General features: G+C 42.0%; 197 protein-coding genes, 2 tRNA genes, 6 pseudogenes, 1 riboswitch and 1 other annotated feature (1 of these 207 cut by a window edge). Of the genes and pseudogenes, 77 read left to right on the top strand and 128 right to left on the bottom strand.

The genetic code is table 11. The annotated features are described in order from the left end of the window. A protein-coding gene (locus IEW82_RS05415; RefSeq protein WP_188690376.1) for a histidine phosphatase family protein crosses the window boundary here: on the bottom strand, positions 1-207 show its 5' portion. The gene continues 381 nt to the left of window position 1, outside the view; only the first 207 of its 588 coding nucleotides appear in the window; its start codon is at positions 205-207; the stop codon falls past the left edge of the window. Between the two features lie 280 nt (positions 208-487). Between IEW82_RS05415 and IEW82_RS05410 the strand changes: the two genes are divergently transcribed. Continuing rightward, a complete protein-coding gene (locus IEW82_RS05410) occupies positions 488-793 on the top strand; it encodes a hypothetical protein (RefSeq protein WP_188690374.1) in 306 nt (101 codons plus the stop codon). An 81-nt stretch (positions 794-874) separates the two neighbouring features. Here the strand turns inward: IEW82_RS05410 and IEW82_RS05405 are convergent, their stop codons facing one another. From IEW82_RS05405 to IEW82_RS05380, 6 genes are all read right to left on the bottom strand, one after another. Further along, the gene (locus tag IEW82_RS05405; protein WP_188690371.1) at positions 875-1,798 is read right to left on the bottom strand and encodes a peptidoglycan-binding protein; all 924 of its coding nucleotides are present in this window, start codon (positions 1,796-1,798) and stop codon (positions 875-877) included. Between the two features lie 645 nt (positions 1,799-2,443). Then, a complete protein-coding gene (locus IEW82_RS05400; RefSeq protein WP_188690359.1) occupies positions 2,444-2,995 on the bottom strand; it encodes a hypothetical protein in 552 nt (183 codons plus the stop codon). Positions 2,996-3,019: 24 nt separating this feature from the next. Further along, positions 3,020-3,415, bottom strand: a complete 396-nt coding sequence (locus IEW82_RS05395; protein WP_188690356.1) for a disulfide oxidoreductase — start codon at positions 3,413-3,415, stop codon at positions 3,020-3,022. Between the two features lie 18 nt (positions 3,416-3,433). Further along, positions 3,434-4,204 (bottom strand): DsbA family protein, encoded by a 771-nt coding sequence (locus IEW82_RS05390; RefSeq protein ID WP_188690353.1) that lies wholly within the window; start codon positions 4,202-4,204, stop codon positions 3,434-3,436. Between the two features lie 115 nt (positions 4,205-4,319). Continuing rightward, positions 4,320-5,054, bottom strand: a complete 735-nt coding sequence (locus IEW82_RS05385; protein ID WP_188690350.1) for a polysaccharide deacetylase family protein — start codon at positions 5,052-5,054, stop codon at positions 4,320-4,322. Between the two features lie 73 nt (positions 5,055-5,127). Further along, positions 5,128-6,351 (bottom strand): MGDG synthase family glycosyltransferase, encoded by a 1,224-nt coding sequence (locus tag IEW82_RS05380; RefSeq protein ID WP_188690347.1) that lies wholly within the window; start codon positions 6,349-6,351, stop codon positions 5,128-5,130. Between the two features lie 395 nt (positions 6,352-6,746). On the opposite strand from IEW82_RS05380, the gene IEW82_RS05375 reads away from it, so the two are divergent. Then, entirely contained in the window at positions 6,747-8,642 is a 1,896-nt protein-coding gene (locus IEW82_RS05375; protein ID WP_188690344.1) for an LTA synthase family protein, read from the top strand. Between the two features lie 114 nt (positions 8,643-8,756). On the opposite strand, the gene IEW82_RS05370 is transcribed toward IEW82_RS05375, so the two are convergent. The 8 genes from IEW82_RS05370 to rfbA all read right to left on the bottom strand — a co-directional run bounded on the left by IEW82_RS05370 (position 8,757) and on the right by rfbA (position 14,058). After that, positions 8,757-8,909, bottom strand: coding sequence for a DUF1540 domain-containing protein (locus tag IEW82_RS05370; RefSeq protein ID WP_188690341.1), 153 nt, complete (start codon positions 8,907-8,909; stop codon positions 8,757-8,759). A gap of 286 nt (positions 8,910-9,195) precedes the next feature. Continuing rightward, positions 9,196-9,375 (bottom strand): aspartyl-phosphate phosphatase Spo0E family protein, encoded by a 180-nt coding sequence (locus tag IEW82_RS05365; RefSeq protein ID WP_229672349.1) that lies wholly within the window; start codon positions 9,373-9,375, stop codon positions 9,196-9,198. Between the two features lie 210 nt (positions 9,376-9,585). Further along, complete coding sequence (gene tlp, locus IEW82_RS05360; protein WP_188690338.1) at positions 9,586-9,813, bottom strand: small acid-soluble spore protein Tlp; 228 nt, start codon at positions 9,811-9,813, stop codon at positions 9,586-9,588. Between the two features lie 62 nt (positions 9,814-9,875). Next, entirely contained in the window at positions 9,876-11,033 is a 1,158-nt protein-coding gene (rffA, locus tag IEW82_RS05355; protein ID WP_188690335.1) for a dTDP-4-amino-4,6-dideoxygalactose transaminase, read from the bottom strand. A 25-nt stretch (positions 11,034-11,058) separates the two neighbouring features. Further along, a complete protein-coding gene (locus IEW82_RS05350) occupies positions 11,059-11,424 on the bottom strand; it encodes an EamA family transporter (RefSeq protein WP_188690332.1) in 366 nt (121 codons plus the stop codon). 12 nt (positions 11,425-11,436) lie between these two features. Next, complete coding sequence (locus tag IEW82_RS05345; protein WP_188690329.1) at positions 11,437-12,111, bottom strand: GNAT family N-acetyltransferase; 675 nt, start codon at positions 12,109-12,111, stop codon at positions 11,437-11,439. A 12-nt stretch (positions 12,112-12,123) separates the two neighbouring features. Continuing rightward, the gene (locus IEW82_RS05340; protein ID WP_188690326.1) at positions 12,124-13,098 is read right to left on the bottom strand and encodes a glycosyltransferase family 2 protein; all 975 of its coding nucleotides are present in this window, start codon (positions 13,096-13,098) and stop codon (positions 12,124-12,126) included. 33 nt (positions 13,099-13,131) lie between these two features. Then, positions 13,132-14,058: a glucose-1-phosphate thymidylyltransferase RfbA gene (gene rfbA, locus IEW82_RS05335; protein ID WP_188690323.1), complete on the bottom strand. Its 927-nt coding sequence runs from the start codon at positions 14,056-14,058 to the stop codon at positions 13,132-13,134. A 256-nt stretch (positions 14,059-14,314) separates the two neighbouring features. Here rfbA and IEW82_RS05330 point away from each other — a divergent pair, with 256 nt between their 5' ends. After that, the gene (locus tag IEW82_RS05330) at positions 14,315-15,094 is read left to right on the top strand and encodes an undecaprenyl-diphosphate phosphatase (protein WP_188690320.1); all 780 of its coding nucleotides are present in this window, start codon (positions 14,315-14,317) and stop codon (positions 15,092-15,094) included. Positions 15,095-15,567: 473 nt separating this feature from the next. On the opposite strand, the gene IEW82_RS05325 is transcribed toward IEW82_RS05330, so the two are convergent. From IEW82_RS05325 to IEW82_RS05265, 14 genes are all read right to left on the bottom strand, one after another. Then, positions 15,568-16,278: a cytochrome c biogenesis CcdA family protein gene (locus IEW82_RS05325; protein ID WP_188690316.1), complete on the bottom strand. Its 711-nt coding sequence runs from the start codon at positions 16,276-16,278 to the stop codon at positions 15,568-15,570. Between the two features lie 26 nt (positions 16,279-16,304). After that, positions 16,305-16,826: a thiol-disulfide oxidoreductase ResA gene (gene resA, locus IEW82_RS05320; protein WP_188690314.1), complete on the bottom strand. Its 522-nt coding sequence runs from the start codon at positions 16,824-16,826 to the stop codon at positions 16,305-16,307. Positions 16,827-17,490: 664 nt separating this feature from the next. Then, complete coding sequence (locus tag IEW82_RS20180; protein WP_268237331.1) at positions 17,491-17,622, bottom strand: hypothetical protein; 132 nt, start codon at positions 17,620-17,622, stop codon at positions 17,491-17,493. A gap of 50 nt (positions 17,623-17,672) precedes the next feature. Beyond that, positions 17,673-18,626 (bottom strand): cation diffusion facilitator family transporter, encoded by a 954-nt coding sequence (locus IEW82_RS05315; RefSeq protein ID WP_188690311.1) that lies wholly within the window; start codon positions 18,624-18,626, stop codon positions 17,673-17,675. 138 nt (positions 18,627-18,764) lie between these two features. Then, the gene (locus tag IEW82_RS05310) at positions 18,765-19,079 is read right to left on the bottom strand and encodes an ArsR/SmtB family transcription factor (protein WP_188690308.1); all 315 of its coding nucleotides are present in this window, start codon (positions 19,077-19,079) and stop codon (positions 18,765-18,767) included. Positions 19,080-19,536: 457 nt separating this feature from the next. Further along, positions 19,537-19,743 carry a copper chaperone CopZ gene (gene copZ, locus IEW82_RS05305; protein ID WP_188690304.1) on the bottom strand — a complete coding sequence of 69 codons (207 nt, stop codon included), beginning with the start codon at positions 19,741-19,743 and terminating at the stop codon, positions 19,537-19,539. Between the two features lie 36 nt (positions 19,744-19,779). After that, positions 19,780-22,170 carry a heavy metal translocating P-type ATPase gene (locus tag IEW82_RS05300; RefSeq protein WP_188690301.1) on the bottom strand — a complete coding sequence of 797 codons (2,391 nt, stop codon included), beginning with the start codon at positions 22,168-22,170 and terminating at the stop codon, positions 19,780-19,782. A 32-nt stretch (positions 22,171-22,202) separates the two neighbouring features. Next, positions 22,203-22,532 carry a metal-sensing transcriptional repressor gene (locus tag IEW82_RS05295; protein WP_188690298.1) on the bottom strand — a complete coding sequence of 110 codons (330 nt, stop codon included), beginning with the start codon at positions 22,530-22,532 and terminating at the stop codon, positions 22,203-22,205. Positions 22,533-23,175: 643 nt separating this feature from the next. Then, positions 23,176-24,105, bottom strand: a complete 930-nt coding sequence (locus IEW82_RS05290; RefSeq protein WP_229672347.1) for an alpha/beta hydrolase — start codon at positions 24,103-24,105, stop codon at positions 23,176-23,178. 78 nt (positions 24,106-24,183) lie between these two features. Next, positions 24,184-25,653: a nicotinate phosphoribosyltransferase gene (locus tag IEW82_RS05285; RefSeq protein WP_188690271.1), complete on the bottom strand. Its 1,470-nt coding sequence runs from the start codon at positions 25,651-25,653 to the stop codon at positions 24,184-24,186. A gap of 26 nt (positions 25,654-25,679) precedes the next feature. Then, entirely contained in the window at positions 25,680-26,459 is a 780-nt protein-coding gene (locus tag IEW82_RS05280; RefSeq protein ID WP_188690268.1) for an NUDIX domain-containing protein, read from the bottom strand. 696 nt (positions 26,460-27,155) lie between these two features. Beyond that, complete coding sequence (locus IEW82_RS05275; protein WP_229672345.1) at positions 27,156-28,244, bottom strand: bifunctional 3-deoxy-7-phosphoheptulonate synthase/chorismate mutase; 1,089 nt, start codon at positions 28,242-28,244, stop codon at positions 27,156-27,158. 258 nt (positions 28,245-28,502) lie between these two features. Then, positions 28,503-28,722: a binding site (T-box leader), on the top strand. A gap of 384 nt (positions 28,723-29,106) precedes the next feature. Then, positions 29,107-30,255: a nitric oxide synthase oxygenase gene (locus IEW82_RS05270; RefSeq protein WP_308422122.1), complete on the bottom strand. Its 1,149-nt coding sequence runs from the start codon at positions 30,253-30,255 to the stop codon at positions 29,107-29,109. A gap of 101 nt (positions 30,256-30,356) precedes the next feature. Continuing rightward, positions 30,357-30,536 carry a hypothetical protein gene (locus IEW82_RS05265; RefSeq protein WP_188690261.1) on the bottom strand — a complete coding sequence of 60 codons (180 nt, stop codon included), beginning with the start codon at positions 30,534-30,536 and terminating at the stop codon, positions 30,357-30,359. A 256-nt stretch (positions 30,537-30,792) separates the two neighbouring features. Here IEW82_RS05265 and IEW82_RS05260 point away from each other — a divergent pair. Beyond that, positions 30,793-30,878, top strand: a tRNA-Leu gene (locus IEW82_RS05260). 154 nt (positions 30,879-31,032) lie between these two features. Beyond that, positions 31,033-31,109 (top strand) — tRNA-Pro (locus IEW82_RS05255). 183 nt (positions 31,110-31,292) lie between these two features. Here IEW82_RS05255 and IEW82_RS05250 read toward each other — a convergent pair. Then, the gene (locus IEW82_RS05250) at positions 31,293-32,468 is read right to left on the bottom strand and encodes a MalY/PatB family protein (protein WP_188690258.1); all 1,176 of its coding nucleotides are present in this window, start codon (positions 32,466-32,468) and stop codon (positions 31,293-31,295) included. Positions 32,469-32,638: 170 nt separating this feature from the next. On the opposite strand from IEW82_RS05250, the gene tpx reads away from it, so the two are divergent. Continuing rightward, positions 32,639-33,136, top strand: coding sequence for a thiol peroxidase (gene tpx / locus IEW82_RS05245; RefSeq protein ID WP_188690255.1), 498 nt, complete (start codon positions 32,639-32,641; stop codon positions 33,134-33,136). 173 nt (positions 33,137-33,309) lie between these two features. Here tpx and IEW82_RS05240 read toward each other — a convergent pair whose 3' ends face one another. After that, entirely contained in the window at positions 33,310-33,504 is a 195-nt protein-coding gene (locus IEW82_RS05240; RefSeq protein WP_188690253.1) for a hypothetical protein, read from the bottom strand. After that, entirely contained in the window at positions 33,501-34,598 is a 1,098-nt protein-coding gene (locus IEW82_RS05235) for a tetratricopeptide repeat protein (protein WP_188690249.1), read from the bottom strand. Before IEW82_RS05235 ends, IEW82_RS05240 begins: the two co-directional genes overlap by 4 nt. A gap of 229 nt (positions 34,599-34,827) precedes the next feature. Between IEW82_RS05235 and IEW82_RS05230 the strand changes: the two genes are divergently transcribed. Then, positions 34,828-35,217, top strand: coding sequence for a DUF6114 domain-containing protein (locus tag IEW82_RS05230; RefSeq protein WP_188690246.1), 390 nt, complete (start codon positions 34,828-34,830; stop codon positions 35,215-35,217). 21 nt (positions 35,218-35,238) lie between these two features. Here IEW82_RS05230 and IEW82_RS05225 read toward each other — a convergent pair whose 3' ends face one another. Beyond that, positions 35,239-36,516: a glycoside hydrolase family 18 protein gene (locus IEW82_RS05225; protein WP_188690491.1), complete on the bottom strand. Its 1,278-nt coding sequence runs from the start codon at positions 36,514-36,516 to the stop codon at positions 35,239-35,241. A 315-nt stretch (positions 36,517-36,831) separates the two neighbouring features. On the opposite strand from IEW82_RS05225, the gene IEW82_RS05220 reads away from it, so the two are divergent. After that, positions 36,832-37,977 (top strand): AI-2E family transporter, encoded by a 1,146-nt coding sequence (locus IEW82_RS05220; RefSeq protein ID WP_188690244.1) that lies wholly within the window; start codon positions 36,832-36,834, stop codon positions 37,975-37,977. 873 nt (positions 37,978-38,850) lie between these two features. On the opposite strand, the gene IEW82_RS05215 is transcribed toward IEW82_RS05220, so the two are convergent. The 5 genes from IEW82_RS05215 to IEW82_RS05195 all read right to left on the bottom strand — a co-directional run bounded on the left by IEW82_RS05215 (position 38,851) and on the right by IEW82_RS05195 (position 45,811). Beyond that, complete coding sequence (locus tag IEW82_RS05215; RefSeq protein WP_188690241.1) at positions 38,851-39,501, bottom strand: lysozyme family protein; 651 nt, start codon at positions 39,499-39,501, stop codon at positions 38,851-38,853. Positions 39,502-39,582: 81 nt separating this feature from the next. Continuing rightward, positions 39,583-41,073 (bottom strand): PH domain-containing protein, encoded by a 1,491-nt coding sequence (locus tag IEW82_RS05210; protein WP_188690237.1) that lies wholly within the window; start codon positions 41,071-41,073, stop codon positions 39,583-39,585. After that, positions 41,066-41,533 carry a PH domain-containing protein gene (locus IEW82_RS05205; RefSeq protein WP_188690234.1) on the bottom strand — a complete coding sequence of 156 codons (468 nt, stop codon included), beginning with the start codon at positions 41,531-41,533 and terminating at the stop codon, positions 41,066-41,068. Before IEW82_RS05205 ends, IEW82_RS05210 begins: the two co-directional genes overlap by 8 nt. Before the next feature lie 33 nt (positions 41,534-41,566). Then, a complete protein-coding gene (locus tag IEW82_RS05200; RefSeq protein WP_188690231.1) occupies positions 41,567-43,840 on the bottom strand; it encodes a UvrD-helicase domain-containing protein in 2,274 nt (757 codons plus the stop codon). Between the two features lie 276 nt (positions 43,841-44,116). Further along, positions 44,117-45,811: a M3 family oligoendopeptidase gene (locus tag IEW82_RS05195; protein WP_188690230.1), complete on the bottom strand. Its 1,695-nt coding sequence runs from the start codon at positions 45,809-45,811 to the stop codon at positions 44,117-44,119. 196 nt (positions 45,812-46,007) lie between these two features. On the opposite strand from IEW82_RS05195, the gene IEW82_RS05190 reads away from it, so the two are divergent. Then, the gene (locus IEW82_RS05190) at positions 46,008-47,168 is read left to right on the top strand and encodes an MFS transporter (protein WP_188690227.1); all 1,161 of its coding nucleotides are present in this window, start codon (positions 46,008-46,010) and stop codon (positions 47,166-47,168) included. Between the two features lie 390 nt (positions 47,169-47,558). Here the strand turns inward: IEW82_RS05190 and IEW82_RS05185 are convergent, their stop codons facing one another. Together IEW82_RS05185 and IEW82_RS05180 are read right to left on the bottom strand one after the other, a co-directional pair. Next, complete coding sequence (locus tag IEW82_RS05185) at positions 47,559-47,831, bottom strand: GNAT family N-acetyltransferase (protein ID WP_188690224.1); 273 nt, start codon at positions 47,829-47,831, stop codon at positions 47,559-47,561. A gap of 99 nt (positions 47,832-47,930) precedes the next feature. Next, entirely contained in the window at positions 47,931-48,173 is a 243-nt protein-coding gene (locus IEW82_RS05180; RefSeq protein ID WP_229672337.1) for a VOC family protein, read from the bottom strand. A 256-nt stretch (positions 48,174-48,429) separates the two neighbouring features. Here IEW82_RS05180 and IEW82_RS05175 point away from each other — a divergent pair, with 256 nt between their 5' ends. Further along, complete coding sequence (locus IEW82_RS05175; protein ID WP_188690222.1) at positions 48,430-48,921, top strand: hypothetical protein; 492 nt, start codon at positions 48,430-48,432, stop codon at positions 48,919-48,921. A 426-nt stretch (positions 48,922-49,347) separates the two neighbouring features. On the opposite strand, the gene IEW82_RS05170 is transcribed toward IEW82_RS05175, so the two are convergent. From IEW82_RS05170 to IEW82_RS05150, 5 genes are all read right to left on the bottom strand, one after another. Continuing rightward, entirely contained in the window at positions 49,348-50,604 is a 1,257-nt protein-coding gene (locus IEW82_RS05170; protein ID WP_188690219.1) for a sensor histidine kinase, read from the bottom strand. Positions 50,605-50,617: 13 nt separating this feature from the next. Next, positions 50,618-51,289 carry a response regulator transcription factor gene (locus IEW82_RS05165; protein ID WP_188690216.1) on the bottom strand — a complete coding sequence of 224 codons (672 nt, stop codon included), beginning with the start codon at positions 51,287-51,289 and terminating at the stop codon, positions 50,618-50,620. Between the two features lie 222 nt (positions 51,290-51,511). Further along, the gene (locus IEW82_RS05160; RefSeq protein ID WP_188690214.1) at positions 51,512-52,675 is read right to left on the bottom strand and encodes an ABC transporter permease; all 1,164 of its coding nucleotides are present in this window, start codon (positions 52,673-52,675) and stop codon (positions 51,512-51,514) included. After that, on the bottom strand, positions 52,653-53,363 hold the full coding sequence (locus IEW82_RS05155; RefSeq protein WP_188690211.1) for an ABC transporter ATP-binding protein: 711 nt from the start codon (positions 53,361-53,363) through the stop codon (positions 52,653-52,655). The genes IEW82_RS05160 and IEW82_RS05155 overlap by 23 nt, the downstream gene beginning before the upstream one ends. Continuing rightward, positions 53,363-54,364 (bottom strand): efflux RND transporter periplasmic adaptor subunit, encoded by a 1,002-nt coding sequence (locus IEW82_RS05150; protein WP_188690207.1) that lies wholly within the window; start codon positions 54,362-54,364, stop codon positions 53,363-53,365. The genes IEW82_RS05155 and IEW82_RS05150 overlap by 1 nt, the downstream gene beginning before the upstream one ends. Before the next feature lie 175 nt (positions 54,365-54,539). Here IEW82_RS05150 and IEW82_RS05145 point away from each other — a divergent pair, with 175 nt between their 5' ends. The 4 genes from IEW82_RS05145 to IEW82_RS05130 all read left to right on the top strand — a co-directional run bounded on the left by IEW82_RS05145 (position 54,540) and on the right by IEW82_RS05130 (position 57,752). Beyond that, entirely contained in the window at positions 54,540-54,737 is a 198-nt protein-coding gene (locus IEW82_RS05145) for a DUF5370 family protein (protein ID WP_188690204.1), read from the top strand. A gap of 79 nt (positions 54,738-54,816) precedes the next feature. Then, on the top strand, positions 54,817-55,308 hold the full coding sequence (locus IEW82_RS05140) for a glutathione peroxidase (RefSeq protein ID WP_188690201.1): 492 nt from the start codon (positions 54,817-54,819) through the stop codon (positions 55,306-55,308). Positions 55,309-55,455: 147 nt separating this feature from the next. Then, a complete protein-coding gene (locus tag IEW82_RS05135; RefSeq protein ID WP_188690198.1) occupies positions 55,456-56,529 on the top strand; it encodes a branched-chain amino acid aminotransferase in 1,074 nt (357 codons plus the stop codon). Between the two features lie 452 nt (positions 56,530-56,981). Continuing rightward, positions 56,982-57,752, top strand: coding sequence for a class I SAM-dependent methyltransferase (locus IEW82_RS05130; protein WP_188690196.1), 771 nt, complete (start codon positions 56,982-56,984; stop codon positions 57,750-57,752). Between the two features lie 264 nt (positions 57,753-58,016). Here IEW82_RS05130 and IEW82_RS05125 read toward each other — a convergent pair whose 3' ends face one another. From IEW82_RS05125 to IEW82_RS05105, 5 genes are all read right to left on the bottom strand, one after another. After that, the gene (locus tag IEW82_RS05125) at positions 58,017-58,940 is read right to left on the bottom strand and encodes an aldo/keto reductase (RefSeq protein ID WP_188690193.1); all 924 of its coding nucleotides are present in this window, start codon (positions 58,938-58,940) and stop codon (positions 58,017-58,019) included. A gap of 201 nt (positions 58,941-59,141) precedes the next feature. Continuing rightward, complete coding sequence (locus IEW82_RS05120; protein WP_188690187.1) at positions 59,142-60,854, bottom strand: ABC transporter ATP-binding protein; 1,713 nt, start codon at positions 60,852-60,854, stop codon at positions 59,142-59,144. Between the two features lie 352 nt (positions 60,855-61,206). Then, positions 61,207-61,356, bottom strand: coding sequence for a lmo0937 family membrane protein (locus IEW82_RS05115; RefSeq protein WP_188690184.1), 150 nt, complete (start codon positions 61,354-61,356; stop codon positions 61,207-61,209). A gap of 113 nt (positions 61,357-61,469) precedes the next feature. Further along, complete coding sequence (locus IEW82_RS05110) at positions 61,470-62,276, bottom strand: SDR family NAD(P)-dependent oxidoreductase (protein ID WP_188690181.1); 807 nt, start codon at positions 62,274-62,276, stop codon at positions 61,470-61,472. Between the two features lie 74 nt (positions 62,277-62,350). Then, the gene (locus IEW82_RS05105; protein WP_188690176.1) at positions 62,351-63,070 is read right to left on the bottom strand and encodes a metallophosphoesterase family protein; all 720 of its coding nucleotides are present in this window, start codon (positions 63,068-63,070) and stop codon (positions 62,351-62,353) included. Between the two features lie 131 nt (positions 63,071-63,201). Between IEW82_RS05105 and IEW82_RS05100 the strand changes: the two genes are divergently transcribed. Then, positions 63,202-63,504 carry a phasin family protein gene (locus IEW82_RS05100; RefSeq protein WP_188690173.1) on the top strand — a complete coding sequence of 101 codons (303 nt, stop codon included), beginning with the start codon at positions 63,202-63,204 and terminating at the stop codon, positions 63,502-63,504. A gap of 31 nt (positions 63,505-63,535) precedes the next feature. Next, a complete protein-coding gene (locus IEW82_RS05095) occupies positions 63,536-65,206 on the top strand; it encodes an ABC1 kinase family protein (protein WP_229672335.1) in 1,671 nt (556 codons plus the stop codon). Positions 65,207-65,236: 30 nt separating this feature from the next. On the opposite strand, the gene IEW82_RS05090 is transcribed toward IEW82_RS05095, so the two are convergent. The 3 genes from IEW82_RS05090 to pheA form a co-directional block, all read right to left on the bottom strand. Further along, positions 65,237-65,875 (bottom strand): hypothetical protein, encoded by a 639-nt coding sequence (locus IEW82_RS05090; protein WP_188690168.1) that lies wholly within the window; start codon positions 65,873-65,875, stop codon positions 65,237-65,239. 151 nt (positions 65,876-66,026) lie between these two features. Continuing rightward, positions 66,027-67,025: an LLM class flavin-dependent oxidoreductase gene (locus tag IEW82_RS05085; protein ID WP_188690165.1), complete on the bottom strand. Its 999-nt coding sequence runs from the start codon at positions 67,023-67,025 to the stop codon at positions 66,027-66,029. 115 nt (positions 67,026-67,140) lie between these two features. Next, complete coding sequence (gene pheA, locus IEW82_RS05080) at positions 67,141-67,962, bottom strand: prephenate dehydratase (RefSeq protein WP_188690161.1); 822 nt, start codon at positions 67,960-67,962, stop codon at positions 67,141-67,143. A gap of 235 nt (positions 67,963-68,197) precedes the next feature. Between pheA and IEW82_RS05075 the strand changes: the two genes are divergently transcribed. From IEW82_RS05075 to IEW82_RS05050, 6 genes are all read left to right on the top strand, one after another. Next, positions 68,198-69,007, top strand: coding sequence for a sulfite exporter TauE/SafE family protein (locus IEW82_RS05075; RefSeq protein ID WP_188690157.1), 810 nt, complete (start codon positions 68,198-68,200; stop codon positions 69,005-69,007). 204 nt (positions 69,008-69,211) lie between these two features. Further along, complete coding sequence (locus IEW82_RS05070; protein WP_188690155.1) at positions 69,212-69,757, top strand: helix-turn-helix domain-containing protein; 546 nt, start codon at positions 69,212-69,214, stop codon at positions 69,755-69,757. A gap of 24 nt (positions 69,758-69,781) precedes the next feature. Beyond that, entirely contained in the window at positions 69,782-70,873 is a 1,092-nt protein-coding gene (locus IEW82_RS05065; protein WP_188690151.1) for an ABC transporter ATP-binding protein, read from the top strand. Positions 70,874-70,883: 10 nt separating this feature from the next. After that, positions 70,884-71,681 carry an ABC transporter permease gene (locus IEW82_RS05060; protein WP_188690148.1) on the top strand — a complete coding sequence of 266 codons (798 nt, stop codon included), beginning with the start codon at positions 70,884-70,886 and terminating at the stop codon, positions 71,679-71,681. A gap of 4 nt (positions 71,682-71,685) precedes the next feature. Beyond that, positions 71,686-72,486, top strand: a complete 801-nt coding sequence (locus tag IEW82_RS05055) for an ABC transporter permease (RefSeq protein ID WP_188690145.1) — start codon at positions 71,686-71,688, stop codon at positions 72,484-72,486. Beyond that, positions 72,483-73,559, top strand: a complete 1,077-nt coding sequence (locus IEW82_RS05050) for an ABC transporter substrate-binding protein (protein ID WP_188690143.1) — start codon at positions 72,483-72,485, stop codon at positions 73,557-73,559. Before IEW82_RS05055 ends, IEW82_RS05050 begins: the two co-directional genes overlap by 4 nt. Before the next feature lie 44 nt (positions 73,560-73,603). Here IEW82_RS05050 and IEW82_RS05045 read toward each other — a convergent pair whose 3' ends face one another. Genes IEW82_RS05045 through IEW82_RS05035 form a run of 3 tightly spaced genes read right to left on the bottom strand, consistent with a single transcriptional unit; the run spans position 73,604 to position 75,910 of the window. Continuing rightward, on the bottom strand, positions 73,604-73,927 hold the full coding sequence (locus tag IEW82_RS05045; protein ID WP_229672333.1) for a CHY zinc finger protein: 324 nt from the start codon (positions 73,925-73,927) through the stop codon (positions 73,604-73,606). A gap of 1 nt (position 73,928) precedes the next feature. After that, the gene (locus tag IEW82_RS05040; protein WP_229672363.1) at positions 73,929-74,687 is read right to left on the bottom strand and encodes an SDR family NAD(P)-dependent oxidoreductase; all 759 of its coding nucleotides are present in this window, start codon (positions 74,685-74,687) and stop codon (positions 73,929-73,931) included. Between the two features lie 5 nt (positions 74,688-74,692). Further along, complete coding sequence (locus tag IEW82_RS05035; protein ID WP_229672331.1) at positions 74,693-75,910, bottom strand: CynX/NimT family MFS transporter; 1,218 nt, start codon at positions 75,908-75,910, stop codon at positions 74,693-74,695. A 301-nt stretch (positions 75,911-76,211) separates the two neighbouring features. On the opposite strand from IEW82_RS05035, the pseudogene IEW82_RS05030 reads away from it, so the two are divergent. Next, a pseudogene (locus IEW82_RS05030) lies at positions 76,212-77,631 on the top strand (peptide MFS transporter). A 47-nt stretch (positions 77,632-77,678) separates the two neighbouring features. Here IEW82_RS05030 and IEW82_RS05025 read toward each other — a convergent pair. The 4 genes and pseudogenes from IEW82_RS05025 to IEW82_RS05010 all read right to left on the bottom strand — a co-directional run bounded on the left by IEW82_RS05025 (position 77,679) and on the right by IEW82_RS05010 (position 83,402). Next, complete coding sequence (locus tag IEW82_RS05025) at positions 77,679-78,812, bottom strand: zinc-dependent alcohol dehydrogenase (protein WP_188690135.1); 1,134 nt, start codon at positions 78,810-78,812, stop codon at positions 77,679-77,681. Positions 78,813-79,035: 223 nt separating this feature from the next. Continuing rightward, the gene (locus IEW82_RS05020; protein ID WP_188690132.1) at positions 79,036-81,282 is read right to left on the bottom strand and encodes an FUSC family protein; all 2,247 of its coding nucleotides are present in this window, start codon (positions 81,280-81,282) and stop codon (positions 79,036-79,038) included. Positions 81,283-81,559: 277 nt separating this feature from the next. After that, positions 81,560-82,058 (bottom strand): annotated as a pseudogene (locus IEW82_RS05015) (nucleoside deaminase). Between the two features lie 432 nt (positions 82,059-82,490). Continuing rightward, entirely contained in the window at positions 82,491-83,402 is a 912-nt protein-coding gene (locus IEW82_RS05010; RefSeq protein ID WP_188690485.1) for an NAD(P)/FAD-dependent oxidoreductase, read from the bottom strand. Between the two features lie 358 nt (positions 83,403-83,760). On the opposite strand from IEW82_RS05010, the gene IEW82_RS05005 reads away from it, so the two are divergent. From IEW82_RS05005 to IEW82_RS04995, 3 genes are read left to right on the top strand one after another with little or no spacing between them, the layout of a single operon-like run. Beyond that, a complete protein-coding gene (locus IEW82_RS05005) occupies positions 83,761-85,161 on the top strand; it encodes an MFS transporter (protein WP_188690129.1) in 1,401 nt (466 codons plus the stop codon). 23 nt (positions 85,162-85,184) lie between these two features. Further along, a complete protein-coding gene (locus IEW82_RS05000) occupies positions 85,185-86,357 on the top strand; it encodes an acyltransferase (RefSeq protein WP_188690128.1) in 1,173 nt (390 codons plus the stop codon). A gap of 30 nt (positions 86,358-86,387) precedes the next feature. Beyond that, complete coding sequence (locus tag IEW82_RS04995; protein ID WP_188690125.1) at positions 86,388-87,941, top strand: AMP-binding protein; 1,554 nt, start codon at positions 86,388-86,390, stop codon at positions 87,939-87,941. A 78-nt stretch (positions 87,942-88,019) separates the two neighbouring features. Here the strand turns inward: IEW82_RS04995 and IEW82_RS04990 are convergent, their stop codons facing one another. Further along, the gene (locus tag IEW82_RS04990; protein ID WP_188690122.1) at positions 88,020-88,448 is read right to left on the bottom strand and encodes a cell wall hydrolase; all 429 of its coding nucleotides are present in this window, start codon (positions 88,446-88,448) and stop codon (positions 88,020-88,022) included. A 196-nt stretch (positions 88,449-88,644) separates the two neighbouring features. On the opposite strand from IEW82_RS04990, the gene IEW82_RS04985 reads away from it, so the two are divergent. Continuing rightward, positions 88,645-90,282 (top strand): aryl-sulfate sulfotransferase, encoded by a 1,638-nt coding sequence (locus IEW82_RS04985; RefSeq protein ID WP_188690119.1) that lies wholly within the window; start codon positions 88,645-88,647, stop codon positions 90,280-90,282. A 502-nt stretch (positions 90,283-90,784) separates the two neighbouring features. Here IEW82_RS04985 and IEW82_RS04980 read toward each other — a convergent pair. Then, positions 90,785-92,395 carry an MFS transporter gene (locus IEW82_RS04980; RefSeq protein ID WP_188690116.1) on the bottom strand — a complete coding sequence of 537 codons (1,611 nt, stop codon included), beginning with the start codon at positions 92,393-92,395 and terminating at the stop codon, positions 90,785-90,787. 2 nt (positions 92,396-92,397) lie between these two features. Continuing rightward, entirely contained in the window at positions 92,398-92,943 is a 546-nt protein-coding gene (locus IEW82_RS04975; protein WP_188690113.1) for a PadR family transcriptional regulator, read from the bottom strand. 214 nt (positions 92,944-93,157) lie between these two features. Between IEW82_RS04975 and glmS the strand changes: the two genes are divergently transcribed. The 6 genes from glmS (at position 93,158) to IEW82_RS04945 (ending at position 100,553) form a co-directional block, all read left to right on the top strand. Next, positions 93,158-94,993: a glutamine--fructose-6-phosphate transaminase (isomerizing) gene (gene glmS, locus IEW82_RS04970; RefSeq protein WP_188690111.1), complete on the top strand. Its 1,836-nt coding sequence runs from the start codon at positions 93,158-93,160 to the stop codon at positions 94,991-94,993. Positions 94,994-95,371: 378 nt separating this feature from the next. After that, positions 95,372-95,830, top strand: coding sequence for a hypothetical protein (locus tag IEW82_RS04965; protein ID WP_188690107.1), 459 nt, complete (start codon positions 95,372-95,374; stop codon positions 95,828-95,830). Between the two features lie 608 nt (positions 95,831-96,438). Next, positions 96,439-98,022: a spore germination protein gene (locus tag IEW82_RS04960; protein ID WP_188690103.1), complete on the top strand. Its 1,584-nt coding sequence runs from the start codon at positions 96,439-96,441 to the stop codon at positions 98,020-98,022. Then, a complete protein-coding gene (locus tag IEW82_RS04955; protein ID WP_188690100.1) occupies positions 98,019-99,197 on the top strand; it encodes a Ger(x)C family spore germination protein in 1,179 nt (392 codons plus the stop codon). Before IEW82_RS04960 ends, IEW82_RS04955 begins: the two co-directional genes overlap by 4 nt. Before the next feature lie 17 nt (positions 99,198-99,214). After that, entirely contained in the window at positions 99,215-99,442 is a 228-nt protein-coding gene (locus tag IEW82_RS04950; protein ID WP_188690098.1) for a hypothetical protein, read from the top strand. 16 nt (positions 99,443-99,458) lie between these two features. Continuing rightward, on the top strand, positions 99,459-100,553 hold the full coding sequence (locus IEW82_RS04945; RefSeq protein ID WP_188690095.1) for a GerAB/ArcD/ProY family transporter: 1,095 nt from the start codon (positions 99,459-99,461) through the stop codon (positions 100,551-100,553). Positions 100,554-100,560: 7 nt separating this feature from the next. On the opposite strand, the gene nagZ is transcribed toward IEW82_RS04945, so the two are convergent. From nagZ to IEW82_RS04930, 3 genes are all read right to left on the bottom strand, one after another. Continuing rightward, the gene (gene nagZ / locus IEW82_RS04940; protein ID WP_188690091.1) at positions 100,561-102,234 is read right to left on the bottom strand and encodes a beta-N-acetylhexosaminidase; all 1,674 of its coding nucleotides are present in this window, start codon (positions 102,232-102,234) and stop codon (positions 100,561-100,563) included. A gap of 341 nt (positions 102,235-102,575) precedes the next feature. Further along, positions 102,576-103,670 carry a sensor histidine kinase gene (locus tag IEW82_RS04935; protein WP_188690088.1) on the bottom strand — a complete coding sequence of 365 codons (1,095 nt, stop codon included), beginning with the start codon at positions 103,668-103,670 and terminating at the stop codon, positions 102,576-102,578. Next, entirely contained in the window at positions 103,667-104,341 is a 675-nt protein-coding gene (locus IEW82_RS04930) for a response regulator transcription factor (protein ID WP_188690085.1), read from the bottom strand. Before IEW82_RS04930 ends, IEW82_RS04935 begins: the two co-directional genes overlap by 4 nt. Before the next feature lie 481 nt (positions 104,342-104,822). On the opposite strand from IEW82_RS04930, the gene IEW82_RS04925 reads away from it, so the two are divergent. After that, positions 104,823-105,575 (top strand): MerR family transcriptional regulator, encoded by a 753-nt coding sequence (locus IEW82_RS04925; RefSeq protein ID WP_188690082.1) that lies wholly within the window; start codon positions 104,823-104,825, stop codon positions 105,573-105,575. A gap of 38 nt (positions 105,576-105,613) precedes the next feature. Here the strand turns inward: IEW82_RS04925 and IEW82_RS04920 are convergent, their stop codons facing one another. The 3 genes from IEW82_RS04920 to IEW82_RS04910 form a co-directional block, all read right to left on the bottom strand. After that, positions 105,614-106,126, bottom strand: coding sequence for a DinB family protein (locus tag IEW82_RS04920; RefSeq protein WP_188690080.1), 513 nt, complete (start codon positions 106,124-106,126; stop codon positions 105,614-105,616). An 11-nt stretch (positions 106,127-106,137) separates the two neighbouring features. Next, positions 106,138-106,617 (bottom strand): DinB family protein, encoded by a 480-nt coding sequence (locus IEW82_RS04915; protein ID WP_188690077.1) that lies wholly within the window; start codon positions 106,615-106,617, stop codon positions 106,138-106,140. Positions 106,618-106,701: 84 nt separating this feature from the next. After that, the gene (locus IEW82_RS04910) at positions 106,702-107,676 is read right to left on the bottom strand and encodes a helix-turn-helix transcriptional regulator (RefSeq protein ID WP_188690074.1); all 975 of its coding nucleotides are present in this window, start codon (positions 107,674-107,676) and stop codon (positions 106,702-106,704) included. A 176-nt stretch (positions 107,677-107,852) separates the two neighbouring features. Between IEW82_RS04910 and IEW82_RS04905 the strand changes: the two genes are divergently transcribed. The 7 genes from IEW82_RS04905 to IEW82_RS04875 all read left to right on the top strand — a co-directional run bounded on the left by IEW82_RS04905 (position 107,853) and on the right by IEW82_RS04875 (position 115,943). Continuing rightward, positions 107,853-108,212: a Lin0512 family protein gene (locus IEW82_RS04905; RefSeq protein ID WP_188690069.1), complete on the top strand. Its 360-nt coding sequence runs from the start codon at positions 107,853-107,855 to the stop codon at positions 108,210-108,212. 112 nt (positions 108,213-108,324) lie between these two features. After that, entirely contained in the window at positions 108,325-108,750 is a 426-nt protein-coding gene (locus tag IEW82_RS04900) for an acyl-CoA thioesterase (protein ID WP_188690067.1), read from the top strand. Between the two features lie 311 nt (positions 108,751-109,061). Further along, positions 109,062-110,393, top strand: coding sequence for a 3-phosphoshikimate 1-carboxyvinyltransferase (gene aroA / locus IEW82_RS04895; RefSeq protein ID WP_188690064.1), 1,332 nt, complete (start codon positions 109,062-109,064; stop codon positions 110,391-110,393). Next, positions 110,390-111,976, top strand: a complete 1,587-nt coding sequence (locus IEW82_RS04890; protein WP_188690061.1) for an AMP-binding protein — start codon at positions 110,390-110,392, stop codon at positions 111,974-111,976. Before aroA ends, IEW82_RS04890 begins: the two co-directional genes overlap by 4 nt. Before the next feature lie 18 nt (positions 111,977-111,994). Continuing rightward, positions 111,995-113,131 carry an acyl-CoA dehydrogenase family protein gene (locus tag IEW82_RS04885; RefSeq protein WP_188690059.1) on the top strand — a complete coding sequence of 379 codons (1,137 nt, stop codon included), beginning with the start codon at positions 111,995-111,997 and terminating at the stop codon, positions 113,129-113,131. A gap of 1 nt (position 113,132) precedes the next feature. Next, positions 113,133-115,136, top strand: a complete 2,004-nt coding sequence (locus IEW82_RS04880; RefSeq protein WP_188690056.1) for an FAD-dependent oxidoreductase — start codon at positions 113,133-113,135, stop codon at positions 115,134-115,136. Positions 115,137-115,154: 18 nt separating this feature from the next. Next, the gene (locus IEW82_RS04875; protein WP_188690054.1) at positions 115,155-115,943 is read left to right on the top strand and encodes an SDR family oxidoreductase; all 789 of its coding nucleotides are present in this window, start codon (positions 115,155-115,157) and stop codon (positions 115,941-115,943) included. Positions 115,944-116,088: 145 nt separating this feature from the next. Here the strand turns inward: IEW82_RS04875 and IEW82_RS04870 are convergent, their stop codons facing one another. Further along, entirely contained in the window at positions 116,089-116,847 is a 759-nt protein-coding gene (locus IEW82_RS04870) for an SDR family NAD(P)-dependent oxidoreductase (protein WP_188690051.1), read from the bottom strand. Positions 116,848-116,995: 148 nt separating this feature from the next. Here IEW82_RS04870 and IEW82_RS04865 point away from each other — a divergent pair, with 148 nt between their 5' ends. Both IEW82_RS04865 and IEW82_RS04860 read left to right on the top strand, forming a co-directional pair. Further along, positions 116,996-117,565, top strand: a complete 570-nt coding sequence (locus tag IEW82_RS04865; protein WP_188690047.1) for a TetR/AcrR family transcriptional regulator — start codon at positions 116,996-116,998, stop codon at positions 117,563-117,565. A gap of 247 nt (positions 117,566-117,812) precedes the next feature. Then, a complete protein-coding gene (locus IEW82_RS04860; protein ID WP_229672361.1) occupies positions 117,813-118,880 on the top strand; it encodes an NAD(P)/FAD-dependent oxidoreductase in 1,068 nt (355 codons plus the stop codon). Between the two features lie 1,003 nt (positions 118,881-119,883). On the opposite strand, the gene IEW82_RS04855 is transcribed toward IEW82_RS04860, so the two are convergent. Continuing rightward, positions 119,884-121,356 carry an MDR family MFS transporter gene (locus IEW82_RS04855; protein ID WP_188690042.1) on the bottom strand — a complete coding sequence of 491 codons (1,473 nt, stop codon included), beginning with the start codon at positions 121,354-121,356 and terminating at the stop codon, positions 119,884-119,886. A 538-nt stretch (positions 121,357-121,894) separates the two neighbouring features. Beyond that, entirely contained in the window at positions 121,895-122,491 is a 597-nt protein-coding gene (locus IEW82_RS04850; protein WP_188690039.1) for a biotin transporter BioY, read from the bottom strand. 930 nt (positions 122,492-123,421) lie between these two features. Between IEW82_RS04850 and IEW82_RS04845 the strand changes: the two genes are divergently transcribed. After that, positions 123,422-124,141, top strand: a complete 720-nt coding sequence (locus tag IEW82_RS04845) for a gamma-glutamyl-gamma-aminobutyrate hydrolase family protein (RefSeq protein WP_188690036.1) — start codon at positions 123,422-123,424, stop codon at positions 124,139-124,141. A gap of 70 nt (positions 124,142-124,211) precedes the next feature. Here the strand turns inward: IEW82_RS04845 and fabF are convergent, their stop codons facing one another. Further along, on the bottom strand, positions 124,212-125,450 hold the full coding sequence (fabF, locus tag IEW82_RS04840) for a beta-ketoacyl-ACP synthase II (protein ID WP_188690033.1): 1,239 nt from the start codon (positions 125,448-125,450) through the stop codon (positions 124,212-124,214). A gap of 120 nt (positions 125,451-125,570) precedes the next feature. On the opposite strand from fabF, the pseudogene IEW82_RS04835 reads away from it, so the two are divergent. Next, positions 125,571-126,401, top strand: a pseudogene (locus IEW82_RS04835) (helix-turn-helix transcriptional regulator); the annotation flags it as partial. Positions 126,402-126,450: 49 nt separating this feature from the next. Here the strand turns inward: IEW82_RS04835 and IEW82_RS04830 are convergent. The 3 genes and pseudogenes from IEW82_RS04830 to IEW82_RS04820 all read right to left on the bottom strand — a co-directional run. Continuing rightward, positions 126,451-127,185, bottom strand: coding sequence for an SIS domain-containing protein (locus IEW82_RS04830; protein WP_188690028.1), 735 nt, complete (start codon positions 127,183-127,185; stop codon positions 126,451-126,453). A gap of 135 nt (positions 127,186-127,320) precedes the next feature. Then, positions 127,321-129,699: a right-handed parallel beta-helix repeat-containing protein gene (locus tag IEW82_RS04825; protein ID WP_188690025.1), complete on the bottom strand. Its 2,379-nt coding sequence runs from the start codon at positions 129,697-129,699 to the stop codon at positions 127,321-127,323. Between the two features lie 769 nt (positions 129,700-130,468). Next, positions 130,469-130,779 (bottom strand): annotated as a pseudogene (locus IEW82_RS04820) (plasmid recombination protein); the annotation flags it as partial. Positions 130,780-131,350: 571 nt separating this feature from the next. On the opposite strand from IEW82_RS04820, the gene IEW82_RS19965 reads away from it, so the two are divergent. Continuing rightward, on the top strand, positions 131,351-132,226 hold the full coding sequence (locus IEW82_RS19965; RefSeq protein ID WP_229672329.1) for a C40 family peptidase: 876 nt from the start codon (positions 131,351-131,353) through the stop codon (positions 132,224-132,226). A 14-nt stretch (positions 132,227-132,240) separates the two neighbouring features. Next, positions 132,241-132,603, top strand: a complete 363-nt coding sequence (locus IEW82_RS04810) for a hypothetical protein (protein WP_188690022.1) — start codon at positions 132,241-132,243, stop codon at positions 132,601-132,603. A 262-nt stretch (positions 132,604-132,865) separates the two neighbouring features. Here the strand turns inward: IEW82_RS04810 and asnB are convergent, their stop codons facing one another. Further along, a complete protein-coding gene (asnB, locus tag IEW82_RS04805; protein ID WP_188690018.1) occupies positions 132,866-134,692 on the bottom strand; it encodes an asparagine synthase (glutamine-hydrolyzing) in 1,827 nt (608 codons plus the stop codon). 408 nt (positions 134,693-135,100) lie between these two features. On the opposite strand from asnB, the gene IEW82_RS04800 reads away from it, so the two are divergent. The 7 genes from IEW82_RS04800 (at position 135,101) to IEW82_RS04770 (ending at position 141,954) form a co-directional block, all read left to right on the top strand. Next, positions 135,101-136,129 carry a DUF3231 family protein gene (locus tag IEW82_RS04800; protein WP_188690015.1) on the top strand — a complete coding sequence of 343 codons (1,029 nt, stop codon included), beginning with the start codon at positions 135,101-135,103 and terminating at the stop codon, positions 136,127-136,129. 81 nt (positions 136,130-136,210) lie between these two features. Beyond that, positions 136,211-136,310, top strand: a riboswitch (TPP riboswitch). A 480-nt stretch (positions 136,311-136,790) separates the two neighbouring features. After that, on the top strand, positions 136,791-137,405 hold the full coding sequence (locus IEW82_RS04795) for a thiamine phosphate synthase (RefSeq protein ID WP_188690479.1): 615 nt from the start codon (positions 136,791-136,793) through the stop codon (positions 137,403-137,405). A gap of 3 nt (positions 137,406-137,408) precedes the next feature. Beyond that, the gene (thiO, locus tag IEW82_RS04790; RefSeq protein ID WP_188690012.1) at positions 137,409-138,542 is read left to right on the top strand and encodes a glycine oxidase ThiO; all 1,134 of its coding nucleotides are present in this window, start codon (positions 137,409-137,411) and stop codon (positions 138,540-138,542) included. After that, a complete protein-coding gene (thiS, locus tag IEW82_RS04785; protein ID WP_188690009.1) occupies positions 138,539-138,742 on the top strand; it encodes a sulfur carrier protein ThiS in 204 nt (67 codons plus the stop codon). Before thiO ends, thiS begins: the two co-directional genes overlap by 4 nt. A gap of 5 nt (positions 138,743-138,747) precedes the next feature. Then, entirely contained in the window at positions 138,748-139,524 is a 777-nt protein-coding gene (locus IEW82_RS04780; RefSeq protein ID WP_188690006.1) for a thiazole synthase, read from the top strand. Continuing rightward, positions 139,511-140,536, top strand: a complete 1,026-nt coding sequence (locus tag IEW82_RS04775) for a MoeB/ThiF family adenylyltransferase (protein ID WP_188690003.1) — start codon at positions 139,511-139,513, stop codon at positions 140,534-140,536. The genes IEW82_RS04780 and IEW82_RS04775 overlap by 14 nt, the downstream gene beginning before the upstream one ends. 644 nt (positions 140,537-141,180) lie before the next feature. Then, positions 141,181-141,954, top strand: a complete 774-nt coding sequence (locus tag IEW82_RS04770) for a YoaK family protein (RefSeq protein WP_188689998.1) — start codon at positions 141,181-141,183, stop codon at positions 141,952-141,954. A gap of 198 nt (positions 141,955-142,152) precedes the next feature. Here the strand turns inward: IEW82_RS04770 and IEW82_RS04765 are convergent, their stop codons facing one another. The 4 genes from IEW82_RS04765 to IEW82_RS04750 all read right to left on the bottom strand — a co-directional run bounded on the left by IEW82_RS04765 (position 142,153) and on the right by IEW82_RS04750 (position 147,217). Further along, positions 142,153-143,730 carry an FAD-dependent oxidoreductase gene (locus IEW82_RS04765; RefSeq protein ID WP_188689995.1) on the bottom strand — a complete coding sequence of 526 codons (1,578 nt, stop codon included), beginning with the start codon at positions 143,728-143,730 and terminating at the stop codon, positions 142,153-142,155. A 155-nt stretch (positions 143,731-143,885) separates the two neighbouring features. Next, positions 143,886-144,710 (bottom strand): aldo/keto reductase, encoded by an 825-nt coding sequence (locus IEW82_RS04760; protein ID WP_188689992.1) that lies wholly within the window; start codon positions 144,708-144,710, stop codon positions 143,886-143,888. A gap of 203 nt (positions 144,711-144,913) precedes the next feature. Next, on the bottom strand, positions 144,914-146,182 hold the full coding sequence (gene cypC, locus IEW82_RS04755) for a CYP152 family fatty-acid peroxygenase CypC (RefSeq protein ID WP_188689989.1): 1,269 nt from the start codon (positions 146,180-146,182) through the stop codon (positions 144,914-144,916). A 285-nt stretch (positions 146,183-146,467) separates the two neighbouring features. Next, positions 146,468-147,217, bottom strand: coding sequence for a class I SAM-dependent methyltransferase (locus IEW82_RS04750; RefSeq protein WP_188689986.1), 750 nt, complete (start codon positions 147,215-147,217; stop codon positions 146,468-146,470). A 154-nt stretch (positions 147,218-147,371) separates the two neighbouring features. Here IEW82_RS04750 and IEW82_RS04745 point away from each other — a divergent pair, with 154 nt between their 5' ends. After that, the gene (locus IEW82_RS04745; protein WP_188689983.1) at positions 147,372-148,232 is read left to right on the top strand and encodes a dimethylarginine dimethylaminohydrolase family protein; all 861 of its coding nucleotides are present in this window, start codon (positions 147,372-147,374) and stop codon (positions 148,230-148,232) included. Positions 148,233-148,625: 393 nt separating this feature from the next. Here the strand turns inward: IEW82_RS04745 and cysI are convergent, their stop codons facing one another. The 3 genes from cysI to IEW82_RS04730 all read right to left on the bottom strand — a co-directional run bounded on the left by cysI (position 148,626) and on the right by IEW82_RS04730 (position 153,095). Continuing rightward, positions 148,626-150,362 carry an assimilatory sulfite reductase (NADPH) hemoprotein subunit gene (gene cysI / locus IEW82_RS04740; RefSeq protein ID WP_188689978.1) on the bottom strand — a complete coding sequence of 579 codons (1,737 nt, stop codon included), beginning with the start codon at positions 150,360-150,362 and terminating at the stop codon, positions 148,626-148,628. A 41-nt stretch (positions 150,363-150,403) separates the two neighbouring features. Next, on the bottom strand, positions 150,404-152,272 hold the full coding sequence (locus IEW82_RS04735) for an assimilatory sulfite reductase (NADPH) flavoprotein subunit (protein ID WP_188689976.1): 1,869 nt from the start codon (positions 152,270-152,272) through the stop codon (positions 150,404-150,406). Positions 152,273-152,651: 379 nt separating this feature from the next. Further along, complete coding sequence (locus IEW82_RS04730) at positions 152,652-153,095, bottom strand: hypothetical protein (RefSeq protein ID WP_188689973.1); 444 nt, start codon at positions 153,093-153,095, stop codon at positions 152,652-152,654. Positions 153,096-153,288: 193 nt separating this feature from the next. Between IEW82_RS04730 and IEW82_RS20285 the strand changes: the two genes are divergently transcribed. Continuing rightward, positions 153,289-154,323 carry a VOC family protein gene (locus tag IEW82_RS20285; protein ID WP_308422120.1) on the top strand — a complete coding sequence of 345 codons (1,035 nt, stop codon included), beginning with the start codon at positions 153,289-153,291 and terminating at the stop codon, positions 154,321-154,323. A 172-nt stretch (positions 154,324-154,495) separates the two neighbouring features. Continuing rightward, positions 154,496-154,894, top strand: coding sequence for a collagen-like protein (locus IEW82_RS04720; RefSeq protein ID WP_188689970.1), 399 nt, complete (start codon positions 154,496-154,498; stop codon positions 154,892-154,894). Positions 154,895-155,262: 368 nt separating this feature from the next. Here IEW82_RS04720 and IEW82_RS04715 read toward each other — a convergent pair whose 3' ends face one another. The 5 genes from IEW82_RS04715 to IEW82_RS04695 form a co-directional block, all read right to left on the bottom strand. Beyond that, on the bottom strand, positions 155,263-156,804 hold the full coding sequence (locus IEW82_RS04715; RefSeq protein ID WP_229672327.1) for an MDR family MFS transporter: 1,542 nt from the start codon (positions 156,802-156,804) through the stop codon (positions 155,263-155,265). Between the two features lie 75 nt (positions 156,805-156,879). Then, positions 156,880-157,737, bottom strand: a complete 858-nt coding sequence (locus IEW82_RS04710; RefSeq protein ID WP_188689967.1) for a phosphotransferase family protein — start codon at positions 157,735-157,737, stop codon at positions 156,880-156,882. A 40-nt stretch (positions 157,738-157,777) separates the two neighbouring features. Beyond that, positions 157,778-158,707: a bifunctional helix-turn-helix transcriptional regulator/GNAT family N-acetyltransferase gene (locus IEW82_RS04705; protein ID WP_188689964.1), complete on the bottom strand. Its 930-nt coding sequence runs from the start codon at positions 158,705-158,707 to the stop codon at positions 157,778-157,780. A gap of 153 nt (positions 158,708-158,860) precedes the next feature. Next, a complete protein-coding gene (gene yfkAB / locus IEW82_RS04700) occupies positions 158,861-159,979 on the bottom strand; it encodes a radical SAM/CxCxxxxC motif protein YfkAB (protein WP_188689959.1) in 1,119 nt (372 codons plus the stop codon). A 334-nt stretch (positions 159,980-160,313) separates the two neighbouring features. Beyond that, on the bottom strand, positions 160,314-161,462 hold the full coding sequence (locus IEW82_RS04695; RefSeq protein WP_188689956.1) for a DEAD/DEAH box helicase: 1,149 nt from the start codon (positions 161,460-161,462) through the stop codon (positions 160,314-160,316). 337 nt (positions 161,463-161,799) lie between these two features. Between IEW82_RS04695 and tcuA the strand changes: the two genes are divergently transcribed. Next, a complete protein-coding gene (gene tcuA, locus IEW82_RS04690; protein WP_188689953.1) occupies positions 161,800-163,296 on the top strand; it encodes an FAD-dependent tricarballylate dehydrogenase TcuA in 1,497 nt (498 codons plus the stop codon). A 225-nt stretch (positions 163,297-163,521) separates the two neighbouring features. Here the strand turns inward: tcuA and IEW82_RS04685 are convergent, their stop codons facing one another. The 10 genes from IEW82_RS04685 to IEW82_RS04640 all read right to left on the bottom strand — a co-directional run bounded on the left by IEW82_RS04685 (position 163,522) and on the right by IEW82_RS04640 (position 177,781). After that, positions 163,522-164,388 (bottom strand): LysR family transcriptional regulator, encoded by an 867-nt coding sequence (locus IEW82_RS04685; protein WP_188689951.1) that lies wholly within the window; start codon positions 164,386-164,388, stop codon positions 163,522-163,524. A gap of 120 nt (positions 164,389-164,508) precedes the next feature. Beyond that, entirely contained in the window at positions 164,509-165,885 is a 1,377-nt protein-coding gene (locus tag IEW82_RS04680; protein WP_188689948.1) for an MFS transporter, read from the bottom strand. 89 nt (positions 165,886-165,974) lie between these two features. Beyond that, positions 165,975-167,162 (bottom strand): 2-methylaconitate cis-trans isomerase PrpF family protein, encoded by a 1,188-nt coding sequence (locus IEW82_RS04675; RefSeq protein ID WP_188689946.1) that lies wholly within the window; start codon positions 167,160-167,162, stop codon positions 165,975-165,977. Between the two features lie 508 nt (positions 167,163-167,670). Continuing rightward, on the bottom strand, positions 167,671-168,843 hold the full coding sequence (locus tag IEW82_RS04670; RefSeq protein ID WP_229672355.1) for a class I SAM-dependent methyltransferase: 1,173 nt from the start codon (positions 168,841-168,843) through the stop codon (positions 167,671-167,673). An 800-nt stretch (positions 168,844-169,643) separates the two neighbouring features. Continuing rightward, on the bottom strand, positions 169,644-172,331 hold the full coding sequence (locus IEW82_RS04665; protein ID WP_188689943.1) for an alpha-mannosidase: 2,688 nt from the start codon (positions 172,329-172,331) through the stop codon (positions 169,644-169,646). 221 nt (positions 172,332-172,552) lie between these two features. Then, positions 172,553-173,770: an enolase C-terminal domain-like protein gene (locus tag IEW82_RS04660; protein WP_188689941.1), complete on the bottom strand. Its 1,218-nt coding sequence runs from the start codon at positions 173,768-173,770 to the stop codon at positions 172,553-172,555. 21 nt (positions 173,771-173,791) lie between these two features. Next, positions 173,792-174,601, bottom strand: coding sequence for an SDR family NAD(P)-dependent oxidoreductase (locus IEW82_RS04655; RefSeq protein ID WP_188689938.1), 810 nt, complete (start codon positions 174,599-174,601; stop codon positions 173,792-173,794). A 120-nt stretch (positions 174,602-174,721) separates the two neighbouring features. Beyond that, positions 174,722-175,540 carry a carbohydrate ABC transporter permease gene (locus IEW82_RS04650; RefSeq protein WP_229672323.1) on the bottom strand — a complete coding sequence of 273 codons (819 nt, stop codon included), beginning with the start codon at positions 175,538-175,540 and terminating at the stop codon, positions 174,722-174,724. Continuing rightward, positions 175,537-176,427, bottom strand: a complete 891-nt coding sequence (locus IEW82_RS04645; protein WP_188689935.1) for a carbohydrate ABC transporter permease — start codon at positions 176,425-176,427, stop codon at positions 175,537-175,539. Before IEW82_RS04645 ends, IEW82_RS04650 begins: the two co-directional genes overlap by 4 nt. Positions 176,428-176,467: 40 nt before the next feature. Further along, positions 176,468-177,781, bottom strand: a complete 1,314-nt coding sequence (locus IEW82_RS04640) for an ABC transporter substrate-binding protein (RefSeq protein ID WP_188689932.1) — start codon at positions 177,779-177,781, stop codon at positions 176,468-176,470. 462 nt (positions 177,782-178,243) lie between these two features. On the opposite strand from IEW82_RS04640, the gene IEW82_RS04635 reads away from it, so the two are divergent. From IEW82_RS04635 to IEW82_RS04615, 5 genes are all read left to right on the top strand, one after another. Then, positions 178,244-179,386, top strand: a complete 1,143-nt coding sequence (locus IEW82_RS04635) for a GntR family transcriptional regulator (RefSeq protein WP_188689929.1) — start codon at positions 178,244-178,246, stop codon at positions 179,384-179,386. Positions 179,387-179,514: 128 nt separating this feature from the next. Next, a complete protein-coding gene (locus tag IEW82_RS04630) occupies positions 179,515-179,820 on the top strand; it encodes an iron-sulfur cluster assembly accessory protein (protein WP_188689926.1) in 306 nt (101 codons plus the stop codon). A gap of 530 nt (positions 179,821-180,350) precedes the next feature. Next, on the top strand, positions 180,351-181,850 hold the full coding sequence (gene pdxR / locus IEW82_RS04625) for a MocR-like pyridoxine biosynthesis transcription factor PdxR (RefSeq protein ID WP_188689923.1): 1,500 nt from the start codon (positions 180,351-180,353) through the stop codon (positions 181,848-181,850). A 32-nt stretch (positions 181,851-181,882) separates the two neighbouring features. Further along, positions 181,883-183,088, top strand: a complete 1,206-nt coding sequence (locus IEW82_RS04620) for an aminotransferase-like domain-containing protein (RefSeq protein ID WP_188689918.1) — start codon at positions 181,883-181,885, stop codon at positions 183,086-183,088. Between the two features lie 735 nt (positions 183,089-183,823). After that, positions 183,824-184,936 (top strand): AbrB family transcriptional regulator, encoded by a 1,113-nt coding sequence (locus tag IEW82_RS04615; RefSeq protein ID WP_229672321.1) that lies wholly within the window; start codon positions 183,824-183,826, stop codon positions 184,934-184,936. A gap of 462 nt (positions 184,937-185,398) precedes the next feature. On the opposite strand, the pseudogene IEW82_RS04610 reads toward IEW82_RS04615, so the two are convergent. The 4 genes and pseudogenes from IEW82_RS04610 to IEW82_RS04595 all read right to left on the bottom strand — a co-directional run bounded on the left by IEW82_RS04610 (position 185,399) and on the right by IEW82_RS04595 (position 191,541). Beyond that, positions 185,399-186,346 (bottom strand): annotated as a pseudogene (locus tag IEW82_RS04610) (IS1380 family transposase). A 502-nt stretch (positions 186,347-186,848) separates the two neighbouring features. Then, positions 186,849-187,451 carry a class D sortase, LPxTATN-specific gene (gene srtD, locus IEW82_RS04605; protein ID WP_188689915.1) on the bottom strand — a complete coding sequence of 201 codons (603 nt, stop codon included), beginning with the start codon at positions 187,449-187,451 and terminating at the stop codon, positions 186,849-186,851. Continuing rightward, positions 187,448-189,157 carry a glycoside hydrolase family protein gene (locus IEW82_RS04600; protein WP_188689912.1) on the bottom strand — a complete coding sequence of 570 codons (1,710 nt, stop codon included), beginning with the start codon at positions 189,155-189,157 and terminating at the stop codon, positions 187,448-187,450. Before IEW82_RS04600 ends, srtD begins: the two co-directional genes overlap by 4 nt. 83 nt (positions 189,158-189,240) lie before the next feature. Next, complete coding sequence (locus tag IEW82_RS04595; protein WP_188689908.1) at positions 189,241-191,541, bottom strand: adhesive domain-containing protein; 2,301 nt, start codon at positions 191,539-191,541, stop codon at positions 189,241-189,243. Positions 191,542-192,167: 626 nt separating this feature from the next. On the opposite strand from IEW82_RS04595, the gene IEW82_RS04590 reads away from it, so the two are divergent. The 3 genes from IEW82_RS04590 to sigI all read left to right on the top strand — a co-directional run bounded on the left by IEW82_RS04590 (position 192,168) and on the right by sigI (position 193,949). After that, positions 192,168-192,431, top strand: a complete 264-nt coding sequence (locus IEW82_RS04590) for a hypothetical protein (protein ID WP_188689905.1) — start codon at positions 192,168-192,170, stop codon at positions 192,429-192,431. Between the two features lie 154 nt (positions 192,432-192,585). Further along, positions 192,586-193,035 (top strand): AbrB/MazE/SpoVT family DNA-binding domain-containing protein, encoded by a 450-nt coding sequence (locus tag IEW82_RS04585; RefSeq protein ID WP_188689901.1) that lies wholly within the window; start codon positions 192,586-192,588, stop codon positions 193,033-193,035. Positions 193,036-193,223: 188 nt separating this feature from the next. Next, the gene (gene sigI / locus IEW82_RS04580; protein ID WP_188689898.1) at positions 193,224-193,949 is read left to right on the top strand and encodes an RNA polymerase sigma-I factor; all 726 of its coding nucleotides are present in this window, start codon (positions 193,224-193,226) and stop codon (positions 193,947-193,949) included. Positions 193,950-193,953: 4 nt separating this feature from the next. On the opposite strand, the gene IEW82_RS04575 is transcribed toward sigI, so the two are convergent. The 6 genes from IEW82_RS04575 to IEW82_RS04550 all read right to left on the bottom strand — a co-directional run bounded on the left by IEW82_RS04575 (position 193,954) and on the right by IEW82_RS04550 (position 200,132). Beyond that, the gene (locus IEW82_RS04575; protein ID WP_188689895.1) at positions 193,954-194,304 is read right to left on the bottom strand and encodes a hypothetical protein; all 351 of its coding nucleotides are present in this window, start codon (positions 194,302-194,304) and stop codon (positions 193,954-193,956) included. 599 nt (positions 194,305-194,903) lie between these two features. Beyond that, positions 194,904-195,374, bottom strand: coding sequence for a GNAT family N-acetyltransferase (locus IEW82_RS04570; protein WP_229672319.1), 471 nt, complete (start codon positions 195,372-195,374; stop codon positions 194,904-194,906). 124 nt (positions 195,375-195,498) lie between these two features. Further along, a complete protein-coding gene (locus IEW82_RS04565; RefSeq protein WP_188690464.1) occupies positions 195,499-196,449 on the bottom strand; it encodes an SDR family NAD(P)-dependent oxidoreductase in 951 nt (316 codons plus the stop codon). A gap of 86 nt (positions 196,450-196,535) precedes the next feature. Then, entirely contained in the window at positions 196,536-197,057 is a 522-nt protein-coding gene (locus IEW82_RS04560; protein ID WP_188689892.1) for a TetR/AcrR family transcriptional regulator, read from the bottom strand. A gap of 623 nt (positions 197,058-197,680) precedes the next feature. Then, complete coding sequence (locus tag IEW82_RS04555; protein WP_188689888.1) at positions 197,681-198,883, bottom strand: macrolide family glycosyltransferase; 1,203 nt, start codon at positions 198,881-198,883, stop codon at positions 197,681-197,683. A 646-nt stretch (positions 198,884-199,529) separates the two neighbouring features. Then, positions 199,530-200,132: a TetR/AcrR family transcriptional regulator gene (locus IEW82_RS04550; RefSeq protein WP_188689885.1), complete on the bottom strand. Its 603-nt coding sequence runs from the start codon at positions 200,130-200,132 to the stop codon at positions 199,530-199,532. 119 nt (positions 200,133-200,251) lie between these two features. Here IEW82_RS04550 and IEW82_RS04545 point away from each other — a divergent pair, with 119 nt between their 5' ends. Next, positions 200,252-200,824, top strand: a complete 573-nt coding sequence (locus tag IEW82_RS04545; protein ID WP_188689883.1) for a cysteine hydrolase family protein — start codon at positions 200,252-200,254, stop codon at positions 200,822-200,824. A gap of 115 nt (positions 200,825-200,939) precedes the next feature. Beyond that, entirely contained in the window at positions 200,940-202,334 is a 1,395-nt protein-coding gene (locus IEW82_RS04540) for an MFS transporter (protein ID WP_229672317.1), read from the top strand. A gap of 279 nt (positions 202,335-202,613) precedes the next feature. Here the strand turns inward: IEW82_RS04540 and IEW82_RS04535 are convergent, their stop codons facing one another. Beyond that, a complete protein-coding gene (locus IEW82_RS04535; protein ID WP_188689880.1) occupies positions 202,614-203,609 on the bottom strand; it encodes an SDR family NAD(P)-dependent oxidoreductase in 996 nt (331 codons plus the stop codon). A 229-nt stretch (positions 203,610-203,838) separates the two neighbouring features. On the opposite strand from IEW82_RS04535, the gene IEW82_RS04530 reads away from it, so the two are divergent. After that, positions 203,839-204,813 (top strand): AraC family transcriptional regulator, encoded by a 975-nt coding sequence (locus IEW82_RS04530; RefSeq protein WP_188689877.1) that lies wholly within the window; start codon positions 203,839-203,841, stop codon positions 204,811-204,813. Between the two features lie 457 nt (positions 204,814-205,270). Here the strand turns inward: IEW82_RS04530 and IEW82_RS04525 are convergent, their stop codons facing one another. The 5 genes from IEW82_RS04525 to IEW82_RS04505 all read right to left on the bottom strand — a co-directional run bounded on the left by IEW82_RS04525 (position 205,271) and on the right by IEW82_RS04505 (position 210,103). Continuing rightward, on the bottom strand, positions 205,271-206,368 hold the full coding sequence (locus IEW82_RS04525; protein ID WP_188689874.1) for an NAD(P)-dependent alcohol dehydrogenase: 1,098 nt from the start codon (positions 206,366-206,368) through the stop codon (positions 205,271-205,273). Between the two features lie 164 nt (positions 206,369-206,532). Further along, complete coding sequence (locus IEW82_RS04520; RefSeq protein ID WP_188689871.1) at positions 206,533-207,078, bottom strand: HPP family protein; 546 nt, start codon at positions 207,076-207,078, stop codon at positions 206,533-206,535. Between the two features lie 428 nt (positions 207,079-207,506). Beyond that, entirely contained in the window at positions 207,507-208,091 is a 585-nt protein-coding gene (locus IEW82_RS04515) for a CGNR zinc finger domain-containing protein (protein WP_188690461.1), read from the bottom strand. 114 nt (positions 208,092-208,205) lie between these two features. Further along, positions 208,206-208,985, bottom strand: coding sequence for a YibE/F family protein (locus IEW82_RS04510; RefSeq protein ID WP_188689869.1), 780 nt, complete (start codon positions 208,983-208,985; stop codon positions 208,206-208,208). Continuing rightward, positions 208,982-210,103, bottom strand: coding sequence for a YibE/F family protein (locus tag IEW82_RS04505; protein WP_188689866.1), 1,122 nt, complete (start codon positions 210,101-210,103; stop codon positions 208,982-208,984). Before IEW82_RS04505 ends, IEW82_RS04510 begins: the two co-directional genes overlap by 4 nt. A gap of 611 nt (positions 210,104-210,714) precedes the next feature. Between IEW82_RS04505 and dcd the strand changes: the two genes are divergently transcribed. From dcd to folE2, 3 genes are read left to right on the top strand one after another with little or no spacing between them, the layout of a single operon-like run. After that, entirely contained in the window at positions 210,715-211,272 is a 558-nt protein-coding gene (gene dcd, locus IEW82_RS04500) for a dCTP deaminase (protein WP_188689863.1), read from the top strand. Positions 211,273-211,303: 31 nt separating this feature from the next. Further along, complete coding sequence (locus IEW82_RS04495; RefSeq protein ID WP_188689859.1) at positions 211,304-212,305, top strand: CobW family GTP-binding protein; 1,002 nt, start codon at positions 211,304-211,306, stop codon at positions 212,303-212,305. Between the two features lie 36 nt (positions 212,306-212,341). Beyond that, positions 212,342-213,238, top strand: a complete 897-nt coding sequence (gene folE2, locus IEW82_RS04490; RefSeq protein ID WP_188689856.1) for a GTP cyclohydrolase FolE2 — start codon at positions 212,342-212,344, stop codon at positions 213,236-213,238. A gap of 228 nt (positions 213,239-213,466) precedes the next feature. On the opposite strand, the gene IEW82_RS04485 is transcribed toward folE2, so the two are convergent. The 4 genes from IEW82_RS04485 to IEW82_RS04470 form a co-directional block, all read right to left on the bottom strand. Beyond that, positions 213,467-214,660, bottom strand: coding sequence for a GTP-binding protein (locus IEW82_RS04485; protein ID WP_188690458.1), 1,194 nt, complete (start codon positions 214,658-214,660; stop codon positions 213,467-213,469). A gap of 515 nt (positions 214,661-215,175) precedes the next feature. Next, a complete protein-coding gene (locus IEW82_RS04480; RefSeq protein WP_188689851.1) occupies positions 215,176-215,472 on the bottom strand; it encodes a HesB/YadR/YfhF family protein in 297 nt (98 codons plus the stop codon). Positions 215,473-216,139: 667 nt separating this feature from the next. Beyond that, a complete protein-coding gene (locus IEW82_RS04475; protein WP_188689848.1) occupies positions 216,140-216,949 on the bottom strand; it encodes an NAD(P)-dependent oxidoreductase in 810 nt (269 codons plus the stop codon). Between the two features lie 55 nt (positions 216,950-217,004). Then, the gene (locus IEW82_RS04470) at positions 217,005-217,394 is read right to left on the bottom strand and encodes a MerR family transcriptional regulator (protein ID WP_188689845.1); all 390 of its coding nucleotides are present in this window, start codon (positions 217,392-217,394) and stop codon (positions 217,005-217,007) included. Positions 217,395-217,788: 394 nt separating this feature from the next. Here IEW82_RS04470 and IEW82_RS04465 point away from each other — a divergent pair, with 394 nt between their 5' ends. From IEW82_RS04465 to IEW82_RS04450, 4 genes are all read left to right on the top strand, one after another. Beyond that, a complete protein-coding gene (locus tag IEW82_RS04465; protein ID WP_188689841.1) occupies positions 217,789-218,634 on the top strand; it encodes an ABC transporter ATP-binding protein in 846 nt (281 codons plus the stop codon). Then, positions 218,585-219,535, top strand: coding sequence for an iron-hydroxamate ABC transporter substrate-binding protein (locus IEW82_RS04460; RefSeq protein ID WP_188689838.1), 951 nt, complete (start codon positions 218,585-218,587; stop codon positions 219,533-219,535). The genes IEW82_RS04465 and IEW82_RS04460 overlap by 50 nt, the downstream gene beginning before the upstream one ends. Before the next feature lie 104 nt (positions 219,536-219,639). After that, positions 219,640-220,647 carry a FecCD family ABC transporter permease gene (locus IEW82_RS04455; protein WP_188689835.1) on the top strand — a complete coding sequence of 336 codons (1,008 nt, stop codon included), beginning with the start codon at positions 219,640-219,642 and terminating at the stop codon, positions 220,645-220,647. Beyond that, on the top strand, positions 220,644-221,654 hold the full coding sequence (locus IEW82_RS04450; RefSeq protein ID WP_188689833.1) for a FecCD family ABC transporter permease: 1,011 nt from the start codon (positions 220,644-220,646) through the stop codon (positions 221,652-221,654). The genes IEW82_RS04455 and IEW82_RS04450 overlap by 4 nt, the downstream gene beginning before the upstream one ends. Positions 221,655-221,777: 123 nt before the next feature. Here the strand turns inward: IEW82_RS04450 and IEW82_RS04445 are convergent, their stop codons facing one another. Then, on the bottom strand, positions 221,778-222,605 hold the full coding sequence (locus IEW82_RS04445) for an oxidoreductase (protein WP_188689829.1): 828 nt from the start codon (positions 222,603-222,605) through the stop codon (positions 221,778-221,780). Between the two features lie 172 nt (positions 222,606-222,777). On the opposite strand from IEW82_RS04445, the gene IEW82_RS04440 reads away from it, so the two are divergent. Next, the gene (locus IEW82_RS04440; protein ID WP_188689826.1) at positions 222,778-223,350 is read left to right on the top strand and encodes a TetR/AcrR family transcriptional regulator; all 573 of its coding nucleotides are present in this window, start codon (positions 222,778-222,780) and stop codon (positions 223,348-223,350) included. Positions 223,351-223,496: 146 nt separating this feature from the next. On the opposite strand, the gene IEW82_RS04435 is transcribed toward IEW82_RS04440, so the two are convergent. From IEW82_RS04435 to IEW82_RS04400, 8 genes and pseudogenes are all read right to left on the bottom strand, one after another. Next, complete coding sequence (locus IEW82_RS04435; RefSeq protein ID WP_188689823.1) at positions 223,497-224,618, bottom strand: N-acetylmuramoyl-L-alanine amidase family protein; 1,122 nt, start codon at positions 224,616-224,618, stop codon at positions 223,497-223,499. Between the two features lie 438 nt (positions 224,619-225,056). Continuing rightward, a pseudogene (locus IEW82_RS04430) lies at positions 225,057-225,305 on the bottom strand (YybI family spore inner coat protein); the annotation flags it as partial. Positions 225,306-225,551: 246 nt separating this feature from the next. Next, complete coding sequence (locus tag IEW82_RS04425; RefSeq protein ID WP_188689819.1) at positions 225,552-226,790, bottom strand: CynX/NimT family MFS transporter; 1,239 nt, start codon at positions 226,788-226,790, stop codon at positions 225,552-225,554. Continuing rightward, positions 226,787-226,945, bottom strand: coding sequence for a hypothetical protein (locus IEW82_RS04420; RefSeq protein WP_188689817.1), 159 nt, complete (start codon positions 226,943-226,945; stop codon positions 226,787-226,789). Before IEW82_RS04420 ends, IEW82_RS04425 begins: the two co-directional genes overlap by 4 nt. Next, positions 226,938-227,198 carry a MerR family transcriptional regulator gene (locus IEW82_RS04415; protein ID WP_229672313.1) on the bottom strand — a complete coding sequence of 87 codons (261 nt, stop codon included), beginning with the start codon at positions 227,196-227,198 and terminating at the stop codon, positions 226,938-226,940. The genes IEW82_RS04420 and IEW82_RS04415 overlap by 8 nt, the downstream gene beginning before the upstream one ends. 132 nt (positions 227,199-227,330) lie before the next feature. Continuing rightward, positions 227,331-228,362, bottom strand: coding sequence for a hypothetical protein (locus IEW82_RS04410; RefSeq protein ID WP_188689814.1), 1,032 nt, complete (start codon positions 228,360-228,362; stop codon positions 227,331-227,333). After that, positions 228,359-229,591: a glycosyltransferase family 2 protein gene (locus tag IEW82_RS04405; RefSeq protein WP_188689811.1), complete on the bottom strand. Its 1,233-nt coding sequence runs from the start codon at positions 229,589-229,591 to the stop codon at positions 228,359-228,361. The genes IEW82_RS04410 and IEW82_RS04405 overlap by 4 nt, the downstream gene beginning before the upstream one ends. Next, positions 229,588-230,301, bottom strand: a complete 714-nt coding sequence (locus tag IEW82_RS04400) for a hypothetical protein (protein ID WP_188689807.1) — start codon at positions 230,299-230,301, stop codon at positions 229,588-229,590. The genes IEW82_RS04405 and IEW82_RS04400 overlap by 4 nt, the downstream gene beginning before the upstream one ends. Between the last annotated feature and the right edge of the window lie 385 nt (positions 230,302-230,686).

The following is a 230,686-nucleotide window of genomic DNA, read 5'->3' as shown; positions in this document are numbered from 1 at the left end:
CTTTTGAATGATGGCTGCCGTTTCAAAAGCCCTTTTTAAAGGACTGGATACAATGACAGAAAAAAATGCATCCTTTAAATACTCGGCCACCTGCTCAGCTTGCTGTAATCCGATTTCATTCAGTTCTATATCTTCTGTTCCTTGAATTCTCCTAAGACGATTCCACTCTGTTTGTCCATGGCGCACGAGCCAAATTTCTGTCTTCACGCAGCAATTCCCCCTCTGAGCTTCTTTATTTAAGACAACCATACGCAGGACTGAAGTGCAAGCCTTTTTTTAGGTATATGCAAATCTTCTTAAAATTGTCCGAGCTGAGTTAAAAAAATGTGGTTCCTTCTTAATATGACCATTCATCGAACAGTCAATGAGCCTCTTATTTAAAGATCGGAGCACAAGGGAAACAACGGATCTGCTTGCCTACTTAAGACTTTTCTTCACTGACAAGCAACTGGTATACTCTTGTATGATGTAAGAAGGAGGAGCTTTTATGAAAATTACTAAAAGGGCAGATCTCATCGTTGATCGGTATGGAAATTATTACTATGCCATTGATCAAAAGGATAGCATGCTACGAATTGTTAATGCATTTATGGACTTAAGCTATAGAAGAAAGCTCGACAAGGATTACATCGAGATGCATTTTGGTGAAAGCGTCGGTAGTCATCCCTTCAAGCTACTTAAAGATCATATCGATATGATTGCCTACGGTAAAAGCCGGTTTAAAATTCTCCCTTTAGAAGATGTTGAAAAACACTTTGATGTCATCTTAGAACCCCTCTATCCACCAGAATAACATAGATAGCCCTGCATAACGGAATGAAAAATCCCCTTGATGACTCCATCATCAAAGGGATGCGTGAATTGGCAATTTGCTTTAGTCTAAAATTTTCACTTTGACAGTACGTCTGCCCCAATGCAAGGCATCATTATGATCGGACATGAAGAGATCGATGTGTTTGCCATGAATGGCTCCGCCTGTATCTCCAGCAACAGCATAGCCATAGCCATCTATATAGAGCTTAGTTCCCAATGGGATGACATCTGGATCAACTGCTACGACCTTGGCATCTGGATTGGTTCGCAAATTAATCCCTGTAGCCGTTGTTCCAGAACACCCCGAGCAAAAAGCCGTATAAGCTGTTGAATTCATATACAGCACTTTTGAATGATTTGCATTTAGTGTGCGACTTGTTGTCTGCACTTGCTGTTTCTTTACATCTACATTTTGAACAGCAGCTTCTTCTGTTTTAGGCGCTTGGGAAGAAGCGGGTTTTGGTGAGTTATACAAGGCTTTGAAGGTATGTTCACCAATGATGCCATCCTGCTTCAAATCATTATTTGCTTGAAAATTTTCTACAGCGCCTTGTGTTTTGTTGCCAAAAATCCCATCGACGTTTCCGCTGTAATAACCTAAATCCTTGAGATCCTCTTGAACGCCTTTTACACGTCCGCCCTTTTCTCCCAAACTAATGAGCTTACCATCAAATTTTAGATAATGCTTTAATTTTTCCTTTGTTTCCGGACCAACAAGGCCATCTACTTTTAGGTGATTATCCTCTTGAAATTGTTTAACGGCCTTCTCAGTCGCAGTTCCAAAATGTCCTGTTGGTCTAGAAAGCTTATAATACCCTTCTTGAGATAATACTTTCTGTAAATTTTTTACGTGTTCGTCCTGGCTGCCTTTATGCAACGTCTCATGACCAAACTGTGCATTCGCAAAGGTAGGCAAAGAGAGCAATGTTCCTGTAATTGTTGTTGCGACAGCTAACTTTTTTGCAACACCTCGATTGAGAGTCATCAAGGTCCCTCCCCCTGAATGAGTAATCTTTAATAACTATTATGTGGGATAACCCAAAGCATGACTTACAGTTTGATTACAAGAAGGCTATTAACATGCTATTTTATTATTTTAATAGGGTTTCTGAAGCTTAACTCTGTAATATTTATGAAATATTTCAGACTTACAGACTGTAACTGGCATTAACTTTACCCAAAACATTAGCCAGACTTCTTTGCTGGGTACTTCTAATGTGATTCCCCAAGTCACGTACCAAGGTGGCATATTTTTCCTAATGAAGAAGGAAATTAAGAAAAACCGGGCGAAAAGCATGCCCGGTCCTTGTCCTTAGTATAGAGCATTATGATATATAAAAGAGGCTTCATTGCCTGGTCAAGTGGATGGGAACGCAAGGCGCGAGATTCGGGACACTCTAAAATCGTGTGTTCCTCGGGCGCCGTTGACTCATGATGCGGATACTAGAGTCCTGCGGGAAGTGGGAGAGCGGTAAGACCTTAGCAGTGCGCAGGCGCGAGGAGGCTTACCACTCCCCCGCGAAAAGCGAGCGACCTGGAGCGGTATCGCGCATCATCCTCATGAACAGAAATTTTATACTTTCTGATCTAAAAAAAAAGAGAGGGAATCCCTCTCCATCATGGAACCATGTTACTCTTCAGTTGTCAGCTTGCCTTCAAGCGCTGCTTTTTTCTTTCTTCCCTTGCGTAAAAGTAAATAGAAAATGATCACGAGTATCAATACAATAAAGCCGATCAGCCAACCCATACTGGAGTGGTCTTTAGGCCTATTCACATCCCATGTTGTTTCCAGCGTATCCATGTCATTTTCACTCACAGGCTGTGCTTTATCAAAAGCAATGACAGAGACGTCCCATGTCCCTGTACTATCTAATGTGATGCTTCCGGTGTAATTCCCCGCACCATTGCTTTTCAAAGTCACCCTCTTTTGCTTATCATCCTTTGTAAGATTAAGCATTACTACAGCCTGATCCATATTTTTCATGGTTCTTTCCGGCTGCTTTTGATCAAATTGACCAACATTGACCGTTACTTTTATGGAGTGGTTAACAGTGAGTGCATTGTGCTTGAGACTAATGATACCAATTTGCGACGCAGCGTTACTCTTTGCATAAATCAAGGTAGATGTCGCAATGCTCACAAACAAAATAGCTAGCACCACGAGTAAAATTCTTAACTTCATCTTTTTCACACCTAACTTCGTGCCTTAACGATTTCGTAAGGTCACAATCATGGAGATAGTTATAAGAATGAAGCCACACAAGGCTAGCATAGGAATGGTGACAAATCCGAACCAGTTAATGTATTCTCCACTGCATGGAATCCCTTGTTTACAAATTCCTGCAAAAGCGTGTACCTTTTGCTCTAAGATATGCACGATTGAAAACAGCCCACCAATAATTGTGATAGGCAACACATAATAGGCAATCTTGCGATCATTACGGAAGCAAGCAATACCTAAAATAATCGTCATGGGGTACATACAGATGCGCTGGAACCAACATAATTCGCAAGGGATGAAGTGAGCAACCTCACTAAAATATAAACTGCCTAATGTCGCTATAAGCGCAACAACCCAGGCAAAATAAAGACTTTTACTCATTCCAACGTTCTCCATTTTCTATTCACCTGCGTTCAAGGCTTGATCAATTTGTTTCTTTAAGTTCTTATAATCGAAGGTGTCCCCTGTAGATAAGACTTTTCCATTTAAAAATAACGTTGGGGTTCCTAAGCCTTGCCCACCCATTGTTATATCTTTCGTAATGTTATCCTCATAGGTATTGTGATCCATATCCCATTGAAGTTTTTTAACGTCTAAGTTGGGGACAGCTTGTTTAGCAATTTTTTTCAATAAGTCCTTCGTGACCCATGCCTTATCCTCAGCGCCTTGGTTCTTATATAAAAGCTGATGAAAATCCCAGAAATGCTCAGGGTAATTGTGATAAATGGATTCCGCTGCCTCCGCAGCTAACCAAGACTCATTTCCGAAAAGGATGTAATTAAAAAAGTAAAATTGCACCTTACCCGTATCAATATAATCCTTTTCCAGCTTCGGAAAAATCGATAACTCAAACTGCTTACAATATGGACATTTATAATCTCCAAATTCAGCAATTTTTACAGGCGCATCCTTCTCACCTAATGACGGTTGATCATTATAGTCAAAGTTTTTATAGCTTGCTTGACCGCTGCTTGCCTTCTCTTGATTGGAGGATTGACTAGTATCCGCAGCATCATTGTGTTTATTGTTGATCACAATACCAACAATGGCAAATACTAAGATTAAGACAAACACAGTCGAGACGATAATCACCCATCTATTCTGATTCTGCTTTTTGGCTGGGCGTTGCTGAGGGCGTTGCTTATTATTTTTTTTCTTATTTTTAGGCATGATACACCTCTTATTCTATAAGTATCGTATCTTTAACCCTTATCATATAAAAACCCGTCCACAATGTACAGAAACTCTCTCGTTATTAAATAAATTGTAATATTTTACTCCTTCATTATTGGGCCTTTCTCGCTTCTTCCAGGCGCATTATTTCATCAATTGTAATAAAGTCATAAGCTTTATACACTTCGGGCAGAAATGCCTTAAGTGCCGCTACTGTATGGGCTGCAGCTCCATCATCGGCCCCCGGAGTGTTGTTAGCATCGTGCAGAACAATGACTGCCCCGTCGTGTATATGAGCATGCAAGCGTTCCGTTAATCGTTCCTTGCCTAAATTCAGCTTCCAATCACCTAATATGGCTGACCATATAACAATCTTAAAAGGACGTGCCGCCCAAAAGGTAAACAGATTGAGCGCTCCCCACGGCGGCCGGTAATAATCCGGCGTCTTCCCTGTAATCTGTTGGATAATCTCAGCGGTTTGCACGCACTGCTGACGCGTTCCAGCTGGGGTTAAAAACCAATTGTTCCTATGCTGATAATGATGAATACCGATAGCATGCCCTTCATTGTGCATGCGTTTAATGATCTCAGGATACCGCTCGGCATTTTCACCCACAACAAAGAAGGTAGCCTGTACATTATAAGTACGCAGCACATCTAGCAATTCTGGCGTATAGCGGGGATCAGGTCCATCATCAAAGGTCAAGGCCACCTTTCCTTTAACCGTTGACTGTTTAAAAAGCCCAATCGCAAAGGTTCTCATAATTACCGTTGGCAAGATAGCATAAAGCAAAAATAGACATAAAATGATGAGGGCGATACACAATATGAAATACAACCCAACCATTTGCTCATCTCTTCCTTAACATGTCAAATTTCTAGTGCATCCCAACCGAAAAACTCACCGATCCGGCGAGTTTCTAAGCATTGCTTGAAAGGGACAGCTTCTTCGCATACTTCTTAAGCATTCTTATAAAACCTTTTTTTGTCGTACTCACTTGATAGATCTCATTCAAATATTCACCCTCCAACGCCCTGTCGTAAAGAAAATCAAACATCACATTGGGATGAAGAATTTGTAAGCTATTAAAATACGTCTCTACAGCACGCTGCCATCTTCTAACCTCGATATCGTTATCAAGAATAGCCGCTATTTGGCCTTCAAAAGAAGCATTGTGGTCAAGCTCATAGACCAAATAATTTTCCTTCAAATACTGCATGTTAACCGCTTCTTGTCCAGGCAAAGCTGAGTGGATAAAGATTGGAAGACCCTTTCGCAAGGCTTCAGTGATTGTCACTCCCCCTGGTTTTGTCATAATGGCATCAGCCTGATCATATAGCTGATTCATTTCTTCTCTCGAGGCTATGTAAGGAAGTGGTGTTAATCTAGGGTCTTGTAGCTCTTTTAAGGACTGATAAAGCTCTTCATTCTTGCCACAAAGAATGATGTAATGATAATCAAGGCTCGGATCTGAGTGTGCTAACAATCCAGTGATATCACCTAAGCCACTAGAGCCACCTGCCACAAGGATGCTTTTTGTACGAGACCTATTTCTATTTCTTTTTTTTACTTTGCTTAAAGATAAAAAGGTCTCATGAATCGGAATCCCTGTGACAAAAATTGTCTCTGGACTTATTCCATACTGTTCAATCATTTGTGTTTTGACCGCTGGCGTCGATACAAAATGATAATCAATCCCTTGCCTTCCCCAAATATCATTAATAAAGTAATCTGTATACACATTAATCACGGGAATATGACAGCGCCCTTTATTTTTCAGCCTACTCATAAGAAGGGATGGAAACCCATGTGTACACACGACCACATCCGGCCTTTCCTCCTGCAATAGCTCCTCCACCTTGTTGAGAAAAAAATGCTCCATCCCTTTGAACGAACAATGCTTATGGGAAGGGGTATAAGCAAAATGCTTATAGGCCCAGTCATATGTATTCGGTGTATGTTTAATCCATTTCAAATAAACCTCTGATACTGCTTTTTCTATGAACTTACTGCTATAGCTGAGTACATCGACTTTGCGGCATTCTATTTTATCTGTTCTTTTTTTTATAATGCCAATTAAAGCATCTGCTACACGATGATGACCAGAAGGCATGTTAAATAAGGGAAGAAATAGAATCTTCATATTCAAGCTCCTTTCCCATACAGTAGTCCAATGCATAAATAAAGCGAAAACCTTGCTTACACTTCAGTTTCTTCTCAGTACTCCCCACTTAGGTGTTCTTCAAAGTGTAAAAAAGCTTTTGCATATATTTACCACACTTTAATATGCTTTAATCAAATACCATTCTCACATTTGATTTATTCTTCTTTCTATATACTATGATGCTATGCCTAATTAGCATGTCCAATTTTCATTTTTAAACTTTTTACAAAAATATACTTACTTTAGCCCAATTATTACCAACAAAAGTATAGCATAATTCTCGCTGCATCGCTCACTTCGCCTAGTACAAACGATTTGCTTGTCATTGCCAATAGATTTACAATATGACATAGCGTGTATGAGGAGGCTTTCATATGAAACCTAATAAGCAATCAGTGCGACACTTTTTTACCAGTCAATACATCATTTTTTCTATTATATTAACAATAAAAGCTGTTTTAATGCACGGGTTCCTCTTTCATGATTTTGATTTTATTAAATCCTTTATTTTAGAAGGATGCTATATTTTATTTTTACTAGGCTTTGTCGAGCTTTTACCCTCACGCGCCAAAAGCTATGGCTATTTTATTGCTGATGCCATTATCACCACTTTATTCGCCAGCATTGTCTTATACGTTGCTTATTTTAACACTGTTCCCACTTATTTTGCCTTGTTTCAGCTCGGACAAGTATCAGCTATAAGTGATAGTGTCTTATCCCTTTTAAATCCATTATACCTTTTGATGTATATCGATATCATCATCTTACTTGTTTTTAAGTTTTCCAAAAAACTCCCTTTTCCTTCTGCACGAATCAATAAAAAAGGACTTAGGATCACCGCTATCCTCTCTCTCGCAGTTGCCATCGCCTTCTTTATTTACTATAAAGGAGTGAGCATTGCTAACCCTGTATTGGCTGCAGGCGATAAGGGGATTTTTAATTATGAGTTGTTAAATATTTACAAAGATCCTACAGCACAGGTCAAACCGTTAAGTGCTAAACTCACAGCTCAGGAGATCAATCAAAAAATTGATCAAATCAAAGGCATAACGATTAAACAACCAAGTGATCGCAACATGTTCGGCGTGGCAAAAGGAAGAAATGTCATTGTGATTCAAATGGAATCCTTTCAGAACTTTCTTCTCAATCTAAAGGTGGACGGTCAAGCAGTCACGCCTAATTTAAATAAGCTTTTAAGCCAAAGTCTCTATTTCCCACATGTCTACCAACAAGTGGGACCAGGCAATACCTCCGATGCGGAATACATGATGAACACTTCCTTGTTTCCACAAGCCTATAGTGCAACATCAATCTCCGAAGGGAATCGCAATTACCCGAGTTTGCCTAAAGTCCTAAAAAAACAAGGCTATAATACAATGACCTTTCACGCAGATGAGCTTAAATTTTGGAACAGAGATGAGCTTTATCCTGCCTTAGGCTTTGACCATTTCTATGAAAAGCCTGTTTATGGAGATAAGGATAACGTTGGTTTAGGTCCATCAGATGATGTTCTTTATAGTAAAGGACTTGATAAGCTCGAAAAAAGTTCAACACCGTTTTACAGCATGTTCATATCCATGTCAAGTCACCATCCCTATAAGATACCTGATGCCAAAAAGGGGCTAAAGCTTCCAAGTCAATATAACCAAGGAAAAATTGTTGGTGATTACCTAGAGGCCCAGCATTACACCGATGCTGCTTTAGGCCGCTTTATTCAAAAGCTTAAGGATAAAGGCATTTGGGATCATTCCATTATTCTTTTTTATGGGGATCATTTCGGATTAGACCAGCACATGTTTAATAACCAAGATCGTGCACTATTAAAAAATCTACTTGGTCATTCCTATACAGAAGCCGATCGTTATAACATTCCTTTTATCCTATCAATTCCAGGTGTCACTCACGGTGAGGTTAACACTGTGACAGGAGGACAGCTCGATTTCCTTCCCACCCTTACCAATTTACTTGGTATTAATATCGAAAACCAATTGGTCCACTTCGGACAGGACCTCTTAAATACGACTCACAATACCATCGGCATGCGTTACTACATGCCACAAGGTTCCTTCATCAACTCGTCCATACTGTTCGCACCAACAAGAAATTTCAGTGATGGGACAGCACTTGACTTAAAGACAAAACGAGCCGTATCACATAATGCTATGCAACAATATAAATCAGACTACGACCAAGTCATTGCCTTAGAAAAGCTTTCTGATGCTTATGTGATGTCCTTACCACACGAAATCAAGTCATCCGAGAAGCCTTAATGGGGAGTGCTATAACGAAGATTTATACTTTCTGTATAGTGCCAAAAAGCTAAGGAATCCGTATAGTTACGGATTCCTTCTTTTTGAGAGCCTGTTATAAATAGTCTCTCATCATTAAACCGGTTCAAAGGTTTTACAATCTGTTTCTTCTTGATCAGCAGCTTTTTTACCCGTATGACTGACAACGTAAATAGCCTCAGCACTACACTTATTGCCTTTTTCCCAATATTTACAATTATTAACTTCACACAATACATCTTTAGCCATTAACAAACCACTCCTTTGGTCATCATGTATTGCATTTATATATCCTGTACCAAATCGAGTGATTTCATTCAAGCTCCACGTTTCTACTCGTTCACCACTTTATGACATATACCATGTAGCCGACACTAATAAGAATAAAAATACCCACAAAAAATAGACCTAATGTTGAATTTTTCATCCTTAAACATCCTTTTTCTATGTATCCCCCAAGAATACAACAGTCATTCAATATTACGTCTATCATACATTAATTTTATTGTAAGTGACAACCTAGCTGTGAATATGATTAATAATGATGGAAGAAACGCTTTTGATATACAATGATTAATGAATCCAGCTCGCGACTTTGTTGCACCGTTTCATTATTTTTGAGCCCTCTTAGTTTGGCCACTTCAAGCATTTCTCTTCGTTTCTCTGTAATGGACTTCATCAAATCACTTCTGTCCAGTTCTCTAATGTCTATCATTACCCTACCCCTCTATTCTTTCATTTTAACTCAACCTCAATTATTATGAATAGAGTCGATTAAAAATGCAATCGTTTTGACAAAACTAGTGGGCAACTTACATGGACTTAGCTATTTCGACAAAGCGTTTTGTTAGAGGGGCTTACCAAATCACTATGGGCGTTCAAATAATGAGAGAGCCAAGCGTTTCGGCTTGGCCCACAATCTGCCTTAATGATCATGCGCTTCATCAATAATTTCTTTACGCATGCCCTCGATGGCCTCTTCCCGACGATGATTCTTTGCTTCTACAGCTTGCCGATCACGGCCAGCAATATCACCACTTTGAAGAGTTTCTTCTGCCGCTTCAATATTTTCAATTGTATTTTGAATGTGCTCCTGCAATTTTTCTACATTATCACTCCGATCATCGGGCTTCGGAGTATGATCATGTTTCATTTGGATTACGCCTCCTTTAACGGTAAAATGTAATGGATTCTATTCTATTGTGGATTCAAAGCCTAAACTATATGCATTTCTGCCTTACTTTTAATTCCATAAAAGTCGTGAATATGCTCGACAATAAATTGGACATCACTAGAGTTAAGATCAAAATAAAGAGGCAATCGGAGCAAGCGTTCACTCTCCTTAGTCGTAAAACGGTCCTCACCATGAAATCGTCCAAATTGCCTCCCCGCCAAGGCACTATGTAAAGGGTTATAATGAAAGGCAGCTGCAATACCGCGTTGCTTTAAAAAAGCAATCATCGTTTTTCTTTCCTCTTCATCCTTCACCTTAATGTAAAACATATGAGCATTATGCTCGCATAACTCAGGAATAGTCGGCAATTCTAATATTCCTTTTTCCTTTAAGGTAAGAAGGCCTCTATAGTAATGCTTCCACAGATTCATCCGCTTTTGATGTATGCGTTCAATCCCTTCAAGCTGCGCATAAAGGAAGGCAGCATTGAGCTCACTAGGTAAAAAAGATGAGCCGATATCCACCCATGAATACTTATCGACAGAACCATTCAAAAAGCGCTTGCGATTTGTACCTTTTTCCCGAATAATCTCTGCGCGTTCCAGCAGTGTTGGATCATTGATAAGCAGAGCCCCTCCTTCTCCACTTGTCACATTCTTCGTCTCATGAAAGCTATAGCAGCCCAGATGACCAATTGTTCCTAAGGACTTCCCCATGTAAGTGCTCATGACACCTTGGGCAGCATCTTCAATGACAAATAACTTATAGCGATCAGCAAGACCCATTAACCGGGACATATCACAGGAAACGCCAGCATAATGGACCGCAATAATTGCCTTCGTCTTTTCGTTAATCGCTGCCTCCACAGCTTCAGGATCCATATTCATCGTTTCAGGGCAGATATCGACGAATACTAACTGTGCTCCTCGTAAAGCAAAGGCATTAGCTGTAGATGAGAAGGTATACGAAGGCAGAATCACCTCGTCTCCCTCCTTTAGCTCCATCAGTACAGCACACATTTCTAAGGCGTGGGTACAGGAGGGGGTTAACAACACATGGGGGCAGCCTGTTTGTTCAGAAAGCCATTTTTGACAAAGAAATGTAAAGCGCCCGTCCCCACAGATTTGGCGGCTATTAATCGCTTCACTAACGTAGAGGGCTTCACGCCCAGTGACTGCTGGTCGATTAAATGGAATCAAAGCGATGCACCTTCTTTTTGTTTTTTTAAGCCCCTTGGCTAGAAATCGCAATGCCTAGAATGACACAGGCAAGGCCAATCCCTTTTTGCCAAGTAAGAGCTTCATGAAATAACACAATGGACAAGATGAACACAGCGAGAAAGGACAGACTCATAAAAGGATAAGCATAGCTCAGTTCAAACTTCGTCATTGCCGCCATCCAAAATAGAGAGGCCAGGAACGCAGCGGCTAAGCCCGAAAAAACAAAGGGGTCCATGATCATTTTAAAAAGGATAAATAGCTTCTCCAGTAGTCCTGGAGGCAACGTATCAACCCGATTCATTCGCCACTTAAGGACGAGCTGGCCATAGACAGTAAAGGCAATGGTGCCAAGAATATAGATATAACCCACAGCATTCTCTCCTTATAATTGTGCTGGTCGGTATTTATGATAAATATCAACAGGATGCTTAAAAGAAAAACCTAGCTGCCGATAGACGTTAACTATGGCTAAATTTGCAGCGGATACAGAGCTTTTAATCTCTTGATACCCCTCACTAAACAGCATTTGGCAGGCTGCGCTCCATAAGTATTTTCCAAGACCCTGCCCTTGAAACGCTTGCCCTATAGCATGAAGAAGAATCTGATTTTCCCTATAAGCAAAAAAGCCAACAGATATATCTTCAAACTTTAAAGTGAGTACCCGGCCTTCTGCGGCAAGAGATTGTAGCCAATTTGCATAACGGATATCACCCTTTTCAGGATCAAGATTAAAATCCCTGTGGAAACGATCATATTTAAAAGTATCAAGACAAAATTGAACTAAATGATCAGTGGTTTGCGCATGCATCACCGACACACGACTATCAAAGATTGGCTGAAAGGCATCCGAGCGGCAAATCGGCTCAATTAAAGTGTCACAGTAGTAAAAGCCATACCGATGTAAGAGCTTTTTGGACACGAGTGGATGAACCCTTACTGTAAAATGTCCTGTAAGCTGCTCTGTCCTTTTTAAATTTTCCTCGGTGGGCCGTATGAGCTCATACGTTGGCAGGCCATACACCTGTCGATCCCAAGGCGTTTCTTTAAAATCCTCCACAGCTCTAGCTCCTTATCCCTTCTTCTTTTCATGCGTGGTCAGCAAGGGCTCATAGCCTTGATCAAATCCAATTTTCGTTCGAACAACATATAACGGACGATCTTTTGTCTCATCAAAAATTTTGCCAATATAAAGACCAATAATACCTAAATTGGCAAAAGTGAGCCCTCCCAAAAAATACAGCGATACCATCACACTTGTCCAACCTGCAACGGGCTGGTACAAAAAGAAATACTTATAGATTAAAAACAGACCGTAAATCAATGAAAATAGCGCAATGCCAAAGCCGAACGTAATCGAGAGACGAAGCGGCTTATTTGACTGCGAAACAATGCTATCAATCGCAAGGTTGATGAGCTTCGACCAATTATAGCTTGATTTTCCTTCTCCACGGGCTGCATGTTTCACATCAATCACCGTCCACTTAAACCCCAACCATTTTAAAAACAAAGGGTAGGAACGGCTTTTTTCTCTTAACAAACAAAGCTGGTCGACGACAGAACGTGAGCAAATACTAAAATTAGCAATGGAAGCGTCCGTAGTGCCTTCTGTAAAATAATCATAGACTTTATAAAAGAGCTTAGATTGCATACGCTTAAGCCACGTATCCTTACGCTTAGCTCGGCGAGCAAAAACGATATCGTAGCCTTCCTGCGCTTTATAATACAAAGATTTAATTTCTTCAGGCTGATCTTGGAGATCACAATCCATGACCACAACCCAGTCCCCTGTCGAATAATCCAAGCCAGCAGTGATTGCGGAATGCTGACCAAAATTTCGAGACAACGCAATCCCCTTCACCCGAGCATCCTTCTTCGCCAGCGCCTGGATCGTCTGCCACGATGGATCAGGACTTTCATCATTCACCATAATAATTTCAAAGGAGGGACTAATGGCTTCTACAGCTTGTTTGATACGAGTATAAAGTTCTTTAAGACACCCGTCACACCCGTAAACAGGGGTGACTACTGATATGGTTGGATTCATGCATTCTCCATCCTCTATCCCTAGACTTCTTTCTTATTTCGCATTCTCTATCCACTCACGCCGACTCTCATGTTCCTCCCAATATTGTTGGACATGCTGCCTTTTAGCGATATCAAGAAGATAGCTTCCATATTCATTCTTAAAACGACCAGCATGGCGCAGGAGGTCCTTCTTGCTCATCGTTTTCATATAATAGGAAATTTCCTCCAAACACCCCACCTTGAAGCCTTGCCGCATCTCAATATGCCGAATGAATTCAGAGGCCTCATTCAGAGCTTCATGAGTACCAACATCCATCCAGACATAGCCACGTCCAAGCAACTCCACATTCAAACGATTTTGCTGTAAGTACAAAGCATTTAGATCCGTGATCTCCAATTCACCACGTTCTGATTTCTTTAATTGTCGCGCCAGATCAACCACGTTATGATCATAAAAATACAATCCAGTAATCGCAAAGTCTGATTTTGGTTCGACCGGCTTTTCTTCAATCGAAAGCACTCTTTTTTGATCATCAAACTCCACAACACCAAATCGCCTGGGGTCCTTAACACGATGACCAAAGACGGTCGCCCCTTTTAATTGTCGTTTGACACGGCGCAGTAACGGTGTAAAGCCCGGGCCATAAAAAATATTATCTCCTAATATTAAAGCCACTTGATCGCCAGCAATAAATGATTCACCAATAAGGAAGGCTTCAGCGATACCATTAGGCTTCTCCTGAACCGCATATTGAAGACGGATGCCATAAGCACTACCATCACCCAACAGTGTTTGAAAGCGCTCGAGATCCTGCGGCGTTGTAATAATTAAAATGTCACGAATATCAGCTAGCATCAAAACCGAGAGCGGATAATAGATCATTGGTTTCTGGTAAACAGGCAATAAATGCTTATTATTTACCAATGTTAAGGGGTACAGCCGTGTGCCTTTACCGCCAGCTAAAATAATCCCTTTCATGCAGTTCACCCTTTCCATTTTTCTAGAGTGTGCAGAAGGAAAGTAAATTATCCACATAAAGGTAACTTATCCTAAATTGGGCATGGTTCCTGTCCTTTAGCGCCAAGTTCAATGTAAAGCATCAAGAAGCACCGCCCGAAAATATCTTTATTCCTTCTATGAACCATTAAAACTTTTCTAAATAAAGCCTTAATAACTTTACCCACCCTTTAATATAAATAGGACAAGGAGAGTAGCTTGGAAGGAGACATTATCTATGAATACTATTCAAGCCTTTATATTAGGACTCTTACAAGGAATCACTGAATTCTTACCGATATCTAGTACAGGGCATCTCTATCTTGGACGCCATTTATTCGGGTTAGATGAAGCTGGCCTTTTTTTGGACACAATGCTCCACTTTGGGACGCTCATCGCTATTCTAGTTTTTTACAAGGAAGAGATCCTCATGATTTTGCGACGTCCCTTTTGTCGCCTCTCTTTACTCTTAATTGTTGGAACCATTCCAGCAGTTGTCTTCGGTCTTCTATTTAAGGATTTCTTTGACACACTTTCAAAGTCTGGCGTCACGATCGGTTGGGAGTTCTTGATTACAGGAGGAATGATGTGGTTTGCAGAAACGTTAAAACCCGGACGAAAAAAGATGAACGAGCTTACCGTCACTGATGCGCTATTCATTGGTTGCTTCCAGGCCAGTGCCATTTTCCCAGCTATTTCACGCTCTGGGTCAACCATTGTCGCCAGTCTTATTCGCAAGCTGGATAGAGAAACCGCTGCTTATTTTTCTTTTCTCCTATCCACACCTGCTATCGCCGGGGCCGTTGCTCTACAGTGCAAGGATCTCTTTGAAGGAACTGCACAGCAAATCAGCCTACCCTCGCTGCTTATCGCTACCCTAACCTCTGCCTTTTTTGGCTATTTAGCGATTCGCTGGATGATCGGCTTTGTCAAAAAGCAATCCCTAAAGTTATTTGCCGTCTATGTCTGGGCACTCGGTATCATCATCCTCGTTGCCCAATGGACAGGACGCTTTTAATAGACAAAGACCCATTAAGAAAAACCGAGCGAAAAGCTTGCCCGGTCCTTATTAAAACACGGAATAAGATTTTAATCCCAAAAAGCAGGGTCAGCAACCCAGTTGATCGGAATGGAAGGCGCTCTGGCTCCTTCGGGAACAGGGCCAGCGTTACTTCAGAATACACTTCGAGTTTTTCCGAGAAAGCTGACTTCGAAGCCATACTTGTAGACTCAGGAACAGGGGTCTTTATTCATAAATACTTAGAATACCATTCATCCATTCCAAAATAAGCTGAGGCCACTCAGGACGATCGACTAAAAACGTCACGTCCTGTGACAACGCCGACCCTACCCACATCGTGTGAGCATGAGGAAAGCGAGTGCTCTGGAGTGGAGATCCACACCGTTCTGCTGACCAAAAATTTTATCCTTTCTGATCTCTTAAAAACAACAGGGCCACCCTAATCAAGGGCTGCCCTGTCTTTTATCAATTCAAAAGCCAGTAAATCCGCCAAAAAGCCGGTTGGTGAGGAAGGAGGAAATTCTTGTCATCCAATCAAAGTAAAGAAAAACCCCCATAAAAATCATTAACCCACCACCGATCTTCATGAATGCGACATTATACTTTTTCACCCAAGCTAAGTGACCAATGAAAAAAGCTAAGATAAAAAAAGGGACTGCAAAGCCACTGGCATAAACGAGAATATATAAGAAGCCCTGAGCAGGTGCAGTCGATGCCAAAGTAAACACAGCCGCCAAAATCGGTCCTGTACAAGGCGTCCAGCCAGCTGCAAAGCCCATGCCAATCAATACTGTTCCTAAAAATCCCGCTGGACGATTGGTAAAATGAATGCGCCTATCCTTCATCACAAAAGAAGGCTTGAATACTCCTAGAATAATTAAGCCAAAGACAACGATTAAAATCGCTCCAATTTGACGGATCGCATCATCATAACGATTAAGAAACGATCCTACTAATGTGGCTGACCATCCGATCGCAGCAAACACAATAAAAAAACCAATCAGAAAGAGTAATGTATGGAGCAATGCACGTTTTTTGAGCATCCCATTGTTTGTCTTTAACTCATTCACCGATACTCCCGTTATGTAGGAAAGAAAGCCGGGATATAAGGGAAGCGTGCATGGAGAAACGAAAGAGAGTATGCCCGCTCCAAATGCCAAAAAGATATTGATATCTGCCACTCGCGCTCTCCCCCAACATGAATAATTTAAGGCGCAATCATATTTAAATAATGCGATACTTCCTCAGCACTTGTCATCGTTGGTGTCATCTTGATCACTTTGCCATTCTTATCAATAAAGAAGGTTGTCGGCGTTTCCGTCAATGCATAAGCCTTGGAAATATCTTTATCATGATCTAATAACGTCGGAAAGGTCGCTCCTACACGCTCCATGAATTTCTGAGCCACTAGATTTGAATCACCAATATTGACTCCATAGATCTCAACATTGGCGGGTTTGTTTTTATAGGCCTTTTCAATAAAAGGCATTTCTTGTTCGCAGGGCTTACACCAAGAACCCCAAAAATTCAGCATCACGCCCTTGCCGCGAAGATCCTTTAATTCCACTTCATGCCCTTGTAGGTTCTTTAGCTCAAAATTGGGAGCACTATCACCCTCTTTAACAGCTTCCTTGCTCTTTACGACTTGGAAAATGGTGTAGCCAACCGCTATGACAATGATGCACAATATTACCGTCCGCATGAATAATCTTAATCTTTTATTCTTCATTCTGCACCACCTTAAAGATCCTCTTACTTATGATTATACTCACAGTGCCCCCCATTTAGGCAAGCCTCCTGAGTATTTTTTAACTCATCATTTTGACTATTTCATTTATTTATAGTAACCGATTACAAAATAAATGTCACCCCACAGGGACTGGGGGAAATTCCCTGCAGTTAGTCTCTCCTCCCCTTCCTTAATCCTTATCCATCAAAAAATTAAGAGGGTGAGATAAAACGAAAAGAGATTACCCTAATACCGAGCGATAAAATTTTAAAAGGAGCTAAGGAAAACAAAAGTGTAGTCAAAATACGGAGACGCCTACGAGAAAGATGCCAACGTTACTTCACGTCAACTTCGAGCTGTTCCGAGAAAGACGCTGGAACAGGTGCTTCTTGATCATAAATACTTGGGAATCCTTAAAGACCTTTGGCTAAGTGTCACATCCATGTGACCAAGCCGAAGCTAGCCCGTCAATACCACCCCAAAAAGTAAAGAACACTTTTTTTTGGGACCCCTGATTGTACGCCTGAGGCCGTGCCCGTGTGGAAGCCGAAGTGTTTGGCGGGGGACTTCGTCACTCATTCAAAAAGCCGAACGCATGCTGAAGTGGTGAATGCGTTCGACTTCTCTATGAGCTGAATACTTCTGTCCCAGCCGCGCTTTTCTGCTAATAATCAATTTCTTCATAATCCTTTGGTTGTGGTGGCGGCGTTTGCGGTCGTCCCAAGCCACGAGATTTGTCTAATGTTACTTTCGGCCGTTCTTCTTGTTGCCGTGAACCTTTTTGCTTTTCCTTCACTTTTCAAACACCCCCTCGCTTAGGATGTGTGAACTTCAAAGTGATTATTCCTAATGATGATGGTGATGATGCCCATTCTCCTCCGACTTTATCGAACAAAGAATAGAGTCTTCATGATCATGATCAGCCGTCTCCATTTGAATGGTAGTGTGTCCAATTCCCTTGTGACTAAGCGTATGTTCAATGTCATGAAGGATGCTCTGGCTCTCGCTCAATGATTCCGCCCCTTCAAGTACAACGTGGCAAGATAATGCATTGATGCCACTTGAGATTGACCAAACATGAAGATCATGAATATTTTTTACGCCCTTAATGGCTTGCACGGTATCAATAATATCCTGTATCTTCAATTCACTTGGTGCCCCCTCCATAAGAATATGAACAGAGGCCCTTGTCACCCGCCAGCCACTCACAAGAATCAATAGGCTGACAATAAGGCTGGCAACCGGATCTGCCCAATCCCAACCAAAAAGCATGATCAAAATGGAGGCAATGATCGCACCAACAGAACCTAAAAGATCCCCCATGACATGGGCAAATGCAGCACGCAGATTAAGATTTTCGCTTGTGTCACCCTTCATTAAAATCCAGGCTACAATAATGTTGATCAAAAGGCCGATGCAGGCAATCCACAACATTCCTATACCGTCTACACCTTCTGGAGCAAAAAAGCGCCGGATCGCTTGAATGATAATAAGTATGGAAATAATGATCAAAACTGCTCCATTAAATAGTGCTGCCAAGATCTCAAAGCGTTTATAACCAAATGTCTTATCCCAGGTCGCAAGCTTCTCACCAAATATAAAGGCAACCAATCCAACAGCCAGTGACACCGCATCACTTAACATATGCCCTGCATCGGATAAAAGGGCCAAGCTATGCGCTAAAAATCCACCAATGGCCTCAGCAATCATATAGGCCGTCGTTAAAATAAAGCTAATGAGTAAAGCTTTTTTGTTTGCCTGATGGGCATGATTATGGTCATGTCCATGTGAATGTGCCATATAATCTCCCCACAAGATTTATTTAATATATGAATACATGTTCATATGTACATTATATTAAATCTTTTACACCCTGACAATCCATTTATGTCATTTTTATTTAATCTAACAATAGCGTCAATACCCACCTAGAGTATACTAATCGTGATGCGCATGCTTCAACGTCTGCTCTAATAAATTCATGACATGATTATCGTCTGGAGAATAATAAATGGTTTTCCCTTCACGTCTGAATTTCACTAGCCGCAAATTTTTCAGCAATCGCAATTGATGGGACACTGTAGATTGCTGCAATGCCAAGGCTTGAGCGATTTGATTGACCGAGCATTCCTTTTCGTTTAATAAATGGAGGATCTTAATTCTTGTTGGTTCGGACAAAGCTTTAAAAATCTGGGAAGCTGTAAACAGGGTTTCTTCATCCATATCAAGCCGTGCATTCTTCTCATTACTCATATATAGTCACCTAATTTGTCCTTTAGTCTATCTTTCTTAGTCTTATCATATCAAGCCATTTTTAAAGAGCAAACTAAAAAGGTTATCTAAGTTGAGAAAAAAGGTCAGCGCCTTATTGGTTTCTTTATTAGAAAACATGCCTTATCCTTTATTGATTAGAAGGTCAATAAAATCATAGAGCTGATCGCGGCAGACGAGTGCATAGTCGGATTATAACTAAATTTTTTATCCTTCTTACCATTAGAAAACTTAGCTTGCCCCACGTCGCTGGTACTCCTGATGTGATTTTTGCACATCACACACTTAGGTTGCCCGCAAGCCTCAGGTGGCGAAAGTCAAAGCCCGCCTTATACGCTCTTCCTTTATGCGCGGCAGCGAAGTTATACATTCTGATAGTATAAAAAAACTGACCAAAGCACTCAAGCGCCTTGATCAGTTTGATATATTTTATACGTTCTTAAGCTACATCGTAGCCTTGGTCTTCTATAGCTTCCTTCATCTGTTCAACACTTACCTTGCCGTTCTCATAAGTGACATCAACTTTACCAGTGTCCAGATCAACCTCGACTTCTTTGACACCTGAAAGGTCCTTAAGTGCACCTGTCACTGCCGCCTTGCAGTGCCCACAGGTCATGCCTTGGACATCTAAAGTCATTTTTTCCATGATAATATAGCCTCCTTGTCCATTTATAAGTAAGCCTTACAGCTTCACACGCTTTAACCGAAGCGCATTGAGTGTAACGGATACTGAGCTAAAAGCCATTGCTGCTCCTGCCAGCCATGGAGCTAACAAACCAACAGCCGCAATCGGTATGCCAACAGAGTTATAAAAGAGCGCCCAAAACAGATTTTGGCGAATATTTTTCATCGTGATCTGACTCAGCTTGATCGCTTTAGGTATATGAGCAAGATCTCCACCAACCAAAGTAATATCTGCGGTTTCAATCGCCACATCTGTTCCAGTACCAATGGCCATCCCAATATCGGCAGCTGCTAACGCCGGAGCATCATTGATGCCATCGCCGATCATCGCAACTTTTAAGCCAGTTGCTTGAAGTGCTTTAACCTTTTCTGCCTTTTCTTCTGGAAGCACCTCTGCAAAAACATGATCAATGCCTACCTGTCCTGCAATGGCTTGAGCGGTTTGCTGATTATCACCCGTAATCATATAAACCTTAATTCCTAAGGCCTTCAAGTCGGAAATCGCTTGCCGTGAGGAGTCTTTTATTGTATCCGCCACCGCAATTATGCCACTAATGCGAGTGTCAACAGCTACCAGCATCGCCGTTTTCCCCTCAGCTTCCAAGTCAGACAGTTGAGTGAGCTGTGCTTCAGACACCTGATCTTCTCCGAACAGTCTCCGTGTTCCGATCTGTATGCTCCTTCCATTAACCTGTGCCTTAATCCCTTTCCCAGGTATTGCCTCAAAGCCGGTTGCTTCTAGTTTGTCAGCCTTCTGCTTGATACCGTAATCCATAATTGCCTGTGCAAGCGGATGCTCTGAGGCACTTTCAGCAGCAACCACTCTGGATAAAAGGTCTAGTGATTCTCCAGTATAAGAAATGAAGTCTGTAACCTCAGGTTCTCCTTTAGTGATTGTCCCGGTTTTATCAAGTAAAATAGCTCGGAGCTTTTGAGTCCCCTCTAAATACTCCCCTCCTTTAAATAAGATGCCTTGTTCTGCCCCTTTTCCTGTACCGACCATAATGGAGGTGGGTGTCGCCAACCCTAATGCACATGGACAAGCAATGACAACGACAGCAATAGCAGCATCCAAAGCAACAGGCCAATTGCCTGGAGAAACAAAGAATATCCACGCTAAAAAGGTTAAGAGGGCAATTCCGACAACGATTGGAACAAAAATGCCGGAAATGACATCCGCCAGCCTTTGAATCGGCGCTTTAGAGCCCTGAGCCTCTTTTACGATTTTCACAATACCAGCCAAGGCTGTTTCTTGCCCTACACGTTCCGCTTTAACGGTTAATCGACCATTTTTATTGATTGTCGATCCAATCACTTTATCCTGAATTTTTTTCTCAACGGGTAATGATTCTCCCGTAATCATCGATTCATCTACTGCAGAGTAACCAGATAGAACCTGACCATCTACAGGAATTTTTTCACCTGGTTTAATGACTAATACCTCATTGACTCGCACCTCTTCAATGGGAATCATGTGTTCTTCACCATCGCGAATGACCCTGGCCTGCTTGGCTTGCAAATCGAGTAGCTTTTTAATGGCATCCGTCGTTCGCCCTTTTGCACGGGCTTCAAATAATTTCCCAAGCAGGATTAATGTGATAAGGATTGCTGATGTTTCATAGTACAGCATTGGCGTTCCAACAGACGCATCAAATGTCCAGCGCACCGTTTCGTAAAGACTATAAAAATATGCAGCGGAGGTACCTAAGGAAACGAGCACATCCATATTTGCACTTTTATTCTGTAAAGCACGAAAGGCACTCACGTAAAAAGGGCCACCAATGTAGAACTGTACGACACCGGCTAAAACCATTTGCGTCCAAGGATTGCCCAGAACATCGGGGATAGGAAGTCCGCTAACATGGGCCAACATCATATAAATAAAGGGAAGAGATATCACTGCTGAGAGGATGAATTTTAGACGCTTTTGCTTATATTCCCTCTCTCTAAAATCATCTTGCTCTTCATTATCCTTTTTCAAAACAGCCTCATAGCCCAGTTTTTTCACTTTTTGAATGATCGCTTCATTTGTGATTACCCCTGTAGGATGTTCCACAACCGCAGTTTCTGTCGCGAGGTTTACCGTCGCTTGAACCTGGGGCAGCTTATTGAGTACTTTTTCAATCCGATTTGCACAAGCCGCACAGGTCATGCCGTGAATATCAAATTCTGTCTTTTCTGTCCGCACTCCATAGCCAAGTTTATCTATCCGTGTAATAATATCATCGATCCCTGACTTTTCCTCATCATATGTCACCTGTGCAGATTCAAGGGCTAGGTTTACATTAGCCTGGACACCCTCCATTTTATTTAACACTTTTTCGATTCTAGTTGAACACGCGGCACAGGTCATACCCGTGATACCTAATGTTGATTCTTTTGTCGTCATAGACCTTCACCTCACCTTGCAGGCGGCTCTTTTCATTTTGAAAATTGCTGCATGACTTTTAAAAGCTCATCTATATGATGCTCGCCATTGCCCTCTCTAATAGCGCCAGCAACACACGTCTTCGTATGTCTCTCCATGACTGAAAATCCGACTTTTTTCAAAGCAGCTTGCACAGCGGAAAGTTGGATAAGAATATCAACGCAATACCGGTCGTCCTCAACCATCTTCTGCAAGCCTCTTACTTGCCCTTCGATCCGCTTCAAGCGATTGATCATTCTTTGTTTTTCCTCATCTGATCGAGGAAGTGCCGGCTTACGATCAGGCTGAAGCTGTAAATCTTCACAGGAATGTTCAGAACACATGGTCATCCCTCCACTAACTTTTCTCCTATTATACCCCCTAAGGGTATAATCGAAAATAAATATGCTCATTTTTTATTTTTTGTACTACATTATTTTTAAATGCTTCCCTGAGCACACTAACAACGACCTATACATCAGATTTGACTTAGGAATAAGAAAAAGACAGTGAAAAACATGCCCGATCCTTGTCTAGGTAAGAGCATCATCATATATGAAAGAGGGCTTCATTGCCAGGTCAAGTGGATTGGAGCACAAGGCGTGAGAGATTCGGAACACTCTCAAATCGTGTGTTCCCGAATTTTCGCTGATTCATGATGCAATACTAGAGTCCTGTGGGGTGTGAGAGTTCGGTAAGACCCCGCAGGGTACAGCTTGAGGAGGCTTACCTACTCCCCCGCGGAAGGCGAGCACGATCCACTCCATCCATTGATACTCAAAATTTATTCATTTTTATCATTAGAAAATTTGGCTTGCACCCCTTCGCTGGTACTCCTGATGTGATTTTTGCACATCACACACTTAGGTTGCCCGCAAGCCTCAGGTGGCGAAAGTCAAAGCCCGCCTTATACTCTCTTCCTTTATGCGTGGCAGCCGAAGTGATACATTCTGATAGTATAAAAAAGAAGAGCCTAAGCTCCCTTATTTACTGACCTGCTTCGATTTTATACAACCAGCGGATAATATCCCTTGTGACTGCTTCTCGATTCAATTCGTTCAACAGCTCATGGCGCGCGCCTTCATAAAAGTGACATTCAAGATTCACAAGCCCGACTTTCTGAAAGTGCTTATAAACGCGCTTGACCCCTTTTGTAAAGCCACCAACAGGATCCTGAGTTCCAGAAAGGAATAAAATTGGAAGTCGTTTTGGCATCGCACGCAAGCGTTCCGGACGATCCAAGGCCTTCAAGCCCCTCATCAGATCCAAGAAGAACCCGGCTGTTGGCACCTCCCCACAAAAAGGATCAGCTAGATACGCATCGACTTCCTCCTCATCCCTCGATAACCAGTCAACAGGGGTACGCTGAGGAAACCTTTTATTATACCGACCAAAGACAAGGTGCTGTAGTTTATCACTCCGCCCCCTCTTCCCCAATTTGTTTGCTTCCCGTTGAGCGATCATAATCCCTAACGTGCTGAGCACGCCAGGATCAGCGCCTGTGCCTGACAAAATGACACCTTTTACCCCTTCCCCGTATTTTTGAAGGTAACGGCGCACGAGGAAAGACCCCATACTGTGACCAAATAGAAAGCGTGGCAGATCGTGATAATGCGACACAATCAGGTCTGTCAGCTGCTTTAGATCATCGACGGTCCGCTCCCAGCCTTCTTGGTCACCTAAATGGAGGTGACCCTCCTCTTCATGTGTGGTATAGCCATGCCCACGATGATCATTGGCATAGACAGCATACCCCTCAGCACACAAAGCCCCCGCAAACCGCTGATAGCGTCCTGCGTGCTCTGCCATTCCATGAGCAAGTTGTATAACAGCGTGTGGTACCTGCTCTGGTAGCCATTGGTAGACATGCAAGGGGATGCCATCAGCAGTTTTCAGCTTAAAGGTTTTCAATTTCACCTATCCCCCCTCCCTCTTCTTAACTTCATGTCACTCAAAACAGACCTTATACAGCAAGCTATCTCTCATCTCTCTATATTAAGAACGCTTAATGCGTTCTGACACTTTTTCTTTAACCTCATGAATATTTTCCATTTTATTACTCCAACAGGCTTGGCTGAGGTCAACTGGATAGGGCTCTGGATTTAAGGAACGCTTGTATTCTTCCCACAGTAAATCTAGGTTTGCCTTGGCGTAATGTTGAATCTCTTGCAGGGATGGCAATTCATAGACAAGCTCACCATTTGTAAAAATATCATGATGGAGTTCTTTTGCGTTAAAATTAGTCACAAATTTGCTGATAAAGGTATGCACAGGATGAAACATTTTAAGACGAGAGGCTTCCTGAGGATTTTCATCCTCCAATGTGATGTAGTCTCCCTCTGACTTATGATTCAAGGTATTGATAATGCGATAAACCTTTTTCATGCCCGGGGTGGATACCTTTTCAGGGTTACCAGAGATCTTAATGGTATCAATCATGTTCCCTTGCTCATCCTCGATAGCTGCCAGCTTGTAAACCGCTCCTAATGCTGGCTGATCATAGGCAGTAATGAGCTTGGTCCCTATGCCCCAAATATCAATTTTTGCGCCTTGGGCCTTTAAATTAAGAATAGTATACTCATCAAGATCATTAGAGGCGACAATTTTTGCCTTTGGAAAACCGGCATCATCCAGCATTTTTCGCGCCTTTTTAGATAGATAAGCGAGATCACCACTATCCAGACGGATCCCGATAAAGTTGATTTTATCCCCTAATTCTTTGGCCACACGAATAGCAGTCGGTACACCCGACTTTAACGTATCATAAGTATCTACCAAAAAGACACAATCGCGATGGCGGCGAGCATATTTATGAAAGGCCACATACTCATCCTTATATGCTTGGACGAGAGAATGGGCATGTGTCCCAGAAACAGGAATGCCAAATAATTTTCCCGCTCTGACATTACTTGTTGAAGAGCACCCACCAATGTAGGCCGCGCGCGTTCCCCAAATCGCCGCATCGAACTCTTGAGCTCGTCGTGTCCCAAATTCCATCACTGTTTGGTCACCAACCGCTTGCTTAATCCGGGAAGCCTTTGTGGCAATAAGTGTTTGATAGTTGACGATATTTAATAATGCTGTTTCAACTAATTGCGCTTCGGCAAGCGGGGCTTCTACTCTTATCAAGGGCTCATTACCAAAGACGAGCTCTCCTTCTTGTACAGAGCGAATATTTCCAGTAAAAGTAATCGTCTTTAAATACGCTAAAAAATCATCCTTGTAGCCAATCTCACGCAGATACTCAATATCGCTCTCACTAAACTTAAAATGCTGAATAAAATCGATGACCTTTTCTAAGCCAGCGAACACTGCGTACCCATTGTTAAAGGGAATATGTCTAAAATAAAGATCAAATACCGCCCGACGATTATGTATGCCATCTTCCCAATACGTCTCGGCCATATTAATTTGATAAAGATCTGTATGTAAAGCATAGCTATCATCATATGCCTTCTTCTGCATACTATTTCCTCCAGGTTACGTCTCTCTTATGATTCCCAGATAGACTTTGTCATGTTCGTTTGATTAAAACGATAAAGCTGAGAAGGTCGATAAGAATTGCGTTTTGTTTTTTTCATTTCACCATTTTCCGCCACAACTTTCTCTAAAAAAGGCAGTTGTGCACATCTCTTAAAGAAAATGGAATCTATTTTGATTTTATGGCTATCTGTCACGGTTAATAGGACGCTTTGCAACTCTGATAAAGTAAACTCTTCAGGCAAAAAGTTTTGAGCAATCGTTGTCTGTACCATGTCCCGTTCTATCGCTGTTAAAGCATCGCGAATCATTTCCTCATGATCAAAAGCCAGGGATTGCTGAAACACTTCCTCTATCGTAAAAAGCCTAACCTCTGCCGCATCATCACCAGCCTGCCTATGTGCTAAATCATGCTCTGGCACAATAGCATAATGGGCACTGGAAATTATCCAGCCTCTTTCATCTCTTCCAAAAGCATCATACACACCAAAGTGCTTTAAAAAAAGGCCATCAACGCCCGTCTCTTCCCTTAATTCTCGCTCTGCTGCCATGAGCGCCGTTTCTTTATGAATGGCATCAACAAAGCCACCTGGAAGCGCCCATTTTCCACCTTCGGCATTTTGGCGACCTTCAGCGTTATTTTCAGAGCGCTTGATTAACAGTAACTTTAACACTTTATGTGCAGATTCTCTTACCTTCTGCTCTTCCTTTTTTGAGACAATGGTAAAGACCGCAATATCACTTGTATAGCCATCTGGTGTCTTATATATCTTCTTTTCATGGGGAGCCAAAGCTGCATCACCTTCTCAGGGATTCCCTTGTAGTAATTTCGCATTCATTAATTACTTCACAGCATACACATTTCCTATCACCAGTGCAAGCTAACCGTCTTTATTAAGCCGTTTATAGAGCATTCTATCAGTGAACAATCAGGCTAAACGTCTATCGGCTTGCAGGCTCTATTAAATAATATGTTTCTATCACACTCAGAGAAGTTACAAAATTCGGTAACATTAGAAAAAACCGGGCGAAAAGCATGCCCTGTCCTTGCTTGGTATAGAGCATCATGATATAGGAAAAAGGCTTCATTGCCTGGTCAAGTGGATGGGAGCACAAGGCGCGCGATTCGGAACACTTTAAAATCATGTGTTCCTCGGGCACCGCTGACTCATGATGCGGAGACTAGAGTCCTGCGGGAAGTGGGAGATCGGTAAGACCTTAGCAGTGCGAAGGCGCGAGGAGGCTTACCACTCCCCCGCGGAAAGCGAGGGCCTGGAGCGGAATCGCGCACCGTCCTCATGACCAGAATTTTATACTTCCTGATCTTTTTAGAAAACTTGGCTATCGCCAAGCCACAGGTGGCGAAAGTCAAAGCCCGCCTTATACTATCTTCCTTTGATAGCATCAGCGAAGTTATAAATTCTGATAGTACAAAAAAGCGCCCGGATTTAGGCGCTTTTCTTTTCATAGACTTATAAATGACTCTATTATTTTACAGCTGCTTGCTGATTCATTCTAAGTAAAGGCTGAACACCTTCCATGAATGATTTAAATTGTGGGATGTCCATTTGTTGAGCTGAATCAGACAAAGCCGTCGCTGGATCTGGATGCACTTCTGCCATGACGACATCCGCACCGATTGCAATCGCAGCTTTAGCAGCTGGAAGTAAAAGATCACGACGTCCAGTTGAATGGGTAACATCAACAGCAACAGGCAGGTGGGTTTCCTTTTTCAAAATAGGCACACTGGAAATATCTAATGTGTTTCTAGTCGCTTTTTCGTAGGTTCTAATGCCGCGTTCACAAAGAATGAGTTGATCATTACCATTTGAAACAATGTATTCAGCCGCATAGATAAATTCTTCAATGGTTGCAGAAAGTCCTCTTTTCAACCACACTGGGCGCTCAACTTGGCCTGCCGCTTTAAGTAATTCAAAGTTTTGCATGTTGCGAGCCCCAATTTGAATGATGTCAACATAATCCAATGCTACTTCAATATTGCCAGGATGTGTGATTTCACTCACCACAGCCATGTCTAATTCGTCAGCCACTCGTCTGAGGATCTTTAACCCTTCCACACCTAAACCCTGGAAGTCATATGGTGACGTTCTCGGTTTAAACGCCCCGCCTCGAAGCAATTTAAGCCCTTGTTCTTTCATCGCTAGTGCAACTTCTCTCACTTGCTCATAGCTTTCAACTGAACAGGGTCCCATAACAAAATGCGTTTGTCCATCCCCGATTTTTTCGCCTCTCACATCAACGATAGTATCTTCGGATTGTTTTTCACGAGAGACCAATAACACTTTCTTCGTTTCAACCTTTTGTAAATCTAAACTTGCTTTAAAAATTTGTTTAAAGAGATGTTGAAGTGCTGGCGTTGAAAACGGCCCTTGATTATTCTTCTTAACCACTTCGAGCAATTCCTGCTCACGAACAGGGTCGTAATGATTGGTACCTTGTGCTTCTTTAATCTTGCCAATTTCTTCGACGATCTCGCCACGTTTGTTAAGTAGTTCTAGAAGCTCAAGATCGATCTTATCAATCCTTTTACGCAAATCCTCTAATGTTTCCGTCATTACAATGACCTCCCAAATTATTAATGCGTGTACCACTATCATATATGATTTTCGTTGGTTCTGTGTAATATTGCTACAAAAGATAAAACAAACTTAATTGTTCTGTCAAGTCTCTATTTTGCCTAATTCATTTATGACGTCATGTAAGAAATTGCGACACCATTGTGTTTGAAGCGCTTTCAAAATAATCAAAAATTTTATTTTTTTATAAAGGGCTTTACAAAAAAGCTGCAACGTGATAAAACGTAAGTAACTTCATAAAAAGCGAAGAAGAGTAGCAAGTAGTGTTTTCCTGATGTTTATAGAGAGCTGATGGTTGCTGAAAATCAGTACACAGGATTATGCGAATTACATGCTTGGAGCTTTCTGAGTCTTAATATAGGACAAAGAACGGGTCATGCCGTTAACCAATATAAGAGGTGGAAGATTTTTGTTCCACAATTTGGGTGGTACCGCGATTCAACCAATCGTCCCTGCTATGTTATAGCAGGGACTTTTTAGTTTATAGGGGGGTTAGTATGAAATATCAGGGTATGAGGACAAAGCAGCTTTTACCATTAGGAATATCTCAGCTTTTTAATACGATCAAGAAGTATAAGCCATCGTTAATACTGTTTAAGATTCCGCCTATATGTAAACCTTTGACTTTCGCCATTAAGACTTAACGCCCCTAGTATGTCATTTGAAAAATCACATCAGGATGAGACTAAGCGAAAGCAAATCATTACAAGCCAAGTTTTTCTGATCTCTTCAGCAGGCTACCTGGCACATCTATCTCACAGTGTAGCTGCTCTGAAATAACACATGATTGTCCAAACTCGAATAAAGTCAACAGCCTAGCAAAGCCATTTCATTCTTAATTTTAAAATGGACACTTATTCGGTTTAGCGTTCGGCACTGACGATTCAAATGGCTTTTCTTGATAAAAGAAATGGGGTTTAACAAGTGTATCTTGATACTTGGAATGAAACATATGTGTTGTAGCCGGAGATAATGGTGGAATTAACCATGACCACCTTCCTGTGAGCTCCCGACCTGCACGCTGCTCGTTTTTTTCAAAGCTTTGAAATTGGCTAGCCGCCGTATGATGATCGACGATACTCACGCCTTGCTTATTGTAGGAATCGAGGACAGCAACATTCAATTCAACCAACGCTTTATCCTTCCATAAGGTGCGGTTCGATCGACTATCTAAGCCCATATTCTTAGCAACCATTGGTAATAGATTATAGCGATTTTCGTCGGCTAAATTACGAGCACCAATTTCTGTCTCCATATACCAGCCATTAAAAGGAGCTGCAGTATAGGTAATCCCGCCAATTTCCAAGCGCATGTCTGAAATAATCGGTACGGCATACCATTTTATTGGCGAATCAAAAAGGTTAAATTGTGGATGAACAATCGGTACTTCCATCACACAATCCTTGGGAATGTCATACCACCTAGGTGGCTGATTGCCCACTTGAATGACTAACGGCAACAAATCAAAGGCTGTTCCCTTCCCCTTCCAGCCTAATGCCATACACGCTGTCGTGAAATCTTTAGAGGATGGATCACCAACAATACCCTCTTTGGTTGTGTAGCCTGCATAGCGCAACAATTGATGATTCCAAATACGTAAAGGCTGTTCATTAGCAGCTTTTTCACGAAAAATCGTAATCAATGGTTGGATTTTACCCCCATTCGTTGCCATGCGGATATGATGAACGAGTGCGGCAAAGACATCATCAGCCTCCTGCACATGCCGAGCGTCTATAACATTAAGCCGATCCCAAAATAATCTTCCTATACACCGATTGGCATTACGCCATGCCATTTTGGCGCCATGTGTAAGTTCTTCATCGGTATGCTGATAACTCCCAGTATCTATAATTGATGCTTCAATCTCTTGTATCCTAGTGGTGATCATACTCGACGTTTTATTTAATTCCTTATAACAGGTTTGAATAAATGCACTAGCTTCTTGTAAAAGTGTTGTCTTATTCATAGATGAAATAGATCGTTCTTTCATTCAGGCAGGCCCCTTTTCATAGTATCGCTCCTTAGAACACAAGCGGAACGCTTTTAACATGCTTGTCTTCTATGTACTTTCGGCGAGTTATCCCGAGAAAATCAGACGACAATGCTTCGCTTGCGGACATAAGGACGAACACCTTTCCCTTTCCCGATAACCCTCTTTATCGAGAGAGGATCAGCTCGGCAGAACCCTGATGGTTCTTTAACTGTTTTCTTTTTATCTATAGTACCACTGGTTGCTTTCACTTTAACATTCATTTGTCTTGCGTTTTCCACGATTGTATTTTTTCTACTATATAATATGTGACGATATACGCTCATTTTAAACAAAGTTCTACCTATATATAAACAACCGCGAGCTCAACCTCGATGTTCTCTCTACGAATTGCCCAGAGGCAAACTCTCGCCAGCGCTTTACTCATAAACTCAGGGGATGGGCACCTTTTTATACAAACCAAGGGGTTCTTTACATCCTTTAGACAGGATTCTTTACAATGAGGGGGCTTCGGAGTTATAATAAATGATGTATTTTGCGGATGTGGCGGAATGGCAGACGCGTTAGATTCAGGGTCTAATGGTCTTTTGACCGTGGGGGTTCAAGTCCCTTCATCCGCACCATTTCTTTATTACGGGAAGTGGCTCAGCTTGGTAGAGCAACGAGCTTTACCTCCATGAATCTCTTCGAGTTGTCCCGAGGAAGTCCTACTACAGCGCTTCGCTTGTAGACGCAGGGACACTTTTTTTACTGAACCAAGCACTTTATACATCTTTTCGGGAAGTGGCTCAGCTTGGTAGAGCACCACGTTCGGGACGTGGGGGTCGCAGGTTCAAATCCTGTCTTCCCGACCATAAACATGCTAATACACTACGGTTTTCCGCTTCAGGGTGGAAAGCCGTATTTTTACGTGGAACTTACTGGCAAGCATTTGTCTCCTCTCTATCCTTCATGATAGTAGACGAACATAAAAAAACAGCTTGGTCGGTATTCTGAAATAAAAAAGGTATGGGAGTCATTGTCCCATACCTTCCTTTCTATCCAAGTCGATCGACGGCTTGTTTCAATCGAGTCATCGCTTCTTCTATCACCGAGCGCGGACAGGCAAAGTTGATTCTTTGGAACCCAACGCCTTCTTCCCCAAAGCTCGCTCCATCATTGAGACCGATCTTAGCTTCTTCAATCATAAATTTCCGTAGCTCATCTTTAGGCAGTCCAAGTCCGCGACAATCAAGCCAGCCGAGATACGTTGCTTCTGGCTGCCACATCTTTACTTGCGGAATATGTGTTTCTAAAAAGTTGATGATATACTCAGCATTTTCTCTTAAATAAACCAACAACTCATCTAACCATTCATCACCATGCGAATAAGCAGCCGTCATTGCCTCAATACCGAAAAGATTCAAATGATTAACACCAAACTGTGCTGCTGTTTGAGTAAAGGTCCGTAAAAGCTCCGCGTTATTCGATATCGCCAATGAGGAAAACAGCCCCGCTGTATTAAATGTCTTACTTCCTGCTATAAAAGTGAGAGTGCGTTGAGACAATGCCTCTGGCAAGGTATAAAACGGTGTATGTGTGCCCTTTTCATAGACAAGATCAGAATGAATTTCGTCAGAAACAATAAATACGTTATGCTTCGCGCAAATCTCAGCTAAGCGGGTGAGCTCTTCTTTCGACCATACTCGACCAATTGGATTATGCGGATGACATAAAATGAGCATTTTAGTGCGCGCATCAATTTTTTTCTCCAAGTCAGCCAAGTCCATCGTATAATAGCCATTTTCTTCTATTAAAGGATTCTTTATCAAGTGTCTACCCAAATCTTCTACTGATGAATAGAAAGGGGGATAGACAGGTGTTTGAATAATGATTTTATCTCCAGGCTTTGTAAAGGCCTCAACCGCCATGCGAATCCCTGGAACAACGCCGGGAATGGTGCTGATCCACTCTTTAGGGACATCAGCATTGAAGCGACGTTTAAGCCAGCCTTGTATCGCTTGATAGAAAGCCGGGGGTTGCTTTGGATAGCCATACACTCCATGCTTCGCCTTCTTAACCACAGCATCGATCACTTCTGGGGGACATGTAAAATCCATATCCGCGACCCACAGGGGCAACAGATCCTCTGTACCGAAGACTTCCTTACGACTGTCCCACTTTACTGCATTGGTTTCCCGTCTATCAATGATTTCATCAAAACGTGTTGTCAACCGGATCACCTCTATTACTAATGATGTTTCTTTTTATCTTATCATGAGTTTATTGAGACATAAAGCTAAGCACTCTGAAAAAATTTTAAGCACTAAAGGTGAAAACTTTGCATTTTGGAGTATGGACAGACTAATATAGAAGTAAATACATAATTGGAGGTGTATAGATTATGGCAAGCATTACTTTTGGTGGAGATCAAGTGACTTTACTAGGCAATGAAGTAAAAGTCGGAGATAAAGCCCCCGCTTTTACTGTTTTAGCCAATGATCTCTCAGAAAAAGCTTTAAATGATTATAAAGGTGTCCGCCTTATCAGTGTCGTTCCATCTTTGGATACTGGGGTATGCGATGCCCAAACGCGTCGTTTTAACGAAGAGGCTAGCAAGCTTGATGGTGTCACTATCCTGACAATCAGCGCGGATCTTCCATTTGCACAAAAGCGCTGGTGTGGAAATGCTGGTCTGGAGCATGCCATCACATTATCCGATCATCGTAATCTTTCCTTTGGAGAAGCTTTTGGTGTAGCCATTAAGGAATTAAGGTTATTGGCTCGCGCCGTTTTCGTCGTTGACAGCAACGATACCATCACTTATGTAGAATATGTAAGTGAAGCAACCAATCATCCAAATTATGAAGCAGCTTTAAATGCCGCTAAGAAAGCAAACTAATTATTTTCTTTATAATAAACACGGAAGAAGCGATCGCTTCTTCCGTGTTTTTGTCTTCCTATTGCGCTGTCCACTTTAAGCTCTAGATAAGATACACTATCTTTAGCGAAAACACCACGTGTCTTAGCCCCGAATTCTTGTAATTAATCAAAAGGAAAGGGCGCTCTCTTTTGTCATTGTTGTGCATCTGAAAGAATGGCAGTTGGAAACAGCCCATCACCTGCAATCATTTGTTCCTGAACATTACCCTTAGGAAATAAACCATCCCCCGCTAGTTTATCATGGCTGTGATAAGAGACTCCTCCAAATAGCCCGAGCAATAGAAGCAAGCCACACACCGCAACAAATTTTCTCAACATTCTCTTCACTTTAAGATCTCCCCTTCTAAAATGTTTTGTTCTGATTCTATATATAGTTCATAGTAGCGGACAGCCTTTTTATAGTTGCTATGGTGTGTATAATAGTGTGCAAGTTCGATGGAATACTCTTTGACTCTGTGCCAAAGCTTTTCCTTAATAAAAAAGTCAATACCTTCATGGTACTTCTTTTCAAACGCTTCTGTATCCCTTTCACAGTAAAATGCATAAAGCATGGAAAAACGCTGCAAATCCGCCTTGCTACCCGAAGCCTCACATAGTGCGACCCCTTTATTAAAGGCTTCTAATCCCTCTTTCACGTGATTGATTTTAAAATGCTCACGACACAGTAGAAAGTATGTCTTATGATGATTCTCTCCATATTTGGCCGCCTTCGATAACCATAAAATCGCAGCGGCAGACATATTCTGCTGAGCATACATAAGACCGAGATTATGGTAGATCTGCATGATGAGCAGTGTATAATTCGTTTTTTGAGCATACTCTAGCGCATCATAATAATGCTCTTCAGCTTCCTCATACTGCCTTAATTCACAACAATTGAGTCCATATATCGTGTCACAGGCCGCCAATCTTCTCATTTGATTGCCCACTTCTTGAAATAGCTTTCGAGCCTTATTGACACAATTAATCGAGACAAGATATTTATCCAATGAATAATACAATCCCGCAAGCTTGTAATTGTATTCTGCTTCTTCTGCGCTCCAAGACACGGCATAAAGATAACGCTCTGCGCGTTTAAAAAGCTCTAATGCCTCTTGAAATTTATATTTATCAAAACAATAGGAAGCTTGAAAAAACAGAAAATAGTACTTTAACTGATCTTTTAACCGACTCTCATTTTCCATGATTTCGTTTTGTAAACTGTCGATGATCTTTGACGAATCAGAGGTTATAACGGCATGACCATAGCATATCATGACATACTCATCACTCACTTCTTCATTTAAAAAAATCGTACGCTTGATGCATTGATCGATTTGCCTCTTTATTTCCTTTAATTCCTCAATGTCTTGGAGGCGAACCTTATACCATTGCTCAAATAACTTCTTTAGTTCTTGAATGTTCACTGTTCTCGGCTCCATTCGAAACCTCCATAAACGAAATATTCCTATTATTATTCTACCATAGGTTGCTCTAATAGAACGAGGAAATAATTTGAAAAATTGGGACATTGAATATATTATCGCTCTGTAGCCTTCTAAGAGTGGTTCAACGCTTTATCTATATCATGTTCTAGTCCTATTCTCGCTTCTCCTCTCATAAACTTTTATAAAAGAAGTCTATATGTAGGCATTGAGGAGGAATTACATTTTGTCTCCAAATCAACAAACCAAGTGGACACAGCTCAATCTATGGATAGCCACACGCCCTTTTTGGGGATGCTTTCTCACCCTGCTTTCCGGGTTACTCTTTATATACATTCCCCTACAACTCTATTGGTATGACTTAACAAGATTGCGCTTTGTACTATTAGGAGGATTAACTGGCATGCTCATGCTGACGATCAGCATCCTACTCTGTCGCTTTCCTCGCTATAGCTTAAGAGGTGGCCTGTTGATTCAGCTTGTCTCCTTACTCGCATTATTTATTGTCGTCGGTGGTCTATTGATGGGAACATTAGTCGGTATGATCGGAGGAGGGGTATGTATCACCTGGCATGTTAGACAACAAAAAGCTCCCGACACTAAATTTTCAAAATAAAAACCCCCGTTTACGGGAGTATTAGATAAGCCTTTGAATAGTAAAATTATCTTCAAGTAAGGTCCAATTTTGTGGGAAGGGATAACCAAGAACCCAGTAACTGATGCCACGGAGATTGTAGGCTTTGACCAGATCAAATTTGGCCTGTGCGCTGCGGGCGTCCTCAAACCACACTTCATGGCGCCTTCCCTGCCCATCTGTATACTGATAAAAGGGCGCTTGTGCATTATAATCATACTGGATGGCACTTTGATACTGGACGGCGCGCTCTCTCGCTTCCTTCGGGCTAAATGTCTCCGCCTCTTGCCCTTGTTCATGAGGAATGAGCCAATCTCTAGCATAAATTTGGAACCCCATCATGATCTTTTGTGTAGGAATGACAGAGACGGCATAATCTAGCACTCGCTTGATTTGCGTGATGGGTGAGATTGCTTGAGGTGGTCCGAAGCGATACCCCCATTCATAAGTCATAAGAACGACAAAATCAACAATCCTGCCGTGTGCAGGATAATCATGGGCTTCATATAGCACTCCCTGTTGTGTCCCACTTGTTTTAGGAGCGAGAGAAGTGGATACAAATAACCCCGCATTGTGTAATGCTTCCACCGCTTTTTCCAAAAAACTATTATATGCCTCTCGATCCTCTGGATTAACATTTTCAAAATCAATATTGACACCTTGGTAGCCTTTATATTTCGCAGTCTTCACAATATTATTGAATAACTGCTCTTGCACATCTGTATCTGTTAAAATCGTATGCGCGAGTGCTGAACCAAGCGCCTGTGAAGTAAAGTTAGAGATCGCCATCATGGGAACAACACCTTCATCGTATCCAGCCCGAATCAATGCATTATCATCAAAAGGAATTAATTGACCACTCGGCTCAATCCCATAGGAAAAGGGCGATAAATATGTTAAATGCCGGCCAACACGGCGGATCGTGCCAGCGCCCTCCTCGCCTGTATTATAAATAAAGCCATTCGTATCAATATTAGGCTTTTGCCCATGGCTAGGAATAATTAACACCATCCCCGGCGTGAGCTCTTCGGGATTAGAGAGGCCATTCATTTGTATGAGCGCTTGGACAGTTGTTCCTACACGCTCTGCAATCATCCATAAGGTATCGCCTGGTTGAACCGTATAACGCCTTGTCGCAGTGGGGATGACTAGCGCCTCACCTATCACAAGCTGGTTCTCATCAGAGATTTCATTTACTGCAATAATCTGAGAAACCGTCACATGAAATCGATTCGCGATATTGGCCAGCGTATCGCCCTGGCGGACAACATATATTTCCATCACGTGTTACCTCCTCATCACCACTAATGTATGACCAGGAGTCTCTTTATGTGCTCGTGTCTCTGATGAACTTCACCGCTTAAAATCACTCTATCTTATTTGTCCTTAATGAGATGAAATAAATAAGGGTGTAAAAGTCACTGCCTGTCCTTTTCTATGATTTTTAGGCGAAAAATATTTAATGACGCGTGTTGCTTATTGCTGTTTTGTCGTATAACATTAAGTCCATAGACCGTATAATGTAATTAATAACATTTAATATCACTCGTATTTTTAATAGAGTTAAATTTTTCCTTGAGAGGAGAACAGTCAATCGTGTTCAAAACAAAGCTACATATGTGGACATTAGAAATTTTAATGATCGCTGTCATTCTGTTTATTTGTACAAAATTAGGCTTCATTTTCCAGCCTGTTTTCACCTTTATATCGACGTTGTTCTTCCCTTTTTTGGTGTCCACTTTTCTTTATTTCTTATTAAATCCGGTCGTCAATATGATCCAGCGCGCTAAAATCCCCCGAACGATCGCGATTCTCATTTTATATGTATTATTTGGAGGACTTGTGGCTTTAGTTATTGGTTGGTTGGGACCTATCATCGTTCGCCAAATCGATCAATTCATCAACAATGTCCCTGATTATGTGAAAGTGGCAAAGGACATTGCCGATAAAACATCCCAAACAGACTGGTTTAAATGGATCATGCAGCAGGACTATCTCCAAAAATTGAGTAACTCCATTAATTCTGAACAAGATTTCTTAAATAAAATCAATAATATGCTTGGCTCAACTGCTTCTAGTTTAACGCAGAATATTACCAGCGGGCTGCAAACCCTTTTTGGTGTGCTCACAAGCATCACGATCACTATTGTGACTGTTCCTTTCATCTTGTTTTACATGTTTAAAGATGGTAAGAAATTTCCAGAAGCTGCTGCTCGCTTTGTTCCCTCTCACTATCGGCACGAAGGGGTGAATATTTTAAAAGAGACCGCCACAACACTTGGTACATACATACAAGGGCAAACCATTGTCTGTCTTTTTGTCGGGACCTTTACCTTTATAGGCTATTTGATCATTGGACTCCCATATGCACTGTTGCTTGGAATTATTGCCGCTGTGACTAATATTATTCCATACTTAGGGCCATTTATCGGTGCAGCTCCAGCCGTTGTTGTCGCCTTGTTCATCTCTCCAACGATGGCATTGTTTGTTATCATTGTCGTTGTTGTCGTTCAACAAATTGATGGCAATATTATGTCACCGCTCATCATCGGCAAAAAGCTTGATCTTCACCCACTGACCATTATTATATTATTACTGGTCGCTGGTAACCTTGCTGGCATTCTCGGCATGATTTTAGGTGTTCCTGTATATGCGGTTGCCAAAACGGTGATCATCAATCTCTATCGCTTATGGAAGCTAAGAACCTCAGGCAATGAAGAACCACCACATCATAGTGCTTAAAGACCCTCGTACCCGACCCTTTGGGTTGAAGGTTGAAAAGAGGAGCCCTCTCGCTTGCAGAGGGCCTTTTGTTATTTTGTGAAGGCTTTTGTTAAAATCGTTTTGGTTTTTGTTCTCCTTCTCTTTCTTTTGTTACGCCCGAGCTACGATTCGGAAATTTGCCCCTCGGATTTGTTCTCTTCTCGGAAACTTCAACTTTTATTTGTTACTTTGTGACTGGATTTTGTTAAAAAGACCGTCCCTTATGTAGCATTCAAGCTGTGATTTGGGAAACCACGCCTGCACTGCACCTGCTCAGATCAAGTCACGGGCACAGAAATCAATATCATCAGCGAAAAAAAGTTGTGCTTTCTCAAAGCATATAAGAAAACTTGACTTGCACCACTTTGCTGATACGCCTGATGTGATTTTTGCCAATCACACACTTAGGGTACCCACAAGCCTCAGGTGGCGAAAGTCAAAGCCCGCCTTATACTCTCTTCCTTTATGAGCGGCAGCGAAGTTATACATTCTGATAGTATAAGAAAAACCGGGCGAAAAGCATGCCCGGTCCTTGCTTGGTATAGAGCATCATGAAATATGAAAGAGGCTTCAGTGCCTGGTCAAGTGGAATGGAGCACAAGGTGCGAGATTCGGAACACTCTAAGATCGCGTGTTCCTCAGACGTCGCTGACTCATGATGCGGAGACTAGAGTCCTTCGGGAGCGGGAGATCGGTAAGACCTTAGCCGTGCGAAAGCGCGAGGAGACTTACCACTCCCCCGCGGAAAGCGAGCGGCCTGAAGCGGAAATCCGCACCGTCCTCATGACCAGAAATTTTATACCTTCTGATCTTTTGAAAAAGGAGCTGCTCCAAACGGAACAGCTCCTTTCTTTAATAGACTTTGGCGCTAGAAGACAGATAGGCCGGAACACTATGGGTCAGTGACTTAACATTTTCTTTAACTTTATCACTATAGGAAAAATCTCCATAACAATAAGGATAACGAAAGTTGTTCTTATCTCCTCCACAGTTATACAGATTGGGTTTTTGATTCACCTGCTGCAACGAGAAGTTTTTTGCTAGCTTTTCTGAATGATGCCCACCGTGCTTCGCTACATAATCAATATAGCCCACACCCATATTATATGCTTGTAAAATTGTGGGAAAGTCTACATGGCGCTTTTTTCCATAAGAAAGGATATGTTCAAAGTGCTTAATCCCTTCATCAATACTTTTCTTCGGTTCTTTGATAGCGTTGGGTGCGAGTCCAGCAGATTCGGAGGCCTGCATGGGATCTCCACCCTTGCCGTGGCTTTCCTGCTGCATTAGAGCTAGGACAACTGGAGTATATTCCTGAAGATGCTTTTTGGATAAGTCCTTTTGAATCATGGGTTCATACTTCTTAACCCCTTTGAAAGCATCAATATTATCATGAATAATATGCTTAGTTGGCTTGTCCAAAACTTCAATGAGAACAATGATAGCAACCAAAAAGAAGCAAAAAAGGATGAAGCCTCTCATTCTTTTTTTTACTCGTTTCATGTTGTTTCCCCAATCATCTATAGTGCTAATGTCTATTGTAAAACAAATTTTCCTATGATTAAACTGTTAATTGGTCCCACTCTATTCCCAAGCCCGCTTCTGATTAGCCTTGCCACGTCTCGCATAGAAGGTGTGATACCACGCATACAGCTTTCTACCATGCCAATCACTCATATCTGTGACCTTAAAATCGAAACCAGAGCTACTGCCAATCACGGTGGCCTTAATCGTGGCACATTTTAAAAGCATCTGTAATCTCGATGCCTGATAGGTTAAGGCTTGCATGCGCCTGCGCTGCGTTAACACCGTGACTTTTGCTGTTCGTCGAAAGGATACCGCCAAATAGGTACCGTTGACACCTAATCCCGCATCACGATAGCTCAACCAGCTGAATAAAAGCACAGCTAAGGGCATTCCCCACGCATAACTCCCATAAGGGAGCCAAAGCGTCATCCCCATAGCTATAAAGCATGTCGGCATAACATATTTGACCATTTTCCAGTAAAAGGAGCGTTTTACCGCACAGTGCTTTAAAGGAATGAAGGGATATGGACTGCGGACATCCTCTAAAAAGCGCATGAGTAGCCGCTTTTTCACTAGCGGAAACAGCATGACCTCTCCTTTACTTTTGCCTGCTTGCCCACCAACGCATTCAATATAAACGGTCACATATCCCAAAACTTGCCGCAACCAGTTTTCATGAAGACGCACAGCCTGCACACGCCGATGAGGAATGGTTTGTTCCGTCTGTTGAAATAAGCCTTTCTTGATCATCCATTCTTTTTCATAAATAGATAACTGAAATCGACCAACTTGAAAGAAGGAGATCACCGAGGAAATGAGCCAAAAAAATAAGATTAGACTAAGAATAACAATAATAATTTTTAGTAATGGGATACCAATCGCTTGATTAAAGTCGTGCAGAATAGCCTTAAAAAAAGGAACATTTTCAAAGAGCTCACTAATCTGGCTCATCGTCGATAAAAGAGCAACCACAATGACCCCTAAACCCGACGAAGTGATTGAAGCAATCACCAGCTCTTTGTGTCTTAAACGCATTTCTTTAAGCGGCTGAGCTTCCTGCTCATTCACGACAACATTGTGAGCCTCTGCTTCTTGTCGCATTGAATGAGCCTTTTTCTGACGGAGGGTCTCCTTTAACAAATGGGCTTCACGCTTACGCACGGCTGACAAAGCTAACTCCGCCTGTCCCTTCCCACCAGCCGTATGTACTTCCACTTTCATAAAGCCTAATCGACTTGCAATGGGGTTAGTTGTGAGATGGACAGATTGAATACGATCATAGCGGATAAATCGCTCCGATTTGATCATTGACCCTTTTATCACATAGAGCTGCTCTTCTTGTAACTGGTATTTTGTCCGCCACCAGCGGAGCACCGCTGAGCTCAAACCAACGACTAACCCTATCATTGGATAAATCCAAGCAGACCATGACCCGTTTTGCTTGATGCCAAAAAGCCCACCAAGTACTATAGGAAAAATCACTTGTCTAAAATCCTTGACACAATCAAAAACAATCGATAATGGATGAGCTCGCCTTAATTTAGACATCGACATCACTCACCTGAGCCAAGTCTGCAAGATAATTCCTCAAGCTAATCGCCTGACGGTGCCCGAGAGCAGGAATGTGATGCGTCGTCGCAGCTGTCGACACCTTCAAGCTTGATAATCGATACCGACGTAATAGAGGCCCTTGATGGGTATCAACATATTGTATGCGGGCAATCGGAATCACGGTTTGTTTAACCATCCAAATGCCTTCTCGAATCATCACCTGTGTTTCCGATATCCGATATCTAAAAAAGCGCCAACGCAAAACAGGAATCAGCCAAATGGACAGAATGCCACTCCCAATGGCTAAGAGCAGCATCACTCCTCCCCCATAATAAAACCAATGGTAAACAAGACGCCCACATATAAAAAGAGCAACGGCTGCAATCAGACAAATGAAAGTCCAAATCATACCGTGTATTCGCCACACCTTTATCGCCTTAGGATGAATGTAACGCATCCTCCCCCACTCCTTGTGTGTACCCCTTATCCTCTATAACTCAATGTCTTTCTGCCCACGTATCATGTCTGCCTGACAAAGGGGACACTTTTTATCAATTATATGTAATTCTTTATCGCTCTGTATTCGCTCCCACGCAATACATGAAGTATTGGTGCAAACCCACGCCAAGATCGTTTGAAGAGGCTTCCCGTGCCTTCCCTTTTGTCTCTCTTTTGATGACAAAGAAATCTCCCTTTGTCTGTCCCCCCCCTCAGGCATAAAGGGTGCCAAAATAAATCGGGACACCTCAGCCCTTTTGCCGCGATAAAACGCTGGCGAACTGATATACAGAGATTCCTTTGCCCTTGTGATCGCTACGTAGGCAAGACGGCATTCTTCTTCAATCGCTGCTGTGGTCTTCCCTTCTTCATGCCGGTCCGTCCTTTTATCCTCAAGCTGCTCAGCATCAATCGCCGTGCTATGAGGAAGTATCCCTTCAGTGGCGCCAATCAGAAAGACAATGGGAAACTCAAGCCCTTTTGCCCGATGAATCGTCATGAGATTGACAGCTTCAGCATCTTGAAGCGATTTATATTGCTTCATCTGCTTGTGTCGTGCGACGATCTCTTCAATAAAAGCTAGAAAGTCAGGAATATCGGAAAAGCGTTTCGCCGAGGCCTCCAGCTCATCCAGTGTTTCTTTGATCATTTCCTTATGCAGGGACATTTGCTCACTGGTTGTTTCAAGATATTTATCATAAAACAACATGCGCATGCTTTTTATTGCGGCAAGGGGCGTCATGCTCTGCCATTGTTTTATATGCTGCAATCGTTCCTCTATAGCCTTTGATTGAAAGCCTTTAAGTCCAGACATTCGGGTTAAATGAATGAGGGGGTATTGCTTTCTTTGAATAGACTCCTGCTGCTGAATCCAGTCCATCCCTGACTCCCGACTTATATATAAAGTCGGGAGCATACCCTTAATCGCCTCAAAATCACGTGAATCCTTTGTCAACCGCAATATATCAATCATCGGCTTTACAATCCATTGCTCATAAAAATTTTCGACACCAAGTGAATGAGGAATAAACGGAATATCATGAAGCACTAGCGCTTCAAATATGGCTCGGCTATTATTTGCTGTTCTATGAAGGATAGCCATATCCCGATACATCTTCCCAGCTTGCTTTTTTTGTTTAATGGTTTCTATGATGCATTCTGCCTCATGATCAAGCGTATCAGGATGCACATATTGGGGCGATTGCCCAGAGGCATGTAAGGCCTTAAGTGTCTTGGCTTTTCTCTCAAGATTCTTAGCAATCACGCTATTCCCCAGACCGATGATCTCCGCATTGGAACGATAATTAATGACCAAGGCCACCGATTTGACCTTTGGAAAATCTTTAGTGAAATTCAAAATGTATTGATTACTGGCTCCATTGAAGGAATAAATGGTTTGATCGTCATCACCAACGACAAATAAATTGTGGTGAGACTCTACTAAGAGCTTGATCAATTCATATTGAATAAAATTGGTGTCCTGAAACTCATCAACCATGACATACCGAAAGCGCTGCTGTAACGACCGCAATAGAGCTGGTGTTGTCTTCAATAGGTCATAAGCCTTCAATAAAATATCATCAAAGTCGAGCTGCCGGTGCTCTTCCTTCCAGGTTTCATATAGCCTGAACAGCCTTTGTTGCTTCTTTTCTTCCTCTGTTTTATGAGGCATGTCATCAGGTCCCATGCGATGGACCTTATAATGAGAAAAGAGCGCGAGAAGTGTCTCTGGTTGATATGTATCCTGCAACCCTTCCTGTTTCAATATTTGCTTCACAATGATTTGCCGATAACGCTCCGAGCTTAGAATCCCTTCACGATAGCCTTGATGGCGGAGAATCGTTAGAAAAAAGGCATGAAAAGTATTCGCCTGCACTTGCTGCGCTTCTTGTGAATGCAGGCCTGGTAAGCCAGCAATTCGCTCCTTCATCTCTTCAGCAGCCTTGCGAGTAAATGTCACCAGTAGGATATGGCTTGGAGGCACATTCAGAACATTATAGAGATACCCCGTCCGACTCACAAGCACTGATGTCTTTCCTGTTCCTGCTCCTGCCAAGGTCAGAAAGGGACCGTCAGTATGCCGCACGGCTTCCAGCTGTTCAGCGTTCAAAAGAATCTCTCGTTTTTCTAGGGATCGAAAATAAAAGGCATCAAATTCTGAATCCTCGATTAAATCCTTACTTGTCTGCCGACTTGCACAGTCAGCAACAGGAACTTCCTTTTTAACACTTCCAAAAGGAACGGACGCATATTGCTCATCTTCCATCATCAATCACCAAGCTTTGTAATTTCCTATACACCTGAGACAAATAAATGATATAGAGAGGGCAATTTGACATGCCCCCTATGAGTTTTACCATCCATTTGCTCAGCCATTAATACGCATATTAAATGAACCACTTTAAAAATGATAACATAGGAAACTCCCAAACGCTTTGAAAGATTTTTGAAGCCGCATAGAATTCACTATAGATAGGGATGTTCTTTGGTTCAGATTTCTCTATCAAAAACCCACTTTAAAAGAAGGTAGCCACGCCACTTTCTATAATTGCATGTCATCTATTGTCTCCAAGTACGCTTCAACAACATCCACAACAGACTCCACACAGCCTTCTTCAAATGGCGAGATGAGTTGAGCCACTTTAACAAGCTCTGTAAATGAACGACTCCCGCCTTGCTGACATAAATGGACATAATCCTGCCATGCCTTTTGCTCGCCTTCAGTCATCCTCTTCCAAAACTGCAAGGCACAAATCTGTGCTAGCGTGTAATCAATATAATAAAATGGATCACTGAAGATATGGCCTTGCTTATGCCAAAAACCACCACGCTCCAGATATGGATGTCCATCATAATCTGTATCTGGAAGATATTTATGCTCAAGTTCACGCCACACTTGTTTCCGTTCTTCTGGTGTTGCTTCCGGGTGAGCATAGACAAAATGCTGAAATTCATCCACAGCCACACCATAAGGCAAGAACATAAGTGCACCGCTCAGATGAGAAAACTTATATTTCTCGACATCCTCACCAAAGAAGCGCTCCATCCAAGGCCATGCAAAAAACTCCATGCTCATAGAATGAATTTCAGCCGCTTCAGAAGTAGGGAATTGATACTCAGGAGTTTGAAAAGCTCTGCTAGAAAAGGCCTGAAAAGCATGTCCCCCTTCATGCGTTAATACATCAATATCTCCAGAAGTGCCATTAAAATTTGAAAAAATAAACGGCGCCTGAAGCTCGCTAATATATGTACAATACCCCCCACTGGCCTTCCCTTTCTTAGCGACGAGATCCATGAGGCCATGCTCAACCATAAATTGAAAGAAAGTGTCAGTCTCTGGAGCCATTTCCGCATACATGTGCCCCGCCTGCTTGACAATCCATTCCGAATCTCCTTTAGGCTTCGCATTCCCTGTCTTAAATTCTATAGATTGATCATAATATTTCAGCACATCAACTTCTATACGCTTAGCCTGTCTCTTTAGCAGCTTAGTCGTTATGGGTACAATATGCTCTTCAACCTGTTTCCGAAATTTAGCCACTTGCTCAGCACTATAATCTGTTCGCAGCATGCGAGCATAGCCAACGTCTACAAAGTTATCATAACCAAGCTTTTTTGCTATGATCGTACGCACTTTAACAAGCTGGTCATAAAGCGCATCAAACTTTGCTTCATTATTCGCCATGAATCCATAAAACGCTTCGGTGGCTTTTTTTCTCGTCGCCCGATCTGTAGATAGCCTAAAGGGCATGAGTTGATTTAAATTGTATTCCTTGCCATTAAATTCAATTTTTGCAGAAGCAATCAGCTTATCATATTCAGTTGCCAGACGATTCTCTTTTTGAAGATCTTCGATGATTTCGGGGGAAAAAGTTTTGACTGTCAGTTCAGCGATCCGGAATAATTGATCGCCCCACTCATCTTCAAGTGCTTTACGAAATGGAGAGGTGACAAGTGCTTTATAGTAATCGCTAACCAGACCTTTATAAATGGGCTGTGTTTCGTCAAAATAATCCTGCTCCTGTTCATAAAAGCAATCCGTTGTATCGATGGTGTGACGGATTAAGACGATTTCCGCCATCGACTCAAATTGACCTCGGACTTCATTAATGGTCTTTATGATCGCACTTTGCTTTTGAGCTGACTCCGCTGTTTGGAATTGCGTGAGGAGCTCCCTCACTTTTTTACTGATGCCATCCATATCAGGCCGCTTATATGGGTAATCCCTAAACTTCATTTTGCTCTCCCCTTTTTCTATATATTTACACCTACTCTCTCTTTAATATTTCGCCATTCGAATCACTCTTCCCTGCTTCGCCAAACGTTTTCACCCGCTGAGACTAATGCTCTTTTTTGAACAAATTTTGAACGTTTAAGAATAACATGTCTTTTTTTCTGGACAACACCATACATTTTTAAGGGAAGGTGAGAACATGAAAAACCAACAGGGTATTGCCGCAATTTATTTGGTCCTCTTTTTAATGTCATTAAGCTTACATATCCAGTTTCCGATTTTTACCCCTTTTGCCATTGCTTTAGGTGCATCAACCTTTTTTGTCAGTATTCTACTCAGCAGCGGGTCATTCACTAACCTGATTGGCCATATTATTTCCGGCCCATTTATTGATCGCATTGGCAAGAAGCCATTTATCGTGATTCCTTTATTCCTATCTTCTCTCTTCATGGCCGCTCATTCTACCGTTCACAGTCCCATTCAACTTCTTCTTTACAGATTTTTTAACGGCTTTATTTTAGCTTTTATAGGTCCAGCTTGTTTTGCTCTTCTCGCTGCCTATGCCCGAAACTCTAGACAGGAAGGACGGAATATGGCCATTCATGGCCTCACCGTTACACTTGCTAATATCATTGCCCCGTTTATTGGTGGATGGATCTCCGACCTTTTTAGCTACAGAGGGACTTATTTATTTGTTGGTGCTGCTTTGTTCATCGCTGCCCTGCTAGCACTTTTTTTAATCAGAGAAGTGGACCCAATCGTTGTTCACCAAAGGGGAACCACCTCCTTACGTGCCATTCTTGCCAACAAAAAACTTTTCTCCCTTTATTTTGTTGGTTTTACCTTGATGTTCGGGCATGGGGCGTTAATATACGAGCTTCCTTTTTTAACTGTGGAAAAAGGGCTATCCTCAACTGAAACCGGAACATTATTTAGCTTTATGGGCTTTGGCTCATTAGTATCCTTGAGCTTTTTTTGGTTGAATCGCTTTTCAGCTACAGGGCGGACGATCTTCGGCATGGTGTTAACTGCCCTGCTTTACTATCAAATGGCAACAAACATGCTTCCCTTAAGCTTACCCTTTGACCTTTTCTCTATGGGCGTGACCTTTGGCGTGCTTTATCCCGCCATCACCTCATTACTGGCACAAAAAGTAAGCCACAGTCAATACGGTTCAGCCTTTGGCATCCTTTCCGCTATGTTCTCGTTAGGCATCATTTTAAGCACCTTGATCTCCGGAGCCATGAGGCATGTATGCTCTCCTTATTTTCTCGCCTTTTTTACTACAATGCTGGGAGCAGTATGCCTAATTTACAGCCATATCAAAGACAAGAAGGCAGACTCCCCTCTTTACAATTAATCGCAAAAGCGATTGAGAAAAAATTAAATGGGGGCATAGAAATACCGAGCAATAGCCTATAAAAGGGGTCAGGGAAACAAAAGCGTAGTCAAAATACGGAGATTCCTACGGGAACGGGACCAGCGTTACTTCACGAGTGAACTTCGAGTTATTCCGAGAAAGCTGACTTCGAAGCCATACGCGTAGACGTAGGAACAGGAGAATTTTAATCATAAATACTTGGAAAAATAAATAGTCTATGCCAAGTGAACTAAGGCCGTGCCCCTGGAAAGCAAAGTGTTTTGACGGAGCACTTCATGACTCACTCAAAAATCCGAACGCATTCCTTCAAAATTGTGAATGCGTTCGGATCCTCTATGAACTGAAGACTTCTGTCCCAGCCTCTTTTTATTAGTCTGCAATGACATCTTGATAATCAGGATTTTGATGCAGCTTAATTTTCACATAGGGACAAACAGGAATTATTTTTTTATGTTGCTCACGCGCAAAGCGCACTATTGTTTTAACCAGCTCCTCTGCAAGGCCTTGGCCGCGCAGTTGCTCTGAGACAAATGTATGGTCCACAACAAGACGATCATCATCCTTAGGCTGATACGTGATCTCACCAACCTCCTGACCCTCTTGAAGAACATAAAACCTATTTTCACCTTTTCGAATATCCATTTAATAACCCTCCAGTATATATTTCAGCATGACGCACTACTTATTAATGATGCTTTCCCCAGCTCTGTATACTTTCAAACCACACTTTGTAATTAGATTCTATTCTTCTGTAGCAATCTGCCACCTTATCCCAAAGGGATCTTCTAACCGACCAAACATCGTCCCCCAGAACATCTTTTCAAATGGCATAAGGACTTTACCGCCATCTGATAGCCTTGAAAATACCTGCTTAGCTTCTTCTTTATCTGAAAAAACCAAGGCCAGTTCAATCGCACTTCCTTGCCCTTCATCAGCATCCGCCATAAAAAATTGTTGGTCTACTGCATTCAATACTAAGTGCATGATTCGATCCTTCATTGCTTCCTCTGCATTCGGCATGTTTCGCAAAAGTCTTAATGGTCTCAATCATGCCGCTTAAAGCGTCGACATAAAAATGCGCTTGTTTACGTGCATCCTGAGAAAAATAGAGGGAGAGAGCTTAGCCATTGTTAAGTCACCCTTTCAGATTATTCTTTATCTCTTAGTATAGCTTATTAAGCCTTTTTTAAGAATTAAGTTTTAAGCTAAAATCATCCTGAAAAATAGAGGAGGAAATCGTATGTCGAGAGTGCGTAAAATTCAGCCTTGGCTAAGCCTTATTACAGCACTACTCTTATTTCTTGCAAGTATCACAGGGCTATACATGGGATTAAGCGCCAATGCCATGGATAAACGGATGGGACAAGGCTTCAGTTTTAACAGAGGCGCCACCCCGAATGGCGATTATAATCAAAACAACAACCAAGGCCGCTCATCTGATCAGAATAACAATCAAGGAGCTGCTTCAGGTTCAGGACAGTTTAATGACGGTGACAGTTCAGACAATAATAATGTGCCTGCTGCCGGGAATTTTTCCAGAGGCATGATGAGAGATAGACAAGGGGCTGATTCACTGCATATGAAGCTGACACAACTCCTGCAAGGAAACTATAACGGCACCGACATCCGTTGGCTAATCGACCTTGCTTCCTCTCTGCTTCTTTTGCTTGCGGTATTCAATGGCATCGCTGCCCTCCAGTCAATTCGTGACAAAACACTTCAAAAAGAGTAAAACAAAAAATTTGCGGTGTGAGATATGAATGAGACGCTTTAGCTTCGGACTTCAATGGGCTTCCCGCTTCGTCTCCTGTCTGAAGGTGTCCATTTTTTCTATAAGCGTTTTACAAACCAGTTATCCACAAGTACACTTTCTAATCAGGAAAAAGCGTATGGATCATTCCTATCCACACGCTTTTTTCTATTTAAATGAAATATTAGTCAATGCGGTAACTTTGCACAATTTGAAAGCGGAAGAAAGTAGCTTTTAACAAGAGCTCTTAAGTGCCGACTGATTTCAGCAAATACAAAACAGTATTCATGCCCAGCGCATTAGTCCCTACTGTTCAAGCACCTGTCACGATGGAAGGACAATATACCCAATAAAAAGACAGCCTTTCTTAGTTAAACGGAAAACACTTCTATGGCAAGGGGCACCCATTCATTCCCTTCTTGCTCCCTTTAACACATTCACTTCTTTAAGCTTTGGAAAGGATAATATAAAGCGGGTTCCTTCTCCTAACTCACTTTCAATGGTTATTTTGCCAGCATGCTGATCAACAATCCATTTAGCGATGGAAAGCCCAAGCCCGCTCCCTTCTCTATCTGTCCTAGAGGTATCCGCTTGAAAAAAGCGATCGAATACTTGGTGTTGATGTTGTTTACTAATCCCTATGCCATTATCTGCAACCGTAATCGTGACATGATGCCCATCACTTGAGCAAGTCATCATGATTCTCCCTTCCTTGTCATCAGTAAACTTTATAGCGTTATCAATTAAAATAACAAGCAGCTGATACAACCTTTCACGATCACCTAAAATGTTTAACGGCGCAGGCGCACTGTTAAGCGTCAAAGTTTTCCCCTGAAAGCTTACCATTTCATCAAATTGATCATAAACCTGTTTGAGCAGTTCATTAATAGCTACTGGCTTTTTTTCTATCTCAATACGATTGGCATCTGATCGTGCCAGCGTCAAAAGATGTGAAACCAGCTTCGATAAGCGTCTAGACTCATTCAATGTAATGGAAATATCCTTCAGTTTTTCTTGAATTCGAGCCTTGGGCGATTTAAGTAATAACTCAATGCGCGTTTGGATAATAGAAAGAGGTGTTCGCAATTCATGGGAAGCATCCGAAACAAATTGTTGCTGTTTATCCCATGCTTGTTTAATAGGCTCTAAAGCCCGTTTTGCTAAAAAATAGCCGACGACAAAGGCTAGGATGCTGGCAACCGACCAACCAATGATAATAATTAACAATAGAGTATCCAGAAGATTTCTTTGCTCATCATCAATCGTCCACGCTGCAATGACCACACCCCCGTGATCTACAGTCATCACTTTTTTTGAGAAGAGTCGAAAATGCACGCCATTCACTTCTTTTCCCTCAAATTGTCCGACATGAGAAGGAAAAAGCTGTTGAATATACTTCTTTTTAATGGCGACTGTAGCATTGTTCTGAAGTAGCGCTTTATCTTTATCCCAAATAGCCCTGCCATGAATGCGAAAATCCTCTCGATTTCCTCCCATCGGACCAGGTGGCATCGGTCTTGAAAGTCCCTCTTGGAGCGATTGATTGACAGAGCGATAAAGCACATGCTGAGTATAAAAAAAGATAGCTGACGCCAACAGGCCCATGAGCACAATAAAAATGACGGCATTTAAAAGGGTCAGTCTTCTCAGTGTTTTTCGAAACATACTATTTAACTCCTTATTGGCTTGCCAACATATAACCAATGCCTCTCATAGTTTGTACATCCTTATCATAGCCAAATGGCTGAAGCTTTTTCCGAAGCTGATGAATATAGACCTCGACAATACCAATCGTTGTATCCGAGTCAAAGCCCCAGATGCGATCGTAGATTTGCTCTCTAGTGAGAATTTGTTCTGCATTCTGTATAAGATATTCCAATAGTTCGTACTGCTTAATAGTAAAGGAGATGACCTCGCCGTCAACGGTTACTCTTTTCTTTTGTAGATCGATGACAATACCTTTATAGCTTAAGGTCTTATCCTTCATACCATTAGTACTTCGACGGAGGATTGCACTAATCCTCGCTAACAGCTCCATATTTTGGAAGGGTTTGACAATATAATCATCTGCACCAAGGTTTAAGCCTTTGACGCGATCTTCCAAAGCATCCTTAGCAGTCAAAAAGAGGACAGGAGTTTGAATTCCTTCTTCACGCAAGACCTTCACGATCTTAAAACCATCCAGTCCCGGTAACATGACATCGAGCACGATGGCATCATAAATATTCTGCTGTGCTAAATAGAGTCCCTCTTCGCCATCTGCCGCTGTATCAATGGCATAATCCTCCGCCAAAAGCTGCTCAATGGATTCTAATAATACTTCATTATCTTCAACCAACAATAACTTCATGAGTGACCTCCTCATTCATCTTAAGGACTCTGGGGTATACATGACAATTTACCCTTAAGAGCTTTTAAAAAGCAAGACCCATACCAAACAGTCAACCTTTAAACGCCGGGTTTTTACTCTTTTACAAAGTTACCTTTTTATAGATTCATCCCTGGCCCCCTGCTTAAAGCAAGGTCGACCCAAGGTAAGTGCTTCCCTGAGTCGACCTCTTGTAGTAAAGCATTATTCAAATCGCAAGGCTTGGATGGGATTGAGCTTGGACGCTTTATTTGCTGGGAAAACACCAAAGATGATGCCCACGACCAGTGAGAAAAGGAAAGCAAAGAGCATCATCGCTACGGAGTAGACCACATCAGAACCGGTGGCGACTGCATAAATCTTAGTCGCTATTAGCCCTATCCCTACGCCGATTAATCCACCTAGAGCACTTAAAACAACGGCCTCAATTAGAAATTGTAAAAGGATGTCCTTACGCCTTGCCCCAATTGATTTACGAATACCGATTTCTTTCGTGCGCTCTGTCACCGAGACAAACATGATATTCATGATGCCGATGCCTCCAACTAATAATGAAATGCTAGCAATCCCCGCTAGCAGCATCGTCATCGTATCGTTCACTGAACTCATCGTATCCATGACATCCTGCTGATTAGCTACTGTATAACTATCAGAATCCCCAAAGGTTTGGTAGAGATTTCTTTCAATCATCATCATTGCAATATTTAATGACGCCTCATTTTTAGCTTGGGCATAGAATTGCTGAATATGTGTTGTTCCGAGCAAACGTTGTGCTGTAGAAAAAGGAATAATTACGGTATCATCGGTATTTTCACCCATGGACCCGCCTTTCTCAGTCAAAACACCAACAACCTTATAACTGTCGCCATTGACAAGTAGCTTTTGTCCCACAGGATTTTCCATACCAAAAAGGGTTTGAGCGGTTTCACTCCCTAAGACAATGACCTTCTGACGATAATCCATATCGATATCCGTGATGAAACGACCATTTGAGACTGACAAATTGCGTACAGATTTATAAGCAGCATTGGAGCCTGTCAAGGCGACATCTGTTGTTGTTTCCCCATTCTTTAATGTCACCCGTCCTGAAAGAACAGGGGACACATTTTTGACCGCATCAATTTTATTGATCTTATCAACGTCATCCATGGTAAATGGTACATCTGTATTGCTAATATTGACCGTTAGTAAATGTGTCCCTAGACTATTAATGCTATCGGTCACGGACTTACTGGAGCCTTGACCTATGGATACCAAAGCAATGACCGATGATACTCCTATGATAATGCCAAGCATGGTTAATAGTGCCCGCAGTTTATTCCCTTTTATGTTGCGCATGGCTAGCTTAATGGATGTGAACAGACTCATGCTGAGTTCCCTCCGTTTCGGTCAACCGACCATCACTAATCATGATCATCCGCTTTGCCTTTTGAGCAACATCGCGATCGTGGGTGATTAAAATGATGGTATGGTCTTCATTGTTCAGTTGAATGAGGACATCCATGATTTCTTGACTTGTTTTGCTATCGAGAGCACCTGTTGGCTCATCCGCTAATAAAATAGGTGGTGTACCGGCTAAAGCACGGGCAATAGCCACTCTCTGTTGTTGGCCCCCAGAAAGCTGGTTAGGATAATGATTCGCCCGGTCAACAATCCCGACTTGTTCAAGACTGCGCAGTGCGCACTCCCTTCTTTCCTTCGCCTTCATCCCACGATAAATCAAGGGAAGCTCGACATTTTCAACTGCTGTAAGCCGACCGAGAAGGTTAAAATTCTGAAAAATAAATCCGATATTCTCATTCCTTATTTTTGCAAGCTGAACATCCTTCAATGTATTCACTGTGTGCCCTTCTAAGATATATTCACCTTGATCAGGCTTATCCAAGCAACCGATCATATTCATCAATGTAGACTTTCCAGAGCCTGAGGGACCAACGATAGCAACAAAGTCCCCCTTTTCAACAGTGAAAGTGACATGGTCTAAAGCTGTCACCACATTATCGCCCATTTTATATTGTTTAACTAAATCACGCATGTGAATGATCGCTTCAACCATTAGCGATTCCCTCCCATACCGCCTTGTCCACCAGAACGTCCACCGAAATTACCACCACCATTGCGAAAGGTGCCTTGACCGAAGCCACCGCCAAAACCTCCGCCTCCTGGTGTCATTTGCTGCTTATCACTGGATGAGCTATTAGATTGGCTGCGTTCGATTTGTGGCAATTGCACGACTTGTCCCTCTTGCAAGCCTGATTTGATCTCTACATAGCTGTCATTGTGTGTACCCGTTTCTACTTTGACCTGTTTGACGCCAGAAACATTGTCGTTTACGTCATTGTTAGAGTTCGCTTCAGAAACAAGAACATAAGAGGTAGCTCCATTTTTATGAACAGCGTCAACTGGAACATACAGGACATTATCCTTTTTACTTGTAATAATTTCCGCTGTTGTTGTCATGCCAGCCTTTAAATTTTTTGATGAGGTCAAATGGACCGTGACATCAAATGTTGAGACGCCATTATTGACTGTCCCTTCCTTGGCAATCGCAGTGACCTTACCTGTATAAGTTTTATCTGGAAAAGCATTGACTGTGACATTGACCGATTGACCCACTTTGACCTCAGGAATATCTAGTTCATCCACTTGAATAACTGTATTTAAACTTTGATAGTTAGTTAAATGGGCTACGGTTTGTCCAGCATTCACTCGACTGCCATCATAGACACTTAGTGAGGTGATCGTGCCATCCGCTGGAGCGTCTAATTCTGTGCCATCTGTATAGGAGAGGAGTTCATCCCCTTTCTTCACTGTGTCATTTTTTGACACTAGGATCTCATCTACAGTCTTGGACTCCGAAACAGTTATATCTTTATCAGTTGCTGGCTCCAGACTTCCTGAGCCACTCACTTTGGATTCAATGGTCCCTTTTTTCACAGTTGCCGTTTGATTAATGATCGTAATGGCCTGACTTTTGCCTTTAGCCGTTACATACCATGTCGTTCCTCCACCAACGATAAGAATTAAAGCCACTATAGTGATCAACCATTTCTTCATTTTCATTCTCCTTTTACCTTTTTGAGAGATCTCTTGATTTCTTGACTCCAGTATCCTAAATGATTCTTAACTTTTGCTTAATAACACTGAGATTAATAGATTAGATGAATACCTTTAATCAAAATGGATATCCTAATTTTAGAAAGAAGAATCAAGCCTACGGAGGAATCAGGCAATGGATTTTCATTTACAACAAAATGGTTATGACTTTAAGGCGGTATACAGCCCCCTTAATAACAGTGGCATGCTATTTATACGTAACGAGATCGATGGGAGTCTTGTAAGAGAGCTTCCCTTCCCCTGTGAATCAGAAGAGCCAACCGCAGAAGAAATCAATCGGGCAATCGATGCGTTTCTTAGTGAGCTCGACTAAGTATTCAACATCTTACGGCATAAAAGTTGAATCTTAATGAAGAAGCATGCTATGGTGTGAAAAAATGGAGGTGGTCGCTTTGACTATTTATGATTTTTCAGCACAAACCATTGATGGTACAGACAAGTCTTTAGAAGATTACAAAGGCAAGGTACTCCTCATTGTCAATACAGCGAGTAAATGTGGCTTTACACCACAATTTGAAGGGCTTCAACAGCTTTATGAAAAGTATCAAGAGGAAGGCTTTGAAGTGCTCGGATTTCCATGTAATCAATTTAAAAATCAGGAGCTAGGTTCCAACGAAGAAACCCAGGCTTTTTGTCAGAAGAATTATGGCGTTAGTTTCCAAATGTTTAGCCGCATTGATGTCAACGGTCCGAATGCCCATCCGCTCTATAATTACTTGACCACCCAGCAATCAGGATTGTTTTCAAAAAAAATTAAATGGAATTTCACAAAGTTTCTCATTGATCGTTCAGGAAATGTCTTGCAGCGTTATGCGCCACAAACCAAACCATCTCAAATCGAAACAGCCATTCAAAACGCTTTAAAAGCACCGATTTCTCTTTAAAATCGTCGAAGACATGGCGAAATAACAAAATTTTTCGTTAAATTATCAATTTATTAAACATTTAGACTGGTTAAATTCTAAAAAGACTGATATAATCGAATGAAAAATCGCCATTGTACAGACGACATAAGAAAGGGATGCTTACGCGTGAAGCAAGTCATTGATTTTGTTAAAACAAACAGAGAGAAAGAAAAACAACCAGCTGAATCCTTAGGATTTGGAAAGTATTTTACAGACCATATGTTTGTCATGGATTACGATGAAACGAGGGGATGGCATGAACCTAAAGTTGTGCCGTATCAACCGCTCACATTAGAACCCTCTTCGATGGTATTCCATTATGGGCAAGCGATTTTTGAAGGTCTGAAAGCCTATCGAACACAGGATGGCAAGGTTCAGCTATTTAGACCTAATAAGAATATCGAAAGGCTTAACTTTTCCTGTCAAAGGATGAGTATTCCTACACTAGATGAAGAACTCGTACTAGATGCGATTATGCAGCTCATCACGATTGAAAAAGATTGGGTGCCCGATGGTGAGGGCACATCACTATATATCCGTCCGTTTATCATTGCCACGGAGCCGTACCTTGGGGTTAGATCGTCCAAGCGCTATAAATTCTTAATCATTCTATCCCCTGTCGGTTCCTATTATGGTGGAGATCAGCTTAAACCCGTTAAGATTTACGTTGAGGAAAATTATGTTCGCGCAGCCAAGGGCGGGGTGGGGCATGTCAAGACCTCCGGCAATTATGCCGCAAGCCTAAAAGCACAGGAAGAAGCTGAAGCACTGGGCTATGACCAAGTGTTATGGCTCGATGCCAAAGAAAATAAATATGTTGAAGAAGTCGGCAGCATGAACATCTTCTTTAAAATAAAAGGTGAGGTTGTCACCCCACAGTTAAACGGCAGTATTCTCAGTGGTATTACGCGAAGCTCTGTCCTTCAGTTATTGGAATATTGGAATGTACCTGTTTCTGAAAGAAAGATTTCGATTGAAGAAGTCTTCGATGCCTATTACCGCGGTGAACTAGAAGAAGCTTTCGGAGCTGGGACAGCGGCTGTTATCTCCCCTGTCGGAGAACTCAGCTGGAACAATCAAAAAATCACTTTTGCACAGGATCGTTCCGACAACATCGCCAAGCGTTTATATGAATCCATTACTAATATCCAGCTTGGAAAAGAACCCGATCCTTTCCAATGGACGCTAGAAGTGAAGTAAAGCCCCTATAAAAGTCTAGAGGCTGAGACAAAGCGAAAACCGAAGGGATAAGTAGCCAGGGAAACGGGAAGCGTAGCCAAAATACGGAGACTCCTGCGGGGACGAGGACAGCGTTACTTCACGAATAAACGACGCGTTGTTCCGAGGAAGTTGACGACAAAGCAAGTCTAGCACAAATGCAGGAACAGGGGCTTCTTAGTCTAAGTCTCTTACATTTAATTTTATACTTTCCTATCTTTTCAGAAATCCGAACGCATGCCTTCAAAATTGTGAATGCGTTCGGATTCTCTATGAGCTGAAGCCTTCTGTCCCAGCCCTCTTATTTATGACAACACCTTAAGTCATAACAAATAGTTATCACTCGTAATAGTAAAATGAACATTTACTTATAAGTACAAATCGGAGAAGATAGATGTATAGCTTAGGAAGCACCGAAGGGAGCCTGTTCATTAATGTCAACAAAAAAGGATGTTATCAATCAATTTGGACAAAATGCTCTGGCTTATATCCATAGTCCGCTTCATGAAAAGGGAGCCGACCTGCAAGTACTCATTGATAGTATCGAGAAGAGAGGAAAGGAAGCGGTGCTTGATGTTGCAACGGGTGGGGGCCATGTTGCCAATGCGATAGCCCCTTATGTGAACCAAGTGACAGCCTTCGATTTAACACCCCAGATGCTCAAGGCCGCTGAAACCTTTATCACACAAAACGGTCACACAAACGTTTCATTTGTTAAAGGTGATGCAGAAGCGATGCCCTTTCAAGCAGAAACCTTCGATGTAGTCACCTGTCGCATTGCCCCTCATCACTTCCCCAATGTGGATGCCTTTATTTCTGAAGCCTATCGCGTGCTCAAACCCAACGGGCAATTTTTACTTGATGACAATGTAGCACCCGAGAATAATACCGCTGACCATTTTTACAACCAAATTGAAAAGCTAAGAGATAAAAGTCATCATCGCGCTTGGAAAAAATCAGAGTGGCTTAGCAAGATAGAAGCAGGCGGTTTTACAATCGATGCCCTCTTCTGCTTTGATAAAGTCTTTGCCTTTGACTCATGGTGTGACCGCATGAGCCTCACAGATATTCAGAAAAAGGAACTTACTGCGCTCATGGTTAACACCCCCTCTTCCCTAAAAGAGACCTTCCATATTCACATCAAAGAGGACCAAGTGATTTCCTTTCAAGGCCAAGCAATCGTTTTAAAGGCGCGAAAAAGTTAAGCGCAGTTGTTATATTTTCTAGTATTAAACACTCAATCTTTTCCTAGAGATAAAAAGGGATTTGATGACACATGCATGTGAATATCAAATTCCCAAGATGCCTGCGGGATAATGAACCAGGTGAGCCCACAGAAAGCGAGCAGCATGGCGGGAAAACGGGCACTATCCACTTCATTTGCACCCAAAATTTTTTGTACCTTCTTGGATTACATTGAAAAAAGGGAGTTCCGAACCAGCGGAGCTCCCTTTCCTATTCTACTTATATTAGCCTAAGGTCTCTCTTAACTTCTGAAGATCTTCTGAAGTTAATTTCACATCAACAGCAGAAGCAACGCTCTGAATTTGTGCAGGATTTCTCCCTCCAGGGATCACCGCATCCACACCATCCTGAGCCAATAACCAAGCCAAGGCAAGCTTTGGAAGTGTCGTTTGTTTAGCTTCCGCAAACGCTTTGAGCTCCTCTGCAAGCTTCAGCTTTTCCGGGGTAAAGCGCTGCTTGCGATTATCACCGTCTTCAAAGGTTGATTGTGTATCATACTTTCCACTGAGTAATCCAGACGCCAACGGGAAATAAGGAATGAAGCTTATTCCATGTTCCGCACAATACGGTAAGACGTCTTTTTCGACATCGCGGTCAACCATGTTATAGCCTGATTGCAGGGCAGCAACCTCGGCCACCTTATCTGCCTCTTTAAGCTGGTCAATGTTAAGATTTGAAACACCTATAGCTCTGAGCTTGCCTTCCTCTTTCAAGCGTGTTAGCTCACCTAGCGATTCTGCCAAAGGCGTTTCGTTGTCTGGAAAGTGAAGGTAGTATAAATCAACATAGTCTGTGCCAAGTCTCTTTAAGCTCTTTTCTAGTGCAGAGCGCAAATATCCTGGACGGTTATTCTTTCTGACATGGCCAGATTGATCCCATTCATTTCCGCCTTTAGTAGCAATAATTAAATCATCACGCTTGGTGCTGATTTCTCTTAATACCTCACCAATTAGCTCTTCTGAGCGCCCTAAGCCATACACATCGGCAGTATCAATAAAATTGATCCCTAAATCGATAGCCGTTTTAACAAAATCCTTACCATCCTTTTCACTCAACTCTTTAAAAAAGTTATGACCACCTACTTTATTTGTTCCCAATCCAAGCGTTGAGATCTTCATATCCGTTTTTTTGAGAGTTACGTAATCCATAGTCACATCCTCCTCTTTAACTTTAAAAGTATTGTTTCTAGTATAATACGGTTGGCGTGGACATGCATGGATTATGATATTTCCCAAAGAAGGAGGCTAGGACAGAAGGCTTCTGCCCGCTCTCCAAAAAAACAACTCAATTATTTCCCAAGGAATAAATAGATATTTATATAGTAAATCTTTGATATAGCACTTATAATCTTATCCAAATTGCGCCTGATGAAGCTGACTATAGATCCCACCTTTGGAAAGCAACTCATTGTGATCCCCCTGCTCGTTAATGCCGTCTTCTGTTACCACAATAATGCGGTCGGCATGCTTGATAGTAGCCAGGCGATGAGCAATTACGAGTGTCGTTCGTCCCTCGGAGAGCTCCATAAGGGCTTGCTGAATCGCCACTTCTGTCGCCGTATCTAACGCTGAAGTCGCTTCATCCAGAATCAAAATCGGTGGATTTTTCAAGAACATTCGCGCAATGGAAAGTCTTTGCTTTTGCCCACCTGAGAGCTTCACGCCGCGTTCGCCAATGATGGTATTAAGTCCATCTTCTTGCGATTGAATGAAGGATTCCAGCTGCGCACGACGCGCTGCATGCCAAATCTCTTCATCTGTTGCATCCAGCTTACCGTAGGCAATATTTTCTCCTATAGTCCCCGAAAATAAAAAGACATCCTGCTGCACAATACCAATTTGTTGACGTAAGGAAGATAGAGTAATATCTTGAATATCCATACCATCGACGGTGATACGACCAGAATCGACTTCATAGAACCTTGGCAATAAGGTACATAAAGTGGACTTCCCAGCTCCCGAAGGGCCAACAAATGCCACTGTCTCTCCAGCCTTGATCGTTAAGTCAATATCCTTTAATACCTGACTGCCATCCTCATAGCCAAAGGTCACCTTGTCATAGTGAATGTCTCCTCTTACCTTATCAATAGCCAACGCTCCAGGCTTATCACTGATATCAGGCGCTGTATCGAGTATTTCCGTATAGCGTTTAAAACCGGCAATCCCTTTTGGATAGCTTTCAATTACCGCATTGATTTTCTCCACTGGTCGAAAGAAAACATTAGTTAAGAGAATAAAACCAACAAATTCACCATTAGATAGCTCACCATGAAGCACAAACCATGTCCCACAAATCAGTACAAACAAGGTCATAAAGCGCATCATCATATAGCTGACAGCTGTACTATATCCCATGATTTTGTAGGAACGCAGCTTTGTTTGTCTCAGCCTTTTATTATTGATATCGAATCTTGCCCGCTCGTGCTTTTCATTAGAAAAAGCTTGAACAACACGAATACCACCAATGGTATTCTCAATCCGTGAGCTAAATTCTGCGACATTCTCATGCATGTGCCGAAAGGTGTGTGTCATTCTTTTATTGCAAAAAACAATAAGCCAGGTTAAAAACGGGATGATGACAAATGTCATTACTGCCAGCTTCCAATTAATCGCAAGCATCATAAAGAAAGCACCTAATAAAGTCATCACCGCAATAAAGATATCTTCTGGGCCATGGTGTGCGACCTCGCCGATCTCAAATAGATCATTAGTCATACGGGAGATCAGATTGCCTGTTTTATTATTATCAAAGAAACGAAAGGATAGCTTTTGAATATGATTAAATAGTTTTGTCCGCATATCCGTTTCAATATTGATACCGAGCTTATGACCCCAGTACGTCACAATAAACTGCAGACCGGTATTAAATGAATACATTAAAAGCAGACCGATACTTGCCCAAACAATTAAAGACCAATCATGACCTGGCAATAATTTATCGATCACCTTATTAACAGCAAGTGGAAACATGAGCTCTAAAATCCCACAAACCACCGCACAACAAAAGTCTAAAATAAACAAACGCGTATAAGGCTTATAATAAGAAAAAAAACGGCGAATCAACCCCATCCCCCCATCACTTTTTATCTACAAATTATACCCTATATGACTGTCGTTGCCTATATGATAACAGCATTTTATTGATAATTATTATCAATAATAGTTATTAGTCAGCCCCCTTCATGCCAATAGCCTTCAGTCATGTTCTACGGTCTAAGGCTAGATAGAGTTTTGCTCCCCAAGAGCACGCGCCTGGTTCTTGTCTAGGTTCATTGCAAGGTCAAATGGATTGAAGCGCGGGGCGCGAGACTCCCGCGAAAACGTGCATGCTCCACTCCATTTACACCCAAAGTGTTATATCCTCTTTCTTATTAAAAAAAAGCACCTCACCCGAGGATGACCCTTAGGTGACGTGCTAATGATGGGCAAAAATGCGTTTGATCAGATAAACAATAAACAAAACAACGGCGATGACTAAAAGAATGTGGATAAGTCCGCCTAGGATATGGAACATGAATCCAAGAAGCCATAAGAGTACTAAAATACCAATAATTGTCCAAATCACGGCTGGAAAACCTCCTTTTTCTCTAGCCTACCCTGACGTTCAGTTCATTAACCGAAAATGCTGGACTCAGCCCTTCAGCAAGGATGAATACCTATTTTAGATTATGGCTCTTTCTAAGCCCCCTGAGAAGCAATTGACCCTCCATCTACACGGATATTTTCGCCTGTTATAAAGGAAGCTTGATCAGAAGCCAAAAAGACAACGGCTGCCGCCACTTCTTCTGGTAGACCTGGACGCTTGACCTCGATATGCGGCCTATTCTCTTTCAAAAAAGCTTGTACTGCTTCATCAAAAGCAATACTCTGAGCTTCAGCATCCCTTTGTAAATTATCTTCAAGCAAAGGTGTCATGATAAACGCTGGAGAAACACTATTCACCAAAATACCGTCTTTGGCATAAGCCTTGGATAAGCTCTTTGTAAAATTAATCATCGCTGCCTTTGTTGCATTATAATGTGGCATAAAGGCATCTGGCTGGATACCAGACTCCGAGCTAATGTTAATAATTCGTGTTGAGGCCGCCTTGCGCATATAGGGAAGGGCCGCTTTGGTCACACGCACCATGCCAAAGACATTGACATCAAAGACCTCCTGCCAGTCATCCACTGATAACGCCTCAAAATTATAAAAACCGCCGACAATCCCCGCATTGTTCACCAAAATATCAATGGTATTATAGTGACTAATCGTCTCTGATATTAGACTTTCAACATCCTGTTGCTTTGTGATATCCGCCTGAACAGCGAAAATCTCTCCGCCCTCTGTCTGGATCTCACTTTGGACATTATCTAATTCTTCTTTTCCTCGTCCGCAAATCACCACATTGCAGCCTTCTTTGGCTAACGCCTTAGCAATGGCCTTACCAATTCCTTTGCTACCACCTGTGACAATCGCTGTTTTATTTGCTAATCCAAGTTCCAAATCTTTCATCCTCTCGAAGGTTATTTTTAAACCCCTATACCCTTTTTCAAGAACAGATCAAACCTCTCAAGGCTTTAAATCTGCGCATTTTTAATGATAGTGATTAAGGCCTGTGCATTGGGATAGCCAGATTGTTGGTATTTTTGAATAACCTTTTCAGTATCATAAGGCACTCTTTCAATCGACACGCTGTACCGCCCATTCTCTACAGTGACCATGGCATAAGAGGCCTGATCAAGTCCATCAAAAGGCAGACCGACACTTCCCAAATTGACAACGCATTTTCCATTTATGTACTTGATATAGGCGGTGTGAATATGTCCATAAAGGTAGAGCGCCGCATCCTTGACCAATAAATTTTCCTGAATCGCCTCTGGACCAGCATTTGCTTGGATATTCTTAAACAAGCTTGACGGTGTCGCATGAAACGCATGAAAGGGCACTGTTCCTGCGAGTGTCCCTTGAATCTCTTCAGGAAGGGTCTGCAAATACTTGATATCCTTCTCGCTGAGCTGTGCATAAGTCCAATCTCTTTCTTGACACATCGTCTCCAAGGCCTCATCGGGAACCTCTCCCCGCCTAATTCCACGCACAACCCAGGCATCTGCATTGCCTTTAATCACTTGTGCATCGGATTGTCTAATCAAATCTAATGCCTGCTTCGGCTCGGGGCCGCGAAAGCAGAGGTCACCCAAAATCTTGACGGCATCCGCACGTTTGTTGCGAATATCTTCTAGTACTGCTGCTAACGCATCCGCATTACCATGAATATCCGATATAAAAGCAACCTTCATTCCATTTGCCCCTCCCATTTATCTTTAATTATAGTTTACCCTCCTTTCACATATTTTTAAAAAGAAAAGGATAATTGAACAGTCATTTAGGGTAATGATATATTAAGGGAAAAAGAAAGGGTGGACCTAACATGAATGAGTTGATTAGAAAAGGCTTTTATCTTGGCCTAGGTGCTGCACTTGCCAGCAAAGAAAAAGCTGAAAAGTACGTAAAGGAATTTGTAAAAAATGGCGAGCTTGCCCCACAAGAAGCCAAACGCTTGATTGATGAGCTTGCTGAAAAAGGAAAGGATAAACAATCTGATTGGAGTGAAGGCTTTCGCCAAGATATCAAGGATACCTTGAAAAAGCTCGGTTTTGTCACGCATGAAGAATTAGATGCTGTCAAAAAACGCTTAGAGGCTTTAGAAGGCAAGCAAACAGAAGACGATTAATAACTCTGCAGTATCGAAGGTGAAGAGGATCATGCTGACAAAAAGAATCCGACATATGAATCGTTATCGTGAAATTGTCACCGCTCTAGCAAAATTTGGATTTGGGTATATTGTCAAAGAGATTGGGCTCTTTCATTTGATCGCCAATCCTCTTAAGAAGATAAAAATTAATTTTGAATCTGATCAGGCCTCCGCCGGAAAAAGAGTACGACTCCTAATGGAAACCTTAGGCCCAACATTTATTAAGTTGGGTCAGCTTCTCAGTATTCGCAGTGATCTTCTCCCTAATCAATTGACACAAGAGCTTGAGAAGCTCCAAGACGATGTGAAGCCCATTGATACAGCCCTCGTCAAAACCTTGGTAGAAACAGAGCTTGGTGCCCCTATTGATGAGCTATTCACATCATTTTCACCAGAATGTCTAGCAGCGGCATCGATCGGTCAGGTCCATCAAGCGACCTTAAAATCAGGAGAAACCGTTGCCGTCAAAGTACGAAGGCCTTACATCGAAAAACAAATTGACACGGATATTGAAATTTTAAGAGATCTTGCCAGACTTGTCGAACAGCGCTTTGACTGGGCGCGGCACTACCAAATAAGAGATATCATTGATGAATTATCTGAAGCCATTAAAAGTGAAATGGACTACTCCCAAGAAGGACGCAATGCCGAAAAAATTGCCAAACAATTTGTGAATGATGAGCATATTATCATTCCTAAGGTTTATTGGGATTTCACATCAAAACGCGTGCTGACGATGTCCTATATTACGGGAAAAAAATATACGGATATTCAAGCGATTCCCGATGATCAATTCAATAAAAAAATATTAGCTGAACGGCTTGTACACTCCTTTCTTCATCAAGTGCTTGTTGTCGGGATCTACCATGGTGATCCTCATCCAGGCAATCTCTTCTTCCTACCAGGAAATAAAATCGCTTATCTCGACTTTGGTCAGGTTGGCAAGCTCACACAAGAGATGAAAAATAATTTTGCTTCTCTCATCATTGGTTTAATGCGCAGAGATACAGATACATTACTGCGAACCGTCTTAAATATGGCAATCACCCGAGAGGACATAAATGAAGGCAAATTAAAAGATGATCTTGATGACCTTAGAGATAAATATTATGATATTCCGTTTAGTAAGGTGAATATTGCTGACGCCATCGCTGATCTATTCGCTACGACACAAAAGCATAAGATTACGATACCGAAGGACTATACCTTACTTGGAAAAGCATTGATGACACTCGAGGGGATTATCACGGATCTCGATGCAGACATCAGCCTCGTACATCTTGCAGAACCCTTTGGCAAAAAGCTGCTCATCGATAAAGCCAACCCTAAAAATATCTTAGCAAGACTTTGGGAGGGGCTGCAAGACCTCGCCGATGATAGCTATCGCCTCCCTCGCCTGCTTAAAAAGGTACTAACCAAAGTGGATCGCGGGGATGTCCGCCTAGAAATGGAGCTCCCACAGATCGATAAGCTGTTATTAAGGATCGATCGTATTGGCAACCGTATTTCCTTCAGTGTGACATTGCTTGCATGTAGCATTATCATCGTCGGACTTATTATCGCTAAAACCTTTGGCAATAATTTTCTCGACTTCTTCCCCATTGTTGGCATCGGTATCGTCATCATCATTCTCATGTTTTTATGGTTGATTTTCTCTATTTTTCGATCTGGGCGATTTTGACGTACAAATCCCCCAGATCATTTTTTCCTTTTAAACCTTAGTTACACTTTCCTCCTTCATTGACTGCTCTAATTCCAGCCACCTCTCTTTAAAAATCCAAGCCGCCCGACTTAATCCAATAAATAATAAAGTCAGTACAATGAACATCCATGAGTAGCCAAGAAAACTTTGAATACCGCCAAGCATGGGAAATATTATCACGAATCCTAACGCCATTATCGTCTCCATTGTAGACATTGTCGTTGCTTTAAAAGAGTCTGGAGCCAAAGCGGTAATGGTGCCATCGATCATACCTTCATTCACTCCCGATAGCAGCTTGCCTAAAAAAAGACCCAGCAATACCAGCCCCCAGCTTATCCATTGTGTGACAAAATGGGCTGTAGAGCTTATAAAAAAGAGTAATGCCCCTGCATAAATCAAGGGGGTCACCATCAGCCAACAGCTCCATCCCCACCAACGTTTTACCTGTTTTACGTATTTGTTTCCAATAATAGCAACAAGGTTTGCAAGCGTAAAAATCAGTGTGATCATGATAGGGTTTAAACCAATGTAAGAGAAATAGGACTCAGCAAGCTGACCAACAAGACTCGATAATGTCCAATAGGCCGCCGCACCAAATAGTAGAAGTGTAAAAGCAGCGGGAAGCTTGCGCCAAAAGGTGAATAGCATTAATATAACATAATTATCTATATTTTCCAGATAACAAATAAAATTTATATATAAATCGGCTCTCTAATACCCGCTAAAGTCACGAGTGACCAACATCTCCCTTCTCATTCCGCAAATAGAAGGGGAAATGCGGCATCTGTTCCATTGATGGCTAAAGCATTTCCTTCGCAATGAACTGATAGGAACGCTGACGCTCGACATAGGTAGGCGTTAACGTCACAATCATGATTTCATCTGTCCCATAGAGGTGCTGAAGGGCATATAACTGCTCCTTAACCTCCTTAGGATTCCCGATGATCAACCTCTTTTTTCTTTCTGCAAACTGCGCGCGTTCCTCCGTGGTCATAAGAAAGGAGCGTGCATCCTCTAAAGTAGGATAATCGTGTACCGCCTCGCCGCGCTCTCTCAGGATCTGCCGAACCCCTCCGCGCAAAGCGAGAGCCTCGGCCTCCTCTGTTGTTTCAGCACAAATAACGGAGGCAGCCACAAGTGCACAAGGACTTTTAAGCACAGCCCCGCGGGATTGAAAAGCCTGTTGATAATCAGCTATAGCTTTCGGGCCATTATTATCGCTCATAAAATGTCCGAAGGCATAGGCCAATCCCTTTTCAGCAGCTAGCAAGCCACTTTTTTCACTTGTTCCAAGAAGCCAAAGCTGAGGATGAATCGGGGGTTGAGGGGAAGCCTTAATTTTTGAAAACATCTCATCCTCCGGAAAATCATTTTGAAAAAAATGAATAAGCGTCTCAAGAAGCTGAGGCATCTGACGCACGTTTTCTAAAAAATTTCCTGAAAGCGCAATAGAAGCCTCTGCTGATCCCCCAGGAGCTCGGCCGATGCCTAGATCAATTCTTCCAGGAAATAAGGTCGCCAGCAAGTTAAAGGTTTCCGCAACCTTATATGGCTTATAATGCGGCAGAAGCACAGCTCCTGAGCCAAGACGTATTCTTTCTGTACGCGCACCGATATAAGCAAGCATCACTTCTGGTGCTGGGCAAGCAAGGCCCGCTATATCATGATGCTCTGCGATCCAATAGCGATGATAGCCAAGGCGTTCCCCCTCTTGAGCCAAAGCTACCGATGCTTCTAAAGCCGTTTTAGCCGAACTCTTTTCCATTACGGGCGATTGATCAAGAATGCTGAGTTTCATCTGTGTATCCTTCTTTCCTTTGATAGTGAGACATGGCCTAGCTCCAATTATCTCGGACCCGAGCCCCCTTGGTATGAAGTAAAAGACATGGCCCTCTCTCACCATGTCTTTATTGTCATAGTTTAGTTGTACTATAGCTGCCCAATACACGGGCATGATGACCAAGTGTTTCAAGTATAGTTATTGCCTTTTTCATATTCATCTCATGGGCACCTAATTCAGCTTCTATAAAGAAACGGTAGGTCCCCAGCTTTTTCTTTGTTGGACGTGATTCAATCCAGGTCAGGTTAATCGCCAGAGAGGAAAAAACATTTAATATAACAGACAAAACTCCAGGGCGCTCCTCACCGGGTGAAACGACAAGCATCGTTTTCGATGCGTTAGCATTTACCTTCTGTTCCTTCGTCATCACAATAAATCGAGTATGGTTCACCAAATTGTCCTGAATATTTCGATCTAATATGTTCAGTCCAAAGACTTGCCCTGCCCATTCAGAAGCGATAGCAGCCACATCATGACGCCCTGACTCTTTAACAGCTTTGGCAGCAGAGGCTGTACTATTGAAATGCTTAACCACCGCTTTCAGATCATGAATATAGTCTTGACATTGGCTTAACGCAGGTGGGATCGACCAGATTTCTTTTACATTCTCAAGCTTTGTGTCTTTAGCCCCTAGTAAATACATGCCAATCGGGAGAATTAATTCTCCCTCAATATGTAATCCTTGAGAAAGCAACCCATCGATCGTCACATTAATCGTACCCTCAATCGTGTTCTCAATAGGAACAATCCCTTGGTCCACTTGATTGTTCTTAACTGCCTCAAGGACATCAAAAATGGTGTCACACATTGTCCAATCTGGATGATCAGACTCAAAATATCGAAATGCAGCTTCTTCTGAAAATGTCCCTTTAGGACCCAAATAAGCAACCTTCAACGCCTTAACTCCCTTTAACGTTTTAACCAATTATAACGCAAGCGTGCTTTTTATACTATATGATTGACTATCATCAAGGCTAAGAAAGGAGGCTTGATTATTCCCACAATGCGATGCCTCCTAACAAAAAGAGGCCTGTACATTTCTTTTATTCAATTTAACATCGTTTCCGAGAATAAGTAGGTGTATAATGGAGAAAGAATTTTTAAGTACATAATAGGAGTGTCCTTATTTTATGATTTTAATCATCGAATTCTTAGCGATCGGCGTCCTAACCGGTATTCTCTCAAGTCTGTTTGGCTTTGGTGGAGGCATCATCGTCGTTCCGGTTTTATATTGGCTGCTTCCTGGCCAGCATATCCCTGACAGCCTCGTCATGCACGTCGCTATTGCTACTTCTCTTGCGATCATGATCATTAATTCGACCAACTCGACTCTTTCCCATCATAAAAAGGGGAATATTATTTGGCCAATTTTTCTAAAGCTCGCTCCAGCTATTGCAGTAGGAGCATTCATCGGCAGCTTAGTTGCTCATTACTTTAGTGATGAGGTGCTTCGCTACCTCTTTATTGCCTTTCTCCTTTACACAATCATTTCCTCATTTCTTAAAAAATCGTTTATCCGTGTAGAGGCGAATGACATTCAAATGCCACGTCAGATGCTCACCAATTTTGTCGGCAGTGGTATTGGGATAATTGCCACCCTTCTCGGTGTTGGCGGCAGTATTCTCACCGTGCCCTTTCTACGCCGATGTAAATTAAAAATGATCAATGCAGTCGCGTTGGCAACACCGCTGAGTCTGCCGATTGCTCTAGTGGGGTCTGTCAGCTCCATTTTTACTGGCCTAACACAAGCACATTTGCCTGCGACCTGTTTTGGTTATATCAATCTCCCCGCATTTTTAGGGATTGCCATCGGTGGCTTTATCGGTGTTCCCATTGGTATCCGACTCGCTCAAAAACTGCCTGATCAGCTTTTTTCTAAGGTTTACTTACTCTTACTCCTGCTAGTCACCTGCGCCATGATCTTCAACAACTCTTATTAAAAATCAAAATAGCCACAAATCACAGCCACGGGCATGTAATCCGTGGCTGTTTATCCTGCACAAAAATTTTAATTTAGTGATTGTTGACGTTTATCAAAGTTAGTGTATAATAACCTAGGATTTATATTAAACTTTAAGTTTTGTATTAGTAAACTCCATAACACTCTTAGTTTAGTGATCCTAAACTTGTGGAAGGATAAGTTGATGAATAAAATCGGTCATAAAATCAAAAATCTACGCCTGACAAAAGGCTTAACACAGGAAGAGCTTGGGGAACGGACAGACCTCAGCAAGGGCTATATCTCACAGCTCGAAAATGATTTGAGTTCACCATCTCTAGAAACCTTCCTCGATATTCTTGAAGTGCTTGGCTGTTCTCCTAAAGATTTTTTCGATGAGAAGCAGGCCGTCCAAAAGGTGGTTTATCAAGCAGTAGATCAAACAGATTACACCGATGAGGACATGGGCTACCATGTCCAATGGCTTGTTCCAGAATCAAACGAGAAGGACATGGAGCCCATTCGCCTGGTATTAGAAAAAAGGGGTGCCTTTAAAAGCTTCGAACCTTCCCTTTCTGAAACCTTTGCTTATGTCCTTAAAGGGTGCATCAAGGTTCGCTTAGGCCATCGCTGTTATACCGCTAATCAGGGTGAAGCTATTTATTTTAGTGCCAGCGAATCCCATCAAATCATGAATGACTTTGACGGAGCATCGGAATTGATTCTTGTGGCAACAGAATCGTATTTATAAATCGTTTTAAGGAGAATGAAATCCATGACAGAACAAACCATCATTCGCTTTGACCAAGTCACCAAACAATACGATCACGATCAAGCTGTCCTAAATAATGTCAGCTTTGAAATCGAACGTGGTAAATTTTATACATTGCTTGGCCCCTCTGGTTGCGGTAAAACAACAATCCTGCGGTTAATCGCTGGATTCACCGAGCCCTCTCAGGGCAAGATTTATTTCAACGGACAGATCATCAATACTGTGCCTGCCAATAAACGACAGGTCAATACCGTTTTCCAAGATTATGCTCTGTTTCCGCACTTAAATGTTTTTGAGAATGTGGCCTTTGGCCTAAGAATCAAGAAGATGAAGCAAAGTCAGATCACAGAAAAAGTGAAAGAAGCCCTACGCTTTGTCAATCTTGAAGGCTATGATCATCGCACAATCAGTGAAATGTCTGGTGGTCAGAAACAACGGGTCGCCATCGCTCGTGCTATTGTGAATGAGCCAGAAGTCATCTTACTCGACGAACCGCTGTCTGCGCTTGATTTGAAATTGCGCACCGAAATGCAATACGAGCTGCGTGACTTACAAAAGCGCTTGGGAATCACCTTTATCTTTGTTACGCATGATCAAGAAGAGGCCTTAGCGATGTCGGATGAAATTTTTGTCATTAACAAAGGTAGCATTCAGCAAAGCGGTTCACCGATTGATATCTATGATGAACCAATCAATCGCTTTGTGGCGGACTTTATTGGCGAATCCAATATTATCCCCGGCACGATGCGGCAGGACTTTTTGGTCAATTTTGCTGACAAAGACTTTGAATGTGTGGATAAGGGCTTCGATGCAAATGAAGCTGTCGAGGTTGTGATCCGCCCTGAAGATCTGGAAATTACAGAGCCTAGTCTCGGTAAGCTCCAAGTTCGTGTCGACTCCCAATTGTTTCGTGGCGTGCATTTTGAAATTTGCTGTTTTGATGAAGCGGGGAATGAATGGCTCGTGCACTCTACAAAGCGCGCCCAAGTTGGCGAGACCATCGGCCTCAATTTTAGTCCTGAGGCCATCCATGTTATGCGCTTTGGAGAAACTGAAGAAGAATTTGATAAGCGCCTAGAAGCGTATGACGGTTGAGGGATATCCAATGCAAACACGATATAAAAATATTTACCTTATACCCTATGTCCTATGGATAGTCCTTTTTGTCATTGCACCTATCCTGCTCATTATTTATTATTCCTTTTTTAATATTGAGGGCCATTTGACCTTTGACAATTATATTCAATTTTTCACACCAGTTTATTTAAAGATGGCAGCAAGCTCTTTTTGGTATGCCTTCTTAATTATGGCGATCTCGTTAATTATCGCCTATCCGACTGCACTCTTGCTCACAAGGACGAAGCATAAACAACTATGGCTCTTGCTGATTATTTTACCGACCTGGATTAACCTATTATTAAAGGCCTATGCCTTCTTGGGCATTTTCGGCACCTATGGCCCTGCTAATACTTTTTTACAATTTATCGGCATTGGCACGAAGCAACTTTTGTTTACCGACTTTAGCTTTTTGTTTGTCTCAGTTTATATCTTTATACCTTTTATGATCTTACCCATTTTCAATGCCCTTGAAGAGCTCAATCCGTCATTAATCGACGCTTCACGTGATCTTGGTGGTTCACCGTGGACCACCTTCCGCCGTGTGATTTTCCCACTCACTTTAGATGGTGTTAAATCAGGCTGCCAAGCAGTGTTTATTCCAGCACTCTCATTATTCATGATCACGCGCTTGATTGCCGGGAACCGCGTCATTACATTAGGAACAGCGATAGAAGAGCACTTTCTTGTCACTCAGGATTGGGGAATGGGAGCTACCATTGCCGTCTTTCTTATCATAGCCATGGCAATCATTATGATTCTTACTGGAAAGCGAAGGAGAGGATGATTTGATGAAAAAATATAAAGCTCTGAATATTTATCTCGTCCTTGTCTTTATCATCCTTTACGCGCCGATTTTCTATCTTATTTACTATTCTTTTAATAGCGGTGGAACAATGCACGGGTATGGTCACTTTACCCTCAAGTGGTACAAGGAGGTTGTCCAAGACACGCGATTGATCACCATTGTCCTAAATACTTTAGTGATTGCCTTACTTTCATCAGCCATTTCGACAATGCTTGGTGTTGTTGGTGCACTCGCCATTCGCACCGTTAGACGCGCACCGGTAAAAAATACATTACTGACCTTGAATAACGTGCTCATCGTCAGTCCTGACGTCATCATTGGCGCCTCCTTCTTAATCCTATATACCATTATAGGTATTAAGCTCGGCTTTACGTCAGTGCTCCTCTCCCATATTGCTTTTAGTGTGCCCATCGTGGTGTTAATGGTGTTACCAAAGCTCCAAGAGATGAGTCCGACATTGATTGATGCTGCACGTGATTTAGGCGCCAGGCGTTGGGATGTTCTGAGCAAAGTAATCCTGCCGTTTATTAAGCCCGGCATCTTTGCAGGTTTTTTCATGGCACTCACCTATTCTTTGGATGATTTTGCCGTCACCTTTTTCGTGACAGGTAACGGCTTTTCGACGCTGTCAGTTGAAATCTATTCCCTTGCCCGACAAGGTATCTCACTCACGATCAATGCCCTATCAGCCTTGCTCTTTCTCTTTACGGTTATTCTCGTAGTTGGCTATTACTTTATCGTTCAGTATTATCGTAAGCCACGCAGACAGGGGGCTGGAGAATGAAGGCACTCGTCAGAGCGTTCATCCTCGTATTCATTATTGCCTTTGCTTTCATGTTCCTCTCTTCGCGATTAAATGCCACACAGGACTTTGCAGGCGGGGGAAAAACACTGACCATATACAACTGGGGGGATTATATCGATCCCCAATTGATCAAGAAATTTGAGCAGCAGACAGGGATTCAAGTCATATACCAAACCTTTGACTCAAATGAAGCGATGATGACAAAGATTGAACAGGGGGGAACAACCTTTGATGTGGCCGTACCCTCTGACTATACCATCAGTAAAATGAAGGAAGAGCATCTGCTCATTCCCCTGGACCATTCCCAGCTCCCCAATCTAAAATACATTAGCCCTCGCTTTATGAACCTATCCTTTGATAAGGGGAATAAGTACTCCGTTCCTTACTTCTGGGGAACGGTCGGCATCGTCTATAACGCCGACATGCTTGGGGGCAAAAAGATCACGAGCTGGAATGATTTATGGGATAAGGATTTGAAAAATCAAATTCTGCTTGTCGATGGCGCTCGGGAAGTTATGGGCCTGAGTCTCAATAGCCTTGGCTATTCATTAAATGATACAAATGAAGCTCATTTGCAGCAGGCTAAGGCCAAGCTAAATCAATTGACCCCAAATGTCAAAGCGATTGTAGGGGATGAAATCAAAATGTTGCTCGCCAATGAGGAAGCGGCGGTTGGTGTTGTTTGGTCTGGAGATGCTGCCGAAATTATGTCTGAAAATAATAAATTGAATTATGTTATTCCTAAGGAAGGGTCTAACCTCTGGTTCGACAATATGGTCATACCAAAAACAGCCAAGAACGTGAAGGGCGCTCATGCGTTCATTAATTTCATGCTTGATCCCAAAAACGCCGCACAAAATGCTGAATATGTTGGCTATTCAACACCTAACGAAAAAGCATTAAAGCTTCTGCCGAAAGACGTTTCTACGGACAAACGCTTCTATCCCGATAAAGCGACGACAGATAAGCTGGAGGTCTATGATAACTTAGGCAAACGCATGCTTGCCCATTACAACGAACTTTTCCTGGAATTTAAAATGCATCACAAATAAGAGGACCGGGCGAAAAGCATGCCCGGTCCTTTTTGGTTGTTTTATTAGCCTACCCTTGTTTCAAAATAGAGCGGATAATGCAGACTGCATCCTGGATTAAAGTCTGCCTGGCACTTTACACAATGATAGGTATGCAGGTACTCATTAATGGTATGCTCATACCCACAATGCCCACAAAGGATAGCCTTTGTATCAAATGCTTCTTTTTCCCATACGATTCGCTCATGATCCTCTTCCTCATCATGGCATTGATAACAAGGGTAATACTTCCCACAGCATCTAAATTTGATGGCGATAATATCTGTCTCCCCATGATAGTGGGTACAACGTGTTTCGTGATCGACCGTTTGTCCGTAAACCTTTGGCATTTTATGCATTACCTTTCAATAGATCATTCACATCATATATCTGTCCATTTTTAATGTCTCTGTTATCAAGCACTAAGCTCACAAGGGCCCTGGCTACACGTTCAGGACTTCTAAGCATGCCTTTTTCCTTAAACTCCTGAAACCTCTCAACATCTTGAAAAGCCTGACTATCACTTGAACGGATCACACCCTGCATATCGGTATCCATAATGCCTGGATTGTAAGCAATAAATGTATGCGGAGCACCTGTAGCTTTGCTTTCTAGCGCCGCTGTCTCTGTAAATACATTCAATGCTGCCTTGGAACTGCTGTAGGCACTCCAACCATGTCGAGCATGCTGAGCGGCCCCTGAAGTGACATTGACAATCATAAGTGGTGTGGTCGGAAAGAGCTGCACAAGGTGGTTAGTCAGGACCATCGGTGCTAACACATTGATGTCTATTAATCGCTTCATTTCTAGCGGACTCATCTTACCCACCCTTTCAACAGGTTCAACAACACCAGCATTATTCACAACATATAAAGCTTCTAGATCACCCATTTTATCAAGGGTGGGCTTTAACTGGCGAGTAAGGTCTTGTTGGCCGTCAAATTGAGAGAGATCACAGGTCAGATGAGCATAGGATAATTTCAGCTTCTGTGCTTTTTGTTTTAATGGTTCATTCTCACGTCGCGCAACAGTAATGACGGCGAATCCTCGATCCATAAATTGTTCTGCTATGGCAGCACCTAATCCTCTTGATGCTCCAGTGACAATCACAGCGTTCAATGCACTTCCTCCTTTTGTTGACTTTTAGCCTGAATAAACTGTGGACTCCCTGCTTTTAGCCCAAATATAAGCAATAAAACGGTCATCACAAGCAATAAAACAAGCGGACTTGTCCATCCATGCGTGAGATCATGCAAAAGCCCAAACAAAAATGGCCCAATGGCCGCTAACAAATAGCCCAGAGACTGGGCCATACCAGAGAGATTAGCCGCATCATCAGCGTGCTTTGTCCGCAGACCAAATAACGTTAACGCTAGGCTAATGGCGGCGCCACCGGCAATCCCGATTAATACAACCCAGAGCCAGGTCGCAAGCGAACCGATTAAAATTAAACCGAGAAAGCCGACAAAAAACATTGCTGAAATAAGGACAATGAGCCCACGTTGACTGGAAAACCTGCCCGCAAGAATAGGGACGATGAAGGATGCCGGTAAACTGACAAATTGCATCAAGGAAAGCATCCATCCCGCTGATGTTGCTGATAATCCATACCCTTGAAGGAGCTCTGATAACCAAGCGACATTTGAGTAAAAAAGCAGAGATTGCAAACCCATGAAAAGCGTGACTGACCAAGCAAGGCCAGAGCGCCATAAACTCACCTTTGGCCGTTGCTGTTGCTTTGGAAAATGCTTTTTCTTGAGCTGCGGGAGCCATACAATGAAAGCCAGTAAGGATAAAATCCCCCAGCTCATGAGTGAGCCTTGCCATCCCCATCCCCCAACTTTAGAAAGAGGAACGCTAATCCCAGAGGCCAAGGCGGCAAAAACATTCATTGCGACTGAATAAATCCCCGTCATTATCCCAACGTTTTCCGAGAAATCCCGCTTGATAAGTCCGGGGAGCAACACGTTGCCCATTGTAATGCCAATACCCGCCAGCAGCATACCGACAAATAACCATGCCGAAGAATGAAGACACCGGATAAGAATTCCGATGGTGATAACCAATAAGCCTGCAGCAAGGGTCGTTTCAATACCAAGCTTACGTGCAAACCATGGCGCAAGCGGTGAGAATAGCGCAAAGGCAATGAGAGGAATAGTAGTGAGCATCCCCGCTAGGGCGTTGGACATCCCAGTCGATGCTTTAATCACATCGATTAAAGGACCTACGCCTGTTATAGAAGTCCGTAAATTTGCTGCGATCAGTATAACGCCTATAATTAGTAATAAAGCTCCAACTTTTGAAGTGTGTACGTCTGCATGCTTTTGATTCACAATATAAACCTTGCTTTCTATATAATAAATTCCATATTATTTTAAAACAAAGAGGTTACCGAATACAACTTAAAGCCTCCAAAGGCCTTTAAAAGTTAAATTTTTTGAAACCCCCAAGTTTTTAAACTTTATTCGAAGACTTGACTGCACTTTTTTTCTGTTTTACGATATATATTTGGAAATAAATTTACATTTTGCAGATTTATTTTCATTTTCGAAATATTTGAAAGGTTGGTGATGATAGACAGTGTCTTCTCAGAAAACTTCTAATGAAAAGACTTTTTTCGGTCATCCGCGTGGGTTGTTTACCCTCTTTTCAACTGAGCTATGGGAGCGGTTCTCCTATTATGGCATGAAAGCTCTACTCATTTACTATATGTATGATAAGCTCAAGAATGGGGGCTTAGGGCTTGATCAAGGTACAGCCGCCTCCATCATGTCTGTGTATGGTGCATTAGTGTATATGTCTGGCATTATTGGCGGATGGATTGCGGACCGCATACTTGGGGGACGTCGCACAATATTTTACGGCGGCATACTCATCATGTGTGGACATATCGCGCTCTCTTTCCCTGGTGGAGTCGTTGCCCTCTTTATCTCCATGGTCTTTATTATCATTGGTACCGGTTTGTTAAAACCTAATGTTGCCAACGTTGTTGGTGATCTATATACCAAAGAGGATATTCGCCGCGATGCTGGCTTTAGCATTTACTATATGGGAGTTAACCTTGGCGCCTTTATTGCGCCATACATCGCTGGTACTCTCGGGCAAAAGATCAATTATCACCTAGGTTTTTCTATGGCTGCCATCGGCATGGCTTTAGGCCTTATTTTTTATGTCATAAGTGGCCGTAAAACTCTTGGAGAAGCGGGAACAAAAGTCCCTCATCCGTTATCACCAAAAGAAAAGAAACAGATGTACGTAAAAGTACTCATCGGTTTGCTCATCATTGCTTTACTTGTTGTGATAGGCGCGTTAACGGATAACCTGACTGTCAGTGCTTTTTCCACAGTTATTAGTATCTTGGGTGTTCTTATCCCGTTATGTTATTTTATCGTCATGCTCTCCAGCAAAAAAACATCGGATGTTGAGCGCTCACGCTTACTGGCTTACATCCCGTTATTTATTGCTGCGGTCATCTTTTGGTCAATTGAGGAGCAAGGTTCAGTTATTTTAGCCATTTATGCCGATCAGCGCACCCAATTATCTTTGGGGGGCTTTACCATTGCCTCCTCATGGTTCCAATCACTGAACCCTGTATTTATTGTGGTTTTTGCACCTGTTCTAGCAGCGCTTTGGACAAAGCTTGGAAAGCGCCAACCCATTACGCCCCATAAATTTTCACTCGGATTAGTATTCGCAGGGTTGTCCTTTCTCATCATGGTACTCCCGGCATTGATTAGCGGCACAGACACGCTTGTGAGTCCATTATGGCTTGTCGCGAGCTTCTTCTTGGTTGTCCGGAGAATTATGTCTATCTCCAGTCGGACTCTCGGTCACAACAAAGCTGGCACCCGATGCCTTTTCAGCTCAAACAATGAGTCTCTGGCTGCTTTCTGATGCCTGTGCTCAAGGGATTAATGCGAAATTAACACCCCTATTCTCAGCGAACACAGAAATCTCTTATTTCGGTTATGTTGGTGGAGCGAGTGTCTTATTAGGACTCGTTATTTTCTTCATCTCACCAATGATCCATCGTCATATGCGCGGTTTGAATTAAGATGAACCTTAAAAGCATGAATGGATGCTCTCCATTCATGCTTTTTGTTATGGCTTTAAGACCACTTTAATACAGTTATCCTCTCTCCCGTTAAAAATCTTATAGGCGTGCTCTGCCTCTTTTAGGGGCAGCTTGTGAGTGATAATATTTGTGGGCTCAATCTTTTCCTTTACGATTTTTTGATAAAGATCATCCATATATCCTCTAGCAGGCGCTTGTCCCATCTTCAAGGTCACGTTCCGAGCAAAGAAGGCTCCCAAAGGAAACATGTTATAGAGCCCACCATACACACCAGTAATTTGTACAGTCCCAAACTTTCTCACTGCTTTTGTAGCAATCTGAATGGGTCCTAAAGTGCCCCCCTGTAGCTTAAGCTTTTGTTCAATCGCTTCTAATGGTGATTTCTTGCCATCCATTCCGACACAGTCGATAACAACATCTGCCCCGCCCTTCGTCACTTCCTTTAAAACCTCTCCCATGTCTTTGTGCTCAGTGAAATCAAAGGCCTCAACATGATTAAATTTCTTAGCATGCTCTAAACGATATTGATAATAGTCCACTGCAATGACACGCTTAGCTCCTTTTTTCCAAGCAAATTGCTGCGCCATTAAGCCGATCGGACCACAGCCAAGCACTATGACCGTGTCACCGCTCTGCACACCAGCATGCTCCACACTCCACCATGCAGTTGGCAGGACGTCTGACAGAAAAAGTAGTGACTCGTCTTCTAATTCACAGTCCTCGGGAACAACAAATGGGGTATAGTTGCCAAAAGGGACGCGCAAATATTCAGCTTGCCCTCCCGGATAGTTCCCGTATTTTTCAGAGTAACCGAAATAACCCCCTGAGTCATAATGCGGATTAGCGTTATCACACTGGCTTTCAAGATGCTTGTCACAGTAAGGACAATGTCCGCAAGCAACCGTAAAAGGAATGACCACACGATCACCCTTTTTGACTTTTGTAACGTCAGGACCGACCTCTTCCACGATCCCCATTGGCTCATGACCAATAATATACCCTTTAGGCAGCGGGAAATCTCCCTTATATAAATGCAGGTCAGAGCCGCAAATCGCTGTTGAGGTAATTTTGACGATAACATCTTCTTTATCTTGAATCTTCGGATCCTCAACGGTTTCTACCGACACAGCATTTGTCCCTTGATATGTTACAGCTTTCATTGTTAGCCTCCAAAAAACAATTTTTCCTTAGTTTGTTTAAAACAAGAGGCGTTTATGTATGAGCAGATTCAGTTAAAAGTAAGAAAGTGGGTGAAAGACGTTGACTGGGCATTTATACGGGAGGTGGTCCGAAGAAGTACAGGGCTAGTTCCTATTTTCTGTAGCATCTGATAAGCCCCATTGACCACAAAGCGATGGGGGATAAACAGCAACAAGCCACACCTTAAATTTCTTTAGTGTAGCTTGTTGTTTGGGACTCTTGTGTGGAATATTTATGAGCACCTAATCTTTCGGATAAGGCAACGATGCTTTTATTGATACGCCAAATATAATACATATCATTGATTAGTGTTCTTGCAACCTCTCCATCATTATCGGGGCTTCGCTCAATGCATTCTCGCTCTTTTTGCATCTCCCATACGACGGCGCGCCCTTTTACGTCACCAGAAAGCAATTGGCATAACGTGATAATATTTTTATTAAGCAGTTGCTTTACTTTCTTAAGTGTTTTATTAAGATGTGGGTGTTTGCCCGGAACTCTTGAGCGATAAGATGAGGCCACGAGATGCTTAGCATAATAATTAATGGCCACAAATGTTGTATATTCACTAACGATCCCACGTTGCCTAATGCGCAGTTGCGGTCGTCTTAAAGGGTCAGCTTCTGCTCTAATGTCTGCCAGCTTACTCTCTAGATTAAAGGCTAACTGTGCGCCATTCACTTGAATCGGCTCATCCATTAAGCGTTCAAGGTGAGCTGAAATGTTTTCACTAAGAGCTGCAAGAAATTCCACCATGGCTTCTTTTATTTTGAGCTCCGTTTTTTTAGGAAGAAACACAGCCGTTGCACATGCGCCAAGACCAGCACCAACTAACGTATCAAACACGCGATAAAGCAAAAGCTGTTCATTGACACCGCCGAGCAATAAGTTATACATAATAGCCAGCATCATCGTGATCCAAAAACTCATTAAAGTATAGGAAATTCTCACGAAATAAAAACCAAGAAAAATGGACAAAAAGAGCAAGGGCACTTCAATTGCAGGTTTGCCAATGATCAAACTGTCTAAAGCAAAGCCGACAATCGCCCCAATAAGCGTGCCTAAAAAGCGCTGGAAGGCTTTGAACATCGTACGTCCTACTGACGCTGTACCAAAAAAAACAACAAATCCAGATAACAGCATCCAATATTTATGACTTGGTGAAAGCAAATAGCCCAATGCAATGGCTATGGCTCCTGCCAGGACGGCCTGAATGGCTTTACGCAGCTCAGGTGAAAGCGCACGGTCAGCTTTTAACTCAATTGTTTGCTCACCCTCCCCTTGTTCAGTGACTTCTTCAGCATTTAAGAACGGTGCGATATGCTCATGATACTCCTTCTTATTCTTAGACTGCTCAATAGCGCGAATGCCTTTAATAATATGGCGTGTGATGGACTGTATCCGCCTTAACAAATATACCCAGTTCTCAATATCTTTATTATCAGCTTTTAGAGGGCCGAGTTGTCTTTTAAGCTGCTCAAGAACCCGCTCCGTCTCCCGAAGGTCTTCAGAGTCAAGCTCTCCTCTTAATGCACTCACATGACGAAGACACCGCATTAATTGAACCAGCATGACACGGACATCATCATATTCAAAGGCGCGCAATAGCTTCAGTTGTCTGACGGCAGAAGCTAAGGTTTCCATCAACATAGCGGAATCAAATATGTATAACCTAATTCTATTTAAAGGGATTCCTCTCCAAGTCTCACCCGTTTCCTCTGAATCCAATTGTTCAGAAACTGTTCGAGCATATTCATTCAGGATGAGGACATTATTTTCTAAGCTATGAATTCTTCTTGTCCTCAATTGTAAATCATCAATAATTTCTGTGAGTAATTCTAACGTAAGGTTCACCTGAATTCGAAAGGAGCCGACCGCTCTATCCAAAGTCTTATCTGGACGTTCTTTCCAAAAGACAAATTTGACACAAAAGGTGCTCAGAATACTGATTCCTATGGCTACATAAAGCCAGCCCAGTAATGAAAATTGTACTTGTAATAAGGCAGAAAAATAGATGGACATGAAGGCCACCATACAAATAGAAAAATAGCGATTCATAAATCTTTGAAGATAGAGCGTAGAAAAGATAATAAGAAGCAAAAAGATATCAACATACACATGACTGATTCTCTCTAAAAACGTCGCAAGGGTTAAAGCGAGGGCACTTGATAGCGGCAATAAAAGCGTCGTTATCCTCTCACTCGCTACGCTATCATCATTGACCGTTACATTGCTCAACATCGCCAAAACACCTGCAAAAATCACTACAGTAATCGGTGCCTTACCAAATAAGGCTGTCACAAGAGTCATCAGGCCAACCGCTACCATGACACTGACGATCACTTTAGAAGCCCATAATAAGCGGATGCGTCCAGGATCTGCAGCTACGATGCGCGCCCACCAATATTTTATTTTTTCGATCAACATCATTTGTGGTTTCATACTTCTAGTATACCGTGTCTCTTTTTTATTGTCCGCTCAAGCGATTATTTTTAAAAGCAATTATATTATATGTAGTATTTTACACACCAACAAGCAGCGATATCGCCAAGGACTCCCGATCCCTTTCATAATAGAAATTGTGAGGCTTAAATCCGAATAATATTATGTTGCTTTCCGCCGACATGGCCAACGCTTCCTTTCAGCGGGGCATGCATGTGCGTTAATGTTTTTCAATCAGTCATTACGAAATGAACGCCTTGGATTATTAATAAGTAATTTTATCTGTGTGGCGTGCCCAAAGCTTAAATGGAGCTGTCGCATTTGTTAAAGGGAGATGTCTAAAAGGTAATGATCTCTTCTCAGGTAATAATGGAACCTCTTTATAAATGAATGCATCATCAAAATCGACATCTGCTGCGTCCACACGATTTGCCGCATAATAGACGGCATCCAAGTGTGCCCAATAAATAGCACCTAGACACATGGGACAGGGTTCACAGCTTGTATATAGCGTACAGCCTGTTAAATCATGCGTGCCAAGAGACTGACAGGCATTGCGAATGGCCATGACCTCAGCATGAGCAGTGGGATCACAGCTATCCGTCACTCGATTGACTCCTGTCGCAATAATATCGCCCCCCCTGGACAATAACTGCACCGAATGGGCCTCCTTTTGTCTTGACATTATCAATCGCTAGTTCAATCGCATTTACTAAATATTCTTCATGCTTCTTTTTCACTATAAGTCCCCCTAGACCTTTCATTTCTCTCCAGCACTCCTTGCCCTCTCTTTTAGAAAACTTGGCTTGCACCCCTTCGCTGGTACTCCTGATGTGATTTTTGCACATCACACACTTAGGTTGCCCGCAAGCCTCAGGTGGCGAAAGCCAAAGCCCACCTTATACTCTCTTCCTTTATGCGCGGCAGCGAAGGTATACATTCTGATAGTATAAAAAAGTCTCTCTTTCTGAAGTCACTTGAAAAAGCTGCGGTTTATGATTTCTTAAAAATTGTGGTGTCGATTTGCACTCCAGAATACTCGCTCTCCACAACTCATCCCGTCCTTTTCGTGCCAATTCCCTTGATTAGATGTCTTTTTACTATTCCTTCTTTTAAAGTATCCTATAAATATTCATCAGTAAAGCCTTTCTACATTCTCCACTCAAGAATGTAAAGTTGCCCCCTATAGAGCTTTCTTATTTCCTTTCTTTTAAAATGCTTTTGTGAATCCAAATAGCAGCTTGTAAGCCATCTCCCATAGCTATAGCCACTTGTTCAGAATGCACCGTCACATCACCAGCTGCCCAAATGTTTTCTATATTTGTCATCTTGGTGCGTCCATTTGTTTCAATGTGAAGATTGTGGTGGAGATTAACCCCCAATTGTCGTGCGAGATCAGAGCGCACCTGATTGCCACCAAAAGCGACAAAAGCATGATTAGCTTGCAGCGTTGTCCCATCGTCCAGCATGACACCTTGAAACTGATCATTACTTCTCAATACTTTTTTTATAGAAGAATGATAACAGAGAATGTGATGCTCCTCTAATGCTGCCATAAGCTCTTCGTTGATCGGTTCACTTTCGTGATTGACGTAAACAAGATCTTCTGAGAAATAGGTCAAGGCCAGTGCCATTCCCGCGCCTGCGTTCCCCGACCCTAACACTATCGCATGGCGATCTTTAATTTCATAGCCATCACAGTCCGGACAAATATAAACGCTGATTCCAAGACAAGGCTGCAATTCAGAGAAAATAGGAATCCTGTCCTTGATTCCCGTCGCAAGTAAAAGCCGCGAGCTTTTATACTTATGTCCCTGATCCGTTAAAAGCATATAATCGTTCCCAGATTTCTTAGCATTAATAACTTTTTCCTTTTTAAAAATAACCCCAAGCGCTTCTGCCTGCTTTTGACCAATTTCTCTGAGGTGTTGACCGCTTATTCCGTTGGGCCAGCCCAATACATTATGATAGCTTTGACATAACATTGACCGACCATCATTTGCATCAATGACGACGACATCATGCTGATAACGTCCCAGTTGAATGGCTGCCTGCAGCCCGGCAATTCCTCCACCAATTATAATGCATTCATGATTTTCACTGTTCATGATTTCACTCCGACTTTCATCATTTGTGTTAGTTTCCCCCAATTCCTCACCTTCCTATCCTAACAGGTCTCTTTTATATAAAAATTGGAGGATACCTTTCTTCGGAAACCCTTATTTTATAAAGGCTTTGATTGCTGTATCTATTAAATATGTAAAAAATGCGATTTTCTCTTTTTTTTAATCTTTTAGGTCTATAATTGTTTATTACTCAATGCTATATTGCCCCTCAGTGTGTCAATTTTTAAGGAAACGTTCCGCGAACTTTACTTACACCTGCTTGGAAAAATCATTGGTTTTCATATAATGACAAAATGTGAGTTAAAGAAAGGGTTGGTAATCATGAAAGAGTCCTACACGATTGACCAGTGGCGTCATGAATAACATTCCGGCACGGTTAGAGCGGTTGCCTGTTTCTTGGTTTACTTGGAAGATTGTGCTCTTGGCAGGCTTGGCTTGGTTTATCGAATCATTAAGCATCGGTTCCTTGGGCGCTGTCTTAGAGCCTCTTAAAGAAACCATGCATTTGAATTCCAGCGAAGTAGGCATGTTGACAGCTTCATCCACTTTAGGAATTGTGATCGGTCTTATTCCAGCCGGTTTTTTGTCTGATCGATTAGGGAGAAAGCGCATTCTTATCTTAGGCATCATTGAATATAGCCTTTTTACGATTCTTTGTGCATTTAGTCCTAACTATTGGATGCTGTTAATTTTTAGATTCCTCTCCGGGTTTGGTATGGGAGCTGTTTTTCCTCTCCCCTTTGCCATTGTCAGTGAATTTGTCAACCACCGTCAGCGCACGTTATTTAATGGCTTTATGGATGCTTGTTTATCTGTTGGGTATTTTATCGCACCGATTTTAGGTTTTATTATCTTGCCTAACCTCCCGCTTTCCTTTGCTTGGCGCGTATTTTTTATCATCGCAGGTCTGCCGATCCTCTATGCTGCCTTAATTCAAAAAGCCCTGCCTGAATCACCGCGTTGGCTTGTCAGAAAGGGACGCTCCGCTGAGGCAGAAGCAGTGATGGCCAAGATAGAAGTGGAGGTTGAAAGGCGAACTAAGTCCTCCTTACCCCAGCCAGAAGTTAACGAAAATGACGTCGTTCAACCTGCTTCAGAAAAGGTGACGCCTTTTACGCCATGGAAGAAGCCTTATCTCCGTCGCACACTATCACGCTGTGTGGCGGCAACCGGCGCCTTCTTCATGTTCTATATTGTCAATACATACATGCCATCGTTATTTAGTTCTAATGGCTTTTCATTAGCGAATTCCCTGCTATTTACAGCGATCATTACAAGCGCAGCCATACCAGGAAAACTCCTCAATGGCTATCTAGCAGAGCATTTTGGCCGTAAAATGGTCTACCTTATTTTCATGGGACTAGCGGGTGTGGCCTCACTCTTTTTCGGTATTGCAACGACAGCGATCAGCATGATTCTTTTTGCTTGCGCGATGTCGTTTTTTGGAACAGGAACCTTTCCTGCTCTCAAAATGTCTTATGCTGAACAGTATCCAACGCACATACGAACTACAGGAACAGCGACAGTAGAGGCTGTAGGCAGACTCCTTGGAGGCGTTGTAGGTTCCTATGCCATGCCTGTTATTCTCAACCTTGACAATGGACTAGCCATCGGCTTCTATACCGTAGCTATTGTTGCATTTATTGCTTTAATTGTAGAGATTGGTTTCTCACCAGAGACGAAGGAAGCCACACTTGAACAAGTAGAATCAACAATAGCCCACACTCACTCTTCAGTATGATTTTCAGAAAAGGAGAACACCTTATGAAAAAGAAACATCTCTATGAAATTGACCTCATGCGTGGCTTGATTATGTTAGGTGTACTCTCGGTTCATTCGATTACAGTCTATATTTCACAATTAGAGGATTGGACACCATCTCTTCTCACGCTATCTATGATTCATTCATCCATGCATTTCACACGGATGGCATTTATGTTTATCACGGGTCTTGTCTTATTTATCACTTATTATCGCCGTGATTTTAACACGTTAATTTTTTGGAAAAAGCGCATATTACTCATCGCCATTCCTTATTTTTTTTGGACTATTATTTATATACTCTTTAATGCAGGTTTCAACGGAAGCTTTCGTTCCTTTCTTCACGTATTGGGACAATCGCTGATTTCTGGTAGCCAGGGTTATTTATATTATGTCTTGGTCACCTTTCAGTTCTATATCATTTTTCCACTCTTACTGTATGGCTTGCGCAAATTTGAAAAATGGCATCGTCATATATTCGCAGGGAGCTTTATTTTCCAATTGTTACTCATGAGCTTCTACAAATATATGCTCCCAACACTTCATACAGCCGAATGGCCTTATTTATTCAGAGTATGGGTTGCCAATTATGGGGTCTTTGTCTTGACCTACGAATGTTGGTTCATTACAGGAGGGATTTTAGCCTGCCATTACGATCTTATCCGGCGATTTATTGAACGTCACTTTAAACTGATTGTGACGACCTTAGTGATTAGTGTTCTCGTTGTTTGGGCCCACTACTTTTTTGATCGACTCATGCTAAATGATTCTGATCACAGGGCAAAAATGGTAGAACAGCCGTTGCTCGTCCCTTATAGCTTTTTCGTGATTCTTTTCATGTTATATCTAGGGATTAAATGGGCAGGTCGGCGACATAAGCCTAACTGGCAGACCTTTAGTCGCTTTGTACAATTAGCTTCAAATAATTCGTTCGGGATGTTTTTAATTCAGCCCTTTCCATTATTTGTATTAGGGTTGATTGTGCCTGTCATCCCTGCACCAAGCTGGTTATTTTTTATTTCAATCCCGTTTGCGATTCTATTTGTCTATTTTTCATCGATGCTCATCGCTTATCTTTTTAATAAGACACCGATTTTGTCCTATTGTGTCGGACGGAAATCTAAAATTTTCCAACGGCAGCTGAAGTCTGATCATGTTCTAAAAAACACCCAGTAAATTGTTATTAATTAAGGAGTTGACTCTAAGATGTCTAAGCTTACACAACATCTCCAAAAAACTTTTGAGGAAAATACCGGTGTACCAAGAATTTATGACGGGGGACATTGGTACACTGGACAAACCATCATGGAAGATACGGCTAAAATCTGCGGGTATTTATCTGAAGCACGAGTAGCCCCTGGCGATCGTATTCTACTAAGCTATCCTAATTCTTATTCATTTATCATTACTTATCTAGCAATCTTGCAATACGGGGCGACCGTTGCTCCCATTAACCCAAATATGCCGGCATCAGAATTACGTGCTTTCGTAAGACGTTGTCAGCCTAAATTTGGCTTTGTAGGCGCCAAGCACTTGGAGATCCTACAACAGGAAGACTTCAGTGATTCCTTAGAAACTCTTTTCCTTATTGATACAGCTACCGCTTCACTCCCAACCGAGCAATATGTCTATGACGAACGCTCCGACCATTGGGAAGAACATCCTTTAAACCCTTTTGCCACTGCAGTTGGAAACGCTGAGCCTCCTGAGGAGGCCTTGGCTATTTTACTTTATACTTCTGGAACGACGGGGAATCCAAAGGCTGTCGGTCTCCAGCATCGTCATATATTAGCGACGATTAACAATATTATTCACTCACATCAATTGAGTGCTTCGGACGTTGCCTACTGCTTTTTACCTTTGTTCCACATTAATGCGCAAGTGATCGCCTTCCTTTCTACCTGCCTCTCTGGTGGTCGTGTTGTGATTGCTCCAAAATTTAGTGCATCCAAGTTTTGGTCGACCATAGAAGAGCAAAACATCACCTGGGTATCAGCAGTCCCAACCATCATTGCAATCCTATTAAAGGCGACTCGCCCTAGAGTGATTCCAAAGCAGCTTCGCTTCATTCGTTCTGCTTCTGCCCAACTGCCGATGCTTACTGCAAAGCGTTTTGAACAAAAGCTTGGGATTCCGGTTATCGAATCCTACGGCATGACCGAGGCCGCTAGTCAAATTTGTATCAACCCCTTACCCCCAGGAAAAAGAGTGCTTGGATCAGTTGGTCTTCCCGTCGGCTTAAACCTCCGCATTGTCGACGATCAAGGGCACCCACTTCCCGCAAATGAAGTCGGGGAAATTACTATACAGGGAGACAATGTGATCGATGCTTATGTACAGGCCGATCACCAAAACGACTTCCAACACGGTTGGTTTCATACGGGAGATCTTGGTTATCAAAATGAAGAGGGATATGTTTTCATCGTCGGGAGAAAGAAGGAAATGATTAATCGAGGCGGGGAAAAAGTTAGCCCTTATGAAGTTGAAGACACCATCCGCGAGCTTCCAGGGGTTGATCAGGTTGCCGTCATTGGAATGCCTGACCCCTTATATGGTGAAAAGGTCTGTGCCTACATAGTTGCTGAAAAATCTGTAGAGACTAACGGTCTATCGGAAAAGATTCTCGAGCATTGCCGACAATCTTTATCATCCTATAAGTGTCCGTCGCTTGTCCACGTTGTTAATGACATTCCAGTAGGACCGACCGGTAAAATCCAACGGCATCGCCTTAAGCAACAGGAGTTGGCCACCTCTAACTAAACCTAAAGCTTTGAATGCGATTGAATGGCAATAAAGAACCTCACCTTAAACAAGAGTGATAAGGAGAGGTTCTTTAGGCTAGAATGTATTGTAAACATTTTGGCAGGTGTCTGCTGTGGGTTCATAAAAACAGTGGAGCTTATAACGAGCGACTAATGGCTGGCCATACCATGTTGCTGGACAATCCCCATCTGGTCTAAAATACCATAAGCTATATTTCGCCGGCCAATGTTGAAGCCCATTAATCACCTTTCGTGCTAATCGTTTTTCAGCGGCCCTTGGCCTTTGGTAGAAATAACCATAAAGAGTAGCTTCAAAGGCATGAGGTTGATACACCATTTGCGGTATCGTTCTGAGACCTGTAAAGTCTGAACAATTTGCCCGGATACGATTGATGCCAACATTACCGACAAGAATCTCGCCAACTTGCCCCTCGCCCTCAGCCTCTGCTCTCAATAAGCGCGCTAACAAATCAATATCAGATTTAGTTGCCTGCACAACCGCCATCACATCACCTCCCTAATAGTTAGTGTATTAATGCCCCGCATTTAAAGAACTCTAAATGCGGGCATAATATTTGTCAGTTTCCTTAAATTATGTAATCCTTAACGATATTTCTAGTATAAACAAACAACTGTAGTAAGCTTAATAGTAAGTAAAGAGATTAGCGTCAAGGTAATTGGAGCAACAGGAGGGGTACAAAGTGAAAAAGGTCATCTCTATTGGCCTTGGAGTCATCATAGTTATTCTTGTCATCTTGATTGTGTTATACATCAAGAATATTTATGATGCGAAAAGGGTCGGTACATCCACTGATGCCATTTCCAGTCAAAAGGACAACGATTTAATTGATCATCAGGAAGATAAAGAGGCGCTCCTAATCAATAAGTATCATAATGGCAACTATACTATAGATCATCCTTACATCATCACTAATCCTTATAATCTTGCACCTTTAACAGCACTTATCATGTTTAAGACCGATGTACCCATGCAGATTTCTATTACAGTAAAAGGGATAGATAGCGCTTCAGATATTCATCATTCATGGTCCGGTTATACCACCAACCATCAGGTTCCTGTACTAGGTCTCTACCCCAATAAAAACAATACAGTCATCGTCACTGCTAAAAATAAACAAGGGCGTACAAATCAAAGTATACTTTTTATTAAAACGAAGCCATTGCCCGATGATTTTCTAAAAACCAAGCTAATTACAGCGAAGCCCAAGAAGATGGAAAAGGGACTTACCTTTCTCACCCCGAGCAGTAAATATGCCTATGCTGTAGACGCTCATGGAGATGTCCGCTGGTACTCATCCATTTCTAACCAGCATGTTTTTACACGTTTAAAGAACGGAAATATTTTATTCGTCACAAAGAAAATGAATCAATACAACGATCTTTTAGAAATGGACCTGCTTGGAAAAGTGTATAACGCCTACACCATTAATGTCGACCACTATACAAATTCAGACGTGATCCATCATGATGCGATTGAATTGCCGAACGGAAATCTCTTGTTAACCACTCACGATGGCTCGAAATACATTGAAGATACAATGGTTGAAATCGATCGCAAAACCGGAAACATTGTCCATACTCTTGATATGAAAAAGGTACTCCCTAAAGCCTTTTATGAAAATTACGATGGACCTGGATCAACAGACAAGGAGGTGGATTGGTTCCATCAAAATGCCATTTGGTATGACAGTAATGACCATTCTATCCTTATCTCGAGTAGACACCAAGATGCTATTTTAAAAATGAGCTATCCTGATGGAAATATCAAATGGATTCTTTCCGATCCCAAAGGTTGGCCGAAATCCTATAAGGATAAACTTCTGAATCCAGTAGGGAACAATTTTAAATTCCCTGCCGGTCAGCACTCCGTTATGGCACTGCCTGATCAAGATCAGAACAAGCAGACGCTTGATGTATTAATGTTTGATAATAATAACGTTATATCTCGTGGAAATAAAAAACTAAGTCAAGCCTTTAGTCGTGGGGTGCAATATCGGATCAATGAAAAAGATAAAACAGTAAAAGAAGTATGGTCCTATGGAGAAGAGCGCGGGCAATCCTTTTATTCCACAATCGTGGGAGATAATGATTATTTACCACAGACCGGTAATCGCCTTATCACCTCAGGCTACACCAAAAGTAAAAAAGGAATGGCCAGTCAAATTGTGGAAGTCACCGGCAGCACACCTGCCAAGGTTGTCTTTGAATTAGAGATAACTGGATTCAAAGCAAACAGTCATCAACAAGTCTATCGCGCAATCCGCCTCCCTCTCTATCCAAAGAAATGGAATTTCACCTTAGAGCGGCATCACGGATGAATGACTTCAAAGATAGTATTAGAAAGTGTGGCATATACTCCACCGCTTCGCTAAGCAGGTGCACCTACAAGGCCTTCCGCAAAGTTATAAATTCTAGTGTTATTAGAAAACTTGGCTTGCACCCCTGCGCTAGTATTCCTGATGTGATTTTTACAAATCACACACTTAGGGTGCCCAGTCCTTGTCTAGCTATAAGAGCATCATCCATCCAATATAAAGAGGCTCATTGCCTGGTCAAGTGGATAGGAGCGCCGCTGATTCATGATACAGAGACTAGAGTCCTGCGGGAAGTGGAAGTGGGAGATCAGTAAGACCTTAGCAGCGCTAAACGCGAGCAGGCCTACCACTCCCCCCGCGGAAAGCGAAGTGTTTTGACGGAGCGCTTCATCACTCACCTAAAAATCCGAACGCATGTCTTCAAAATTGTGAATGCATTCGGATTCTCTTTGAGCTATAGACTTCTGTCTCAGCCTCGGACCCCTTTTTTTTAATTTCTACTCACTCAATGCTTCATATCGTGCTTACGGATTAAAAAGATACAGGCAATGGCACCAATTGCCAGAATAATTGCAGCCGACATGATGAGATTGCTTGTCCCTTCAACAAATGAAGAACGAGCAATTTCTTTTATCGTCGGAAACAAAGGATTACTTTGAAAAGGATTGGCACTCCCTGTTCCAGACAAACCAGTGCTTCCCGCGATGGGACCGGCCTCACTTAAGCCTTTAATCATTTTTTCTTTTATATCAGGCGTTAATCCCGTTGCATTTAATGCCTGAATTTTATTCGTAATAAAAGTGGTATAGCGATTGGCAAGCAACGCACCAAAAAATGCTGTCCCAAAAGCAATGCCAATTTGTCTTGCAACATTGTTCACTCCGGAGGCCATACCCGCGCGGTACCGTGCAACCGTACCAATGGCTAGATTAGATATTGGTGGATTGATCAAACCGTTTCCCACCCCCGCAACGATAAAACCTGGTAACAACGCAACCCAATCTGCCGCCTTATCCTGAGGTGAAATCCCCGTCATTAAGCCAACTCCAATAGCCAAAAGCCCTAGTGCCACGACAATGAGCCATTTTGGACTGAACTTTCCCATTAACATGCCAGCAATAGGCCCCATGAGGAAGGATATTGCCGTAAAAGTTAAAAAGCGCATGCCAGCTTCTAGCGCATCAAACCCTAGGAAATTTTGAAAATAGAGTGAGAGATAAAACAGTAGAGCATACATTCCGGCACTTAGACAGAACGCTGCAACTGCCGCGCCAGTAAAGCTAGGTATTTTGAAAAGTCTTGGATCAATCATCGGGTGCTTAAGCTTGGCTTCACCAATGATAAAGATGATAATTGCCAGAGCACCCATCCCCCACAAGCCGAGTATTTCTGGGGAGGTCCAGCCTAAATCAGCATCATTCACCTTAATAAACCCAAAGACTAAACAAAACATAAATATGGTAAATGTGATTAAACCAAACACGTCGACTTTTTTCTCAGCTGTTTCATCCTTAGATTGCGTGATCGCCCATAAGGAAAGCAACACACCTACTATCCCAATAGGAACATTTAAATAAAAAATGGATTGCCAGCTGATTTTATCAACCAAGATACCACCAACGAGTGGACCTATCGCAGTCGCCAACCCACTGATTCCACCCCAGATCCCGATCGCCATTCCTCTTTGTTTTCCTGTAAATGTAGCAGAAATAATTGCTAAAGATAGTGGCATCATTGCCGAAGCCCCTAACCCTTGAATACCTCGTGAAATATTGAGCATAGAAATTGGCGAAAGACTCCCAATGGTCCAATCGCTTGATAAAGCACACAAAAGCGAGCCAATGGTAAATACTGAAAGTCCTAAAATAAATAAAGTCTTCCTTCCAAAGATATCCCCTAAGCGACTGGCAGTAACCAAAGCGACAGCGAATACCAATGTGTATGCGCTAATCACCCATTCTAGATTTGAAAAATTTGTCTTTAGATCTGACTGAATGGCAGGTAAGGCGACATTCACAATCGTCACATCTAGAAGAGCCATGAATAAGCCAAAACAAACCGCTCCTAGCGCCCACCATTTTCGGTTTACTTTTTCTTTAGCTTGCTGCATTGACATATTTATCTTTTCTCCTTTATTGCTTCCACTTGTTTTGTTACCCAGGCAATACCTATTTCATTTTGAGAGCGACGATGCTCATAAATGTTGGATAAATAGTACTTTTCACTCTCAGGTATACTTTCTTGAGCAGCAACATGCACCGCTTGTTCATCAATATATCTTTGGATACTTTTTAGATAATCCAAGTACTGATAATAAATCACAATTTTCACATCGTCAGAAACATGATCGAAATTAGCCATTTTGATATAGAAGTGAAGCTCATAGTCGGCTTTATACTCAATCGGTTCCTCCATCAGCCGTTTAAAGCGCTCTTTACCATCTTCAGTGACTTGATACGTCTTTTTCTTTTTTCCTCTCCTCTCTTTAGGGCCTTCAGGAGCTTGTTCAATATACCCATTTTCCTCAAGCTCATGGATTAACGGATAGAGAACGCCCCAACTGATACTGCGCATTGGGCCGACAACGCGATTTAAAATGCTATGTAAAAGGTAACCATGCAGTTTACGCTCCATCAGTTCTCCTAGAATATAGAGCTCATACACGCCCAACAGCTCCTTCCTTTTTATATCTAAAAGATATATCTATAAAATATAATTGTCAATCACTTTGGTATAAGATTTACCTCCATTCTCCTTTTTCTTTATAATGTCATCCCCACTGGAACATTTATGTTTTCCTTACAAACTTATGGGCTTTTTTGTTAAAACCGAGTAAAATGATAAAATAAGCATCTATTTTAATGTGAGGTGAGGCATATTGAGTGGTATAGTCGGATATATGGGTCAACGATCTGCCCAATCCATACTGTTAGACTGTTTAAAACGATTAGATTACAGAGGGTATGATTCGGCAGGAGTAGCCATCTCTGATCTTCAGCATATTAATGTTCGCAAAGAAAAAGGACGTATTGAGGATTTGGAGGCTTCTCTTATTTTGGAACCCATCACTCAAGGGAATTTAGGCATTGGTCATACCAGATGGGCCTCCCACGGGACTCCCTCTGCCTTGAACTCACACCCTTTAAGTGATCCTAATGGGCGGTTTTTCGTTGTTCATAACGGGATCATCGAGAATTATCATCAGCTAAAAAAAGTTTTAGGAGAGAACGGATATATTCTGAAAACAGATACAGATACAGAAGTTATTCCCTATCTTCTTGCACATTATGACACGGGAAATTTTGAGGAAACGGTCAGACAAGTCATCCCCCTTCTAAAGGGAGCGTTTGCGCTAGCTATCATGTCTGCCTTTGAACCCCATACCATTATCGCCATTTCTCAGGATAATCCATTGATCCTTGGTTTCGGTCATGAAGAGTCATTCCTATCCTCTGATATTCCAGCGCTTCTTTCTTATACGAAAGAGATCTATCCAATAAAAAATGGGGAGATGGCTATTCTTACCCAAGACCGAGCGATAGTCAAAAAAATGAGTGGCGAAGGCGTTGAGCCCAGAAAAATATCCATTCGATTAGATAAAGAAGAAATTCATCTAAAAGAGCATGATCATTACATGCTAAAGGAGATCATGGAGCAACCGCAAGCGATTCAGCGTACACTCGATAAGAGACTGACTAAGGATGGGGTACGATTACCTGAGGTTGATGCTTTCTTACAGGCTCATGATCTATCCTCTTTTAAAAAGATTGTGATCGTTGGAAGTGGCACATCTTATCATTCTGGCATCATTGGAAAAAAAGTATTAGAGCAGTTGCTTGACCTGCCTGTTGAAGTGGCGATATCCTCTGAGTTCAGTTGTGAGCATGGCATTCTCGATAAACATACCTTAGTGATCGTCATCAGCCAATCAGGAGAAACCGCTGATACATTATCAGCGTTAAAGGAAGCACAAGAATACGGCTGTCCGACTATCGCTATTACAAATAATCCGCGCCGAAATATTGCCAGAAAAGCTGACTGTTCAATCTTCACCCATGCTGGTCCAGAGCTTGCTGTCGCTGCCACCAAAGCCTATACGACGCATATCACTGCCCTTCTATTATTAGCCATTGTCTTAACACAAAAAACTGAGGGGCCTGGCAGGCGGCAACTCCCAGAATTTATAGAGGCCCTCAGACAGCTGCCCGAGGACGTAGAAAAGTCACTGATCATGACTCAGGACGCTATTGATCAATTTGCCCAAGTTACCAATGATCAAGGTCATCTCTTTTTAATCGGTCGTGGCTTAGACTATGTTTTAGCTTTGGAAGGCGCACTAAAACTCCAAGAGGTTGCCTATTTACATGCTGATGCTTATGCTTCTGGGGAAATGAAGCATGGCACGATGGCCCTGATCACACCAGGTGTCCCCGTTATTGCCTTAGCGACACAAGAAGCCTTGAGGGAAAAGGCGGTGAGCAATATTCGGGAAATCAAGGCACGAGATGCTTTTGTGGTTGGGGTTACGACCATCGGAGATGACGCTGTTGCTGAAATTGTTGATGAGGTCTTGTACATACCACAAGCCCATCCTTTTATCATGCCAATTATTGCAGCCATCCCCCTTCAGCTCTTAGCCTATTATGCTGGAACCGTCCGCGGCTACAATGTAGACCGTCCCCGTAATTTAGCAAAAAGCTTAACCGTTGAATGATGACATTACTTAAAATAAACCGAAGAACCATCTGTCGAAAGCTCCATTAGTCCCCGACAGATGGTTCTTCTTATAGCGTCTGAATTATAACTTTGTGGAAGCCCTTATTAATTCGAGCTTTGGCTTATGCTACCTAAGGCTCGCCGGCCCCTTGGGGTGTGAATACAAAAGCACGACCATCAGGCTGTGCTTAACGAAAAAGGATGAGCCAAGTGTTCAAATAATCTCATAAAAGATAGGACTTGAGAGTGGCACTGATATAGTTCTGCCCCAGATGCTCCACTTTAAGTTTGGATATTGGCATGGGACAATTTCCTCATTTGTCTTATTCCCATAGGATAGTACTAGCAACATTATGGCACTCGAGGAGGTCTCACTATGCAGTATTCAGGAAACGGCAGTCCATCTAGCAGCTTTCCTACCAATGATTATCGAATGTATGGATGGAATTTAAGTCAATTAACACCACTCTTAGGGATGGGGAGCTCACTTGCGAATTCAATGGGCTACGGAAATCTCGGTAAAATGTTAGGCACCGCGAACCAATTCATGGGAAATCTCCCTTCTACGTCGCCCCAAAATTGGGGAGGAGGTACGCATACATTTCAGCCGCTCAACCCACTAACTTGGGGCAGTCCGTCACCTTCCATGCCTCAGGCAGGCTGGGGTAACCCAAATGGGTTAGGGTGGCTTGGTCAACTATTTGGCGGTAATTATAATACACCAACAGGTTATAATGGTTGGCCTCTTCAAAATACAGGAGCACTTCCCTTGGGTATGCCCTCTTTCTTCCCACAGGGGAACCAAGGGAGCTGGCCTGGGAATGGATTGTTTTAATCATTCAGACTTCCGTTTAGCAAAAACGGGAGTCTCTCATTAACCCGTAAACTTTCACTTTCTGCAACCATTCATTTTAAGAAAAACCGGGCGAAAAGCTTGCCCGGTCCTTGTCCTTAGTATAGGGCATCGTCCAATATGAAAGAGGCTTCATTGTCTGATCAAGTGGATGGGAGCGCAAGGCGCGAGATTCGGAACACGCTAAAATCGTGTGTTCCCCGGGCGCCGCTGACTCATGATGCGGAGACTAGAATCCTGCGGGAAGTGGGAGATCGGTAAGATCTTAGCAGCGCGCAGGCGCGAGGAGGCTTACCACTCCCCTGCGGAAAGCGAGCGGCCTGGAGCAGAAATCCGCACCGTCCTCATGATCAGAAATTTTACACTTTCTTTTAGAAAGCTTGGCTTGCACCCCTTCGCTGCTACGCCTGATGTGATTTTTGCCAATCACACACTTAGGTTGCCCGCAAGCCTCAGGTGGCGAAAGTCAAAGCCCGCCTTATACTCTCTTCCCTTATGAGCGTCAGCGAAGGTATACATTCTGATAGTACAAAATAAATCCATAAAGGTTGGTCATAATAACGTTAAACATCATGTGAGAAGGTGAATATATGTTCAAATTAAAAAATAAATCACCTGACAACAAGCCGATTTCTCAGCAAGACCATCCCGTTTATCCAGATCTGCAAAAAAATATACATAAAGTCAAACACGATTTGGGAGAAAGCTCAGACCTTGTTGTTCGAACCTTTCACCTTGCCGGCCAAACCCAAATTACCATCGGCCTTCTATATATTGATGGTCTTATTGACCAAACTGCTGTTCAAGAATTTGTTCTTGGCTCATTGATGACGAAGCTACAGAATACTTTCAAAGATAAAAAGATCAACAAACAGCACCTTTATGATTTTATTAAAGAATCCGTCCTTACAATCAGTTCAGTCAAGGACCTCCAGGGCTTCAATGATTTATATGCACACCTTCTATCAGGAGATGCCATCCTTTTAATTGATGAGCACCCTAACGGAATGGCTGCCGGAATACGAGCCTGGGAAGATCGAGGCGTCACAGAGACCTCCTCCCAAAACGTAATTAGAGGCCCCAAGGAGGCCTTTTCAGAAACCTTAAGAACCAATACCACCTTAGTTCGCCGACGCATAAAAGACCCCAATCTTTGGATCAAAACGCAACAAATCGGCGAACGCACAAAGACTGATATTGCTGTTATGTATATTAAAGGGGTTGCTGATGAAAATGTAATAAAAGAAGTCCACCGCCGCTTAGATAATATTGAAATTGACGCTATATTAGAGAGCGGTTATATTGAGGAGTTGATTCAGGATAAAACCCTTACCCCTTTCCCAACCATATTTAATTCCGAACGACCGGATTCGATCGCAGCAGGCTTGCTGGAAGGACGAGTCGCCATCTTTGTTGATGGCACCCCCTTTGTCTTAATGGTACCTGCTTTGTTTGTGCAGTTTCTTCAATCCAGTGAGGACTATTATCAGAGAGCGGATATCAGTACCCTACTGCGTATTCTCAGATATATCACCTTATTGATGTCTCTGCTCGTTCCTTCCATGTATATTGCACTTACAACGTTTCATCAAGAAATGATTCCTACGCCCTTGTTAATCAGCCTCGCTTCACAACGGGAGGCAACCCCGTTTCCTGCCTTTATTGAAGCTTTAATCATGGAATTTACTTTTGAAATTCTCCGTGAGGCAGGCATTCGTTTACCTAAAGCCATCGGCTCTGCTATTTCCATCGTTGGCGCCTTAGTTATTGGCGAATCAGCAGTTCAAGCCGGCTTAATTTCCCCTGCAATGGTCATTGTCGTTTCTTTAACAGCCATAAGCAGCTTTGTTACACCCGCCTTCAATATGGCGATTTCTATTCGTATGATTCGCTTTCCGTTTATGCTTTTAGCGGCGAGCTTCGGGTTATATGGCATTATCGGCGGTCTCATTCTTTTAGTCATGCATTTATGCAGTCTATCGTCTTTCGGCGTTCCATACATGGCGCCATTCGGCCCGCATGTCAAACAAGATCAGAAGGATGCTATTTTACGTGTTCCTCAATGGAAAATGATCACACGTCCTCATCTTTTTAAAAGGGAGACAGAGCGTCAAGACCAAACAAACCGTCATCATAGCAAAATGCGCTCCCAAAGGAAGGGAGAGCGAACATGAAGGCCAAGCAATTAGTAGCCATTCTTCTTTTCTGCGCCCCCCTTTTATCTGGATGCTGGGATAAGGTGGAATTAAATGAGTTGGGAATTGTTAATGCCATCGCTATAGATAAGGCCAACAATGGAGATTATTTGATTACCGTTCAGCTCCTTAGCCCTTCTGAAATTGCTTCACAATACCCGTCAAACCGTGTGACGGCCATTACTTATCAGGCAACAGGCAAAACCATTCTTGAAGCCATTCGTAAATTATCTACCAGTGTATCGAGACGCTTATATTTTGCTCATCTACGTATTTTTATTTTTGGTGAGACGATGGCGCAAGAAGGCATTCGAAAATCATTAGACTTCTTTTATCGGGATCACGAGCTGAGAACTGATTTTTATTTACTGGTCGCCAAGCATAGTACAGGGGCTAATATTTTGCATATTTTAACCCCTTTAGAAAAAATCCCCGCCAATAAAATCTATGGTTCTCTAAAATATTCTCAAGATAATTGGGCGCCGACTCGTACAGTAACCATTGATGACCTCTTGGACTGCATATTGACGCCAGGCAAGGAACCTGTCCTAACGGGGATTGAAATTGAAGGCAACCCAAGGCTAGGTAAGACGACAGAAAACATAGAACGCATGCAAATTCCTGCGGTGCTAAAATTAACAGATCTCGCCGTTTTTAAAAGAGATCGATTAATTGGCTGGTTAAATGAATCTGAAAGTAAAGGGTACAACAAGATTACCAACCATGTTGCACAAACCGTAGAATATGTGAATTGTCGTGAGGGTAAAGCCACCTTTGAAATCTCAAATCTTCAAACGAAAATAAAATCCAAAATTGTCCATAATAAGCCTATGATGGATATTCATGTGAGTGGTGCAGCAGATATTGATGATATGGAATGTAAACTCGATCTCAACAATTTCAAAAACGTCTATATGCTTGAGGATCGATTGAACAAAAAGCTCAAAACCATGCTGGTCACTACTGTAAAAGGCACACAAGAACGTCTAAACAGTGATATTTTCGGTTTTGGGGATATCCTCTATCACCATCACCCACATTACTGGAGACAAGTTGAACCTCGCTGGGACGAGACCTTTCCAGAAACAAAGGTTCAGGTCACAGTGGATATCCAAGTACGCCGGTTAGGAACCATCATTGAATCTTTTCAATAAAAAAGAAGGTGTCTCTAGTGATCAACTGTATTATCGTTATTTCTGCAAGCCTTATTGGGTATATCGAGATCCCGCATCTCATTAAAGTAAAAGCGAAAATGGACCTTATCGTTTTCTCCCTCTTGCTTCTATTCGGGCTGATCCTCAATCTTTTATACTATAACGGGGTCCACATTCCTAACCCGCTTGATTTCATTAAATTTCTTACTAAACCCTTAAGTGAATGGCTCTATCGCCTATTATAGTTAGGAGGAGTACACCTTGGACCCCAATAAAATTACACACCATCAATTTATTATATTAGTCATGCTATTTACCATCGGCTCCAATATCCTTGATGCACCTTTTGTCATCACAAATGTAGCCAATCAAAGCGGTTGGCTTGCGGGCATTCTCGGTTGGGGCGTTGGGATTCTCTTAGTTTGGTTATACAGTACAGTCGCGCAACAGTTCCCTAAACAAACCTTTATTGAATATAGTCAAGCTGTATTAGGGAAAGCTCTGGGGAATGCCCTGAACCTCTTCTATGTGATATATTACTTCTTTCTATCGAGTGTCATGGTTGGGCTCATCATTAGCTTCCTCAACCTGCAGATTCTTCCAAGAACGCCTATGGAAGTGATTGGCATATCCTTTTTGTTAATCGCCATTACCGGTGTCCATTATGGCCTAGGGGTAATCGGACGCTCTGCAGAAATATTCTTTCCATGGATCAGCACTTTTTTATGCCTAATGTTTATTTTGTTACTGCCTCAAATCAACCTGTCGCATTTGACACCCATACTTGATGGCGGTGTCCGCCCCATTTTCAGGGCCGCCTTTACTTTCTTAGGTCTTCCTTTTCTCGAATTACCCATATTTTTAATGATTATCCCTTATGTCGATAATCAAAAACACATCAAAAAATGTTTTTTATTGGGCACCTTGCTTGGGGGGCTTGTATTGGTTTCTACCATTTTTCTCTGTATTTTAGTCCTAGGTGCTCAACTGACAAGCCTTAACCAATATCCCAGCTATCAATTAGGGAAAGAAATCAGTATCGGGAATTTCATTCAGCGCATCGAGGTGATGGTCGCTATTATATGGATCTTAACAATTTTTTATAAGCTCTCGATCTGCCTCTTTGTTACAAGTCATGGCTTATCCAAGCTACTTCATTTAAAAGAACAACGCTCTGTTCTTCTTCCACTTATTTTGATTATAAGTGTGATCACACGCATCATTAGCCCGAATCAGAGCTTTTATGATCAATTTATCCGCTATTATTGGGCCCCAGCCTCCCTTCCGATCGGTCTTGGCATCCCCCTATTACTATTGATCGTCGGAAGGCTGAGGAAAAAGTCTATAGCGCTCTAAAAATAAGTTAAGAGGGGGTAAGAGCTTCTTGAATCGATTGGTTGAGCGCATGAACATCAACAGAGGATTGCAATTGATCAGATAAGTGATAATTCTCTTTTAAACGAAGAATTCTATATACACTATCATCAATGCGATTCATAGAGATGGCGCCACTCTTTACTGCCTGCTTAAGGGCTTGAATTGCTTTGAGCTGTTCACTCTTATTATAAGCAATGAGCACGATGTCTGCCCCTGCCTTGACGGATTGAACGGCCGCCTGATCCACAGGATAATGCTTTGTGATAGCTCCCATCGTCATATCATCGGTAATGACAACGCCATGAAAATTAAGATCAGTTCTTAACATGTCAGTGATTAAAGGGCGAGACATAGAGGCTGGATAGTGAGTATCAATTTGTGGAACCTTTAGATGCGTGACCATGACGATATCAGCCCCCTTAGCAATCGCTTGTTTATAAGGCCACCAATCGACAGCCTCCAATTGTCCCTTGCCATATGTGATCGCTGGTAAATCAGCGTGGGCATCTACTGTCACACTCCCATAGCCCGGGAAATGCTTGATCACTGAAATGACCTGCTGGGATTGAATGCCTTTCATCGTTGCCACGCCTAATTGACCCACCGTCTTTTTATCCGAACCAAAAGCACGGTTTCCAATCGCTGAATGACTTGATTGTTTAATATCTAGGACCGGAGCGAAATCCATATTGAAACCAAATGCTTTTAATTCCTTGCCAATGAGCTGACCGATGCGATTAGAATACGCCTGATTGTTACGTTTTCCAATCGCCTCACCAGAGGGAAGTGATTTTACTGTAGACGGCAGACGCTCTACGCTTCCCCCCTCTTGATCAACACTAATAAATAATGGAAAGGGATTCTGGGCATCTTTATTCACCGTTTTTAGCGCATTAATCAATTGAACAGTTTGTGCCGCACTTTTAATATTTTTTCCGTAAAGAATTACACCACCGACATGCTGTTCCTTGATAAACTGCTTTTCGTTAGCACCTATCGTCGTACCGGTCACACCCACCATCAGCATCTGCCCAATTTTTTCATCTAAAGTCATGCCTTGTAGCTTTGCAGGAATGGATTGTTCAGCAATGGCCTTATCATAGACTGACAAATGATCCACCCTTGGATCGCGGTTAGCTGAAGTCGGTCTTGGCAATATCCATTTCAACTGATAGGTTTGATTGATTGTGTAAGTCAAGATCTGTTGATCTACTTGTTTGTCCTTATAATAATGCGTGCCATCCGGGGACCCTAGCTGTTTTTTTATATCCGACAGTCGTATGTCGTGAAGCGCACTAGCATAGGAGCGCACATCAAAAATTGGCGTCTGGCGAAAATAGCCAACGGCCACTTTTTGCTTTTTGTAATCCGCATAGAGCCCAGTTGATGTCTGCGTCTGTGAGGAAGGGTTGCCCCAATCGGTTTGTACCTCTTGGATCATTGACTTTCCTGCTACAATATCCGCCTTCATCACACGCCCCTTAGCTGCCGCCTCCTTAATTTTGCGAATCAGATCGTTCACTGATTTTGCTTTCACATCGCTGTCCTGTTGAGAGTGCTCTGAGTCTTTATCGGGTGGCGTCATACCTTTGTTGCCACATCCAACCAAATACACAGAGAACAAGATAAGACAAAAGCTTGTAACTAAAGATTTCTTCATAGCAAATAAGGTCTCCTTGAAAAGTGACTTATAAAACATTTCATCATTAATCATTCAGTATGGTCACTTCTTTAAGAGTGTATTACGGCAAACTTTTCGGAATGCTATGTTGACGCCACAAAGTTAAAAATGGTTTCATATTCTCCTCATTACCCTTTAGCAGAAAAAGAAAACTCAAGGCATACCGCTTTGCCGGTCGCCCCTAGTCTGATGCTTCAAATAGCACACTAAAGCGCACCGCACAAGCCTCAGATGCGAAAATTAAAGCCTGAACTTATACTCTCTTCCTTTATGAGCGTCAGCGAAGGTATACATTCTGATAGTACAAAAAAACCAGGCTTTTAATTCGCCTGGTTGCCTGTATCGGAGGCCTGCTTCAATAGCTTGATAGTAAATTGAGTGCCCTTATTTAGCTCACTCTCCACATAGATCTCTCCATGATGGAGATCGATAATTTTTTTTACAATAGACAATCCTAAGCCACTGCCTCCTGCTGTACGATTGCGGGAACGATCTGCTTTATAAAAACGTTCAAAAATATGCACTTGCTCTTCCTTAGTCATCCCAATCCCTGAATCACCTATTGTTACCATCACTTTATCATCGGAGGACTCTAAAGAGATTCGAATCCGACCCTCTGAGGGGGTAAACTTAATGCTATTATGAATGAGATTGAACCAAACCTGACTTAAAAGCTCTCGATCAGCTGTTATTACCACAGACTCCATTGCAACATCCATATCGAGCTGCTTGGCTGTCCACTGCGGTTCACAGGCTAAGATGACGCGACGAATTTGCTGATCCAGTCGATAGGTCCCTGGTTCAAAAGGGGTTTTTTCTGACTCTAGTGAAGTGAGTTTTAAAAGATTTTCACTCAGCTTTGACAACCGTTTGCTCTCTGTCTCTATAATATCAAGATAATGTCTCCGCTCTGCTAACGTGAGGTCCTCATTTTTTAAGGCTTGAGCAAATCCACTAATAGATGTTAATGGCGACTGGATTTCATGGGAAACATTTGCAATAAATTCCTGACGCATTTGCTCCATTTCACCAAGTTCATCTGCCATATGGGTCATGCTCTGAATGATGTGATAATAGGGATGATTTTCTGACCTAAACTCTTTCTGATAAAAGGAAAGATCAATGTTAAAATTGCCCTGTGCCATCTGTTCAAAAGCGTCAATCATGGGATTAAAAAACTCGAGTTGTCTATTCCTGAAACGAAAAATCTTACCAACTATATACAGGCCAAAGCCAAAGATGAAAAAGCCTAAAACAGAATGGATCATTTGCTGTAAAAAGATGCTAGGACGCCAAGCAACTACGGAATAGAACCAACGCATGATAAAATATGCCAACGCCCAGCCGATAAGCATCGCACAAATCATTGCAGCCACACCTAAGATATGCTTTAAAATATGCCAGAACTGCTTCATAGACCCTCCAAGCGATAACCAAGTCCGCGCACCGTCGTGATTTTAAAATCAGCGCACTCTGAGAAGCGCTCTCTAAGACGCTTAATATGAACATCTACAGTGCGCTCATCCCCTTCATAATCATAGCCCCAAATATCTTCAATAAGCTCTTCTCTTGAATAGGTCTTCCCTGGTTGAGAGCCTAATTTAAACAACAATTCAAATTCCTTTAAAGGAAGTGTGAGTTTCTTATTATCTACAAGGACCTCATACGTTTCTCGATCAAGTGTGATGGGGCCAATCTGTAATTTTTGCGAAGTAACAATTTTATAACGCTTCAACAGCGCCTTGATCCGAGCCACCAATTCTACTGGTTCGAAGGGCTTCACCATATAATCATCCGTGCCTAAATTAAACCCCTTCACCTTTTGAGTTGTTTCTCCTCTGGCTGTCAGCATAAGTATGGGGAGCTCTTCCTTGTAATACGATCTGATTTCCTTACAAAGCTCCCAGCCATCCATATTCGGCATCATGATATCCAATATCACTAAATCAATTTTATTTTGGTCCATCACTGTTAAAGCTTCCTCACCATCAGCAGCCTCCACAATGTCAAAGCCTTCCTTTCTCAAAAAGACAGTAACAAGTTCTCTGATATATGGATCATCATCTACAACTAATAGTTGAGTCATATCTTTTCAGTCCTTTTTGCTCATATCAACAAAAACAATAGTATCCTCTCAAATCTATTGTTTTCATTAATATGCTTTTGTATAAAAGATCTTAATAGCGAAAACCTATACTCTTATCATATCCTTAATATACAAGATATTTATGAACGGAATATGAACCACTAAGAAAAACTGGGTGAAAAGTATGCCCGATCCTTGTCTAGTACAGAGCATCACCATAAATGGAAGAAGCTTCATTCAAGATCAAGTGGATGGGATCGCAAGGCACGAGACTCCAGCGGGAAGTGGGAGATTGGTAAAACCTTAGCAGCGCGAAGAGGCTTATCACTCCCCCGCGGAAAGCGAGCTGCCTGGAGCGGAATCACGTACCGCCCTCATGACCAGAAATTTTATACTTTCTGATCTTTTGAAAAAACTTATGTCTCACCCTTGACTCTTACCTTAGAGGAGCGCGTAGCATAAATCAACGAGGAGGTGAGTCATGCTTTATACGGTCAAGGAGCTTTCAAGACTTGCCAATGTGACAGTAAAGACACTGCATCATTATCACAAAATAAGCTTATTAATCCCCTGTCAGTTAAGTGATGCCGGCTATCGCCTTTATGGTCAGCATGAGCTTGAGCGCTTGCAGCACATCTTATTTTATCGAGCACTCGATTTTCCCCTTAAGGAGATCAAACACCTATTAGATAATGAACCCGATCGTTTATCCCTTTTGACTAAACAACGAACACTTCTACTTCAGCGGCTCAACAGAACCAAGCAGCTTGTACAAACGATCGAAAAGTCTATCACGTTCATCAAGAAAGGAGAGGCCATGGAACCACAAACATTGTTTGACGGCTTTAATAGTGAAGAGGAATGGAGGGACGCGTTAAAAGAACAAAATACGTATTTAAAAGAGACCTACAATGTAGACCTACTGAAAGACGAACAATCTATTGATGTTCAGGAAATGAATTCTTCTGCACAGGAAGCTACACATTTTCTAAAGAACATGGCTGAGGCGATGATAGATCAGCAAAAAGTTAACGAGAAAAGCGTTCGGACACTGATCGGCAACCACATTGACTTCCTTAACGCTCATGGGCACCAAGTCGATCCTAGTGCATTCGCTCAGCAATGTCGCTTTTTTTTACAGGATGACTTCCATCGCACCATGCTTGAAGAGCAGCAACCAGACCTTGCCTATTATTTATGCATTGCCGCAGAAGCCTTTGCAGAAAAAGTCTGAACAGCTTAAAGGAACAGCCCTTGCGCTGTTCCCGCTTTTTAGTCTTCATTCATCTCATATAAGTAAAAAATATAATCTGTCGGAACTCCTTTATGCCCCATTTGTCTGAGCATGGCTGTAATATTGCCACGATGATACGTACCGTGATTGACCACATGCTGTACCAGCTGTGAAAGTGGCGTATCCAATCGTCCATAGCTTGGATGCTCACACACAATGATTGTATCCAAATCCTCTTGATCTGCTAGATAAGCATAAAATTCTTCAGACAGCGAGCGATACATGGTGTCAAGATCGACTAAACTTTTTCCTTTCACAGCTTCTTGCACACGGACAACACACTTCATCGTTTCCTCATAAGGCAGCTGCTTTATGACGGAGAACCAGATTTGATCGACCAAATAAACATGCTCAATGACCTCTGCAATAGATGAGAAAACACTTTTTATTTCCTGTGTATAGAGCTCTTCTGGACATTTGTGAAGATGGTCAAAAAGGCGTTGATTTGCCCATTTGTGATAATTATATAAACTCAGCGTTTGCTCCTTCATATCTTTCCTCCTTATAATCTAATAAAAAAGGGAACTTCCTTAACCCCAACCATCCGAGCATAGATAAAAAGCTGGCCTTTATGATGGATTTCATGGTCCCGCATCATCTGCAAAAACAATTTTCTTGGTCCTCTAAAATTGGGATGCTGAGAGACATTGACAACCTCCAAATCCTCAGGTCTCAGTGTGGAAAAGGCTTGCTTCGTCTCCTCTGTCCATTGACTCACAGTCTGACGAATCTCATCCATTGTTTGATAGACGCTAGCCCTAGGCTCTTCGGCCACAAGCTTGGCAAAATCATTAACACCTGTCTTCACTAAGGTCACAAAAGCCTTCGACCAATAGGCAACATGAAGCGTCAGCTCACTTAAAGTCATTGCATTATCCCACGGCTTAAAATCCATGTGCTCTGTCTTAATCGGCTGCAATAACTCTTCTAACACTCTGCGATGTCTCAACCATTCCTGCATAAATGCTTCAACTTGTCCCATGCCTTCTCTCCTTTTATTAACTTGTTATCTGCCTCTCAATTCTTTCTTAGTGCCATCGTAAAACACCTTCACTGACACCTATGGTCAGGGAAGTAAATTGTTTTGATAATAGTGATGTAAATCAGAAGCAATAGCAACTAACCTTTCTTTCACACTCTGAGGTTCGAGAACATAAATGCTCTTTCCATACTGAAGAAGAATATATGGTAAATAACCCGTAGCCGATTTTTTGTCGATTTTAAAGGTGATCCCGTCATCTTCCCATTTGACTTCAGTGTGAGCCAAAAACCAATGCTGCCCCACATCTTTAAGGGTTTGTTCATGCCCTTTTATACGAATAACCACGAGCTCGTTTTCAGGTGCTTTGGATGGAAGCAAATTGTTAAGAAAAAATGTTCGCACCTCAAATTGATGGGGACGTTCAAAGCTCTTGTCTGTTATGGTACATGCTTGCATGCGATCAACCCGAAAACTACGCACGGCTCCACGGAGATGACAAAAACCAACAATATACCACTTCCCCATCCAATATATGAGTCCATAAGGATCAATGGTTCGTGACTGTGAGGATGGGGCGCCTTCCTTTTGATAAAGCATTGAAAGTGTCCGCCCTGCCGCTACTGCTCCTTCTATCTCTTGAAAAACGGGCTGCAAGGAGTGATTAAAGGAGGGGGGAATGACATCAAACCCCTTCGCATGACGATCAATGGCTTCACGTTGGGCTTCGTTGCTATACCTTTTCAATTTTGTTACGGCTTGATCAAGGGTATTTCCATAAGGATAACCAGCCTCTATCGCAAACTTTGCTGCATGAACGAGAGCCTTTTGCTCATCTGCATTAAAAAATAACGGGACTTCAATAAAATCATTCAGTAGCTGGTATCCGCCATTATGTCCAGAGTCTGCAATAATCGGTACCCCGCTTGCGCATAAGGCATCGATATAGCGATAGACTGTTCTAATGTGTATCTCAAGCTCTTCTGAAAGTTGTTGTGCTGTCATCTGCTTTCTGGACTGCAAAAGCCATAGAATTAAAAGCATATTGTCTGCTTTAGACACCGTTTTCCCTCCCATCACTTCCAACGCTTCGGATGTACCATCTAATTCTCGTTTTGCTAATCGAATTCCTGCTAATTTCTAATGAATGTCTATAGCCGTCTATTAGGCTATGAAGGATAGAACCTGTTATAATACCACTAAATGAAGGAATAGCCATTAAAGGAGGACACAATTAGATGGAACATTTACTTTTCATTCAAACGGGCTTTGGTGTTGATGTTCACGGCCAGGATGTAACAAAAGCGTCAGTCCGCGCCATTATCAACGCGATACATACGAATTCCATGCCTGGCATAAAAAATCTTTTGCCAAACCAAGACTTAAATAACATGAAGGTGAATATTAAACTCGCGGTCCCTTGCGATAAAGATAAGCTTAATATTGAGCGAGTCAAACAAGAAATTCCTTATGGTACAGTGACCGTCGAAGTTTTAGACGGGGGAATGGTAACCTCAAGCGGTATTTATTTAGAAGACAAAGGCGATCAAAACGATCTGATGTACATTGTGAACGCTTCAGTGGAAACAGGCTATTGAACACTTTTTAAGCTTAAAGCAGGCGAAGAATCGCCTGCTTTTTCCCTCCACGCTTTCCACTCTTAATGCGTTATAATAGGGGTTGTATTTGACTTAAATAGGGGGACAAGCGATGTATCGCTACCAGTTAACTGTCGGATTTAATGATTGTGATGCCATGCAGCACGTCAATAATGCGATGTACTATACATATTTCGAAACGGCAAGAAATGAATTGTTACAGCTCTTTAATCCAGATCTTAGCATTGAAAATTGGAACATTATCATCGGCTCAACTGCTTGTAATTATTTACAAGAAATCCACTTTGCTCAAAACATTACCATCTTTTCATGGATCAGTCGTATTGGCAATTCTAGTTTTGTTGTTGAGCATGCCATACAGGATGAAGCAGGCCAATGGAAAGCGCGTGGCAGAGCCATCTTGCTTCAATATGACTTTCAGAATAGGCACACTATCCCCATTAATGAAACCATCCGTGAACAGCTCTCGAAGCATCTTCACGGCCCTGAAGATGTTCCAGACTTCCGAGAGCTCTAATAAGACATCGAACTCCCAATTAAGGTTGACATGCCTTATTGGGAGTTTTCTGTCTGTCACGACCAACAGTTTTTATATATGAAACTAGGCGTTTATATTAGGACTTGGTTATTAATTTTAAGAAAAAAGTGCAAGTTGCTTTTTACCTAACCCCATTTTGTACTATAATGTTATTGTAACCTGCTACTAAGTCCTAGTTATAAACATCATTACTTTTGAATAAAGTAATGACTAGAGAGATAATCAGAATTCCATTTATTTCAACAACTAAATAAGCCATTATCTCGGAAATCAAATGGAGGGTTTAATTTATGGGAAGATTATTTGTTAACACCAATGAAGGAAAAGTTAAAGGCACTGTTCGTGTCCCTTCTTCAAAGTATCACTTACACCGCGCGCTTATCTTCGGATCACTCGCAGATGGGCAATCAAAGATCACTGGTCAATCGAACGCATTACATATCAAAGATACACTCAATTCGTTAGAAGACTTAGGGATAAAAGTCACTAAAACTTCAGATGGTTATGTCGTTGAAGGTGGTAACTATATACCAAAGAACGGCAACGTCCGTGTTGGAAGCTCCGGTACTACCTCGCAATTCTTAATCGGTCTAGGCTCTCGCTCTGTTGGAGAAGCTGTTACTTTTGACGGACATAAAGCGTTAAAAGCTAGACCGATGGGCCCGCTCCTTAACGCTCTATCTGATATGGGCGTCAAACTAGAGGCTCAAGATCACCGTCTCCCTGTTACTGTCCATCCAGGACTTCCAAAGGGTGGACATATTAAGATCCAAGGCACGCTCAGTCAGTGGATTTCTGGTCTATTAATCCTTGCTCCATTCGCTTCACAAGACACGGTGGTTGAAGCTCTTCCACCTTTAAATGAGAAAACCTATATTAACTTAACTATTGAAATGATGAGCCAGTTTGGCGTTAAAGTGATCGAACATGAAAATGGGCGGATGTGGACCGTTCCTGCTAATCAGGAATATAAACCATGTGATCTTGCTCTTGAGCCTGATCTTTCTTCAGCAGCCTTTTTATTCGTTTTGGGAGCCCTGCATCCGAGTGATTTGATTCTAGAAGGAATCTCTGCAGCAGGTTCTCACCCCGAAGGTAAAGTATTAGAGATCGTTCAACAAATGGGGGTTCCTGTAACTGTTGATGAAGAAAATGATCGCATTCACATTCAACATAACGGGATTCGTCCAACTGCTGGCCTTGAGATAGACATGAAGGATATTCCGGATTTAATTCCTGCAATGAGTGTGCTTGCTGCTCTTTCTCAAGGACAAACCATCCTAAAAAATATCGGTCCAGGTCGCTTGAAAGAATCGGATCGCGTTAAGGCTATGCTGCAGCTTAATAAAATGGGAGCAGATATTAAAGAAGTTGGCGATGACTTGATCATCAATGGCGTAGAATCTCTCCATTCTGCCTCCATCTCAACTTATAATGATCATCGTGTTGAAATGGCATTTGCCTTAGCGGCAACACGTGCTTCTGGAACAAGTGATCTCACTTTCCCAAATGCCTATAAGATTTCTTATCCAGAGTTTTTAGATCACATGGCCCAATTAGGCCTTGACATGCGCATCAAAAACAAACAAGATGCAGACAGGAAGGAGCCTGTTTCAGTATGATAAATCACTATAATCTCGATAACGAACCGCTTTTTCTAGAACGTCTAGCTACTGTTGATCCAAAAAAAGAAGCCGTTGTGGACCTAAGTACCGAAACGGCTATTACCCTCAATTACGGACAACTGAATGACCTTGCCAACCGTACGGCGCAAGGTCTCCTTAACCATGGCATAAAACCTGGTGAATTTGTCGCTTACATCTTACCCAATAGTTGGGAGTTCGTTGTCACAACCCTTGCCATTTGGAAAATTGGAGCAACCGCTTGCCCTATTCTACCAGCACTTAGGGATCACGAGGTTGCCTTTATTATGGAAAAATCAAAAAGCCGCATTTTGATCATTCCTGAAAGCTATAGAAAATTTGATTATCAGCCAATGGTGGATCGCATTGCCCCTAAGCTTCCCCATCTTGAAACAACACTTACCATTACTTCAAGAGATCCACTTGATATGACAGCTTGCCTTGGAGGTCTCGCAGCAGAAGCACCTGATATGAAAACCATTGAAGCCCTATGGCCAAAAGCCAGTACCAATGCACAGCTTCTTTTCACTTCGGGAACAACGGGAGAACCAAAAGGTGTCATCCACACCCATGGCACTTTAAGCTTCGCCGTTCATGCCCACACTAAGACGCTCAGACTGACTGATCAGGATGGCATTTGGATTCCATCACCTATGGCGCATCAAACCGGTTTTTTATATGGAATGATCGTCGCTCTTTCCCTAGGTGCAAAGCAAATTTGCCAAGCGATTTGGCATGTTGACACTGCGCGGCAAGCAATCGAAGAACACGGTGCAACTTTTGTTCAAGCCGCAATGCCATTTTTAGCAGACATTTCACGGGACAAGCGTCCGCCAAAGGGATTAAAAATCTTTGTTGCCACCGGCGCCGCTGTACCTCGACAGCTTGCTCACGATGCAACTGCTGCCTTAGAGTGCCATGTTGTTGGTGGATGGGGATCTACGGAAACCTGCCTCGTAAGTGTCGGCTCGCCTTATTCCAATAGTGAAAAAGCTTGGAGTACAGATGGACGTGTGATCGAAGGCATGGAAATGAAAATTACCGATGATGAAGGAAATGAGCTTCCTCGTGGCGAAGAAGGCATGTATCGAGTCAAAACGCCAGCAACCTTTACCACTTATCTGGATCACCACGATTGGTATGAGGAGTCGATAGACGAAAATGGCTTCTTTATCACAGGTGACTTAGCAATCATGGACGAAGAAGGCTATCTAAGCATCACCGGACGCGTTAAGGATATTGTCAATCGCGGTGGTGAAAAGATCCCTGTTGTTGAGATTGAAAACTTGTTATATGAGCATGAGGAGATCAAAGACGTCGCGATTGTCGGCATGCCTGATCCTCGTTTAGGCGAACGCATTTGTGCCTTTGTTACACTTAAAACAAACAAAGCCTTCACATTAGAAGATATTACTTCCTATTTAGAAGCTAAAGGTGTTGCTAAAATCTATTGGCCAGAACATCTTGAGCTTATCGACGAATTGCCACGTACTGTAACAGGTAAGGTACAAAAATACGTCCTTAGACAAATGATTACCGATAAAATCACCACTAAGGCTTAAAAAAAGGTGGAGATTGTGATGAATCATACAGCCTTTCAAGAACTTAAAGCAGAAGTGCAAGCATACGTTAATGGTCCTCTTCGTGAAATTGCTGAGCGCATTGAAACCACTGGAGAATGCGGAAAGGACGTTTGGGATGAGTTACGCACAAAGGGCTTTCTAAATCTAGCTGCTCCCGTTGAACTCGGGGGCCGTGGCCTTACCTTCTCCCAATACCTCGAAATTATTGAACTTTTTTCACAGTCACATGGGTCCATCCGTGTCATTGTTCACGTGAGCAATGGCATTTGGCGCCCCCTTTTACCCATTGTTAACGATGAGCAGAAGGAACGTTTTCTTAAACCATTGATTAACGGTGACATCATTACGACCTTCACATTAACTGAGCCTAACAGTGGTTCAGGGGCAGATATTAAAACGACTGTTCGACAAGAAGGCTCGGATTACCTTGTTAATGGCGAAAAGTGGATGATTTCTTTTGGTGATGTCGCGGACTATTTTCTCCTCTTCGCTCGCCTTGAAGGCACAAGCGGCTATGATGGAACACTCGCTCTGATGGTTCCACGAGATACACCAGGGTTAGCGATTCATGCGATGCCAAGAACAATGGGACAAACAGGAACAGGTCATGCACACTTGATTTTAAAAGATGCACGGGTCCCCGCGAATAATCTATTAGGTGAACCTGGACAAGGACTTATTGCTGCTCTTAGTGGCTTTCTAGACCCCAGTCGTATTTCGGTCGCGACCACATGCGTCGGACTTGCACAGCGCGCCTTAGACCTCGCTGTAGCACGAGCAAATGAACGTGTGACTTTTGGTAAACCCCTGAGTAAAAGGCAGCTTATCCAGGCTTATATCGCTGAAATGGCCACAGATGTTGAAGCCGCTCGTCTCTTATGCTATCAAGCTGGACAATTACAGGAGCAAGGCGAGCTTGAACCTGCCAAAGCGTCCATGGCCAAACTCTATAGTGTAGAGATGCTTAAGCGCGTCACAGATAAAGCCCTACAAATCTTTGGTGGTATTGGCTACTTCCACGGCAGTGAAATTGAACGTATTTATCGGGATGGCCGTCTCCAATGGTTTGAGGAAGGCACGGCAGAAACGCAAAAGGTTGTTATTGCCAAGCATTATTTAACAAAGGGTGATTAAAATGTCGAGCGCATTACTCTTTCAAAAAGGCAGCATCGGCTCACTAGAATTACCGCATCGGATTCTCATGGGATCCATGCATCTAGGTATAGAGGGCGATGCTCACCAATTAAATCAGCTGAAGGCTTTTTATTCAGAACGTGCTAAAGGCGGTGCTGCCTTGATGATCACAGGTGGTGTCGCTGTGCTTCCCGCCGGTGGTGGCGACCACATGTTTTGTTTGACCGACCAAAACCATCGCGATCAGCTTAAAGAACTGGTCCAAGCGGTACATCATGCTGGAGGAAAAATGGCTTTACAGCTTCAGCACAACGGCCGTTATGCGAAAAGTACAGAAACGGGTCTCTCACCTGTTGCCCCTAGTCCGATCATGTCACGCATCACAAAAGAGACGCCCCGGGAGCTTTCCATCACTGAGATTGAAGCGATAAGAGAGGCGTTTATAGAAGGGGCTCATTTTGCTAAACAGGCTGGCTTTGACGCAGTAGAGTTGATGGGCTCCGAAGGCTATTTACTCAATCAGTTTCTCTCTCCGCTAACCAATCAGCGCTCCGATCCTTATGGTGGGAGCTTTGAAAAGCGCATGCGGCTCCCTCTAGAAATTATCTCAGGTATTCGTCAGTCCATTGGCAAGGATTATCCCGTCATTTATCGATTGTCGGGAGATGATTTTATGGAAGGGAGTACGACGCGTGATGAGACGCTTCTCTTTGCCCAGCGCCTTGTTGCTGAGGGGGTGGATGCGCTCAACGTCGGTGTTGGTTGGCATGAATCACGCATCCCAACCGTTGCCGCAAGTGTTCCCCCTGCCGCCTTTGCCCATATTGTCTCTGCTATCAGACAGGCAGTCGATGTCCCTGTAATTGGGGCCAATCGCATTCATACTCCAGAGACAGCAGAAGCGGTTCTCAAGCAAGAACAAATGGATTTTATTGCTCCAGCACGCCCCTGGCTCGCTGACGAAGGATTTGCTAACAAGCTTCAATCAGGGGATCCTGCAGGCTTAAATCTATGTATTTCCTGTAACCAAGCCTGTCTTGACCATACATTAGGGCATCCCTTAAAGCCTGTTGGCTGTTTAGTTAATCCTAAAACTGGACATGAGTGGGCTTGGCAAAATAGGAAGAAGAGCACGGCGGCATTAAATATCGCTGTCGTTGGCGGCGGTGTCGCAGGTCTGGCGACAGCAAAGGCCGCTGCTGAAGACGGTCACCGCGTTACCCTTTTTGAAGCTAAGGAAAGACTAGGTGGGCATTTTTATTTGGCCTCACAAATTCCTAGCAAAGACAAATTCAGAAATACCATTCGCTTTTATCAAACGGCACTGGAGCGCTTGAATGTTACCATTCAACTGTCTACCCAGCCATCAGCCGAAGCATTGAAAACCTATGATAAGGTCTTTTTAGCGACTGGAGTGGTTCCTTTCATTCCAGAACAGCTGAAAGGAACGCAGCTCTCTCATGTGACCACCTACTCTGACGTGTTATCTGGAAAGGTGCCATTTGGGAAAAAAATTGTTATCATAGGCGGTGGTGGTATTGGTTCAGATTTAGCTCATTTTATCGCTTCAACCAACGAGGTCCCCAAAGGCATTCAAGGCTTTTTTGAAGACTATGGAACAAAAGTTGAAGCGCCTGCTTCAGTTGAACTTTCCATTATTTCAAGATCGCCAAGAGTTGCTAAAGGTGTTGGCCCAACAACACGCTGGGTATTGCTTTCAGAGCTGAAGAGATTAGGGGTTAAACTTTATAAAGGCTTTGAATGCTTAGAAATTACAAAAGCGGGTGTCTGGATTGCCAATGAAGAAGAACGGCATTGTATTGAAGCCGATCAAGTGATCCTTTGTACTGGACAAGTCGCTAATCGCGAACTCTATGAGCTGATCAAGGATGATGTTCCTACAGAGCTTGTTGGGGGGAGCTATGACGCATCTGAGCTCAATGCGGCTAAAGCGATTCACCAAGGCTATCATCTTATATTTGATAACGAGGCAATAAATATTTAGAAAAGAGGAGGATCACAAATGGGTGATACATTAAAGGGCAAAAAAGTGCTTATTACTGGAAGCTCACGTGGGATTGGTCGAGCGACGGCCTTAAAATTTGCTGAGGAAGGCGCCGATATTCTTATTCATTATCGTCGCGATGAAGAAGCAGCGGCAAAAACCGCTGAAGAAGTTCAAAATATAGGTAGACAAGCACTAATTTTCAAAGCAGACCTGGACTCTCGAGAAGAAATTGATGCCATGTTTGATTATGTAGCAAAAGAATGGGGCGTATTGGATATTTTCATCGCCAATGCAGCGGCAACAGCTTTTAAAACGCTCCTTGACATTAAAGAACACCATATCACTAAAACCTATCAAGTCGTTGTCAATAGCACCTTACAGGCTGTCCAAAGAGCCGTACCACTCATGGAGGGTCGCGCTGGACGTATCATCACCGTCTCTAGCATGGGCAGCGAGTTTACTCTTCCTCGCTATGCTAATATTGGTTCTGCCAAGGCTGCTTTAGAATCACTCACACGCTATTTCGCTACTGAGCTTGGTGAAAAAGGGATTACCGCCAACTGTATTTCTCCAGGTGTTGTAGAAACCGACTCCCTAACCTTTTATTCCGGAGACGGTTTTGCAAAATTCAAAGAAGGCGTCATTGCTAAAACACCACTTAAAAGACTAACACAACCGGATGACGTCTCTAGCCTCTCGCTCTTCCTCGCGAGTGATGCAGCTGGTTTTATTACTGGACAAGTCATCAAAATTGATGGCGGGTTAACCATTAACAACCATTATCCACCGGAAATCGCTTATTAATCAAATCTCCCATACCATTTGGTGGTATGGGAGATTTTTACTTTGATAAAAAGGACTCAAGAGCCCTTGCTCTTCTCGATTACAACAGTACACGTCAAGTTTTAACAGCGAACAAGCATTGTGATGATACACAAGTTATTAAGGGTTATAAAGACATGCCACCTGAGACTTCTATACGTTGGGCATTCACCCAGTGAGTCTCATTGGAAAGTAACGATACAATGACTTCCGCAACGTCGTTGGGTTCACCAACTCGACCAAGAGCTGTCATCTCCCCAAGACCCTTCTTCAATTCTTCATTCGTACGAAGTCCGCTGAAGTCCGTTGCGATAGGACCAGGGGCTACAGTGTTTACTGCAATCCCACGTGCTCCCAACTCTTTCGCCATATAACGTGTCAAAATCTCAATCGCCCCCTTCATGGAAGCATAGGCACCGCTTCCCGGCACGACAAAGCGTGTCAGTCCTGTGGAAATATTTACAATTCGACCGCCATCATTGATAAGCGGCAGGAGCTGCTGCGTTAGAAAGAACACACCCTTGAAGTGAACCTCGTATAGCCTATCCAACTCTTCTTCAGTCGTCTTTTCAAGGGTATTGTGATGTGAAGTTCCCGCATTATTTACAAGGAAATCGAATCGCTCAACTCCTAGCTCTCCAAGCGCCTTTTCTACATTTTTTACAAAGGCGTCAAACGTGCTGATATTAGTCGTATCTAATTGCAAGGCCATTGCTTTCTGGCCTGTTTCCTGTACTAAGGCAACCACTTTTTTAGCCTCTTCCTGATTGGAATGGTACGTAAAAATGGAATCGATGCCGCGCTTTGCTAGACTTAACACAGTGCTTCGGCCAATGCCGCGGCTGCCACCTGTAACAATGGCAATCTTATTGCTTTGTTCTGTCATCGATTAGTCCTTCTTTCATGTGAATTACCAGAATAACTAACTATCCGGTTAGTTATAAATATATTACCTAACTAACTAGTTTGTCAAATAGTTGATTCATGTGCTATATTTTAACCATAAAATTTATTATTAGACGGGAGAAAATGCAATGAGAGACGCTGAAGCCACAAAAGAACGGATTTTAGAGACAGCTATGAAGGAATTTTCCTCTTATGGCATTGCAGGCGCCCGTGTAGACCGCATTGCCAAGCAAGCTAAATGTAACAAAAACCTGATTTACATTTATTTTGAGAATAAGGAAACGCTTTTTACGACCGTCCTCCAAAAGCACTTAACGCGTGTCTATGAAGAAATAACCTTTACCCCCGAGGACCTTCCAGGCTTTGCGGCAAAGGTTTTTGATTGGGCCATGGCACATCCCGATATTCTGCGGTTAATGGAATGGAATAAATTAGAAAACAAAACAGAGAGCTTTACCGAACGTGCTGCGGCACAGGATAAAAAAATTAAAATGATAAAAAATGCACAAAACGTTGACCTGAAAAAAACAACCTTCACTCCTGAATTCTTGCTGTCTGCCATCATGACCTTGGCTACTGCATGGGCAGGGATCAATCCGTTTGCAATGTCTCTTGATTCAGATGATCAAAAAAAGCTCAGCCAGACAAGAACGGCAATCGTCGAGGCTATAAAACTGATGACTCAAGGCACTGAATAAGAGGTGCTTTTGTTGTAAAACATGATCAGTTTAATGAGACCTACCTTGTGGTTAAGTCGGGAAAAATATTTATAAAGGCAGACCGTCTTCTTACATGTTCTCTTCCCAATGGTCACTTGCTCCATACAAATATCAACCGTGCACCTCGGCCCCTTTAATTTGCCCAAGCGCCCTCCATTTAGATAATATGAGGGGAGACTACTTTATAAAGAGGTGCTTTTGTATCAAAAAGTTATTATTAGTGGGCATGGATGCCCCACATCTTTATCTATTAAAGCAAGTAGCTACTAGCCCCCAGCTAGAGGATGTAGAAATCACGCTTTTATGTGCGGACCGCCACACTGTTGATCCACGGTTATTTCCTAGCTTTGCTGAAGGTTTTTATTCACCTGAAGAGCTTCTTATCGATATTGAGCAATGGGTCAAAAAGGCCGATATTAAATGGCGTCGAGCCAATGCTCTATCGCTTGATATTCTAAATAAGCGTCTCTTAACGGATCAAGGCCATCAGATTCCCTTTGATATCATCTCTTTTGCTACCGGTTCTTTTCCACAGAGAAGCAAAGAGCCCACCATTCTTCAACATGCTTTACGCTTACGGACAAATAAAACAGCTCTTGAAACCATTCAAAAGGCAAAAGAAACGCAGCACTTAGTCATTGTCGGAGATGGCATCGAGGCTATTGAAATGACATTAGCCATACACGCATGGCGCCGAAAGAATAACCCTAACGGTCAACTTCATTATATTAGCCCAGCCCCTCTGCTGACTGATTATCCCAAACCTCTTTCTCAAAGGCTCAAGCGCATCATGCATCAAAAGGACATCTCTTTAACGGTAAATGCCTCCGTCCAAGATATATCTAATGCATCGATCACTACAACAAGTGGGGAGCATTCCTTTACAGACTTGCTTTGGATGACTCAGCCTGAGGCCTCGACATTGTTTGAACAAGCAGGACTTCCAACAAATAAAAGAGGCTGTCTACTCGTCGAGAACACGCTTCAAGTCAAGTCCCATCCTTTCATATTTGCGGCTGGATCATGCATGGCCATCGCTGCACAACCCGAAGACACTCTCCATTTCTCCTTTCTTGACTCTATGCAACAAGCGATAATTTTATGGGAGAACATCAAGGGATATGTATCCAATGGCGAAGGCTATTTCTATTCTCGAAAGAAAGGGCAAGCAGTGGTTCTCTCTGTCGGATATCGAAAAGGATTATTTCTCTTTCATAATAGAGCTTTAGTAAACCGCTGGGCCTGGAGATTAAAGATGCGCCAAGAACGGCAATGGCTTGGGCATTATGCGTAGGTAGTCCCACATTATTTAAACATTAATGGGATTCAAAGGTGTCGAAGGGTTAAAAATGTATCGACTCACCATATGTATCAGCTGTCTACTCCTGCTTTTATACTACGTTCCATGCAAGCCGAGCCTTTAGCCCTAATCACGCCTTTTATGACCCTAAGGGTGTATGTTTGGGAGGTATCAACAAAAGAAAAAATGGGAACCCTCACCTTTAGGATGGACCAAGTCGCGACTATGCTCTAAAGGTTTTGGATGTTTTTTTAAAAATATCACACGAAAGCAGCCTTCTTTCTCAACGGCAGAAATGCCCATACATTCCCACAAATCGTTAAACGCGAGGTAAGGAAAAAGCATGAACCTTCCCACCCTTTTTCCCGTTAAACTAATTTGGATGAGATTAGAAAACTTGGCTTGCACCACTTCACTGGTACTCCTGATGTGATTTTTGCAAATCACTTAGGTTGCCCGCAAGCCTCAGGTGGCGAAAGTCAAAGCCCGCCTTATACTCTCTTCCTTTATGAATGTCAGCGAAGTTATAAATTCTAATAATATAAGAAAAACCGGGCGAAAGACATGCCCGGTCCTTGTCCTTAGTATAGAGCACCATCCAATATGAAAGAGGCTTCATTGCTGGATGGGAGCGCAAGGCGCGAGATTCGGAACACTCTAAAATCATGTGTTCCACGGGCGCCGTTGACTCATGATGCGATACTAGAGTCCTGCGGGAAGTAGGAGATCGGTAAGACCTTAGCAGTGCGAAGGCACGAGGAGGCTTACCACTCCGCCGCGGAAAGCGAGCGACCTGGAGCGGAAATCTGCACCGTCCTCATGATCAGAAATTTTATACTTTCTGATCTTTAAAAAAAGAAGGATATTCCAACAGGTTAGGTGGAATATCCTTCGCTAAGCTCTCCTATTTAAAAGCTCAAATAGGGACTAAAAATCACCATGACCGCCGCTATTTTTTCGACAGCTTAGAGTGAGAGCTTAATATGCTATCTTTTGTTTAACCTCTTAAGGCCATTTTTCTGCGCTGTCTTTTGGACACAGTCCCTGCCCCACCCGATTTCTCAACAGGCGGCTCATTGCGCTTAATGAAAAATGCCAGGGCTAATGCAATGACCGATAAGAGCGTAACTACCATAAAAGCGACATTGACGCCATGAATATCAGGATGAGAGATCGCTGCATTATGCCGAGCTGAAACAGCAGTCGTTGTCATGACAGTAACAAGAATGGCTGTTCCAATTGAAGCCGCAACCTGTCTCATCGTATTCCCCATAGCCGCACCATGTGGAATCAAGTGCTTCGGCAATTGATTCAATCCAGCAGTTGTTACCGGCATCATCACCATGGATAAGCCAAACATGCGAATCGCATACATGATCGTGATATAACTAAAGGACGTTCCGGGATCAAGAAATGAAAAGCCTAGTGAAGACAAGGTGACAATGGTCAAGCCTATGATTGCCAACCAACGTGCACCTACCCGATCAAAAATTCGTCCAGTGATTGGCGACATGATCCCTGTGACCAATGCCCCTGGGAGAATCGCAATGCCTGATTCCATAGCTGAATATCCCCGCATGTTTTGCATATAGAGGGGGACAAGTGTTTCTGCGCCGATCAACCCCATAAAGCCAATCATGGTAAGAAAGGTCGTAAGGGAAAAAACATTGATTTTAAATATCCGGAACTCTAACATAGGATGACGCATCTTCAGCTGTCGGAGGATAAACAAAGTTAAAACAACCGCACCAACTGCCAGCCATATTATCGTGCTTCGACTGCCCCAACCAAAATTCCCTGCACAAGTAAAACCATATAATAAGCCACCAAATCCTATTGAGGAGAAGAGTATTGATAAAATATCCACTTTTGGATGGGTAAGCTCTGTCACATTTTTCATGGCGAAAAAAGCAACGACAATATCAATCAACGCGATGGGTAGGATGATAAAAAACAACACACGCCAAGAGTAATTGGCGATGATCCAGCCGGAAAAGGCTGGTCCGATTGCTGGTGCAAATGAAATAACTAAGCCCACATACCCCATCGCTGCCCCTCTTCGGCTAACAGGAAAAATCATCAAAAAGACCGTCTGCATAAGTGGCATCATGATACCTGCTCCACTTGATTGGACAATTCTCCCCAAAAGCAGCACATTAAAGTTAGGCGCAAGCCCGGCAATTAAAGTACCCACAGCGAAAATGCTCATCGCTGAGATAAACAGCTGTCTCGTTGTAAACCGTTCAAGTAAAAAGGCACTGACTGGGATCATCACCCCATTAACAAGCATGAAGACCGTTGTCAGCCATTGGGCGGTATTAGCTGAAATATGCATTTCATGCATGATCGGTGGGATCGCTGTAATCATCAGCGTTTGATTTAGAATCGCAATGAACGTCCCTGCCAATAACAACGCTGATATCGACATTTTATTGTAGCCTGGACTTGGGCTGACTGTCACGCTCTCCATAAGACCACTCCCTTACTTCCTTATCGTTTTATAACTTTTTAGATTAAATGATTAAATAGCTGATCTTACTTTCACAGACCGTTATTCTTTAAAGTCTATATATTGTAACCGTTTTTCTGCGCATCGTCTAACCATTTGATTTTAAATTTTAAAAGCCCAATACTTAGTATTCAAGACTATACTTTACCACATTCCTAACGTGTTTTGAAAATATTTTTAACAATTTCCAGGCACAAATTAGAGGCGAAAACCCTTGCTTCATTCAGACTCTATTTGCATATAAAAAAACGAACGAATTCAGAATTCATAACCGAATTCGTTCGTTTTTCAGTTGAGCAATACATGCTTTATCAAAATACTGCGCTTTATTCAGACAACGCTTCGAAAGAAATGCACTTTCTGTGAGGCTCTCAGCTGTTGTTTTTCCCATAGAAGTCTACGCTTTGTATTATCTCAAAAAATTTATTATTGAGATTTAAGCAAATTGCCTTAGCTTTGTCTCAGCCCCGCCCTTAAAATTTAGAATCGAACTGAGCATTCATCGATTGACTTGCTTTTTATGTATGATTCGATAGATTCTCGGAGTAATACTCCCCGCTAATAGTGTAAGGATGATATCCTTTACTAAAGGAAGCAGCATCCAGCCCCACACTAATGGATAGGTAATAATGGATGTCCCTTTAGGTCCTGGTGCCCATAGGTGATAAGCAAAATACATATAACTTGTCCCGAAAACATAATTGATAAAAAGGCCGACAAAACTAGCAATGAAAAAGATAAATGGCTTGAGCGACGCGCTCCTCTCTATGATCTCGCCCATGACAAAAGCAAGAATAATAAAGGATAATAAAAATCCGAATTCAGGACTCAGTATGACAGAGAGTCCTCCTGAAAATTTGGCGAAAACAGGGGCCCCAGCTAAACCTACAAGAATATAAAGAACCATGGAAATGACACTTACTCTACTGCCTAATAGTGCCCCTGCAAGAATTGCAACAAAGGTTTGCAGAGTGATATCAACACCACCTATTGGTGGAATAAATTGAGCAATATTTGCTCCGATTGCCATGAGCGCCGCAAACATCGCTGCATAAGTCATATCAATTGCCCTCAAGTGTTTTTTTCCTTCTACCATCTTCAACCCTCTTTTTGATTCATTTACTAGTATCATAGATAGTTCCACTATTTTTGTCAACCTATTTCTAATAATGGTTAACATTTAAAAGAGTAGAGTATGTTCCATACAGCCTTTAAAGCTCCTTCCAAGGGAAATCCATAAAAAAACCAGGCGAAAAGCATGCCCGGTCCTTGTCCTTCGTATAGAGCATCATCCAATATGAAAGAGGCTTCATTGCATGATTAAGCGGATTGGAGCGCAAGGCACGAGACTCCTGCGGGAAGTGGGAGATCGGTAAGACCTTAGCAGCGTGAAGGTGCGAGGAGGCTTGCCACTCCCCCGCGGAAAGCGAGCTGCCTGGAGCGGAAATCCGCACCGTCCTCATGATCAGAAATTTTATACTTTATCATCTTTTCAGAAAACTTAACTTGCACCACTTCGCTGTTACTCCTAATGTGATTTTTGCACATCACACACTTAGGGTGCCCGCAAGCCTCAGAGGCGAAAGCCAAAGTTACACTTATACTATCTTCCTTTGAGAACGTCAGCGAAATTATAAATTCTGATAGTAAAATAAAAGTGAGCACTAATGGTCTTTTATGATCGCTGCTAGAGATACCTAACTTACTGATGCAGAGAGAAATTAGAAAAACTTAACTTGGCACGCCCTTAACCATTTCCCCAAAAGATAGCGACACATCCTAGTGACAAGGGGCACAGCTTTACTTAGATGTCATCGTTAATAGCATCAGTTTAAGATAGATTATTTTCTGATAGGATCAAAAGACTGTCCCAGAGGACTCATTCAAAGCTTTACCTTTGGAACCCCACCACAGCTCGATCAATACTTTCAAGATGTATATAAACACACAATGTTTTTATTTGGGTATAAATGTAAGAAAACTGTTCATGCTAACATTAAAAATCCCTGTGAGCAGGAGGCTGTCCATGGATACCCCACTCATTGCCATTACCACTGATTTCAAACAACAAAAATATGAGTTAAAAAATGAATATGTCACAGCGGTCTATGCCGCTGGCGGGTTGCCCATTCTTCTCCCGTATACTTCAGAGGCATCAATGGTCCAATGCATGCTTACCTGCGCCAATGGGATTCTTCTCAGCGGAGGCAGTGATATTGATCCTTACTTATACCGAGAGGAACCTGCCCCCACCTTGGAAACCATTAACCCTGAACGTGACGCTTTTGAAGTCACTCTTATCCAAGCTGCTCTTGACCAAGGAATTCCTATCCTAGCGGTTTGTCGTGGTAATTTGATGTTGAATGTAGCTGCTGGTGGTACGCTTTATCAAGACATCTATTCTGAAAATGAAGCATCCATACAACATTATCAAGCCGCACCACGCGATCATGTCTCTCATAGTGTTCAAGTCAAATCACACACTCGCCTTCACCGCATTACAGGAACAGATATCATTCGCGTCAATAGCTATCACCATCAGGCGATCAAAACCCTTGCCCCTGGCTTTCAGAGCTCCGCACGCTCGAGCGATAGTATCATTGAAGCCATTGAGGACCCGCATCAAAGTTTCGTTGTTGGTGTTCAGTGGCATCCTGGTAGCCTCATACAAAAGCAAAGCCATGCCCTCAACCTTTTTAAAGCCTTTATCACTGCTGCCAAAACTTATGCTCATAAAAATCACTAATCGTTACTCTTTTACATACAAAAAGACTGCTTCTAGAATCAAAGCAGTCTTTTTGCACCCTATCATTTGTTTATTCAACGTAGCGTTTTAAAACGAGGCTGGCATTATGTCCACCGAAACCAAAGGAATTAGAAATACCGATCGTAACGTCTTGTTTCCGAGCTATATTAGGAACATAATCCAAGTCACATTCTGGATCGGACTGTTCTTGATTAATGGTTGGTGGAATCAGGCCTTCTTCTAATGTTCTTAATAAAGCAATTGCTTCTGCTCCACCAGCCGCGCCAAACATATGCCCTGTCATTGATTTGTTAGCGGTGATTGGTACTTTATAAGCATGTTCTGCAAACAAACGCTTAATCGCCTTTGTCTCAGAGGCATCACCTACAAGTGTACTTGTCGCATGGGCACTAATCACATCCACATCCTGTGGGGTAATAGCTGCTTTCTTTAAAGCATTTTTCATCGCAAGATAAGCCCCCTCCCCTTCTGGATGAGAGGCGACGACATGATATGCATCTGAGCTAGAGCCGTAACCAATGACTTCACCATAAATGTGTGCATGTCTGCGAAGGGCATGCTCTAGGGACTCTATAACAAGAATACCTGCCCCCTCAGCCATGACAAATCCATCACGATTGCCATCAAACGGCCGACTGGCTTTTGTTGGCTCTTCATTACGCGTAGAAAGTGCCGTCGCATTACTAAAGCTGGCTAAAGAAATCGGTGTAATAGCTGCTTCAGCGCCACCAGCTATCATGATATCCGCATCACCATAGCGAATCGCATTAAACGCTTCACCAATGGCAGTATTTCCAATGGAACACGCCGTAACAGGTGACATCGATGGCCCGCGTGCACCAAAACGAATGCTAATTTGGGCAGAAGCCATATTAGCAATCATCATTGGGACAAGGCTAGGGCTCACTCTTCCAGGTCCCCGCTTTTGATATTGGTATAGATTATCAATAAGGGTATTAATCCCACCAATACCTGAGCCGACATAAACACCTAGGCGCTCTTGATCAATAGCATCAAGATCTAACCCCGAATTCTCAACAGCTTCTTCAGCAGCAGCTAAGGCATACTGACAATACAGGTCCATCTTTCGTGCTTCTTTTCGCCCCCATCTCCCAGCAGCATCAAAGTCACGGACAAGACCTGCAATTTTAACTTTAAAATCTGTAATATCAAAAGTATCTATAGTAGAAATCCCTGATTGCCCTTCTTTAATATTTTTCCAAAATGTATCTACATTAAGTCCAACAGGTGAAATAACACCCATTCCTGTGACAACGACTCTATCCATAGGACAACCTCCTCATTGCTTTTAGTATTTATTTTATCAATATTTTATCCTATTACAAGTTAGCGTTTATCATAGTATAATAAGCACTATAATAATTGACTGAGATAGGAGAGAATTTCCATGGAACGTGAAGAAAGACTCCAGGAATTATCTGAATTTCTAAAAGCCCGACGTGCTAAGATCCATCCTCATATGGTAGGACTTCCCGAAGGGCCTCGAAGAAGAACTCCGGGGCTCAGACGAGAGGAAGTCGCCCAGCTTGCCAACGTCAGTACCACATGGTATACGTGGTTGGAACAAGGGAGAGAAATCAAGGTCTCGTCCTCAGTCCTCGAATCTGTTGCCAACGCGTTGAAGCTGAATGCGGATGAGCGCAAATATCTCTTTGCCCTTGCTTTAGAAGATAGTACCAGAACAGTCTTTATGGAGCATGAAGAAATCGATATTCCAGAATCGCTTCATAAGATTCTAGAGGAACTGCAATACTGCCCAACCATTGTGTCTGATAGGAGATGTAATATTGTTGGCTGGAATCAGGCAGCTTCTCACGTTTTCGTCGAATTTGAAAGGATTCCTCCAGAAGAGCGAAATCTTATTGAATTGGTATTCGCTCGAAAGGAATTCAGAGCCTTAGCTGCCAATTGGGAGCATTTTGTCAAAGGTTTTTTATCTATTTTTCGAACCTATTACGGACAATATGTTGCCGACTCCTGGTATGGCGAATTTATTAAAAAGATGGAAAGCTCTTATTCTGATTTTAACAAACTCTGGAACCAAAGCGGCGTCCATTCTGCTCCTGACTTGCAAATTGAATTCCGTCATTCAAAGGCTGGCAAGATGTTCTTTAATCTCACCTCGCTACAAGTTCAGGGAACTGCCGATCTACGTTGCAGCGTTTATACCCCCATTGAGGGTACAGATACTGAACTCAAGCTTAAACGTTTATTTGATCAGGCGGGACACAGGATGCGATCAAACCGCACCACAAAGAAAAACAAAACTATTGAAACAAAGGGATCCGAGATTTGTACCGATTAACAAGCGCATTATTATGCAGTTCAGCTCCATCAATGTTCCCACTTAAAAAGATTGGAGGATCAATGCCCTGATCTACCAAAAGCTTGATCACCTCTGCAAACAGACCATTTAACAGCATGGCTCCAATAACTGTGGAGGTGGGAGCAAAGGGGACGGCAACCTGTTCATAGGATAAAACCGCATCACCAGTCACTGAATGATTATCAATCACCAAGTCGACAACCGTAGAGAGTGTGTGCCCCTCTTTATGCTTAGAAGGCAGAGTTCCAGCATACGCCAAAGAAGTGATGCCGATCACATAAGCCCCTTTTTCTTTGGCAAACAAAGCCACATCAATCGGAACAGGATTGCGACCAGAAGTGGAAATCACGATGACCACATCCTCTTGACGAATATCTTGCTCCCTCATAAAAGCTTGTGCATAGTCATTTTGTTTCTCCAATCTTGATGAGGTGACAGCTCCCTCATGGAGCATCAGTGGTTCAATCAGTAGCGGTTTAATCGGCGCTAAACCTCCCGCACGATAAAAGACTTCCTCCGTTAATAAATGAGAGTGACCACAGCCAAACAATTGGACAATCCCACCCTGTTTAATAGCCGCAGCCACCTTTTGGGCACCCTTTTTTAGCTGCGTGATCTCATGCTTTTCAATGTTTTGCATGTGCTCCTTCACCTTATCGAAATAAGTCTCTAGCAAATCCAATCCCTCCTCCTGTAATGCTTCTTTGAAATGAATAGTACATGATTCGCGGCAACTTATCCATAGAAAAAGGCCAATATCCCTTCACTAGAGGTATCAGCCCTTTCGCATGAACAAGAGGATTTACTTTCTTTATTTTTCTTCTATTGAACCAAAGCGGGCAAACACTGCATGGGCACCCAACCACTCCCATGTTACGGTTCCATCTGTGACCGTCCCTTGCTTTTGACTAGGTGCTATGCTGCTAGTCGTTCCCGCTTTCGTGCATTGATAGACATTGCCATTAGCATATACGCGAGCATTGACCACAAATTGATGAAGAGGTTGCCAGGAGATTGTTGTTGCAAAGCCCTCTGTCACACATACCCATCCAAAATACTCTCCAGGCTGAGGACTGGCATTTTTAATCACTTGCCCTACTTTGAAAAAACCTGTAGACGGCTCTGTCTCCAAGACATTATAGGGATCATAGGCACCATCAAAGCGATTATTGCGCTTTTCATGAAGATCATTAAGCTTCACTTCTGCATGAATAAGCGTGTTATCTTCAAAAATCAGCGGAACAGATGGGGAGTCCGCGGCATTCACCACAGGATGTGAATTCACTGCTATAAAGGTATTGCGAGACAAAAGGACGCTATCCGCAGCTAATGTACTCCATAGTTGAATCATGGTATCATTTGACGCCGTTGTGTAATTAAAATGATTGTCAGTGACCTCTAGGCGTCCCCAATTTCCTTTAAGGAAAAACGCCTGCCCCGTGCCATCACATTGAAATTGACAGCCCTTGACCTTAAAAGAAGAGACCTTATCCTGCGGTCCCATGTAAAACAAGCTATAGCCTCCCCACTCAAAGTGACACCCTGTAAAAGTGTAGTCTGTTTGCGTAGGATTGGCTACTTCTCCTAACCTTCCACAGTCAACAAATGTGCAAGAGTTGTATGTTCCAGCCGGAAGCCTCGTGATGCGATTTGACATATGCCGTATATGAAGAAATGAAACATTGTTAAGCAGCCAGTCGTGAGCGCCTACTGGAACAGTTGTAAAAGCCTCTGTCCCCCCTCCTTCAAACTGGCAATCCGAAAGCTTTTGCGGCTCAGCGCTAAAAATTAACGGAGACCCTGGATTAACCGTAGCAGTAATAAAATCATCATCAAAAAGAAATTTACAATGAGCCACTTGGGCGACAAAAGCTTTTGTGTTATTAAAGTTCAGTGGCGTGTTATGAAAAAAGCAATGATCAATAAGGACATTTCCTGCTCCAAGTAGCCGCATCCGTGAATTAAGCAAAACATTATTTGAAAAAAGAGTCGCGCCTTCTAACCGCGGTCCTGTGTTGTTGAAGTAATTGTTATCCACAATGGCCTCATTGACACCTGAATTAATTGTGAAAATGCCATCTTGAAGGCGATTATTTGTGACACTAATATGGCGCCCTGCCACAGCGATGATATTGTAATTTTTATTAGCATAGATACTATTATTATCAATATAAATATACTGATTAATAGCATAGCCATCTTCAATATCAATTGCCCCTTGGGGAGCCGTTCCACTTATATCGTGAATATCACATTCTCGAATCGATACGTACTTTGCTCCTGCCATCGTAATCCCTAAACGGCGGCAATCATGAATATGGCATTTTTCAATAGAGACATGCTTCGGAAATTGTGGCGTCCTTACAATCAGACGACATCCACTTGCCGAGGGAACTATGCTTTGATGTAACACGACCTTTGCAAAGGCGGCATCTTGTGGCAAGGGGACTTCATCAAAGAAATGGATGTCCGTCTTTGCTGTTAATAAAGACTCATCCTCCTTATAAAAGATGACATCATAAAGATCAGTTGTCACTTCTGTACCAATCCCTCCGTAACTGTCCCCATATAAACCAAAAAAACCTGAGTTTTTAAGAGCATCAACAATTGGCAACATCACTTTAGTGCGAATGCGATCAGCCTCATTCATTAAAGTACCATCAATAAGATTAATCCCTCCTGACTCAAGATTCCCTGCAAGCGGTGGCATCCCTACACCACCAATCCCTCCAAAAGAGGTAATGGCAATAAGCCCATCCCCTGTCATATTAAAAATTTCCAGATTATCTATGGAGAGCTGCTGTCCACCATATTGTAATTGGACACCCACACCAAACTCATGCGTTCCCCCACTTGAGTAATCGTGCGTAAAGCGATCGCCTTCTATTCTGCCATTAGTAAGTCTAGCAAATTGTTGGTTCCTGCGAAAAGAGACAACAGCATAGCTGCTTAATCCATTGTCTCTCATTCTTAATGTCGATCCACCCAAATCTAATGCCATATAGCTTTGAGGCTCGACCGGCCGCGTCTCATCTATTAAGTAAATCCCTTTTGGCAATATAAACCGAGTAAACCCTTGTTTTCCCGCCCAATTTAAGGCTCGATTGATCCCTAATGTACTATTTTCCGCATCTGTACCGTCATTTTTCACCTGCCATCTTTCTAACTCCAGTAAATAAGAGCCCGACATCTCCCTCACCCTTGTCCCTACTATTTTATTGATAAATCAGCTTTCCATTGCTTATAAACACTATATTCACAAATAGAATGAGGGCTAGGGGTAAGCGCATAAAAACACCAAAAAGAGACCTCTACCTAGAAGAGCTCATGATAACAAAAGGCCAGCTCCTTTTAACAAATGCCTCAACCAAATTAACAAATAAAGCTTGAAGTTTCCGAATGAACGAATCCATGCGGCAAGTGCCGGTCTGAGCGCAACAAACGGCTGAGACAGTTAACAAAAGCCCGTTTCAAAAAGACAAATGACAAAAGCCTTTTAACACATGTCATGAGCTTATCCCTAAGAAGTAGCAGCGAAAAGTTATACTTCCTTATTACGAGAAAGTTGTCTATACGACAAAAATAACGGATACAGAAAAATTAGGGAGTAGCCATCCAACAGGGGCTTGGGTGAAAACCTTTGAAGATAAATTATATAAGGCTTATCACATGACACCCCGTCGCTATAAGTACATCGGAAACGGAAATTGGGAAGTTTGGGTGAAGGAAAATGACACCGGTAAGAATCCCTATGTCACAGTCAATGAAAACACGGGTGATTTTCACGGATAATAGTTCCCTTTGTTTATACACTTTAAATGAGTTTGGATTTTCTCCAAGCTCACGTGGCAATACTTTTACTTTTTCATAAGAAAAGAAATAGACCTCCCATTTGAGTTAACCGGCTCAAGGAGGTCTATTTCTGATTCTCTGCGCTGCCCCCTTGTAAGAGGTGTAATAAAATCGTTCAAATCTCCAACTTGAACAATCATTTCCTGTTGGAGTGCTGTCTTTTTTCCCGACTGAATGTGTTTATAATAATCATTTATTTTTCGGTCGTTTCTTTTTTGTTTCGCATTGTATTTTTCCAATGCTTCCCCAAATTCTTCTTGATATTCCTTTAAGTCTTTTTGAACAAGATATTTATTGTCGCTCACTCCGAATAATCAATATGAGCATTTCGCTCTTTTTCTTTGTCATTTAAATCCAGATTATTATGTTTGATGTTGGTTTTATTCGTCGCTTTTTTAAGAGAAACAGACATCCCCATTGCGGAACCACCTCGCTTGATAGAAGCGTATAATAAGTTTGTTACTTTGTAAAAATAACCTTTTTTGTATTGTGACATCACGCTTCGCTGCATATCACAATGAAAAGTCTCTGCCGAGGGCTATAAACATTCCAGCATCCGCTGGATCAAGTGGGAAAACCGCCACTCGAAAAACATAAGACCTTTACCTTTTTTAGAAAAAGGTAAACACAAAAAAACCGATCTCCTGCCCCCTCCGGTGTGGGGCACTCAAAACCGGTTTGAAACGCTACCGTCAGTTAATCCAATGTATAAAACCCCTACCCTGAAAACTATTTTAAATTTGTTAAGGACAGCAAAAACTTGGGAAATCCGACATTGAAGGAGGCAGGTCTATTATCATAAAACTTGATTTACCAAATACCAATATGATGAAGCAGCAAGTTACACAAATTATAAAAATTATCATTGACTTCCCAATATTAGGTATTACAATAACATCGAAAAGTATTTTTTTCAAAAATTAAGGAGCGTTGAATTATCTAAGCGATACCGATTGATTTGAGAAAACAAAAAGATAGGAGAGGATTGAATGCAATTAGCTCCGAAAATAACGAAACATGTTTGGATAATGTGTCTAGCGCTGAGCGTGATTTTGTTTTCCGAAAATATGGCCAACGCAGATGCTGTCGAAACTACCGATAACCATACCGTCAATTGCCCTGCTACATATCAGCAAGGAACCGATGCAAAAATCATCACACAATCGAAAGCTGCATATGAAAAGACGTGTGAGAAAGTCATCGTTCCTGCCTATCATCGCTATTTAAACTCAGGGGAAACAGGGAGTTTTGAAGAATTCGCAGCCGATAATTACTACGAACAGGAAGCACCAGGCTTAAAAGGGGACGTGACCACAAATGTTACGGCCATGGGACCCGAATCCACAAAAAGCGGGGTTCATCCGATGATGAACGGCAAAACCGGCTACAAGATGAAGGCTGGTGACATTTTAGTTGTCTATGGCCGAAGCAGCAGTTCCCATTTTATTGGGCATGCCGCCATCGCCACCTCTTCAAAATATGTATTAGAAATGACGGGGCCAGGACATAAATCCGATCATCACACTAAAGCAAATTTCTTTAAAAGGAATACCAAAGGTTCAAGTTATGTTCTCGTGTATCGCATCAAAAAACATCCAACCTATGCTAAAAATGCAGCATCATACGCTTATCACCACATGTATAAAGGAGCCAGACCCAGTTACTTTATATCAACCCATCTGTATCATAAAGACCCAAGCTATTGCTCTAAATATGTTTACTTATCTTATTACTGGGGCGCAAAAAAAAGTTCGGTAAAAAAATGGCCGGAATATACACATATTGTCACGCCCCACGGGTTGGTAGGCAATTTCAAAGGAACTTTTAAACCCAACAAGATTCACAAAGTCACCAGTTACAAATAAGGGAGGAATTTTCAATGCTGAAAACAGTCAAAACGCTTGATGCTCTAGGTGGTGCGTTCTTCGCAATCATGGGGATATTATTGTTGATGAATTTCCTCGGAGGTTGGCAGAATCTCCAGTTCAACGAATTTCGCACCTTCACCATCGCTCTTGGCATTGCTGCGTTGATTTATTTATTGGTCGGTGCCAATTACTTTCTTTTGATATCGGAGCGTTTTCACAGCCAGCCGCTGTTGCTTGCAAGTCTGGTTGCCATCATCGTTATCAGCGCAATAATCATCATCACTGGGACCCACACTCCCTTTGTCTGGCCGATGGTAGCAGGCATGTCAATCGTAATCTTTTTAACTCTCATGAACCTTTCTATTAAAAAGTAACCATTAAGAAAAACCGGGCAAAAAGCATGCCCGGTCCTTGCTTAGTATAGAGCATCATGAAATATGAAAGAGGCTTCAGTGCCTGGTCAAGTGGATTGGAGCGCAAGGCGCGAGATTCGGCACTCTTGGCGTGATTTTTTCAATCCGCTCTAATCAAATTTCCCGTCATAGCTTTGGCATAATGCTTCATTTTTTCATAATTATCCTTTTGCACTAACAAAAGTTAGATTTTCAGGATTTCAGCTTATGGCCCCTGGTTTCATTAGATTTGAACAACGATATTATATTCTTTTAACCAGGCGTTAACTTGTAACAAATAATCCAAAAGCTGCTTCGCTTTTGCTCCTGTGATTTCTTGATCCTCTCCCTGAGCAATTCTGAGAAGACGATCGACTTTCACAAATTGCAAGAGTGGGGACTCATGGTCATCCAGAACATTAAGCATCATTTGACTTACCGCCTTAAGATAATCTTGATCCTTTGTACTTGGGTAAGCGCTTTTTCTCCGGTAACGGACATCATCCGGGAGATACCCCTTGAGGGCCCGACGCAAGATTCCCTTTTCAATATCGTCTATACTTTTTAACTCATGAGGAACGTTCCATAAGTATTCCACTAACCGATAATCACAAAAGGGGACCCTCACTTCAAATCCCGTCATCATGCTCGCCCGATCTTTTCTATCTAACATAAAAGGTAAAAACCGTGTGATGAACATGTAAGACATTTGCCGCTGTTTCCGATGCCATTCATCTTCATGATCTAGATGAGGAACCTCTAAAAGTGCTTCTTGATATCGACGTCTTTGGTACGCTTTCAATTGAAGTCTTTCTTGCCATTCCTCCTTAAGAATCCCAGAAACAAAGCCAAGATTGACTAGCCAAGGAAAAGTTCCTGCCTCTAAAAATTGTGCTTGATGGAACCAAGGGTAACCTGAAAATACCTCATCGGCAGATTCTCCAGATAAAGCGACCGTCGCATGCTTTTTCATTTCAGTAAATAAAAGGTAAAGTGACGTTTCCAATTCACCAATGCCTGGAAGATCGCGCGCACGCATGGGAGCATAAAGGTTTGCGGCTAAGTCCTCCGCGTTCAGGACAATCGAATGATGCGTCGTCCCCACATGCGCTGACACCTTTTGTACCCATGGCTCATCGCGATCGCGACGGAGAAAGTCCTCTTCAAAATCCTGCTCGTCGTGGGCAAAATTGATCGAATAGGTTTGTAAGGTCTCCCCCTTCTCTCTGTATTCTTGTCCAGCAATCGCTGTCAGACCACTGGAATCCAGTCCACCAGATAGCATAGAAACCAGCGGCTTGTCTGAAATAAGCTGATGCTTTACCGTATCTTCAAGTAATGTCCGGATAGTTTCAACTGTTGTCTCGACATCATCCGTATGCTGACGGCTTTGTAATTGCCAATAAGGTTTTAGGGTTCGAGTATGCGCTGTAAAAGTGGCATAGTGTCCCGCACGAATTTCTTTAATATTTTTGAATATGCCATTTCCCGGAGTTCTCATTGGCCCTAAACCAAAAATCTCAGCAAGACCCTCTTGATCAATTATCGCTTGAACAGAAGGATGAGCAAGCAGTACTTTAATTTCAGATCCAAAAATAACGCCATCCTCTGTCTCAGTATAAAATAACGGCTTAACACCGAGATGATCGCGACAAAGCATGAGCTGAGACTTCCTTTCATCCCAAATAGCAAATGCAAAAATTCCGTTAAAATGCTTCACACAGCTTTCTTCCCACTCTAAATAAGCATGTAAAAGCACTTCCGTATCGGAGAGAGAGGTAAAAGCATGCCCCTTTGCCTCTAGTTCCTGTCGCAATTCACGATAATTATAAAGCTCACCATTGTAAGTAAGGGCAATAGTAAAGCCATCCTGGCAATATACCATCGGCTGCCGTCCACCTTCAGGCGCAATGACAATTAACCTCCTGTGACCAAATGCTGCGTTTTTGGAGAACCAAAATCCTTCAGCATCGGGTCCTCTATGGGTGATGACGTCGGTCATTTTCTTTAAAACTTCTTGTTGATTGGATAAATCCTTTTTCCAATCAATCCAACCTGAAATTCCACACATTGTTCTTGCCTTCTTTCAAAGTGATATTGATTTCACCGCAAATGCTATACATTACAGGTTGAAATCGCAACTGTTTATCCTCCATTTCAATCAATTTGATGAGATAGTCCCATATGAAATAAAGCATATATAATTAAATTAGGAAAAAAGTTATGAGTCTTTTAAAACAGAATATAAAAATATAATTCTAATCTATATTATGAAAGTAATTACATATAAAATTCAATATAGCGCGAGGGGTCATACAAACAAAACTGAAGAGAAGAAGGAATAGCGTACATAGAAAGAATAAGATAGGAAAAGCTATAGTTATATCAAGAAAAAGGCTCATCATCCATTGATGAAAAGCTTTTTATACATAAATGAACAAAATATTAAAACTATACGTTAAACAACGGAGGGTAAGACATGACGTTTCAGTCTGACAGCCAACCGAAATTAACCTCTGCTGAACTCGCCTCACTTTGGACAGACTTTCTACAAAATACAATGACTCGATGTATATTTACTTACTTTCTTAAGGATGTAGAAGATAAAGACATCCGCAACATCATCCAGTCTGCCTATACGTTTTCTGATGAAAACGCCAAGGCTATCTCTGAATTTTTCTCATCGGAACACATCCCGCTACCCGTAGGTTTTCAAGACAAGGATGTTAACTTAAATGCGCCGCGTTTGTATTCCGATTTATATATGCTGTTCTATATTGAGAACACACTCAAAGCGGGGCTAATCAGCAGTGGAGGAGCCCTTGCTCTATGCGCAAGAAGTGATATTCGTGAATTTTTTAGTGATAGTTTATTTAAAACAACGCGTCTGTATAATCAAACAGTGGACCAAATGGCAAGTAAAGGCATACTGGTACGCGCACCTTATATTGAATACCCAAATGAAGTTGATCAGGTCGATTCACATAAGTACTTAAGTGGTCTTTCCCTTTTTAACAAAAAACGACCCTTAAACGCCATTGAAATTGCCTACCTTCATACGAATATCCAAACCAACCTTCTTGGCGCTAAATTAGCTTTAAGCTTTGCTCAGTCTTCTGCCCAAAAGAATGTTCAACGCTACATGCTAAGAGGTGCAAATATTTCTGAGAAGCATATCAAATTATTCACCGATATACTTATTAATAATGACATTCAACCTCCAATCTCATCAGACCATGCCATCACAGATTCAACAACCCCACCCTTTTCAGATAAACTGATGATGTTCCATATGTCGGTAATAAGCGCACTTGGAACAGGCAATTATGCGACAGCTGCTGCTGCCAGCCAGCGCAGCGACTTGATTGTCAATTACGAGCGTTTATCGGCTGAAATTGCAGAGTTTGCTAAAGATGGCGCTGATATCATGATCAACAATGCATGGCTCGAACAGCCCCCAACAACCACGGACAAAGAGCTATTGGCAAAGAAAAAGGATAAAAGATAAAAGTAGAAAAAATAAAATAGTTTTGGCATAAGGATTGATTAAAAAGAAGCTCTAGTGTTATGATGAAAAAAACAACCATACATTCTCTACTAGGGGTGCCCCAATGGGCTGAGACAGAGACATCTGAACCCTTGAACCTGATCTGGTTGATACCAGCGTAGGAAAGTGGAGTGCTAGAGGATCTTGCTTCCGTTTGATAAATGTTATTTATTGGATGCTCAAACCACTTTCCGAAATAGGAAGGTGGTTTTTTTATACTATCAGAATGTATACCTTCGCTGACGCTCCTAAAGGAAGAGAGTATAAGGCGGGCTTTAACTTTCGCCACCTGAGGCTTGCGGGCAACCTAAGTGTGTGATGTGCAAAAATCACATCAGGAGTACCAGCGAAGGGGTGCAAGCCAAGTTTTCTAATCTCATCCAAATAGTAAAAACCTTCGCTAACGTATTTAAGGGAACGTATAAGTAACCTTTGATGGCACCAATAGTGTGTCATTGGTTTGCCATCGCATCAGAAACAACGCGCATTTAGTTTGTGATCGAGGCAATCCTATCACGACGCAAAGTTTTTCTAATTACATAGCAAAGGCAGAGCCCTTTCCTACACTTTACACAGAGTACGTTCCCTTATGTTGATTTCATTTAGTGAAAGGAGGTAAAAAATCATCGAGCATTTTCATGTCATTTCTAATGGAAAACTTGCCTTTCCAGACTTTCTATCCATCGCACAAAGGATTCATCCCTATGTATCGGCCATTCATCTTCGTGAAAAACAGCGTTCAGAATCAGAGCTGGAACAGTGGATCAAGGGGATGGTGACTAATGGCATTCCTAAAGAAAAAATCATCTTGAATACATGGGGAAAGCTAGCTGGAGAATATCAACTTAAAGGCGTTCATTTACCTACACATCAAGGTTCCCCACAAGCTATCAAGCAGCACTATCCTTTTTTAAAGGTCGGCGTCTCCGTCCATGATTTGTCTGAAGCAATAGCTTACCAAAACAGCGCTGTAGATTATCTATTCTTTGGCAATGTTTATGAGACAGCATGTAAGCCAGGCCTTAAAGGCAAAGGCCTAACAGAGCTTCAAAAAATCACGAACACCGTGTCATTACCTGTTATGGCTATCGGTGGTATCCAGCCAGCACATCTCCCAGGGCTGATAAAAGCTGGGGCTTCGGGGGTTGCCATGATGTCAGGGGTTATCGAAGCTAATGACCCTGTGAAAGCAATAAAAGACTATCTGTCATTCTACCTACAGAAAAAGGAGGTGTAGCGCATGCAACCCAAACGTTTCGACGCTATTGTCATCGGCGGTGGTGTCATTGGCTGTTCCATCGCTTTTCACTTATCAAAGCTAAATAAAAAGGTCTTACTTTTAGAAAGAAACCAAATTGGCTGCGAGGCCTCAAGTGCAGCTGCTGGCATGCTCGGCGTTCAAGCTGAATTAGAGGCTGGTGATCCACTTTTTGAGAGCGCAAGATTAAGTCGAGAGATGTTTCCTTCTATCGCGTCTGAGCTTCGCGAACTGACACATATAGATATTGAGCTCATTCATAACGGTCAATTAAAGCTTGCTGAGGATGAAGGTCAGGTTGAAGCTCTAAAGGCGCTTGCTGAGTGGCAACGCTCCATTGGCGAAGACGCTGTTTGGTTAGATCGCGATGCCCTGCTTCGCCTCGAACCCTGCTTATCTGAGCATATCTATGGAGCGCTCTATTTCCCAAAGGAAGGTCATGTATATGCTCCACGTTTGACCCAAGGCTTTGCCAAAGCGGCTGCTTTATTAGGGACCAAAATTCGAGAATACTGTCACGTTCAAAACCTACTGATTTCTAATGAAGAGGTTCAGGGGGTTCACACTAATACCGGGGATTATTATAGTGATGCAGTTATTGTGGCAACGGGAGCATGGTCAAATCAATGGTTGCCAGAGAAGCTCCAACAAGGGCTGTATCCTGTAAAAGGAGAAGCCTTCTCATTGACAACCCACTATCCACTGATAAAACGAACGATTTTTACTAAGGGTTGCTATATTGTACCCAAAAGAGGGGGCGAGCTTTATGTTGGTGCAACGATGAAGGCACATACCTTTGAGAAGTCTGTCTCACTTGAGGGATTATCTACTCTTATGAATAAGGTCCAAGCACTTCTCCCCGTCATCAACACAGCAACTATGCAGCACTTTTGGTCAGGGATTCGCCCAATGACACAGGATGGCCTTCCTTACCTCGGTGAACATCCTAAGGCAAAGCGACTTTTTGTTGCCACAGGACATTACCGCAATGGCATTTTATTAAGCCCGATCACAGGGAAGCTTATGGCTGAGCTCGTCACAGGACAAACGCGCTCTGCTGATTTAACTGCCTTTCGCTTAGACCGCCATTTTGAAACTGAGGAGGTTCTAACATGACATTAACAATTAACGGTCGGCAAATGGAAGTACCTAATACGGTAACTCATGTTAAGAGCTTATTATCCCACTTAAATTTAGAAAATAAGATAACTGTTGTTGAACTTAATAATGAAATCATTGAAAAAGCGGCACACGCCGAGCAAGCCCTCACTGACGGCGATCGCGTGGAAATAGTCCATTTTATTGGAGGAGGATGATGGCGATGTTAAAAATAGCAAACTACGAATTTAGCTCCCACTTATTATTAGGAACAGGTAAATATGCAGACTTTCATTTACAAAAAAGCGCTGTAGAAGCCTCAGAAACAGAGATATTAACCTTTGCAGTAAGAAGGATGAATATCTTCGAAGCCTCACAGCCTAACTTTTTGGATATGATTGATGTTGATAAGTACACCCTGCTTCCGAACACTGCCGGAGCAAAGACAGCTGAAGAAGCGGTACGCATTGCCAAATTGGCTAAGGCCTCTGGCCTCTGTGATATGGTAAAAGTAGAGATTATTGGCGACCAAAAGACTTTATTACCTGATCCGTTTGAGACATTAAAAGCATGCGAGGCTTTACTCAACGAAGGCTTTATTGTTCTTCCTTACATCTCTGACGACGTGGTGTTGGCTAAAAGATTACAAGAACTTGGGGTTCACGCCGTCATGCCAGGAGCTTCCCCTATCGGCTCTGGACAAGGCATACTCAATCCTATGAATTTAGCATTCATTATTGAGCAAGCCACAGTCCCTGTCGTTGTCGATGCAGGGATTGGCTCACCCACTGATGCGACCTTAGCTATGGAATTGGGAGCGAGTGGTGTTCTTTTAAACACAGCGGTTTCAGATGCCAAGGATCCAGTTAAAATGGCCTTGGCGATGAAGCTAGCCGTCGAGGCGGGCCGTCATGGATTTGAAGCTGGGCGCATCCCAAAAAAAACCTATGCCAGTGCGAGCAGTCCAACTGAGGGGATGAGTACGGTTGAACAAGGATAGATATTCAAGGCAGACACTTTTTACTCCAATAGGAGAAAAAGGCCAAGAAAAATTGCAGCACTCCCATGTACTCGTGGTGGGTGCTGGCGCCCTTGGCGCAAGTATCTCAGACATCCTGGTTCGAGCAGGGGTTGGCCAGCTCACAATTATTGACCGTGATTATGTGGAGTGGAGCAACCTTCAAAGGCAGCCGCTCTATACGGAAAGCGATGCCGAGGAGCATTTACCTAAGGCGATTGCTGCTCAAAGGCGATTAACACAAATCAATTCAGACGTGTCTATACAAGCCATCATTGCCGATCTTGATGCCCAGGAGTTAGCTAAGCATTGCTCGGTTACTGATCTCATTATTGATGCGACTGATAATTTTGAAACACGGATGCTGATTAATGATAGTGCTCAGAAGTATAAGATCCCATGGATATATGGAGGATGTGTGGGCAGTACCGGAATCACTTATACCATCCTCCCTGATCATACCCCATGTTTGGCTTGTCTTCTTGATGCGCTCCCATTGGCTGGCGAGACCTGTGATACAGTTGGAATTATCAGCCCAGCTGTTCAGCTTGTCACAGCCCATCAAGCCACTGAGGCTTTGAAGCTGCTTGTTCAAGATGCTGCATCCCTTCGAGGCACATTACTATTCTTTGATCTATGGACTAACGAACACTCTACTATTAACGTCACTTCAATGAAAAAACACGATTGCCCATCATGCGGTGCTTCGCCTACTTACCCATATCTAAATAACAAGAATCAGACGAAGACTGCTGTCCTATGCGGTAGAGATAGCGTCCAGATCAGGCCATATAGACAATCGCCATTTAATCTAGAAACACTCGCACAACAACTCGCTAGGCTAAACGGCACTGTCAAGCGCAATCCCTTCTTAATTAATTTCGAGATTGGGGAGCACCGCTTAGTCATCTTTCAAGACGGGCGCGTCCTTGTGCATGGCACAAAAGATATTGCTGTGGCCAAAACCTTGTACACCCGTTACATTGGTGGTTGAGTGCATAGGAAAAGCATAGTTTTATGGAAAAATTAGATTATCCCCCACCGCTTCGCTAAGTCACAGTCCGAACGTATAAGATAAGAAAAACCGGGCGAAAAGCACGCCCGGTCCTTGGCTTGGTACAGAGCATCATGATATATGAAAGAGGCTTCATTGCCGGGTCAAGTGGATGGGAGCGCAAGGTGCGAGACTCCAGCGGGAAGTGGGAGATCGGTAAGACCTTAGCAGTGCGCAGCGCGAGGAGGCTTACCACTCCCCCACGGAAAGCGAGCGGCCTGGAGCGGAAATCTGCACCGTCCTCATGACCAGAAATTTTATACTTTCTGATCTTTCAAAAAAGAAGCCCCACCTGGAGCTTCTTTTTAGATATGTTGATCTCATTCCTTTTAACTCTACAGCACCACATCCATATCCTCTATTTTTTCCATGGTTGATTCTAAGTCGGAGGCGATCTTTCCCGTAAACCTCATTTTTATTTCCCAGAAGGCTTTCCCCTATTTTAAAAGTTTACTATAATGGTCGAAGATATCATTTCCGATGATGAAAAGCAAGTTTGGTTCTATCGATGGAAATGGCTTGGATACATGTGGGCAAACGTCCCTGCATATATACAAAGTAATAACACTGAAAAGGAGACAGAGATGAATCCATCCAAAAAGTCACTAAATATATTGGTTATTTTACTTACTATGGTCTCTGGCTGTTCAGATGCAATAAGTTTTCTTGCGTTGGGTGAAGTGTTAACGGCGGCGATGACAGGGAATACTGTATTTTTCGGTTTATCGCTTGTACACGCCGATGACTTGGCGCCATTAGGCTATTTGATTGCCTTGCTCGGATTTATGTTAGGTGTTGCCGTTGGCGCATTTATTTTACGAAATAAGCGCCATGAAACAGGCTTGAATTCTACAGTCCTCTTTACCCTTTGTATTGAATGGTTAGGATTCGTCGTGTTTGGCCTTGTTGTTTATTTCATGATGGCACCTCATCAATATATATTGATCTTACTGCTGTCATTCTCGATGGGCATCCAAGGAACCACGGCCAGAAGACTTGGCATCAACGGCGTCCCTACGACCGTTATCACGAGTACAACCACAGGTATGATTGAAGCCTTAGTTTGGAAAGCACATCATGCCCTCACCTCAAAAAAACAACCAGCAGATCATGCTGATAAACCCGCGCTTGCCAGCATGGGCTCCATAGTGATCTGGGCAGTTGATATTGTCATTTATGGCGTCGGTGCAGCGCTATGTGGATTATTGGAGATAAAATGGGGCCTTCATGCCATCTGGTTACCTGTTGGGATTTTATTCGTTACGCTAGTCGGAATGTTAGTCGTTCAATTACGGCTGCACCAGTCAAAGCACGTCATTTATCAAAAACCACACGATCATAAGCATTTAAAAGGATAAGAACGCCCGGTCCATGACAAGCCACTCAGAACACGAACTGTTGATATGCTTTCCTGCTTCAACAGATGTCATTCCGTAAATCCCAGGCCGATAAAAAACAAGCTTCAAAGGATTCACGCCAAGGGATAAAAGTGCAATAGTATACAAACAGCCCCTCATAGGTCGGAATTGGCAAGCATGTGGGGCTGCTTCTATTTTTTAATACCCCGAATCCTCCGAGGTAAAATTGTCCAGGAAATGATGGTCGTGTTGCTGTAATGGCGTTTCGGCAGGTCCCTCAATGACTTCTCCTGTATAAGAAAAACGCGAGCCATGGCAGGGACAGTCCCATGTACGCTCTCCGTCGTTCCACTCTACTTCACAGCCTAAATGCGTGCACGTTGTATCCACAACATGCAAGGCCCCTTCTTTATCCTTATAAACGCCCTTCCTTTGCCCTTTATGAATGACCACGCCTCCCTCATCATTGGCAAAGTCATTCATTTTTCTATTAGGTGCCTCGATTTTTCCCTTTATTAAATGACCAGCAACATTTGCATTTTCCACCAAGAAATTCTTAAGACTCGGATGCAGGTAAAAGCGCGATGGGGTAAATAATTTTTGATAGGGTGTCTCTTGCTGCATGACATAATCTCGTAAAAGCAGTGCTGCCGCAGTGCCATTGGTCATCCCCCATTTCCTATACCCCGTTGCGACTAAAATGTTTGCCTCCCCAGAAGTAAGCTCACCGATATAAGGGAGCTTATCCAATGTCACTAGATCCTGCGCCGACCACCGGTAAGCAACTCTGTCGATACCAAAGAGCTCATCACCAAAGGTCTCCAATGCTTTATAATGGGCCATTGTGTCTGTCCCTTGACCTGTCTTATGGCTTTCTCCCCCAACTAAAACTATTTCCTCACCATTCATCATTGTAGAGCGGAGGGATCTCACCGGATCCTCTGCATTAATATACATGCCTCCTGGATAGTGCTTTTTTGTTTTTACCGCTACAACGTAAGAACGCTCTGCATGCATTCTTGTAAAATAAAAGCCTTTGCCCTCATAGAAGGGAAAATGTGAGCATACAAGTACATAACGCCCCGTGACCTCGAGTCCCTTACGCGTGAAAACCACTGGTTCTTTTCCCGTTTTCACGTTGACTGCCGTCGTATCTTCAAAAATAAGGCCACCCTTTTCCTTAATGACATCAATGAACCGCGCAAGATATTTAACAGGATGAAATTGGGCTTGATTTTTCATCACCAGCCCATTTTGAATATCAATATCCAGAGCGAGATTGTTAACAAGGCCTCCATCGATTCCAAGCTTTGCATAAGCCTTTGCTTCCTTTTCAAGCTTGCGGGCATAATGCTCTGTCGTTGCATAGATGTAGGCATCCTGTTCACTAAAATCGCAATCAATACTGTGCTCCTCTATGGTTTTTCTAATAAAGCTTAATGCTTCTGCATTGGCTTCGTAGTATAGCCGCGTTCTGCTTTTTCCGATATTTTGAATAAATTCATCATAAATTAAACCGTGTTGAACCGTTACCTTAGCTGTAGTGTGTCCCGTTGTGCCATTTAACAGCTTTCCTGCTTCTAACACGGCAACCTTCAGACCTTCTTTGACCAATAAATAAGCTGCCGTGAGTCCTGTAATCCCTCCGCCGACAATCACCACATCGACTTGTAGATTGTCTTCTAATTGAGGAAACTCGGGTAAGGTAATAAAATCTCTCCAATAAGGCTCTGGAGATTCAGGGAATGTGTCTTTGGTACGTTTGTTTTGAGACATCCGTACATCCTCCGCTTCATATGTGATAAACTTATGGTTACCAATAAAAGGATGCCTATGCGTCTCAAGGTTTATGAGTCTTCCTTTTGTTAAGGAACTTTATTTTCATATGAAAAAAGAAGCCCCGCAGTAGGGACTTCTTTTTGATGCCATCATTATCGCACGTTCATTTCACTTGGCTTTGATCCTTTACGTCTGTTACGATTCAGTTCATTGATCTTATCCATTTCTTCTGCAGTTAATGAAAAATCAAAGACATTGATATTTTCTTCAATACGAGAAGGTGTCACTGACTTTGGAATAACGATGGTATTATTCTGTAAGTGCCAGCGTAAGACGACTTGAGCAGGTGTTTTGCCATGCGCTGCAGCAATGGCTTGAATCACATCATCTGAAAGCACCTCGCCACCTTGATCAAGAGGGCTCCATGCTTCAACAAAAATATCATGCTTCGCACAGAAATCCTTCAATTCTGTCTGTGAAAGATAAGGATGGCATTCAACTTGGTTTAGCACAGGCTTAACCTCGCACTCAGCGAAAAGTCGTTCCAAATGTTCAATATCAAAGTTACATACACCAATCGCTTTGACACGCCCGTCTTTATAAAGCTTTTCCATCGCTTTATATGTATCAACATACTGATCATATTTTGGTGTTGGCCAATGAATGAGATATAAATCAACATAATCCAAGCCTAATCTTTCTAAGCTTTCTTCATAGGCCCGAAGCGTATTGTCATAGCCTTGATCACTATTCCATACCTTTGTTGTGATAAATAAGTCCTCACGAGGGATAGAGGCATTAGCAATCGCTCTTCCAACACCCTTTTCATTTTTGTATATCATTGCTGTATCAATTGAGGTATAACCAGATTCGAGCGCTTTTGAAACAGCGGCTGTTGCTTGATCATCTTCAACCTGCCACACACCAAAACCGAGCTGTGGCATTTTCAAACCATTATTCAAAGTTACAAAATCCATATTAGAGCACTCCTTTTTATGGGTTTTCATCTTTAGTATACCGATTTCATGTTCAAGCTGTCATATGAAATGCTTATCAATCGGGTTCATTCAATCATTCCAGTCCTTGGTGTCGGTACACTTGGCTATATCATTGGCAATGATATAGGAAGCATGATTATCTATTTTCACAGGGTCTATAACAACGCTCGAAGGAAAGTATTTTACCGAGCTTTTTTCCAAATGTCTCTGATAATAAACCCACTTTTTGGGACTGTTGGCATCTTAACAAGGTCCACTGTCAAATCCTGATCCTCTGGGACATCATACTTCATTCCATTTACCAGGACATCTAAGCTGACCTTCATAATATCAATTGTTGCCGCCTCCCCAGGACAGCGATGGCCCAGACTTGGATCCCCTCCCCCTTGTGGAATATAGGAATAAGGATCTGACTCCCAATGCTTAAACCGCTCAGGATTGAATTGTTCAGGACTTTCCCAAATTACTGGATCGTGATTGGTTCCATAAGCATCTAAAATGACCATTGTCCCTTGCTTAAAGCGTTGGTTTTCCCACTCGAAGTCTTGTTTCACATGAGCCCCTAGGAACGGCGTAAAGGGATAAAAACGACGTACTTCTTGAACAAACCACTGAGAGTGAGCCAAGTCCTTATCGTCTCTCAACTTCGGTAGGTACTCTGGATAGGTGTGAAGCGCTAGTGCTTCAAAGGTTATATAATTAGCAACAGCAACAATAGGTCGCAAAATATTAATCAATTCAATAGCGGCCATTTGTGAGTCCAATAGTTGACCATTTGGATCACGATAAAAGGCCATGACATGGGCTGGCGTTTCTTCTGAAGGACTAAGGTCACCTCGTCTTATCTGATCAACAAGCGTCGTGATCCATTCCTCTGACCTCTGCCTTGCCTTTCTTCCTCGCCAATGCCGAGGTCCCACGGCACCAAAAGCATCAACCATATTGCCAAAATCCCGTGCCCGCTCCTTAACTTCAGCTTCTTCTAAAGGAATACCTGCCCACTTGCAGGAGATACGACACAATAAATCTTGAACAGCATCAAAAAGAATCACCTTCTCTTGATTCACCCATTTATTTAAACTTTCATTCCATTCCTGACGCGTTAGTTTTTTTAGTTTATCTAAACGTTTTGATGTCATTAGGGATAAGAATAAATCCTTACGATGACTATGCTTCGTTCCATCTAAGGTCTGAATCGCGTTTTCTCCAAATAACGTTTTTTGTATCCGCTTTGGAACCGAACCATGACGCTCTATTTTTTCATTATCGTAGAAAATTTTTACTGCCTCTTTTCCACTGATACAAATCGCTTCTTTGCCTAATAACCTTGTTTGAAAGATATTTGATTGCAACTCTCGACAGCGATTTTGCACAAAAAGATACCCTTCTCGGAGGATATCAAGCGTACTATCTATCGCTTGATCCTTTGGAGCCTGCTGTTTTGATGGCATGACAGAAACGTTCTCCTTATCATTTTTTAGAGTTATCATGCGTTAGCGAAGAGTAGATTATGCGCACGCACCAAAAAATGTAAAATATATATTTTTATTTGAGCACTGACTAAGCTCCTAGATAGAAGCCACTCTTTATAATTCTTGCTTAATATGGTTGATAATAGCAGAAGGTGCCTCTTCATCATGTTTGTAATATTCTCCTATATATCAAATCGATAGTCCCTTGTTAGACACGATCCTCTTCATTAATGATAGCGAATAATTGCTGATCCCCTCGTTCACTTATTTTCTTGCTTTGACGATAAAAGTTGCTGGGAGGAGCTCCGCCTTTGCTGTGGAATACCATCTCGAGACATCAGCAGCTTGCTCTGGAAATACCACGTCATCAATAACTCTTTCCAATTTAAAACCCATCTCAAGCAATGCATTGATATAAGTACTTAATTTACGATGATAAATATATACACTTTGATGCCAGCCTGCATTGAGTTCTGGCCCCTCTACGGTATAAGGCTTATCGAAGACAAAAGCAGATAAGTCCTCGTTATACGACAGCCGATCATGAATTGGATGCTCCCAGCTGAAAATAAATGTTCCCCCTGGCTTTAAATACGCATAAATATGCCTTAAAGTTTGCTTTAAATCAACCGTCCAGCCTAAAGCATAAATGGAATAAACCGTATCAAAGTAATTCAAAGGTATTCCCGGATTAGCTTCCATTGGTGATTCAAATAGGGTCACTTTTGCTTGTTGCTCATCTAAAAGTGCTTTTGCTGCACTAATCTGCTTACTCGCGAGATCAAGGCCCCAAAGCTCCTCCGCCCCCTGATTTTTCATATATTGCAAGGAATGCCCACTCCCACATCCAATTTCTAGTACCTTTTTCTGAGCTAACGTACCAAACAAATGTAATTGCTGCTCACTTGGAGCAAAAGGTCCATAGTCTGGAAGAGCTGTTCTTCCAAAAAAGCGCTCAGCAGCTTGTTCCCAGCCTTCTTTATTCGTTTTTAACATTTCTTGATGCGCCTCCATTACCTCTCTCCCCTTCATAACGGTCCTTTTTTAGAGTTCGACACCCTTCTTCAGTTTCCTTCACAAGAGGATTACAATTTCTCCTATGGTTTAATCCCCACACTTATCGGTTATCTTATGGATAATGTTCCAAGCGATGAGGAGGGAATGAAGCATGGCATCTCAACCCATGACTAAAAGCTATTGTTTTAGTGAATATGATCCATTACAGCAAGTGATTGTCTGTTCTCCCCAACATATGACGATCCGTGACGTTATCAATGACACACAGGAGCATTTTCTTGATGAGGGTATTAATGTGGGGCGAGCTATTCAGCAGCATACCGCTTTTATCAACACCTTACGCCAGTATGGTATTACCGTGCATTTATTGCCCTATTACAAAAAATTCCCTGAGCAAGTGTTCACTCGCGACATCGGTTTTACAATCGGACCTACTATTTTTGTTGCGGAAATGGCCAGTAAGGTTAGACAAGGAGAGGAAAATATCCTCAAAGAATGGCTTGAGGACGAAGCTATCTCCTATTACAATCTGATCGGGGAGAGAATTGAGGGGGGCGATGTCATCGTTGATAAGGAAACCATCTACATTGGCTTGAGCCAGCGCACCACACGTCGTGCTGTAGAACATTTGCAAACACTCTTAACTCAATTCAAGGTCATCGCCATCCCATTTAAAGCAAGATACCTGCACCTTGATTGTGTATTTAATGTCATTTCACCAGATGTTGCCTTAGTCTTTCCAGAAGCCTTAACGCAAGAGAATATGGCCTTGTTTGCTTCCAAATATGAGCTGATTGAAGTAACAAAAGAAGAACAGTTCACCCTTGGAACCAATGTGCTAGCTATTGGCAACAATCGGATATTAAGCTTACCTGTCAACAAACAGGTTAATAAGGCGCTCCGTGCCCGCGGCTTTGAAGTTATAGAAATCAATCTATCCGAAATCATTAAATCCGGAGGATCCTTTCGCTGTTGTACACTGCCTATCATCCGAGGCAGCGATAACCCATAAGATTAAAAAACATCTGGTACTCCCTTACAGATAGTGGTTAATAGGAATTGCCATCCCGTGGTACCAGCCTTTCGTTATGCCGAGGAAGTATTTTGTTAAAAGGTCTTGTCCTTTGTTGCTTTGCGAGGGCTCCTGTTAACTTGTCCCTCTTTTTCGTTACGGGCAGGCTATGATTTGAAACCTTACATCCTTGGTTCCTTTTTGCTAAATTGAGTGGTTATTCGCTAAATGAGCCATGTCTTTTGTTATTTTGAGGGTTGCTTTTGTTAACCTGCCCTCCTTTTTGTTGCAGGACACCGCCACTCTATCAACATCTAAAAATCTCCCTGCTTCAACAAAAAGAGAAGCACCCAAGTGACTAAAAATCAGTCACTTAGGGGCTTCTCCTTGACATTATTTTGCGCTAACATGCGTATGATGGAAGTCTAAACCAGAATGTACGGCTTCAACATACCCAGCCCGGATGACATAATCCCCAAAATGTTCGCCGTCCTGTCTCTCCTTAGCATATGCTAAAAGGATCGGCCGTAAGGTGCTCAGAATTTCTTCTTCCCCAATATTTTCCCGATAGAGTTTATTCAAGCGCTCACCAGCAAAGCCACCACCAAGATACATATTATACTTACCGGGGGCCTTGCCAATAAACCCTATTTCAGCAAGAGCAGGTCGTGCACATCCATTTGGACAGCCCGTCATCCGAATCACAATATCCTCTTCACGCAACCCCGCTTCATCTAATATTTCTTCCAGTTTCTCGAGCAAGGTGGGAAGATAGCGCTCAGATTCAGCCATAGCAAGCCCGCAGGTTGGGAAAGCCACGCAGGACATTGAATTCCTTTTTAAAGCGGAATAATGCTTACCATCCGTTAAGCCATATTCTTCAATCAGTGCCGAGATTTTCTTTTTATGTTGCGGACTAACATTAGCAATAATAAGATTTTGGTTCCCTGTGAAACGAAAATCGCCTTTATGAACCTTAGCAATCTCACGTAACCCTGTCATCAATTGGTAACCCTCAGTATCCTTAATTCTTCCACTTTGAATGAACAGAGTAAAATGCCACTTGCCATTCCCTTTAATCCAGCCATAGCGGTCACCGTTATGATCAAAGTGATAGGAACGTGCCTCTTCAAGCTCCCAACCCAGTCGATCATGAAGTTCATTCTTTAACCAATCAAGACCACGGGCATCAATTGTATATTTGAACCGCGCATTTTTCCGATTTGAACGATTGCCATAATCACGCTGAATCGTCACGATAGCCTCAGCTACCTCTATGATCCTATCCTTAGGTATAAAACCAATAACACGCCCAATTTGCGGATAGGTTGACGGTTCACCATGAGTCATTCCCATGCCTCCACCCACAGAGACATTATAGCCTTTCACTTCACCATCTTCTAAAATAGCAATAAAGCCTAAATCTTGAGAGAACACGTCAATATCATTTGATGGGGGAACTGCAATACCAATTTTGAATTTTCTTGGCAAATAATGCGCCCCATAGATGGGTTCAATCTCTTCCTCAGATTCACGGCTATCAATAATTTTTTCATGATCTAACCAAATTTCATGATAAGCCTTAGTCTTAGGCATGAGATGTTCACTAATGCGCTTTGCGGTTTCGTAAACCTCAGCATGTATCTCTGATTGATAAGGATTCGGGTTACACATCACATTCCGATTCACGTCACCACAGGCAGCAATGCTATCTACTAAAGCCTTATTCATATCCTGGATGCTTTTCTTTAAATTCCATTTCAAAATGCCATGAAACTGGATCGTTTGCCGTGTTGTCAACCGAATCGACTGATCCGCGTATTTATGAGCAATCTCATCCATAGCTAACCATTGTTGCGGGGTAAAGACGCCTCCTGGGTTGCGCACCCGAATCATAAATTGATAGGCGGGTTCCAGCTTTTGACGCCTTCTTTCATTTCTTAGATCTCTATTGTCCTGTTGGTAGCTGCCGTGAAATTTAAGTAATTGATTATCATCCTCTGAAATTGCTCCTGTAATCGGGTCCTCTAACCCTTCGGCAATCGTACCGCGGAGATAGCGGCTCTCACCTTTAATACGTTCATTATCGCTGGGCTTACCATTTCGGTTCAAGATATCTTCTTTAACCATTTTATAAGCTCCTCTCATTGTGTCTTAAGTTCTATCTAAGACTAATAGACGTCCCGTTGATACCGCTTTTGTTTACGTAAATCCGTTAGGTAGCTTTCCGCTGCTTCAAAACTCATGCCACCTTCTTGTTGGAAGATCGTTAACAATGCGTCTTGAACATCTTTGGCCATGTGCTTCTCGTCACCACATACGTAAAGACTGGCGCCCTCTTGTATCCATTGAAAGAGCTCCTTGCTCTTTTGCAGCATGCGGTGCTGGACATATATCTTTTCTGCAGTATCCCTGGAGAACGCCACATCCAATTTTGTCAGTACCCCTTCTTTCAACCATCTTTGCCAATCAACCTGATAAAGAAAATCTGTTCTAAAATGCTGGTCCCCAAAGAACAGCCAAGATTTACCTTGAGCTTCCAATTCCTCCCGCTCCTCTAAAAAGGCTCTAAATGGAGCAACGCCGGTCCCCGGTCCAATCATAATGATCGGGGCCTCTGGATCAGATGGTAACCGGAAATTAGGATTACGATGGACATAGACAGACAATCGATCTCCTGGCTTGACTCGTTCCGCACATTGTCCAGAACAGACCCCCATTCGATCCCGCCCATGAGCATGGAATCTTACCGTCCCTATCGTTAAATGCACTTCATCTGGATTGGCTTTATAGCTGCTCGCAATGGAATACAGACGAGCAGGTATCTTACGAAGGATGCTCACAAATTCTCGAGCAGAGGTTTCCCAAGGAGCAAAATCCCTCAACAAATCCAGGATATCCCTTCCCTCCATATAGGCCTTTAACGCTTCTTCCTGCCCTGGTGCTAATAGCTCCTTAAGAGCACTATGATGCGTTAGGTGACTCGCCTTTTCCATTAAAGGCTTCGTTAATATCGTTATTTCCAAATGAGAAAGCAAGGCTTCACGTAAGGGCACATCACCTAATTTATTAATAGCGACCAGTTCATCAGGATTCCACTGCATTTCTTCAATGATTTCATCCACTAAGTTGGGATGGTTTTCGGGATAAATTCCAAGACTATCCCCTGGTTCAAATTCTAAATTCGATCCCTCAAGAGATAACTCAAGATGACGATTTTCTTTATTAGACCCTCTGCCGCTGAGATTTAAATTTTCTAGGACCTCTGCTTTAAAAGGATTGGTTCTAGAATAAGCGGATTGCTGCAAGGGTGTCCCCAATGGTGACGACTCTTGCGCCACAATTGTAGAACCGCCAGTCGCCTCAGATTGCGAAGCCTTTAATTCATTTAAAACCCCTTCAGTCCATTCTGCAGCTAAGTCATCAAAATCCACATCACAATCTACTCTTGGATATAGACGCTTAGCTCCAAGCTCCTCAAGCCTTTTATCAAAGTCCTTTCCCGTTTGACAGAAAAATTCATAAGACTGATCCCCTAAAGCCAGGACCGAAAAACGGACATCCTCTAGTTTTGGTGCCTTTCTACTATTTAAAAACTCATAGAAGGATAAGGCGTTATCTGGAGGATCTCCTTCCCCATGAGTTGCTGTTATAATGAGTAAATCTTGAACCTTCTTCAACCCTTTGGTTTTAAAATCATCCATCGCAGAAAGCTCTACTTTAAAACCTAATCCACCTAACTTTGTCCGCAAGTCTTCCGAAAGCGCTTGGCAATTACCTGTCTCTGAGCCAAAGAGGATGGTTATTTCCCGAGTCTTAGACTGTTCAGCATTCACAATTTGAGGCGATGTCTCAGCAACACGCTGATCCTGCACTACAGTATCCGGGGTTATGACTGCGGATGCCGCTACTTGAGATTGGGAAGCGGCTAAATACCCACTCAACCATATCTTTTGCGACTCCGTTAGCGTGGGTAAAAGGCGATTAAGCGCTTCAACCTGTTCTTCATTAAAAGGACTATTCATTACCTGTAACTGCAAAGATATCCACCTCACAAAGGAATCCATACCATTCATACACGGACTAAAGGATTTAAAATAAATTTTCATTATATTATGTATTTCTATTTAACCATATCTATTCCGATATGTTAACTATGTTTTTAAATAAATTTTAAATAAATTTTATTTCTTTAGTTCTTTAATCAAAAATAACAAAAAGAGAAAAGGTGTTAATCGGGGAATTTCTTCTTTAAGGACGGAACAGCGCAGCATACATTTATCATGAAATTCATTCTAACATGAATAAATAAAAATTGATAATAATAAAACATTTCAAATTATATTTTTCCTCAAAAATAAAACCAGCCCAAGTGATGCGGCCGGCAAAAAAGGGATTTATTTTCTCTTTGTGGTTGGGTTAAGACTGATACTTGAGATTAAAAATTTCGCGATCGTGCTCAGCAAGCTTGTGATAAACAAATTGAAGGTCAGCTTTTCGAACCATTTCCTTCTCTATGATATCTACTCTCTCAGTCAAATCACTGACTTTTACAGACAATTCATTCACAGCTGTTTTAATGTACGGAATATCCGCAACATCTTCCTTCGTCGCAAAGTTTGCTAAGTCATCCTTTGTTGCGAAATTTGCTAAGTCATCCTTTGTTGCGAAATTTGCTAAGTCATCCTTTGTTGCGAAATTCGCTAAGTCATCCTTTGTTGCGAAATTCGCTAAGTCATCCTTTGTTGCGAAATTCGCGAGATCATCCTTTGTTGCAAAGGTTGTTAAGTCATCTCGGGTGAGCATATTCTCCTTCATTTCCTTGATTTCATCAAACAGCTTATTCAGCAATGCTTCAGTCATATCATTCCCTCCCTTTTTTTATTATTATAGCATATTACACAACACAAAATCAAACATATGTTCCCCAAAATATATCTTCCTTCTCTTAGCCTTCTAAGCCAAAAGTTGTCGAACCCTCCCGTTCAACTTGCCGCTACCATTCTTATCATATAAATTAAAATGGGGATAAATATTTAGAAAAGGATGAAAAGTTATGCGTATTCGCCATATCCAATTAGAGGCCTTTCATCTTGATGAAATGAAGAATTTTTATATCAACATTCTGTTTATGGAGCTCGTACAAGAGCGAGAGCATTCGTTTATGGTTCAAGTAGGTGATTCATTTATAACCTTTAGACAGGGGCAAGAGGCACCATATTATCATTTTGCTTGCTTAATGGACATTCGTTCCTTTGCAGACATTGTATCTCAAGTCACTAAAAGGGGACACACCTTACATCGTGGGTACACCTCTATGTGGGAAGCCGAGCAATTTTATTTTAAAGATCCTGATGGTAATATTGTGGAAATATTAGGAACAGAGGTTGACCATTCTAGCCCCTCATCACCTTGGATTAAAATTGTAGAGATAGGTATGCCGTTACCCAATATTGAAGAAATTAAGAAAGGATTAGGCCCCCTTTCCAATCAATATAATGAAGGCTCAGATACCTTTCAATTTTATGGTGATCAAGAGGGTGTCTTTGTTCTTACAAAGCTAGGTAGACCATGGTTTCCTACGAACAAAGAGGCAACCCTTCATCCCATAACTATTGATGTAGACGCTGATAAAAGCTTTTGCTTTAAGCCTCCCTCACTTCCTTATATCATTAATGGTTCACAAGCCTGGTCTAAAGCTCTCCCTGTCACTCAATTGCGTATTGCCCGACCCACTAATCAATTCGATGACGTTGTGCGTTTTTATCAAGAAGGATTAGGGTTAAAGGTTGTTGCTGCCTTCGAGGGGCATCAAGGTTACAAAGGGAAAGTCTTTGGCTTACCAGATCCTCACTATCAGCTTGAATTCACCGAACACGAGAATGGGAGCCCCTGCCCTGCACCAACGAAGGATAATTTACTTGTTTTATACATGTCAGACCGACAAGCTAGAAATGCGATCGTTGAACGCTTGGCAGCCATGGGCTACCCATCAGTACCTCCAGAGAATCCTTATTGGGAAAAAAGCGGGGTTACCATCGAAGATCCTGATGGCTGGAGAGTGGTACTCATGAATGCCCCAGGTTTATAATTCTTTAAAAGCGCTAGCAAACATCCGTGAACACCTCTCTTTTTATTGCATAGTCTAATGAATAGAATAACTTGACTTGTCGCCAAGCCTAATGGTGAAAGTCTTAGTTTTTCTTACATTTTTTCCACAATACTTTAAAGAGACACATGCACATTTTGGAGGAGACATGATCATGCAGACCTATTACTATGAAGGGGCTTACCCAGAAAGAATCTTACCAGGCGGATTTCCTAGTGGTTTCCCCAGCGGGTTTCCTGGTGGCTTCCCAAGTCCCCCACCGACAACAGGACCTTCTTCAGGACAACAGCCACCCGGACCGCCGCCCGCTTTTACACCACAATTGCAGACTCTACACGGGTTTGGACAGCCAGCACCCTTTGCAATTGATCCTGGTGCCATTCGCGGCTGCTTGTTTCGATGGACCTACATCTGGACGAGAGGGAACCAGCAATTCTGGTTCTTCCCAATCTTTGTCGGCCCGCGTTCAGTTGCTGGGTTTAGGTGGTATGGACGAAATTGGGGATTTTTTGGTATAAACTTAAATCAAATCTTACAGTTTCAATGTTTTTAGATCATTATCAAAAAAGTGAGTTCAGCGATAGAGGCTTATCGCAGACACTCACTTTTTTATTAGCAATATAGTTTACAAAGCAAAATAAGCATTGGCGGATGCTGCTACGGATGATTCAAACCTTGTTTCATCCTTGCAATCCATACGGATACCCATTTATAGTAGCCTTGTTTCTTAGCCACAATTTGATTTGCTGAATCTTTATTATATGTATGAACGGATCATCAACCCTATTTAAAGCCATAGTGTAATAGAATGGTCCTCACAAAACCATTGGTTTTAGCCTCAGTAACGAGGCATTGTATAGAAGAAAATGTACTGCTATCTAAAAACCACACAATCCTAAGATTGCGTGGTTTAAAATGAGCTTATGCCCCTGTCTCCTCTTTTGGCTTTGTCGATAGCACTTCTTTTTTCAAGAACCAGCACAAGATAAAGGCCAAAACTGCAGCTAAGAATGAATACATATAGATATGCTGAAAGGACTCCACAAACAATGCTTTTACTGTGGTGACTAGTGATGAAGGTAACCCTTTGGGAATACCACCAGCAGCTAAATCATTCATATGTTCAGACATACTAGCAGGGAGCTTCCCACCCAGGCTACTCAGCTTAGATGTCAGCGTGGAAGATAACAACGTCCCAAAAATACTCACACCAACGGTAGCCCCAATCGTTTGGAATAATGGTACAGTTGCCAAAGCGACCCCTTTATGCTCTTCCTCAACGGACTCTTGTACAATTAAGTTATCTCCACCAAACAAGACACCTAATCCCAAGCCAGTGATGACAAAGAAAATGATGATCTCTACAATTGTTGTATGGATATTTAGGAAATGGGAGAACAAGTAAAACCCGATAACCGGCATAATAAAACCAAGACCGAATAATTCACGATAGCGCACTCGCGTTAAAAGAAAGCCGCAAACCATTGCCGAACCCATTGCTCCCACCATTAGTGGCAAGGTTAAATAGCCAGCCTCTGTTGGTGTCAATCCTAATACATTTTGAGCAAAATAAGGAAACGATGAGAAGGACCCCATCAACCCAAAGCCAACCGTAAAGACAATCATAGAAAGCACTAAAATATTGCGATTTTTAAAAAGGTGCAAAGGAACAATAGGTTCTTTTACCTTTGATTCTACCCAGACGAAAACCCCCAGTAAAAGAGCACCTATACTTAACAGACTAAGAATAACAGGTGACGACCAAGCGTACCCCTCATTATCAACAAGCACAGGGGTAATCAAGAGTGAAACGATGGATGCAATCAACAAAAAGGCACCAGACCAATCAATCACAACTTTTTTCTTACTAGGCATCTCACGCAATCCGCCGGCCAAAAATAAAGCAGCGATAACACCTACGGGAATGTTCACAAAGAAAATCCAATGCCAGTTAATCTGATCCACAAAGTAGCCACCCATTACGGGTCCAAGCAGCATGGGAATAAACATGATTGGCCCCATCAACGATTGTATTTTGGCGCGTTTTTCAACAGGAAAAAGATCACTAGAGATGGTCATAGCAAGTGGCATTAATCCGCCTGCCCCTGCACCTTGAATGCCCCGACCAATTAATAATAACGTCATCGAGTGCGATAAGCCACAGACAATAGACCCACCAATGAAAAAGCTCATACAAATTAAGTAAATGCGTTTTCTGCCAAACAAATCCGCCAGTTTACCTAAAATAGGCATGAATGCAGACATGGTCAGCATATAGATACCAGCCACCCAGCCATAAAGAGACAGGCCACCCAGATCACGTATGATCGTCGGCATCGCTGTATTCACTACTGTCTCATCCAATTCAGAGAAAATAAGTCCAATGATCAGACCAATCATGACCATGATTTTATTGCTTTGTAACTTGGCCATCCCTTGTTTATTTGATATAGCATGTGCCATGTACTTTCCAACCCCTTATCAATTTGTAGCTAAATTATATAAAGGGTTTATGAACAGAATATGAACAGCGATCTCCTAAACCCATTCATGCTCTAATGTCCAGGCTAGACGTGATATCCATTTTTGCTTCGTGCTTTCATCTCCCTGCTTGACCTTTAACAATATCATCCCTAATTTATAGATAACACAACTCTTTAATAATTCAGGTGTAAAGACCAAAGGACGATTCCTTTGATAGGCTTGAATAAAGGCAGGGTTAAGCTGTGGAGCTAAGGTGGGATAATGCAATGCGGTATTCCAGCACGTCCAGGCGATATCAACAAGAGGATGCCCCCACTCCGCCCATTCCCAATCAATCACCGCGAGCCTCCGTTCATGCGCCAGAATATTATGTGAACCAAAATCACCATGGGTAAACGTCCACTCACTCTTTAGTGAAGCTTTTAAAGGGGCTAACAATGCTAAACTTGCTTGCACCAGCTCCTGAGGAACATCATCCAACTTAACGAATGGACTGGCCTCATAGTCAGCTTGTCTAAGCCCAAGACCTTGGCCTGTAAAGGGAATCGAATGAATCTGTGTGGCAAGCAGCTTTCCCATGTCACTAAATAATGCAATTGAGCGCTCTAAATCTCCCGTATCAAGCAAGGCTTGTCCATTAATGCCTTCTACATAAGAAAAAATACTGACGCGCACTGGGCCAATAAAAAAACTATCCTTCCACTTTGGGGTAAATTCTGCCTCCTTTAAGAACTTAAGGTTGTTATCTTCATTATCGCTGTCACCATCTGACCATTGTGCAATTTTGGCCACCATTAAAGGGGTCGTTCCTTTCAGCAAATAAACAGCATTAGTAAATCCCCCAGTGAGTTGCATAAGTTCATCGGCACCATATTTTTTCAGCAGCTCATTCTTCACACTAGCATCGATCATATTTCCACTCCCCTAGCCCTTCTTCAACAAAAGTTAAAGACTAATGATTTAACAGATCCAGTTCCCAGCGTTCTTCAACCAATTTGGTTTCTCCCCATTCCACATTCGGCACTTCCTGCGTGCATTTAAAATTATATTTTCGATAAAGATGCCGAGCGGCCTCCAAAACGCTGACCGTCCATAGAAAGACATGATGAAAATGATTGATTTTACAAAACTCAAGCGCCGTTTCTAAAAGTCTTGTCCCCACTCCTAGTCCTTGATAGTGCTCATCTAATATAAACCATCTGAGTTGAGCCACCGTTTCTTCAGCTTTGGTAACGGCAATCGACCCCGCCATGGTGCCATTGACCTCCGCGACCCATAGCTCGCCATCATTAGCATTCACCATAAACTCCGTTAATCCTTTCATCACGTAGTATTCAAACATCCGTCCGAAGTGATAGTCCTGATGATAAAGCTTGCCATGAAGATGTGCGACATAACCGATATCTCCTGGCCTAAAAGGACGGATGATCACTTCATTTTCCTTAAAAGATGATGCCCCTTTATCCATGAGTCTCAGAGTCTCCATTGCCATGACCAATCGATCAAGCTCCTGTTTAGACAAGTCCTCAATCTTTTGACTGATGCTCTGAGTGATCTTTTCCATTATATGCTCAAGTGTATGGGTCCCCTTCTGCGTTAGGAAAAGAAGCTGTTGGCGCTTATCTTGTGATGATGACTCCTTGTATAAGATGTCTTTTTCTTCAAGTCTTTGGATCATTCGACTCATGTACCCACGGTCAAGCCCTAACCTTTCTCGAACCGCCGTAGCGGTGCAGCCTTTTTTGTCATGTAGCATAAACATAATCCCCGTTTCATTTAAAGAAAAAGGACCATTATAAACACCTTGATCGATTTGTGCGAGAATCTGAGCATAATACTTATTGAATTCCCAGATTTTTTCTGTGTAATAACGCATATCCATACACAAAGCCTCCATAACAATCGAATAATTAGGATGAGTATACACCCCTTAGTTGACAAAAGCAACAATACCATCTGCTCCCTACTCATGTACCTGGCAAAACATAAAATGCCCGCCATCCTTTAGAAGAATGACGAGCATTTGCATTTTACTTTATAAAACTTGCGCCTTGCGCTCTGTGAAATCAACATCTTGATAATAGGCATCCTTAACGAGTAAGTTAGGGCCTAAACATTGAACGGCAGGACAGTGGCAATGAATACTTTTCGCTATTTCTGTTTCACACCACTTAGCGTAGGCATCGGTCAATTTTGTATCACGGACATTACCGAAGCTAGGAACATCTCCAAAATCTGTCACTGTAATTTCACCATCAAAGATGTTGACGTTAAGACGTGATCTTCCATCCGGATCATTCCGGACGGACACATTTTTCGCCTGGCGCAGACGAGACTGTAACTGTAAATCTTCCGGTTTCGGGCTGCATGGATAAAAAGGCAAGGTGCCAAATAGCATCCAAACACGTTCATCACGATGATCGAGTAAACGATGAATCCCTTCGCGAATCTCGTCAAGAGATGCGATGACTAAGTGACTGGCAAAATCACTAGGGTACATCGGATGAATTTCATGACGCTGACACCCCATAGCAACCACCTGATCGTGTATCGCTTCAAGATGTGGCAAGGTCCGACTGTTCAACATGGTTTCAGCCGAGATGAAAACCCCGCGTTCACTTAAGGCTTTGGCATTTTTAACCATGCGCTCAAAGAATTTTGCTCGGACATCATAAGGTGGTTTTTTCTCGGAGGCCCCAAACCCGATATCTGTAAAATCTTCCACACCACCATAGTTATGTGAAATATGTAAGACATCCAAATAAGGAAGAATTAATTCATAGCGCTTAAGATCCAATGTAAGATTGGAATTGAGTTGTGTCCGTATGCCACGTTCATGCGCATACTTCAATATTGGGACGACATAGTTTTTTACCGATGATAAGGACAGCATTGGCTCCCCACCCGTTATGCTTAGCGCACGTAAATAGGGTACCTTCTCCAAACTCTGAATCATCACCTCAACGGGCAGCGCATCAGGGTCTTTCTTTTGAAGTGTATACCCCACCGCACAATGCTCACAACGCATATTACAAAGTGTTGTTGTTGTAAACTCCACATTCGTCAGACGCATTTCTCCAAATTGCTGAACATCAAGGTACGCTTCCCAAGGATCATTTTTGGGTGTCATCGTTTGGTTGTTTAAAGCTTGCATTGCATTTTCCCCTTCTTTTTAGAAAAAACTTAACATGGCTGTCTCCACTTCATTCCATACTGGCTAAAATGAAGAAACAAATGCCTCAGGCGCTGTTATGGCCTGTTTTTTTATAGTGCAAAAAATCACTTCTATAATCATATCACAATACAAGGTATATGAAAGAGCACAACAAATTAAGCCTCCATTTAAAAAATTATCTAAAAAGAGGCTAGAATAAAAGTTTTTGCTAAGATCTCATCAAGCAAACGGAGACGCTCTGGTTTTCCAAGTGGGACCTTCGGTTAAAACCACATCCGTGTGTCAACGCTGATTTTATTTTATCCCTTGTCTGTTATGTGTTATTTTTTTGTCTTGATCCATCTACAATTTGTCCTTTAAATAAAGCCTTTTTATGAACAGGTAGCTTCAGCTCACGGCACATTTTCTTGAGGTTGCGCTCCTCCCTAGGAGTGACGAGTGCTACCACGGTTCCAGATGCCCCCTGCCTTCCTGTCCGACCCGAGCGATGCAAGTATTGACTGGACTCCAATGGCAAATCAAAGTGAATGACATGCGTCAGTCCCTTAATATCCAAGCCTCTCGCAGCTACCTCAGTCGTTAATAATATCGCATATTTACTGGAACGGAAGCCTTTTAATGCCTGTTCTCGTTCCGCCTTTGATGAACGTCCGTGAAGCACTTCTAAGGAGACACCCTTGTACTCTAGCTTTGCCGCCAGCCCTTCAATAGAATGGGCATCATTCACAAATACTAAGGCTCTTAAAGGAGCCCTTTTTACAAGTCGCCTAAGCATATCTACTTTATCTCTGCGTTCACAGACAAAATAGAGATGCTCTACATGGTTTGCAGCTTGTCTTTCAACCTTAAGAACAGCAGGCTTATGCATCAATGCTACGGCTTCCTGTTCGATTGATTGTGGCAAGGTAGCGGAGAATACTAGCACTTGCCGTTCCTTTAATGTCGCATGAATAATGCTTTGAACGGTGTCTAAATGCTCTGTTACAAGAAGCTGATCTCCCTCATCTAATACAACGGTTTTCACCTCATGCATTTTCAGCTTTTTCATGTGAATTAACTCTAACAGTCGCCCAGGGGTTCCTACGACGACATGCGGATGCTTTTTGAGTTTATCCATTTGTCTCTTTACGTTTGCACCACCAATGAGAGAAGTACTTCTGATGGCACTTCCTGTTGACCACTTTTTGACCTCATCAAAAATTTGCATGACGAGTTCTCTCGAAGGGGCTAAGATAACCACCTGTGGCTGGTTGGCATCAGGATCAATTTGCTGTAACAGTGGCAATAAGTAAGCAAGTGTTTTTCCTGTTCCAGTCGGTGATTCAGCAATGACATCCTCACCTGCCAATACCAAAGGGGTTGCTTGTAACTGAATCTCTGTTGGTGTATCAAACTGGGCATGTTCCCAAGCTGTTTTTAAAAATGATTTCATGATCGATAAAAATGGCCACATTTCTGTCATATTCTCTCGCCTTCCTTTCTATAACACTTTCTAAGCATAGTGTTAACATCTTACCCTTCTTACTACTCATATTTTTAAAGCAGGTCTCTCCCATTGTATACGAGTCCTCTATTGCTGTCTCTAGTCCCCTCGTCCGTACATATTTATATATCCCATATAACGGAGTGCTCCTCTAATCTAAATTTTTTTCACGCTTATAGCAAGTTTTAATATAAAAAAATTTTATATATATCGCTCAAAAATCTGTATTTTATTTATCTTAACGGATGGATTAACATTAATCACAAGATACGGGCAGTTCTTAATCTTTAATTTAAAAACAAGGAGGATGTTTATAATGGTTCAATTAAACTACGATTGTATTGTAGTAGGAGCCGGTAACGCAGCATTATGCGCTGCCATCTCCGCTCGCGAGAAGGGGGCTCGTGTTCTCGTTCTTGAACGTGGTCCTCAACATAAACGCGGTGGTAACTCCTTTTTTACTGATGGTGCCATTCGCTTTGCTTATAGGGGCCTCGACGCAATTCGCCAGGTTATTCCAAGCTTATCTGACGAAGAAGCAGAAAAAATTACCCTTCCTGAATATAGTGAGGAAGATTATTACGACGATCTCATGAGAGTGACTAAAGGTAAAAGTGACCCAGCCTTAGCTCGACAATTAGTAGAGAAATCCTATGAAACCATCAAATGGATGACGGATAACGGCATCACCTTTGAACTAAACTATGAGAACCAATCGTTTGAAGAGGAAGGGAAGCATCACTTTTGGGGCGGGTTACCTGTTAAAACAAATAATAAAGGTGTCGGTCTTATTAAACAATTAAATGAACGAGTCAAAGCTCTCGGGATTGAAGTCTGGTATGCGTCTCGGGCTGTTAAATTACTTTCAGAAAATAATCAAGTCAATGGTCTCATCGTTGAACAAGAAGGGAAAAGGTTAACAATTCAGGCCAGCAGTATTATTCTAGCTTGCGGTGGATTTGAAGCCAATACAGCCATGCGCATCCAATACCTTGGTGCAGAATGGGAGCATGCGATCGTTCGCGGGACTGAATATAATACAGGTGATGGCCTCAAAATGGCCATGGAAGTAGGTGCAGCACCTCATGGGGACTGGTCAGGCTGTCATTCGATTGGAACAGACGCTAACGCTCCTAAAGTGGGAGATTTCACAAAGCCAGGCGATATTTTTAAAAAGCATTCCTATCCTTATAGCATCATGGTCAATAAAGAGGGACAAAGATTCGTTGATGAGGGTGCAGATTTTCGAAATTATACCTATGCCAAATACGGACGCGAGGTCCTCAAGCAACCTGGACATATCGCTTTTCAAATTTTTGATGCCAAAGTCCGCCCCATGCTTCGCAAGGAATATGAACTGGAGGAAACAACTGTATACAAGGCTAAGACACTCGAAGCACTCATTGATTTACTCCCTGTCAATAAAGAACAATGTTTAAAAACGATCGAGACGTTTAATCAAGCGGTTCAAGAGGGCCCCTATAATCCGACAGTCAAAGATGGAAAAAAGACACTCGGCATCGCCCCTCCAAAGAGCAACTGGGCCTTACCCATTGATAAAGCCCCGTTCTATGCTTTTCCTATTACTTGTGGTGTCACTTTCTCCTTTGGCGGCGTTCACGCCAATACTGTTGGAGAAGTGCTTAACTCTTCTGGCGACCCTATAGAAGGTCTCTTTGCCGCTGGCGAAATGATTGGAGGCATTTTTTACCATAACTATCCAGGGGGGTCCGGCTTAATGTCCGGAGCTGTTTTCGGAAGATTAGCAGGAGAATCCGCTGCACGATATGCACAAAAAGTAAACAGCAATTAAAATCTAAAGGAAAATGCAACAGAAGTAGTCACCTCATGGCAACACTGGATACAGGACAGAAGTACTCAGTTCATGGAGAAGCCGAACGCATCCAAGATTCCGAAGGGAATGCGTTCGGGCTTTGAGTATGTCATGAAGCGCTTCGTATTAGCTCCTATCCTTTTAAAACTTTCTTGATCAGAATTCGATCGAATTGTTATAGTCTTGCCTCAGCCCTTATACACCTTATTCATCTAATTGATAATCCTTGAAAAAGTCAAAGAAGGCAGCGACTGCAGCAAATTGCATGGCGCTATCTCGGCAGTATACCCACGTCTCTCTTTCAACAAGCTCTCCAGATTGATGATGAAGAGGATAAGTAAATAACTCCCTTTCATCCTCCAAGCATGCTTCTGGCAGGATGGCATAGCCCAGCCCCGTCTTAACCATTTCTTTACAGGTCTCGAGATTATCAACCTCCATCGTAATAATAGGTGGCTCTTGAAAGATTTCCTTCCACCAGCTATCCAACAAGGACTTCAAAGAAGAATCTGTTTTATAATAAATGCGTGCTAATGAGGGAAGATTTTTTATTTCTAAAGGCGTTTTAGAAGCAACGAGAATCGGCTCTTTCGATAATAACCACTTTTGCTCATGCCAAGGACGCTCTCCCCTCATGATCGCAATGTGTGTATCGCCATCGGTCAAAATCTGTTCAATCTCTGAGCTGAATCCCGTAATAACATTAATATCCACTTCAGGATACTGACTTAAAAATCTCCGAAGCATCTTAGGAAGCCTATACCTCGCGATAATCGAAGATACACCAAGCTTCAGTGTCCCCTTGACTTTCACTTCCATTTTCTGGAGCTTTTCCTTTGTTTCCTCCAACTGCTTAAGCATTTTTTGCGCATATTGCACAACGACTTCCCCTTGGGGTGTAAGGTGAAGCCCCATACGATTACGTATAAACAGCTGGCTTTTAAAATAGGATTCCAATTGATGAATTCGATATGAAAGCGCCGGTTGAGAAATAAACAGTCTTTCCGCAGTCTTTGTGATATTACGCTCCTCGTTAAGCGTCGTTAATAACACCCAATCTTTATCATTCATTTCTTAACCTCACCCCTTGTATATAGTCCCCTTATCATTATAAAGATTCCGCGTGCTCCCTATAACGTGAAAAATAGGATTCCCGACAGCACCCATCGCCTTCGGGAACCCTATTATCAGTTAAGACATATGAATGGTTTCTAAGTGCTGCTTAGAAGTTCGTGCTCCAAACAGACCAATAATCAATGTTACGGCCAGCCAGCATAAAGCGATAAAAATAAAGACACTAATATAGCCCAGACCCGTATAGATAGCCCCTATAAACAAAGGCCCTATGGTGTTAAAAAGTCTTCCCACACCATAGCTTAATCCACTACCTGATGCACGTGCTTCAGTAGAAAAGACTTCAGCACTATAAGCATAGAGATTAGAGGAAAATATTCTTTCAATAAAGTTGACCAAAAAGCCAAATAAAATAATCATAAAAGGAACCAGTGTAAGGCCATATAATAACCCACATAAAGCAATGACAATAGAACTGATCGTGATGATCCATTTGCGCTCTAATTTATCCGAAAATAGAGAACCTGTAAAGGCCCCTAGTGGCGCCCCTACGGTAATCAGTGTCGAATAGATCAAAGTATTACTTAAGTCTATCCCTTGCTTCGAAAGCAATGTCGGTACCCATGAGCCAAAGCCATAAAAACCAAATGTTTGGAAGATCCAGACTAGGACAAGAATCAGCGTCAGTTTAATATGCTTGCGCTTGAATAATTCTGTGAAAGATGAGGATTTTACCCTAATCTGTTGAACTGGAGCCTCTGGTTTTTCAAGACGCCCTTTTGCCTTTTCTGCCTGAGCTTCGATACTATGCATCACCGTTTCTGCTTCTTCAAATCGCCCGCGTTTTTCTAACCATCTTGGCGATTCCATAAACTTTGGCATGAAAAAGAGGAAAAGAATGCCTACCGCTCCCCATACAAAGACTAAACGCCACCCCCATGATGCAAGAGGAACAAGCTGACTGGAAATAAATGAGGTAATGGGAATACCAATTAAGCCCACAGTAACACAAAGCCCTTGGTACCGCCCACGAACAGAAGAGGGAAATACCTCACTAATATAGGTATTGGCTACAACAGTCAAAGCAGATAAGCCCACCCCTGTCAAACACCGAAAAACACCAAGTGATATCGGATCCCATGCAAGGGCGTTAAGAATCGAAAAGAGTGAAAAAAAGGTTCCTGAAATAATAAGTGCCTTTTTTCTCCCAAGACGATCGGCAAACCACCCCCCTACTGTCGCTCCAATAAACATTCCTAAAAATGTGCTAGAAGTGATGACAGCGACTGTACTAACAGAAAGGCCCCATGAACTTATCAAGGCTGGAGCGGCAAATGAAAACGTGTTCAAATCCGCGAATTCAAAGAAATATATGAAGGCAAGAGTAAACAATGCCGTTCGATGAAATGAAAAGATTGGCAATCGGTCCATACGATTAGGGATATTTAATCCTACCTTATTGTTGATATCGCTTACATTTTGTTGAATAGACATCAAAATCCTCCTTATTAAAGCGCCTCGATTGTCCAGGCGCGTAAGATTTTCGTTCTCATCACTTGTTAGCAATAAACAGTCGATTATTCCTATTGTTGAGCTACCACTTCATTCCTCTTTAACACTGATATAGGGATATAGGCATAACCGTCCATCAACCTTCTTGCTGTACGGCCAATTGCACTGCGAAGCACTTGATAACCCGATCCCGCTCTCTTAATATTAGCTTCAACATATAGCAGCCCAGACGGGTGTCCTATGCTCAAACTAGTTTTAGACGCATTAGCGGATAACGCTTGATTTGGAATGGTTCCTTCAATTTTTGACGCTGCCGCCAATGCCACCGCACCACTCACTGCAAAGGCTTTATGAAGAGAGCCCATACTGATATAACGCGCTAATATATCACAATCATCTCGAGAAATAGAGTGACCGTTGGCTGTAACATAGTCTTGAGGAGAAGCTACAAACACAATCTTAGGAAGAGCATGAGAAGACGGAGAAACTTCTTGTTCCTTATCAATCAGTCCAATTTTACGTCCTGCTGCAACCCGGATCTCTTCAATGATCCCAATACTGCCATTTACCCTATCTATATCTTCCTTCAATTCACAACCTGTCAAGCCCACATCTTCCGCTTTTATAAATACAACAACATTTGCAGCATCAATGATACTCACTTCATAAGATCGCCCATAACTCAGTTCAATTCTGTCTGTTGGCTGCCCTGTTGGGAGTAAATGTCCTGTAAACGCCCCCTCAGAATGAGGAAAGTCGAGCATAATCCTTGCGGAGGAACCGGGTACTCCAGCAATTGAAAAGTCCCCTTCATATTGCACTTGCCCACCGCTTACAGGAATTTCAGCGACAATGATCCTTTTAATATTTGTATTAAAGATACGGACATAGGTAACTGGCTCAGTCATCTCAACATACCCCTCCTCCACTGCATAAAGGCCAACAGCCGTTGCCATATTGCCACAAGTTGGAGCGTAATCGATCACCTCTTTATCCAGACTAACTTGACCAAAGGTATATGAAATATCTGCTTCAGAAAAATGGGAAGGTCCAACAAGTGCGACCTTACTTGTTAAAGAGGTCCCTCCACCTAATCCATCAATTTGATTTTGATCAGGACTTCCAAAAAGGCGGAGAATGAGACGATCGCGCTGTTCTGACCGAGTGGGAAGATCAATGGTTCTAAGAATCGCTCCCTTACTCGTGCCCCCACGCATTAAGGTACAAAACACGCGATAATGATTCCCTATACAATACATTTCATGACCTCCAATCAAAGCTTTTTTGATTGTCTTTTATGTTAAGTGAAGAAGTAGAATAAATAAAATACATGTTTTTTATTCATTTGTATAAAAAAAATCTATACATGATGACTTTAATAGATGAGAGGGGACGAGACACCTATGCTAACCGCAACCCCTCTCAGTTAAAATATGAGCATTCAGAATTTATACCCTCAAACAATAAGAAAAACCGGGCGAAGAGCATGCCCGGTCCTTGCTTGGTATAGAGCATCATGAAATATGAAAGAAGCTTCATTGCAAGGTTAAGTGGATTGGAGCACAAGGCACGAGACTCCTGCGGGAAATGGGAGATCGGTAAGACCTTAGCAGTGCGCAGCACGAGGAGGCTTACCACTCCCCCGCGGAAAGCGAACTGTCAGGAGCGAAAACGTGTACCGTCCTCATGACCAGAAGTTTTTATACTTTTTGATCCTTTAAAAAAAGCTGTCTTGCAATGACAGCTTCTAGAACAAAGAAGAGCGGGTTACCTTTTTTCAGCGATTACTGTAAATGTCTTTGGTAAGCCGCTATCGCTTATTTTTATATTAGGCTTTTCCTCCACCCTTTTTATGATTAATTCTTCCTCGGCTATCGCTGTGAGTATTTCTCCAAAGGTCCAATTTTTTTCATAAACTTCCAATGGTTGTCCAGCACTTTGAAGATGTTTACTGAAGGCGACAGGTACCCGTTTCATAGAATGATCAAAATAGTTTCCAGTCACTTTATGCTTCTTACCCTTTGACGTAATGAGCTTGACTGACACGGGGTGAAATTCCTGTAAAACGAGGATCCCACCTGGTTTAAGAAGCTGCCTTATAACCGCAAATAAAGGATTAAGATAAAGAAAATAGTGAAGAATCCCTCTTTCCATTACAACAACATCATAACTACCAGTGAGTTGCTCTTCTGGGAGTTCCAAAACATCAGAGACAATATAGTTTAGCTTTAAATGTGCTGAAGCTGCGACTTCCCTGGCATAGCGGGCGTTATCTTCAGAAATGTCCACAACTGTGGCCTCAGCTCCCAACGCAACTAGACTCAACGCCTTTAAGCCATTAGAACCTAATAAATTTATGACCTTTTTACCCGATAGCACTCCAATATCTTCAATTAATGACCCAAGAAAACGGTAAGGGTTTTGATGGATGTTATCTGCAACTTTTTCAGGCGCGCCAAAACGCTGAATCCAGGCATCATAGGCTGATTCCGACCAAATCGAGCGATTATGCTCATTGATTCTATGTTGCTCTTTATCGAGATGTTCAATAATAACCTGTCTCATCTTAGATTTTGTCTGTTTTTGATTTAGAAAACTATAAAGACTTTTGACATAGAAAGCCTCACCAGCTTGTTCAACTTGCAATCGATCAGGATCAGTTGCCACCACGGATTGATAGAGACAATGGATATGACACTCTATTCCATTCAATCTAGTAGTAAAGAATCCTTTCATTGCTTGCTTTATAATAGATGTCTTTTCTTCATCTATAAAAAGTGTATGGGCAAGTTCAAGCTGATCCCACTGAATCATAACATCAATGCATGAAGGTTGAAGTGGGACATTTTGTAAGGCAAGCGCTGTATCCTGATCGAAGCAATACGTAATATTGGCATTCATCAAAAGCGTTTTGAGCTGATTGACAGTTTGATACCACATCGGATTCAAAAGGCATCATCCTTTTTTAAGACTATGTCCCCCATTATACCCCAATCCAAGATGCCGCCGTCAATCATACATATATCTAAGTGAATAGCACAAACTAATTATAGGTGGTACATCCCTTTTTAAAGGTCCATATAATACAGTAGGCAGGAGCTGATCTTTGTTGACCCTAATGATACAATTACCGACGCTTAATATAGACAATCTACGCATCAAAAATGCTCAAGGTGCTTCTCTATCTTTATCCATTGTCGTTACCTGCACCCTCACTAAGACAAAAGAATGGGCAGTCCCCCAAAAAAGAGATGCCAGGTAGAGATGGAAAAGATATTATGGAACCTCCTTCTTCCCGGTCTCGGGCAATTACTAAACAGACAATATATTAAGGGATTATTATTTACCTTTCTCGGGGTTTGGTTTAACGTTAAAGCAAATCTGAACAAAATGATCATGTTAAGCCTTCTCGGCAGAACATCTGAAGCCATCCAGACAACAAACTATAGTTGGCTCTTGCTTTACCCTTGCCTTTATTTTTTCGCTCTATGGGATAGTTGTAAGGCATTTGAATTTGGAAAAAGGCCTCTTGCCTTTGTTCCCTTTGTATTTTCAGCTTACTGGGTTACAGTCGGTGCCATCCTCTCTTTAAGAATTACTCTGTTTGGTCTATTACTTGGTCCCTTATGGTCACCGATTTTATTCCTTTTACCTGGCATCACCTCAGGATTCCTCCTTCGTTTTTTACTTCTTAAGTTTATATTTTCTTGAATAAAATCAGTCGTTTGCTTTCCTATGCTTCATTGCCATAAAACCGTTATGATTTTAGCGGGAGTCAGTTTGTCGGGAACACCTTCTTTGAGTTTTTCTTCTAAGATATTACTTAAATAGGCTGTTTTATCTGGATAGTTCACAGCAAACGGCTGTACCTTCGACGTGAGATTATACCCACGACACAAGAGGTCACCAGCATCCTCCTTACGCTTTAATGCCGTAACCGCAAAGGCCTCCCCAGATATGTTTATAAATGGTGCTACCGCTTTAAGCGGTCCTTCATGCCTCTCTGTTTGGCATACAGTAAAAGGAATCTTAAACTGAATCGCTTCTTGATAGCTCCTTAAACGATCCCGCTCATCCCCATGAAAATCTAAAGCGTAGCATACAGTCTGGCTTCCGATACATTGTGCCTCTGGAGTCGGAAAGTATCCCCAATCCCCCACTTCACCTACACACCGCAACAAGGTGATCGCGATCTCCGAACCCTCTTGAGCAACCTCATATTCATTCAGCCCAATATTACTAACAGTCAATCCATGGACATCATCATGGACATTGGTGAAAGCATGTTGATGCTGTGGATTGGTTGGGTTTTCCCAGACATGACTGACTTTATTATTACGGCATGCCACTTCGTAAATGCTTTCACTTTCATGTGTTATTGCCTTAATGCCTGTAGGGAATAAGACCCGCAAGCGATGATCCTTCATCTTGTTGTTAATTGTAGTTTCCAGCTTCACTTGTCTGCTTCCCTTTTCTAATCTAACCTTGGTCTCAAGGGTTAAAAGCCCTGTGATTTTAGACCGCTTTGCTTTCCTGTGCCGAATGTCCACCACCCCCATTTGCTCCTTTTCAAGAGAGGCATCAGCAGACACCGGAATCTCTAACTGATGATGAATAAGGATTTCTCCATAAAATGGGCCATTTTTCAATAGTTTGACTCCTGCTACTGCGTCACTTGAGAGGATGGGCTGATCTTGATAAGCCTGTTTATAAATATATTCATTGCCGATATCTCCTGTATCCTCAAACGTGAGTAAATGATCATAGGATTGGTGATTCACTTTATCATAAACCTGTAATTGCCCATTCTGATGTACAGATACCGTTAAAAACTCATTTTCTAGCGATCGTCCGTCCTTTCCAGCGATGTCTCTATCAATCTCCTGCTTTTCATTGACAGCAGATGAAGGAATAGCTGCATATGTCAGCCAGGACATCGCCGGCATATCCTCTATGAATAATTCAAGCGTGACATAGCGTGCTATATAAGGCATACGAAACTGATCGGCCGGAAGCTCATAGCCAAATGCCACATCGCTCCCTTTAATTTGCGCGGGAACGCTATCCCCGGCTTCATTAATAATCCTTAAATCGGGAAGGGCTTCAGCTTCCAAGGCTGCGAACAGCTCTGAGGGCGAGCCTTCAGTAAATGCTCGCCGCTTCATCTCTAGCTTCACTTCCACAATCCCGGACCTTTTCCACCCCGATGTATTCACAATCACAAAAGGCTTACTATTCTTAGGAAATCCCATAGTATTCAATTGAGCGACCAAGTCATGCAATGCCTTGTCCGCCACAAAATTCCCAACCTCTTCAGCTTTGGCAAAGCGCGTCATCATTTCACGATGGACATCATCAAGGCTACATCCACAAATGCTATCGTGCGGATGATTTTGAAGGAGTAATTTCCACGCATAGCGCAGCTGATCATGTGGATAGGTAGCCTTTGAATCATAGGCCATTGCTGAAAGTGGCTCTGCAACATTTTCTAAAACCGTTTGAACATGCGTGTTTTTTTGTTTCAGATAAACCCTCGAGGAAGCCGTATTGGCCAATGTAAACCACCCATCCGTTTCCTGGCTCGTTAACTCTCCTTCAACTGTGCTTAGATCCTCTGGAAGCTGATCTTTCACTGCTTGAATATACTCTTCAAAGTTACTGTGGATGAACGTAATATCCGGATATAATGTATTGGCCACCTTAATAGCCTGCGATAGATCCTTCTGTACAGGCTGATGGTCACAGCCATTCATCATCAAAAGCTGGTCAGTTGAGGCAAAGCGTTCAGCATCAGCGATTTTTCTGTCCCAATACGCCTTTGCTGCCGCTTTATCAACAGGAATTTCATTGCCGTTGTTATACCAATTCGCAAATAAAAGCCCCAGGATTTTTGAACCATCGGCCCCTTTCCACCACATTTCCGAATAGGTTGAGGTATAATTGGCATCATCAAAAACTGCATTGTTAAATCCCGTAGGCTTAACTCCCCGACCGAACACTGCCACGTCAAGACCGCTTTCCTTCAGTAATTGAGGAACCTGTCCCACATTCCCAAAGGTATCCGGAAAGTAACCTAAAGCCTCGTATTTGCCCCATGTCTTACTTTCGCTAAAACCAATAAGTGTATTGCGCGTGTTTGCCTCACTGCTGATTAAAAAATCATCTTGTAAAATATAAAAAGGACCAATGCGTAGTTTTCCATCCTTAATAGCTTGTTTTATTATTTCCCGCTTTTCCGGCCGCACCTGCAAATAATCCTCCAAAATAATCGTTTGGCCATCTAGGTGAAAGCTTTTAAAATCAGGATCTTGCTCAAAAAGCTCTAATACATCATCCATTAATTGCACAAGCCGCATATGATGCTGCTCATAAGGTAAGTACCACTCACGATCCCAGTGGCTATGGGAGATAATATGTATGGTCTTCATGGCATAACTCCTTCTCTACTTGTATGGCATATCTCTATCGTATCAGGAGATCAAGGGTAAGGTAGATTTTTCTGAATGTGAAAAGACGATATACCCTTAATGTTTCAGAGTTATCATCCTTTCATCATTCTATCGTGTGACTCTATTTAAGTAATACTGTTCAATATCCCTCTACCATCCTAAGAATCTTTCTTACTCATCGTCCTCCCCAGTCAACTTTTCTATGGTCTCACAGCAGTTCCGTCAGGGGTTCGTGGCAGCGTCCAGCTAGGCAATGTATGCGTGCAAGGATATTTTGCCGCTTTTTCTTCATCGATATCAATGCCAAGACCTGGGCGATCATTAGCATATGCATAACCATTCTTAAGTTCAGGGCAGCCCGGAAAAACCTCTTTCGCTACATCAGAAAACTCATGCCATTCTTGGACACCAAAGTTTGGACTGCTCAAATCTAAATGTATATTGGCTGCATGCCCAACAGGCGAGACATCTCCCGGTCCGTGCCATGCTGTCCGAACACTGAAGGCCTCTGAAAGCACTGCTAACTTTTTCGCTGGAGTGATGCCGCCAATTTGGCTCACATGTACACGAATGAAATCAATATATTTATTAGTGATTAAGGGCATCCATTCCCGCGGATGATTAAACAATTCTCCCATGGCAATGGGCGTCGCACTTTGCTCACGAATCATCTGGAACCATTCCAGCTGTTCCGGTGCTAGAGGATCTTCAAAGAAAAATAATCGGTACGGTTCAAGCTGTTTAGCTAAGCGCACAGCTTCAATGGGAGCAATGCGCTCATGAACGTCGTGTAATAATTCAATGTCGAAGCCAATTTTCTCTCGAATATAGGCAAACATCTGTGGGACATCCCGTGCATATTCATCTGGATTAAAATAGGCACCAGGCAAGGCATTCTCTGGCGAAATGATCGTGTGATGACTTCCTCCATAAGCACCCAACTGACAACGAATATAGCGCGCACCTTGTTCCTTATAAGCTATGACATTATCGAGAAGCTCCTGTTTATCCAAACCACTAGCGTGACGATAAACCGCTGCCGCTTCACGGCACTTTCCGCCCAAAAGATCATAAACAGGCATACCAGCAAGCTTTCCTTTTATATCCCAAAGTGCCATATCAATACCTGATAAAGCATTATTCAAGACAGGCCCATTACGCCAATAAGCGCTGACCATCGCTGATTGCCAAATATCCTCTATCCGTTGAGGGTCTTTCCCTAATAAAAAGGGCTTCAAATAGTCATCTACCGCCGACTTAACCACTAATGGGCGTTGCGTAAATGTGGCACAACCTAATCCATATAACTCCGGCTCTGATGTTTCTATTTTTACAACAACAAGGTCAGTACCCTCTGGTGCCGTAATGATGGTTTTAACATCGCGAATGGTGACTTGAGCAGTCGCATGTGTTGTCATTCCCTCTCACCTCTTCCTTATTCATTTTCTTATTTCTCCCCAGCCATAACCAGCTTCCGGTCTAACATCCTCTGGCATCCCTGGCAAGATGAGTCCTCCATCTATTTTTATTGTCTCTCCAGTAATATAAGAGGCTTGGTCGGAAACGAGCCAAACAACAGCTTCTCCAATATCAGCAGGCGTTCCGACACGGCCAAGTGGAATTTTTTGGCCTAGCTTTTTATATCCCTCTTCCCGCTCTTTACCTTCTCGAACTTTTGTGGCACCTGGAGCAATACAATTTACACGAATGCCATGCGGAGCACATTCTAAAGCCACAGATTCGGTTGCCCGAATGAGCGCTGCTTTTGTCCCACCATATACGGCATCTACAGGATATGCCCGCTTGCCTCTTGTAGAAGCAATATTGATGATGCTCCCTTTTTTCCCTTGACCCATCATGTATCCTGCTGCCGCTCGCATCAAAAGCAATGGCGTCTTTAGATTAAGATTGAGCAAATAATTGATGTCCTTAACAGCCATCTTGGCCAAGGGGCTTGTAATCGTTAAACCCGCATTATTAACAAGAACATCAAGGCCACCTAATTCCTTAATGGCTTGGTCAACCAATCCTAGTGCCGTCTCTTCATTGGATAATTCAGCATGAAGGGCTACAGCTCCTCTCCCGTATTCCTTTTCGATAAACGCGATAACCTCATCAGCCTCCTCTTTTGCCGAACGATAAGTTATCACAACATCATAGCCACGTGCCGCTAATGAAAGAGCAATCCCACGCCCAATGCCCCGACTCCCGCCTGTCACTAACGCTTTTTTTCCTAGTTCATTATTCATTCTTAAGCCTCCAGAACTCTATAGTTTAGTCGCCTTTATGCATACAAAATAGGGATAGTACAACGCTATGCTTTACCTATCCCGTTTATTAAAGCCCATCGTGAAACATCTAAAGTGGATTTATTGTTTAATCGCTCCACCTGCCGCTTGAACAATGTAGCGTTGAAGAAAGATAAATAAGAGAACCATTGGTGTCATGACAATAATGACTGCCGCCGCTAAAAGCGGCCAATTGTTGCTGAATTGGCCGTAGAAGACAAAGAGCCCACGTGTCAAAGGCCAAAGATTTTGATCAGATAAAAAGACAACAGGTCCAATAAGGTTGTTCCAAGCACCTATGGCATCCAGCAGTCCCATAGTTGCTAAGGCTGGTTTAAGGAGAGGAATCAAGACCTGAAAGACAAATCTAAAATAACCACAACCATCCAACGCAGCGGCTTCATCCAACGCTTTGGGAATACTTTTGATATAGCCAACAAAAAAGAAGAAGGATAACCCTGTTCCAAGATTGAGAATGATATACCCTATTCGTGAATTGAATAGATGCAATTTCAATGCCTCTGTGAAAAGTGGAATTAATCCACCTGGGAGAAATAACGAAATCACAAACAATAAGTAAATGGCATTTGAGAACTTCAAGTAATTTCTCGCGACAGGAAAAGCGGCTAAAACAGATAACAGAAGGCTCAGCCCTGTGATAAAAACGGTATAAATCACGCTATTCAAGAAGTAATCTGTCATATGCCCTTGTTGCCAGGCATCAACAAAATTGCCCCATTCCAGGTGCACTGGAATGGCTAAGGGGTCAGCCAAAAACCCATGCGTTGTCTTTAATGAGATCATTAATAAGAAAAGAAGGGGAAGCAAATAGACACCCACCGAAAGAATCCAGCCTACAACATGGACGGCCACTGTATCGAAAGTCGATTTATTCTTCACAGCTCAACCTCCCTCCTCCGCAAATACCATTGTAAAATCAAGGTCACAATCAGAACGAGCGCAAACTGTAGCATTTGAATCATTGATCCATACCCTAGTTGATTGGATCCACCGAAGGCCGTGTTAAACATATCCATTCCTAATGTCATCGTTCCAAATTGTCCACCAGTCAACACATAAATCAGGTCATAGGTGCCAAGAGCACCAATCACACATAACAGAACATTGACCGTTGTAGATGCTGCAATCATTGGAAACAGAACATGCCTAAACCGTTGCCACCGAGAGGCCCCATCAAGCTGCGCGGATTCCAGCAATTCCGTTGGCACAGTTTGAAGCCCCGCCAGATAAACGACCATTGTGAATCCTGCATTCTGCCAAATTTGTACAAATATGACGAGTGGTAGCGCCAGTGTGTTCGATCCAAAGAATGAAGACGAATGCCCAAATACAGCTTTCCAAATGGGTTCTATCGGTCCACCTATAGGGGAAAATAGCAGAGACCAGATGAGACCCGTAACCACCACGCTTAACACCACCGGTAGAAAGACAAGGCTACGGTAAAATACCGTCCCCCGTGTCTTTTTATTGAAAACCAGCGCCGCAAAAAGACCTAATGCATTTTGCAGGAGAGTGACACAGAGTGCAAAAATAATAGTGATACGGATCGCTTTACCAATTCCAGAAAAACCAGAAAAGGCCATCTTATAATTTTCCAATCCAACAAAATGTAATGGTGTACCCGGTATCCCACTATATTGAGTAAAGGAATAAATAAAGGTCATGATGGACGGATAGATTTTAAAGGCGCCAAATACTATGATTGCTGGCAAAAGACCCAAAAGAGGCATCCATTTTTTAAAGCCTTTTTTACCAAATACATTCAATATAATCCCCCCCTTAGCCATAATTCGGATGTCGCCAACACTAATGCGTTGCAGCCGTCCATTGCTGAGTCGCCTTTTTCAACAGTTGATCTACTGTATACTTACCTTGAGGTTTAAGATAAGCGGTATCCGTTTGTAAATAAGCGAGATCTCCAGCATTAGAGGGGGTAAAAATATGAAATTCATATTGCATGTTATCTAAATACTCCAGCTCCGTACCCATCCATGGCTGCGAAAGCTTCTTGATATCTTGTGTTGGAATAGCACCAACGATATTCTCCCACTCTTTATAATGCTTTGGCTGAGAGAAGAATTTCACATATTCCAGGGCGAGCTTTTGATGAGGCGCAGCAGTTGGAATCGTCCATGAAAAGTCTCCAGCCACTTGCATGGTATTTTTTTCAGGATCATCCGTCATCGGCAACGGGAACCAGGAAAACTTAAGGTTCGGATTAGCCTGATGCACCGCATCTCCATCAAATGTTCCATCAACTAACATCGCCGCCTTTCCATTGGCAAACAAGCCAGGAGTCGGGGCATAAGGTTCACCGAAAGCATTAGGTTCAAAATATTGGGATAATTTTTGGTAGCGTTCCATTACAGTTTTAAATACGGGCTGATTAGCCCAAGTGGTTTTGCCAGTCCATAGCTCCTTATTAAGCGTATCCGCCTGATCATGTGGAAGCGATTGTTGAATCCCTGCTTCTACAATCATTTGATCCCATCCATCTTTAGCACCGACCATTAAGGGTGTGATGTTATGAGATGCAAACACCTCACATACATGAACAAGCTGATCATATGTTTTAGGAATACTGAGATTGTATTTTTTAAATAATGCTTCATTATAAAACACTCCACCTCGACCATATGCCGCCATAGTAACCCCGTATAATTTACCTTTATACCCCATGAGGTTCATTTGATCCTTTTTCGAAAAATATTTATCAATAAAGGGCTCATTGGTCAAATCCTTTATTTGCCCTGCATCAATCCATTGCTCTAACATGCTGGGCTGTAAATTTTTCATATATGATTTAGGCACCTGGTTACTGATCGAAAATTGTGCCATAACATCAACAGTATGTGCACTCATCTGTGTCTTATTAAGATTGTCCCAAGCGGATGAGCTTGTCGGCGCATCGACTAAATGAACATGCACGCCAGGGTGCGCCTTCTCAAATTCTTTGTTTAATTTTTTTGTTGCTTTAATAGCAGAAGGATTCGTCCATTCAGTAACATTAAGTGTCACTGAACTGCTGGAGCTTGATTTCTTAGAGTCACAGCCCGTTAAAAAGGCCATAAGCAGTATAAGAATAACTACCGTCACACTTATTCCTCGCCTTATTTTCACTATTTTTCTCTCCCTTACTAATTTTTGAACACTAAAAGGACATCACAACAGTTTGGCGTTTATCCACCTTTGTTTTTTTTGAAGTGTTTTCAATAAAGCTTCCGATTGCCTCTATGGTTTAGTTACAGACTGGCGATTTTATGCCAAAGATACTATCGAGCCGTCCTATCATTCCTCCTTCGCACTCTTTTTGTAAGCGTTTCAATTTACACAATACAAATATAATACAAAAAACTTATTTAGTCTATATAAATGTATTAATTAATATAAATATCTTCTAAAAACACATACAATAATACATTTAAATACATTAACTATAGAATGCATGTCTTATAAGAAGGCTATTTTTTTCGGACAACGTATCTCTTATTCACGCAGTTAAAGGCGTGGCAATTCGACGAATATATGTTATAATAAATGTAACAATTAATCGATTCTTAATATAAAGTTTTGGAGGTTACAATGACAAGCCAAAAGAATAACGCGATTTACTTACAAATAAGTAACGATCTAAAAGAAAAAATCTTAAACAACGTCTACGAAGTCGGAGATAAACTCCCTACCGAAAATGATTTAATGGAAGCCTATAACGTGAGTCGCGTCACTGCAAGGAAAGCACTGGAAACTCTTGTTCAGCAAAACTTCATCGTCCGCCACCCCGGAAGAGGCTCTTATGTGACTGAAAATAAAAACACGACGGTTTCTGATGGCACTATCTCAAATGATACCCCTTTAATAGGGGTCATTCTTCCGGAGGTGACACCTTGCTTCGGCACACAAATCCTTCCTGAAATTGGAAAAGAACTCAAAAAAAATGGGCTCCATCTCATCTATAGTGGCACAGAGGATAATCAGTATCATGAGGCCATTGCGATAAAAGAGATAAGAAATTTGCCGATTTCGGGCTTGATTATTTGGCCTGCATCTGGAAAATACATTGGTGAAGAAATATTAAAGTTGGTCATTGATAAGGTGCCAGTCGTGTTATTGGATCGATATATCCAGGACATTGAAACCAACTATGTCATTTCAGATAATAATGCAGCGACGAAAGAGGCCCTAAACTATCTACTTACTTTAGGCCATCAAAAGATCGGCATATGCTCAAAAAGTCCAGAATTTGATTCATCGATTAAAGAGAGAGTCTCAACAGCAGCAAACCTACTTTCCGAAAAAGGGGCTTCTTTTAATCCTAATGAAGATATTATCTTAGTATCTGAAAACGCCTTTCAAAATAGTGAATCTATTGAAGCAGAAAGAGAGGCTATGAAGCAGCACGTCCAAAATTATTTATCTCAACATCCAGAAACAACCGCTTTTTTTGTGACAGAGTACTACCCTGCTACATTGCTTTATCAAGTTCTCAACGCATTAAATTACCGCATACCTGAAGACATTTCAATTCTTTGCTATGATTCACCTGAGTTTAAACTTGAGCAGGTGGTCAAATTCACACATGTGCAACAAAACGAAAAGCATTTAGCCCAAAAAGCGGTCTCACTATTACTTGATTCGATAAACAACAAAGTGAAGAACGCTTCTTTCCTAATCGACGCCTCTTTGGTTATTGGGGATACGACGGCTAAACCCTCTCTCAAAAGCTAAATGATGCTTCTGTCCTGCGCGAGATACCCCACTTCTTGCGGAGCATCACAAGCCTATAAACAGGATTTTCTTTGGTAAATATGTGATAATAAAAGCACACGACCTTTATAAAATAGGAGATTATATCAATGAAATGTAAAATTAATCGTAACGCGGCTAAAATCATGAAGGAAATGCTAGCAAGCGAAGAAGCAAGGGGACAGATGCTTCGTGTCATTGTAACGGAAAATCATGGAAACCATGCCCATTATGCGCTCACCTTCGGGACACCCACAGAACATGATGAAATCGTGCATACGGATAAAGGCATTGACGTCCTCCTAGATACTCGGGATAAGGAGTTTTTAGATGGCGTTTGGATTCAATTCTTCTATGTGCCAGAAGAAGGATTTGACATCGTCAATCCCTCTAAAGGACATCCCAATCATTTTTAAAGCACTGCTGTCTGGCTGTCATCTACTCCTCTAACGTTAACGTTAATTTCTTCTCCATACGCCTTCATTCGCCTCAATAATATTTTAGAAAGCACGGGTTAGAGCAGAAGGTTTTCTGCGCATAAAGAAGTCGAATGCATTCACAGTGCCTCATCGAATGCATTTGGCTTTTTCAATGGAATTAAGAAGCGCCCCGTTCAAAATCCCCTGTTCCTGCGTCTACTAGACACACTTTCTCGTCAGCTTCCTCGGAACAACTCGGGCGTTAACTCGTGAAGTACCGCTCGACCTATTCTCGCTTTCATCTCTTTATTTTAATTTCGTTACCTGTATTCTAGCCTGCTTCTTTTAAAATCTCATGAATCAATCGTCACGTCCCTCTTTTCGTCTTGTCCTAGCCCTTTCTAGAAGTGCACATATCAAATTGGACTGCAAAGGATATAACCAATTGGCTATTTTAAAATTAAAAAACGATGGTATGATGGGAATAACATTTTTTGAAATAAGCGAATATTCAAGGAGATTATACAATGCGTTTAGCCATCAATAAGCACGCATCCACCCCCGTCTACATTCAAATTAAAGATGCGTTGAAGGAGCAAATACTTTCTGGAAAACTCCCGGCTGGATTTATTCTTCCACCCGAACGACGCTTCGCAAATATAAACGATGTCAGTCGAAGTACAGTCATTAAAGCCTACGACGAGCTCAAAGCATTGGGATTGGTGGTTTCCTATCGCGGGAAGGGAACCATTGTCGCTGAAAAATCAGAGCCCGAGAAAACCCATGAAGAAAGCCATGTGTTTCCATTATCGTGGCATCCACTATTCGAAAAGAAAATAAACGACATTAATGACACAGTGAGCGATCCAATGAATACCAGTCATCAGCATGACGTGATTTCATTTGCTGCTGGAATAGGCGACCCAAGCCTGTTTCCTCTCCAACAAATCGAAGGTATGCAAAAGAATCTCAATCAAGCTGAACGCCTTAATTTTACTGCTGTGGAAGGTTACTATCCACTTAGGGAGCGCTTAAGCCAATGGATGTCTGTACGCGGCATATCCGCTTCCCCTAAGGATATCATGATTCTTTCAGGCTCCATGCAAGGTATCGATTTTACCGCACGCACCTTTCTTTCTCCTGGTGATGCAGTGATTGTCGAGGAGCCGACATTTCTACAGGCTATTCAATGCTTTAAGGCAGCAGGCGCAAAAATCATCGGTATTCCCTTAGATCGACATGGATTACGGACAGATATTCTCGAAGCACAGCTTGCACGATATAAGCCTAAATTTATCTACACGATTCCGACCTTTCATAACCCTACAGGTACTGTAATGAGTATGGAAAGGAGATTGGCATTACTTAATCTTGCTTACAAATTTCAAGTGCCAATTTTAGAGGACGACCCTTATGGTGAACTGTATTTTTCTAATGATAAACCGTTAGCTCTTCATGCCCTTGATCGCCATGGCTACGTCATATATTTAAGCACATTTTCTAAGGTGTTGTTTCCAGGCATGCGAGTGGGGTGGCTAATAGCCCCAGAACCTGTCCTTAAAAAATTCGCAATATTAAAACAAATAACCGATCTTCAGGCGAACACACCTGCTCAGTTAGTGCTGAATCAATTTCTAAGAGAGGAAGGCATGGAACAGCATTTACATCAGCTATTGCCCATTTATAAAGGGAGACGAGATATGATGCTATCGGTCATAGAACAAGGAGAAGGCTTAATACCTGTAGATATTCCACAGGGAGGTTTTTATCTTTGGTGTCGGATTCCGCCTTCTGTTTCTCAGAAGGAACTCTTTTCTTTATGTCGTGATAAAGGGGTCAGTTACTTACCAGGAAACCTATTTTTCCCACAACAAAGTGAAGGGGAGCATTTTATAAGACTCAATTATACTTACGTGTCACAAGAGTCTATCAAAAAAGGAATAGGCCTCCTGCTGGAGGCAATCGCACAGCTCGACCAAAAAAGCGACAACAGAAATATAAAAGAGGAATCAACACCAATTGTCTAATCCACTGGTAAGAAAAAATGGGAGGATTTCATATGTTTGCAGATAAATTATCCACTCGTACACACTTTGTTGGGACTTCTGAGATTCGCGAAGTATTGAAGGTTACCGAAAAACCAGAGGTCATTTCTTTTGCTGGCGGTCTGCCGGCACCTGAATTATTTCCTGTCGAAGACATTAAAGTAGCTTGCGATGCTATTCTTACAGAATCAGGAGTAGAGGCGCTACAATATAGCACTACAGAAGGCTATACACCACTAAGGCAGGCGATCGTTACGCGCTTAAAAAAAATGGGCATTGATACAACTGTTGATCATCTGTTGATGATAAGTGGCTCACAGCAGGGGCTTGACTTAACTGGAAAATTACTGCTCAACGAACAGGATACGGTCATCTGCGAAAGCCCTACCTATCTAGCAGCGATTAACGCCTTTAAAGTCTATAATGCTTCTTTCGTGGAAGTGGAAACCGATGAGGACGGTATGAACATGGAGAAGCTTGAGAAAGCTCTTCAAACCAATCCACAGGCCAAATTCATATACACAATTCCCGACTTTCAAAATCCAACAGGCCGCACCCTAAGCCTTTCACGACGAAAAAAAATGGTCGCATTAGCGAACCAATACAACGTTCTTATTGTTGAAGATAATCCTTATGGCGCAATACGCTTTGCAGGAGAGCCATTACCTCCTATTAAGCATTTCGATACGGAAGAGCGCGTCATCTATCTTAGCACTTTTTCTAAAATTTTCTCACCTGGGCTTCGTCTCGGCTGGATTTGCGCCCATGAGGATTTTATTAAGCAATATGTCGCTTTCAAACAAGCCGCAGACTTGCATACCGATAGTTTTGCTCAAAGAATCACTGCAAAATACATCGAGTTATTTGACCTTGATGCCCATATTGAAAAAATCAAAGCCGTTTATCACCATCGGCGGCAAACCATGATTGACTGTATCGACAGATTCTTCCCTAAGCAGGTCACCCACAGTTCTCCAGAAGGTGGTTTATTTATTTGGGTAGAGCTTCCTGAGTCGGTCAATTCACGTGAAGTCTTTGAAGTTTGCATACAAAATGATGTCGCTTTTGTGCCAGGGCAAGCCTTCTTTCCTAATCTTAAAAAGGAAAACACCTTCAGATTGAATTATTCTAATATGCCCGATCGGAAAATCATTGAGGGGATGAGGCGATTAGGACAGGTGTTGCACTCATTTTTAAATAGCAATGTTGCAAATTTTTAGAAGGGTAGATCCCCCGATTGCCTTTCCATCTGAAGTAGGAAAAACCGGGCAAAGTTTTGAAGTGCGCCCGGTCCCTGTCTAGGTATAGAGCATCATCATATTTGGAAGAGACTTCATTGCAAAGTCAAGTGGATTGGAGCGCCGCTGACTCATGATGCGCTGCTAGAGTCCAGTGGGAAGTGGGAGATCGGTAAGACCCCGCAGTGCGCAGCATAGGGAGGCTTACCACTCCCCCGCAGAAAGCGAGCTACCTGGAGCGGAAGCGTGCACTATCCACTCCATTAACACCAAAAAAATAGGTCCTTAAATATTAATAAGATGCCGCCTTGCTACTCATCTGTTTTGGACAGCTAGGACGGCATTTTTCTTACCTATGATCCACAAATCCCCATGACTTCGCCCCCACAGTCCCGTTCTATATCCGTTTGTTTCCTCAGAAGATCAGCACCCAGCTCCATTAATGGATACATTCGAACACGTTTAAGACTAAGAGGAATACTTACTTAAAGGAAAGCGGTACCGTATATAAGCACTGTAAATGCACGGTATTACCAGCAAAGAAAAAATGAAGATAAAAGCAAAAACCTCTACATCCAATCACGACCCTTCCCCATCAATTTATTCGTTTTCATTTCACTGACTTTTATTAAGTAGTATACTAAAGATAGTGTGATTTTTTTGACTGAGTTGTTTAAAAAAACGAGACAATACTCGAACTTGAAAAGAAGTGATTTTATGATGCTTTCTAACTTAAACCAAAATAAATGGATGCAACTTTTATTTACTTGCGCTCTCGCTATTGTCGGCGGATTAATCTTTAAAATTATCCATCTCCCAATTCCTTGGCTCTTAGGACCCATGATCGCTGTCCTTATTGGCTCCAAGGTCGCTAAACCTATTAAGCCCCATTGGCCAAGAGCGATACGCGACTCAGGGATGATTATCGTCGGCTATATGGTCGGACTATCATTTACATTGGAGACTTTAAAGGAAATTGGCAAGCAGTTCCCTTCAATGGTATTATTCACAACACTCCTCCTCGTCTGTAGCTGCGGTCTAGCATGGGTTATATCTAAATTATCCAAGGTATCTTTTCCAACTGTCATGATGGGGAGTATTCCTGGTGGCCTTAGCCAAATGATTACATTGGCAGAGGAGCTCAAAGGTATCGAGCTTACTGTTGTGACATTTTTACAGGTCTCACGACTTATGATGATTATCTTTTTCGTCCCTATGCTCGTCTTTAGTCCGCTTTTCAGTGCTTCCGAACACCAGCAAACCGGACCTGTTACTCAAGCTGCAGCAGTAAATTGGGGAGATTTGTTTCCTCATATTATTATTTTTGCCTTCGTGTGTGTCCTCGCCGCACTCATCGGAAAGGCAATAAAATTCCCAACAGCCTTTTTGCTGGGACCTATGATTGCTACGATCCTTCTCAATCTATCGGGTTTTTCCGGGCCATCGCTGCCCACAGTCATCATTAATGCCTCCCAGCTAATGATTGGTAGCTACATTGGTCTCATGTTAAAACCTGATAATTTGAAGATTAGATTCATGTTATTGGCATGCCTAAGCGGTATTGTCTTAATCGCTTGCTCAATAGGACTGAGCCTGTTACTATCTAAACTCCACGCCGTTGACACTGCAACCAGCTTCTTAAGTCTGTCTCCTGGTGGAATGGATCAAATGGGAATAATCGCTCAAGAGGTTCATGCAAATCTAACCTTTGTCATCTGTTATCAGCTTTTCCGAACACTGTTTATTTTCATCGCGGTACCACCATTGTTAAAAGCTATTTTCAGATCAAAGTTACAAACAAATCCTTCCTATAAGAAAAACGCCTCTTGAAGGAAGCACACACAATGCAAAAGCTTAATTTGGTTAAAATAATTACTCCTGATTTATTCATACTCCAAAAAAATAGGATTTGTAGTCAAGGCCAAGCTTTTTTTGAAAATAATATTGAGAGATTCACTGCGACGAAGCATTTATAATAATCGCACAGTACAAAGCTACCTGTTTTTGGGCATACTTTTCCCTTGGCGCGAAAATAAATGTTAAAATTGGGTATAGCATGGGTAGGTGATTTCCGCTCCAGGATGCTCGCTTTCCACGGGCACGGCCTTAGCCTCCTCCCTCGCAAAAGACGATTGGTGCGGGGTCTTCGGACGCGTGCTGTTCCGTAGGAGTCTCCCGCCATACGCTCCAATCACTCGAGTTTTAGCCTCTGAATGTGCTGTAGTATGTCCCCAAAAAATGTTTGATAAACAAAGCTGGAAGATAACTTGAAGTACAATGATCGACCTGACTTTACTCATTTGCTGGCCACTTTAATGATCCTTGTCCGTATCGTTTGAATCTGCATATTCTTTTGTCCCTCTGGAAAGTGTACGAAGCCAGTTCGTTAGGTTGTACGCCAGCAGGCTTAAGCATCATTCTTACCTCATTAACTTGGAAGGAATGGCTGCACATTCTATCAAAGTTAAAACCATTTTTTACTTCCTTGATGTAATTTTCCATCTTTCCTCTTTTCTGATAAGCACGGACGATAGCCTTCGGTGAAAAAGCATCCATCAGGTTTGTCACAAAGAAAGAATGGGTGAAAAACAATTCGCCAGCCGGCCGAACGGATTGGACAATCACCTTTCGCGGTTTAGCCCACGCTTGATAGTCAATCTCTTCATAATGCATTTCCGTCTTTGATACATCGGATGGCATCGTGTTGGGGTGTAGCTCTTTTGCGAGACTTTGTAAACTGGCGTTGGATTTCAATCGAATGACGTAAAATACCGATTCAGCTTCACATAAATCGTACAAAGCGGGGACGGCAAAGCCACTGTCCCCACGCAAGAAAAGTAGGGTTGCCGGGAATTTAAAGTTATAATGGGCAATAAGTGGCTTCACAAAGTCCACCACGCCATTGGAAGTATAGACATTCCCCGGAACGCAGCTGAGCTTTTAGAAAATAACCTGTCATGCCGCCAAAGGCTCCCAAAGGGTGAAAGCCAACCGTACCGTAATGGCTATTGTAAGTGCCTCTTCTTGTTCACCGTATGTATCGGCATGGGTAGAATCCAAATCAAAGATGAGTGCCTCTGGCCCTCTATGTTGATGGAGTTTGTCTAGAAGCTCTTGATTGGCTTGATTTAATCCTTCAATTGATTGGTCATCAAATCGATGAAAGAAGTGAGATAAACTCGGTTGAGAGGCCAACGCCTCTGTTCCAATGGGTTGTGTAAAAACAGGGTCATTCGTCAAAAGATCAGCCGCGTCATCTTCGTCATTTCTTCTAATCCTGGTAATTTCATGTTAAAATGCATGTACACGCAACTCCTATCTTTCTCTTGTTTCTCATCAATTCAAGTGTAATAGATAGAGGAGTTTGCCTGTATTTTTATGCTTAATTGTTTTCGAACCCCAACATATATAATAGAGCCATAAAAAAACACTCCTTTAGGGTTATGACCCAAAGGAGTTAATAAAATCAATTAGATATGAACTTTTCAATGATAAAATAGATTTTTTCAACACCTTAAGTCGAGACAAGCAGGAATATTAGCCAGTTAATAATTCGAGTCATACAACTGTTTTAATAAATATCCAATCAGATTACTATCCTAATGGTATAGAACCTAAAATATTTTGAAGTAAATGTAATACCACTCCTAATAACCCATTGACAACTTCCATATGACTCCCCTCCTTTTCCAATAGCTTTATTAATTTTCACCTCCTTTATAATAAGTTGAAATAAATAAGATCAGCTATTTTTTCTATCCACAGCATAAGCATATATAACATATCGCTTAGGTGCATGACCGATGTATCCAAAAGGATAGCATGTAGAAATTAATAATTTTTCTTTAGTTCCCCTTAAGGCATCCCTTACCACTTTTGTATTATTACTATCAACAATTTTTGCATTTCTCATCTGATACTTGTATTTTCCATATGGGAGGTTTAATATAAACATATCGCCCTTTTTTAATTTACCAAAATCTCTAAAAACAGTATCTCTATGTCCCGCTAATAGAATCGGTTTTCCCTGTCCTGGAAATCCCGTGGTCGTATAGTGCCCTACTCCCTTTGCAAGTTCCTTTTGTTCTGTTCCTTCTATAATAGGGAGATTCCTTTTAAGCTTAGGTATTTTCAATATTCCTACAGGGTGATCAAGTTTTGGATTAAAAGTAGAACCATCGTAATTTCCACTATCAAGATGATTTTCCTCGGTCGGCTGCTCCAAGCTTTGTTTTACATCAGAAAACGACTGACTAATTTGATGTTTTGTATGAAAGAATTGATACCCACCTATAAAAAGTAAAATTAAACCCAATGCAATTAAAATTGAACTTATATATCTCATGAGTTTGCCACTTCTTCCGTTTTCACTTCCATAAGTACATCTTTTAAATAATGACAATACCCTGATAAATTATGCTCGATATCATCAATTCTAATACGAAAGGAATGATGCCTAATAAAAAACCCATTGATAAGACGGTTTGGCGCTTTGAAATACATGGCAACCTCAGGATAAAAAAAACCATTTAATTGATAATGCGCGCGATGATGGATTGTTTTTACTAATTGATTGATATCGAACTTTCTAAGGAGTGCATATCTATCCAAATTTTCCATCCTCCTAACCATTTGATAGGCAGAGGTTGTTAATTCTAAAAAAGTAGGATAAGTTGTTTCTCGTTTAAAAATGAAATCCAAGCGATGAAATACATTCTTTAATCCAAATTCAAAATATCTATCTTCTGGCCTATACATTGTGAGTTCATTGGTACAATAACTTAACCAATGATCATGATTTTTCCAGTAGTCATTTTGGATAAAATAATTAAAGGCATGTTCTACAAGTGTTAACCATCTTGGATTTTTGTCGATCCCATACAAGCGCGTTAACGCGAATGAGGCTTCTCCATCATAATAGACAATCCGAAACGTCTCCTTAACTGTTAAATCAGGATAATTTAAAACATGCACAAACGCCCCTGTATCTTTCTGTTGCATTTTTTCAATACCCCGAGCCAAGGCTTGAGCTAAAGATAAATATTGCTTATCTTGAAAAACCTCTATATATTTGGTAAATGAGAGAATTGCAGCAGCGTTAGCTCCCAATTTAATTTCATGTCCATTGTGATCATCAACAACATAAGCATAGGATTCTTCATCAATAGGGTTAAATTCATATATCGCATGCTTGATTAAATAATCCAATGCTTTCTGAATGGGTTCTATGAGTTGTTTGTTTCTCGTCATCTCGTATGCCTCAATCATTGAATAGACCGTACTTGCATGTCTTAAAATGTTATACCAATTTATGGTTCTATCAAAACAACTGAAATAGCCATATATAAATTTACCATCTTCTTTAATCATGGAGCCTAAAAATTGGGATGCTCTATCAATAATGTCCAAGGTACTTTCAGGTTTTAAATGATGCACTTTTCGTCTTCCATTATCTAAAAGCGTTGAATTTAGTTCAAAATACTCTTGATCATAAAAATAACCTTTTGTACGAAATAGAATGACGTCTTTAATTTCATTAAAATTTACTGGAAATCTTAAATTGCGATATTTCATGACATAATTATTAATGTTTCTTTCATCTAAATAAGCTCTTTGATAGGTCTGGTCATATTTAATAAATGCATTTGCATTCACTTCCTGCTCTAAAAAGGCTAAATTAAAGCCATCATCAAATGAAATCCCATATCTAAAGTAGTTCTTTTTTGTCATGGTAATTTCATTAATAAAATCAGGAATAGATAGCTGTTTCATATCAATAACCAAATCAGCCTTGATCCAGTCGGGAGAATTACTTTGTTTTTTGATATATTTCATAGCTTGATTGACGGAGCTTTTCCAACTCGATTCAAAATGATTACCTGTCCCGACGAAAACCCGTGCTCGAGAATTCCTCCATCCTACAGATATGAAAACGATGCTTTTTTTCTTAATTGTTGTTTCATAGTCAGAAACAAGAAACTGTTTTTTTAAGAATGCTAATTTCATTTTGACTTCTTTAAGTTTCTGCTTCAATGTTATGACTTGTGGCATATTTAACACTCCATAAAAAGAAAGGTTAAACCCACTCATAATAGAGTGGGTATGTGATTTTTACGAGCTTATCATGGGAAGCATTAGTTCTTTTGCGTTTTTCTACGAAGAAGTTTTCCTACAATCCCCATAATGAGCGCACCAATTCCAGCAACACCTATGTTCCATGTATTAGTTGAGGTCTGAGGTAACGTATCCCCTGAATCTTGGTTATTCGAAATACTAGAGGTATTGTCTTCTCCAATTGAAGCTCCTGCACCTTGAACAAGGCTATTGCCTCCAATATTACTTCCCGAACCATACCCCATATCCACAGGTATTGTTGTATGATTACTATCGGCATCGGCATCGGCGTCAGCATCAGCATCAGCGTCAGCATCGGCGTCAGCATCAGCATCAGCATCGGCGTCAGCATCAGCATCGGCATCAGCATCAGCGTCAGCATCGGCATCAGCGTCGGCATCGGCATCAGCGTCAGCATCGGCATCAGCGTCGGCATCAGCATCAGCGTCGGCATCGGCATCAGCATCGGCATCAGCGTCAGCATCGGCGTCAGCATCGGCATCAGCGTCTGCGTCGGCATCAGCATCAGCATCAGCGTCGGCATCGGCATCAGCGTCAGCATCGGCATCAGCGTCGGCATCAGCATCAGCATCAGCATCGGCGTCGGCATCAGCATCGGCATCAGCGTCTGCGTCGGCATCAGCATCAGCATCAGCGTCGGCATCGGCATCAGCGTCAGCGTCGGCGTCTGCGTCGGCATCAGCGTCGGCATCAGCGTCGGCATCAGCATCCGCATCAGCGTCGGCATCAGCATCAGCATCGGCATCAGCGTCGGCATCGGCATCCGCATCGGCATCGGCATCGGCGTCTGCGTCGGCATCAGCATCAGCATCAGCATCGGCATCAGCATCAGCGTCAGCATCAGCATCAGCATCAGCATCGGCATCAGCGTCAGCATCAGCGTCGGCATCAGCGTCAGCATCAGCGTCAGCATCAGCGTCGGCATCAGCATCGGCATCAGCATCAGCATCGGCGTCGGCGTCGGCATCAGCGTCGGCATCAGCATCGGCATCAGCGTCAGCATCGGCATCAGCATCGGCGTCAGCATCGGCATCAGCATCAGCGTCAGCATCAGCATCGGCATCAGCGTCTGCGTCGGCATCAGCATCAGCATCGGCATCAGCGTCGGCATCAGCGTCGGCATCGGCATCGGCGTCGGCATCAGCGTCGGCATCAGCGTCAGCGTCGGCGTCGGCATCAGCATCAGCGTCGGCATCAGCGTCGGCATCAGCATCAGCATCAGCGTCGGCATCAGCATCAGCGTCGGCATCAGCGTCGGCATCGGCGTCATCTTCAAATAGAAGTGTCGTTTGAGCACCTTCGTCACTTATCACATTGACATCAAATGAAGGATCATTGACTGCCGCAGCGCTCACAGTAGCTTCTGGTGCCTCTGGATCTGAGAATTGCGCCTTAAGATTGAAGCTTGTTTGCCCTAACAAATTAGCATCCAAGGCCTGTGTTAGTACATCACTGGAGCCATTCGCGATATCATTTACTAAATCAAACAAGGGGTTTGCTGCTGACTTGATGCCCTGAAGTGCATCATTAACCCCAGGAACAATACCTGTATAAGTCAATTCATTGATAGCCTTTTGTAATGGATCAAACAATCCAGCAAAAGCTGAGCGCGTATATTCACCAAGTCCTTCAGTAAAATCTACTGTAATGGTTTTACCATCACTTGAAATTTTACCGGGCACAGTAACATTGTAAGAACCTAGATCTTGAGCGTTTTTAATAGCATCAAAGGCTGTATTTAATGGATCAAGATCAATTCCTAAAATATCTTCTATTCCAGGTATGCTTGTTAATGTATTGATAGCAGTCCCTAAAGTGTTAACAAGAGGACTAATGCCTGGTAAATCACCCGGAGTAATTGCTGTTAATTGAGCATTCACGGTAACGGTGGGATCCCCAATGATCTTTCCTTGCAGCTCTGGTGGTAAATTAAAGACAACAATCTTAGGATCAGCTAATCCTAAATTAGCAACACCTGTGCCTTTATAAGTTAAATCTAAGTCATAATTGCCATCTGAATTTTTTTGCATTTGATTTCCATTATTAGATACTAAAGAGGTATTTTGCAGAATAGCTATATCAGCTAATCCCTGTGCTTGAGCAACAGAAATAGCTGGATTTGTAAGAGAACTGTTTGAACTAGCAAAAGCTGGATGAGAAAGTGGTACTGCTGTAAACGCAATCGTTGTCGTTGCGGTAGCAATCAATCTAGTTTGATTATAGATTTTTTTAGCATTAATTTTCTTTTTGTTGGCATTTCTTTTCATTTTTTTCTTATAATCAAAATTTTTAGATCCCAATACAATTCCTCCTTTTTAAAACTAGAATAGTTAATTTCATCAAAGTCCTATGTAACTCAGTCAGACCTCTAACCCTCCTCCATTAAAATATTCTAAATATTATATCGAATCTTAAAGGATTTTAGTTTTAAATGTCAAATTATGAAAAATATTAATAAAAAGTAATTATATGGTACTTATTACCCATAAAAATGACGATTTTATAAAAATTGCATCCATAAAAATCAATTAGTGACAAAGTTATTTCATATAAATTGTAAAATTATTACAAAATATAATCTAAAAGAAACAAAATTATCAAAAAAATAATAAAAAAAGAGATTACCAAAAGTTGGTTAACTTTTAAGTAATCTCTTTTAAGGTTAAGTAATTTTTCAAAACGATCATTTTGGATTAATATTTATCCATTTTAAACCAAATGAATAATTAATTCTGTCATTTATTTACGATTTAGGAACTGAATTTCGAAATCTTTCTATATCGAAAGTCTTATATTTACCTTTTTTAAAAATTTCCTTTTTTGACAATGAAAAATTGTGGTGCTAAGCTTTTTTTCAGTAAATATTCTAGAGTTAAAATTTTAGATACAATCATTCGAATGATTTAAATACACTAGGGGGGATAAAATGAATGGGATCAGGGACTCTCTTACTTATGGAGATATAAATCAACAAAGTTTTGCATCACATAATGAAGAAATCACCAAATATATGGCTAAAATTATAAAAGATTCTTTATACCTTATCAAAAACCTTTTACAACTATTGTATAGAAATAAAGAAATAATCAAAAAGGATAATCTTCACCTTTATTATAAAAAAATAATTAATGAAATCATTCACATAGAAAATATTCTAATCCAGTTAATGAATACCATAAGTTATTACTAATCTAAGAAGCTTGATTAAATTCCAAAATTTTATATAAACACTCATCCCTTACCAATAACTACCTAGGCAGTTGAAAATGAATACTATACGCCTTTAATTATTTGAACATTCTAACAAAATAACCTTCATTAAACACTATAGGGGTGGTGTATTAATGCAATTTCTTGGGACAACTCGAATCAACCATGAAGGGCGCTTATTAATACCAAAAAATATTAGAGATCTTTATCACTTAGAACCCCCTAAAAAAATTGAGTTGTTTTATAAGGATCATGGCATTTATGTCATGACAAATATAAAGAACACTCAAAAGGGCATTATAAGGACCATTAATTGGCAAGGACGGCTAACCATCCCAACCAGATACCGCCAAAAGTTATCCTGGGAAAAGGATAATATTATCGAATTATTATATGTTGATTCAACTAGTTTTTTTTTACGTGGTGACCATAGAGTGTGCACATTTTGTTTAAAATCATATACCGATATGGTCATGATATATGACAAATATATATGTGATGATTGTCTCCAAACGGCTTTAGGCAAAAAATATATGATCAATCAAACAACGTCTTTTAAAAATTGTGTAACAGATTTAGACTAAGTATTTCTCTATTTAGAATAACATATAGAAGCATATTGAGTAAGTCTATTTTCCATCTGGATGTGCTTATTAACTCAAGATTATTTCTATCCTATTAACAAACCCATCCTACTCTGCTTCTTTATTTTGCACTTTTTTAACTGTATGACCCACTATTTAATCCATTCATAAGGAGGTAATAATAAGCCATGAGGACCTTAGCTTCTGAAAGAGGCGTTTCAGAACCTATCGAGAATAAAATTGTTTCTATTCAACAAGGTGATGAACAAATACGCTATCAATTATTGAAAGATTATCAACCATTAGTAAAAAAAATTGTTTCTAATGTTTGTAATTATTATATTGATGAAACAATGGATGAATTTAGTATTGGTTTATCAGCATTTAATGATGCAATAAACCAATACAAAAGCATGAAGAATATCCGCTTTGTTACATTTGCTCATATCGTCATTCGAAGAAAAGTTATTGATTTTATCCGAAAAGAATCGCGGCATAGACAAATTATTTTTATGGAAGAAAACATTGACAACCAAGATAATTTGGAGGAAAGTCTTCCACAATTGCAAAAGGCGGTTAGACAATATGAGTTGAATTGTCAGAGTGAAGACATTCTATGTGAAATTAATGAATTAAAAAAACTACTTACTGAATATGGCATTTCCCTCAAGTGCGTTCAAAAGCAATGCCCTAAGAAAATTGATTCTAGAAGACGTATCAAAAACATCGCAAACACCATTGCAGAAAATGCCGATTTAGTACACTATTTAAAACTTAAAAAGAAACTCCCAATGAAACAGCTTTTAAATACAATCCCTTATAGCCGCAAAACTGTTCAAAGGTTTAAATGTTACATTATTGCAATTGTATTGATTTCTACTGGTTCCTTTACTCGATTAAAATCATATATCTAAACGTTTAATTCCTCTTTAACTTATTAGCCAGTTTTAGAGTCAGGCAAACGCTCTTCCTGTTCAACTGTTTGTGTTGCTTCTGAATAACCTTGTCTTTCTCTAACAATTGCTCCTTTAAGCTAGCCCTTTTAGCATGCTCTTGGGCCTCTACCAGAGGATAATACCTCTCCCATCTTTGTACCATTTCTTTTAAGGTACAGCCACTAATCGATTGAATGGGCTGAAGCTCGATCTGTGCAAGCTTATCTTCAAGAGGCACAGTGCTTGATGTGATGCTTTTTTTATAGATATGGTCGGAGCTGTGATGATTCGTTGCCTCATTAAAGTCGCATTTCTCAACCAAGAAGCAATTCATACATCGATTATCCGTAATTAAAAACAAATGATATGCAAAGGTAGTAAATCAAAAAAGCTCTCACGGAATTCATCCATTTAATATATTCGCTTTTGTGAGCAATTTTAAGGGAACTCTTAAGTCACTTTGTGATTTTTTTGATAACAACATAGCATTTATAAATAACAAAAAACGCCGTAAGCAGTGCATCAACCCCTTACGACGTTGTTTTAACCAGATTAATTGCTTCATATCCATTTACATTTATTTCACGTAAATCTAAAGATAGCCATCAATTGCTCCTAAAAAGGAGCTTAAAATACAATGATCATTCGATAAAGAACAAACTGAGCAACATAACCCTACCTAAACCTACGAGTGAGTCGACCGATAAAAATAATCCCCCATGATCTAAATGTATCCTTTATTGAAAAGTTAACGAATGAACCTCCATTGATGTGAGTAATAGTGTTATTTTATGCAGTTGTCGCTAAAACCATCTAACAATTGAAGGTGAATTTTTCTATGATAAATTTACAGTTGATGAAAGGTTACCAGCGGTTCAACGATATATTACAGGCAAAGAGTGTTATGCAATGCTCAGTTAATCAATGGTTGTTTTACAAGGATTCTTCCTTTGAGTCCTGCGTAGCACCACTCAATATCATGTCTATATGCGGTATCCCATCTTCCAAATACACCTCTGAAATCTTTTTGAATCCAAATGCACTGTAAAATCGAATTAAATAGGCTTGTGCGGAAATCTTAATTGGCTTCTTCGGAAATCTCCTTTTGATCTCAGCGATTGTTTCTTGCACGATCAACTTCCCGAAATTTTCCTTTCGAAAGGATTTAGGGACCAAAACACGTCCAAATTCAATCTGTTCTTTTCGTTCAATAATTCTTGTATAACCATTGAGTTCTTTATTATTATTGAGCAAAAACACATGAATCGCTTGAAAATCATCTTGATCCACTTCCTGATATGGACAGTGCTGTTCAACGACAAATACAGACACACGATGTTGGAAGATCATAACCAATTCCGTCGGAGTCAAATCTGCTGTTTTCTTAATGATTACATCTACCAATCGCCTTCACCTCTTTTCATCTATAAAATCATTCTATTTGAATCATGTCTAGCAATCCAGTCATTCACGACAGAACCCATCCACTTCTCTTCCACCGTCTTCATTCTCTCAATTCTACCCTAAGTCACCCTTTTTGCATCAAGATTCTCAGTGTTGCTTCAAGCCCTTCCTTAAAAGGTGTCTTGGGAATTGGACCAATCCGTTTCTCATATTTATCACCATTTAATATGAAGCCTTCTTTCGTCAGATACATAATCTCAACAACTTCTCTCATAAAGGCATCAAACCAGCCGATCAAGTGTATCGCTGTTTTATTTAAAGGTATCACCATCTTACGGTTCCCTGTTATCTCACGAGCCAATTGAATGATTTCTTTTCCTGAAATCACTCCTGCTCCAGGAATATTCCAATTTTCTCGGTAGGCATCCTCTTTTTCTGCTATGTTCACAATCATTTTGGCTGCATCAGGTAAATAAACATATTCTCTTGGCGTTTTCAAATTACCAATAAAAATAGTGGGTCTATTTGCAGCTATCCCTTCTAATGTTGGCTGCAAATAGGAGTTCTGCGAGGTTGCGCCATAATAATCAGGCAAACGAACAATTAACGGCTGGGCACGCTGCCACTTATCACTAAATATTAAGGCTTCAAAAGCAAGTCTTAGCTTTCCCTTCTTAGTGTGAGGATGCTTTGGGTGTGTCTCGTCGCCTTTGCCCACTTGATGGCCATAAACATAGATGCCATCAACAATCACAATCTTCTTCCCTAAATAATCAGCCGCCTTCATTATGCTTTTTCCCAACGGAAGGAGGCGGTCGGCCATCTCAGTATAACTCACATTGGCACACTGAAAGATGACCTCCGCAGGTTTTGCTGCATCAATAATGGACTGCGCATCAAAGATATCCCCTAGTCGGTAGGATAACCGCTGATTAAAGTGATGTTCTGCCAGCAATCCTTTTAATTTAGCTTCTGATCTCCCGAAGGCCATCACATTAACACCCCTGTCCAATAATTCTGATACAATGGCTCGACCCGTTCCACCCGTTGCCCCTAAAACAATAGCTGTTTTCATCATTCATCTCTCCTTTAATTAGTGATTGATCAATAACTTATTTTGTTATAGAAAACTTAGCTTGTAGCTAAGCCCTAAAATTCCTTTCAATTACCCTTTTGACCAGCAATCAGCTCTGGACAGTCCATAAAGAATGCGATATTACACAACATGCCTCGAGCGAGAAAGGTCGTAACCTCCCTTTCAGCATGTGTCAGTCCCGCAGTTTGACACCTTTCAAGCACATAGCTTCTTATCTGTAACAGGCCCTGTTTCGAGGATTGTCTAATGGCTTGCTCTGGCACAGATAGGCCAATAACCTGTAGCTTTATTTCATTAGGATGAGAGATACTTAATTGTTCATAAGTTTCAATCATTTTGGCAACGAGTTGCGGGGAACCCTCCTTCACCTCTTTAAAGGCCTGTAGGATTCTTGCAAATGCCCGGTCTAACGCTGCAATAAACAGGTCCTCCTTTGTTTTAAAAAAACGAAAAACATAAGGTTGAGAGATCCCTGCCTTCTCTGCAATATCCGCTGTGGTCGTATTATAATATCCTCTCTCAGCAAACACCTCTAAGCCCGCCTCGAGAATTTCCTCTATTCGCTCTTCCTTCTTCGCTCTTGCCATTTCAGAAAGCCCCTTAATAAATTTAGTTAGTGATTGATCAATTATATAATAACCAAACACAAATCATTATGCAAGTGTTTTTATAAAATCAAATGCTCCTAAATGAGGTATAGCGGAATATTATAGTCGATAACACTGCCTCTTGATTTAAAAAAGCAAGCCCCTCAGTCGCCCTAAAGGGACTTGCTCATTTAAAAAACCTTAAATCTAAGAACCGGGCAAAAGTCATCTGATCCTCGTTCAGTCAAGCATTAAAATGTTTCTTACCACAATGCACCGTCAATACAAAGTGGATGAGAGCGGAAGACGTGAGACATCTTCGGGAACGGGGCGAGGGTTACTTCACGAATAAATAACGCGTTGTTCCGAGGAAGCTGACGACAAAACAGATCTACTCGACGCAGGAACAGGGGATTGGGTCTAATAGACTTGGGAATCTTTAAAGAACTTTGTCTAAGTGTCTTACATTTTTCAAAGAACTTCGACTAAAATCGCCACATCCATTAAGGAACTTCGGTGTGTCGGAGGTCGTGTCCGAGGAAAGCGAGTGTGCTGGAGCGAAAATCTAGACTATCCACTCCATTAGTCCCTCAAATTTTATGCTCTCTTATTATTCAAAAAAGCTATATCTTCAGATGGGCTTCATAACTTTCCGTAAAACGTAAAATGGCATCAACACCCTTCTTGTATCCACCAGCTTCTCGGAAGGACGCACTGATTTGCTTGGCGCTTTGCCTGTACTTAGGGTCATTCAACACCGTAATCACTGCATTTTTCAGCGCCTCACCTGTGAGCGTTTGTAGATCAAGCTGAACACCTGCACCAAGCTCTTCCACACGATCTGCCACTATAGGTTGATCGCTTCCTGCAGGAAGCATCACTAACGGGACATTAAAATAAAGTGCCTCATTTGTACTATTCATGCCACAATGTGTAACAAAGACATCTGCTTGTTCCAACACCTTTAATTGTGGTACATACTGTTGGACAACGATATGATCAGGGATCGGTCCTAAAGACTCAATAGCTGTGTTTTTTCCTACACTCAGAATAATATTAAACGGTAAGTTTTTAAAGGTTTGTATCACTGTTTGATAAAAGTGCGGCTGATCATTTAACACTGTACCCATGGAGGCATAGATGAGAGGTTGGTTAGGCTTAAAAGTGACGCTGAATGCCTGATCCTGCTCTGTACGCGACGTGATTGATGGACCAATGAAAACGTACCGATTCCTTGGAAAAGTGGCACTTTCCATTTGAAAAAATGAGGACGTAAAGACAATGTTCAAGTCCCCGTCACAAAGCATAGCCTTTGGAAAATCAGGTAATGCCATGTCATAGGTGTCTCGTAATCGTTCTAGCGTCTTTTTTAACTTATCCATATCAATAAGACCGTTCAGCTTCGATTTTTCTCTTAATGCGTTCAATCGATCCGCCATCTTTTCATTTATCGCAAATATGGACCATGTAGAGATGGTGGGCTTCTTAAGCAAGTGACCAATAATCTTTCCTGGAAGAGCATTCGCATCATAGATAACGTAGTCAATGTTATCCTGCTGTATGTCATTGTAAATCGAATCAACCACGTCCTCAATCCGCTCCAGCATTCGAAGTATCGCATAAGGAGGCTTCTCTTTTGGTGATAAATCTAGTCCATAATCCAGTCGTCTAAATTCAGCACCGGCATGCTCAATACGCGCTTTAAAAGGCTCACTGCAATAATAGATAACCTTCTCCCCACGCGCCGTCAATTCTTTAACTATACCTAGAGTAGGATTCACATGACCTTCAGCTGGAAGGTTAATATACAGATAGTTCGCCAACATACACACCTTCTATCAAAAGTTTGTCAACCGCAAAAGACCTCTCCATCATAGAAAAATTGCTAGATTCAAACAAGATGCGAAGGTTTTAGCCCTTTTGTAACCCTGATGCAGGATAAGAGAATCGCTCTAGTTATAATGTTGAATAAAGATTTACATAGGACTTATTCACATGTCAAGAAGCATGTTATTAGATAGCTTAACGAGGGGGCTAGTCTTTCTGATAGTATAAGAAAAACCGGGCGAAAAGCATGTCCGGTCCTTGGCTTGGTACAGAGCATTATGATATATGAAAGAGGCTTCATTGCCTGATCAAGTGGATGGGATGGAGTGGAAGGCGCGAGAAATTCGGAACACTCTAATATCGTGTGTTCCTCGGGCGCCGCTGACTCATGATGCGGAGACTAGACTCCAGCGGGAAGTGGGAGATCGGTAAGACCTTAGCAGCGCGAGGAGGCTTATCACTCCCCCGCGGAAAGCGAGCGGCCTGGAGCGGAAATCCGCACCGTCCTCATGACCAGAAATTTTATACTTTCTGATCCTTCAAAAAAACAAAAAAGTGATACTACTGTGTATCCCTCTTGGTTTAAGGAGATTTGTCATTTTAAAAAAGCTTTGATGCCAATGCCCCCTTATCACTCCAAAGCTTTTATGAAATAAACATAAGATAAAGCTGATCCAAAATTTCCTTGGGAGAATAGCCGCGTATTTCTCTTTGAAATAAATAGGCATCGCTTTTTAAAGCTTCAAGTAACATATCCGCTCTAAAAATAATATTGGGCTGCCCTTCTCCTCCGGCATCCATCTCTTTAAATAATCCCACAAAGCGCTGATGCAATTCTTCATACAAAGGACTCCGTGTTCTCGATTTATTTCGACTGGCCAGCGAGGCATCCTCAACCCCTTTAAGCAGTTGCGCCTTACTTTCCCTAAAGCGAATAAATATGCTAAGAATCCCCTTTAGTCGTTCACTTGGCGGAGCCGTCTGATTTTCCTCTAAGTATGCTTCAATATTCTCAAAGCATAACACAAGATTATCTTTAATGAGATCCAGACACAATTCTCCTTTATTCCCATAACGGCGATAGAGTGTCCCTGGACCGATCTCAGCTTCTGTAGCAATTTGATTCATGCTCACATGTTCAACCCCATATTGATCGAATAGTCTTGAAGCCGTATCTAGTATACGCTGTCTATTTTCAGCAGCATCGCGTCGTTCTGTACGAACACGGGTGATTTTCTCATCCTTCATTAGTCAACACTCTCTTTCATCCTGTAGTCAAACTCTTGACAAACGGAGATATCTCCATTTATTATAAGTGAGAGAGTTCTCCACTTAATATTAACTTATAAAAAAGGAGTTTACAACACATGCAAAAACCATCTGGAAACACAGCATTATTGGTTATGGACTTACAAAATGGCATTGCTTCTCATCTAGGAGATCATCTAGAAGAAGCCATTGTGCCTTATCAAAAGGCAATCAAAACAGCCCGTGAGCACGATATCCCTGTTATTTTTGTCAGAGTAGGGTTTAGTCCGGGTTATCCTGAGATTAGTGCCAAAAACAAAGCTTTTTCAGCTATTACAGATCAGGTTGCCATGACGGTTAATGACGTGTCCACACAAATCCATGAGCTTGTTAAACCTGAGGGCAATGAACCTGTCGTCACAAAATATCGTGTGAGTGCCTTTGCCGGCAGCAATCTTGAAGTGATCTTACGCGCCCAACAAATTGATAATATTGTTCTCAGCGGCATTGCTACAAGCGGAGTGGTGCTATCGACTCTACGCGAGGCTGCTGACAAAGATTTTGGTATTCATGTTCTAAGCGATGCTTGTTTTGATCGAGATCCTGAGGTACATCGCGTTCTTATGGAAAAAGTATTTCCACGCCAAGCCGATGTTTTAACCGTTGACGCCTGGATTGACAGTTTAAATTAAAACGTTAGGGCCTGTTTCAAAACAGCTGGAACAGGCTCTATCTCATTATAAACAATGAAGATTCCGCTCTAGATTTTCTTATACCCTACAAGGTTTTAGAAGGAAGGCATATATTGTGTTGAGAAGTAAAAAAGTAGGAGGGGCAGCAGACAATGCGTTTGATCGTAAACTTATTGCCCCCATGGTGTTAGGATCGATTCTCAATCCGATCAACTCTTCAATTATTTCAGTTGCACTACTTCCTATTGGTCAAGCGTTTGGTGCACCGCCCTCTCAAACCGCCTGGCTTGTTTCTGCTTTATATCTTGCTACAGCGCTTGGACAGCCCGTCGTCGGAAAGCTTATCGATCTTTTTGGCCCAAAGCTCTTATTTATGATCGCGACATCATTAGTTGGGATTTCTGGCGTCGTGGCGATTTTTGCACCAAACCTTTGGTGGCTAGTTGCAGCAAGAGTGTTGCTGGGATTAGGTACTTGTGCAGGTTACCCAGCCTCCATGTATATCATTCGTCGCGAGGCTGAACGAACGGGTGAGGAAAGTCCGACAAGCATTCTTACTATTCTCGCTATCGCTAACCAGACCATTGCAGTCATCGGGCCAACACTTGGAGGGCTGCTTATCGATATAGGTGGCTGGCAAAGCACCTTCATTATTAATATTCCTTTATCCATCGCTTGCATTCTCTTAGGGATTTTCCGTTTACCTCGACAATCACGGTTTGCTCATGAAGAAAAGAAACTGATTTCCATTGATCTTATTGGCATGCTCTTATTCGGCATCACACTTATCTCTGCCTTGCTTTTCTTAATGAATCCAAGCGTGTCTACCCTTTATTTATTAGGCATTGCCATTATCATTGCCATCATCTTTGCTGTATTTGAATTAAAAATCAGCAATCCCTTTATAGACATCCGTGTATTAGGTGGCAATACCCCTTTGTTATTGACTTTTGCGCGTAGCTTGCTCGCGGCTATTGTTGCCTATTGCTTCCTTTATGGCTTTCCGCAATGGTTAGAAAAAGGAAGAGGCTTATCGCCTTCTCATGCTGGGTTATTGCTATTGCCCATGTTCTTAACAGCCATCATCGTCTCTCGGACCACTGGAAAAAGCCCTGCCATTCGTCTGAAATTAATTGTCGGGAGTATTGTCCAATTTATCGCCATGTCACTCATTTTATTAACGAATCATACAAGTAGCATTCTCTTTCTCATTATTCTTATCCTACTGCTCGGTATCCCACAGGGATTACTAAATTTGGCCAATCAAAATGCTGTTTTCTTTCAAGCAGATCCTAAACAAATAGGCGCTTCAGCTGGTTTATTGAGAACCTTTATGTACTTAGGCGCCATCCTTGCTTCAGCTGCGAACGGCCTATTCTTAAAATCTGGAGCAACAACGGCCGGTATGCACCATATAGCCATGTTCAGCAGCGTGATTGGTATCCTTCTCATCGCAATCACTTTATTTGATCGCCGTTTGAAAACAGCCCCCAATAAAAAAACCGCGTGATATCGCACAAGGCAATAGGGCTGGAACAGAAGACATTCAGCCCATAGGGAAGCCGAACGCATTCACAATTTCGATGGATGCGTTCGACTTTTTGAGTAGCATGAAGCGCTCAGGCAAAACACTTCGCTTTCCACAATCACGGCTCAGGTATACACTCAGGGGTCCCCGAAAAATGTGCTTTACTTTTTCCTTAATCACTTTAACGAGATTAGTGCTCTCTTAAACTATAAATCTAGATAATAAGAGAGAGTATCTCTTAACCACCTATTATTTATTACATCATACGTTTCCAATCAGCCGCTTACTCATGTCCCACAAGCGATCAGCAGCTTGGGCATCTATAGCATATGGCATAACACCTAATAGACGATCAGCACCAACATCCGACATAGTCGTATTAGTATCACACTCAATCAAAGGCGCTACGTCAACATTCTCACAATAAACCCCACCCATTTCATTGAGCTGAGGATGCGTTGCACACCAAACCTGTGTCGCAGCCCCTTGCTTTACTGTTTTGAGCTGTCTTTCTGGATCGAGAACTGGGTTGCCATGTGCGTCCAGCACTCCAAATCTCTGCATCTCTTCCAATGAAAAATTTCGCCCTAAATTGGTAATAATACTCCCCGGATGAAGCGAGTAGGCACGAATCCCGTTCCCCTTCTCCCTTGCATCCAACCCCACTGCAAACAAAATGTTGGCGGTCTTCGACTGAGCATATCCTAGCATGGGTCGGTAATTGCGATGCGTAAAGTGAAGATCATCAAACACGACAGGCGATAATTGATGGGCTCGGGACGATACAGAAACAACACGCGCACCCTTGGCAAGACGCAATGCAGGAAGAAGCCGCAGGGTAAGCTGAAAATGTCCAAGATGATTTGTTGCAAAATGATATTCAAACCCCCGTGAATCAAGTGTCAATTTGGGCAGAGCCATGATACCTGCACTGTTTACTAAAATGTGTAACGCCCTTCCAGATGAAAGAAATGTCTCCGCAAAGGCATTAATAGAAGCTGGGTCCAGCAAATCCATCCGTGCAATTTCGACATTATTAAGACCTTTAAGCGCATCAGAAGCCTTGTCATAATCCCGAGTGGGAACAATAACCTTAGCCCCTGCTGCCTGCAATGTTTGTACTGTTTCCAAGCCCAGGCCAGAATAGCCGCCTGTCACTATAGCGTTTTTTCCCCTGAGGTCCATTCCGGCCATCACTTCATCCGTTATCGTAGCAGCTCCAAATCCCGAGCCAATAGGCCTTTGTTTAGTCAACATAAGCATTCCTCCATAGAAAATAAATCGGATAGTAGGACTTCTAAAGTATCCGTCGTTCCATTTTCTATCAAAATTAGGAAAACCACTAGACACATCCCTGCATAATCATTGCCTAAAAATGCAAGAATGAATTGGATGCGATCACACTATGCGTTATAATCATGTATAAGCACAAAAGAAAAGGCACACCTATTTTTCTGCAACTTAATAAGGGGTAGATGAGAAGCTTATGTTCAACAAAAGACAATCAGAACACTACAGAACATCTGTGGATCCAAATGATTCTCTTCATCAGAAATTATTGGATCAACTTATTACATTAGTTAACCAATTTACAGATAAGGAAGGTCAAACTCAAACCAGCATTCCTTTTCTTTCTATTTTTAAACACAGCAATCCTGGCCCTCTGGCTCCAGGTGTTACCACACCTTCATTTTGCCTAATTCTGCAAGGCTCTAAAAAGCTTCTTATAGGTCAGGATATCCTGCATTATCATACAGGCAATTACCTTGCATCAATCATCGACCTGCCAGCAACAGGGCAGGTCACTCGTGCAACACCCGACTCCCCCTATATTGGTTTGCGCATCGATTGCCCAATACAAGAAATCGCCTCTGTAATGATAGAGGCGCAGCTTAGTGCACCATCTAAAGATACAAAACAGACTAGGGCAGCCTTTATAGGAAGCGCGAATGCCGACTTATTGGATCACTTTATTCGGCTCATGAAACTCCTTAATAAACCCGAGCAAGTCCCCTTTCTATCCAATCTCATTAAACGAGAAATGCTGTATGTTTTATTAACTGGAGAATACGGACAGTGCTTCTTACAGCATGCCTTTTTTGATCCACAAGCAGATGGCATCGGTAAGGCGATTGCATGGATAAAGGATAACCTAGCACAATCCTTTACAGTTGAAGAGCTTGCAAAGCTATGTAACATGAGTGTATCCGGGCTCCATCATAAATTTAAAGCATTAACCACCATGGGACCCATACAATATCAAAAAAAGCTTCGACTTCAAGAAGCGCGACGCCTCATGCTTGGTGAATATGTTGACGCAGGGACTGCAGCCCACGCCGTGGGTTATGAAAGCCCCTCACAGTTCAACCGTGAATACCACCGTCATTTCGGCCTACCACCACTCAAGGACATCAAAGCGCTTCGCAAAAGTTCTGGATTAAGTGGCCCCGATATCGATTAAGAAATGACAACAGGTGATAGTATTGCCATTTTCAAGTCAAAGCGCTAGCCCCTTGTACCATTAGAAAAATCGGCAGGCGCCCGGTCATTGTCTGGGTAAAGAGCATCATCCAATATGAAAGAGGCTTCATTGCCTGGTCAAGTGGATGGAAGCGCAAGGCACGAGATTCGGAACACTCTAAAATCGTGTGTTCCTCGGGTGCCGCTGACTCATGATGCGGAGATTAGACTCCTGCGGGAAATGGGAGATCGGTAAGACCTTAGCAGTGCGAAGGCACGAGGAGGCTTACCACTCCCCTGCGGAAAGCGAGCGGCCTTAAGCGGAAATCCGCACCGTCCTCATGACCAGAAATTTCATACTTTCTGATCTTTTAAAAAAACTGGCCCTTTTGTGGGCCAGTCTCCAAATACTTCTTCCTAATACTTCTTCCTATCTGTAATAGCTGAGGGCGAGAGCTTTAAGCCTCCTGCATGACAACAATCGGTTTAATGGTTGCGCCAGATTTAGAATCTTCAAAGGCTGTTTCAAGTTCCTCAAAGTCATAGAATTTAACCAATTTATCAAATGGGAATTGACCCTCTTTGTAATATTGAACTAATTTAGGGATAAAGGTTTGTGGGATGGCATCTCCTTCAACAACACCAATAATGGATTTAACTTCTCCCATTAATTCGGTTTGGACATTGACTGTTAAATCCCCAGTCGCCCCAACAATAGCCAAAGTGCCCATGCTTTTCAAACCATTTAAAGCCTGACGGGTTACAGCTGGAACTCCTGCTGTATCTACAGCATAATGAGTGCCTTTACCAGTAATCCGTCGAACCTCTTCAACTGTATCTACTTTTGCACCATTAATCACGTGGGTCGCTCCCAACTCTTTGGCAAGCTCCAAACGGCTGTCATGCACATCGACAGCGATGATTTTAGAACAGCCAACGATCTTAGCTGCCATGATAGCACTTAAACCCACTGCGCCTGCACCGTAAATCGCAATGGTTGAGCCAAATTCAGGCTTCAATTTATTCAAAACCGTTCCGCTACCCGTTTGGATACCACAGCCCAATGGTCCTAATAGCCGAAGGTCAACATCCTCATCGATTTTTACAACATTTCTTTCATTGGATACTGCATAAGTAGCAAATGAAGATTGACCAAAAAATGTTGAGAATTCTTCTCCATGCTTATGAATGCGTTTAGTGCCGTCGTTCATCACGCCACCGAAGTTCAAATCATTTAATTGTTCACAAGCACTTGGATGTCCTGTTAGGCAGTTTTCACAATGTCCACAAGATGAAAAAGAAAGGACAACATGATCCCCGGGTTTCACCGTCGTGACATCTGCCCCCACTTTCTCAACAATCCCTGACCCTTCATGTCCAAGGACAACAGGAAGTGGAACAGGTACGAATTGTTCACGAGCAACAGCATCTGTATGGCAAACTCCTGAAGCAACTATTTTTATAAGGACTTCATTAGACTTGGGTTCACGAATCTCAACATTTTCGAAAACGAAGTCTCCTTTTGGTTCATATAATGATGCAGCTTTCATTTCCATCTTTCATCAGACCCCTTCTATTTTTCTAGTCTTTTAAGTAAACCGATAGAAATCGTTACCATCATCATAATAGCACCATTGACATTTTTTTAAAATAAAATAGCTCAATCCTACCCCTTCGAAAGGCGCACATTTAAAGAGGGATCATTTCTAGAAGCTGCTCCTTATAACCAGAAGGTTGGATACTGACGCTCCCTACGAACATTATTAATAATCAGTGCAAAAAGTACAATGATTATTGCACCAACAAGGACTGGTGTCACTAAATAACTCCAACTCGATCCAGCCATGATAACAACTAATGGATCAGCCCCTGCTGGTGGATGCGTCGTTTTTGTGACCATCATAACAGCTATCGCCAAACCAACACCTAATCCCATCACCCATGGTGCATGGCCAAAAAGGTGATATCCAAGCAATCCGATGAATGTAGATACAAGGTGTCCCCCTATGATATTACGAGGCTGTGATAAAGGAGCGTTCCACAAGCCAAATGCCAGAACACAGCTCGCACCAAATGGCGCCATGATCCATAATGTCGACGTTGCAGTTGTCAAAAGAAACAATGCAAAAATTGAACAAAACCCTCCAACGAGTCCTGTTAGTGCATCCTTTACATTCACTTGCAGCGGGCTTCTTCCCTTTCCAGCCATTTTAGCTAGAAAAGAAACAGAAGCCTCTTCTTTTTCTATCGTTACTGTTTTCTCCATGAGTGTATCCCCCTCCTCAACTCATGCTTACACTTTACACGCCCCAAACTAACCTGTCAATTGTTTTTTAAACGGTTAGTTATAGCCGTAAGAAAACCGGGTGAAAAGCATGCCCGGTCCTTGTCCTTAGTATATGAAATAGGCTTCATTGCCTGGTCAAGTGGATGGGAGCACAAGGCGCGAGATTCGGAACACTCTAAAATCGTGTGTTTCTCGGGCGCCACTGACTCATGATGCGAAGACTAGACCCCTGCGGAAGTGGGAGATCGGTAAGACCTTAGCAGTGCGAAGGCGCGAGGAGACTTACCACTCCCCGCGAAAGCGAGCGGCCTGGAGGGGAAATCCGCACCGTCCTCATGACCAGAAATTTTATACTTTCTGATCTTTATAAATAGACTACCCTTCCCATGGGAAGGGTAGTCTTTTCTTCACCTACTTTTGCGTTGTTGGTGGACTTGAGCCTTTTTTCTATTGCCACAAATTTTCATTGAACACCATTTACGTCTTCCTGTTTCGTCAATAAACAGCAAGACACAATCAGGATTGGCACATCTTTTTAAAGCCCGTAATTTGCTGTCCTCCATTAGCGTTAATACATCCAAAGCAACTAACGACGCTAACCCGTCCTCAATCTCCCCCACCGGGATGGGGAGCAGCTTGTTATCTATAACTTTATAAGTGAGGGGGGCCTTTTCAATCACAGCTTCTAGAAAGGAAATAAAGTCCTTTGTTATTACCCGCTGTTCGGCGATGTCTTCGAAGTTCTTTCTTAGGATCACGCGCATCGCCAGCAGTGTGTCTAATATTTTGACGCCCCTCATCTCTATTTCTTTAGAAAGCGTGTCATTCCAATACCAATACGGGCTATTGTTGCGCATGTCTTCAAGCCATGCTTGCATCTCTTTTTCTGATACCAATAAATCATGACGCTTGCCTCTTCTGACTATTTCTGTATTAACTAAGTCAAGGGAAGGATGACCAGATATTAGAGGGAATGTCGTTTGCTTCGTCATCATAAGACTCCTACATTTTGACGTTATAACCATTTAATCACTCTTTGAAAGGTTATATATAGGATAGCACATTAGTCCACTTCAATTCATCCTTATTTTCCCTATACTCAACATTCAAGACTGCAGATCAGAATGACTTTCACTTTTATTTCTAAACAAAATAAAAGTCGTAATCCATGCTGTAATCGGAATGATGATCGCCACACCAATCCCCCCACTTAAAATCGAAATCACTTCAGAACTGAAAACTTTGGAGTTAATAATATCCCCAAAAGAATAGGATAACTTTTTAAACCATATAATCAATGTCAAATAACCACCAATGAAAGCAAAATACAAAGTATTAGTGGTCGTTCCTAATATATCTTTGCCTATTTTCACTCCAGATTGGAAAAGGCTTTTTTTACTCATTAAGGGACTGTGGACAAACAATTCATTCATTGATGAGGCAATGGATAATGAAATATCAATAATGGCCCCTATGGTCCCCATAATGATTGTGCATATAGCCACTTTGCCAAAATCTATTCCAACATAAAGCGAAAACCCACTGATTTCGTCCTCCTCTTCCTCACCGAAACCTTGAATCATCGCTTGGTGTTCGATAATAAAGATAAAAGAAATCAAAATGGCCAGCGTAATGACAACGGAAATAAAGGTGGACAGCGTCTTATGATTTAATCTATTGATATAAAACAGATTAATCAAGCTAATCAACAGACACGCAATTAACGTAATCGTAATAATGCTTTTCAAATCCTTCATAAGAATGATGTTAAAAAAGATCACACCAAAATTTAAAAACAACGCCAAAAATGAGGTGATCCCTTTTTTTCCACCAATACTACTCATAAGAACAAATAAAATAGCTGCCAGTAGCATAATGATATTCACGTTCTCTTCTCCTTCCTAAAAATAAATAGCATTGAAAGATAGAGCGTGATGGGAATGGTTAAAACGATCCCAATACTACCCGCCAAAGCACGCACTAATTCTAATGATAGATTTAAAGAAAAGGTATCGATAAGTGGGTACCCATTTTTTAAATACAGGAGAATGATGGGAATTGTGCCACTTATATAGGCAAAAAATAAAATATTTGTCATAGCTCCCATCACATCCCCTCCAATTTCTCGCCCTGAGCGCATGAGGGCTTTACGCGAGAGGGTCTCGCTTTTTTCATACAATTCATAGACAGAAGAAGTGAGCGTAATTGCTAAATCCATTACTGCTCCTAAAGAACCGATTAAGATTTGCGCCATAAATACTTCCTGAGGCGGAATTAACACAAACTGCATGGACTCAAAATGAAGACCATTAGAATCGGTCAACTTTAAGGCTGCATAAGCAATCAACAGGGCAACAAACGTACTGATTAAAGTGGCAATGATAGCCACATAGGTTTTTTCCTGACGGCCGCTGACCAACAATAAGGATATAACAGTAAAAAGAACGACAGCGCCCATGCCAACCAATAACAAGCTTGATTGCTGAAAGTCTAAAAAGAGATTTAAGGCAACCAATAACAGTACAATATTAATAAATAAGCTGATGATAGAATAAAGGCCTTGTCTTTTTCCAATAGCAAGCAAAACAAATAAAAACAGCCCCACAATAATGACAATTGGCTTGTCTCGTTTTGCTCCCGTAATCGTTCCCCCTAATTTATGGTGCCCGTGTGACTCTATAGAGACAAATAAAGTGTTACCTTCCCCATATTTTTGATCATAAGCACCCGATTGAGAATACTGGTTCGTTAAATGGATCAGCTGCCCTTTATATTTTCCATTTTTCATTTTTGCCGTAATCTTTTGGGAAAAAAGTGCATCTTTACTATGATTCGCGTCAATTTGCTTTGTTTTCACCGTCTTAATCTTAATAACCTCAGCCAATGGCTTTTTATATAAAAAAGCATCATGACTAGTAAAAGTAATCGCTAAGCATAAGCAAAGTAGCCCTAATATGTAAAATAAAATCTGTTTACGGCTTAACCTAGTCCATAGTCTTTTCATTGCATGGTTTCTTATTAAATCAACAGTAAAGCGAGGCATAACAGGTTGTCCTTTCATAATAGAGGTAATGACAAAACTTTTTCCTCAAAGACAGCAATAGAGTAACCCCAATAGGAGTCGGTAATTGAAACTTTCCATAAGCGTAATTGTTACGTTTTGTTTATTTTAGCGCTTCCCCTTATGAGATGCAAATCAGGAGTCTTAGACGCCTTATTAGAAAAACCGGGTGAAAGGCATGCCCGGTCCTTGTCCTTAGTATAGAGCATCATTCAATATGAAATAGACTTCATTGCCTGATGAAGCGGATTGGAGCGCAAGGGGCGAGACTCCTGCGGGAAGCGGGAGATCAGTAAGACCTTAGCAGTGCGAAGGCGCGAGAAGGCTTACCACTCCCCCGCGGAAAGCGAGCTGCCTGAAGCAAAAACATGCACTATCCACCCCATCCGCACCCCGAATTATTACTTTAAAAAAACGGTGTTCAGTGATGATCCACTCAAAGCATTGAACCTACCATTGCCTTTTTTCATAGAAAATGATAAATTATCTAGAAACAACGATTAAATCGTAATAATTACTATTTAAATATACCACCTCAAGGAGGGAACCCACTTGTGATTTTATCTAAACCCACACTAGAGAAGAAACTGATAGAAAAAGAACTGATTATTGAGCCCCTGTCTTCCGTACAGCTTCAGCCCGCTTCCATTGACTTGCGGGTGGGCAATCATTTCTTAATCATTGATGAACATGCAACACCTGTGATCTCATTGGACCAACCCGCTGTGTATAGAGAAGTCAATGAGGATAGAATTATTATTCCTCCTAAGGCCTTTGTTTTGGCCACAACGATTGAATACATTCATTTGCCAACCCATCTAACAGCCTTTGTCGAGGGCAGAAGCTCCATAGGTCGCTTAGGATTATTTATTGAAAACGCTGGATGGGTTGATCCTGGGTTTGAGGGGCATATCACACTGGAACTCTACAATTCTAATAGCGTCCCGATAGAAATACAGGCTGGCAGGCGACTATGCCAATTAGTCATCGCCTCATTAGATCAAGATGCGCCGCCCTATGCCGGAAAATATGTAGCCCAAAAAATAGCGACACAAAGTAAAGTGTATCTCGATCGTGAGGCGACACCTCTACACGATTCAGCCTTACAATAACACACATACGGGAGAGAGGATTGAGGCGTTGATGGGAACAGGAGAAATTCCAGTCAATATCTTAACAGGATTTTTAGGCTCAGGAAAAACAACACTATTGAACAATATCTTAACTGAGCACCATGGAGAAAAGGTCGCTGTGATTGTGAATGAATATGGTGATATCAATATTGATGGCTTGCTTGTCCTCCATTCAGATGAAGACATTATTCAAATGAATAACGGTTGTATTTGTTGTACGGTTCGTGGCGATCTGATCAAAATGCTCATGAATTTACTCGTTGCTCAGCATAAAGGGGACATCACATTTGATCGCATTGTGATCGAAACAACAGGGCTTGCTGATCCTGGACCTGTCGCTCAAACCTTTATCTTTGATGAGGCTTTATCCTCAGTTTTTGCGCTCGACACTATTATCACCGTTGTTGATAGCCAGCACATCATCGAGCAATTAGATAGCTTTGAAGAGCCTCAAGAGCAAATCGGCTTTGCCGATATCATCATGCTCAATAAAATAGACTTAGTTGACAGCAGCAGGCTTACAGCCATCCGTCAGCGCATTCACCAAATCAATCCCACAGCAAGGCTATTAGAATCACAGCACAGCCAGGTGGCTTTGTCTGATATTCTCGATATCTATTCCTTTGATTTGGAAAGTAAGTTGATGTTCGATCCCGACTTCTTAGAGGTGCACCACCCTCATCACCATAGTGATAGCGTCACTTCATTATCCTTTATTGAGAAGCACCCTCTTGATATGGAAAAGCTAAATCATTGGATGGCAGATCTCATTACCCATAAAGGACAAGACCTCCTGAGATATAAGGGGATTCTAAATGTAGAAGGCATGAATGAACGCCTGATCTTCCAAGGTGTCCACATGCTCTTTAGTGGGACGTTTGATCGTCCATGGCAGCCCAACGAAGCAAAGGAAAGTCGGCTCATTTTTATTGGAAAGCATTTGGATCAACACGCGCTAACAAAACAATTTAATCAATGCCTTGCTACTCGTCCCCTGCCTTTAAAAGGCTAATTTATTATCACACACAATAAAAGAGGCGGTGCCAAAATGTCAAAGCTATCAAAATTAGAAAGATTGAAGTTATTCGGTTCTGTAGAGCCTTCTGTAAAACAGAAACCGACCAAGAAAGAGGACATGAAGGACTTACAAAATACATTAGCCGATTATTTATTTTCCATCACACAAGTTGGGGTATCCGAGTTGACACTCCCCATCATCTTAAATAGTGATATCGCCCCCTTCAAGCAAATTGTCCAAGCCACCTTCCAAATCACATCTCGATTACCAAGAGAGCGAAAAGGTGTAAATATGAGCCGCTATGTAGAAAAGCTCACGGCCTATTGCAAGGCTGATGGGGCATTGGACTTGCCCGAACTGCGCCTTCTTATTAAACAAATCGCTGAATATTGTGAGCTTCCTACTATAGAAACAAAGATACAATTCCGCTGGTTCTATGATCAACGCTCACCGGTTACTGGACTAACAGGAATGAATGTTGCTGATGGAGAGATTCACCTGGCTTACGCTCCTAATACTGGCTATCAGCAATCGGTTCAGCTCGAGGGAATCGCAACGACACTCTGTCCCTGTTCAAAGGAAATTAGTGAATACGGGGCGCATAACCAAAGAGGGCATGTGCTCATTCATGCAGATATCCCCGCAAATTGGGATGGCGATTGGAAAACACCTCTTCTCAATATTATTGAGAGCAACAGCAGCTCCCCCATTTACCCCATATTGAAGCGTGAGGATGAGAAATTTGTCACTGAAAAGGCCTATGAAAATCCTCGATTTGTCGAAGACTTTGTCCGTCTTGTCGCTGCTGAACTCTGTGAGCTTCCTTGGATAGAAGCATTCCGAGTAAGATGTGAAAATGACGAATCCATTCATTTACATAAAGCCTATGCAGAAATCGAGCACATCCCTACTGAGCGGGACATGTAAACTCCTTATCTGCTGAAAATGTAACCATTAAAAAAACTGCATCCCAATTGTTATGGATACCTAACAATTGGGATGCTTCTCTTTTATCCCTATACTTTTAATCGCTTATCATTCGGTAACGATATAAGCTCTCTTAATCTTTGTCTTGACGTTGCTTTGAGTCCTTCCTAGCCCTTTAAAGGATACCCACAAAACAAAATCATTACGATTTAAAGTTTGGAATATACCTTATGTATGTGGTATCCACTCTGCAGGCGTTTCAAACGCTTCCCAATCACTGGCAAGCTCGGAATCTGTTAATAAACACCGATCAAGCTCCTCTGTTATAAGCTCAGGATTAAGCTCTGTTCCGATAAATACAATTTTCGTATGACGATCACCATACGTCTCATTCCATTCCGCCAAGACCTCAGGATTAGCCTCTAAAATCGCCTTCTGTTCTTTCTTAGGCATGGAGGCCACCCAATAAGCTAAAGGAGACATGGAGACTGATGGCCCTGCATGCGACATTAATAACGCCACATTATTATGTGTGGCACACCAAGCAATTCCCTTAGACCGAATGATTGTCGTTTCGTCTAGATTGTGCAGGAATTGATTAAATCGGCCTGAATGAAAGGGATGCTTACGATAATAGACAAATGAACCGATGCCATATTCTTCGGTTTCAGGTGTATGTTCTGGAGCATTGAGTTCTTTAATCCAGCCTGCTGACTCAGCAGCTTTATCAAAGTCGAAGCGATGCGTATTTAAAATGTCTTTCATTTCTACTTTTCCATGGATGGTACGAATAATTTTCGCCTCGGGCTGCAGAGTACGCATGATGCTCTCAAGCTTATCCAGCGTTTCTTCGTCGACCAGATCACATTTATTTAAAATGAGTACATCACAGAACTCCACTTGATCGATGAGAAGATCAGCTATCTCTCGGTCATCCTCGTCACTAATGCCTTGTTTCCGATCGACAAGTGTTTCACCTGATTGAAAATTTTTCATAAATCCAAAGGCATCCACGACCGTCACCATCGTGTCCAATCTGCAATAGCGCGTCAGATCAATGCCAAGGTCGTCATCTACATAAGAGAAGGTTTGCGCAACAGGTACCGGTTCCCCAATCCCCGTCGATTCAATCAAAATGTAATCATACTTCCCTTCCTTCGCAAGCTTCTCAACTTCAATCAACAGATCCTCACGTAGTGTGCAGCAAATGCACCCGTTAGACAAGGAGACGAGCTTCTCATTCGTTTGTGACAAGCTCCCATCATGTTCGACCAGTGTCGCATCCACATTGACTTCTCCCATATCATTTACAATTACAGCAACCTTTAAGCCCTCACGATTATTTAAAACATGGTTCAGAATGGTTGTTTTTCCTGATCCTAAATAGCCGCTTAGCACAGTAACAGGAATAGGTCTAACCATCATTTCATCAGCTCCTTAATTGAAATTCACTTAGACATCTCAGGCTATCTACACGCGAATGCTGACTCATCTTACATTAACACCCTTGTCTCCATTCACCCCTATCGCAACCCTCTTCTTTTTAAATCGTAACAATTACGATTTGTATCCTTTATTAAACCATATCCATCAATATAATAGCAAGTATTTCCTGCAAAAACTTGAAATGGGTTTTCATGATAGATGGTGGCTAGGCGAGTACGGAGCCTAGCTCGAGCTGTTCCGAGGAGCTGACGAAGAAGCAAGTCTAGAAATGCAGAAACAGGAGATTTTAAGTTACAAATACTTGGGACCTTAAAGCGCTTTGGCTAAGTGACTTACATCCTTCAAGGACCTGGGACGGAACGCTTCATGACACAAGTAAAAAGCCGAAGACATTCATTCGAAATGGTGAATGCCTTCGACCTCTCTATGAGCTGAATCCCTCTGTCTCAGCCCCATCAAAATGCCGAACCATCATTTTAAAAATAAATCGCTTAAGGCTTGATATAGTTAAACTCTATTTCATCATTGCTTTGGTTATAATCTATAGATAAATCATGCCCATCAAAGAACCAAACGTCCTTTTCTTTAATGTAAAAGGTGATGCCCTCCTTTACTGTTTCAACTGCCACATCATCCGGTTCATGATCAATGGTAAAAGCAAGGGAAAACTTTTCCTGCACCGGACTTGTCCCGTACATTTGTGAATAGAACTGAATAGATTGCCCCGCTTCAACGCCCACTTCTTCTTTAAACCAATTCATGGCTTCCTCACTTACTCTTATTTGCATTGCCTTCACCTCTCTTCAGCTGATTGTTTTCTAAACTTTTTTACCTTCTTTTATTTTAACAGCTTTCTAGAAACAGCTGACAGCTATTTGCTTTCATTGCATTTAACCCTAAAAGCCTTTTTTTAGAAAACTTGGCTTGCACCGCTTTGCTGGTACTCCTGATGTGATTTTTGCGAATCACACACTTAGGTTGCACCCTATGGGTACTCCTGATGTGATTTTTGCGAATCACACACTTAGGTTGCACCCTATGGGTACTCCTGATGTGATTTTTGCAAATCACACACTTAGGTTGCACCCTATGGGTACTCCTGATGTGATTTTGCAAATCACACACTTAGGTTGCACCCTATGGGTACTCCTGATGTGATTTTGCAAATCACACACTTAGGTTGCACCCTATGGGTACTCCTGATGTGATTTTGCAAATCACACACTTAGGTTGCCCGCAAGCCTTAGATGGTGAAAGTCAAAGCCCAAACTTATACCCTCATCTTTTATGTGCGTAAGAGAAGTTATAAATTCTGGCCGTATAAAAGCGCCCTATTTTAGACTTCCTCAAATCAAAAAAATAACCCCTCAAGGTTAGGCGAGGGAGTCATTTTCTACGTCTCTTCCTTCAATGGGTTTCTCTCATCACATAACACGTGATCGTGATGACCACACGTTAAGCCTTTTCCATAAGATCATACAACAGATCGGAAACAGGGGTAGGCGCGTCAACCGGTTGAGCGGTCTTTTTCAATAACCCTAAATCTTTCATTGGGATAGCTTTCTCAAAAGATAGCGTTGTTCCCTCAGTGACGAGATTGCCATAGCTCTTATAAATGGGAGCGGAGAATAAAGTGCTCGTCAACATGTTAAGCATGGCCTTCGGATCCACTCCATTTTTTTTAGCCACTCCGACGGCTTCCCACATTGAATAGGCCGCTGAGCCAATTAAGAAGTTGCCGACAAGCTTTACCAAGGTCGCGGCTCCAACCTCTTCGCCAAAATCAAAGATACCTTGTGCCCCCATCGCTTCAAGAAGTGGCTTTGCTCGATCCTTTCCCTCCTGCAAGCCTGCAAAAGGAACCAAAAGTTGTTTGGCGGCTACCGCCTCAGGCCTACCGAAAATCGGGGCTTCAATATAAGTGCTGCCATGCTGTGCATGCTTATCTGCAAGCTTTTGTGCCATTTCAGGTGATACAGTAGTCATAGAAATATGAAGCCCATTTTCCCCTAGCCGTTCTAAGAAACCCGGGCTAGTAACCACACTTTCAAGCGAGGCATCATCCCACACAATCGACATAACAATTCCACCAGTCGTCACAGTATCAGCAGGTTGATCCATCCGCTGAGCGCCTTGTGCAACCAGCGGCTCAGCTTTACTTGCAGTCCGATTATACACCCGAAGCGCATAGCCTGCCTGCATGAGATTTACTGCCAAGGGAAACCCCAGATGGCCAAGTCCGATAAATCCAATTCCTTTGTTCATCCCTCTCACCCTCCTGAATAAACATTACGTTAACGTTATGTTTGGGTTAAAAAAATTAGTGATGACCTTTTCCTTTTAGCCACTGCTCAAAGCGCATGATATGTGCTTGCAATTCAGAACGAAATTGCTGAAAAGCGTCGATTTTCTCATCCGTTTCTTTTAAATAGCGACGCAAGATGGCCAAAACCTTTGTTTTCGCCTGAACACCACTTGGATCCGTGAAATAAAGATCAATCACTTCACTGATTTCATCTAAGCTCAGGCCAAGCTTTTTTAACTGGGTAATTTTTCGGAGGCGGACAACAGTCTCCTCTGTATAATAGTGCTGCCCTTGCCCCTCACGCTCCCCAGGGGGAATCAACCCAATGCTTTCATAATATCGAACAGTGCGTGGTGTCACTCCAGCTCTTTTTGACACATCGCCAATACGAATGCGGTCTTCCAATGCTTAACCTCCAAACATTACGTTAACGTTATATTTATAGGATACCCATAGATCTTGGTAGTGTCAAGGATAAACGCCATACGACAATTCCGTTAAAATTTTTATCTTTAAAAAGGGGCCTTCCTACTCACAAGCATCCGCTCCTATCATATAAAACGCATAAGTGACACATTCATCCTCCCCTCCTTGCCACGGAATTTATTTTTTACTTTTATGTTGAAATAACTTAAAGGGATGCATTCATTCTTGTTACACCGTACTTTTTATCCGTTTTTTTCTCTCATTCTCCACACTTTTTTCATGAGAGCATGTTGACAAATAAAACGAGCTATTATTATAATTCTATTGTATAGATAATGAGAATCATTATCAATAAACACAGGGAGGCTTTACCTTGGTTCGCCTATATACTGAATCGTTACATATTGGATATGATCACCGGTTAATCGTTCAAGATTTGACGATTCATATTCCAGATCTTAGTATTACTGCCATTATCGGACCAAATGGTTGCGGGAAATCAACGCTTTTAAAAGCAATGACGCGTATCATCTCCCACCAATCAGGGGCAGTGGTGCTTGACGGAGCGAGTATATCCAAAGACAAAACAAAGGATCTCGCTAAAAAGATGGCTATCCTTCCACAAACACCTGAGAACCCGCCTGGACTTACAGTTGGGGAACTTGTAGCCTATGGCCGCTTTCCCTATCAAAAGGGATTTGGGCGCCTAACGAAAAAAGACATTGAAGTGATCGACTGGGCACTCGAAGAAACGGGTATTTCTGAATTCAAATATCATTCAGTGGATGCTCTATCAGGCGGACAACGTCAGCGCGTCTGGATCGCTATGGCACTCGCACAAGAAACAGAGATCATTTTTCTTGATGAACCGACAACCTACTTAGATCTCGCTCACCAGCTCGAGGTCCTCGAGCTGCTGCAAAGACTGAATCAAACACAACAACGCACGGTCATTATGGTTCTGCACGATCTCAACCAAGCCGCGCGATTCGCTGACTATATCATCGCTCTAAAGGACGGAAGGGTTGTAAAGTCGGGAACCAGCGAGGAAGTCATTGAACACGATGTCCTCAAAAAGGTCTTTCACATTGACGCGGAGATCGGCCAGGATCCTAGAACCAAAAAGCCCATGTGTGTCACATATAATTTAATCAAAGGGGAAAAGGAACATGACCAAAAAGTTAATACCACTACTATTGCTGCTCGTTCTTATTCTTAGCGCCTGTGGCGCAAAATCATCGGAGGATTCAAGCGGTAAAGCCAAAGCTGACACCAAAAGCTCAACAACGGCCTCATCTGGTAAAGAGAAAATGGTCACTTATCAATCAGAAAACGGCCCCGTTAAAGTTCCTGCCCATCCAAAAAGAGTGGTTGTCCTTGACCTTTCTGCAGGAGAAGTCATGAAATTAGGTGTCCCCATCGTTGGTGTAGATACATATGCCATGCATAATCCAAATTATAAACCTTATTTAAAAGGCGTTGAAGAGGTATCAGCCGATGATCTTGAGAAAATTGCTGCCCTCAAGCCGGACTTAATCATTGGTTATTCGAACACGAAAAATCTCGATCGCCTGAAAAAACTGGCTCCGACAGTCACTTATACTTATGGCAAGCTAGATTATTTGCAATTATTTAAGGAAATTGGAAAACTGGTCAATAAAGAAAAGCAAGCGAAAGAATGGATCGCTAGTTACCATAAAAGAGCCGGAGCATTAGCTCAGAAAATTAAAGCTAAGATTGGCAATGACGCGACAGTATCTGTGGTTGAAACTTCCGCTAAGCAGTTCTATGTCTTCGGTGATAACTGGGGCAGAGGAACTGAAATTCTTTATCAGGAAATGCATTTGAATATGCCACAGCTTGTTAAAGACAAAGCACTTAAACCTGGATACTATCAAATTTCTCAAGAGGTTCTTCCTAAATACTTTGGTGATTACGTCATTTTAAGTGTTGAGCCAGGTTCTGATACGTCATTTGAAAAAACGGATACTTATAAGAACATTCCGGCTGTAAAAAATCACCACGTCTATAAAGTGAATACCTCCGCATTCAGCTTTAATGACCCAATTTCGCTAGATTATCAGCTTAAAGTCTTTCAGAAAGACTTTCTAGGCAAATAAAAGGGAAGACATAATAGAATTGTAAATCTTAGAAGAGGAATGCTTGATGAGAGGATTCCTCTCTTTTTTTGGGGAAAGTCGCGTATGGAAGGATGAGCATCTTCATGAGTAATCAGAAACAGCGGATGCCTTTTACTTATAAATTAGTTATAGGACTCTTAATTTTAATAGCATGCTTTATTATAGCTATGTGCCTAGGAGCAGCATTCATTAATTTGAAAGAGATAGGGCTTGCACTATTCACACACCATAGGAGCGAATCTATCGATATTATTCGGGAAATCCGTTTCCCCCGTGAAGTTGGCGCTATTCTCGTGGGAGCCGCATTAGCCGTTGCCGGAGCGATTATGCAAGGCTTGACAAGAAATCCATTAGCCGATCCGGGGTTACTTGGTTTGACAGCTGGCGCTAATGCGGCATTAGCCTTGTGCCTTGCCCTAGTGCATCATGGAAATTATTTCATACTTACCATCGCTTGCTTTATTGGAGCGACCATCGGAGTGATGATGGTCTTCGGTATCGGTGCCATGAAAAAGGGCGGCTTTTCGCCTTTTCGGATTGTGCTCGCGGGTGCCGCCGTGTCCGCCTTTCTTGAAGCGATAGCAACTGGGATATCCCTCACATTTAAACTCTCAAAAGACGTTTCCATGTGGACAGCAGGGGGATTGATTGGAACAGCCTGGGATCAGCTGGCCGTTATTACTCCTTTTATTCTTGTCGGCATCCTTATCGCGATCCTGTTTTCAAGACAGCTTACTGTGTTTAGCTTAAACGAAGAACTCGCAATCGGTTTAGGGCAACGTACTAAGCAAATTAAAGGCATTCTCTATATTGTTATTGTTCTCTTAGCAGGTGCTGCGGTGGCACTGGTTGGCAATATGGCCTTTGTTGGTCTGATGATCCCTCACATGGTTCGTCCACTTGTCGGCACAGACTATCGCTATATTCTTCCTATGTCCGCCATTTTTGGCGCTGGTTTTATGTCACTGGCAGATACGCTCGGCCGTGTAATCTATGCACCATTTGAAACACCTGTTGCTGCCATCATCGCCATCATAGGGCTGCCCTTCTTCTTATTTGTTATCCATAAAGGGGGGCGAGCATTCTCATGATCCATCCATCGATTCTAAGAAAACAGAAAATTATCATTGCTATTTTAAGTCTTTTAATCCTATTAACGTTCTTCTGGGGAACAGGCATCGGCAGCGCCGCTATCCCCTATAATCAAGTCCTACCTGCTCTGTTCGGACATGGTGATTTTCAAGTCAATTTCATCCTATTTGATGTCCGCCTGCCACGCATCCTCATCACCCTTTTAGCAGGCATGGCATTAGCCGTTTCTGGGGCAGTTTTACAAGGGATTACCAAAAATGACCTAGCCGATCCCGGAATCATTGGCATTAACTCTGGTGCTGGAGTGGCTATAGCTATTTTTTATCTGTTCTTTCCGATCGACCAGGCTACATTTTCTTATATGATGCCCGTTGTCGCCTTTATCGGAGCCTTTCTGACCGCTGCACTAATATATATCTTTGCAATTAATAAAAAAACAGGCATGGAGCCTGTAAAATTAGTGCTGGTGGGGGTTGGCTTTTCCATGGCTCTATCCGGGCTAATGATTGTCATTATTTCAGCTGCTGAAAAACAAAAGGTCGATTTCATTGCCAAATGGCTATCAGGGGATATCTGGGGAACGAGCTGGCCATTTGTCTGGGCCATTCTCCCTTGGGTTATCCTTCTCATTCCATTTACCTTATTTAAGGCCAACCGCTTAAACCTACTTGGAGTGAGCGAGCCTCTTGGGATTGGCGTGGGTCTCTCCATTGAGAAGGAAAGGCTGACATTACTGTTTGCAGCCGTAGCGCTTGCTTCCGCCGCTGTTTCAATCACCGGTGGGATCGCCTTTGTCGGTTTAATCGCTCCTCACCTTGCCAAACAATTGATCGGTCCCCGCCATCAATTGTTTATGCCGATTGCTATATTAATTGGGGGTTGGCTCCTCATGATTGCTGATTTGATTGGACATAATTTGATCAGCTATGCTGAGTTCCCGGCAGGCGTCATGATCGCATTGATTGGTGCACCTTATTTCATCTATTTATTATTGAAAAGAGTTTGAGGATGCCTATCCATATAAAAAGCTCTCCATTGCTAAGAAGGGATTAAGATTATCTATAGCGTGGAGAGCTTTTATGCTCCATGCATTTTTACAGGATCATAAAACGAGCGAGCCAGCCAATCTTCATTCACTCTGCTTTAACATAGAATAAAGCATTCGATCAAACAGGCGATCGGATACGAGTTTCCTTAAAAGGAGCATAGGTTTCGCAAACTTCCCTGCTACATAACGTGTCTTCGGTTTCCTTGCTTTGATGGCTTTAAACACTGTATCGGCAATAACATGAGGTGTCGATGCATTTTTTACCATATTTTTGGACATATCCACATAGGAATGGGTCATGTCCGCATACGCTGTCTTCCCAGATACTTTCTGAACGTTTTCTAGCATAATATCGGACCATTCACTCTGAATTGATCCAGGCTCAATCACAATCACATCAATGCCAAAGGATGCAACTTCAAAACGCAAACAATCAGAATACCCCTCCAATGCATGCTTTGTTGCATGATACCATGCACCAAGCGGGGTATAAATTCTACCCCCAACAGAAGAATTATTGATAATTTTTCCTGATCCTTGCTTTCTCATTATCGGGAGCACCAGTTGTGTCAAGCGACTAAGTCCAAACAGATTCACTTCAAATTGTCTTTTGGCTTCTTCTAATGGGACATCCTCCACCGCGCCGTATGAGCCATAACCAACATTATTAAACAATACGTCAATCCTACCTTGCTCTGAGATAATACGATTTACCCCATCGGCCAAGGATTGGTCATCTGTAACATCCATCGCTAAAATTTGCGCGCCCTTTGCTTCTAAAGCCCTCATTTTCTCCACTCGTCTTGCTGCTCCATATACACTATATCCCTCTTTCAAAAGCCTTTCCGCTGTTGCCATTCCCATCCCTGATGACGCTCCAGTAATCAGGACAACACCCTTTTTACTCATCTTCATCCCTCCAGTTATCTATAATATGACCCACTTGTATCTAGATACACATTTGTGTCACTTGCGTGAGTAAATTATAATGTTACTATCAAGATGGAGTCAATAGTTACAGAACAAGTGATACAGATATAAGAATATGGGACATTTGTTTTGAAAACAAAGGAGATTTCTTATGAATGAAAAAAGCCATAATCCAATTTCTCTTCGTTCACGAAGGATGATCAGTCAAGCATTGCTACAGCTGATGGAGGAGAAGCCCTTTCACAAGATTTCAATTAAAGAGATTACCGCCACGGCTGAATTAGTACGGAAAACCTTTTACCGTAACTTTCAAACAAAAGAGGATGTCCTCAAAGAATACATTACTGAACTAATGAAGGAGGCTGAGCAACAATTTGAATCGCTTGACGCTTTAACCCCCTATGCTATGGCTAACATTTACTTTAAGTTTTGGCAAAAGCATCGTCATTTCTTAAAACTCTTGCAGCAAAATGACCTCTTTGTTATCGTGCTTAAGCAGCTAGATGATTACGTTCCCTTTATTAACAGCAGATATAAGTCAGATTTGATACAGGAGTTCGATGATACTTTTATAGAATATTACAACGTCTTTAATACAGCGGGAATTTGGCATATGCTTGAGAAGTGGATTAGTAGAGGAACAAAGGAAACACCTGAACAACTCGCTCAGATATACTCTGATATCACATTAAATAACCCAAACAATAAGACTTTAAAAAAATAGCCGGGCAAACCTTTTAAATCCCCTTTCTGAAGAACACGTTTACATTTTCTACGTCAAATTAAAACCCGGCCAGAAGATAACCCTACCTGGCCGGTGAAATGAGTCTAAGCTCTATTCATGCTTTTGCAAACTTAATATTTCTATCATTATTTCCCAAAATAATGCATTAAACCTTGTGTGACGGCATTAGCCACATTGGATTTGTATTGTTCAGTTTGAACCAAAGAAAGGTCATTAGGATTAGTAATAAAGCCTAATTCCATAAGAACAGCTTTATTAGGGTTATTTCTTAATACATAATAATCCCCAAACCGAACCCCATCATTTTGAAGGCCTGTTTGTTTCGCCAATTCCTCCTGAATATCCTGTGCTAGACCTTGACTGGAATCCTGATAATAATAGGTGGTTACCCCATTAGTGTTAAGAACAGGAGACGAATTAAAATGGAGACTCACGAAGGCATTTGCATGAAATACATCACTCGTGTTGACTCTTTTTGCAAGCGATATATAGCGATCATCTAACCGTGTCATAACAACCGTTGCGCCAGCATCCCGTAATTTCGCCGCCACCTCTTGGGCCGTCTGCAAGGTAAATGCCTTTTCAAACATCCCATTATAGGCAATCGCCCCAGGATCCGAGCCACCATGTCCAGGATCAAGCACAATGGTATATCCTTTAAGAGATTGGACACTCGAATGATCAGAAGGTGAATTGACAAGCCAGCTCGCTATCCACCCTGTACGGCCCCCATTAAGGCGAACCTGTACCCATTGTCCCTGACTATTTACTATTTGAAAAGTATCCCCACTGTTAGCAAAGCCAACGATGGTCGCATTTGTACCAGGGCCTTTGCGAATGCGCACACCATTCGAATTAACCGTCACCTTTTCATCTGATTGCCCGCTCACATGACTTGTTGAATCCGATGTCGCCACTGCAGAACTGCCACCGGCACTCGATGGATATAAAAATTGCGATGCAACCCAACCCGTTCCACCGTTATAATCAATTTTGGCCCACCCAAACTGCTTTTCATAGACCTTTACAACGGCATTCCTCTGTATATAGCCTATCGCCTCGGATTGAAGAGCAGGCTTACTCCGTACCATTAATGTAGAAGCTCCCACACCGTATGTGCTCGATTCCTTAGCGGAGGTGGCTAATGGAAAACTACTTAGAATAAGCATTAACGCTATTGAAAAAAGGAATAGATATAGTCCTGTACTCCGCTTATTCTTCATTAATAGTTTGATAGATTTCATCATGACTTGTACCCTCACACTCCTCTTTTTATAGATTTAAAGAGACCTCTACTTCCTTTTGATCACTCAATCCCTCAATTCTGAAAAAAGCTTATAACGCCCTCCCTTAACAAATTAAAAAAGAATATTCACAACCCTATGTATCGCCAGGGAGCAGCACTTTTATCACTATTCTAAGAGTTCTCTCTTAAAGACATATTTACAAAGATTATCGACTAATCTCGACAAATTTCAATAGTCCATTAGTCCTGAATAAGTGTTATAAGGCTCATAGCCCCAACCATTTTGTTGGCTTTAAAACAGATAAACATAGGATAAAGGCTTATTTATCCATAAAAAAGACCCTCATATTTTGTAAAAAAATCAGTCAAAAAGGAGGGCTTCAAAAGTTGAACATCTTTTCTTATTCTATAACACATCAAACAGAGACTCCTTTAAAATCTATAGATTGCTTCCTGAGATGGCGACATCTTGTCGATCAGCTACAAAGATTTCACCATTCCATTTTAAAACGGTTTGGACATATCCAAGACCATCGGCATTATATCTACCGGCAATGCGTTGGTAGGCTTCAAGCTCAAATGTTCCATCTCGGTCAGAGTCCATCGGATACAAACCTGACAAAGGATTCACCTAGCCTTGAATCGGCGCTCGCAACGTACCATTGGGAGTATATATATCAGACAGATACGTCATGTCATTTCCCATTACGCTTCCCTCCTCTGATGTTATAGCATCATATGAAGGCTGTACGGTCAGAGTGAAAAGGCTTATCTTTCTACCCTTTTAATAAAAAATCATGCACTCTATTGTTAGCTCACATCTAACAATAGAGTGCATATTTGCGACCAAGTCAATGATTCAATCTACTGAATGCACACTAACGCGGTGAAGCAAAAGTCACCCCATCCATCGCCTTTAATTAATGCCACCCTCTTAGCTTCTCTGTGAATTTAAAGAAGTTTTCTTTTCCCCTATATACGTATTTCGACCGGCTCCGATACCAACGATCCAAAGCAGTACGGCGATGACAACCAATAGTATTAATGGAGCTGTCCAATTGGCAGTAAAATCATGAATCAAGCCAAACAGAGTTGGACCCACCGCTGCCAATAAGTACCCGATCGATTGACTCATTCCCGATAGTTCCGCTGCTTCATGAGACGATCTCGTGCGTAATACAAAGAACATCGTAGCCAGACTAAAGCTACCGCCTCCTGCGAAGCCAAATAATAACACAGAGATCACAACCACCCATGTCTGCCCAACCAATAATCCTATAAAACTTGCAGCAAAGCAGGCCTCAATAATCGTCACAATCCCTCTTTGTCCTGCAAACCGCCCAGCTAAAATCGGGATAATAAATGAAGTCGGCAAGCTGATAAACTGCATGAATGACAGCAGCCACCCAGAAGTCGATTCACTAAACCCCTGAGACTGTAAAATGGAAGGGAGCCAAGCAATCACAACGTAGAAGACGAGGGACTGTAAGCCCATAAATAACGCAACCTTCCAAGCAAGACCAGATGACCAAATGCCTTTTCCATTATGAACCGTAGAAACATCTGGTTGATGACGCAACCGTAATTGCGGAAGCCAGGCCAGCAACGCCGCAAATGTTAATATCACCCAGATAGCAAGCGTTCCATGCCACCCGAGTCCAAGCCCATCGGACAGTGGAACACTAATGCCTGACGCAAAGGCAGCTACCCCATTCATTGTCACAGCATAAGCTCCCGTCATGAGTCCAACATTTTTGGGAAATTCCCGTTTGATTAAGCCAGGGAGTAATACATTTCCCATTGCAATGCCAATACCAACAAAAACTGTACCGACAAATAGCAGCCACACAGGTGCGAAAAATCGAATGATTAGCCCAAGAGCAATCAATAATAATCCAGCAAATAATGTTTTTTCAATACCAACACGGCGAGCGATCTTAGGCGCCGTCAATGAGAACACAGCAAAAGCTAATAATGGTAATGTGGTTAGCATGCCAGCCACAGCATTGCCAATACCTGTATCTGAGCGAATATCATCAATTAAGGGACTTAATCCTGTTATTGGCGCACGTAGGTTAGCTCCGACGAGCAGGATCCCTATGATCATAATAAAGATCCCTACACGAGACGTATTACGGATTCTTACATCTGTTGTTTGTGTTGATTGTGTCATTTTTCTCCCCCTGTTTCTTTCCATACACGTTGTGTGGCTTGGATGTAATGGCGTACAATACTGGCGGCTACATCCGGTTTTTGCTCAGCAATGGCTTTCACCAATTCCTGATTAAATTGTTTGTGTACGTTCGCATAGCCTACCTTTTCAATCATGCCACCCACAGAAGCCCGAACAGCTTGTGTAATCGATCCATATAAATCGATCAATAACTGATTGTGCGAGCAATCCGAATTGCTTGAGCGCCAAAACCGTTTGCAGTCTCTCAAAGGATTCTTCATTATAATAATGATAACCATTCGCTTCCTGCACCACGGTTCCCAATAAACCTAATTGCTCATAGTGACGGATCGTTCGAGGTGTAACATCAGCTATCCTCGCTAACTCACCGATTAACATCTTTTCCATAGGTTATCACCTTTACAAATGCGTTGTGGCTTTTAGCGTAATATAGTATACCGGATGTGTCAATGAGGAGAGAAGGCGTTATTCGTGGACATGATTGCCCGTGTACTTTTCCCCTTAGATTCTCTGCCTTTTCTAAAGGAATTGCTGATATAAAACATCGGCTGTTCTTGCATAAATATAATCAAAGAAGTGCATATGCTTAAAATCCGCACGGTTATCAAAGGGTGGCTGTTTTAATAGGATAGCATCAAGGCGCTTCGCATACTGGCGATTATCTGTCTCAATAAAATAGTCGAGGGCAAGGGCATAAACAGCGCTTGATTCATAATCCACAGCTGGAGCTAACGTCTGCTGATTATACCTCCCATACAGCTTTCCTTTGGTATCTATTTCTGTCTTAAGCCAATGGTCAAAGGCCTTCGATGCCTCTCCAACCATTTTCCGATATTGTATCGCAATCAATAACTGGTCAATCAAGTTCACAGTGTTTGGATCAGCGGCTTGGTAGCTTTGTTTATCAATCGTATATATTTCATTAAAAAAGGGCGTAGCAGTCCCCACTGCTGCTTTTATTACTTTTTTGTACAAGCCTTGATTTAACAAAGGCATCGTTTTTAATGCCTCATAGTTAATGTAACTTAAATGAACGGTATTCGCCGCCTTGTCTTGTTGCCAATCATAAAAGTCGACAATCATACCGCCTTTCATTTGCTTCGCAAGTAAAGCCGTTTGCAATTTCACGGACAACTCTTTATATGATGCTTTATCGAAGCGGACGGCCGCTCTCTTTAATACGTCAATAATCCGCAGTTCATCAACAGAGGCATTTGTCACCGTTCTCCTTGCAAGCTCCCACTTTAGAAAGCTCTGATCATCCTTTTTTACCCAAAAGTTATCCTGCAACACCTTGACCTGATGCTTAAATTCAGTCTTATTACCAATAAGAAGCAGATAGTTTAAGTATTGTCCTATACTCTCAGAGAGATATTGGATAGTGTCCTCTCGACCATAGCTTTTGATCAAGCCCTTATCCGTTTCATAATGCTTGGTAACCACCTTTTCAACGTCAGCGGCTTTGGAAGGCCCCCTGCTTGCTATACAAAACCAAGCAAGACTCATTATTAAAATAAGCGGGATTAACATAATTAGCCCTTTCTTGGTCACATTGTTTCTCCCTTCTTAAAGCGCTTAGTCTTGTCCCATGCAATTGTTTTCTTCGTTAGTCTACTCCAAATATAAATACAAGCACTTCTTAATAGTAATAATAAGAACATCTGTGCATAGGTAAAATACATGATCAAACCTGTAAACATATTAAAAGGGGTAACCGTTTGTTCTAGAACCATTGCACTGATAACTTGAGCAGTATACACCACATAACTCATAAACCAAAAGAGAAGCAGGGGAGAATGGAAGGCAGGAAGTCCAACTCCTACAATGCCTAAAACAAACCAAACATTGGAGTAGAGCAGTAAAATAACGAAAAGAAAATACGTCAGCACATGCTGCAGACTGTGCATAAAGGTTTTGCCCTTCCAAAGGCTCCACTCTCGGAGCGATTTCTCCAATAGGTAGATATTACCGGTTACCCATCGCGTTCGCTGTTTTAAAAAGGTTCTTACTTTCTCAGGCTCTTGCTCCCACGTTCTAGAATGATGGACGACTGGGAGCCGTTTATTCATAGCAGCTAATCGCACTGTTAGCTCAGCATCTTCTGATAAAGCAAAAGGATCATATCCTCCTGCTTCAGCCATGACATCCCGTCTAAGCAACATATTAGTCCCTGCAAGAGACCCCATTTTAAAAGCCTTCCACCGCCCACTTTGCATAAGAAGCTGAAAGACCTGAAACTCTATAGCAATCATTCGTGTCAAAATATTCGTACCCGCATTGATCGTTTTCACGTAACCTACAGCCCCTGCTGCATGTTTTGTGGTTTCAGCAGCATGAACCAGTTCTATGACAGTATCACTCTCTGGCTGATTATCCGCATCAAATACGAGAAAATATTCCGATTGCGTGACAGCCAGCCCATAATTGAGCACCCGTGACTTTCCCTTTGGCGCACCCGGTGGGACTTTTATATAGTGAACGCTTGAGAAGGTTTGACTAAAAGCCTTTGCAATATCAGCTGTATGATCTGAAGAAGCATCATCTAAGACATAGATATTAAGATCTCCTGGATAACGCAGCTTGATCATGGCGTCCAAAGTCTCCTTGATCACCACTCCTTCATTATGGGCTGGTATCAAAACAGCCACCGACGGGTAACTCGCTAAAGTAATCTGTTTCTTTTGCTTTAACCTTTGCAGAACACCAACGATCGTCAAGAAAGAATAATATAACAATAACGCCCAGAAAAATAACATGATACATACAAGGATGATCTTCATATTGGTAAAAGCTCCTTGAGCGATAGGTCATCTAGCCTGTCTATCGCATCTTCATGATACATCTCATAGGTGACTGGAATATCTAGAAGATTAAGCTGATGTCTCAATGTATGAAAGAGTCTATCGACAACGGTGTGCGCACCTTGTTCATTCGTATTTTGTAAAAAGACTAAATAGTGATCATTGGATAGCCTCGTCACCAAGTCAAACTGATGACGAACAGAATGCAAAAGCGCTTCTGCAAATATGTAATGCATGGCATCGATCGTATTCTCCCTCACATGAACCCTAAATTTCAGATAAAAATTCGTTTCTCCCCTTCTTTTCGTACCTGTGGTAATTAGGGATACACGATTCATAAATTCCGATTGGGTAAGCAAGGCTGAAGCGCCATCAAATTTTTCTAGTTCAATAACTCTCCTTCTTAAATCTTCTATATCTTTCAATAACCGTTTAATAAGAGCAAAGATCAACCACATTAAGATGAGAGAAGCAGTGAGTAAGATGTGCTCAATCATCAATGTCATTTGCACAGCTAATGACGCTCTAGTAAAAAAACAATAAAACAGTAAAAAAAAGCCAAGAGCTAAAACAATAGATAAACTGATTATAAAATTCTTAGAAGGAGACAGCACATTCATGATGATGATCGCTGTAACAACAATCACGATATCAACATACATTAAATCATTTGAGGCAAAATGGAGCATTGCGGCTAAACAAAGCAACCATAATGTTACAAGTAACGAAAGGGATATATACGTTTTACTCTGTTGCAGTTTCTTCGCCTCCTTATCTACTTTATGACGAATAAACTAACGACAACCTATTTTTTGAGATTACTAGGTATAATTGTATATGTCTATTGTACCAAACTTTCTACACCTTTATATATACAAGGCCGGTATAAGTGCCATTATCGAGAGGGAAAACATGAAAATTTTCTTTTTCATCGTTCTAAGTATCTTTTTCTTGTTATTTAAAAACAAAAGAAGATCACGTATAATTAAGTTCGCAAAAATAGAAAAGAGGAAAAGCCATCGGCAACTCCGAATAGGTAAGTGACCAAACAAAACCCAACAAGGAGTTGAAACG

Origin of the sequence: Pullulanibacillus camelliae, assembly GCF_014642655.1 — a bacterium.
Lineage (GTDB): Bacteria > Bacillota > Bacilli > Bacillales > Sporolactobacillaceae > Pullulanibacillus > Pullulanibacillus camelliae.
Note: the sequence above shows the minus strand (reverse complement) of the source record. Positions and strands in the feature narration are given on the sequence as shown.

What these genes read in the sequence shown, in the direction of transcription:
- IEW82_RS05410 (WP_188690374.1), top strand. Translation starts at nt 488, where the DNA reads ATGAAAATTACTAAAAGGGCAGATCTCATCGTTGATCGGTATGGAAAT.
- IEW82_RS05405 (WP_188690371.1), bottom strand. Translation starts at nt 1,798, where the DNA reads ATGACTCTCAATCGAGGTGTTGCAAAAAAGTTAGCTGTCGCAACAACA.
- IEW82_RS05400 (WP_188690359.1), bottom strand. Translation starts at nt 2,995, where the DNA reads ATGAAGTTAAGAATTTTACTCGTGGTGCTAGCTATTTTGTTTGTGAGC.
- IEW82_RS05395 (WP_188690356.1), bottom strand. Translation starts at nt 3,415, where the DNA reads ATGAGTAAAAGTCTTTATTTTGCCTGGGTTGTTGCGCTTATAGCGACA.
- IEW82_RS05390 (WP_188690353.1), bottom strand. Translation starts at nt 4,204, where the DNA reads ATGCCTAAAAATAAGAAAAAAAATAATAAGCAACGCCCTCAGCAACGC.
- IEW82_RS05385 (WP_188690350.1), bottom strand. Translation starts at nt 5,054, where the DNA reads ATGGTTGGGTTGTATTTCATATTGTGTATCGCCCTCATCATTTTATGT.
- IEW82_RS05380 (WP_188690347.1), bottom strand. Translation starts at nt 6,351, where the DNA reads ATGAAGATTCTATTTCTTCCCTTATTTAACATGCCTTCTGGTCATCAT.
- IEW82_RS05375 (WP_188690344.1), top strand. Translation starts at nt 6,747, where the DNA reads ATGAAACCTAATAAGCAATCAGTGCGACACTTTTTTACCAGTCAATAC.
- IEW82_RS05370 (WP_188690341.1), bottom strand. Translation starts at nt 8,909, where the DNA reads ATGGCTAAAGATGTATTGTGTGAAGTTAATAATTGTAAATATTGGGAA.
- IEW82_RS05365 (WP_229672349.1), bottom strand. Translation starts at nt 9,375, where the DNA reads ATGATAGACATTAGAGAACTGGACAGAAGTGATTTGATGAAGTCCATT.
- tlp (WP_188690338.1), bottom strand. Translation starts at nt 9,813, where the DNA reads ATGAAACATGATCATACTCCGAAGCCCGATGATCGGAGTGATAATGTA.
- IEW82_RS05340 (WP_188690326.1), bottom strand. Translation starts at nt 13,098, where the DNA reads ATGAATCCAACCATATCAGTAGTCACCCCTGTTTACGGGTGTGACGGG.
- rfbA (WP_188690323.1), bottom strand. Translation starts at nt 14,058, where the DNA reads ATGAAAGGGATTATTTTAGCTGGCGGTAAAGGCACACGGCTGTACCCC.
- IEW82_RS05330 (WP_188690320.1), top strand. Translation starts at nt 14,315, where the DNA reads ATGAATACTATTCAAGCCTTTATATTAGGACTCTTACAAGGAATCACT.
- resA (WP_188690314.1), bottom strand. Translation starts at nt 16,826, where the DNA reads ATGAAGAATAAAAGATTAAGATTATTCATGCGGACGGTAATATTGTGC.
- IEW82_RS05315 (WP_188690311.1), bottom strand. Translation starts at nt 18,626, where the DNA reads ATGGCACATTCACATGGACATGACCATAATCATGCCCATCAGGCAAAC.
- IEW82_RS05310 (WP_188690308.1), bottom strand. Translation starts at nt 19,079, where the DNA reads ATGAGTAATGAGAAGAATGCACGGCTTGATATGGATGAAGAAACCCTG.
- copZ (WP_188690304.1), bottom strand. Translation starts at nt 19,743, where the DNA reads ATGGAAAAAATGACTTTAGATGTCCAAGGCATGACCTGTGGGCACTGC.
- IEW82_RS05300 (WP_188690301.1), bottom strand. Translation starts at nt 22,170, where the DNA reads ATGACGACAAAAGAATCAACATTAGGTATCACGGGTATGACCTGTGCC.
- IEW82_RS05295 (WP_188690298.1), bottom strand. Translation starts at nt 22,532, where the DNA reads ATGTGTTCTGAACATTCCTGTGAAGATTTACAGCTTCAGCCTGATCGT.
- IEW82_RS05285 (WP_188690271.1), bottom strand. Translation starts at nt 25,653, where the DNA reads ATGCAGAAGAAGGCATATGATGATAGCTATGCTTTACATACAGATCTT.
- IEW82_RS05275 (WP_229672345.1), bottom strand. Translation starts at nt 28,244, where the DNA reads ATGACGGAAACATTAGAGGATTTGCGTAAAAGGATTGATAAGATCGAT.
- IEW82_RS05270 (WP_308422122.1), bottom strand. Translation starts at nt 30,255, where the DNA reads ATGAAAGAACGATCTATTTCATCTATGAATAAGACAACACTTTTACAA.
- tpx (WP_188690255.1), top strand. Translation starts at nt 32,639, where the DNA reads ATGGCAAGCATTACTTTTGGTGGAGATCAAGTGACTTTACTAGGCAAT.
- IEW82_RS05235 (WP_188690249.1), bottom strand. Translation starts at nt 34,598, where the DNA reads ATGGAGCCGAGAACAGTGAACATTCAAGAACTAAAGAAGTTATTTGAG.
- IEW82_RS05225 (WP_188690491.1), bottom strand. Translation starts at nt 36,516, where the DNA reads ATGGAAATATATGTTGTCCGCCAGGGCGATACGCTGGCCAATATCGCG.
- IEW82_RS05215 (WP_188690241.1), bottom strand. Translation starts at nt 39,501, where the DNA reads ATGAAACGAGTAAAAAAAAGAATGAGAGGCTTCATCCTTTTTTGCTTC.
- IEW82_RS05210 (WP_188690237.1), bottom strand. Translation starts at nt 41,073, where the DNA reads ATGTCTAAATTAAGGCGAGCTCATCCATTATCGATTGTTTTTGATTGT.
- IEW82_RS05205 (WP_188690234.1), bottom strand. Translation starts at nt 41,533, where the DNA reads ATGCGTTACATTCATCCTAAGGCGATAAAGGTGTGGCGAATACACGGT.
- IEW82_RS05200 (WP_188690231.1), bottom strand. Translation starts at nt 43,840, where the DNA reads ATGGAAGATGAGCAATATGCGTCCGTTCCTTTTGGAAGTGTTAAAAAG.
- IEW82_RS05195 (WP_188690230.1), bottom strand. Translation starts at nt 45,811, where the DNA reads ATGAAGTTTAGGGATTACCCATATAAGCGGCCTGATATGGATGGCATC.
- IEW82_RS05190 (WP_188690227.1), top strand. Translation starts at nt 46,008, where the DNA reads ATGAAAAACCAACAGGGTATTGCCGCAATTTATTTGGTCCTCTTTTTA.
- IEW82_RS05185 (WP_188690224.1), bottom strand. Translation starts at nt 47,831, where the DNA reads ATGGATATTCGAAAAGGTGAAAATAGGTTTTATGTTCTTCAAGAGGGT.
- IEW82_RS05180 (WP_229672337.1), bottom strand. Translation starts at nt 48,173, where the DNA reads ATGCACTTAGTATTGAATGCAGTAGACCAACAATTTTTTATGGCGGAT.
- IEW82_RS05175 (WP_188690222.1), top strand. Translation starts at nt 48,430, where the DNA reads ATGTCGAGAGTGCGTAAAATTCAGCCTTGGCTAAGCCTTATTACAGCA.
- IEW82_RS05170 (WP_188690219.1), bottom strand. Translation starts at nt 50,604, where the DNA reads ATGTTTCGAAAAACACTGAGAAGACTGACCCTTTTAAATGCCGTCATT.
- IEW82_RS05165 (WP_188690216.1), bottom strand. Translation starts at nt 51,289, where the DNA reads ATGAAGTTATTGTTGGTTGAAGATAATGAAGTATTATTAGAATCCATT.
- IEW82_RS05160 (WP_188690214.1), bottom strand. Translation starts at nt 52,675, where the DNA reads ATGAGTCTGTTCACATCCATTAAGCTAGCCATGCGCAACATAAAAGGG.
- IEW82_RS05155 (WP_188690211.1), bottom strand. Translation starts at nt 53,363, where the DNA reads ATGGTTGAAGCGATCATTCACATGCGTGATTTAGTTAAACAATATAAA.
- IEW82_RS05150 (WP_188690207.1), bottom strand. Translation starts at nt 54,364, where the DNA reads ATGAAGAAATGGTTGATCACTATAGTGGCTTTAATTCTTATCGTTGGT.
- IEW82_RS05145 (WP_188690204.1), top strand. Translation starts at nt 54,540, where the DNA reads ATGGATTTTCATTTACAACAAAATGGTTATGACTTTAAGGCGGTATAC.
- IEW82_RS05130 (WP_188690196.1), top strand. Translation starts at nt 56,982, where the DNA reads ATGTCAACAAAAAAGGATGTTATCAATCAATTTGGACAAAATGCTCTG.
- IEW82_RS05125 (WP_188690193.1), bottom strand. Translation starts at nt 58,940, where the DNA reads ATGGATTACGTAACTCTCAAAAAAACGGATATGAAGATCTCAACGCTT.
- IEW82_RS05105 (WP_188690176.1), bottom strand. Translation starts at nt 63,070, where the DNA reads ATGAAGGTTGCTTTTATATCGGATATTCATGGTAATGCGGATGCGTTA.
- IEW82_RS05100 (WP_188690173.1), top strand. Translation starts at nt 63,202, where the DNA reads ATGAATGAGTTGATTAGAAAAGGCTTTTATCTTGGCCTAGGTGCTGCA.
- IEW82_RS05095 (WP_229672335.1), top strand. Translation starts at nt 63,536, where the DNA reads ATGCTGACAAAAAGAATCCGACATATGAATCGTTATCGTGAAATTGTC.
- IEW82_RS05090 (WP_188690168.1), bottom strand. Translation starts at nt 65,875, where the DNA reads ATGCTATTCACCTTTTGGCGCAAGCTTCCCGCTGCTTTTACACTTCTA.
- IEW82_RS05085 (WP_188690165.1), bottom strand. Translation starts at nt 67,025, where the DNA reads ATGAAACTCAGCATTCTTGATCAATCGCCCGTAATGGAAAAGAGTTCG.
- IEW82_RS05075 (WP_188690157.1), top strand. Translation starts at nt 68,198, where the DNA reads ATGATTTTAATCATCGAATTCTTAGCGATCGGCGTCCTAACCGGTATT.
- IEW82_RS05070 (WP_188690155.1), top strand. Translation starts at nt 69,212, where the DNA reads ATGAATAAAATCGGTCATAAAATCAAAAATCTACGCCTGACAAAAGGC.
- IEW82_RS05065 (WP_188690151.1), top strand. Translation starts at nt 69,782, where the DNA reads ATGACAGAACAAACCATCATTCGCTTTGACCAAGTCACCAAACAATAC.
- IEW82_RS05060 (WP_188690148.1), top strand. Translation starts at nt 70,884, where the DNA reads ATGCAAACACGATATAAAAATATTTACCTTATACCCTATGTCCTATGG.
- IEW82_RS05055 (WP_188690145.1), top strand. Translation starts at nt 71,686, where the DNA reads ATGAAAAAATATAAAGCTCTGAATATTTATCTCGTCCTTGTCTTTATC.
- IEW82_RS05050 (WP_188690143.1), top strand. Translation starts at nt 72,483, where the DNA reads ATGAAGGCACTCGTCAGAGCGTTCATCCTCGTATTCATTATTGCCTTT.
- IEW82_RS05045 (WP_229672333.1), bottom strand. Translation starts at nt 73,927, where the DNA reads ATGCCAAAGGTTTACGGACAAACGGTCGATCACGAAACACGTTGTACC.
- IEW82_RS05025 (WP_188690135.1), bottom strand. Translation starts at nt 78,812, where the DNA reads ATGAAAGCTGTAACATATCAAGGGACAAATGCTGTGTCGGTAGAAACC.
- IEW82_RS05020 (WP_188690132.1), bottom strand. Translation starts at nt 81,282, where the DNA reads ATGATGTTGATCGAAAAAATAAAATATTGGTGGGCGCGCATCGTAGCT.
- IEW82_RS05010 (WP_188690485.1), bottom strand. Translation starts at nt 83,402, where the DNA reads ATGAACAGTGAAAATCATGAATGCATTATAATTGGTGGAGGAATTGCC.
- IEW82_RS05000 (WP_188690128.1), top strand. Translation starts at nt 85,185, where the DNA reads ATGAAAAAGAAACATCTCTATGAAATTGACCTCATGCGTGGCTTGATT.
- IEW82_RS04995 (WP_188690125.1), top strand. Translation starts at nt 86,388, where the DNA reads ATGTCTAAGCTTACACAACATCTCCAAAAAACTTTTGAGGAAAATACC.
- IEW82_RS04990 (WP_188690122.1), bottom strand. Translation starts at nt 88,448, where the DNA reads ATGGCGGTTGTGCAGGCAACTAAATCTGATATTGATTTGTTAGCGCGC.
- IEW82_RS04980 (WP_188690116.1), bottom strand. Translation starts at nt 92,395, where the DNA reads ATGTCAATGCAGCAAGCTAAAGAAAAAGTAAACCGAAAATGGTGGGCG.
- IEW82_RS04965 (WP_188690107.1), top strand. Translation starts at nt 95,372, where the DNA reads ATGCAGTATTCAGGAAACGGCAGTCCATCTAGCAGCTTTCCTACCAAT.
- IEW82_RS04960 (WP_188690103.1), top strand. Translation starts at nt 96,439, where the DNA reads ATGTTCAAATTAAAAAATAAATCACCTGACAACAAGCCGATTTCTCAG.
- IEW82_RS04955 (WP_188690100.1), top strand. Translation starts at nt 98,019, where the DNA reads ATGAAGGCCAAGCAATTAGTAGCCATTCTTCTTTTCTGCGCCCCCCTT.
- nagZ (WP_188690091.1), bottom strand. Translation starts at nt 102,234, where the DNA reads ATGAAGAAATCTTTAGTTACAAGCTTTTGTCTTATCTTGTTCTCTGTG.
- IEW82_RS04935 (WP_188690088.1), bottom strand. Translation starts at nt 103,670, where the DNA reads ATGAAGCAGTTCTGGCATATTTTAAAGCATATCTTAGGTGTGGCTGCA.
- IEW82_RS04930 (WP_188690085.1), bottom strand. Translation starts at nt 104,341, where the DNA reads ATGACTCAACTATTAGTTGTAGATGATGATCCATATATCAGAGAACTT.
- IEW82_RS04925 (WP_188690082.1), top strand. Translation starts at nt 104,823, where the DNA reads ATGCTTTATACGGTCAAGGAGCTTTCAAGACTTGCCAATGTGACAGTA.
- IEW82_RS04920 (WP_188690080.1), bottom strand. Translation starts at nt 106,126, where the DNA reads ATGAAGGAGCAAACGCTGAGTTTATATAATTATCACAAATGGGCAAAT.
- IEW82_RS04915 (WP_188690077.1), bottom strand. Translation starts at nt 106,617, where the DNA reads ATGGGACAAGTTGAAGCATTTATGCAGGAATGGTTGAGACATCGCAGA.
- IEW82_RS04905 (WP_188690069.1), top strand. Translation starts at nt 107,853, where the DNA reads ATGGAACATTTACTTTTCATTCAAACGGGCTTTGGTGTTGATGTTCAC.
- IEW82_RS04900 (WP_188690067.1), top strand. Translation starts at nt 108,325, where the DNA reads ATGTATCGCTACCAGTTAACTGTCGGATTTAATGATTGTGATGCCATG.
- aroA (WP_188690064.1), top strand. Translation starts at nt 109,062, where the DNA reads ATGGGAAGATTATTTGTTAACACCAATGAAGGAAAAGTTAAAGGCACT.
- IEW82_RS04890 (WP_188690061.1), top strand. Translation starts at nt 110,390, where the DNA reads ATGATAAATCACTATAATCTCGATAACGAACCGCTTTTTCTAGAACGT.
- IEW82_RS04885 (WP_188690059.1), top strand. Translation starts at nt 111,995, where the DNA reads ATGAATCATACAGCCTTTCAAGAACTTAAAGCAGAAGTGCAAGCATAC.
- IEW82_RS04880 (WP_188690056.1), top strand. Translation starts at nt 113,133, where the DNA reads ATGTCGAGCGCATTACTCTTTCAAAAAGGCAGCATCGGCTCACTAGAA.
- IEW82_RS04875 (WP_188690054.1), top strand. Translation starts at nt 115,155, where the DNA reads ATGGGTGATACATTAAAGGGCAAAAAAGTGCTTATTACTGGAAGCTCA.
- IEW82_RS04870 (WP_188690051.1), bottom strand. Translation starts at nt 116,847, where the DNA reads ATGACAGAACAAAGCAATAAGATTGCCATTGTTACAGGTGGCAGCCGC.
- IEW82_RS04865 (WP_188690047.1), top strand. Translation starts at nt 116,996, where the DNA reads ATGAGAGACGCTGAAGCCACAAAAGAACGGATTTTAGAGACAGCTATG.
- IEW82_RS04860 (WP_229672361.1), top strand. Translation starts at nt 117,813, where the DNA reads ATGGATGCCCCACATCTTTATCTATTAAAGCAAGTAGCTACTAGCCCC.
- IEW82_RS04855 (WP_188690042.1), bottom strand. Translation starts at nt 121,356, where the DNA reads ATGGAGAGCGTGACAGTCAGCCCAAGTCCAGGCTACAATAAAATGTCG.
- IEW82_RS04850 (WP_188690039.1), bottom strand. Translation starts at nt 122,491, where the DNA reads ATGGTAGAAGGAAAAAAACACTTGAGGGCAATTGATATGACTTATGCA.
- IEW82_RS04845 (WP_188690036.1), top strand. Translation starts at nt 123,422, where the DNA reads ATGGATACCCCACTCATTGCCATTACCACTGATTTCAAACAACAAAAA.
- fabF (WP_188690033.1), bottom strand. Translation starts at nt 125,450, where the DNA reads ATGGATAGAGTCGTTGTCACAGGAATGGGTGTTATTTCACCTGTTGGA.
- IEW82_RS04825 (WP_188690025.1), bottom strand. Translation starts at nt 129,699, where the DNA reads ATGTCGGGCTCTTATTTACTGGAGTTAGAAAGATGGCAGGTGAAAAAT.
- IEW82_RS19965 (WP_229672329.1), top strand. Translation starts at nt 131,351, where the DNA reads ATGCAATTAGCTCCGAAAATAACGAAACATGTTTGGATAATGTGTCTA.
- IEW82_RS04810 (WP_188690022.1), top strand. Translation starts at nt 132,241, where the DNA reads ATGCTGAAAACAGTCAAAACGCTTGATGCTCTAGGTGGTGCGTTCTTC.
- asnB (WP_188690018.1), bottom strand. Translation starts at nt 134,692, where the DNA reads ATGTGTGGAATTTCAGGTTGGATTGATTGGAAAAAGGATTTATCCAAT.
- IEW82_RS04800 (WP_188690015.1), top strand. Translation starts at nt 135,101, where the DNA reads ATGACGTTTCAGTCTGACAGCCAACCGAAATTAACCTCTGCTGAACTC.
- thiO (WP_188690012.1), top strand. Translation starts at nt 137,409, where the DNA reads ATGCAACCCAAACGTTTCGACGCTATTGTCATCGGCGGTGGTGTCATT.
- thiS (WP_188690009.1), top strand. Translation starts at nt 138,539, where the DNA reads ATGACATTAACAATTAACGGTCGGCAAATGGAAGTACCTAATACGGTA.
- IEW82_RS04780 (WP_188690006.1), top strand. Translation starts at nt 138,748, where the DNA reads ATGTTAAAAATAGCAAACTACGAATTTAGCTCCCACTTATTATTAGGA.
- IEW82_RS04770 (WP_188689998.1), top strand. Translation starts at nt 141,181, where the DNA reads ATGAATCCATCCAAAAAGTCACTAAATATATTGGTTATTTTACTTACT.
- IEW82_RS04765 (WP_188689995.1), bottom strand. Translation starts at nt 143,730, where the DNA reads ATGTCTCAAAACAAACGTACCAAAGACACATTCCCTGAATCTCCAGAG.
- IEW82_RS04760 (WP_188689992.1), bottom strand. Translation starts at nt 144,710, where the DNA reads ATGGATTTTGTAACTTTGAATAATGGTTTGAAAATGCCACAGCTCGGT.
- cypC (WP_188689989.1), bottom strand. Translation starts at nt 146,182, where the DNA reads ATGCCATCAAAACAGCAGGCTCCAAAGGATCAAGCGATAGATAGTACG.
- IEW82_RS04750 (WP_188689986.1), bottom strand. Translation starts at nt 147,217, where the DNA reads ATGGAGGCGCATCAAGAAATGTTAAAAACGAATAAAGAAGGCTGGGAA.
- IEW82_RS04745 (WP_188689983.1), top strand. Translation starts at nt 147,372, where the DNA reads ATGGCATCTCAACCCATGACTAAAAGCTATTGTTTTAGTGAATATGAT.
- cysI (WP_188689978.1), bottom strand. Translation starts at nt 150,362, where the DNA reads ATGGTTAAAGAAGATATCTTGAACCGAAATGGTAAGCCCAGCGATAAT.
- IEW82_RS04730 (WP_188689973.1), bottom strand. Translation starts at nt 153,095, where the DNA reads ATGACTGAAGCATTGCTGAATAAGCTGTTTGATGAAATCAAGGAAATG.
- IEW82_RS20285 (WP_308422120.1), top strand. Translation starts at nt 153,289, where the DNA reads ATGCGTATTCGCCATATCCAATTAGAGGCCTTTCATCTTGATGAAATG.
- IEW82_RS04720 (WP_188689970.1), top strand. Translation starts at nt 154,496, where the DNA reads ATGCAGACCTATTACTATGAAGGGGCTTACCCAGAAAGAATCTTACCA.
- IEW82_RS04715 (WP_229672327.1), bottom strand. Translation starts at nt 156,804, where the DNA reads ATGGCACATGCTATATCAAATAAACAAGGGATGGCCAAGTTACAAAGC.
- IEW82_RS04710 (WP_188689967.1), bottom strand. Translation starts at nt 157,737, where the DNA reads ATGATCGATGCTAGTGTGAAGAATGAGCTGCTGAAAAAATATGGTGCC.
- IEW82_RS04705 (WP_188689964.1), bottom strand. Translation starts at nt 158,707, where the DNA reads ATGGATATGCGTTATTACACAGAAAAAATCTGGGAATTCAATAAGTAT.
- yfkAB (WP_188689959.1), bottom strand. Translation starts at nt 159,979, where the DNA reads ATGCAAGCTTTAAACAACCAAACGATGACACCCAAAAATGATCCTTGG.
- IEW82_RS04695 (WP_188689956.1), bottom strand. Translation starts at nt 161,462, where the DNA reads ATGACAGAAATGTGGCCATTTTTATCGATCATGAAATCATTTTTAAAA.
- tcuA (WP_188689953.1), top strand. Translation starts at nt 161,800, where the DNA reads ATGGTTCAATTAAACTACGATTGTATTGTAGTAGGAGCCGGTAACGCA.
- IEW82_RS04685 (WP_188689951.1), bottom strand. Translation starts at nt 164,388, where the DNA reads ATGAATGATAAAGATTGGGTGTTATTAACGACGCTTAACGAGGAGCGT.
- IEW82_RS04680 (WP_188689948.1), bottom strand. Translation starts at nt 165,885, where the DNA reads ATGTCTATTCAACAAAATGTAAGCGATATCAACAATAAGGTAGGATTA.
- IEW82_RS04675 (WP_188689946.1), bottom strand. Translation starts at nt 167,162, where the DNA reads ATGTATTGTATAGGGAATCATTATCGCGTGTTTTGTACCTTAATGCGT.
- IEW82_RS04670 (WP_229672355.1), bottom strand. Translation starts at nt 168,843, where the DNA reads ATGTGGTATCAAACTGTCAATCAGCTCAAAACGCTTTTGATGAATGCC.
- IEW82_RS04665 (WP_188689943.1), bottom strand. Translation starts at nt 172,331, where the DNA reads ATGAAGACCATACATATTATCTCCCATAGCCACTGGGATCGTGAGTGG.
- IEW82_RS04660 (WP_188689941.1), bottom strand. Translation starts at nt 173,770, where the DNA reads ATGACAACACATGCGACTGCTCAAGTCACCATTCGCGATGTTAAAACC.
- IEW82_RS04655 (WP_188689938.1), bottom strand. Translation starts at nt 174,601, where the DNA reads ATGAATAATGAACTAGGAAAAAAAGCGTTAGTGACAGGCGGGAGTCGG.
- IEW82_RS04635 (WP_188689929.1), top strand. Translation starts at nt 178,244, where the DNA reads ATGACAAGCCAAAAGAATAACGCGATTTACTTACAAATAAGTAACGAT.
- IEW82_RS04630 (WP_188689926.1), top strand. Translation starts at nt 179,515, where the DNA reads ATGAAATGTAAAATTAATCGTAACGCGGCTAAAATCATGAAGGAAATG.
- pdxR (WP_188689923.1), top strand. Translation starts at nt 180,351, where the DNA reads ATGCGTTTAGCCATCAATAAGCACGCATCCACCCCCGTCTACATTCAA.
- IEW82_RS04620 (WP_188689918.1), top strand. Translation starts at nt 181,883, where the DNA reads ATGTTTGCAGATAAATTATCCACTCGTACACACTTTGTTGGGACTTCT.
- IEW82_RS04615 (WP_229672321.1), top strand. Translation starts at nt 183,824, where the DNA reads ATGATGCTTTCTAACTTAAACCAAAATAAATGGATGCAACTTTTATTT.
- srtD (WP_188689915.1), bottom strand. Translation starts at nt 187,451, where the DNA reads ATGAGATATATAAGTTCAATTTTAATTGCATTGGGTTTAATTTTACTT.
- IEW82_RS04600 (WP_188689912.1), bottom strand. Translation starts at nt 189,157, where the DNA reads ATGCCACAAGTCATAACATTGAAGCAGAAACTTAAAGAAGTCAAAATG.
- IEW82_RS04590 (WP_188689905.1), top strand. Translation starts at nt 192,168, where the DNA reads ATGAATGGGATCAGGGACTCTCTTACTTATGGAGATATAAATCAACAA.
- IEW82_RS04585 (WP_188689901.1), top strand. Translation starts at nt 192,586, where the DNA reads ATGCAATTTCTTGGGACAACTCGAATCAACCATGAAGGGCGCTTATTA.
- sigI (WP_188689898.1), top strand. Translation starts at nt 193,224, where the DNA reads ATGAGGACCTTAGCTTCTGAAAGAGGCGTTTCAGAACCTATCGAGAAT.
- IEW82_RS04575 (WP_188689895.1), bottom strand. Translation starts at nt 194,304, where the DNA reads ATGAATTGCTTCTTGGTTGAGAAATGCGACTTTAATGAGGCAACGAAT.
- IEW82_RS04565 (WP_188690464.1), bottom strand. Translation starts at nt 196,449, where the DNA reads ATGAAAACAGCTATTGTTTTAGGGGCAACGGGTGGAACGGGTCGAGCC.
- IEW82_RS04560 (WP_188689892.1), bottom strand. Translation starts at nt 197,057, where the DNA reads ATGGCAAGAGCGAAGAAGGAAGAGCGAATAGAGGAAATTCTCGAGGCG.
- IEW82_RS04555 (WP_188689888.1), bottom strand. Translation starts at nt 198,883, where the DNA reads ATGTTGGCGAACTATCTGTATATTAACCTTCCAGCTGAAGGTCATGTG.
- IEW82_RS04550 (WP_188689885.1), bottom strand. Translation starts at nt 200,132, where the DNA reads ATGAAGGATGAGAAAATCACCCGTGTTCGTACAGAACGACGCGATGCT.
- IEW82_RS04545 (WP_188689883.1), top strand. Translation starts at nt 200,252, where the DNA reads ATGCAAAAACCATCTGGAAACACAGCATTATTGGTTATGGACTTACAA.
- IEW82_RS04535 (WP_188689880.1), bottom strand. Translation starts at nt 203,609, where the DNA reads ATGTTGACTAAACAAAGGCCTATTGGCTCGGGATTTGGAGCTGCTACG.
- IEW82_RS04530 (WP_188689877.1), top strand. Translation starts at nt 203,839, where the DNA reads ATGTTCAACAAAAGACAATCAGAACACTACAGAACATCTGTGGATCCA.
- IEW82_RS04525 (WP_188689874.1), bottom strand. Translation starts at nt 206,368, where the DNA reads ATGGAAATGAAAGCTGCATCATTATATGAACCAAAAGGAGACTTCGTT.
- IEW82_RS04520 (WP_188689871.1), bottom strand. Translation starts at nt 207,078, where the DNA reads ATGGAGAAAACAGTAACGATAGAAAAAGAAGAGGCTTCTGTTTCTTTT.
- IEW82_RS04515 (WP_188690461.1), bottom strand. Translation starts at nt 208,091, where the DNA reads ATGACGAAGCAAACGACATTCCCTCTAATATCTGGTCATCCTTCCCTT.
- IEW82_RS04505 (WP_188689866.1), bottom strand. Translation starts at nt 210,103, where the DNA reads ATGAAAAGACTATGGACTAGGTTAAGCCGTAAACAGATTTTATTTTAC.
- IEW82_RS04495 (WP_188689859.1), top strand. Translation starts at nt 211,304, where the DNA reads ATGGGAACAGGAGAAATTCCAGTCAATATCTTAACAGGATTTTTAGGC.
- folE2 (WP_188689856.1), top strand. Translation starts at nt 212,342, where the DNA reads ATGTCAAAGCTATCAAAATTAGAAAGATTGAAGTTATTCGGTTCTGTA.
- IEW82_RS04485 (WP_188690458.1), bottom strand. Translation starts at nt 214,660, where the DNA reads ATGGTTAGACCTATTCCTGTTACTGTGCTAAGCGGCTATTTAGGATCA.
- IEW82_RS04480 (WP_188689851.1), bottom strand. Translation starts at nt 215,472, where the DNA reads ATGCAAATAAGAGTAAGTGAGGAAGCCATGAATTGGTTTAAAGAAGAA.
- IEW82_RS04475 (WP_188689848.1), bottom strand. Translation starts at nt 216,949, where the DNA reads ATGAACAAAGGAATTGGATTTATCGGACTTGGCCATCTGGGGTTTCCC.
- IEW82_RS04460 (WP_188689838.1), top strand. Translation starts at nt 218,585, where the DNA reads ATGACCAAAAAGTTAATACCACTACTATTGCTGCTCGTTCTTATTCTT.
- IEW82_RS04455 (WP_188689835.1), top strand. Translation starts at nt 219,640, where the DNA reads ATGAGTAATCAGAAACAGCGGATGCCTTTTACTTATAAATTAGTTATA.
- IEW82_RS04450 (WP_188689833.1), top strand. Translation starts at nt 220,644, where the DNA reads ATGATCCATCCATCGATTCTAAGAAAACAGAAAATTATCATTGCTATT.
- IEW82_RS04445 (WP_188689829.1), bottom strand. Translation starts at nt 222,605, where the DNA reads ATGAGTAAAAAGGGTGTTGTCCTGATTACTGGAGCGTCATCAGGGATG.
- IEW82_RS04440 (WP_188689826.1), top strand. Translation starts at nt 222,778, where the DNA reads ATGAATGAAAAAAGCCATAATCCAATTTCTCTTCGTTCACGAAGGATG.
- IEW82_RS04435 (WP_188689823.1), bottom strand. Translation starts at nt 224,618, where the DNA reads ATGATGAAATCTATCAAACTATTAATGAAGAATAAGCGGAGTACAGGA.
- IEW82_RS04425 (WP_188689819.1), bottom strand. Translation starts at nt 226,790, where the DNA reads ATGACACAATCAACACAAACAACAGATGTAAGAATCCGTAATACGTCT.
- IEW82_RS04420 (WP_188689817.1), bottom strand. Translation starts at nt 226,945, where the DNA reads ATGATTGAAAAGGTAGGCTATGCGAACGTACACAAACAATTTAATCAG.
- IEW82_RS04415 (WP_229672313.1), bottom strand. Translation starts at nt 227,198, where the DNA reads ATGGAAAAGATGTTAATCGGTGAGTTAGCGAGGATAGCTGATGTTACA.
- IEW82_RS04405 (WP_188689811.1), bottom strand. Translation starts at nt 229,591, where the DNA reads ATGAAGATCATCCTTGTATGTATCATGTTATTTTTCTGGGCGTTATTG.
- IEW82_RS04400 (WP_188689807.1), bottom strand. Translation starts at nt 230,301, where the DNA reads ATGCTCCATTTTGCCTCAAATGATTTAATGTATGTTGATATCGTGATT.